This is a genomic window from Planotetraspora silvatica (genome assembly GCF_016863315.1).
GTDB classification, from domain to species: Bacteria; Actinomycetota; Actinomycetes; order Streptosporangiales; family Streptosporangiaceae; genus Planotetraspora; species Planotetraspora silvatica.
The window spans coordinates 228767-459452 of the sequence record NZ_BOOQ01000002.1 but is presented as its reverse complement, the minus strand read 5'-3'; the positions used below and the strand labels follow the sequence as shown (position 1 = coordinate 459452).

Genomic DNA, 230686 nt, shown 5'->3' with positions numbered 1-230686 from the left:
TGTCCACGCCCCGCGTCGGCTCGTCGAGGATGAGCACCCGCGGCTCGGCCAGCAGCCACTTGGCCAGGACGGCCTTCTGCTGGTTGCCGCCGCTGAGGTTGACGACGCGCATCGAGGCGCAGTGGGCCGGCTGGATGCTCAGCCGATCGATCATCTCCCCGACCCGCTCGCGCCGCCGCGCGGCGTCGATCAGCGGGCCGCGCCGCATGCCGTACATCGTGGTGAGGCCGATGTTGTCCAGCACGCTCATGCCGCCGACCAGGCCCGTGCGCTTGCGGTCCTCGGTCACCAGCGCGAGCCCGGCCGCGATCGCGTCGGACGGCGCGCGGAACCGCACGTCTCCACCCGCGACCTTGACCTGCCCGGACGTCGCGGGCTCGGCGCCGAACACGCACCTGGCCAGCTCGCTGCGGCCGGAGCCGACCAGGCCGAACAATCCCACGATCTCCCCGGCGCGCAGGGCGAAGGAGACGTCCTCGAACTCGCCCCGGCGGGTGAGACCGTGGACGCTCAGCCTCACCTCGCCCGGCTCGGCGCGTCGGTCGGGGTAGATCTGCTCCAGACGCCGCCCCGCCATGAGACCGATGAGCTCGCTCTCGCTGGTCCGCGCGGGCTCGGTCGTCGCGATCACGCGGCCGTCCTTGACGACGACGATGGACGTGGCCAGCTCCATCACCTCGGCCAGCCGGTGGGAGACGTAGATCACGAGCACTCCACGCTCGCGGAGCCGCCGGACGAGCGCGAACAGCGACTCGAGGTCGCTTCCCGCGAGGACGGCGGAGGGCTCGTCGAGCACCAGCACCCTGGGCTCGCTGACCAGCGCCTTCGCGATCTCCACCATCTGCTGCCTGGCCACCGACAACCGGCCCGCGAGGGTGCGCGGGTCGATCGCGCCGAAACCGATGCTCTCCAGCAGTTCCCTCGCGCGGGCGTGCGCGGCCGCCCAGTCGATGAGCCCCCGCCGCTTCGGGAAGTTCCCCATCAGCAGGTTCTCGGTGACCGAGAGGCCGGGGACGATGGAGAGCTCCTGGTAGACGGTGCGGATGCCGCGCGCGTGCGCGTCGTGCGGAGACCGGAACTCCGCCGCCTCGCCGTCGATCCGCATCTCGCCGGCGCTCATGGACTGCGCCCCGGAAAGGATCTTGATGAGGGTGGACTTGCCGGCTCCGTTCGCGCCGACCACGGCGAGCACCTCACCGGGACGCCCCACGAGGTCGACCCCGTGCAGCACCTCGACGCCGCCGTAGTCCTTGCGCACGCCGCGGAGCTCGAGGGTCATCCGAACGCCTCCATCACGAGCACCGTCTTCTGGCGGGTGAAGTCGAGGACCGTCTCGTGCAGGCCCTCGCGGTAACCCCCGGTGTCCTTGGTGCCGCCGAACGGCAGGTTCTCCGCGCGCAGCGCGGTCGAGCCGTTGATGACCACGCCGCCGACGTCGAGATGCCTGGCCAGGGTGAACGCCCGGGAGACGTCCCGCGTGAACACCGCGGCGTGCAGGCCGTACGGCGACTCGTTGGCCATCCGCACCGCCTCGGCGGGGTCGCCGAACCTGGCGACCGGCGCGACCGGGCCGAAGATCTCCTCGGCGAACGCCGGGCTGGCCGCCGGGACGTCCACCAGCACGGAGGGGTTGACGAACGCCCCGCGTCTAGCACCTCCCGCGACCAGACGGGCGCCGTCCTCGACGAGCCTGCCCACGGCGGCCTCCACGCGCTCGGCCGCCTCCTCGGTGATCAGGGGACCGACGTCGGTCGACTCCAGCAACTGGTCTCCCACCGTGAGCTTCGCCGTCTGCGCGAGCAGAGAGGCGACGAAGGCGTCGTGCACGCCGTCCTGCGCGTAGACCCGCTTGACCGCGCAGCAGATCTGGCCGTTGCCGCGGGCGAGCCGGCCGAGCACCACCGCCTGGGCGGCCTCGTCGACGTCGGCGTCGTCGCAGACGATGAGCGCGTCGTTGCCGCCGAGTTCGAGGAGGACCTTCTTCAGCGTGCCCGCCGCCCTGCGGGCGATCTCGCGGCCGGCGTTGGTGCTGCCGGTGAGGCTCACCGCCGCGATGCCGGGCAGCTCCGCCAGAGTCTGGGACACCTCCACCCGGCCGGTGGCGAGCTGGTGGGCGTAGGGAGGCGCGCCCGCCTGCTCCACGAGCTCGGCCACCCGGATCAGCGCGAGCGGGCAGTGCGCGGGGGGCTGGACGACGACGGCGTTCCCGGCCGCGAGCGCCGCGGCCGCCTTGTGCGCGTAGAGCTCGACGGGGTAGTTGAACGGCACGAGCGCCGCCACGACGCCCAGCGGCTCCCGCATGGTCACCGCCAAGTGGCGTTCCAGGCCCGGCACGGCGTCGAGCGGGATCTGGCGGCCGAACAGCCGGGTGGCCTCTCCCGCGTATCCCCGGAAGATCCGGATCGCGGCCTCGACCTCGCCCCTCGTCTGCTGCACCGGCTTGCCGTTCTCCTCGGCGAGCAACGTGGCGAGGCCCTCCTGCTCGGCCTCGATCAGGTCGGCCACCCGGCGCAAGAGGCCGGCCCGCTGGTGGGCGGGCATGGCGGCCATCGAACGCTGCCCCTCCTGGGCGTCGTCGACGATCCTGGCCACCGCCTCCGGGGTCATGGCCTCCACTTCCCCGAGTGCTCTTCCCGTGCCGGGATTGCGGACGGTCATGGCCGGCCCCGCTGACGATTGGGACATCCTGGTCGACTCCTCAGATGAGTGTGCTGTCTCGTCCGTTGGGTGTTCTGGCGTCTGCTCGGGCGCGCCGGGGGATCACGTAACCGATCCGGCGGCTGATGTCGGCGGCCATGGCGAGCGCGGTCGGCGCCAGGCGGTGGCAGTCGTCGAGGCTGAACCGGTTGGCGGGCGCGGAGACGCTGAAGGCGCCGACGGGCTGGCCAGAGGCGTTCATGATGGGCAGCCCCACGCAGCGCACGCCCTCCTCGTTCTCCTCGTCGTCGATCGCGTAGCCGCGGTCGCGCACGACGCGGAGCTCGGCGAGCAGCGCGTCGCCCGTGAGCGTTTTCGGGGTGCGCCGGTCCAGTGGGCCGACCAGGATCTCCTCGGCCCGCCGGTCGTCCAGCGAGAGGACGGCCTTGCCCATCGCGGTGCAGTGCAGGGGGGACCGGCTGCCGATCCGGGAGACCAGCCGGACCGACTTGGCGCTCTCGACCTTGTCGACGTAGACGATCTGGTTGCCGACCGGCACGCCCAGATGGACGGTCTCGCCGCTCAGCTCGACCAGCTCGACCAGGTACGGCCGGGCCGCCGCGCGCAGGCCGTCCTCCTCGAGATACTGACCGGCCAGCGTGATCAGAGTGACGCCCAGGTGGTACGAGCCCGCCGCGTCGCGGTCGAGCACGCCCAGCTCGAGCAGCGACGTCACGTACCGGTGCGCCGTGCTGACCGCGATGCCGGCCTGGCCCGCGAGCTCACCCAGCGAGACGCCGGCCTGGCCGGCTTCCGACACGGCATTGATGAGCTCGAAGGCCTTGTCGACACTCGAGGATTTCCGCCCGCTCTTCATTCGAGTAACTCGAATCCATTTTCATATTTCTGCACTATTTTCGCGATGGTTACACCCGAAATTGGCCATGTCAACCCTTTAGGTGCGGGGCTATTCGATGAGAGGTGAGAGGCGGGGGAGGCCTTGCCGTACGGGCCGGTTGAGCTGGGCGGACGTGTGTATTGAGAAGGTTTCTTGTCGGATCGCGTGCATGGCGGGCCGAATTCCTCCGCGCGACTGAATTATGTCTTTATGTACGATCCGTCACTCGGGCTGCCGCCTCGTAGTGGCCTATCCCATATGCGCCCATCTCATATGCGTCAAAAACCATTACCATCGAGCCATTACCGATTCACCCCCCGCCATTCCCCATGTGCCGTGATCATGCACAGGTTCGTGGATCGGGCCTCCGACCAGGCGCTTCCTCCGCCGTGATCATGCACGCTTTCGGGAAAACGGCCATCGACCTGCGGCGACGCTGTTCGTGATCATGCACGGAGCGAGGCCGTACGTCAGGAACCGAGCCCTGCGGTCAGGGTCCCGGGTTCTGGAATGTCACCGTGCCTTGATGAAGCCGGCCATTCACGGCGAGGGCTATTCGGTGAGCAGGTGACGGAGATAGCGATCGGGGGCGGCGAGGAAGTCGCGTGTCAGGGTGACGGGTAGCGCGTCATCGTAGGCGACGGGGGCGATGCCGTCGTCGTTCAAGTGCAGGATCGTGGCGCCGGGCAGTGCGAGCAGGATCGGCGAATGCGTGGCGATGACGAACTGGGAGCCCTGGCGGACCAGGGCGTCGATCCTGGCGAGTACGGCCATGCAGCCACGTACCGAGAGCGCGGCCTCCGGCTCGTCCAGGATGTACAGGCCCTGTGGCCCGAAGCGGTGTGTGACCAGGTCGAGGAACGACTCCCCGTGGGAACGCTCATGTGGTGAGACACCCCCGTACGCCGGCAGAAGCGGCACAGGTCCGATCTCGTCGAGGCGCTCTATCTCTGTCGCGACGTTGTAGTAGGACTCGGCGCGCAGGAAGTATCCGGTTCGGGGTTTCCTCAGTCTCCAGCTGATGACGAGATGGCCGGCGAGAGATGACTCGCTGGCCCGCGTCGCGAACGTGAAGGACTGCGAGCCGCCCTCCGCGTTGAAGCCGCAGGCGACCGCGAGAGCCTCCACGAGGGTCGACTTGCCCGAGCCGTTCTCGCCGACCAGGAACGTGACCGTGGGGGACATCTCCAGGCTGCGCGATCGGGCCAGCCAGGCCACCACGGGCAGGTTGAAGGGATAACCCTGGTGGATCTGCCGTGTGTCCACGCGAATGTCGCGGATGAATCCGGCATCGACGCCTGTCACCGTCATGAGGATAGCCATGGGACGGCCGAAGGCCGGTCCCCGATCGGCCCCCGTCCAGAGGTGGCGATTCCGGCGGCTCACGGGGGAGCGGTGGATTAAGTGAATCCTTAGGTGGCCGTTGACAGTGCCGCCGGGCAGGGGTCCACTTGGCCGACCACCCACAAGTCAAGGGGGTCCGCCATGCAGGTTCCCGCGCCGGTGGAGTACGAGCGCGCGACCAGCGTCGATCACGCCATCGGCCTGCTGGAGCGGCTGGGAGGCTCGGCCCGGCTCGTCGCGGGCGGCCACAGTCTGCTCCCCATGATGAAGCTCCGGCTGGCGAGCCCGGAGTACCTGATCGACATCAACGACCTCCACGGCGAGCTCGGATACATCCGGGTGGAGCCGGACGAGGTCCGCATCGGGGCGATGACCCGGCACAGGGAGCTGCTGGAGTCCGGCGAGCTGGCCGAGGTCTTCCCCATCTTCCGTGACGCCGAGCGCGTCATCGCCGATCCGGTCGTCCGCAACCGCGGCACCCTGGGCGGTTCGCTGTGCCAGGCCGACCCGTCCGAGGACCTGTCGGCCGTGTGCACCACCCTCGGGGCGAACTGCGTCATCCGGGGCGGCTCGGGGGAGCGGGTCGTGACGATGGAGGAGTTCTACCGCGGGCCGTACGAGACCGCCGTCGAGGACGCCGAGATGCTCGTCGAGATCCGCATCCCGGTACGGCCCAGCGGGTCCAGCGCGTACGAGAAGGTCGAGCGCCGCGCGGGGGACTGGGCGATCGTGTCCGCGGGCGCCGCGGTGTGGCTCGACGGCGGGCTGATCGCCGACGCGCGGGTGGGTCTCGCGGCGGTCGGGCCGAACACGGCGGGGCTGCCGGCGGTGTCGGACGCCCTGCGCGGCAGGGAGCCCTCGGAGGAGCTCTACAAACAGGCGGGAGCCCTCGCGGCCGAGAACTGCAGCCCGGTCACCGACATGCGCGGCAGCGCCGAGTACAAGCGGCACCTCGCCGAGGAACTCACCAGGCGCGCCCTGCGCCGATCCGTCGTCCGGATCAACGAGAGGGGCTGGCATGCAGGTATCCATGATCGTCAACGGTGAGGAAGTCACCAGGGAGATCGAGGGCCGGCTGCTCCTCGTGCACTTCCTGCGCGACCATCTGGGCCTGACCGGCACCCACTGGGGATGCGACACGAGCAACTGCGGCACGTGCGTGGTGTGGCTCGACGGGGAGCCGGTCAAGTCGTGCACCGTGCTCGCCGCGATGGCCGGCGGTCACGAGGTGCGCACGGTCGAGGATCTGGAGCGGGGCGGCGAACTCGATCCGGTGCAGCGCGGGTTCATGGAGTGCCACGGCCTGCAGTGCGGGTTCTGCACGCCCGGCATGATGATGACGGCCCGAGCCCTGCTGGACCGCAATCCGGACCCGTCGGAGGGGGAGATCCGTGAGGCGATCTCCGGCCAGATCTGCCGGTGCACGGGGTACGCCACCATCGTCCGCTCGGTGAGATGGGCCGCCGCGCACGAGGCGAACTCACCCGCTGGAGGTGCCTCATGACCACCACCGACGAACGGCCGGCCGGATTCGAGAACAACGACCACAAGCCGGTCGGCCACGGCCGGATGCTCCGCAAGGAGGACCCGAGGTTCATCCGCGGCAAGGGCCGCTACGTCGACGACGTGCAACTGCCGGGCATGCTGCACTGCGCGATCCTGCGGTCCCCCGTCGCGCACGCGAGGATCGTGAGCATCGACACCAGCGCGGCCGAGGCGCATCCGAAGGTCAAGGCGGTCGTCACCGGAGCCACGCTGACGGGCTTGGGGCTGGCGTGGATGCCGACGTTGTCGGGTGACGTGCAGGCCGTGCTCGCGACGGACAAGGTGCGTTTCCAGGGGCAGGAGGTCGCGTTCGTCGTGGCGGAGGACCGCTACGCGGCGCGCGACGCGCTCGAGTTGATCGACGTCGAGTACGACGTGCTCGATCCGGTGGTCGACGTCCGCAAGGCCCTCGATCCGAGCGCCCCCGTCATCCGCGACGATCTGGACGGCAAGCGGAACAACCACATCTTCGACTGGGAGACCGGCGACGAGGCGGCCACCGAGGCGGTGTTCGCGAGCGCGGACGTCGTCGTGAGCGAGGACATCGTCTATCCCCGCGTGCACCCGGCCCCCATGGAGACGTGCGGTTGCGTCGCCGACTACGACCGGATCGACAGCCGGCTGACGTTGTGGTCCACGAGTCAGGCGCCGCACGCTCACCGGACGCTGTACGCGATCGTCGCCGGCCTGCCCGAGCACAAGATCAGGGTCATTTCACCCGACATCGGCGGCGGCTTCGGCGGCAAGGTCCCGATCTATCCCGGCTACGTCTGCGCGATCGTGGGATCGATCGTCACGGGCAAGCCGGTGAAGTGGATGGAGGACCGATCGGAGAACCTCACGAGCACGGGCTTCGCCCGCGACTACATCATGCGGGGCGAGATCGCGGCCACCAGGGACGGCAGGATCCTGGCCGTCCGCACCAACGTGCTGGCCGACCACGGCGCGTTCAACGGCGTCGCGGCGCCGGTCAAGTACCCCGCCGGGTTCTTCGGCGTGTTCACCGGCAGCTACGACCTGCAGGCCGCGTACTGCAAGATGACCGCGGTCTACACCAACAAGGCGCCGGGCGGCGTGGCCTACGCGTGCTCGTTCCGGATCACCGAGGCGGTCTACCTCGTCGAGCGCATCGTCGACTGCCTGGCGTACGAGCTCAAGATGGACCCGGTCGAGCTTCGCATCAAGAACTTCATCCAGCCCGAGCAGTTCCCGTACCGGACGAAGACCGGCTGGCTGTACGACTCCGGTGACTACGAGCCCACCATGCGCAAGGCGCTGGAGATCGCGGGCTACGACGACCTGCGCAAGGAGCAGGCGGAACGGCGTGCCCGCGGCGAGCTGATGGGGATCGGCGTCGCCTTCTTCACCGAGGCGGTCGGGGCGGGTCCCCGCAAGGACATGGACATCCTGGGCCTCGGCATGGCCGACGGATGCGAGCTCCGGGTGCATCCGACCGGCAAGGCGGTCGTCCGGCTCTCGGTGCAGTCGCAGGGCCAGGGGCACGAGACGACGTTCGCGCAGATCGTCGCGGAGGAGATCGGCATCCCGCCCGCCGACATCGACGTCGTGCACGGCGACACCGACCAGACGCCCTTCGGGCTCGGCACCTACGGCAGCCGGTCGACGCCCGTGTCCGGCGCGGCGGCCGCCCTGGTTGCCCGCAAGGTGCGCGACAAGGCGCGCATCATCGCCTCGGGCATGCTGGAGGTGTCGGTCGCCGACCTCGAGTGGGTGAAGGGCGCCTTCCACGTCAAGGGCGACCCGGAGAAGTCCGTCACCATCCAGGACATCGCGATGAGAGCGCATGGTGCGGGCGACCTGCCGGAAGGGATCGAGGGCGGGCTCGAGGCGCAGATCTGCTACAACCCCGAGAACCTCACCTACCCGCACGGGGCCTACATCTGCGTCGTCGACATCGACCCGGGCACCGCCCAGGTCAAGGTCCGGCGGTTCGTCGCGGTCGACGACTGCGGCACGCGCATCAATCCGATGATCATCGAGGGGCAGGTGCACCGCGGGCTGACCGACGGCGTGGGCATGGCGCTCATGGAGATGATCGCGTTCGACGAGGACGGCAACTGCCTGGGCGGATCCCTGATGGACTACCTCATCCCGACGGCTCTCGAGGTCCCCGACTGGGAGACCGGCTTCACCGTGACGCCGTCGCCGCATCACCCGATCGGCGCGAAGGGCGTCGGGGAGTCCGCCACGGTCGGCTCTCCACCCGCGATCGTCAACGCGGTCGTCGACGCGCTCAAACCCTTCGGCATCCGCCACGCCGACATGCCGCTCACCCCCTCCCGGGTGTGGGACGCCATGCGCGGCGTGCCGCGGCCGCCGGTCTGACCGGGGCGGAGCGCCGATGGCCCCCACCATCTCGGCACGGATGAAGGAACTGGCCGACGACCGGGTCCCCTTCGTCCACGCGGTCGTGGTCCGCGCCCAGTTCCCGACGGCCGTGAGCGCCGGCGACGACGCGATCGTCCTGCCCGACGGGTCCATCGAGGGTTTCGTCGGCGGCCAGTGCGCCGAGAGTTCCGTACGCACGGCGGCTCTCGGCGCACTCCAGGACGGCCGCTCCGTGCTGCTCAGGGTGCTTCCCGAGGGAGAGCTGGACTTTCCCGAGTCCCCGGGGGCCCGGATCGTGGTGAACCCCTGCCTGTCCGGAGGCGCTCTGGAGATCTTCCTGCGGCCGCTGTTGCCGCCGCCGGTGCTCTGGATCGTCGGCGACTCGCCCATCGCCGAGGCGCTGGCCGGGCTCGCGCGCTCGCTGGACTTCTTCGTACGGCGGACGCGTGATGAACGGGGGCCCGCCGGTGCGACCGCGGTCGTGGTGTCGAGCCACGGGCGCGACGAGATCCCGGCCATCCGCGCCGCGCTCGACGCCGGAGTCGGCTTCGTCGGGCTCGTGGCCAGCGGCAGGCGCGGTACGGCCGTGCTCGCCGAGATGGGGCTGAGTGAGGCCGAGCTCCGGCGGGTCCACACGCCCGTCGGGCTCAGGATCGGCGCCCGCACGTCGCAGGAGATCGCGCTGTCGGTCCTAGCGGAGATCGTCGCCGCCGTCCGCACACAGGGGCTCGTCCCCGCTCCTACGGGCGCTCAGGCGCAGACGCCGCCCGGTCCGGCTTCCGGCACACTGGTGGTCGATCCGGTCTGCGGCATGACCGTGGCCGTGTCCCCGGACACGCCGCATCTGGTCGCCGGCGGTGAGCACATGTGGTTCTGCGGCACCGGTTGCCGTGACCGGTACGCGGCCGGCGGGCGGTAGGGGCGTGGGGGATCGCGTCGTCACCGACACCGCCGACATCAGGCGGCGGCTGGACGAGGTCGACTACCTGGTCGACGAGGGCACGGCGTCGGCCCTGTTCCTCGCGCTCACGCTTGGCCGTCCTCTCCTGCTCGAGGGCGAACCGGGCGTCGGGAAGACGACCGCGGCCAAGGCGCTGGCCCGTGCGCTGAGGACACCGCTGATCCGGCTGCAGTGTTACGAGGGGCTGACGGTGAGCGAGGCCCTGTACGAGTGGAACCACCAGCGCCAGCTCCTCGCCATCCGGCTGGCGGAGTCGCGGCAGGACAGGTTGCGGGACGCGGACCTGTTCACCGCCGAGTTCCTGCAGGAACGGCCGATCCTGCGGGCGATTCGGCACGACGGGCCCGTCCCGCCGGTGTTGCTCATCGACGAGATCGATCGGGCGGATGACGAGTTCGAGGCCCTGCTGTTCGAGTTCCTCGGCGAGTCCGCGATCACGATCCCCGAGCTGGGCACGTTCACCGCGAAACGCCCGCCGATCGTCGTCCTGACCTCCAACCGCAGCAGGGACCTGCACGACGCGCTCCGGCGGCGCTGCCTCTATCACTGGATCGACTTCCCGTCCGCGGAGCGGACGGTGGAGATCCTGCGGCGTTCGGTGCCCGCGGCGAACGAGCCGCTGATCAGGTCGGCCACCGAGTTCGTCGGCCGGGTACGCGGCTTCGACCTCGACAAGGCGCCGGGCATGGCGGAGGCCATCGACTGGGTCTCGGCACTGTCCGCGCTCGGGGCCGCCGACCTGGTCAGGGCGGACGTCGTCCGGACGCTCAGCACCATCGCCAAGACGCCGGACGACCGGGAGACGATCATCGGCGCCCTCGACCGGTTGGTGGGGGGCGCCCGTGGCGCGACCGCCTGAGCGGCGGCACATCCGGAGAAGGCGCGTCGGAAGCAGGCACGTCGGGAGAAGGCACAGGGAGAAGAGCCCATGAAGATCACCCATGACTTCACCGTCAGCGTTCCGGTCGAACGGGCGTGGGCGGTGCTCACCGATCTGGAGGCCGTCGCGCCGTGCATGCCCGGAGCCCAGCTGACCGGCGTGGAGGACGGGGTCTACTCCGGCAAGGTGAAGGTGAAGGTCGGCCCGGTCGTGACCGAGTACGCCGGGACCGTCCGCTTCGCCGAGAAGGACGACGTGAACCATCACGCGGTGATCGACGCCAAGGGGCGCGACTCGCGGGGGGCGGGAACGGCGGCCGCGGTCATCACCGCCCAGCTCACGTCCGAGGACGATCGGACGGTCGTCACCGTCGACACGGACCTGAAGATCTCCGGCCGGATCGCCCAGTTCGGCAGCGGGATGATCAAGGAGGTCTCGCAGAAGCTGCTCGGCCAGTTCGTCGAGCGCCTGGAGGAGAAACTGGCCGGCGACCCCTCCATGGCCGCCGCGGCGAGCCTCTCGCCTGGGGGAGCGGACGCCGTCTCCACGGATGCCGGGCAGCACAGGGCCGGCGCCGGGCAGACCGGAGACGGTACGGCCACGCCGATCGCCGCCCTGTCCGGGGCGCCCGGAGGAACGAAAGCGGCCCCCGTGACGGCGGACACCGCCGCTGCCCCGGCTGACGTGGAATCCGAGCCCGCCGCCAGGCGAGTCGTCGCGCCGGAGCCTGAGCCGCTCGACGTGATGAGCATGGCGGGCGGCTCGGTCTACAAACGGGCGATTCCCGTGCTCGTGGTGCTCATCGTCGTCGTGGGCGTCGCCGTCTACCTCCTCGTCTCGTGAACCGGCCAGGGGCTGAGCCGTACGGCACGCCCGTGCGGGGGGTCCGCGAACCCGCGTGTCACGCCGGCGAACCCGCGCGTCATGCCCGCTGACCGGTCGGCCGTGCTGTCGCCCGGCGTCGATCGCGCGGCGCTCGCCGTCGCGTTGGCGGCCCGCCTCCGCCAGCGGGGAGTGCCGGTCGGTTTCACGGCGACGGAGGACTTCGTCCGTGCGCTGGAGGTCTCCCCACCGGACTCCGTGTCGCGCCTGTACTGGACGGCGCGCATCACGTTCGTCCGGCGGCACACGGAGGTGGAGGCCTTCGACGCCGTGTTCGCGGCCGTGTTCGGCGGGGTGGTCACGGCGCTGGATCCGAACGGGCGGCGGCGCAGAGCCCCCGAACGCCACGGCGACGAGGCCTTCGCCCCTCTCCCGGCGCCGTCCGCCGAGACCGAAGGCGGGGGCGGCCTGCCGTGGGTGACGTTGCCTCCGGTGGTCGCCGAGGCCGAGACGTCCGACGCCGCGCAGGCCGTCCCCGAGCGGCTCCCCAGCGACGTCGCGGGGCTCGCCGACGTGCCGTTCGAGCAACTCGACGATCGGGCGACGGAGGTGCTCGGCGAGTGGCTGAGGGCGGCCGTCGCGACCTGGCCCACCCGACGCAGCCGGCGGCTGGCGGCGGGTCCCCGGGGGCGCCGCATCTCGGTGCGCGCCACGGCCGAGCGGTCCCGCCGTACCGGATGGGAGCCGTTCCACCTGATGCGGGAACGACCCGTCGACAAGCCGCGGCGTGTGGTCATGTTGTGCGACGTCAGCCAGTCGATGCAGGCGCAGGCGGCGGGCTACCTCCACCTGATGCGGGCCCTCGCCCTGGTCGCGGGGGCGGAGGTGTTCGCGTTCGCGACGTCGCTGACGCGCCTGACCCCGGTGCTGACGCACAGGTCGGCGGCCGTCGCCGTCGAGCAGGCCACGGAGAAGGTCGCCGACCGGTTCGGCGGGACGCGGATCGCCGCGAACGTCCACGCGCTGCTGGCCTCCCACCACGGGAGCAAGCTGCGCGGCGCCATCGTGATCATCGGATCGGACGGATGGGACAGCGACGAGCCGGAGTCCCTGGCGGCGGGGATGGCGCGGCTTCGCCGGCGTGCCCACCGTGTGATCTGGATGAATCCCCGGGCGTCCGCTCCGGGCTTCGAACCGAGCGTGGCGGGCATGGCCGCCGCCCTGCCGTACTGCGACCGGTTGTTGCCCGCGGACACCTTCCGGTCGTTGCGGCAGGTGATCGACGAGGTCTCCCGCATCCGCTGAAGGCCGCCGGTCCCGTCCGGCTCTCAGAAGGCCGCAGGCGTGCCACCGGCCCGGCAGGGCCACCGGGATGAACGGCTGATCTTCCGTTCGCGCGTTGGCTGTGTTAGTTGTCGCTCATGCGCCGATCTTTTCCGGTTCGCGTCGCGATGGTGGGCGTGTTCGCCGTGATCGGCGCCGTGATCGTCTTCACATTGGCGGAATACCTCCCGTCCTCACGACCGGGTCGCTAGCTCCAGAGGGTGACGTGGATCGACGGGCGAAACCGGCTGATGTTGACCCCGGGGCCGCGCAACATCGCCTGGGTGGCACGCGGGGTGGTGACGAACCGGACCAGCTCGTCGACCGTCGTGGAGGCGCCGCGTTCGTCGAGCGTCAGCGTGGCCCAGGAGCCGTCGAAGCGGAGTGACGGTCCGGCGAGCCGGACGAGGCGGCCGTTCGCCAGGTCGCGGGACACCGCGAAGGAGACCGTCGGCGCGACGCCGTTGCCGCGCATGACCTCCTCCAGGGCCGCCGCGTGGCTCTGAAAGATCTGCTGGTGGGCCTCGGGGACGTTGATCCGGCGCAGGACGGCGGGGATGACGCCGATGTCCACAGCGGCCGACGGGCCGAGCAGCCACGTCTGATCGCGCAACCTGCGGGCGGTGACGTCGGCCTTGGCGAGAGGATGGTCGGGGCTGGACACGACGATCACCTGGTAGTTGAGGAACGGCCGCCGGACCAGCGAGTCGTCGACGTTCCCGATGTGGGGGCCGATGGCCACGTCCACGGCCCGCGAGCTCAGCAGGGCGCCGAACGTCCGCGGATCGTGCACGCTCAGCTCGACGTCGAGGTCGGCCGCCCGGCCGGCGAACAGCCCGATCAGCCCGGGCGCGGCGTGCTCGGCGAACAGGCTCGACGCGCCGATGCGCAGGAGCCGCCTGCCGCGTGCCGCCTCGCCGACCTCGATGATCGTGCGTTCCTGGAGGCTGAGCATCTCGGCGGCACGGCTCGCGAGCCGCAGGCCACCGGGGGTGAAGGCCAGTCCGGACGCCGTCCGCGTGAAGAGCTGGTCGCCCAGCTCCTTGCGTAACTGACTGACGTGCAGGGAGACGGCGGCCTCCGACACCTCGAGCTCCGCCGCCGCGTGCTTGACCGATCCGAGCCGGACCACGGCGGCGAACGCGCGGAGCTGGGTGGGCGTCATGGGGGAAACGCTACGCGTGCGGCGGTCCGCTCTCCACTGGCTGATCGTTTCGAGCGCTTCCGCGGTCGTTCCTCCGCCGCGCGCTCGCCCTGCTGGGCGATCACGACGCCGCGCCAGACCGGGGCGGCGAATGTGCCGTCCGCCGCTACGCCCGGATCGTCATGCGGGACACGCGGTCGCCCACGACGTGGAAGGTGAAGTGACTCGGGCCGTTGAAGCCGTCGCCGCCGACCTGCGCGGCGACCACGGTGTCGTCGCCGAACCGCTTGACCCCCTCCACGGCCAGGGTGACCCGCTTGCCGATGAACTCGGCGTCGCTCCAGGCCGTGATCCGGCTCGCGCCGCGGAACTCGCGGCCCCAGTCGTCGACGACGCCTTCGTCGGTGAACCCCGCGAGGAACGCGGCGAGGTCACCCGCGTTCGCGGCGTCCAGCAATGCCTGGACCGCCGGGTCGATTTCGTACGTCATGTCGGTTCCCCGTCTCTGTCGGATCGCCTGTCGGCGGCCGGTCTCGCCCCGTCCGGGCGCCCTGCCGCTCCGGCGATCACCGGCCAGCGCCGCCAGATCGCCACATGGAGGATGACTCCCGTGCCGATGCCGTTCAGCGCAGTGAACGTCACCCATTCGTCGGGCGTCGCGTGCAGCCAGACGACGCTCCGCGCGTAGGCGGACAGCGTCCAGTACAGCAGAGCCGCGACGGCTCCCATGAGAACCAGGGCGCAGGTGCGGCCGGGCAACGGCCGCAACCGGGTCGCCGGCCACGCCTCGAAGAGCATCCCCACAATCAGGACAGCGGTGATCACCGTTCCGCAGACCGCCGTGATCCGGTCGGTCTCCCAGCCGAAGGCGTGACGCAGGACCGCGTAGGTCGCCCAGCCGAGGACGATCACCGCCATGTTGCCGGCGGCCAGCCGATGTCCGCGCCGCCGGATGCCGGAGAACGGCCGGCCGCGCAGAGCGACGAAGAACACCATCTGCCAGACGCCCAGCGCCGTCAGCCAGGCGCCGTAAACCCCCGCGGGGAACGGCCCGCCGGGGTCGTGAAGGGGAGTCCCCGCCGCCGCGGCGTCGTCCACGTCGACGAAGAGGAGGTATCCGGCCGTGCCGGCCGCGTAGGAGAGCGCCACAGCCGTCAGCCCGGATCGGAAACGGCCGAGACCGCGAAGCGGCCAGCCCTCGGACACCAGGGTGAGCTGCAGGATCGCCGTGAACGCGCCGACGGCCAGCGGCATCGTGCTCGGGAACGTCGGGATGTGCCCGGTGCCCGGCTGGGCGTCGACGAGAGCCCGCAGATCGATCCGGCTCACGACGGCCTGGCCGGCGACGGCGAGTGCCACCCCGGCCGCCGCAACGATGAGCGTGTCGGTGAGACCCGACCAGCCGGCGCGCAGCGCGCTGCCCGGCCAGTCCTCCCACCAGAACGCGATCATTGCGACGGCCGGCAGCGCGAACGTGGTCAGCGGCCCGAGCACGCGTAGCGACGCCTCCGCTCCGCCCGCGCCGAAGGCGACAAGGAAAGAGAGCGGGATCACGAACGTCAGCCCCGCGAGGCCGAGCACCGGCTGCGCGCGGTCCGCTCCGGCCGCGGTGGCGGAACCCGTCTCCGGCGCGCTCAGCGCCGGGTGCGCGGGCAGCGGAGCGGTGCCGCGGTATGCGGTGCGAGAAGGCACAACAGCAGGATGTCCGGTCGTGCCGGTCCGCTTCTTTCCGGAAGTTGCGCAACGAGCCCGGAAAATTGCCCTCTGCCGCCACAGGAAACGGTGATCTCGGCCGGACGGTCGGCGGGGCCCTCAGAGGAGGGAGGCACCAGGACCGTCGGCCTTCTGCCTGCCCGCCATTCCGGCGATCGATTTGGCGATGGTCGCGGATATGGCGTGCGCCGTTTTCCTGACCATCCCCGCGACCTCCGGCGTGACCGAGTTCGCCGAAGGGCCGGCCACGCCCACCGCCATGCAGATCCTGCCGTCGGGCCCGAAAACGGGCGCGGCGGCGCAGGCCACCCCTTCGGCGAACTCCTCCCGTGAATAGGCGAGGCCGTTGCGCCGGACCATCTGGAGCTCACGGTCGAGGGCGGCCGGCCCGGCGAGCGTCCTGCGGGTCATCTTCTGCATGGCGCCGGTGTCGCGGAAGCTCGCGTTGAGCTCGTTGTTGAACGCGAGGAGCACCTTGCCCGTGGCCGTGCAGTGGAGAGGCGCGCGGTCGACGTCGTCGGAGGGCGAGTTCACGCGGGTGTGGCCGTAGACGCGCTCGATGTAGGTCACCTCCAGTCCCCGGGAGACGGCTAAGTTGACCGTCTGACGTGTCAGCTCGTATAAGCGGATCATGTACGGCAAGACGATGCGCCGGGTGCCGGGAATGGTCCTCGGCCCGGGGCCGGCCAGGCTGATCAGCTGGTCACCGATGGCGTAATCGATGCCGATCCGCCTGGCGAACCCCCTCCTGCACAGCACGCCGAGCAGGCGATGAGCGGTCGTCTTCGGCAACCCGGTCCTCCTCGACAACTCCGCCAGGCTCATCGGCTGGGGGGCCGTGCTCAGTGAAGTGATGATCGTTATGGCCTTCTCCAGACTGCTCGGCTGGTCAGGCGTCAGATGTCGTGACAGTGGTGATTCCTCGTTGACTATGCCTCGCGGCATTCTCCGCTCGGCACCCATCCGGTGATGAGAAGCCATGCTCCTGGTGCGGATCAGTCCCTTGGATCAGCAAAGCAAAGCATGACTACCCCCGGCAACGTAACACCACTCTCGGTAGCGGCGGGACGCCATGACACGTTCCGTTCTTCGGAATGGAACCTTCAACTTTCCGTAGCCAGTCAATAGCTTGCTGTGTGCATCGGATCTTCTTCGAGGGGGACGAGCCATGACGGTGGGAACCGAGCAGGCGTCGATCGTGCAGACCGCCGAGCGGGTGAGGGCGCTGGTCGACCACCACCTGGAGGGGTTCCTCGACGAGCATGCCGCCCCGGTCGCCGATCCGGAGGTGGCCAGGGCCTATCGGCTCCTTCGTCACTTCATCCTGGGCGGCGGCAAGAGGATCCGGCCTCTCCTGTGCTACTGGGGATGGCGGGGAGCCGGCGGGGAGGAGTGCGACGAGATCATCTCGGCGGCCTCCGCGCTGGAGTTGTGCCACGCGGGCCTGCTCATCCACGACGACATCATGGACGGCAGCGAGTTGCGCCGCGGCAGCCCCACGATGCACCGCAGCCTGGCGGGCCTGCATGAGGGGCCGGGGGTCGCGTCGTTCGGGCGGGCGGCCGCCATCTTGATGGGCGTCCTCACGCTGGCGTGGTCCGACGAGCTGCTGTCCGCCGGCGATGTCGAACCGGCTCGCCTGCGGACCGCCCGCGGGTTGTTCGACCGGCTGCGCACGGAGGTGATCACGGGGCAGTACCTCGACATCCTCGCCCAGGTCCGCGACCTGTCCACGGTCGAGCAGGCGCTGACGGTGATCCGCTACAAGACGGCCAAGTACACCGTCGAGCGTCCGCTGCAGATCGGCGGGGCGCTGGCCGGCGCGCAGCCGGATCTTCTCGAGACGTACTCCCAGATCGGCCTCCCGCTGGGCGAGGCGTTCCAGCTCCGCGACGACGTGCTCGGCATGTTCGGCGACCCGGCGGTGACCGGCAAGTCGGTGCTCGACGACCTGAGAGAGGGAAAGCACACGATTCTCATCGCCCATGCCTTCCAGCACGCGTCGCCGGGCGAGGCGGACCACCTCCGGGCCTGGCACGGCAACGCCGAGCTGACCGAGCAACGGGCGGCGGAACTGCGGGAGATCGTGGTGACCACCGGAGCCCTGGCGCGGGTCGAGTCGATGATCGGCGAACGTGCCCGCGACGCCCTCGGCGTCCTCCATGCCGCGCCGATCGGCCCCGAGGCCAGAGGCGGGCTGGCGGTCCTGGCGGACGGCCTGATCAACCGCACCCGATGACCTTGAGAAGCGGAGATCCGTAAGACCGGTTAGCCCAGGTAAGCCCGATAAACCGGATAAAGGGGAAACCAGTTCATGGGGCGTGTACTGCTGGCCGCCCCGCGTGGATACTGCGCGGGCGTCGAACGAGCCGTCGTCACCGTGGAGGAGGCCTTACGGCGGTACGGCCCGCCGGTCTATGTGCGACGGCAGATCGTGCACAACACCTTCGTCGTGGGCGACCTGACCCGGCGGGGGGCCGTGTTCGTCGAGGAACTCGACGAGGTGCCCGACGGCGGGCTGGTCATCTTCTCCGCGCACGGCGTCTCCCCGGCCGTCAGGCAGGACGCCGAAAGGCGAGGGCTGCGGGCCGTCGACGCCACCTGCCCGCTCGTCACCAAGGTGCACAAGGAGGCCGTCCGGTTCGCCGAGGCGGGCCACCAGATCCTGCTCATCGGCCACGCCGAGCACGAAGAGGTGGAGGGGACCCTCGGCGAGGCCCCCGGCCGCATCCACGTCGTCGATCCCGCGCGGCCCGACGACGTCCGCCTGCCCGAGGGCGCGCCGGTGAGCTGGTTGTCCCAGACCACCCTGTCGGTCGACGAGACGATGGGCGCGGTCGCCCGCCTGCGTGAACGGTTCCCCGGCCTGATCGACCCGCCCAGCGACGACATCTGTTACGCAAGCCAGAACCGGCAGGAGGCCGTGGCCGCCATCGCTCCGCGATGCGAACTCGTCATCGTGGTCGGCTCGGCGAACTCATCCAACTCCCAGCGGCTGGTCGACGTCGCGCTCGGCGCGGGCGCCGGCGCCGCCCACCTCGTCGACCGGGTCGGCGACGCCGACGAGCTCTGGCTCGAAGGTGTGGAGACCGTCGGCGTCAGCTCCGGCGCCTCGGTCCCCGAGCACCTCGTCGGCGAGCTGCTCGACTGGCTCGCCGGCCACGGATACGCCGACACCACCCCGGTCACCCTCGCCGAGGAGACCCTGACGTTCTCCCTTCCCCCTGGGCTCCGCGACCGGAGCCGGTAGTTCACACCGGGGCCACGCTCAGGCCCCGGCAGTTCCCACCACGACAGAAAAGGTGATTTCGTCATGACCGAAACAGCCCCCACGAACGAGCAGTCGCAGCTGAGCCTGGGTACGGCCGCCGCACGGAACCTGGCGACGACGACCAAGTCGGCGCCGCAGATGCAGGAGATCACCTCACGTCATCTGCTGCGTGTGCTCCCCTGGGTGCAGGTGGTCGGCGGGGCGTACCGGGTGAACCGGCGGCTCAGCTACGACGTGGGGGACGGGCGGATCACGTTCGTCTCCACGGGCGCGGAGGTCAGGGTCATCCCGGCCGAGCTCTGCGAGTTGCCGGCCCTGCGGCGTTTCGACGACACCGATGTGCTGTCGGCCCTGGCCCGCCGGTTCGTCCAGCGGGAGATCGAGCCGGACGAGGTGATCGTCTCCGCGGGCGCCCCGGTGGACCAGGTGGTCCTGATCGCCCACGGGAAGGTGAACAAGCTGGGGGCGGGCGCGTACGGGCACGAGACGACCCTGGCGGTCCTGGCGGACGGCGACCATTTCGGCGAGCAACTCCTGACCGAGGAAGCGGAGGCCTGGGACTTCACCGTCAGGGCGATCACCCCGTGCACGGTGCTGATCATGACGCGTGAGGCGTTCCAGGACGTCGCCGCCCAGTCGCCCGAGTTGCGTGCCCATCTCGCGGATCTCCGGTCGGGCACGCACCGGGCGGCCAACGCCCACGGCGAGGCGGAGATCGAGTTGGCGGCGGGTCATGTGGGGGAGGTGACGTTGCCGGGGACGTTCGTGGATTACGAGGTGTCGCCTCGGGAGTATGAGCTGAGTGTGGCTCAGACGATTTTGCGGGTGCATTCGCGGGTGGCTGATCTGTACAACGAGCCGATGAATCAGACCGAGCAGCAGTTGCGGTTGACGATTGAGGCGTTGCGGGAGCGGCAGGAGCACGAGTTGGTGAACAACCGTGAGTTCGGTCTGTTGCACAACGCGGATCTGGGGCAGCGGATCCACACCCGGACCGGCCCGCCCACCCCCGACGACATGGACAGCCTGCTCGCCAAGGTCTGGAAGGAGCCGGCCTTCATCCTCGCCCACCCCAAGGCGATCGCCGCCTTCGCGCGGGAGTGCAACAGCAGGGGCCTGTACCCGCAGAGCACCGAGCTGCAGGGGAACAGGGTCCCGGCCTGGCGGGGCGTGCCGATCCTGCCGTGCAACAAGATCCCGGTCAGCGACCGCGGGCTGAGCTCGATCATGGCGATGCGGGTGGGCGAGGCCGAGCAGGGCGTCATCGGCCTGCACCGCACGGGCCTGCCCGACGAGTACCAGCCGGGGCTGTCCGTCCGCTTCATGGGCATCAGCGACAAGGCGATCATCTCCTACCTGGTCACCACGTACTACTCGGCCGCCGTCCTGGTGCCGGACGCCCTCGGCGTCCTCGAGAGCGTCGAGATCGGCTAGCGGAGCGATCATGCAACCCTTCACGCTTCCCGACTTCTACGTGCCGTATCCGGCCAGGCTGAATCCTCACCTGGAGACGGCTCGCGCGCACACGAAGCGATGGGCCGACGGCATGGGCATGCTCGACGCCGAGCTCGGCGTCTGGAACGAGGAGCAGCTCGACGCCATGGACTACGGGCTGATGTGCGCCTACACCCATCCGGACGCCCCGGCCCCCGAACTCGACCTCATCACCGACTGGTACGTGTGGGTGTTCTTCTTCGACGACCACTTCCTGGAGCTCTTCAAGCGCAGCGGGGACACCGACGGCGCGAAGGAGTACCTGGACAGGCTCCCGGCCTTCATGCCCGCCGACCCGGGGACGGACATGCCCGAGCCGGTGAACCCCGTGGAACGCGGCCTCGCCGACCTGTGGACCAGGACGGTCCCCGGCATGTCCGCGGACTGGCGGCTGCGGTTCGCCGAGAGCACGAAGAACCTGCTGGACGAGTCCCTGTGGGAGTTGTCCAACATCAACGCGGGACGGGTCGCCAACCCGATGGAGTACATCGAGATGCGGCGGCGGGTCGGCGGGGCGCCCTGGTCGGCGAACCTCGTCGAGCACGCCGTCGGCGCCCAGATCCCGGCCCGCGTCGCGCGGACCCGGCCGCTGTGCGTGCTCAGAGACGCCTTCTCCGACGCGGTGCACCTGCGCAACGACCTGTTCTCCTACCAGCGGGAGGTCGAGGAGGAGGGCGAGCTGAGCAACGGAGTCCTGGTGTTCGAGCGGTTCCTCGGGCTCGACACGCAGCAGGCCGCCGACGCCGTCAACGACCTGCTCACCTCGCGGCTGCACCAGTTCGAGAACACGACCCTCACCGAACTGTCCCCGCTCTTCGACGAGCACGCGCTCGACCCCGCCGAGCGCATGGCCGTGCTCGCCTATGTCAAGGGACTGCAGGACTGGCAGTCCGGCGGCCACGAGTGGCACCTGCGCTCCAGCCGCTACATGAACGGCGCCGCGGGTGAAGCCTCGGGGCCCGTGCTCGGCGGGCCCACGGGGCTGGGGACCTCGTCGGCCCGGATCAGCCTGGCGGCGGGCGTGACCGGAGCCGGCGGCCCCCGCAACCACACCCACGTCCCCTACCAGGACGTGGGTCCGTTGCCGCTGCCCGAGATCGTCATGCCGTACGGCGTCAGCCTGAACCCGCACCTGGACGCGGCGCGGCGTGAGAGCTGGGAGTGGGCGGGGCGGATGGGTTTCTACGATCCGTTGCCCCAGCTCGCGGGTGCCGGACTGTGGACGGCCAGGAAGAACGAGGGCTTCGACTTCGCCCTGTGCGCGGCCGGGATCGATCCGGACGCGCCCGGTGCGGAGCTGACCCTGTCGGCCGAATGGCTCACCTGGGGGACCTACTCCGACGACTACTTCCCCGCGGTCTTCGGATCGTCCAGGGACATGGCGGGCGCGCGGGTCTTCAACGGACGGTTGTCGCTGTTCATGCCGCTGGACCTCGGCGTCACCCCCGAGCCGGTGAACCCGGTGGAGCGTGCTCTCGCGGATCTGTGGGCCCGCACCGCGTCGGACATGACGTCCGAGGCGCGGAGCCAGTTCCGCACCGCGGTCGAGCGGATGACCGGAAGCTGGCTGTGGGAACTGGCCAACCACATCCAGAACAGGATTCCCGATCCGATCGACTACGTGGAGATGCGGCGCAGGACCTTCGGATCGGACCTCACACGGGCGCTGGCGCGCCTGGCGCACGGCCGGCACGTCCCGCGGGAGATCTACGAGACCCGCACGATCCTCGGGCTCGAGAACGCGACCGCGGATTACGCCTGCCTGCTGAACGACCTCTTCTCCTACCAGAAGGAGATCCAGTTCGAAGGTGAGCTGCACAACTGCGTCCTGGTCGTGCAGAGCTTCTTCGGCTGCGACGCGGGGCGGGCGGCCGACATCGTGGCCGACCTGATGACGTCGCGGATACGGCAGTTCGAGCACCTCGTCGCGGCCGAGTTGCCCGTCCTGTTCGACGACCACGACCTGGACGGCGAGGCGAGACAGGTCCTCACGGCGTACGCGGAGGAGTTGAAGGACTGGATGGCCGCGATCCTCCTGTGGCATCAGAAGACCAGCCGATACGTCGAGTCGGCGCTGGAGTACGGCCCGGCGGCGCCGCGGGCGGCCGGGGTCCCGAGCGGGCTCGGGACGGCGACGGCACGGCTGGCCTCCCTCAGCGGCGCCGCACGTCCCGTCGCCGGATCGGTGGTGTGCACATGAGCGTTCCCGAGACGGAGAGTCCCGAGGCGAGCCCCGCCTTGAGTCTCGGCACCGCCGCCGCGCGCAATCTGGCCTCGACGGCGAAGTCGGCGCCGCAGATGCAGGAGATCACCTCCCGTCATCTGCTGCGCGCGCTGCCCTGGGTGGAGGTGAGCGGCGGCGCCTACCGGGTCAACCGCCGGCTGACTCATCGTCCCGGGTCGGGGCGGGTGACGTTCTTCTCCACCGGGTCGCGGATCGACGTCGTCCCCGCGTCGCTGGGGGAGTTGCCCGCTCTGCGGGGGTTCCCCGACGACGGCGTCCTGGGCGCCCTCGCGGCGCGGTTCGAGCGGCACGAGTTCCAGCCCGGCGAGCGGATCGTCTCCGCGGACACCCCGGTGGACGGGGTGGTCCTCATCGCGTACGGCAGGGCCGACGCGACGGCGGCCGGCGAGTACGGGCGGAGCAGGGAACTGCGGGTCCTGGCCGACGGCGACCACCTCGGGCAGCAGGCGCTGATCGGGCCGGCCATGAGGTGGGGCTTCACCGCCACGGCCATCACCCCGTGCACGGTGCTGATCCTTCCGCTGGAGGAGTTCCAGGAGGTGCTCGGCCGATCGGAGTCCCTCCAGGCTCATCTCCGGCGGTCGGCGGCCGGTGCCCGCGCGCCCCAGAACAAGCACGGCGAGGCCGGGATCGAGTTGGCGGCGGGTCATGTGGGGGAGGTGACGTTGCCGGGGACGTTCGTGGATTACGAGGTGTCGCCTCGGGAGTATGAGCTGAGTGTGGCTCAGACGATTTTGCGGGTGCATTCGCGGGTGGCTGATCTGTACAACGAGCCGATGAATCAGACCGAGCAGCAGTTGCGGTTGACGATTGAGGCGTTGCGGGAGCGGCAGGAGCACGAGTTGGTGAACAACCGTGAGTTCGGTCTGTTGCACAACGCGGATCTGGGGCAGCGGATCCACACCCGGACCGGCCCGCCCACCCCCGACGACCTCGACGAGTTGCTCTGCCGGCGGAGGAAGTCGCAGTTCTTCGTGGCGCACCCGGCGGCCATCGCCGCCTTCGCCCGTCAGTGCAACTGCCGGGGCGTCTATCCCGACACCGTGGACTTCGGGGGCTCCAGGGTGATGGGGTGGCGCGGGGTGCCGATCCTGCCGTGCGACAAGATCCCGGTCAGCCGTGAGGGGCTCAGCTCGATCATGGTCATGCGTACGGGGGAGGACGACCAGGGTGTCGTCGGGCTGCACCGCACGGGCCTGCCCGACGAGTACCAGCCGGGAGTCTCCGTCCGCTTCATGGGCGTCGACGAGCGGGCGATCTCGGCCTACCTGGTCACCACGTACTACTCGGCCGCCGTCCTGGTGCCGGACGCCCTCGGCGTCCTCGAGAGCGTCGAGGTCGCCTAGCCGGGGGACCGGAGACACGGACCGGCGGCCCGCACGCCGCCGGTCCGCCGGCCGGACCTCACGCGAAGCCGGCGAGCTTGTAGAGCACGAGCGAGCCCGCGACCGCGACGTTGAGGCTCGCGCCCGTCCCGATCATCGGGATCTCCACGACGGCGTCGAGGAGATCGAGCGCCTCGGGCGGGATGCCCCCGCGTTCGTGGCCGAGGACCGCGACCGTCGGCCGGCGGGCCATCGGCAGGTCGGCCAGCCGTACGGCCTCCTCGGCCAGTTCGACGCCCACCACGTGGAGTCCCGCCTCCCGCCGGCGTTCCAGCCAGCGCAGGGGGTCGCCCACCCAGTGCACGCAGGCCGGCCGGCGCAACGTGTTCCCGCGTTCGAGGGCTTCGGGCACCCACGGCAGGCGGGGTACGGCCAGGCAGGCCCCGACGGCGTCGCAGGTGCGGAGCAGCGTTCCGAGGTTGGCTCCGTGCATCGGCCAGAGCGGAGCGGCGATCAGGTGGTCGAGGCAGCGGGGCGGGCGGCGTCGCCGTTCACTCCGGAGATCCTTGCGGGTCCGGACCCGGACGGCGGGCCCGCTCATCGTGGAACGCGGACGTCTTCCGCGTGGAGATGAATGCACATGGTGATGGGGCGCTTTCAGCGGCACGCCCGGGCCATCGGCGAATCGACCTTCGCTCCCCAGAGTAGAGGCATCAGGCCAGCGATGGGAAAGCCCTTCCGCCGGCGTCCAGGACGCGGGCGGCCGAATGCCGCGACTGAACGGTGTCGATCGTCTGAACCCTGCGATATTGATCGAATAGCTTCGCCGACCGCCGCTACGATCGTCGCCATGTTGGACGATAAGTCGGCGAAGTCCCACTCGTTCCAGGTTGACCTGCGGGGTCTCGTCGATCTCCTTTCGCACCATCTGTACTCCAGCCCCCGGGTCTACGTGCGAGAGCTGCTGCAGAACGCGGTCGACGCGGTCACCGCGCGCCGGCGGATCGACCCCTCCGCGCCGACGGCCATCCGGATCGTCGTGGACCAGGCGGGACTGCGCATCGACGATCCGGGAATCGGCCTGACCGAGGCCGACGTGCACCGGTTCCTCGCGACCATCGGCCGCTCGTCCAAGCGCGACGACCTCGAGGGGGCCCGCAGGGAGTTCCTCGGGCAGTTCGGCATCGGCCTGCTCGCCTGCTTCACCGTCGCCGAACGGATCCAGGTGCTGACGCGTTCGGCCACGGACCCGGAGGAGCCGGGCGTCGAATGGCTCGCCGCCTCCGACGGGACGTACTCGGTCCGCCGCCTCGAACCCGGCGAGCGTGCGGAACCGGGGACGACGGTGCGCCTGACGCCGAGGGCCGGGGCGGGGCGCTGGTTCGCGCCCGACCTCGTGTCCGGCCTCGCCCGTGATTTCGGCTCGTTGCTGCCCTACGAGGTGACGGTGGAGGCGGACGGGCGGACCACCAGGACGACCGACAGCCCACCGGTGTGGGACCGCGCGTATTCCTCCGCCGCCGCCCGCAGGTCCGCGCTGATGGAGTACGGCGAGCGGGTGCTCGGCTTCACCGCTCTCGACGTCATCGAGTTCGACGTCGAGCTGGCGGGAGTCCGCGGCGCGGCCTACGTGCTCCCGCAGGCCGCCAACCCGGCCGGCAGCGGACGCCATCGCGTGTACCTCAAGGGCATGCTGCTCAGCGACGTGACGACCGGCCTGCTGCCGGACTGGGCGTTCTTCGTTCGCTGCGTGATCGACACGGACACGCTCCGTCCGACCGCCTCACGCGAGGGGTTGTACGAGGACGAGACGCTGGCGGCGGTCCGCGAGGCCCTCGGCGTCCGGGTGCGCGACTGGCTCACCGGGCTGGCCGCCCAGGAGCCGGGCCGCCTGGCCGCGTTCCTGTCCGTGCACAGTCTCGGGGTCAAGGCGCTGGCCAGGCACGACAAGGACCTGTTCCGGATCATGTTGCCGTACCTCGCGTTCGAGACGACCGACGGGCGGGTCACACTCGCGGAGTTCGCCAGGAAGCACCCCGTCGTGCGGGTCACGTCCACCGTCGAGGAGTTCCGCCAGATCGCGACGATCGCGTCCGCCCAGGGCATCGGGGTCGTCAACGGCGGTTACACCTACGAGAGCGAGCTGGTCTCCCTCCTCCCGGAGGTCGTGCCCGGCGTGACCGTCGAGGAGCTCGGCACGGACGTGGTCACCGCCGCGCTCGACCCCGTGGAGGGTGCGGCCGAGCTCGCGATGGCCGGGTTCCTCGCCACGGCCCGCTCCACGCTCGACCCCCTGGGGTGCGACGTGATCCTGCGCGCCTTCTTCCCCGCGTCGGTATCCGCCCTGCACCTGGACACCCGTGAGGCGCGCAACGAACGCACCCGGGAGGAGACCGCGGCGGAAGCGGACGACCTGTGGGCGGAGATCCTCGGCGCGCTCAAGTCCGCCGAGCCGCGCGCGCAGCTCGTGCTCAACCACCGCAGCCCGGTCGTCCGCCGGCTCGCCGCAATCCGAGACCCGGCGCTGCTCGTCTCCGCCGTCGAGGCCCTGTACGGCCAGGCCCTGCTGATGACCCACCGTCCGCTGCGGCCGGTCGACACCGCCCTGCTCAACCGGGCCTTCGACGAGCTGCTCGGCTGGGCCTCCCAGAACGTGACCGAACTCGCCGAAGAGGATGGCCAGGCATGAACGCCGCAGAGATCCGCGCCGGGCTCCACGAAAGCCACACGATCCCCAACGGACGGCTGAAGGCCGAACGCCTCGAGACGCTCGCCGCGGCGGCCAAGGCGGCCGAGGACCGGGGGCTCGAGGGCGAGGTGCTGCTCACGTTGATCGAGGCCTACGCCTACGGCGGCGAGCGGGACCGCATGCCGGTCGCCTTCGGACGGCTGCTGCGCATCTTCGACGACCACCCGGCGGAGCTGGGGAGGTTGTCGCAGTCCATCCACTGGGAGCTCAAGTGGATGACCCACAACCTGGTGAACAACCCCTCCGTGCCGCTGGCGACGACGTACCGCTGGCTCGACGAGCTGCACAGCCGCTACCGGCAACGGGGCTACAGCGCCCGCCCGGTGCTCGCGCTGCGCGCCGAGCTGGCGCACTTCGTCGGTGACGACGAGGCGGCCGCCACCGCGATGGAGTCGTCCATCGCCGCTCCCCGTGACGAGATGGCCGACTGCGACGCGTGTGAGCGCAACACCTGGGGCTGGTGGCGGGAGACGGTCGACGACGACGAGGGGGCGCTCGAGTTCTGGACGCCGCTGATCGACGGCGAGCTGGTCTGCGCGGAGGAGCCGCATCGGGCGTTGTCCCAGGCCCTGCTTCCCCTTGTGCGGACCGGGCGCCTCGAGGAGGCTCGCAGCGCCTTCCTCAAGGGGTATCAACTGGTCCGCCACAACGTGAGCCTGCGCGCGTCGGTCGGCAACCACATCGAGTTCTGCGCCCTGACCGGCAACGAGGCACGTGGGCTCGAGATCCTCACCGAGCACGCGTCATGGGTGTCCGAGCAGCCGCACGACCTCTCGCAGCGGGCCTATTTCCTGAGCGGGGTCATCGTCTTGTTGCGCCGCCTGAACGCGCTCGGCCATGGTGACCTGCCGGTCGGCGCCGGGACGGTCGAAGCGACGCTCGCCGCGCTGGAACTGGAGGTCGGGGACCTGTGCGCCCGGTACGACGCCCGGCACGGCACTTCCGCCTACAGCGAGCGCGTCGCCAGGCGGCTCGCCCGCGAACCGCTGCTCGATCGGCTGCCGCTCGGCATGCCGGCGACGTTGCCGGCGGCCCCGCGGCCGTCCGACGCGCCCGCGCCCGCCCGGCGAACCGGCGCCACGCTGGACGAGCTGGTCGCCGAGGCGCGGCGGCTGACCACGGCCCGGCATCCTCTCGCGGATGAGGCCTGGGCCCGGGTCGCGGAAGGCGGCGAGGAACTGCCGGAGTTCGTTGCCGCCGAGGTCGAGCGCAGCAGAGCGACCGCACTGATGGACTCCGATCCCGGCCGGGCCCACGACCTGCTGTCGGCGACCGCGGAGCGGTTCGCGAGGCTCGGCTCGCCGGCCAAGGCGCTGGAGGCGCGGGCGGCCGCGACCGTGGCTCTGCTCCTGGCGAAGGGGCGGGCCGCCGCGGAGGCGCCGCTGGCGGCTCTGCTCGCGGAGGCGGACCGCGAGTACGCGGGCGGCGCGCTCACGCCCGCCGAATACCTGGCCGTGCGCAAGGGCGCGCCGTTCTGCGCGATGAACGGTCTCGCGGGGCAGGAGAACCCGCCCGCCGCCGAGGTCACGGCGGCACGCACGCTGCTGGAGACCGAGCTCGCCCTGGCCGAGGACCTCGGTGTCACCGGCCGAGCGGGCCAGTACCACGACATGCTCGTCCAGCTCTGTTTTCAGCTGGAGGACGTGAACGCCGCCCGCGCGCACCTGTCGTCCGCGCTGACGAGCTACGTCGACGCCGGACAGCCTTGGCACGCCGTGAACCCGGCGGCCATGCTCGCGCAGTTCGCCCTTGAGGACGGGGACGCGAAGGCGGCCGAGGATCTCGCCTCCCGGGCGATCGAGTACGGCGGCGGCCTCATCGAGCGCGAGCGTGCCGCGCACCTGAGCTCTCTGCTCGTCGAGACCATCTCACGCCAGGAGGGCCGCGAACTCGACCTCGTCACCGCGGCGCTCGCCGCGGCCACCCGCTGGGACGGCCTGTCCGAGCCCGACACCCTCCACAACACCTTCATGGCGGCGCGCGCCTACCACTTCCTCGACCGGCACGCCGAGGCCGCGGCGCTGTTCGAGGAGGCCATGCCGCGGGTGGAGATCCCCTACGACCCGTACGGCGTCGCGATGACGCGCAAGCAGTACGGCGACTCGCTGGCGGCGATCGGACGGCCGCGGGAGGCCGCCGAGCAGTACCTCGAGGCCGCACGGCTGCTTCAGGACGACCCGGACAACCGGGTCCCGCATGCCCGGCTGGCCTGGGCGGCGGCCGAGGCGCTCAGGGACGCCGGGCAGAGCGACGAGGCCCTGGCGGCCTACCGGAAGGCGGCCCTGCTCTGGAGCGAGCTCGGCGAGGTGACGCCGCGCGTGCGCTGCCTGCGCTCTGCCGCGTGGTTGCTGATGGAGATGGACGATGCGGCCCCGGAAGACGCCGGAGCGACCTTGGACGCGGCGCAGTGGCCCGCAGTGGTCGCGATGCGCGCGGTGCTGACCGAACTGGAGTCGCTCGCGGAGGGCGGTCCGTCGGAAGAGGTCATGGCCGAACTCGCGGAGACCCGGAGGCAGCTCGACAGCATGCTCGGCGAGCCCGGCGAAAGCGAACACGCCGACGAATGACGGGGGATCGGCGACCCTGCGTCAGGAGCGTCGACCCGCGTCAGGAGCGTGGGTCGGCGCTCCGGCCAGGCGATGCGGCGCTCAACGTCTCCCGAAGATTCCCAGCGGCCTGTGATGCCGGACGGCATCGGAACGGAGCTGAGGATGCCCGGACTTCGATGTCAGGTCGTCGTCCCCGTTCGGAGCCGACGATGTCAGGTCTTCGCCTCCTCCGTCCGCCGTCGACCCCGGCTCAAGCTTCTCCAAGCCGAAACCGAGTTGGCTGTATAGCTCCAACTGGTCGAAGTATTCACGGTGTGTGACGATCTTGCCGTTCTCGGCATGGGCGGCGCATGTGGCGCGGATGGTGATGCGGCGGCCCGTTCCTTGTATCTCCTGCCCATTCGGCAGAAGGAAAGGTCCCGTATGGGTGCCGGTATAGGTCCATTCCGTCACGGCCGGGTTGTCGCAGTCGGCGATCTCGAACCAGGCGGTCCCGTGAAAGTCCGGGAATCCCCTGAAGAACTGCTCGTAGAGCCAGGCGATCTGCTCATGTCCCTCCGCCACGCCTGACGGTGCGACGTAGACGGCGTCCGGACTGTAGCAGTCGAGCACTCCCTGCAGGTCGTGCGCGTTGATCGCGTCGGTCAGCCGATGTTTGAGGTCCCAGTAGGTAAGCACGGACGCCCCCCGGCGAATCGGGCCTAATCGAACCAATAGCTCCAAGCTACTCAGTGAGAAGTCGGTCTCTGGTCACGGTTATGTCGTGTGCGCACCACGGGGCTTGTCGTGGTCTCTCGCCCGCTCAAGCCGGGTGTCAACACCGGCAAAACAGTTGCCGCTGGACGATTGCCTCCTGTGCGATCGAAACGCGGAATCGGCCCGACGCAACGCCTGTCCCTTGGGCACCGGCGGTCACTCCGGCTTCAGCGGTTTCCCCAAGCGGACGGGGGGCCGGCTGACGATGCACGACGCCGCCCGGCATCGCACCAGCCGGACGCCACCTAACATTTGCAGGCATGTCGCGAGATATCGTCAGCGAGCTGCGTGAAGGTGCGCGCAAGCGGAACGGCACGCGCCCGAAGGGGCCCGCCCTGCCGTACGTCGAGGACCTGACCAGCCCGTCGGGGCTGCCGCTGCGCCGCTACCGCCCTTCCGCCGAGCCGCGCCCGCTGGTGGTGTTCCTGCACGGTGGCGGATGGGTCTTCTGCGATCTGGAGACTCATGACAGGACCTGTCGCCGCCTTGCCCAGGAGTGCGACGTCGAGGTCCTGGCCGTCGACTACCGGCTGGCACCGGAGCATCCGTATCCGGCCGCGATCGACGACGCCGTCGAGGTGCTCCGCTGGGCCAGGCCGGTGGCCGTCGCGGGGGACAGCGCGGGCGGGTATCTCGCCACCATGGCCTGCCTTCGACTGCGAGACGAGGGCGGGCCGTCGCCTGCCGTGCAGATCTTGATATGCCCCAACACCGACCTCACGCTGTCGTGGCCCAGCATCACCGAGAAGGGCACGGGCTACGGGCTCGACGCCGAGATGCTCGCCTGGTTCGCCGCCCAGTGGATGCCCGACGCGGAGGGTCGCCGTGCTGCGAGCCCACTGCATCACCCCGACCTGTCCGGCCTGCCGACCGCCCTGGTGGTGACCGCAGAACATGACGCGCTGCGTGACGAGGGCGACGCCTACGCCCACCGCCTGGCCGAGGCCGGCGTCCACGTCACGCACCGCTGTGAACCCGGCCTCGTCCACGGATTCATCCAGGGCATGGATCTGACCAGTTCCGATGCGGCGGCCGCGCACGAGCGGATCTTCACCGATATCCGGAGACTGATCCCGCGCCAGGACTGAGTCCTGTCACCCTTACCCCACCGTTCCGACGAGCAGGAAGGCGGAGCGCGAGCACCGCCGTCCCTGAGCGACAGCGGTCGTCGCGACCGCCGGCACCGGACTTCCGGAACCTCGGATCAAAGCCGCGAAACACGATGAACTAGATTTCAATGATCGATACGGCCGGAACTCTGGTCTGATCGGGCAGACCGAAAATGAGTGGAACGGAGTCGACCGTTGTTGTCCGACCGGCTGTTGCCCGCCGTGCCGGCGCTGTTCGGCGGCGCGCTGCTCGCCGTCATCCTGTTCGTGCCGTTCGTCTTCCTCAGCTACCGGCGGCGCGGGGAAGTGGGGCTCGGGGCGGCACTGCTGGCGTTCGGCCTCCTGGTTTACGGGCTGGCGCTCCTCGCCTACACGCTGTTCCCCGTGCCGCGGATCGACGGCACCTGGTGTGCGGCGAACACGGCGATGAGCCACCCGCAACTCGACCCGCTGCGTTTCCTCGACGACATCGCGCAGGATCGGCGGACGCCGGGCCTGCGAGGGCTGCCGGCGAATCCGGCGGTGCAGCAGGTCGTGTTCAACGTGGCGTTGTTCGTACCGCTCGGCGCCTACATCCGCCACTACTTCCGGCGCGGTGTGGTCACCGCGGTGGTGGCGGGGGCCGTGGTGTCGTTGCTGATCGAGGTCACCCAGTTCACCGGGAACTGGTTCCTCTTCTCATGCCCCTACCGGCTGTTCGACGTGGACGACCTGTTCGCCAACAGCCTGGGCGCGGCGATCGGCGTCATGTTCGCGCCGCTGCTGCACCTGGTCTACGGACGGCATGCCACCCTCCCCGCGAACGTCGCCCGTCCCCTCACCGCCAGGCGGAGGCTGCTGGGGATGCTCGTGGACCTCGTCGCGGTCTTCCTGCTCGGCGGAGTCCTCGCCACCGGGCTCCATCTGGTCGTCCGGTTCGGTCACGTCCAGATGGCCGAGCATCCGTGGGGCGCCCTGGCGGACTCCGCGCTGAACCCCTGGTTGCCCGCGGTGCTCCTGCTCGCCCTCCCCTCACTGGGTGCGGACGGCGCCACTCTGGGGCAGCATGCCGTACGGCTGCGCCGGACCCGCGCAAACGGAACCCGGGCCGGTATCCGGATCGTCCCCGCGCTGCTGTTCGGCGGTTTCGGCTACTGCGTTCTCGTCGGGCTCGACTCCTTCGTCCCGGCGGCGGGCGGATTGGCCAATCTGCTGCTGCTCGCCTGCCTGCTGCTCGCCCTGCCGAGGTCGCACCGGGGGTTGTCCGGGCTGGTCTCCGGACTGACCGTCACCGACTCACGCCGTCGTGGAAAGAGGCCGGCCATATCGCGGACGACCGAGGACCTGGTGGACTCACGCCATGACTGAGCCGTCGCCCCGCATCCTGCAAGCACTTGACCGGTTCCATGCGGCCCACCCCTGGGACCACAACGCCCACTACCACCGGTGGATCCTGCGGCAGCTCCCCAGGAGCTTCGACAGCGCTCTGGACGTCGGATGCGGCAGCGGTGACCTGGCCAGGCTCCTGGCCTCGCGGGCCAGAGTGCCACCATCCACCACCTGCCGTTCAGCGACGCCCTCGCCCGCTTCCGCGAGCACCTGGCGCCCGGCGGGACCTTGATCGTCGTCGGCCTCGCCGACGCGCGGTCTCGCGGCGATCGTCTGCTCGGCGCCGCCGCCATTCCGTCGAATGTCGCCATGGCCTGGATCAAGAACAAGGGCCGCAAGGCACCGTGGCCGGCCTCGATGACCGCGCCGACCCGACCGGCGACCATGATCTTCCCCGACATCGTTCGTGAGTCTCGCCGTGTGCTGCCCGGCGCACGGCTGCGCCGACGGCTGTTCTGGCGCTACACACTGGTCTGGCGCCGGCCGTGAAGTGATCCGCGATCTGGCCCGCACCGTGGACACCACTCTGAACCTGCTGGAGACGGCGCCGCACCGAGCGCGACGTTCAAAGGGAAGACGTGGGCGGCGCCAGGAATCACCCATGTTCATCCGCCTTCCGGCTGATTGGCGTGGGCTGAACCTGGAGTACCGCGTTAGCCTGGTTTTCGTATGAGCTGGTGACGCTCGCATCGGGGGGAGCGAAGATGATGATCACCGCTCGAGAATTGAAAGATCGAGTGATCGGCGCTCTGAACGATCACGATCTCGAAGTGACCAAGCAGTGCTTCGCCCCGGACGCCGTCTACGTCGGCCCGGTAGGCACGGCTGAAGGGCGCGAACAGATCGGCTGGTACTTCGAGCATCTGCTCGAAGCCTTTCCGGATCTACAGCTCACACCGTGGTGCAAAGTTCCCGTTTGCGATCCGGCTGTGTCGGCTGTCTCGGAGTACGTCATGACAGGGACGCATCTCGGGCCGTTCCTGCTGCCCGGAGGGGCGGCGCTGAAGGCGACCGGGCGTCGCATCGCGGTTCGCGCAGCCGGGATGTGCACCATCGAGAACGGGCTGATCATCAGCGATCGGGAATACTACGATCAGCTGGAGCTGCTCAGCCAGCTTGGCCTGCGCGTGCCGGAGGTCGTCGCCTGACTGCCCTCAACCTCGACCGGCCGGCTTAGAACTCCTGCCCCGCGAGCACCTGTCGTGATCCTCGCGCGGCTCCCGCAGGACCGCCGCGGAGACCCCGAAGGTGTCGGTGGACACCAGCACGTCGGCGATGACGCCGACCGCGGATTCGGCCGGCTTGACGCATGCCGATATCGGCATATGATGCTGCCCATGGCACGAGCAGCGACGACGTCGGACGTCTTCAACGCGATCGCCGAGCCGCAGCGCCGGGAGATCCTGCTGCTGCTGCGGGCGGGTGAGCGGCCGGTGACCGAGTTGGCCCAGGAGCTGGGGATGACCCAGCCGGGGGCGTCCAAACACCTGCGGGTGCTCCGGGAGGTCGGGCTGGTACGGGACCGCAAGGCAGGCAAACAGCGCCTGTACGGCCTTGACGCCCGCGGGCTGCGACCGGTCCACGAGTGGACCGGCGGGTTCGAGCGGTTCTGGAACGAGAGCTTCGACCGGCTGGACGCGTACGTGCAGGACCTCAAGCAGGCAAGGCAGGAGGAGTAACCGATGGCAGCGATAGGACGGGACGCGCCGGCGCAGTCAGCGACGGCCGACCGCGAGATCGTGATCTCCCGGGTCATCAGTGCCCCACGGGAGCTGGTGTTCGAGGCGTTCACCGAAGTCCGGCACCTGTCGCGATGGTGGGGACCGGAGGGGTTCACCACCACCACGCGGGCGTTCGAGTTCCGCGTCGGCGGGGAGTGGGACTTCGTGATGCACGGACCGGACGGGACGGACTACCAAGAGTGGATCTCCTGGACCGAGATCGCCCCGCCGGAGCGGATCGCGCTTGTGCACGGCGAGTCCCGCGACGACCCGAACGCCTTCGAGTCGGTCCTCACGTTCGCGCCCGACGGCGAGGCGACCCGGATCGAGATGCTCACGGTGTTCCCCACCAAGGAGCTGCGCGACGAGGCTGTCGAGAAGTACCACGCGATCGAGGGCGGCCGGCAGACCCTGAGCAACCTGGCTGCCTACGTCACCGAGATCGTTCGGAAGGGAGCGGAGGACTGATGGCCGGAAAGGTGTTCTTCAGCGTGACGATGTCGCTGGACGGGTTCGTCGCGCCCGAGGAGCGCATGGACGACCCGGATGCGCAGCGCTGGATGGCGCAGTGGATGGAGCTGCAGCAGTGGGCATTCCCGCTGCGGTTCTTCCGGGAGAACCTGAAGCTGGGCGAGGGCGGCGAGGAGGGCCGCGACAACGACGTAGCGCGGGAGACGTTCGAGCGCACCGGCGCGAGCGTGATGGGCAAGCGCATGTTCGACCTCGGCGAGCAGATGTGGCCGGAGGAGGCGCCGTTCCACACGCCGGTCTTCGTCGTGACGCACGAGAAGCGCGACCCCTGGGAGCGGCCGGGTGGGACCACGTTCCACTTCGTCAACGACGGCATCGAGACCGCGCTCGACCAGGCCCGCGAGGCCGCCGGCGACCGCGACGTCCGCATCGCAGGCGGCGGCGCGACGATCCTGGAGTACGTGAACGCCGGCCTGGTCGACGAGTTCTCGATCGCGCTCTCACCCGTGCTGTTCGGCTCCGGAATCCGCCTGTTCGAGGGCGTGGACGCGGGCCGCGTCGCCCTGGAGCCGGTCCGCGCGGAGCCGACGCAGCGGGTGACCCACCTGACCTACGCGGTCCGGGAGCGGTAGCCGGTTCGAGGAGGGCGCGTCCGGTGGCGGCGATGTCGCCGAGCCGAAGCCGAGCCACTCGAGGTGACGGGGGTATCCATGATCGCTCTCGCTTTCCACATCGCATCGTCCGCAGCCGGATTCGGCCGCGGAGTCAGTGTGTGACCTGATGCGAGTCGCGGGCAGAGTCGCTTATCCACGGATTCGCAGTCCCTGGCAAGGCTTTTCTGAAAGGCGAATACTGCAGATATGGATGCCCCTGATCTGGCCCACTTTCTGCGGACGCGGAGGGAGAGGCTCACTCCCTCCGAGACCTGGATGTCACCGACACTCCGGCGACGTACGCCCGGGCTTCGCCGCGAGGAAGTGGCACAGATGGCGGGCATCTCCACGGACTACTACACCCGGCTCGAACAACGCCGTGCGCCGCAGCCGTCGCCCACCGTCTTGAAATCGCTGACCCGCGCGCTGAGGCTGACCCTCGACGAGCGGGACCACCTCTACCGTCTGGCCGGGCACAACGTCCCCGACCGCACCCGCGGTGACGACCACGTCTCCCCGGCCCTGCTGAGCGTCATGGACCGGCTGCACGACATACCGGCCCAGGTCATGACCGATCTCGGGGAAACGATCGCGCAGAACCAGCTGGCGCGCTCCGTCTTCGGCGACCACCGCGAACTCACCGGCATGGCCCGCAACGTCGTCTACCAGTGGTTCACCACACCGCGGGCGCGCACGGCATACCCGCCGCAGTTGCAAGTAGAGGAGTCCCGGATACTGGTCGCCGACCTGCGCGCCGCCCACGCCCGCCGCAACGACGCCAAAGCCCGCGACCTGGTCGGACGCCTGCGCGCGGAAAGCCCGGAGTTCGCAGGCCTGTGGGACGACCATGAAGTCGCCGTCCTCCGCAGCCGACGCAAACGCGTCGCCCACCCCGTGGTCGGCCTGCTGGAGCTGGACTGCCAGGCCCTCCTCGATGACGACCGCTCGCAGATCCTCGCTCTCTTCACGCCCACCCCTGGCACGCCGACTGCGGAGAAACTGGTCCTGCTCTCCGCCATCGGCTCGCCCCACCATCCGTCTGATCGACTTTGATACGGGCCCTAGACGCTCACTTAGCTACCCAGAAGGCCACTTCCGATCATGGGGGTGGCCTTTCTGCTGGTCAGACGGTGCCTCTGGCTGGAATCGAACCAGCGACCTCCTGCTCCGCAAGCAGGCGCGCTTTCCACTGCGCCACAGAGGCGTGAAAGGAGTGGCGGGTGCGGGAATCGAACCCGCCCGGAGCGGCTTATGAAACCGCCGGGCACACCAGCGCCCTCACCCGCCGGGAATCCGCCGGGTGATCGAGGAGCCGCTCAGGACCGGGTGGTCCGAGCCGGCTTCGCCGCGGCGGGCGTCACATGTGGGTGTCGAAGCGCATGCGCATTCGGCGATGGACGCGGTGACCGCGGCGACGGCAGTGATGGTGGCGCAGCATGACCCGCTCCTTCCGAATGTTCAGGCGGTGTCGTGTCCGAGCATCCCGCCCCGCCACCGGCGGCGGCAACGGGTTTTCCGTGAAGATCGCGAGGCCCCCGCCGCGGCGGACGTGGCCGCCCGAATTCGGTTGAATCGGGCGGCGGCGGTTAGGCATGCTCGCCATCATGGCGGAGTCACGGCAGCTCGCAGCGAAGATCATGGACTACTACCTGCAGGGCAAGGAGGACGGCCGGCTGCGGTCGGGGCGCGGCCGGCTGGAGTTCTGGCGAACCCAGGACGTGCTGCGCCGCCTGCTGCCGGCCGTACCGGCACGCATCCTGGACGTCGGCGGCGGCAGTGGGGTGCACGCCGAGTGGCTGGCCGCCGCCGGTCACCGGGTGGAACTCGTCGACCCGGTGCCCGCGCACGTCGAGCAGGCGTCGGGTCTGCCCGGCGTGATCGCCCGCGTGGGCGACGCGCGGCATCTGGAGGTGCCGGACGGCTGGGCCGACGCGGTCCTGCTTCTCGGGCCGCTCTACCACCTGACCGAGCGGGCGGACCGAGTCGGGGCGCTGGCGGAGGCGCGCCGTGTCACCAGGCCCGGCGGGCTGGTCGTGGCGGCGACGATCGCCCGGTGGGCCGCGGTGCACGACATGATCCGCCTGGGTCGCTACGCGGAGGAGCATGTGCGGAGGGCGGCCGACGAGTCCGCCCGCACGGGGATGCTCGACGGAGATGCGAGCGTGGGCTTCACCACCGCCTATTTCCACGACCCCGGCGAGGTCCTCACCGAGTTCGCCGACGCCGGTCTACCCGGAGCCGAGCGATACGCGCTGGAAGGCGTGTTCGCCCTCTACGCGGAGGAGTGGCTGGACGATCCCGGACGCAGGGCCCTGCTGCTCGACGTCGCCCGCCGTACGGAGAACGAGCCGGCGCTTCTCGGATTCGGGCACATGCTCACCGTCGCGAGGGTGAGCTGAGGAGGATCACCCGGCGATGGCGACCCGGCTCCTCAACCTGGTCAGGGCCTGCTCCGAGGGGCTGCCCGGCTCCGCCTGGAAGATGAACAGGTCCTGGTCGGGGCAGCTGTTCACGGTGAAGGCCTCGTAGGAGAGGGTCAGGTCGCCGGCCAGGTAGTGATGGAAGCGCACGGAGTCGGTCGTCTTGGCCCGAACGTCGTGGCGGGCCCACATGCGCCGGAAATCCGCGCTCTCGCGGGAGAGCTCCGCGAGCAGCTCGATCAGGAGGGGGTCGTCGTGGTCGGCCGCCGCGGCGGTGTGCAACTGGGCCGTCTTCGAAGCGGCGTCCTTCTCCCAGTCCCGGTAGAAGACGCGCGCGTCGGGATTGAGGAAGGTCAGCCGCAGCAGGTTGTCCCTGTGATCGAGCCCTTCGTAGAGGGCTTCGCCCAGGGAGTTGCCGCCGAGCACGTCCAGCCTGCGGTTCACCACGACCGCGGGCGTGTTCCGCCAGCCCAGCATGAGCCGTTCCAGGGTCGGGCTCACCCGGTCCGTCCGCCCCTCCGTCGTGCGCTTGATCGCCTTCGGGCGCGCGAGTTCGTGGAGATGGTCGGTGGCCCAGGCGTCGAGTTGGAGCACCTGAGCGAGGGCGTCGAGCACCTGATCCGACGGGCGGCGTTCCCTGCCCTGTTCCAGCCGGATGTAGTAGTCCGTGCTGACGCCGGCCAGCATGGCCACCTCTTCACGGCGCAATCCCGGTGTCCGGCGACGATGGTCGCCGTGTGAGAGACCTACTTGATCGAGGGTGGTGGTCTGGCGTCGAGCACGGAGGAAGTCTCCAAGGAGCCTGTCCGTGTCCATCTTGACCAGGGTACGCGGCGATCGGCCCGCGAAAGTGGCCGTGATACTCCTAGGCAGGCTGTCATCCCGGCCCGCCTCCGGCATCCACAGTGCTGAGCCTCAGCCTGTGGACAACGTTGTGGGCAACGCCTGTGGACCTCCCAATAAATAGGCGGACATGCTGGGGATATCTCTGTGGAAAATATTCTTTGCAGTCGGCCCCAGGGATGGGCGCGATGCCTGCAATGCGTCTCTGACCAGGATCTTTACCCCTATGTCACATTCTGGTCTCGCTGATCGAGGTCAGCCGGTACGGATGTGCTCCAGCAGCTTGAGGTGCGACTCGACGACCGGCTCGGCGTCGCGGGCGAGCTGCTTGACCTTGTCCGAGGCGCCGTCGGTCCGCTCCTTCGCGATGGCCGCCAGGTCCTCCTTGTGATCGGTGATCTCAGCGGCCACCCAGGCCTTGTCGAGCTGGGCGCCGCTCATGGCGGAGAACTTCCGAAGGCCCGCCTGCTGGGTGTCGCCGGGCTCGCCGGGCAATCGGACCCCTACCTCGCCGGCGACGCGCCGGACCTCCTCGTCGAGCTTGGTGTGGTCGTCGACGAGCGTCGTCCCGGCGTCGCGGACGGCCTTGCCGGCCGCCTGTTTCTCGACGAGCCGTCCCGACTGGATCTCCGCGAGGTTCCCCTGGTGCACCGCGACGAGGAACGACCGGTCCTGGTCGTTGACGTCGGGAGCCGCGGCGAGACCTGCTGTCCCGCCCGCGAGCGCGATCGCCAGGGCTGCCGGCAGCACGATGATCCGTCTCATCATGGAATCCCCCCGGGGCTAGTAGCGGGTTCGGGCGCGCATGCAGCGCTTGACGAATTGGTGCTCGCCGACGGCGTACGTGCAGCACCGGTAGGGGCCTGTCCACCAGCAGCGTCGCGCGGTGGCGGAGGTGCCGGTCGGAGCGCTCATCGCCGCCGCGGCCTCGGAGCAGGGCACGGAGGTCGTGGACGCCTCGGCGGGTGTGAGCGTGAGGACCGTGAGCAATGCCGTACCGAGAAGCAGGAATCGAGGCTTGCCGCGCATGGCGCCTCCTCCCGATCGGGGCCACGTCTTCGCCGATGACGTGGCCGACCCGAAACGGTCAAATGGGATATTCCCGTCCCGTTGTGCGCGGACGCGAAACGCCGGAGAAGAGGATGGGGCCCCAGCTTCGCGGGGTGTGACCTGGTCGGGACGCCCGATGGGGGCGGTGGCAGGCGGGGTGCCTGTGACTTTGCTCGGATCGGTGATGTGGATCAGGCATCCCATGATCGCGAAGTCTCCTAAGATGCTGATCTACCTGACAGATCATGACTTAGGGGGTTATGGGTGACTTTGCTCAGTCGGAGGAGCCTGCTCAAGACGGCCGCGGGGACGGTGCCCGTCCTCGTGGCCGGCACCCTTCCTGACCGGCCGGCCGACGTGCTGGTCACGGGCGTCGTCCCCGCGGCTCTCGCCGGACTCGACACCGTGGTGAAGACGTACATCGCCGAACGCGGCATCACCTGTGCGCAGCTCGCGGTGGTCAAGAACGGCAAGCTCGTGCTGGCCCGAGGTTACGGCACCTACATGACGCCCGCGCCGCCGGGTGAGCAGCAGTTCCTCGCGCGCGTCCAGCCGACCAGCCTGTTCCGGATCGCCAGCCTGAGCAAGCACATCACCGCGACCGCGATCTTGCGGCTCGTCCAGGACGGCAAGCTCAGCCTCTCGGCCCCCGTCACCACGCTGCTGGGCCTGTCCACAGCCGGCGACTCCCGGTTGAAGGACGTGACCGTGCTCCGCCTGATGCAGCACCTCGGGGGCTGGGACAGGGACGTGAGCGGCGACCAGCTCTGGCTGGATCACACGATCTCGGCCGTGCTGGACGTCCCGCTCCCGATCAGCCAGTCAGACATCGTCGCGTACGCCACGCCGCGCCCACTCGACTTCGCCCCCGGCTCGAAGATGGTCTACAGCAATTACGGCTACCTCCTGCTCGGCCGGATCATCGAGAAGGTGTCGGGCATGACCTACGAGGCGTACGTGAAGCAGAAGCTCCTGACGCCCGTCGGCATCAGCCGTATGAGCATCGGCCACAGCCTGAGAGCGGAGTCCTCGGCGAGCGAGGTGGGCTACTACTCCCAGTACACGAACACGACCGTCATGGATGAGTCCCGGGCCGTGGTGCCGTACCCGTACGGCGGGTTCAACATGCCCAACCAGGGCGCCAACGGCGGCTGGCTCGCGTCCGCCGTCGACCTGGTGAAGTTCTCCGGCGTCTTTGACGCGGCGGGGCCGGTGCTCAACGCCGCGTCGATCGCGACGATGGTCGCCAAGCCGGAGATCGGGATGAGCGCTGACGGTTCGTGGTACGGCTGCGGCTGGTACGTGCGCCAGGTGACCGGCCACCTCAACACCTGGCACAGCGGCTCGATGCCGGGGACCTACACCTATCTGGCGAGGCTTCAGAACGGCATCACCTACGCCGCGCTCTTCAACCGGCGCGAGGAGACCGGCACTCCCGACTACGACGTGCTGAGCGCACGCATGAACGAGGCCTTCGGGAAGGTCACCACCTGGCCGACGACCGACCTCACCTCGCAGTACTTCTGACACCGGAGTCCGATGTCACCCGCCCGAGCAGCCGGACCCGGATTGGGCTACACGCGTGGTCAGGCTGCTCGGCGGCTCTTTCTGCGGATGCGCAGATGATAAGAAGATTTCGTGGAGTTACCGATTCTGTGCGCCCGCTGTGGGACGCACTTCCAGTCAGGTACGGATATACCGTCCACCTCCTCGCTTTTCGAGTTCGATCCTCACAAGATGCCATTGGGCGGGATTCCCAGGGCGGGTGATCCGTGCCCGATCTGTGGATTCATGAACGGTTCCGAAGCGATACGGGACACCCTCGCGATCATCTACACCGTTCGCGCCGCCGCTCTGCGGCGTGAGGAGACCGCGAGGCTCGCGGCGGAGATCGACGCGCTTCGAGAGAGCCAGGCCGGCATGGAGGAGGCGGTCGCGGCGCTGACCGACAGAGAGCCGAAGGTGTCGGGACTTCGCCGGGTGGTTCCGCGGGGTCAAGGAAACACCCTGGCCTTTCTGGCGCTGCTGGTCTCCTGCCTCACCCTGGCGGAGAACATCCTGGGAGACATGCCCGCGCTCAAAGAGGTGTTCGGGCAGGGTGACAGCTCACTCGACGTGCTCGCCTATCCCCGGCTGTACATCGCCACCCAGGGCGAGATGACCAAGGTGGCCTTCACTGGAAGAGCGAGGCTGCGGGACGGGTTCTCGTTGTTCGCCGTTCCCCTTTCCAATACTCATGTCGGCATGGGTGCCCGCGGGCCGATGAGGGGCCAGATCGCCTGTCACCGCATCCCCGTCGTGGCGTCCATGTGGCACTGGCGTTTTCCACGGCCTTTCCCGGGGCTTCAACTGACCAGAATCGACCTCGTTCTCCTGCGAGAAGGAAGTGAATCAGAACGCCACGTCAAACGAACGTGCGCGAGCACCCGAAACGCCGCCCTCACGCACGAGGAATTGGCTCTCGACTCGATCTCGTTGACCGGTCCGGCCTTCCGGTGGTCGAACACTCGAGGAGAGGAGCACCGGACGATGTCCGTGCCGCCAGGCCGCCCTTTTTCGCTGCTCACATTCAACTGAGTGCCCCGTGTCACCTACGACACGGGGACACGGGAGCCGACCGATCAGGCGGCGGCGATTTGATGCGCGGCGATGCTTCGACGCGCCTCTTGGAAACGGCTGATCTGCAGGACGATCATGGCGGCCAGTATGGCCGCGATGACGAGCAGGGCGTCAGTGATGACGTCGACCAGAACCGCTCGCCTGATCGACTCAAGGTCGTCGGGGTTACGGAAACCGTTGGACACCAGCTTCGACGCCCAGACTGCCGCCAGCCAGGCCAGCCACCAGGCCCAGATGAGGCCGGAGCGCCGCGCTGCTCCGAAGTTGGGTGCCAGGTGCAGGCCGCCTGGCTTGGATGAGGCCCAGATGTCATCCATGATCTGCTTCGGGAACCAAAAGCTGACCACCGGGACGACCCAGCCGAAGAACAGCCACGGTGTGGACAGCCGATGCGGCCACAGGGCAAGCGGCTCGGCGTTCTTCCTCGCGCGGTAGAGCCAGACCAGGAACGCGGCAATGGCGAGGACGTAGGCGACGGACTGGACCATGGCCACTGCGCCGGCGATCGAGTCTCCGGCCTCGATCTCGGCGATGTCCACCGAATCCGGGTCGGCGGAGAACTCACTGATGAGTGCGACGCGCTGCACGCCCACTACAGATGCCGTCAATCCGACAAGGGCGTTCAAGGCCAGGGCGACGGAAGCCGCGACGGCTCGCCCATGAATGGGGCGCAGCGCGGTGGGGGGTGGTGCGGGGTACACGGGATACTCCTCTATCAGGATAGAACGGGCGTAAATATCCCGTATCTCCAGGTTTCCTGACAATGGGTTTCCGGTGCGCGGACCTTCCCGTGATCACTTCGGCCCTATTGCTTTATCCGTGGTGCGTCTCACTCGGTGCTGCGCTCTGCCAAGAGGGACTGAGGCAGTCCCTGCTGGATCGCGATGACCAGCTTCCGGCTGTTGTCGAGAGCGGCCTGGAGTCCTTCCGCGGGGGTGGTGTTCGCGCGCTGGTGGAGGACGACGCCGAGGATCAGCCGGGTCCTGCCGCCGGCCTCGGCCTCTGCCGCCCACATCAGGGCGCCGCCCGCCGGGGTGCTCGAGCCGGTCTTGAGGCCGATCACGCCGGACGTGCCCAGCAGCGTATTGGTGTTGATGATCGTGCCCGGAACTCCGGGAACCGTGATGCTGGGCTTGGCGACGATCGAGCGGAAGACCTGGTCCTTCATGACCTGCCGGGCCAGCTTCAACTGGTCCACGGCGGTGCTCGTGGTCGTCGGCTCGATGCCGCTCGCGCCGGTGTAGATGGTGTGAGCCATGCCGAGGTCGACGGCGGCCCGATTCATCTTCGCCACGAAGGCCTCCTGGCTGCCGGCGTCCCATCGAGCCAGCAACCGGGCGATGTTGTTGCCCGAGGGAATCAGCATCAGTTCGAGCAACTGCCGCTCGGTGAGCTCCAGACCTTCCCTGACCGGCGCACTGGATTCCTCGAGCGAAAGCGACTCCTCGGCGGCGGCTTTGTCGACCTTGATGACCGGGCCGGATTCGGTTCCCCGCAGCGGGTGGTTCTTGAGGATCACGTACGCGGTCATCACCTTGGTGACGCTCGCGATGGGCACCGGCTCCCGCTCACCCTGCCTGCCGAGGCTGCCGAGGCCTTCGACCTCCACGCTCGACTGCCCCTCCGTCGGCCACGGCAGTGGCATCGCGACGACCGCGCCCTCCACCTCGCTGGAGCCCTGGCCGACGCAGCCGGAAACGGCGACGGCGAGCGCGGCCACGGCCAGGACCCGTGCCGTGATGCCCATAGCGGAACGGAGCCGGCGACCCTCCCGGCCGGGCGAACTGGATCCGCCGAGCGGACGGGTAGAGCACATGGCAAAGCACCTCCAGGAGACCGGCGCGCCGTAATCGCGCACGTCAGCCACCCTGTGCGGTGCAGGTGTCCATGTTGTCGAGGCCGTGCGTTCGTGGACGCTCGGCCGCGTATCAGCCGTGTATCAGCCCTCGAACCAGCCTCCGCGCTCTGGATGCCGGAGACCTCAGCCGGGTGGGCGTGCAATTGGCCGGAAGCGCTGGACCATATATCGGGATCCGATATATGGTGCCGTTCGTGAGCAAGATGACAGAGGCGACGTACTTCATCCTCGCCGCACTTTTGGAGGCTCCGCTCCATGGCTACGGGATCATCAAGCGCGCGGGTGATCAGTCGGGCGGCCGCGTGAAACTGGCCGTCGGCACCCTGTATGGCGCACTTGACCGGCTCGTGGAGGCGGGCCTGGTGGTGTTGGACAGGGAAGAGGTCGTCGATGGCCGGCCGAGACGCTACTACCGGATCACCGACGACGGCGGCACCGCCGTCCGCGAGGAGGCGGTACGGCTCCAGCAGGCCGCCCGGGTCGTCACGGGTCAGATCGCGGTGATGGGCGCATGAGCACCGAGGCCGCGCTCGAACGGCGCTACCGCAGTCTCCTCAGGGCCTACCCGAAGATCTATCGCGACTCGCACGGTGACGAGCTCGTCAGCACGCTGATGGAGGCGTCCGATCCTCAGGCGGGCCGTCCCGCGCTGAGGGAGGCGTTCGCTCTCATCGCCGGCGGGTTCGCCGCTCGTGCGAGGAACGCCAGGCCAGAGGGGGTGCCCTGGTGGGCGGACGGGCTGCACCTGGGCGTGCTCGCCGTCGCGACGACCACGTTCGCCCTGGAAATTAGTATTCGGTCGGGACCTATCTGGGATGCCCTCGATCGACCTGTCTGGACACTCGGTGCGATCGTGCTGATGGTGGCGATCATCCGTGGATGGGTGTGGCTGGCTCTGCCCCTTGCGCTGATCGCCGCACTCGACACCAGCCGCTGGCTGTTCTTGGACGGCTCCGATCACGGGGTGCTCAAAGTTGGCCCGTTCTATACCTCTGTAGGGCAAATGCTGCCTTACTGGATAGTCGTCATCGGCCTGGCCGTCCTCGCAGTGCGGACAGGGAAGAGGCTCCCCACCCGATCGTGGTCATGGCTCCTCATCCCGGCGCTCGTCTGGGTGGCGGAGTACGCCGTCCCCATCTATGGCTTCCTGGGGCTGAAGCACCTCTTCCGGGCGGGCGTCGAGGTGCTGGCGCTCGGGGTCGTGATCTGGGCCACTGTCGCGATCCGGGACGCCCGATGGGCGCTCGCGGCCGCCCTCTATCTGATCCCTGGCCTGACCTACTTTGGCGAGACCCTCCTCCTGCACGGCAGAAATGCCTTCGCTTACTGGGGCGTGCTCACCCTGCTCGTACTGACGTCGTTCGTCGCGGCCGGCCGAACCAGGCAGAGGGTCTGATTCACCCGAGCGAATGAGACCCGGCCAACCGCCAGATCTTGGAAGCACACGCGGTATGAAGCACAAGAACCAACGACAGGACCCCGGGAGATCTCTCGGGGTCCTTCGGCGTACGGGCATGGAATTGTTCCGGGAGACGCCGATATCGCTATGCGCACCTGAGCCGAACGGCCTGGAAGTATTCCGCGTATGTGCCGGACTTGAAATGCGCGGCCACGCGATTTGAGATCTTGCTATACCTGGCGATCACTAGCCTGACCATCATGGCCGTCTTTGATCGGGATGCCCGCTTCACCACCCCTTGGACTACCGCCTCATGGCGGGCTCGTTCGTGACGCTCTTTTGGCGGCGGTCGGTTCTGGATGAGACGATCGGCTGGCTACTCGCGCATGGCTACCAGGTGATTCACTTCGATGCGTCAGTCTGGCTGACAGAGGATGACCTGCATCGGGACTTCGCTACGGCTCTTGATTTCCCGGACTACTACGGGGGCGTCTTAGCTGCGCTGAATGACTGTCTGAGTGACGTTGCGTTCTGCGAGTACGGGGCTCGACCGGATGCGACCGGTCTGGTCCTCGTACTGACCGGCTACGACAAGTTCACGGAGCGCCTTCCCGAGGTTGCGGAGAAGACCCTCGACATCATCACCGGAAACGCGCAGACGGCGATGCTGGTGGGGCATCGCATGTTTTGCCTCGTGCAGTCTGACGATCCCCGTATCTCGTTCGGTCCTTTGGGGGCCACCTATGCGGGGTGGAATGCCGCGGAGTGGCGTTACGACAGACGTGGCCTGGCATAGACCGGCTTGCATCGCGATGTGCGGCGCGCACGCCTCCGCCATCCTGATCAGACCCTTACCTCAGCCATCTACGGCCAGCGACCATGAGCAGGCCCTTGGCAATCACCCCGGAGCCGGAGAGCTCCCGCCGGAGGCCGGCCTTGTTACCTTCTCTCCCATGGCTACAGGGGCGCGCGCATGGAATCAGCGCGGCGATGCGGTAGAGGACCCGAACTCGGAAGATATCCGTGCACTGTTGTTCGGTCTTACAGGGACCAATCGGTTCGCCATCGTGGAGCGGCTTGACGTTGAGAATGATCAGCACTACATGCAGGCCTATCTTCGGGACGATGGGACTTACTGGTTGGAGTATCGGGAGGGCGATGCCGATGCTCACTTCCAGACGTCCAGTCGGAACCTTGGGCTGATGTGCCAGGCGTTCACGATGTGGTTGTACCGGTTGCCAGGTTGGCGGGAGCCGTTCGACTGGCACCGTTGGTCTGATGAGTCGGCTCTCGAGCATTCGGACAGCGAGGCACTTGACGGAGAGCCGACGGGTTAGCGGGTTCGGACGGCTGGTGAGTGACCGGGTGGCCCGAGCTGCTCGCGGCGGGGACCGGCAGGCATCCCGACGCACGGAAGCCCCACGGAGGCGCCTTGTGGCGGTTCAGTGTCGGCTCCAGATGCGGTGGGTCTCAAGTGCGTCAGAGAATTCTTGGGCTACCTGGGGTGAGCTGGCGGAAAAGAATCCGCGTTCCAGGATCGCCGCGGGTGCCGGCCCCCTGATCCAGTTGTCCAGGAGCACGAACCACTCGGTGTCATGGGCGACGCTGACGGTGAAGTCGTGCATGAACCACGCCATGTGACGAGCCGCCGCCTCCGTGCTGTTCGACTCCCACTCGGCCAGGTACGGAGCCAGGTCCAGCTCCAGACTGTCACCGATGATTTCGATCAACGTCATGACGTCGACGTCACGCGGATAGCCGTTGAGGGTGTGTCGCCACCACGAGCTGACGGTGGCGATGACGGCTTCTTGCTCGATCTTTCTCCACCTTCGCCACCTGACACCGACTCGCAGCATCAAAGAAGAGGCGTGAAGGGCGCCGAACTCTTCGATGATGAGCAGATCCAGCAGCCGGGGCAGATAGTGCTTGAACTCCTCGATGTCTCCCCATGTGAACAGGCCATTCCAGACGTATGGCTCCAGCGCGGACGCGCTAAGCATCCGAAGCGGTGCGGCACGCGCCGCGCGAACCAGCTCAGCCGGCACGCAGTGGTCACACACGTCGGCCTTGGCTGGAAGCGGATACCGAGAGAAGGCCGCGTAGAGAGCGTCCAACGCGCGGTCGGGATCAGACGACGTGTCCATGCTCGGATGCTATTGCGCGACCGCTGGGGCGCCGGAGCTGATTTCCGCTCGTCGAGTGGAGCGGTAGGCATCGCCGTGCGCGGGCGCGAAACGGGTCAGCAGGTACACGATGGGTACGGGCGGCCCGAGTTGCCGGCGGTCGGGACCGGCCTCCAGACCGCATGCCCGGCCGCCGTGCGGGCGTAGGGCCGTGAGGCGGCGCGGAGCGCCGCCCTTGACCGGGTGAAGCTGCGTCGCCCCAAGGCGAATGGCGAGATAGATCGAGGTTCTGTCGTCAACCCGGCTCAGGCTCGGGAACTCCTGGTCGCGGTCACGTACTGCGGTCGGACGCGGGGGCCGGATGCTCGCATCCATGTTCGCGGCGATTGCAAGGGCTGCCGGGAGAGAACTGGGGGTTGCTATGAATTGCAGGCTTCAATCTGCTCCGGCACTGAGAAGTCCGCAGCGCAACTCGGGCAGGTCGCACGCCCAAACAGATAGGTCAGATGTTCAGCGGCCGCTGATTGGCCGGCGTTGACGGCCAGGCGATACAGCCGGGAGGCCGGCTGCTGGAGGTCGGCGGGCGCCGCCGGGCGGACACCGGTCAGCGTCGGCCCTTTGAAGTTGAGCTTGCGCAGGCTCTCATGTGGATCGCGACGACGAGTGCCAGGAGGGGCGTGGTAGAAGTCGATCTCCAGGCACTCTGAGCACGACGGGCAGATCGCGTCGTGGAGATCGGGGAGCAAGCAGTGGCTCCACACCGGTACCCCCTCGAAGGCCAGGAGGTCCTCCAGCGGATAGAGATAGTCGCGTTCGCTGCCGTCGAACGGTTCCGCCGTCATGTAGTGCTGGGTCATCCGGCGCAGGTCTTCGATCGCTGCCGGGTAGTGCTCACGGCAATATCCCGGTTGATGGAGGTGCTCCTCCCCGACGACGATACGGCTAGCCAAGGAAATCGCGCGCCGGGAATCGCCCGGCCTACGACCGGTGGCGATGTCCGCCAGAACAGGCAGAGCGGCAAAGCTCGCCGGGTAAACCGTTCCCTGATGGCAGAGACAAGACCACAGTTCATCCCACGCTTCGACAGCCAATTCCGGATCCGCGGCCTCTTCAAAGAGTCGTGGGACGTCGGTTGCGGCACCATACGCGTGCTCGAGATGTAACCAATCCGTGGACATGTCCACGATCATCCCAGCCGCATCTGACAGACGCCCGAGTAACTGTTGATCGAACAACTTCGGCACGGGGAGGATGAACCGCATTGTCAGCTTGGGAATTGTAGGGAACATGCCTTGTGGAGGCACTGACCTGCGGCTGGGGTCGGTCGCGAGTGACCGTGAGTGCCCTCGTCTTACCGGGGCTAATGGCACGCTAATGACACGACGATCAGGGGAGACGCGGCCAGAGCTCCAACCATTGATCAAGCTGCGTTCTCAGCGGTTCGCCGGTCACACGGTCGGCGATCGTCCTCATTGACCCGAGCAGGTTCTTGCAGGTGCGCAGAGCCAGGATTTCGACTCTGGGTCGGGTGGCCCAATCAGTGCTCCACGCTTGGGCCTCCAGCAAGGCCAGCGGTAGTGCTGCCAGAACATCCGCGCCGAGCACATCGGGATCCCACAGGGGATCTCCGTCCGACGGAAGCTCTCTGATCAGCAAGGCACGGAGGTTGAACCGTACGGCGTCCGCATCCTGCTTGGGATAGCCGGCCTTCTCCGCGCTGTCCAGTGCGAAGAAGGCCAGGCGGGCGAACACCCGTCGGCCTTCTCCTTGCTCGGGGAGTTGGGCATGGAGTTGGTTGAGCTGATAGGCGGCTATCCAGTGGTTGCGTACGTCGCCGGCCGCAGCCAAGCCGTCTCCGTCTGCCATCCTCATTCAGCGTCGACCTACCGAGTCGACACGAGCGCGTTCGTGGCTCCGCTCATTCAGATGACCTCTCAGACACTCCCGATGGGCGACGATGGCATGACTGCCGGGGCCGTCGGCGCTCCTGACATCCATGACCACCCCATCGCCACCTGGGCTCAAGATTGTGGGAGTGCCGCAGAAGTCGCACGGCCACTGAAAGCTGTCTAGGTCCCGGGCGCGTATGGTCAACCGCACCCATGCCGGTGGATGCCAGCGGCGGATCTCCTGAACCACCGCGTCAATCTCCGACCCGACAGCGGGATACTCCCCTAACCAAGCGCGGCTTTCGCCGGAAGGACTGTCGATCGATGCGCCGTCGATTGACGCGCCGATGTCCTCATGGCCGATGATCGTCGCGATGACTCCCCACGGGTGCTGATCAGTCACCCGGACTCGGACGTGTTGACCAGGGACGAGGTCAGCTCCAGCGGCGTCGAATCGTTGCACGGGTTCATTCTTCCGCGCGCTCGCGCGAGGTTCGCCCGACTGATCATCCGTCTGCCGCCCGACCCGCCCGAAGGTGGACCCGACAGCCATGGTCTGCTCGGCTTGTGCCGGGTCGATGGCGGGTGGGCTGATCAGGCTCCGACCTCAGCCGTCTACGGGCCAGATGGTGACGAGCGGGCGATCATCCCGGAGCCGGCGTGCCCCCGCCGGAGACTGTGTGGTGGCCCGTACGTATGACGTGTGTCTATTTCCATAGGTAGTCGTAGCGTGGTGCGGCTGGGCTGATGAAGACCTCGCCGTTGCGGACCTGCCATTCGGATTGACCGTCTACCTCGTGGAAGGCGAAGAAGAGGCCGCAGACACGATCGTTGTCTTCGTCAGTGGCAGGAAGAGAGCTGATTCGCCGGATCTGATCGAGGACGTCGTCGACGGCAATTGCGCGCACAGCTCGGGCGTAGCAAGCCGCGTCGAGCCAGCCGCCTTCGGGGAAGGTCCAGCCTTCGGAGTTTCCTTCGCGAATGATGCGTTCCGCTTCCGACCGTTGCCCGTTGAACTCCAGCCAGCCGCGTATGTAGACCCAGGTGCCCATGACGCCATGATGACGGCTGTCGCGATCAGAAAGTTGGTGAGCCTGGCTGGGATGATGGCGCGCATTTGGGCTGCGGCCGAAGCTGCCGCCGCATCGACGTCGTCGGCATTTTCCCCGACCGGGAAGCCGTCATCCCACTCGTCGGCGCCGTCCTGCCGAGCAGACCAATGAATGGACTGAAGCCCGCCGCTACATGGGCCTGGACGTCCTGGCCAAAGCCCGGCTGCGAGTGGTCCCGGGAGACACACTGAAGCAGCAACAGCTACATAGGGCACTTCCTTGTGCACGACGCCAGGTTCGTCCGCCGCCATGCTGACGATCAGCCGTGGTTGCACGCTTTCAGTGAGACCACCACCAGATCGAGATCCTCGACCTGTGCGCGCGCCTCCACGAGGAGCAGGGCTGCACGCTGGTCGCCGTGCTCGTCGGGATCGCGCAAACCGGCGGACAACCTTTCTCTCCGATCACGCGTATATGAGGGCATGACCCGAGGAGCTTTATGACCCCGACCGCCGAGGGGTTCGCCGACTTCGTGGCGGCCAGGGCCACAGCCCTGTTGCGTACGGCATATCTGACCTGCGGATCGGCGGCCGACGCGGAAGACGTGCTGCAGAGCGCGCTCGAACGGGCCTACCGCAACTGGCACCGGCTGCACCGCGACTCCGACCCCGAACCGTACGTGCGACGGATCATCGTCAACCTGGCCATTAACCGGGCCCGCCGCCGCGCGATCCTGCGGCTGATTCCCATGCACACCCCGCCGGACACGCCTGTGCCGGGTGCAGACATCGAGCTGCGCCAGGTGCTGCTCGACGCGCTCCGCGCGCTGCCGCCCCGCCAGCGCGCGGTGATGGTGCTCCGGTACTGGGAGGACATGACCGAGGCGCAGACGGCCCTGATCCTCGGGTGCTCGGTCGGGACGGTCAAGAGCCAGGCATCCAAGGCCCTGGCGCGGCTCCGCATGCTGCTGGACCGGGAGGTGGTCACGAATGTCGAGGCTTGAGAACGAGCTGCGCGCGGCCATGGCGGAGGAAACCGCCATATTGCGGGCCGCGCCCGATCTGGCCGACCGGGTCGTACGGCTCTCGCGCCGCCGCAAGTCCCGCCGCCTGAAGCTGGTGGCCGCCGCTGCCGCCGTCGTCGTCGCGGCGGGAGCCGTACCGGCCTTCGTGACACTGTCGCGAACCGACCGGTCTGTTTCTGACAGGGTCGTCGCGGAGGTTGATGGGGTCGAGGTGCACTATTTGCCCGCCGACATGGGCGAGCCGGAACGGGTGTCGCTGGAGGAGCGCGACCGCGGGGACACGATCCGCCTCTGGGGCGAAGGGCTGAGGTGGTCGGCGGGAGACCGGTTCATCCAGGTGTCCGTTTACCGGCCCAAGAACAAGATCACCGATGTTATGGACATCTGGTCGCTGAACGTGCTGCGTGACGTGGACGAGTCGACGGCCCGCCAGGGCTTCGCCTCCACCACCGACCGTACCGACCGGATATGGGTCGCCCAGCCGGGCGTCTTGCTGAGGGTCATCACCTCGGTGTCGATGAAGGGTGAGCTGGACCGCATCGCCAAGGGACTGCGCGTGAGCCGGTCCTCCTCGAGCACGCGGCCCGCCGCCGCACCATCCCGCCGCGCCGATGATCCCCGCTCGTTCGGAGGTGTACGGCTGGGCCACCTGCCGGACGGCTTCACGACCGAACAGGGGAATGCGTCCATGATCACCGACGGTATCGGCCGGTGGTTCAACCGCGGCGGCGGGAGCCTGTCGGTGGTGGTCGTCTGGGGCGACATAGCGCACGACCTTGACAGCTTTCGCGAGGTCACGGCGTGGCCGACGGACGAGCGGCTTGTCAAGGTGCGTGAGACCGAGGTGCGCGAGATCGCCATGCGGGGGACGCCCGCGCTTGAGGGGCGGGTCTTGTCGACGAACGGGTTCGGGGACAAGGGCCGGATGCTCCTCTGGGTGATCCGGCCGGGTCTGGGCGTACGGATATGGGCGTCACCGGATCTCGTGGACACCATGCCGGAGATCGCCCGCGGCATCGCCCCCATCGCGCCGCTGAAGGGAAACGCGGTCGACGAGGTGCGGGTGCCCTACGTACCCGAGGGGCTCCGCCTGGGCGCGGCGCGTTCGTCGACGGGCCCCGACTGGGTCATGACGGCCCGGCGCTGGCGTTCGCCCGACGATCCGGCGCGTCAAGTGTCTGTGGAGGTGTATCACGGAACCGCCGTCGGAAATCGGGACTGGGCAGGCGGCGTCGCCGGCGTCGACGCGGAGCCGGACGTCATCGGCGGAGTCGAAGGCATGGTGTGGAGGTCGGCGCGGGAACAGAGGTTCGCCTGGCGGGAGGACACGGGCCTGGGCGTCGCCGTCACCGTTTCGGCGGGTTCGCAACCCGAGCTGGCCCAGGTGGTCGAGGGCATTCACGCGGGGGGCTGACGGCCGTCTTCGGCCTGGTAGGCGGGAACATGGACGTAATCGACCGGGCCCCCAGTCCGCGGGACTTTGGTGAGCCCAGTGCTCGTGAGTCTCGGCGAACGACCGTCTGCCGAGACCGCGGGTCCGTTCTGTTTGGTGCTGCGGCCCGGCGGGATCGCGCCTCCGTATGAGGCGTTAAAACCCGGCCGACAGGACCCCGGGTGATCTCTCGGGGTCCTTCAGCGTATGGGCGCGGAATTTACCGAACGAGGCGCCGAAACCGCCGTACTCACCTGGGCAAATGGCCCCATGGGCATTCCGCGTATGTTCCGCGATCACTGGCATACGGCTGCTTTCGGCGGCCCTCGGCTGCATGCCAGCGAAACCACGATCAAGAGAGAAACCACAGCTCAGGCGGCGAATCCCTGATCAAACTGGTAGGGCGGGTGGGACTTGAACCCACGACCCACGGATTATGAGTCCGATGCTCTGACCGGCTGAGCTACCGCCCCGCAGTGAAGGAGTCTCTCACAACTTAGTCCGTGTGTGGATCGTCCCAACGGAGGAGTCGTGCTGATCGTTATCAGCCCGAGGCGACGTCGAGGCCTGTGAAGACATACGGACTCGGAGTCGTACGGCAATCGGGCGGGAGATCGCCGGGAGCCGGACCCCGGACCGGTGGCCACCGGGCTCCCGTCCACTCTGACGCCCACTCATCATGGCGATCCCCGGGATTTCCCCTGCCTCTGGCCGCCCCGATGCCGGGATTCCGCCGCGACTCGGGTGATCAGCGCCAAGAACAGCCCAGCGTGCGGCCCGCACGAGGTATACGCGGGCATCATGCGGCAAATGCTCGGGTACGGCCTGGGTTGATGGCTCTTGCGGCTACCTGGGGGTTTTGCTGTGGGGAGACAGGGTTTTCGCTTCGCGGTGGCCGGCGTCTTCCTCATCTCCCTCATCGGCCTCGCGGCATGTGGTGCGCCACGGCCGCTCGGCGCGGTCGGCACAGTCCGCGAAGGCTTCAGAATCGGCCTGTTGCTTCCGGAGAAGGGCGACAGCCGCTACGACAAGTACGACCGGCCGTACATCACCAAGGCCCTGGCCGCCCTGTGCCCCCGATGTGAGGTCGTCTACGCCAACGCCGAGCGCGACCACAGCCGGCAGGAACGGCAGATGGACGCGATGTTGTCCGAGGGGATCAAGGTGTTCATCCTCGGCGCCGTGGACGTGAAGGCGATCGCGTCGGCCGTCGCCAGGGCCAAGTTCCACGGAGCCAAGGTCGTCGCGTACGACCGGCTGGCGAACGGGCCGATCGACGGCTACGTCTCCTACGACGACCGCCAGATCGGCCGGATGCAGGGCCAGGCGCTGCTCGAGGCGATCAGGGCCGGAGGCGATCTCCGGCGCGGTCCGATCGTGATGATCAACGGGTCGCCGTCCGACCGGGCCGCGGCCGACGTCAAGGCGGGCGCGCACGCGGTCCTGGACGGCCAGGTGACCATCGGCAGGGAGTACGACATCCCGTCCCGCAGTCCGGAGACGGCCGCCGCGGCCGCCGCGAACGCATTCACCGTCCTTGGCGCGCAGAAGGTCGTCGGTGTCTACGTGGCCGACGACCGCATGGCGGCCGGGGTGGCCGCGATCATGGTGCGTGCCCGTCTGAGTCCCGGAACCCCGCTGACCGGCGAGGGCGCCGAGGTCTCGGCCATCCAGCGCATCCTGAACGGTGCTCAGACGATGACCGTGTACAAGCCCGTCGCGCCGGAGGCCGGCAACGCGGCCCGGCTCGCCGTCGACCTCGGCTCAGGCCGGATCGTGTACGGCACGGCCACAGTGGTCAACGGGACCACGGTGGCGATTCCGGCGATGATCACGCCCCCGGTCGTGGTCACGAGCGCCAACGTCATCGCGACCGTGGTCAGGGACGGGCTGCTGGCTCCCGGCGAAGTCGTCCGCCGTCCCGCCGGGCCCGCGAGGCCGTCCGTGAGCGTCACGCGTTGAGCGAGCCGTCCGGCTCCTCTTCCGGGGAATCGGGCGCGTCGGCCGGGCGCTACTCAACGGATCAGATCTCCGGAATCCGCTCCAGGGTGATCACGGGGATCTCGCGTGGTGCGGCCGACTTCTCGTGATCGGAGAAGAAGGAGTAGTCCCGCTTGGCGGCCGTCCAGAGGCGTTCCCGTTCCGCGCCCGACGTGGCCGTGGCGATCGCGATGTACACCTCCGGCCCGATCTCGACGGTGACCTTGGGCTCGGCGAGGAGGTTGTGATACCAGTCCGTGTGGGCGGCGCCGCCCGCGTTGGAGGCGAACACCACGAGCGTGTCGCCGTCCCGCATGTACATCATCGGGGTGGTGTGCGGTTTGCCGGTCCTGCGGCCGCGCGTGGTCAGCAGCAGGATCGGCCGCCCCTCGAAGGGCCCGCCGCCCTCATGGGCGCGAAAGTCGTCGATCGTCTTCCGGTTGATCTCACGGATGTCGTCCATGAGGGCATACTGACCTGAATTCCTGCCACCATGTGTCAGGCACGGCCTGCTTTATGCGTTCCACACCGCCGCGACGGACTCGGCGAGCGCGTCGGTCTGGGCCACCCCCGCCTTGTACGCCGGACCCCACAGGGCCGGGTCGAGGACGTTCTCGCCGAACACGGCCATCGTCGCCTCGTCCGGCCGGATCACCAGAGTCGAGGCCGTGCCGACGGCGAGCAACTCAGCCTCCAGCGTGGCGTGGGGAGACATGTGGCCCAGTGGCTCCAGCACCACCACGGGGTCGGCTCCTGAGGCCAGGTCCGCGGACGTGGGGGAACGCACTCCGCCGTCGATGTAGCGCTCACCCGCGATCTCGACGGGCGGGTAGACCATGGGGACCGCGCAACTGGACGCCACGGCGAGCACCAGCGGGACGCCGGAGTCCTTGTCCCAGACGACGAACTCGCCGGTCGCGGCGTTCACGGAGGTGATCAGGAGCTCGCGGTCGGGCCACTCCTTGATCGGGAGCCGGTCGCCGATCCTCTCGATCCGGGCCGTGGCCGGTCCGGTGGGAGCCGCGAGGGCCATCTGCCCCACCCTGCGCCGCGCCTCCTGAGGCTCGAGGTTCGGGTCGAACAGGATGCCGAAGGCCTCCATGACGGCCTCGGAGGCCACCGTCTGGACCGGGCCGGTGTCGGTGGACATCTGGTGGGTGACGGCGGCCTCGAGGTCGGCGCCCGTGGCGATGAGCGTGCCCGTGACCGAGCCCGCGGAGGTCCCGATGATCCGGTCGGCCGTACCGAGGTCGATTCCACGCTCGCGCAGGCCCGCGACGATCCCGGCTTCCCAGGCGATCCCGGCGACTCCTCCGCCGCCGAGCACCAATGCACTAGTCATATCCCGATTATGTGGGACGTGATCGCCGAAAGCAGGGGGGCTCAACCTGTGAGTTCTCTGACGGCCGCCGTGAACAGTTCGGTGTGCAGGTCGACGTCCTCGGTGGTGGTCGACGGGCACATCAGGGCCATGTTGTGGAACGGCGTCATCAGCACACCCCGGTTGTGCATGAAGAGGTGGAAGTAGTCGTCCAGATCGTCGTCCGACAGCGCCGCGGACTCGCCCCCGTTCGCCGGGGTGCCGAAACGGTATTCCGTACGGGCTCCGAGCTGGGTGATCGACCACGGCAGGCCCTCGATCGCCTTGGCCACGCCGCCGGTGAAGCGGGACGCCAGCGTGGTCATGTACGCGAAGGCGTCGTCCGTGAGCACCTCCTCGAGGGTGGCGCGCGCGGCGGCGATCGACAGGGCGTTGCCCGCGAGCGTGCCGCCGACCCCGCCCACGTCGACGAGGTCGGCCCCCTCCTCGGCGAGGATCCGGTCGGCCACCTCCCGCGTGACGCCGTACGCGCCGATCGGGACGCCGCCGGCGATCGCCTTGCCGATGGTCACGATGTCCGGGTCGAGGTCCCACGCCCGGGTGCACCCTCCGGGTCCGGCCGAGAAGGTGTGGGTCTCGTCGTTGATCAGCAGCGTCCCGTGCCGGCGGGTCAGTTCCCGTACGGCGGGCAGGAACCCGGGGGCCGGCAGCACGATGCCGATGTTGGTCAGCGCGGGCTCCATCAGCACGCAGGCGACGTCGCCGTGGGAGAGCTCCCGCTCCAGTGCCTCCAGGTCGTTGAACTCGACCACCCGGGTGGTCTCCGCGGGGTCGACGGGAGGACCGACGTTGCCGGGGCGGGGCAGGGTGCCGTCCGGGCCGAGGGTGACCACGGTCTCGTCGACGGTGCCGTGGTAGCAGTAGTTGAACACCAGGATCTTCGGCCTGCGGGTGATCTGGCGCGCCAGGCGGATGGCCCACCGGTTGGCGTCGGTCGCGGTCAGGCTGAAGCTCCACAGGCCGACCTTGAACCGGCGGGTCAGCTCCGCACCGACCCACTCCGCGTCCTCGCTCGGGAGCATGGCGGTGAACCCCAGACGGTTCCGGACGGCACGCATGACGGGTTCGGGGGAGTGACCGGCCATCGCGCCGGTGTCGCCGAGGCAGAAGTCGACGTACTCGAAGCCGTCGATGTCGCGGACGCGCGCGCCGCGTGCCTCGTCGAGGTAGGCGGGGAACCGCCCGGCGGCCTTGTTCATCCAGGTCATCGGCACGCGACCGAGAAGGGAGCCGGCACTGTCGTAGGCCGCACGGCTACGCGGCAGTCGCGCTTCGTAGTTCCGGCGCTCGCGTTCGAGCAGGGCGTGGAGGCGTGTCCGGTCGAGCATGTAAGGCATGCTGCCTCACCCGAATCCGACAAATCCACCCCTCTCCCCAACCTTTGCGCACCCCCTCCGCCGTGATCATGCACAGGTTCGCATGCGGCCCGTCTGACGTGCCCAACCCCCGCGCGTGATCATGCACAGGTTCGGAGAAGTGGGCCCTGGCCTGGTCCAACCTGTGTCGTGATCATGCACAAGTTCGGGGACGGCCCGGCTGACCTGCGCATTCGATATTCGTGATCATGCAGCCAGGTCGTTGTGGAGTACCTGGCGGGGAATGAACGTGTGAGACGTGGACGCCCGATGTGCTCCTCGTGCATGATCACGACTGTTGTACGCCCAGGTCGGGTGAGTGATCCACGAACTTGCGCATGATCACGGCGGGAATCGGTGCAGGTCGGAGCCCGTTTCGCCGAATCTGTGCATGATCACGATGGGGGATCGCGCAGGTCGGGGCCCGCTTCTCCGAACCTGTGCATGATCACGCGAAGGGGTTGGGCACGTCAGACGGGCCGCACCCGAACCTGTGCATGATCACGCGCAGGGGGTGGGGGTGGTCATTATTCTTATTTGTGGGGGGTGGGCCGTATGGCGACGACCGAGGAGCACGGCGACACGGGGAAGGTCGTTCTGACGGAGGAGATGGGCTTTCTCGATCGTATTCGTGCCACTCCGGCGGGCCGGCTGACGCTCAAGATCGTCGTAGGGGTGCTCGGCACGGCCATCATCGTCACCGGGCTCATCATGGTGCCGTTCCCCGGACCGGGCTGGCTCGTGGTCTTCGCGGGCCTCGCCGTGCTGGCCACGGAGTTCGCCTGGGCGTCGAGGCTGCTGCAGATCGCCAAGGAGAAGGTGATGGCGGCCACCGACTGGCTGAAGCGGCAGAACTGGGTCGTCCGCATCGTGGTAGGGGCGCTGACCCTGCTCGTGGCGGCCGCCATCGTGTGGGCGACGGTCAAGTTCACCCTGGGGATCGATCTGATCGAGAAGGCGCGCGAGCTCCTCGGGCGAGGGTGAGAACGAAGGCGAGGGCGAGAGTGACCCGCGGCGGCGGGGTTCAGCTACCGGCGAGAGCCAGCCGCCGCACGGCGAGTTCGGTGAACAGGGTGGCGCCGTCCGACAGGACGGAGTCGTCGAACATCGCGTCGGGGGAGTGGTTGGCGGGCGCCGACGACGGGTCGCGTTCGGGCGGGCAGGCGCCGACGAGCAGGAAGGCGCCCGGCACCTCCTGGAGCACGAAGGAGAAGTCCTCCGAGCCGGGCGTCGCGTGCGGCAGCGGGAAATAACTGCCCTGGCCCAGCGTCTCCCGCACGGTCTCCGCCGCGAATTCGGCCTCGGTGTGGTCGTTCACCGTCACGGGGTATCCGATGCCGAACTCGCACTCGACGGTCAGCCCGTGTGCCTCACCGATGCCTCGCGCTAGCCGTACCAGGCCGTCTCTGATCCGGTCGCGGGACTCGGTGGAGAAGGTACGGATGGTCGTCGAGAACGTGGCCTCGTCGGGGATGACGTTGTCTGCCGTCCCGGCGTGGAAGCTGCCCACCGTGACCACTACGGGGTCGTACACGTCGAACGTCCGCGTCACGTGGGTCTGCATGGCCGTCACGATCTCGCAGGCCGCGGGGATGGGGTCGAGCGCGGCGTGCGGACTCGAACCGTGGCCGCCACGTCCCCGCACGGTGACGAAGAGCGTGTCGGCCGCCGCCATGATCGGTCCGCCCTTGGTGAGGACCAGGCCGCGGGGGATCGTCATGGAGAAGACGTGCATGCCATATGCCGCGACGGGTCGTGACCCGGACGCGTCGAGCACGCCCTCCTCGATCATGAGCTTGGCGCCTTCCTGGCCCTCCTCACCCGGCTGGAACATGAAGACCACGTCGCCGGCGAGGTCCGCGCGCTTTTCGGAGAGCAGGCGGGCCGCTCCGGTCAGCATCGTCATGTGCAGGTCGTGGCCGCACGCGTGCATGCGGCCGTCGTGCACCGACCGGTACGGCACGTCGGCGTTCTCGTGCACGGGAAGCGCGTCCATGTCGGCTCTGAGCAGCACGGTCGGACCGGGGCGTGAGCCCCGCAACACGGCGGTCACCGACGACAGCCGCTCACCCGTGGTGATCTCCAGAGGAAGGCCGTCGAGTGCGGCAAGGATCTTCTCCTGGGTGCGCGGGAGGTCCAGGCCCACTTCGGGCTCACGGTGTAAAGCGTGGCGGAGCTCGACCAACTCATCCTGAAAAGTCATGGCACATCCTCATCCGGAGCGGGAGACGACCTTGTCGCCATCGTCACCCTAATGCGCCGTGTACCACGGAGAAATCGCACGTGGCCGCACGGCGAAGGGCGGGCGACATCGCCGTGTCGCCCGCCCTCCCGTCGCCGGCTCTCCCGTCGCCGGCTCTCCCGTGCGCGGCCGCCGGCTCGCTCAGGTGACGCGCAGCGCCGTGCCGAGGCGCCGCCGCGTCAGCCGGAGCGATCGTCCCCGCCCCGTCACGGGCGCGAGGCCGAGCACCACCTTCTCGGCCGCGTCCGGCACGAGACGGAGGTCATGGGTGATGAGGATCGTGGTCCGCCCGGACATGAGCCGGCCCAGCGGCTCCATGATGCGGGCGGCCGTCACCTCGTCGAGCCCCGTCATCGGCTCGTCCAGGATCAGCACGGGAGTGTCGCGGAGGATGGCACGCGCGATGGCGATCCGCTGCCGCTGTCCGCCGGACAGCAGCCGTCCCTTCTGGCCGACGGGTGTGTCGTACCCCTCCGGGAGCCTGCGGATGAAGTCGTGCGCGCCGGCCGCGACCGCGGCCCGTACGATGTCGGACTGGTCCGATCCGGCTCTGCCGTACGCGATGTTGTCGCGCACGGTCCCCGAGAACAACATGTTCTCCTGGGTGAGCAGGGTGACGCGATCGCGCAGGTTCCGGTGCGGCAGGTCGCGGATGTCCACTCCGTCGAGCAGGATGCGCCCGCCTGAGGGGTCGTAGAACCTCAGCAGCAGCTTGGCGACCGTCGACTTCCCCGCACCGCTCGGGCCGGTGCACACGATCAGGTCGCCGGGCCGGGCGGTGAACGACAGGCCGGCCAGTGTCGGCCGGGTCCGGTTGGGATAGGTGAAGTGCACGCCGGTGAACTCGATGCGGCCACCGCCCCGGGCGGCGGCGACCTGCCGGGTCCTCTCGGCGACCGAGCCGTGCCGGCCGGCGACGACGCCGGTCGTGATGGTGCCGGTCGTGATGGTGCCGGTCGTGATGGTGCCGGTGGTCTCGATGTCGGTGGCCGTGCCGGACCTGTCGGCGACGGCCGGCCGGGCGTCGAGCACCTCGAGGATGCGGTCGGAGCCCGCGGCCGCCTCTGAGACGGTGAGCGCGGTCTCCCCGAGCCCGCGGACCTGCGGATAGAGGTAGGCCAGGTAGGCGGCGAAGGCGAGCAGGCCGCCCAGCGTGAGCCGTCCCGAGGCGATCTCCCACGCGCCCACCCCGATGATGGTGAGCAGGCAGCCGGTCTCGATGACCTGTACGGCGGGGCCGTACAGAGCGGACAACCGCGCCTGGGAGAGGTTGGCACGCAGCCAGCCCTGCCCCGCGGCGTGCAGCCGCTCGGCCTCCGTGTCCTGCCGGTTGTACGCCTGGACCAGCGTCTGGTTGGACAGCGCCTCCTCGATGGCGCTGTTCATGGCGCCGTTGTTGAGGCGCTCGCGCGCGGCGGCCTGCCGGAAGCGCCCGGCGAAGCCCTTGGACACCAGGACGAACGCCGGAATGAGCGCGAACGTCACCAGCGCCAGGTCCCACCGGATGAAGACGGCGGCCGTCGCGAAGAAGACCACACTTATCAGTGCCGTGATCAGCTTGATCAGTCCGGAGACCACCAGTTCCTCGATGGCCTCGATGTCGTCGGTCAGCCTCGCCATGAGGTCGCCGAGCTTGCGGTTCTCGAAATAGTCGGGCGTCAGCGTCTGCAAATGCTCGAACACGCCGTCACGCACGCGTAGCAGGAAACGTTCACCGCCGAGGGCCGCGGTGTAGGCGCTGGCGAACGCCGCGCCGGCGGCGAGCGCGGTGAGGCCGATCCAGGTCGCCGCGGGCGTCCAGAACGCGGACAGGTTCCCGTTGCTGAGGACCTCGTCCGTGATGCGGCCGAACAACGCGATGGCCGCGACCTCGCACACCGTGCCCACCATCGCCGCGACCACGCCCACGGCGAACAGCCGGCGCAGGCCCCGGGTGTAGGGCCAGAAGCGCCGGAAGCTCGACCTGATCGAGACGAACGGTGCGACATCGGCCGATGCGCTCGTCCGTCCCGAAGCCGGGAAGTGGGGGAGCCGGCGGGTGACCCGCCGGCTCCCATCCTCTTGTGGCAGGGAACTCACCACCAGCACCGGCGCCGCCTGCAGCGCCAGCGTCGCCGGCACCCGCACCGCCGCCAGCCGCCGCCCCAGCTGCCCCAACTACTGGGGGTGCGAGCCCCCGACGGGAAGACGTTGCTTATGCTCATCGATCCCTCCCTGTGGCAGTTTCTCTAACTGTGACGATTCGGACAATACCCCCAATAACGGCGCAAATCGCCGGATGAACGCCACTGGACGGCTGTTTTTATCCGTTCATTCCTTAAGGCGCTTCCGGTCGGCCGGAGAAACCGCCGGGCCTGTACCCGATGGCAGGTTTAGCGGCGATGCAACAAAGCGAGCATCAAAAGGTGTCCACAACAAGCTCGGTAATTTCGTGCCGGGTATTCGCGAGAGTCGGGCTCCGGAGGCCTGAAACCCCCGTCCGGGCAGGGCCTCGTGGTCGCCGCAGGTCGCGAGGACGCTCTCCTGATATCCCACCCGGTCGAGACGTACGGGCCGGTCATCGTCAATGAAGAGGGAGGGGTGTGCTCATTCGAGCTGTGTTACCGACTGGTAACCCGACTTCCGATATGGGCCGGCAATACCCGCGTGATCCACGGGTCCGGGGGCGAAAATGCCTATGAATACGGGAAAGCGCTATACCAGGGCCCCTGGTGCGGCACGCGTCGGCACTCTAGAAACAGATTCGAATTCCACTTGGAAAACGGTCCGGGACAGACAGCGGACCGGCAGGCGGAGCGCACAGGCGGGTGACATCGGCGCGTGCCTGACCCGCGAACGGCTGCGACCACGTATGACGCGGACGCCGTGTTCGTACGGCCCGGCGAACGCGTCTACAGGTAGAGGCCGGTGCCGTGGTCGGTCTGCTGCGTGGCGACGGCGTGCAGGTCGCGCTCGCGCATCACGAGGTAGAGCCGGCCCTGCACCTCTACCTCGAACTGTTCCTCGGGGTTGAACAGGACCTTGTCGCCGGCCTTGACGGCCCGGACGCTCGAACCGGCGCCGCAGACCTCACCCCAGACGAGCCGGTTGGCCAGTTTGACGGTGGCGGGGATGACGATGCCCGCGCTGCTGCGCCGCTCCTCGGTCTCCGGCTCCACCATGACCATCACGCGGTCGTGCAGCATCTGGATTTCGAACTTGGGGTCGGCCACGGTGGAAGTGTACGCGCGACGGGCAGGCCGTCCGTCATGGCGGCGCAGCGGCGGGAAGTCGTGGCGGCAGGGTGTCAGCCGCGCCCCATGGCCAGGTCGTAGCCGGTGCCGGCGCTGCGGAAAACACGGCCGGTTCCCCAGCTGAGGACCTGGAACCGGACGTGCACGCTGTTGGAGCGCACGCCGGTGAGGCCCGCCATCATCTCCTCGGACAGGTCGACGATGGCCGGGATGTCGTGCTGCGCGACGGCCCATTCCGCCGGGCCGAAGTCCTCGACGACCCCGACCGCGGTCTTGTCTCCGTAGGTGATCTTGACGGTGGTGCCGAGCGGCCAGTACGGGCTCGCGATCGTCTGATACCGCATCGGCTTGCCCGACGCGGTCACACCGTCCCAGAACGAGGTGGCGGTCGCCGTACCGGACGGCAGGGCGGCGGGTGTCGCGGTGGCGGCGCGGGGCGAGGACGCCGGCGGCGCCTGGGGAGTCGCGGCGTGTGCGGCTGACGCAGTGCCGGCGGTGAGGGCCGCGCAGCACGTGATCGTGGCGATCGCCTGAGAGGTTCGCTTCTGCATCGGGGGGCCTTTCGCTTCGATCGCAGGGGCCCGCGAGGGAGCGGGCGACCGTCGAGGAAGGCCTCCGGAAGGATCGGTGAGTGTACGGCGAGCGCTGCGTACGCCTGGGTCGGGCGAACGGCCCCGCGCGGGCGGGGTTCATTGCGGGGGCGGACACGTTCCCGTGGGGCCAGGAACACGACGGCTTTGCGATATGGGGATATGCCTTACCAAAGCATGACTTCTGCCTCAACTATAATCAAAGAGACAGTAAAGTGGACAAAAGGATCAAATGGGATGGTAGATCTTATTTGGCACCTTTGTCCCGGTCTGGCATTGCCGGCCCGCCCCGTGACAAGATCGCAGAATGTCATTCGACGCCTACAAGTGGATCAACGAACCTCGTGAGTGGGCCGCGGAGGACGGGCTGCGCGTGGTCGCGGACCCCGACACCGACCTGTGGCAGAAGGCCCACTACGGCTACTCCTTCGACAACGCCCCCATGTTCGTCCGCGAGGTCGAGGGGGACACGCGCGTCACGGCGACGTTCTCCGCCGACTACGCCGACCAGTACGACCAGGCCGGCGCCATCCTGCGGATCGACGAGGAGAACTGGGTCAAGGCCGGCGTCGAGTTCGTCGACGGGGCCTACCAGCTCAGCGTGGTCGTCACCCGGGGCTACTCCGACTGGTCGGTCGTCCCCGCGCCGGGCACGCCGGAATCGGTGACCATCGACATCGCGCGCGAGGGAGACACCGTCATCGTCCGGTACGGCCTCGACGGGGCCGAGCCGGTGCACATGCTCCGCCTGGCCTACTTCCCCCCAGAGGTCCGGGCGCTCGCGGGAGCGATGTGCGCCGCACCGAGAGGCGGCGGATTCGAGGTCCGGTTCAGCCGCCTGTCCGTTGGCTGACCGCGGCTCCGCGACGCCGAGGCGAAAGCCGTACAGTCACCGCATGAACGACGACGCACCCGGAAGCTCGGCGAGTGTCGAGGCGGCGGTCCTGGACGCCGTGGACGAGGCTGGCACCGTGCGCCTGCTCGCCGATCTGGTGCGGGTGCCGAGCGTGACGGGCACGGCCGCCGAGTCCGAACTCCAGGACCGGTTCGCCCGCATGCTGACCGAATGCGACCTCGACGTCGACATGTGGAAGCTGGACCTCGGCGACCTCAGGTCCAGGGAGGGATTCCCCGGCACCGAGGCGGAGCGGTCCGAAGGCTACGGCGTCGTCGGCGTCACCGAAGGCGAGGGCGAGCCCGGCCTGATCCTCCAGGGACACGTCGACGTCGTGCCGATCGGCGACCCGGCCAAATGGGAGGGGCAGGACCCGTTCGGCGCCCGCCTCACGGGCACCACCCTGCACGGCCGGGGCGCCTGCGACATGAAGGCGGGTCTCGCGGCCAACCTCGCCGTCGTCCGGGCGATCCGCCGGGCCGGAGTACGGCTCGCCCGCCCGCTCGCCCTGCACTGCGTGGTGAGCGAGGAGGACGGCGGGCTCGGCGCGTTCGCCACGCTCGCCCGCGGACACGGCGGCGAGGCGGCGGTGATCACCGAGCCCACGAGCGGAAAGATCATCACAGCCAACGCCGGGGCGCTCACCTTCCGCCTCGAAGTGCCGGGCCGGGCCGCCCACGGTGCGACCCGATACGAAGGCGTCAACGCGATCGAGGCGTTCTGGCCGGTCTTCCAGGCGGTCCGCCGGCTGGAGGCGGACCGCAACCGCGACGCCGATCCGCTGTTCACCGGGAACCCCCTGCCCTATCCGATCGAGATCGGCACCATGCGAGCGGGCGACTGGGCGAGCAGCGTGCCCGACCTGCTGGTGGCGGAAGGCCGTCTCGGCGTGCGGCTCGACGAGGACCCCGCCGACGCCCGGGCCGCGCTGGAGGGCGCGCTGGCCGACCTCGACGACCCGTGGTTGCGGGCCAACCCCGTCGCCGTCACCTGGCCGGGCGGGCAGTTCGCGAGCGGCCGGCTTCCCGAGGGGCACCCCCTGCTGGGTGAACTCGGCCAGGCGGTCGCCGACGTGACGGGGGACAGGCCGGGGACCACGGCCGCGCCGTACGGGAGCGACCTGCGTCTGTACGCGGCGGGCGGCGTCCCCACGCTGCACTACGGCCCGGGCGACGTGCGGTTCGCCCACGCGCCGCGCGAGCAGGTCGACCTGCGCGAGATGCACGAGGTCACGCGGGCGCTCGCCCTTCTGGTGCTGCGCCGCTGCGGAACGTTGTGAGGCCGTCCGCCGGGAAGTGCCGGTGCTGCGCCGCGGCACGATGTGAGTCCGTCCGCGGGAAGTGCCGGTGACGTGACGCGGTACGCGGTGAAGCGTCGCGCGGGAGAGCGTGACGGTCAGTACGTGCTGGTGACGGAGGCGATCTCGTTGAGGGGGAACTCGAGGTAGTCGCCCGCTTCCTCACACCACGCGTCCAGCACGCCGCTGCGCAGCTCGCCATGGCTGATCGTCGCGGTGACGCCGTCGGACAACGTGATCAGCGCGCGGACGTCGCGGTCCACCACGAAACCGAGCAGCGACTGCTGCGCGGTCGGCAGTCGCGTCGCCATCCGGCCGATGACGGCCCAGGTCTGGCCGCCCGGCCCGGCGGAACCGCCGTTCACGAGCAGGCGCCTGGCATGCTCGCGCGGATCGGGCGGCGGCTCGAGCAGCGAGGGGGGAGGGTCGAGCTCGGCCACCCGGCCGCCGGGAAGCAGCGTCAACCGGCCCGCGTTGGGCGCGCGCCGGATCGTGATCTCCGCGCCGTCGTCGACGGGCACCGGGGCGTAGCCCGCCTCGCGCAGCGTCGCCAGGGCCGTCGCCGCGGGCGCGGATCCGGCGAGCACGGTCGGCGCGAGCAACCTCAGCCCGAGCTTGGCCAGCCTCCGGTGCGCGACGAGCTCCGCCAGCAGCGCCGGATCGGACCCCTGGATGATGCAGCCGACCGACGACACCGTGACCTCGCCGTGCCGCCTGGCCACGTCATGGACCAGGTACGTGAGCGGCTGGGGAAGCGTTCCCGCCGTGGACAGGTCGGCCAGCAGGGATTCGGCGGTGCCCCCGGAGTCCAGCGCCCGCCGTACGCTCGCGGGACTGAATCGCCACACCGACGCCGCGCCCCGGGACTCGCGGTCGGCGGCCCGGTCGAGCAGCGACGACAGCTCCACCGACGGCGGCCCGGTGACCACGGCCGTCAGATCGGCGCCGAAGAGCGCGGTGCGCTGCGCTCCGGCGAGGGCCATCACCGAGCACTTCGCGAGCACCGGATCGTGCTCGATCTGGGGTGCGGTCTCGTCGCCCTCGTTCCCGGCGATCGTGCCGAGGGCGGCCAGTGCCCGGCCGAGGTCGGTGAGCGTGTCGTGCGCGCACAGGCCGAGCAGCCGGGACTCCTCGATGATCGCCGGTGCGCAGTCGGCGAGGAGCTGCCTGTCGAGCAGCGGCGCCCGCCAGTGGACCGACTGCACGAGTTCGGGGAGCGTGGCGAACCCCCTGCCCTCGGGGACCATCGCGAGCGCGCCGAGCACGGCCCACCGGATTCGCGCGATCGTCTCTCCCGCGGGGTCGTCGCCGAGGACGGTCGGGTAGCGGTTCTCCGTCCGCCGCAGCGACGAGCGCTCCATGCGCCACCACGCCGCCAGCAGCACCCGTAACCGCACCGGGGCGTCCTCCAGCCGCCACGTGTCGAACCTGTCGGTGGGCACCAGGCCGCCGGCGCCTTCGTCCAAGGCGATCAGCCGGGCCACGGCGGAGATCTCCAGCAGCAGCCGGGTCTCCTCCTCGGAGCAGCCCGTCTCACGGGCCACCCGCTTCACCTCGCGCACGCCGACGCCGCCGTTCTTCAGCAGCGGCAGCGGGGTCTTGTCGGTGTTCTCCAGCAACGCGGTGGCTCGGTCGACGAGGTGCGGAGCGGCGAGGCACATCGCGTGCTCGACGGCCTCGGGGTCGATCCGCGTCGTGCCCAGGTCGGGCGGGTCGGGGGTGAAGGGACCGCGGTAGTCGGGCCCGCGCAGGGCGAGCGCCACCTCGCGCGGCATCTCCGCCACGTCCCACTGCGTACGGAACAGCAGACCGTGTTCGGCCGCCCACTTCTCGGGCGTCCCCGGTGTGACGAAGCGGTTGCCGTCGACGCTCCGGACCGGCCCGTCCCACGCGAAGTCGTCGAGCATCCCCATCGTGCCGTCCGGCGCCTGCCGGACCAGCTCGGCGAGCCGTTCCGAATCGCTCAGCAGCGCGATGATCCGCACGGCCACCTGCCGCTTGCCGCCCTGGTACGGCAGGTCAAGGATGCGGCACAGCCGACGCAGCGCCTCGGTGTTGAGCATCCAGGAGTCCAGGTAGGCGGCCAGCGGTTCGCCCAGCCCGCACGGCGCCGTCCACCACTGGGCGACGGCCTCCGCGAGGTCGATCCTGCCGTCGGGGGCCGGCCAGGCGAGAGCGTGGTCGTAGAGGCGGTCCAGCCACGGGATGACCTCGGAGGTGCTCACCCCGAGGAAACGGGCCAGTTCGTCCTCCGTGGGACGCCCGCCGATGACCAGGCACCCCTGCAGGATCTCCAGGGGCGGCAGGGGAAGGCCGCGCATGACCTCCATGAGGGCGAAGCCGTTCGTCAGCCGGTGCGCGAGCGCGTCGATCCTGCGGGGCCACGGCGCGGCGATGGCGTCCGGGCGGTTGGCCAGGACGCGGGCGAGCCGGTCTTCATCGAGAGCGGTCAGCCAGCCGACTAGGTGATCGTCCATCACAGATCTCTCGGAAGTCTCAGGAAGCCACCGTAATGCGGATCACACTCTTGACGGGGGTCGCGAGCCAGGATACAGCGCGCGGTCACGAGCCCCGAGATCACGACATTTCTCCATCGATCGCTGCGAAACGGCCATGCCGTTCGCCTATTACGGTTCGATCTCAGCACATCTGGTGCTGCCGTGCCGAGCATTCGCACCATCGGGCCGTCGGCCGGAGGGCGCTCCCGTGCATTCCGGGCTGCACGGGAGCGCTCCGCGGCCGGCGGACCGGGTCCGGCGCCACTGAGGTGTGACTGTCAGGACAGGCGCCGGGTTCGCCGCCGGGACAGTTCGCCGGGCTCCGCGGAGTGTGAACCGGAGCCGGACGATCATCGGAGGGGGTCGGGGACGGGGGTCAGCCGGACAGGACGGCCCAGACCGCCTTGCCCTGCGGGGCGAGGGAGCACCAGCCCCAGCGCACGCTCAGCGATTCGACGATGTGCAACCCCAGGCCGCCCGGTTCGAAGGGGGCCGGGTCCCGCATCACCGGGGCCTCGGCTCCCGGGTCGGTGATCGCGCAGGTCACCAGGGCGCCCCTGCGGATCAGCGACAGCCGGATGACCTCCCTGTCACGGGCCGCGCTGAGGATCAGCCCGTGGCGCAGGGCGTTCGTCGCCAGTTCGGAGACGACCAGTTCCATGCTGTCGTGCAACTGGCTCATGTTCCAGCCGGAGAGGGTTCCCGCGGCGAAACTGCGCGCCGAATGGACCGACTCCGCCTTCGGGGGGAGGGCGAAGGTGGCGCTCGTGGTGGTCGATCCGGGATCGAGGAGATCGCGTGCGGGCTCCGGCCACCAGCCGATCGGGGGCCACCAATCGAGCCCCGACCACTGATTTCGGCCACGGGTCACGTTCGTGGACTGCACGAGATCATGATGGTGGACACTCCTGTGCATGTGCAAGAGCGAATGCACGTGCAAGCGGCTGTTGCACCCGCTACGGTTACCCGAAACAATCCCGGGACGAAGGGGGCGATCTTTGACAGACTGTGAACCAGTCCACAAAGCGGAGGAATAGCACGTGTCGATAGATCCGCCGGGATCAGGCTCCACAGTTCGGCGAATCATGCTCGGTGCCAGCCTTCGCCGGTTGCGCGAGGCGCAGGGGCTCACGCGCGAGGTCGCCGGATTCCACATCCGCGCCTCGGAATCGAAGATCAGCAGGATGGAGCTCGGCCGGGTCGGGTTCAAGACACGCGATGTCGAGGACCTGCTCACGCTGTACGGCGTCAGTGACGACGCGGAACGGCGCGGGCTGTTGGAGATGGTCCGCGAGGCGAACACGCCGGGTTGGTGGCACAAGTACGGCGAGGTACTGCCGAACTGGTTCATCACCTACGTCGGTCTCGAAGAAGCGGCCAGCGTGATCCGCACCTACGAGGTGCAGTTCGTGCCGGGTCTGCTGCAGACGGCGGCGTACGCGCGGGCGGTGATCCAGCTGGGCTACCCCGACGCTCCGGACGGAGAGATCGAACAGCGCGTGCATCTGCGCATGCAGCGACAGGAACGGCTGACGCGCCCCGACGGTCCTCGGCTCTGGGCCGTCGTGGACGAGGCGGCGCTCAAGCGTCCCATCGGAGGCGGAGGGATCATGCGTGAGCAGCTTCAGCATCTGCTGGAGGTCGCCACGCTGCCCAACATCACCCTGCAGGTGATGCCCTTCCGTTTCGGCATGCACGCGGCCGAGGGGGGAGCGTTCACGATCCTTCGTTTCCCGGAGTCCGACCTGTCCGACGTCGTCTACGTCGAACAGTTGTGGGGCGCCCTATACCTGGACAAGCGTGAGGACATCGATCCTTACCTCACGGCCATGGAGCAGTTGTGCGTGGAGAGCACCACGCCCGGGGGCACCGCCGAGATTCTCGGCGAATTTCTCAGAGAGACATGATGCAGACTTATAACGGGATGCCCGCAAACAGCCTGACCGGGGTCACCTGGCGGAAGAGCGTCCACAGCAACTCGACCGGCAACTGCGTGGAGCTGGCCGAGCTCCCCGACGGGGGCGTGGCCGTCCGCAACTCGCGTTTCCCCGACGGGCCGGCCCTCATCTATACGCGCGACGAGATCCGGGCCCTCGTGCTGGGAGTCAAGGACGGCGAGTTCGACGGCCTGCTGGTTTAACCGCTTGTTTACACGCCGCGCACGCGCGTAACAGTCGCGCGCAGGCGGCGTAACAACGGTCCGGCAGATTTGGACCCTGAGAACGTTGAAGTATCGAGGGGGACCCGCCGTGCTGGACCAGATGAATCTCTACCCTGTGGCCGACGACGTGCTTTTCGCACCTGGCGGCCGCGTGGTGATCCGCACGTACGGCGTCGCCTCCCCGGCCGGCCCCGAGGGCGGGGAGACACGGAGCGTGGCCTATCGGACGTGGGTCACCGGAGTCCGCGACCAGCCCAGGTGCTGGCGCTGGGGCCACTTCGAGGACGCCAGGCGAGGCCACCACAGGGTCCTGGAGTGGCTGACCGGCCGCGGCCCGCAGCCCCAGCCCGTCGCCGTCTGACCCTGCCGGGGTCTGGACACCGCGTCGCGCCCGTCTCAGGCAGGGTCCTGAACGGGCGCGTTCCAGTGGAGCAGGACGGGCTCCTCGTGCTCGTACCCCAGAACCGAGTACGTGCCGGTGTCGAGCCGCAGATGCCGTCCCTCGTCGGCCGGCAGGCCCAACCAGCGGGCGGCGAGCACACGCAGGAAGTGGCCGTGCGCGACGATCAGCACGTCGCCCTCAGCCGGCCGGACGCGGGCGATGACCCGGTCCGCGCGCTCCCCGACATGACCGACCGTCTCGCCCGGGTGGTCCGCGTCTCCCGGGACGATCCCGTCTCGCCACAGGTACCAGCCGGGACGGCTCTCGCGGATCTGCGGGGTGGTGATCCCCTCGTAGCCGCCGTAGTCCCATTCCCACAGGTCCGGGTCCACGTCGTAGGAGGCGGCCCCGGCGAGCTCCGCCGTACGGCGTGCCCGCTGCGCCGGGCTGACGAGGACCAGCGCGAACTGCCTGCCTTTGATCACCTTGGTCAGGGCGCGGGCCTGCTCCTCGCCCCGCTCGGTCAACGGCAGGTCGGTCCGGCCTGTGTGCCGCCCCGCCCTGCTCCACTCGGTCTCGCCGTGCCTCAGCAGAATGACGTCCATAGGGGGACCATCATGCCGGTACGGCTTTCGCGAGCCCGGGGTGGCCCGGGTCCCGCTTAGCTCCTGGTCCCGCACGCTGCAGTAAGGTCGCCGCGGAGGGTGAGATGGAGCCGGTTTCAGTAGGTTTGGTCGGCGCGGGACCGTGGGCGGAGATGGTGCACGCCCCCATACTCGCGGCCGGGCCGCACACGATGCTCGCGGGCGTGTGGGCCCGCAGGCCCCAGGCGGCCGACGAGCTCGCGGGCAGGCACCGCGTTCCCTCGTTCGAGCGGCTGGAGGACCTGTTCGACCTGTGTGAGGCGGTCGCGTTCTGCGTGCCGCCGGCGGTGCAGGCCGAACTCGGCGTCCTCGCGGCGAAGGCGGGCAAGGCCCTGCTGCTGGAAAAGCCCCTCGCGGCCGACCTCGACGGCGCCAGGCGCCTCGCCGACGCGATCGGCGAGGCCGGGGTCGCCTCCCAGATGGTGTTCACCTTCCGCTACTCGCCGGCGACGACGGCCTTCCTGGACAGGGCCCGCGCGCTGCGGCCGTTCGGCGGCCACGCCTCCAACCTCTCGGGCGTGCTGCACGGCGGGTCGTTCGCCACGCCGTGGCGGCTGGAACGAGGGGCCGTCCTCGACATCGGGCCGCACGTGATCGACCTCATGGACGCCGCCCTCGGGCCCGTCGTCTCCGTCAGGGCGCACGGCGACCCGCTCGGCTGGGTGGGCCTGCTGCTCGAGCACACGGGCGGCGCGGTGAGCGAGGTCTCGCTCACCATGGCCGCGGGCGGCGATCTGCCGCCCGCCCGGGCTGACGTCTACGGGGCGGAGGGCAGCGCGACGCTGCTCGGATCCGAGATCGGTGACGACGTCTTCCCCGTCGTGGCCGGGGAGTTCGCCAGGACCGTCCGCCGTGGGGGCGGGCATCCGCTCGACGCCCGTCACGGGCTCAGGATCCAGGAGATCATCACGGACGTCGAGCGGCAGCTCGGCTGAGGCCCCGGCCGGTCTCGCGGCCGGTTGCAATCGGTTTGGGCCGGGGCGCTCCGGTGCTCGCTCGCCGGGCCCGGTGCGGGGGATCGGCTCGCCTCCTTCGCCGGCGGCACGAGCCGGTGCGGCCGCCCCGGCTCGCCGAGTTGACGCCCCGGGGGAGGCAGGTCCTCCGGTCGCTCGCCCGCGCCGGGTGGTACGAGGCCCACTCGGTGCGGCTCATCCGGAGCATCCGGACGCCGAGATACCCGAGGATCAGCAGGTTGCCGCCGCTCCAGAGCAGGCCGACGGGGCCGTACGCCGTGAGGTTGGGCGCGATCCACACCAGGCCGCCCACCACGGGGACCCACCAGTGGGCGAGACCCGAAGGCGGCGGCGTCGGACAGTTTCAACATCGGGTCTCCTCGGGTCGGGTCTGACAGCCGAGGCCGGTAGGCGAGGGACGGGCCGCGGCACGTCCGCCGCGAGGGTGACGGGGGCTCACTCTCGCGGGTGACTTATCGGTACATGCGTAGTCTTTGTGTATATTTTTGTGCAGATGGCGCAAAGTTCAGGAGATATTACATGAGGGCATTCCCGTCGGTCCTGTTCGATGAGGCGCACAGCGAGGCCTGGAGCATCCGGCGGGAGGTCGCCGAGGCCATGAATCCCGCGCATCCCGACGACAGCGGCTACTCCACGGCCGCCGGCATCCTGCGGCGGCTCGGCCAGACGGTCACCGCGCACACCCAGGGTCCGGTGGACGCGCCCGTGCTGGACCCCCACGACGTGTTCGTGATCGCGCACCCGTCAGGGGACCACTGGGAGCGGACGACCGGCGCGGGAAGCCCCGTCTTCACGGCCGCCGAACTGGACGCCATCGAGGCCTACGTCGCCGCCGGCGGCGGGCTCATCGTGCTCGCCGAGTGTGAGCAGGACAAGTACGGGAGCAACCTCGCCGACCTGCTCGGCCGCTTCGGCGTCGGCATCGAGCACACCACCGTCCAGGACCCCTCCGGCTCCCACAACAAGGTCGCCACGTGGGTCCTCGGCGTACGCGGCGCGGGCCCGGCCGACGCGCCGGGCGTACGGCAGGACCTGCTCGCCGGTGTCCGCCAGGCCTGCTTCTACCGGGCCGGCACGCTCGTGGCCCCCGAGGGCGCGACCGTCCTGTTCGAGACGTCGGGGACCGCCGACCCCGCCGGTCGCCCGCTGGCCCTGGCCGTACGGCATGGGCGTGGACGGGTCGTGGCGCTCGCCGACTCGGACCTGTTCGGCGACGACTCGATCAGCGACTTCGACCACGCGCAACTCTGGACCAACCTCGTAACCTGGGCCGCCCGGATCCCGGACGGCGGCGCGGGCGGCTCGGAGGCCACCGGGGACCTGGGCGACGCCTGGGCCGGGCTCAAGGCGGCCGTCGAGGCGCTGCGGCCGCTCCAGGCCAAGGACGGCTCCATCGCCGGCGACCGCGACCGGGCCGTGGAGCTGATCGCGGAGATCAGCGACCACGTCGTACGGCTCACGCCCCGATTCCCGCACGACCGCGACTATCTCGACGCGGTCGTGGCCGACTTCCGCAAGTGGGTGGCCGACGGGCTGGGCGTGCCCGACTTCCTCGACTCGCTGAACGCCTTCCACCCGGACGCCCAGCGGGTGGACGGGCTGGAGCACCTGGTCGTCTTCCCGATGTACACGCAGAACGGGAACCCGAACCGGAACGTCGAGGCGGTCTGGATCCGCGTCGTCTGGCCCGACTGGCTGGCCGAACTGGAGCGGAACGGCTACGACAACCCGATGTTCGTGCCGATCGCCTTCGAGGACTTCACCTCCGGCTACGACACCAACTCGGCCGTGCTGTTCCCCGAGACCGTCGCCGTCCGCGAGACGCCGCCGCGGTTCACCTGGGGTGGCATCTTCTGCGACCGGGAGGCCGCGAGGTTCCGCGCCGTCAGCGAGGCGGCCGCCGCCACGCTCAAGCTCGCCCTGCCGCCGGACGCGGCCCGCCTGATCGCGTCGCAGGAGCTGGCCCAGGACACCTTCGTCCTGTGGGACCTGGTCCACGACCGCACCCACAGCCACGGCGACCTGCCGTTCGACCCGTTCATGATCAAGCAGCGCATGCCGTACTGGCTCTACACGCTCGAAGAGCTGCGCTGCGACCTGACCGCCTTCGGGGAGGCGGTGAAGCTCGAGGTGGACGGCGTGCCGCACGCGCGGTACGTGCAGTATGCGATCCTGTTCGACCGGCTGTTCCGCTTCCCGATCACCGGTGAGCGGGTGCGCAACTACGACGGGCTCGGCGGGCAGCTCCTGTTCGCCTACCTGCACCGGCGCGGCATCGTCCGCTGGACGGACAACCGGCTCTTCGTCGACTGGGCACGTGTCGCCGACGGCGTGGCCGACCTGCGGGGAGAGGTGGAGAAGCTCTACCGGGACGGCATCGACAGGTCCAAGCTGGCCCACTGGCTCGCCGCCCACCAGCTCGTGGCCGCCTACGTCGAGCCGCATCCGTCCTCGGTGTGGAACAAGGGCGTCCAGGCGCTGCCGGAGGAGCAGAAGGCCATGGTCAACGCCGTCCTGCCCGATGAGTTCCCCCTGAGCATGTTCTACGAGGCGCTGCGCCGTAAGCTCACCGACGTGGTCGAGTCCACACGGGGCATCAGGGCGTGAGCCCCTGGCCCGGTCGAAAGGTGGGGCATCGTTGAGCAGGGTCATTCTGGTCGCGGGCACGGGCAGCCCGGCGGGGCGAGCCGTCGTCCGGCGGTTCACCGAGCTCGGTGACACCGTCGTCGCCGTGAGCAGGTCGGGAGGCGACGGGGCCCTGGCCGTCGACCTCCAGGACGCGACAGCCGTACGGGAGCTGGCCGAGCGGGTCGGGGCCGAGCACGGCCGCGTCGACGGGATCGTGCACCTCGTCGGCGGGTGGCGCGGGTCCAAGACCTTCGCCGACACCTCGCTGGAGGACTGGGAGCTGCTGCACGGCCTGCTGGTCAGGACCCTGCAGAACGTCTCGCTGGCGTTCGAGCCGCTGCTGCGGGCCAGCGAGAACGGCCGGTTCGTCATCGTCTCCGCGAAGGCGGCCCAGGCGCCCACCCGGACGAACGCGGCCTACGCGGCGGCCAAGGCTGCCGCGGAGGCGTGGACGTTGTCCCTGGCCGACGCCCTGAAGGGCACATCGTCCGCGGCCGCGATCCTGGTGATCACCGCGTTGGTGCACGATGGGATGAGGGCGGCGAACCCCGACAAGCAGTACAAGGGGTTCACCGACGTGGACGATCTCGCGCGTGCCGTCACCGCGCTCTGGGACCAGGATCCCGCCGCGGTCAACGGGCAGCGGATCGACCTCACCGCCTGAAGTTTTTCCTTTAACGATCAAACGGAGATATTTCGTGACAACGGATGCCGTGCGGCGGCACGAGCCGGAGATCAAGACCTTCGCCAGCGACAACTACGCCGGAGTGCACCCGGAGGTGCTCGAGGCCATCGCCCTGGCGAACGGCGGGCACCAGGTCAGCTACGGAGACGACGCCTACACCGGGGCCCTGCAGGGCATCTTCCGGCGGCACTTCGGCGACCAGGCCGAGGCCCTGCCGGTGTTCAACGGCACCGCCGCGAACGTGCTCTCGTTGCGCTCGATGTGCGCCCCGTGGGAGGCGGTGGTCTGCCCCGACACCGCGCACATCAACACCGACGAGGGCGGCGCCCCGGAGATCACCGGAGGGCTGAAACTGCTCCCGGTGGCCACCCCGGACGGCAAGCTCACGCCCGACCTGATCGACCAGCAGGCATGGGGCTTCGGGGACGTGCACCGTGCCCAGCCCCGGGCGGTCTCGATCTCCAACGCCACGGAACTCGGCACGCTGTACACGCCGGCCGAGATCAAGGCCGTCTGCGATCATGCTCACGAGCTTGGCCTGTTCGTCCACCTGGACGGCTCCCGGATCACCAACGCGGCGGCGGCCCTCGACGTGCCCCTCCGCGCGCTGACCACGGACGCGGGGGTCGACGTGCTGTCCTTCGGCGGCACCAAGATCGGGCTCATGCTGGGCGAGGTCGTCGTGGTCCTCAACCCCGCTGCCACGAAGGGCCTGCCGTACCTGCGCAAGACCGGCATGCAACTCGCCTCGAAGATGCGGTTCGTGTCCGTGCAGTTCGAGGCACTGCTCGGCGGAGACCTGTGGCTGCGCAACGCCCGTCAGGCCAACGGCATGGCCAGGCGGCTGGCGGCAGCCGTACGGGACATCCCCGGAGTCAGGGTGGCGCGCGAGGTGGAGGCCAACGCGGTCTTCGCGATCCTGCCGGTGGACGTGGCCGACCGGCTGCGCAAGCGGTTCCGGTTCTACAACTGGAACGACCGGATCGGCGGCGGCGAGGTCGAGGTCCGCTGGATGTGCGCCTTCGACACCACAGAAGCCGACGTCGACGCCTTCGTCACCGCCCTAACCCAAGAACTCCAAGCCTGACCCCCCTCTCTTCCGCGTGATCATGCACGGGTTCGGAGATGTGCCGTGTGACCAGCGCCGACCCCCGGCGTGATCATGCACAGGTTCGGTGAAATGGCCCGTGACCGGCGACGATGCGCTGGGTGATCATGCACAGGTTCGCTCGTACATCCCCTGACGTGCTCAAACGCACTGCGTGATCATGCGCAAGTTCGGGGGCGTACGGCCTGAGCAGGTGCGACCCGTCGCGTGATCATCCAGTTGTGGCGGACATGCATGATCGCTAGGCGCATACCCACAGGTCGTGGAGCGTTTGACGGAAAGTGCGCATGATCACCGATGGTGAAAGGCCTGATCGGACAGGCATTCACCGAATCCGTGCATGATCACGCCGGGCATTGGTGCTGGTCATACGGCACATCATCGAACCTGTGCATGATCACGCTCGATGTTGTGCCAGGTCGCACGGCACATCTCCGAACCTGTGCATGATCACGCACAAGGGGATGGGGGTCAGACTTTTTGGCCGGTTTCTTTTTCGTAGGCGGTGAGCTGCTGTTCCAGGGCCTTCATCAGCTCGAAGACCTGCGCTGGAGGGAGCCTCACCCGGCTGACGATCCGGGTCGGCACGCTGACATAGCTGTCCCCTGAAAGGGGATCGTCGGCGAGCGCCGGCGGTCGTGTGATCACGGCGAAGTCCAGGACGAATCCATCTTGGGTGTGCCAGACCGAGGTGAAGTCGGCGTACTGCCCTGCCTCGACCTCCGGTGTGATGCTCACCTCGAGGCGGCTTTCCGGCTCGTCGTTCAATCTCTTCTCTCCTCTGGCCACGGCACCTCCATCGTGCCCCGGCCGGGGACCTTGTGCGCGCCTATCCCGCCGGACTCTGGAGGATGGTCGGCAGCGGCTGGGCCCCGCGCTCCGCCAGCAGGCCCTTCATCAGCCTGATCTCCGCCGTCTGCCCGTCGACGATGTGCTGGGCCAGCGATCGCACCTCGGGGCGGTCCGACACCTTGAGCAAGCCCTGCGCCATCTCCACGCCGCCCTCGTGGTGGCGGATCATGAGCTGGAGGAAGAGGATCTCCGCGTCCCTGCCCTGCGCCGCCCGCAGCCGGTTCAGCTCCTCCGTGGAGGCCATGCCCGGCATGACGCCGGGAGTCAGCCCGGGGGCCGCGCCACCGTGGCTGTGGCCGGACATCCACGCCATCGGCGGCTGGGACGAGGACTGGTCGAGGTCCCACTGCTGGAGCCAGCCCATGAACATTCCGCGCTGGGCCGTCTGGGTGGTGATGATGTCGTACGACAACGTCCGCAGCGGTCCGTCGGTCGTCTTGTCCCGCACGACGAAGGCCATCTCGACCGCCTGGGAATGGTGGACCGCCATGTCCCTGGCGAAGCCCGCCTCGGGCGAGGTGTCTCCCGGAGTTCCCGATCTGGTCGCGAACAGCACCAGGACGGCTGCCGCGACGATGAGGGCGACCAGCCCCACGAGGGGAAACCGCCTCTTGGGCTGCGGCGTGGTGTCGAGCATGACGCTCGTCTCGGTGGTCATCGCCCCACAGGCTACCCGTCCTGTCCGACCATGCTGAGCCAAAGGCGCATCTCACCCACTATCCTCCATACCGCAGCGGGGATGTCAGCGACCGGTTGGTGGAGGGCTTGATGGCGAAGGGCAAGACGCAGTCGAGACGTGAGCATCTCGAGCGCATGCGTGCCGAGCAGAGGCGCAAGGAGCGGCGTACTGCCCTGCTCATGTGGGGGGTCGGCGGCCTGGTCGTCCTCGCGGTGGTCGGCCTGGTGGGCTTCTACGTCATCAACGACCGGTCGCAGAAGTCACTGACCGCGGTGAAGACCTACAACTACAAGGGTTCCGACCACACTTGGGGCAAGGTCGCCTACAAGGAGAACCCGCCGGTTGGTGGCCAGCACAACTACTACTGGCAGAACTGCGGGATCTACGACAAGCCGATCCACAACGAGCACGGCGTCCACTCCCTGGAGCACGGCGCCGTCTGGATCACCTACAGCCCCGACCTGGCCGCGGCCGACGTGAACAAGCTGAAGACGCTGGCCTCCTCCGACTACATGCTTCTCAGCCCCTACCCGGGGCTCCCCGGCAAGGTCGTCGCCAGTTCCTGGAACCACCAGGTGGTCCTGAGCGGGGCGTCCGACCCGCGCCTGCCCGAGTTCATCAAGAAGTACAAGCAGAACCCCACCTACACACCGGAGTTCGGCGCGGCCTGCGACCAGGGCGTCAGCACGACGGCCGACCAGCCGCTGCCGCCCGAGCCGACTCCCACGGCCAGCCCCAGCGCCGGCGCCTCCACGGAGCCGACCCCGACTCCGGCGGCCTCCTGACGCACAACGACTGGTCCACAACGACTGATCCACAACGACTGACCTACAACGACTGACCTACAACGGCGTACGGCCCGGCGGTGCGACAGCGCCCGCCGGGCCGTACCGTCTCCGCGGGGACCTCGAGGACCTCAGGGGACGAGCACCCGCGTGACCGGCACCGCCTCCAGCCCGTGGGCCTCGGCGACGGGCCGGCTGGTCAGATGGCCCTCATGGGTGTTGAGCCCGAGCGCGAGCGCGGGATCGGCCGTGAGAGCCTCCCGCCAGCCCCGGTCGGCGATGGCCAGGGCGTACGGCAGGGTCACGTTCGTCAGCGCGTACGTCGAGGTGTGCGGCACGGCCCCCGGCATGTTGGCGACGCAGTAGAACACCGAGTCGTGCACGCGGTAGACCGGGTCGGCGTGGGTCGTGGGACGTGAGTCCTCGAAGCAGCCGCCCTGGTCGATCGAGATGTCGACCAGCACCGAGCCCGTCTTCATCCGTGCGACGAGCGCGTTGCTGACGAGCGTCGGCGCCTTCGCGCCCGGCACGAGCACCGCGCCGACCACGAGGTCGGCGTCCGTGACCGCCCGCTCGATCTCGTACGCGTTGGACGCGACGGTCCCGACCTTCCCCTGATAGATCAGGTCCGCCTGGCGGAGCCGGTCGACGTTCAGGTCGAGCAGCAGCACCTGTGCCTGCATGCCGGCGGCGATCGCCGCGGCGTTCATGCCGGACACGCCCGCGCCGATGACCACCACCTTCGCGGGATAGACCCCGGGCACGCCGCCCATCAGGACCCCGCGGCCGCCGCCCTGCCGCATCAGGTGGTACGCCCCGACCTGGGGGGCCAACCGGCCCGCCACCTCGGACATGGGCGCCAGCAGAGGCAGAGCGCCGTCGGCCGTCTGCACGGTCTCGTAGGCGATTCCGGTGACCCCTGAGTCCAGCAACGCCCTCGTGCACGCCTCCGACGCCGCCAGGTGCAGGTAGGTGAACAGCACCTGACCCTTGCGCATCCGGTGATACTCGGCGGGCACGGGCTCCTTGACCTTCAGGATCAGGTCGGCTTCCGCCCATACGTCGTCGGCCGAGTCGATGATCGTGGCGCCCGCGGCGGCGAAGTCGTCGTCGGGTACAGAAGACCCCTTGCCGGCGTCGTGCTCGACGAGGACCTGGTGGCCTTTCCGCGCGAACTCGTGAACCCCCGCCGGTGTGAGCGCGACCCGGTACTCGTGGGTCTTGATCTCGCGGGGAACTCCGACCTTCATCCCTTCACTCTGGTTGTCCGCAAACGTCTACGTCAGGCGGCAACGCGCAAGCATTTGGCGGACATTCACGACAAATTGTCAATAGGGTCTTCAGCTTGCCTGCGCATGATTGTCCGATTACCTGGCATTGGCATAGGTGGGTAGGCTCTGCGATCGATGGCTGGGATCGAGGTAGGGATGCAGAACGCGGCCGTGCCGGATGACGGGCGGGCCGGTCCGCCGGCAGGCGGCGCCGGATCGTTCGAGGTTTCGGGCGGATCCGGATCCCCGCCCTCCGGGCCCACAGCGCCCGCCGGGTTCGGTGGTCAAGGAGGCGGGGCCGAGGAGTCGGCGCGCCAAGGACGGAACGGTGTGGCGCAAGAAAGGACGGCGGCCGCCTCCGCCCCGGACGGGCCGGATGCCGGACGCCCTGAGAGCGTGAATTCCCGCGAGACGGCTCGCGAAGGGGTGAAGGGCGACGTCACCCCCGATGACGGTCGCCCGGGTGCCAGTGGTGGACCCGGCGCAAGTGGTGAGTCTGGCGCCAGTGAATCCGGTGGCGGTCGTGAACTCAGCGCTGGTGATGGGACCGACGGCAGTGGTGAAGCGGCCGGCGGAGAGAGCGGCGGCAAGAGGCGCGGCAGGTGGCGCGGCCGCCGCGGAGCCGGTCGTGACAAATCCGGCGATGACGCATCAATGCCGGATAAATCAGATAAGAAGAAATCGAAGCGGCGCACGTCAAAGGACTCCTCGCCTGGCGCCGAACCTGGGACTTCCGGAGCCGCTGCCGCCACCCCCGGAGACGCTTCTGCCGTCCCCTCGGGTGCTGCCACCTCCGGAGCCGTGACCCCCGGAGCCGTGACGCCCGGAGCCGTGACCCCCGGAGCCGTGACCTCTGGTGATGCTGCCTCCGGAGTTGCGACCTCGGGTGCCGAAGCCGCGACTCCCGCGGCCACACCCGGTGAGATCGCGACGGGAGAGGCGGCCGCCGCCGCCCCGGCGCCGACCGACCCGATGGCGCCGGTGCCCATGCATGCGGCCCTCATGCACCCGGCCCTCATGCAGCCGGTGCCCGTCCAGCCGCCGCAGCCGCCTCCCCACGCGACCCGCCGGACGACGGTCATCCTCGTCGTCGCCCTCATCGTGGTCCTCGCGCTGATAACCGTTCTGGGCGCGATCGCGGTCCTGAGCACTCGGAACCCCGACGCCCCTCCGTTGTCCGACACGCCCGTGAAGAGCCTGCTGTCCCCGATGCACTTCGCCCCGGTCACCGGTGTGCACGCGGCGCCCTGCGAGGGCTTGGAGGCCGTGCCCGACAACAGCGGCACCACGTGTTACCAGCTCGACCCCGGCGTGACGGTCACGACGGTGCAGAAGATCGAGTCCGTGACGGAGAAGGACGGCACCTACTCGATTCGCCTGGTGCTGTCCCCGGCCAGCCGTCAGCAGATCGCCGAGCTCACCCGCGAGACCGTGAGGCAGCAACTGGCGATCGTCGTGGGGGATCAGGTGATCGCGGCTCCCCGCGTCGCGCAGGCGATCACCCAGGACAGCCTCAGCATCGCCGGCTTCGACAAGACGCAGGCCGACGCGATCATGGCGCTGTTGTCGGGACCCACGTCCGGCCAGGGATCCGGCGCTCCGTCCTCGCTGCCGGGCCAGACGGGACAACAGGGCCAGACGGGCCAACCGGGTCAGCCGGGCCTGACGCCCCCCGGAACGCCGTTACCGGGCCAGACGGGCACCTTCCCGCCCACGACTCCGAACACCGTCGCCACGCCGCCGGGGACCCCGCAGAACTTCACGCAGCCGGCGCTCGGGACGTTGAACGGCGGCACACCCACGGCGGGGACCACGCGCTTCGCGGACTGCAAGCAGGCCAACGACAACGGCTACGGCCCGTACACCAAGGGCGTCCACCAGGAGTACTACTGGTACGTCGACGCCGACAACGACGGCGTCGCCTGCGACCCGGGCGACCTCGGCTGACCTCGGCTCAACCCGGCTGGACCGCGGCTGAACCACACCTGGACCGCGGCTCAACCCGGCCGGCAGGCCCTCAGCCGGCCGCCGGCACGAGCGCGATGTCCTCCGGCCGGATCGGGACGCGGGGGAGGTCCAGCCCCGTCGCCGCCCGTACGGCCGCCGCCACCGCCGGCGTCGAGGACAACGTCGGCGGCTCGCCGGCCCCGCGCAGGCCGTAGGGAGCGTGCGGGTCGGGGTTCTCCAGGATCGACAGCCGCATCGGGGGCATGTCGAGAATGGTCGGGATCAGGTAGTCGGTGAACGAGGGGTTGAGCACCTTGCCATCCCTGACCTGGATCTCCTCCATGAGCGCCAGGCCGAGGCCCTGGGCGGTGCCGCCGTGGATCTGGCCCTCGAGGGCCAGGGGGTTGAGGATCCGCCCGACGTCCTGGACGGCCGCGAGCTCGACGACCTTGACCAGGCCCAGCTCGACGTCCACGTCGACGACGGCCCTGTGGACGCACAGCGCGAGCTGCACGTGTGAGTCGCCCTGTCCGGTGAGCGGGTCCATCGGGGTGGTGGGCCGGTGGCGGTACTCTCGCGTCTCCTCGACCGGGCCGTACAGCTCCAGGAGCTCCTCGAGGGTCAGCTCGGGGTGGCCGGCCCGCATCCGGTCGAGACGCTCCCGTACGGCTTCGCAGGTCGCCTTGACCGCGCCGCCCGTGACGTAGGACTGCCGGGACGCCGACGAGGACCCCGCCGAGCCCACGGAGGTGTCGGCCGGGGCGATGGTGACCTTGTCGATGCCGAGTTCGGTCCTGGCGATCTGCGCCTTGATAGTGATCAGGCCCTGGCCCACCTCGGCGGCCGCGGTGTGCACGAGCACGTGCGGTTCACCGCCGAGGAGTTCCACGCGCACCCGGGCCGTGGAGTAGTCGTCGAAGCCCTCGGAGAAGCAGATGTTCTTGATGCCCACCCCGTATCCCACGCCGCGGCGCACGCCCTCGCCGTGCGTGGTCTGGGCGACGCCGCCGGGGAGCGACCGCAGGTCCCTGGCCGCCGAGGGCTCCCCGGGACCCGGCATGGCCTCGAGTTCCCTCAGCATGTCGGCCAGGGGCGCGGGGGTGTCGACGATCTGGCCGGTGGCCAGCTTCGACCCCTGTGACACGGCGTTGCGGATCCTGACCTCGACGGGGGACAGGCCGCAGGCCTCGGCCAGCCGGTCCATCTGCGACTCGTAGGCGTAGCAGGCCTGCACGGCGCCGAACCCGCGCATCGCCCCGCAGGGCGGGTTGTTCGTGTACACGCCGTACGCGTCGATCCAGACGTTGCCGACCTCGTACGGTCCCACCCCGAGGGACGCGGCGTTGCCGACGACGGCGGGAGACGACGAGCAGTACGCGCCGCCGTCGAGGACGATCTCGGCCCTGACGTAGACGAGCCGGCCGTCGGCCGTCGCGCCGTGTTCGTAGCGCATCCGCGCGGGATGGCGGTGCACGTGCCCGAAGAACGACTCCTCGCGGCCGTACACGATCTTGACGGGCTTTCCGGTCCTGAGCGCCAGCATCGACGCGTGGATCTGCATCGACAGGTCCTCGCGGGCGCCGAACGCGCCGCCGACCCCGGCGAGCGAGAGGCGCACCTTCTCCTTGGGCAGCGCGAGGCAGGGGGCGACCTGGTCCTGGTCGACGTGCAGCCACTGGGTGGCGACGTAGAGGTCCACGCCGCCGTCCTCGCCGGGCACGGCCAGACCGGACTCCGGGCCCAGGAAGGCCTGGTCCTGCATGCCCACCTCGTACTCGCCCGTCACGACGACCGGCGCGTCGAAGGTCGACCCGACTCTGACCGGCTGGTGCCGTACGAGATTGCCGTGGGCGTGGACGGGCGGGCAGGAGGGGTCGAAGGCGGCCCTGCGGGCGTCGACGACCGCCTCACGGACCTCGTAGTCGACGACGATGGCCGCGGCCGCGCGGCGGGCGGTCTCCGGATGATCGGCCGCGACGAGCGCCACCGCCTCGCCCTGGTAACGGACCTGGTCGATCGCCAGCACGGGCTGGTCCTTGTGCTCCAGGCCGTAGAACTTCTCGCCCGGCACGTCCTCATGGGTCAGCACCGCGAACACCCCCGGCATGGCCAGGGCGGGGCCCACGTCGACGGAGCGGATCCACGCCGACGGATGCGGGCTGCGGAGCGTCGCTCCCCAGAGCATGCCGTCCAGCCAGAGGTCCGAGGAGTACGCGAACTCCCCGGTCACCTTGAGCGTCCCATCGGGCCGCAGCACGCTCTCGCCGACTCCCGAGCGAGATCCTGTCCTGATGCCGGTCACAAATGGAAGTACATCAACCCAGGTCATCGCATCCAAGGGGCGGTGAGATGAAACCGGAGGGCGGCAGCTGACGATGATTGTAGGTTTCTCCAAATACGCTGTTCCGTATGCTGCTGAGGGATCTGCTCGCCATGCCGGAGCTCCGGCTCGGCCTCCTTGCGGGTGAGTCGAGCCTTGACAGGGAGATCTCGGGCGCCCTCGTCACCGACCTGCCCGATCCGGGCCGGTATCTGGACGGCGGCGAACTCGTGCTCACCGGCCTGATGTGGCGCCAGGACCCCGCGGACTCCCAGGGGTTCGTCGACGCCCTGGTGAGAGCGGAGGTCTCCGCCCTGGGTGCGGGTGACGCCCGTCTCGGCCACATTCCGGATGATCTCGTGACCGCCTGCCGTGACAGGGGGCTTCCTCTGTTCAAGGTGCCGGTGGAGGTGTCCTTCGGAGCGGTGATGGAGATCGTGGGCAGAGGCCTGGCCGCCGCTCAGGCACGGGACCTGCGCGGAGCACTCGGCCGGCGCCGCCGCATCGTGGCCGCCGTCGCCGAGGGGGCGGGCCTGGACGAACTGCTCACCCTCACCTCGGCCGAGCTGGGCATCTCCGCCGCCGTGATCAACGCCGCGGGTTCCGTCGTCGCCGGCGACCTGACCAAGGCCCATGCCGTACGGCTCGCGCGCGAGTATCTCGGCGCCGTCCGGCTACCCACGCTGGTCGGGAAAGCGGGGGAGGAGGTCTTCACGCTCTTCACGGTGGATCGCTCCCACCGCGCGTCCGGATGGGCCCTGGTGTGCCGTGGGGAGATCGACGCCGAGACCGGCTTCGAGCTGGCCTCGTGCGTGGCCATGGAACGAACCCGGACGGAGGGGGGACGCCGGGTCGAGCGGCGGCTGGCCGAGCAGCTCATCGCCCTCGCCTGTGCGGGGCAGACGGACCCGTCCGAGCTGTCGGCACGCCTGCGGACCTGCGGGATCGACACCGCCGAGCCTTACACCGTGGTGACGGCGACGGCGACGAGACGGGGGGCCACCGACGGCCCGGACCTGTCCGCGCTCGGCGGTCAGGTGCTGGAGGAGTTGCTCGACCGCCGCGTGGTCGCCGCCGCGGGCGCGGACGGCGCGGTGTCCCTGGTCCCGCTCCGCGGGGAGACGGCCGACGCGGTCGCCGCGCGGCTGCGGGATCGGACGGAACTGCTCGCGGAAGGCCTGCCGGGCACCCGGGTCTCCATCGGCGTGAGCGGGGCGCTCACGGGTGCCACGGCCATACGCGGCGGCGTGGAGGAGGCGGGACACGCGCGGCGGATGGCCGACGCTCGTGGTGGGGGGGTGGTCACCAGCGACGAGATCTACACTCACGCGCTTGTGCTGGCGACGGTGCCAGGAGATGTCCGCAGGTCCTTCGCCGACCGGCTGCTCGGGCCGCTGTTCGACTACGACCGTGAGCACCAGGCCGAACTGGTGCGGACGCTGGGGACCTTCCTGGATTGCGTGGGTTCGTGGAACGGCTGCGCCGAGCGCCTGCACGTCCACGTGAACACTGTTCGTTACCGGGTCCGCCGGATCGAGGAGCTGACCGGTAAGGACCTCTCATCCATGGCCGACCGGGTCGACCTCTTCCTTGCGCTGCGCGCCGGCTGACTCAGGTCTCAGGCCGGCGGCCGAGCCCGAGCCCCCCTGGGCCCGGACGCGGACGCGGACGGGCACGGGCGGCGGTCGGAGATCAGCAGCATCCGGCCGCAAACTCATATGATCGCATAGGAGACGAACTAGCAGTGGTCGTCGTACCATTGCCGACTACGACCACTGTGGTCGAAATGATTACGGCAAGTACGGATAGGGCAAGGCGGCGGCGTCGCACGGGGGTTCTCCGTTCGGTTCGGCTGTAGGCCCACATTGTCTCAAGAGGTGCCCATGGTTGCGCAAGATCTCGTTGGTCAGCGAATCAAGGCGATACGCCGTCAGCGTGGTCTTTCCCAGGCACAACTAGCACACCCGGAACTTTCGGATAGCTACGTGTCCCTGATCGAAAGTGGCAAGCGGACGCCGACCCCCGCCGTCCTGGAGCTGCTCGCGCAGAAACTGGACTGCTCGCTGACCTATCTCGTCAACGGCGTGACCGCCGAGCAGATGCAGGAGCTCGAGGTCGGGCTGAGCTTCGCACGCATGGCTCTCGAGAACGGCGAGGTCGCCGAGGCCAGACGGCGTTACGCGGAGCTGTTGGCCGACAACAGCCTCGCCGGACTCGCGTCGCTCCGGCAGGACGCCCAGTACGGCTTCGCCCTCGCCCTCGAGGCCTGCGGCGAGCTGGGTGAGGCGATCGCCGTACTGTCCGAGCTCAGCGAATCCGAGGCCGTGACGGCCGAGCGGAAGATCGCCGTGGCGCTCGCGATGTGCCGGTGCCACAGGGAGCGGGGCGACTTCTCCGCCGCGGTGGAGGTCGGTGAGGCCGTGCTCGCCGACGTCGGCTCCGGTGCCTGGACCGACGGCCTGGTCGAGCTCGGTGCCACTCTCCTGCTGGCCTACCTGGTACGCGGCGACCTGCTGCGGGCCGGGCACTTCGCGAACGAGCTGCTCGCCGCCGCCGAGGGGCTGGGCAGCCCGCGGGCGACCGTCGCCTCGTGCTGGAACGCCGCGCTCGTCGCGGAGAAGGCGGGCCGCGGCGAGGAGGCCATGTCGCTGATCGAGCGGGCGCTGGCCATCCATTCCGAGACCGGCGACCAGCGCAACCTGGCCCGGTTGCACCAGGCCTACGCCTTCACGATGCTGCGGGTGCGTCCGAGCGACGTGGAGAAGGCCCGGGACCTGCTTCTGCGTGCCGCGCGTGATTACGACGAGACCTCCACCAGCACGTCGGACAAGGCGCGGTGCTCCCTGTCGCTCGCCTACGCGGAGCTGACCATGGATCACCCGGAGGACGCGGCCGAGCACGCGAGCGCGGCGCGGGACCTGATCGGTGAGAGCAGCGGCGGCATGCACATGGACGCCTACCTGCTGCTCAGCCAGGCCCACCACCTCCTCCACCGGGACGAGGAGTCGGATGCGGAGCTGAGCAAGGTGAGCTCCTGGCTGAAGGACGCTCCGCAGACGAGGAAGCTGGCCGACAAGTGGATGGCCGTCGCCGAACTCCGTGACCGCGCGGGCGATCAGGATCTGAGCGTGGACGCGTACAAGCGGGCCCTCGCCTGCGCCGGTCTCTGACGTAGCCGGCCTTTGGCATGGTCGGCCTCAGATGTAGCCGGCCTCTGACACGACTGCTTCTCCCAGGCCGCGGGCCCGCCGGGCTCCGGCCGGGGGCGCCTTGGCGGAGCGGGGTGTGGACCGGCACCCCGCGTCGGTAGCCTTGGTGCTGCTATGAAAAAATCCCCGATCGCCGGAATGGCCGCGCTGCTCGTGACCTTCGTGCTGGGTCTGGGCCTCGCCGCTCCCGCTCAGGCGCACACCACGCTGAAGAGCAGCACACCGGAGAAGAACGCCAAGGTCGAGAGCCTCCGTAAGGTGACCCTCGAGTTCTCCGAGTCGGTGCGGTTCCCGACCCTGCTGGTGCGCGGCGCGGACGGCAAGCGCTACGAGAACGGTCAGCCCGTGGTCAACGGGCTGAAGGTGAGTGTGGATGTCGACGCGGCGATCCCCACCGGCGGCTACACCATCGCCTGGCGGGTCGTCTCCGAGGACGGACACCCGCTGACCGGGGAGATCCCCTTCACCGTGATCGACAAGCCGTCCCCGACCCCCACGGCCGGCACGCCCACCGCGGCCGCGACGCCCACCGCCGCCGCGCCTGCCACCGCGACCCCGTCCGCCACCCCCACGGCCGTCACCGCCGCCACCCCCGCCGCAGACACCCAGGACGAGCCGAGGATCCCCGGCTGGCTCTGGGTCGTGGTCTTCGGCGTCGGAGGGATCGGCATCGGCATGGTCATCAGCATGCGGAAGAAACCGTGAACAGGACACTGCGTCTGACCGTCGCCGCCCTCTGCGCGGCGGCCGGAGCCCTCGTCATCGGGATGGTCGCCGGAGGCGCGGCCACCCCCCGTCTCATCCCGGGCCTGCCCGACCAGGGCACGCTGACGCGCTGGATGCTCCCCTTCTCGAAGCTGGGGATGGACGTCGCCGGCGTGCTGACCGTGGGCCTGCTGGCCATCGGCGCGGCCCTGCTGCCCAGTGACAAGGGGCTGCTCGGCAAGTCCGCGCAGGGATATGTGAAGGCCGCCTCCTGGTCCGCCCTCGCCTGGGCCGTCGCCGCGGCCTCCGCGCTGATCTTCAGCCTGTCGGAGACGCTGGGCGCGCCGGTGAGCGAGATCCTCGGCGGCAATGAGCTGACCAGCTATGCGAGCCAGGTGCCCCAGGGCATCGCGCTGACGCTGGTGGTGCTCTTCGCCGTCGCGATCGCCCTTTTCGCCCGGGGCGCGATCACCTCGGGAACCGCCGCGGGGCTCCTGGTGTTCGCCCTGGCGACCCTGCTGCCGCCCGCTCTGACCGGCCACTCGTCCTCCTCGCCCAACCACGGCCTGGCGACGACCTCGGTGGCCTTCCACCTGCTCTTCCTGGCGTTGTGGGTCGGCGGGCTCGGCATGCTCTGCGTCCACGCCGTGCGCGGCGAGCGCCAGCTCGACGTCGCCGCCGCCCGGTTCTCCCGGATGGCGCTGTGGTGCTTCGTCGGGGTGGGGATCTCGGGCGTCGCGAGCGTGCTGGCCCGCCTGTCGTCCGTCGACGAGCTGTGGACCTCGGCCTACGGGCTCATGCTGCTCGCCAAGACCGCCGCCTTCGTCGTGCTCGGCGTGATCGGCTGGCGCCATCGCGAGCGCACGCTGCCCGGGCTCGCGTCGGGGGAGTCGCGCTCGTTCCTGCGCCTGGCCCTCGGCGAGATCGTGCTCATGTCGGCGACCGTCGGGATCGCCGTCGCGCTGTCGCGCACCGCGCCGCCGCCGGCGAACGTCCCGGTCGACCGGGCCTTCGACCTGCTCGGCTATCTGATGCCGCCCCCGGTCTCTCTGGCGAATCTGCTCACGCTGTGGTGGTTCGACCTGTTCTTCGCCGCGATCGCCGCCACGCTGGCAGGGCTCTACGCCGTGGGCGTGATCCGGCTGCGCCGCCGAGGCGACTCGTGGCCGTGGGGGCGCACGGTCCTGTGGTTCACGGGCATCGTGATCCTGGTCCTGGCGACGCAGAGCGGCGTCGCGCGCTACGCGCCGGTCCTGTTCAGCGTCCACATGACCGAGCACATGATCCTCTCCATGCTGGTGCCGATCTTCCTGGTGCTGGGCGCCCCGGTCACGCTCGCGCTGCGCGCGCTCAAGCCGGCCGTACGGCGAGGCGACCGCGGGCCGCGTGAGTGGATCACGGTGATCCTGCACAGCCGGGTCATGAAGGTCGTCGCCCACCCCGCGATCGCCACGGCGATCTTCATCGCGTCGACGTACGCCCTGTACTTCACGCCGCTGTTCGCCTCCGCGATGGAGGAGCACATCGGGCACATCGCGATGACGCTGCACTTCCTGCTCAGCGGCTGCCTGTTCTTCTACGTGATCATCGGGGTCGATCCCGGGCCGCACCGGCTGCCCTATGTCGCGCGCCTGGTGCTGCTCCTGGTGACCATGCCGTTCCACGCCTTCTTCGGGGTGGCGCTGATGAGCATGGGCACGGTGCTCGCCTCCGAGTGGTACGACCAGCTGGGCCGTACGTGGGGGGCGTCGTCGCTGGCCGACCAGGTGACCGGCGGAGGGATCGCCTGGTCCTTCGGCGAGGTCCCGACGCTCATCGTGCTGCTCGCGCTCGCGATCCAGTGGTGGCGCGACGACGACCGCAAGGCCCGCCGCGACGACAGGCGGGCCGATGTCGTCGCGGCGAAGACCGGCGGCACCGGCAACGCCGAGCTGGACGCCTACAACGACTACCTCACCAAGCTGAACAAGCGGGACGCGGCAGCCGAGTAGCCGGGCCGGGGGCGGGTCAGGGGAGCGTCAGGATCTCGTGGCCCGAGTCGGTGACCACGATCGTGTGCTCGAACTGGGCGGTCCGCTTGCGGTCCTTGGTCACCGCGGTCCAGCCGTCGGGCCAGACGTCGTAGTCGATCGTGCCGAGGGTGAGCATCGGCTCGATCGTGAACGTCATGCCGGGCACCAGGGTGACCGACAGCGACGGGTCGTCGTAGTGGGGGACGATCAGGCCCGAGTGGAACGACGTCGAGATGCCGTGGCCGGTGAAGTCGCGGACCACGCCGTAGCCGAATCGCCGGGCGTAGGCCTCGATCACACGGCCGACGATGTTGAGCTGCCTGCCGGGGGCGACCGCCTTGATGGCCCGCATGGTGGCCTCGTGGGTGCGCTCGACCAGCAGGCGGGACTCCTCGTCGACGTCGCCCACCAGGTACGTCGCGTCGGTGTCTCCGTGCACCCCGCCGATGAAGGCGGTGATGTCGACGTTGACGATGTCGCCGTCCCGCAGGACCGTGTCGTCGGGGATGCCGTGGCAGATGACCTCGTTGATCGAGGTGCACAACGACTTGGGGTAACCCCGGTAGCCGAGGGTGGACGGGTAGGCGTCATGGTCACAGAGGAACTCGTGACCGATGCGGTCCAGTTCGTCGGTGGTCACGCCGGGCGCGACGTGCTTGCCGACCTCTTCCAGGGCCTGGGCGGCGATCCGCCCCGCGATCCGCATCTTCTCGATGGTCTCGGGGGTCTGGACGTCGGAGCCGCCCTTCTTGGGCTCGGATCTTCCCACGTACTCCGGGCGCTTGATGTGGGCGGGAACCTTGCGCGTGGGCGAGATACGCCCGGGCCGGAGCAGCGTCGTCATGCCGGCAAGTCTAGTTGCGCTTCGACGGGGCACCATTAGCGGCGTGAGCGATCAATGGTGGTTCTGCCTCAAGCACATGCGCGTCGAGGGGGAGAAGGGCTGTCCGAACAAGGACCGGCTCGGCCCCTACGAGTCCAAGGAGGCCGCTGAGCACGCCCTCCAGACCGCGTCCGAGCGGAACGAGGCCTGGAGGAAGCAGGACAAGGAGTGGGAGGACGACTGACCCGCCGGGCCGACCGCGGTCAGGGCGCCGGCTCCAGCAGCGGGCGCCCGGGCTCCGCGGCCGGCTCAGGTTCGGCGGACTCCTTCTTCCTGCGGGCCACCGCCCGGACGGCGACGAGCCGGCCGAGTGTCACGACCCCGATGCCGCTCCAGACCATGTTGAGAATGGCGGACGGCCACGCCGAGTGGAAGCCGCTGTTGATCATCAAGGTCGCGGCGCCGCCGAAGTTCAGGGCCTGGTACGGCAGGCCGTCGCCGGACATCTTCCCGGCCGACACCATGGCATAGCCGTACAGCAGGGCGACGGCACCGATGGTGCCGATGATGGTGATGAAGGTGGACATATCGTGCTACTCGCCATCAGCAAGGTGGTTCATGCGTCAATAATCCCGTTTGTGGGCAATGAAGTTCAAGTGAAGAAATCTTAAGTGGGGCGTAAGCTCTGCTGTATGGAGATCGACCCCCGGCGTCTGCGGGTCCTGCACGAGGTGTCCCGCAGAGGGGGTGTCATGAAGGCGGCGGAGGCGCTCCACCTCACGCCTTCCGCGGTCTCCCAGCAACTCGCCCAGCTCGAGCGGGAGGTCGGCCTCGCGCTCGTCGACCGGTCGCAGCGCCGGGTGACGCTGACCCCGGCGGGCCGGGTGCTCGCGGCCTACGCCGAGCGGATCGAGGAGCAGCTCGTCGAGGCCAGGCAGGAGCTCAACCGCTTCACCGAACGCCTGTCGGGTCCTGTGACGATCGCCGCCTTCCCCACCGTGATCCGCCACCTGCTCATCTCCGCCCTGCGCACGCTGGCCGTACGGCATCCGCGCATCACCCCGATCATCCACGAGCTGTTCGGGGCGGTCGCCGTGCAGGAGCTCCGCCTGGGCGGCGTCGACCTCGTCGTCACCGAGCGGGACATGAGCCAGCCGGCCGCGTCGCTGCCCTCGATGTCACGGCACCGGCTGTACGACGACGAGTACCGGATCGTCGCCCCGCCCGGCTGGACCACGATCCCGGAGACCGTCGACGACCTGGCCGGGCTGCCCTGGGTCGCGGGCGTGCCGGACCAGGCCTGCGGGCAGGCGCTGGAGCGGCTGGCCCAGCTGCACGGGTTCGAGCCCCGCCGGGTCCACGTCATCGCCGAGTTTCCCCCGACCCTCGGGCTCGTGTCGGCCGGGCACGGAGTGGCGATCGTGCCGTCCCTCGCCCTGCTCGACGTGCCTCCCGGCGAGGTCGTGGTCACCGAGATCCACGGGGTGGGCTCACGCCGGATCGAGGCGCTCACCCGCGTGAGCCGTACGACGTCGGGGGAGCCCGACCCGGTGCAGGGCGCCGTCATCGAGGTCCTGCGCGAGGCCGCCGGCGAGGTGGCCCAGCACGTCGGAGAGCTCAGCCGGCGTCAGGAGCCGCACGCGGGTCAGGCGCTCGGCTAGTCGCTCACCCGGGGGCCGGTCACCCGCTCGGCGAAGCGGGCGAGCCGTTCCCGCAGCCCGGGGCGCCGGATGTCGCCGGCCGCGGCGCTCACCAGATGTTGCGCCGCGTCGAAGCTGACGAGCGCGTCATCGGGCCGTACGGCTATCGCGTCGTGCGCCAGCGCCTCGAGGTCGGGGTCGCCCCCGTCGACGGCGAGGATGGTGACACCGGTGCGCCGGGCGTCGTCGACCCGTTCAAGCAACGTGTCGGGCGCCCGCTGCTCGGCGACGACGAACAGGGTCTCGCCGCGGCCCGCCTCGAGGAGCCGGTCCATCCCCACCCGCAGGTGGGCGGGCGCGGTCTCCGGAGGAGCCCAGCGGAGCAGGGTGGGGGCCAGCTGGGCGAGCCCCGACAGTCGCGCCTCATCGGAGAGATGCGCCGCCACGTGCCACGGCTCTTCGTCGGGGGTGCCGACGACGAGCAGGCCGCCGGGGGAGCGGGTGGTCCTGAGGGCCATGCCGAGCTGCCGGGTCTGCTCGAGCCACCCCGTCGAGGCGAGCATCTCGCGGAGCAGGTCCACCGACGCGCTGTTCATTCCGCAATGGTGCCTGACACCCGCTGGTGAAGTCCCGTGATTCAGGTCCTTGACAGTCCGTTACTTGCGGGTAACGATCTGCCCACGGCGCCGTTCTTGGAAATTGATCCAATAGGCGAAGGGCGGCTCAATGAACTTGCGTGTTCGTGCCACCATGTCCGTGATCGGGGCTCTTCTCCTGCTGCCCGTGCTGGGCGGGACCGCCCGGTCGACCGCGGCCGGTGAGATCGTCGAGGCGAGCCCGACGACGGTCTATCTCGCGCCGGGCAAGCTCCTGAAGGTGCCGGTCAAGGCGTGGCACCTCCGCTACCGGTCGACGTCGGCCACGGGCGCGGCCAACGTGGTGTCGGGGACGTTGCTCGTCCCCAGGACCCCCTATCTGCTCGGCAGACGGCCCATCGCCGGATACGCCGTGGGCTCCCACGGCATGGGCGACCAGTGCGCCCCCTCGAACGCGATGGCCAAGGGCACCGAGGCCGAGTTGGCGATCATGAGCCTGATGTTGCTCAAGGGCTGGGCCGTCGCCGTGACGGACTACGAGGGCCTCGGCACGCCGGGCGATCACACGTACATGGCCGGCATCTCGCAGGGCCATGCCGTACTGGACTCGATCAGGGCCGCGACGCGTGTGGGCGAGGCGAACCTGTCCGAGGACGCGCCCGTCGTGGTGATGGGCTACTCACAGGGCGGCTCGGGGGCCGCCTGGGCGGCGCAACTCCAGCCGTCGTACGCGCCCGAACTCCGGCTCAAGGGGGTCGCGGCCGGTGGCGTGCCCGCCGACCTGCAGGCGGTCGCCGACAACCTCGACGGGACCTCCGACTTCGGTCTGGCGGCGGCCGCGGGGCTCGGCCTGGACGCGGCCTACCCGGAGTTGTCGCTGGCGAGCTACCTGACCCCCGAGGGCGCGGCGCTGTTCGCCGGCGCCCGTGACGACTGCGTCGCGGAGTTGCGGTCCGCGCTCGCCGGCAGGCGCCTGAGCGAGCTCACCACGACCGACGTGATGCACCGGCCGGACTGGCGGGCCCGGCTCCAGGAGAACCGCCTCGGCGGGACCGCGCCCCGGGTGCCGATGTTCCTGTACCACGCGAAGGGCGACGAGATCATCCCGTACGGCGTGGGCGGCACGCTCAGGAAGGAGTACTGCGCACGGGGTGTCCGGGTGCTCTGGACCGGGCTTCCCGCGGGCAGCCACGTCGTCGGCGCGGTCGAGGGCGGCCCGCTCGCCGTCGCGTGGCTGGCCGGCCGCGTCCTCGGACTCCCCGTCGTGACCAACTGCTGAGCCGCGTCCGGTGCCGTGCACGTCCCGTACGGCACCGGACCGGGGACACGGACCCGGGGGACCCGGCGGGATCGGCGGGCTGGCATGATCTGTCTCATGGCTGAGCACACCGATTCTCCGCAGGTTCCCGAGGTCTCCGCGCTGTCGATCGGCATCCTGGGCGGCACGGGGGACCAGGGCAGAGGCCTGGCCCGCCGGTTCGCCCTCGCCGGGCACACCGTGCTGATCGGCTCCCGCAGCGCCCAGCGCGCGCAGGAGGCCGCCGAGGGCATCGGCGTGCGGGGCGCGGAGAACGCCGTGGTCGCCGCGGAGGCCGACATCGTGATTGTCGCGGTGCCGTGGGAGGGCCACAAGGATCTGCTCGAGTCGCTCAAGGAGCACCTCGACGGCAAGATCGTCGTGGACTGCGTGAACCCGCTCGGCTTCGACAAGCAGGGCGCCTTCGCCCTGCCGGTGGAGGAGGGGAGCGCCGCCCAGCAGGCGGCGGCCGTCCTCACGGGGAGCCGCGTCGTCGCCGCCTTCCACCATGTGTCGGCGGTGCTCCTGCTCGACCCCTCGGTGGAGTCGGTCGACCTCGACGTGTTCGTGCTCGGTGACGACCGCGAGGCCACCGACGTCGTCCAGGCGCTGGCCTCCCGCATCCCCGGCGCACGCGGCGTCTACGCGGGCCGGCTCCGCAACGCGGGCCAGGTCGAGTCGCTGACGGCCAACCTGATCTCGATCAACCGCCGCTACAAGTCCCACGCCGGGCTGCGGGTCACGGACGTGTAGCCGCGCGAGATGCCGACGGCGGGCATTCACCTGATCTTCACCGAGGAGACGTCGGCGTTCATTACTTTCAGGCCCTGTTGCCCAGTCTGAAAGGCATCTAGTGCTACGTCACGTATCTGCCGGTCTGGCCCTCGCCGCGGCACTCGTCATCCCCGCCACCGGGGCGGCCGCCTCGGCGTATCACCACTCCCCGAAGGGGCCCAAGGGCCCGGTCGTCGTCTCCGACGTGACGATCCCCGCCCCCGCTCTCAAGCAGATACAGCGCTCCATCGCCGACGACCACGGCATCAAGCTCGGCGGCGTCGGCAGCGGCCTTTTCCCCGGCGACAAGCCGGGTGAGTTCTGGATGGTCACCGACCGCGGCCCGAACGGCCAGCCCACCGTCAACGGCGTGAAGGTCCGGACGTTCCCCGTGCCCGAATTCGCCCCGGCGATCGTCAACGTCACCGTGAAGCACGGCAAGGCCTCGATCAAGAACTACATGCCGATCGTGGGCGCGCACGGCAAGCCCGTGACGGGAATGTCCAACCAGAACGTCCACGACGAGACCCCGTTCACGTGGGACGGCCTGACGAAGCTGCCGTTCAACCCCAGCGGGCTCGACACCGAGGACCTGGTCCGTACGCGTGGCGGCGACTTCTGGCTCGTCGACGAGTACAGCCCCTCGCTGCTGCGCGTGTCGCGGACCGGCCGGGTCCTGGAGCGCTACGTCCCCAAGGGCCTCGGCCTCAAGGGAGCGGACTACCCCGTCAAGGACACGCTGCCCGCGATCCTGGCCTCGCGTCAGCAGAACCGCGGCTTCGAGGGTCTCGCCATGTCCTCCGACGAGCGCACGCTGTACCTCGCCGTGCAGAGCCCGCTCGCCAACCCCGACACGGCGACGGCCAAGACCTCCAGGATCTCCCGCATCCTGACCTTCGACCTGCGCTCGCGCAAGGTCACGGGCGAGTACGCCTACAAGTTCGAGGACGTCACGACCTTCGACCCGAAGGTGAACGGCGACCAGAGCCAGATGAAGATCTCCGGTCTGGCCTACGCGGGACGTGACCGTCTGCTGGTCGACGAGCGGACGGACAACGTCACGCGGATCTACCAGATCGACCTGTCCCGGGCGACCAACCTGCTCAAGGGCCGGTACGACGACCCGAAGACCACGCCCTCGCTCGAGGCCGCGACCGGCCCGTCCGCCGTCAGGCTCCCGGCCAAGTCGCTCGTCCTGGAGCCGAACGCGCTGATCCCGTCGCTGCCCGGCAAGCTCGAGGGTCTCGCGGTGCTCGACCGGTGGACCGTCGCGCTGGCAAACGACAACGACTTCGGCCTCGGCGACTTCGGCCCGGACGGCAAGCTGATCGACACGGGCGTGCCCAGCAGGCTCGTCACCATCAAGCTCGCCAAGCCACTCGACCTGCACTGAGCCGCCGGCGGCCGCCGGGACCCTCGACGGGCCCGGCGGCCGTCCGCGTTCCTCCGGCGTGGTCCCAGCCCGCGGGCACCGGGATCTCCTCCTGGTAGTACGCGAGCGGCAGCCGGGCCTGTTCGGCCACGACGACCCGGCGGGTGGCGTCGTCGGGGAAGAGCGCGGCCACGTCGTCCTCGTCCCACCAGTCCGTCCAGCGGGGGAGGACGCCCGATTCGTCGGCGATCGACCGCAGGAACGGGAGGAACTCCGGCTCAGCCGCGGTCGTCGTACCTCGCCGTGACGGCAGGGCGGCGTCGACGAACAGGCAGCGGGAGACGCGCCCGCCCAGCGCCTGCGCGATGAGCGGCACGAACAGTCCCGCGTTGCTGTGCGCCACGATCGCGACGGGGCCTCCGGACGGCACGGCGGCCGTCACCCGCTCCACCACGCGCGGCCAGTACGGCCCGGGGCCCGCGGTGACGTCGACGAGTGACGGAACGACGGCCCTGTGACCCCGCGATCGCAGCACCTCGCCGACGGGCGTCCATGTCGAGGGGCCGACGGAGGGACTGTGCACGAGCAGGAAGGTGATGTCCATCACCTCATCCTCGCCACCGTCGCGAGCACGCGGCCCCCGCTGCGCTCCAGGCGTAACCCCTGATCCAGAGCCCGTGATCAGCCCGCGGCCCCGGGTCCGGGCGCCTTCGGGAGCGCTGAGGGGCAAGCGGCCCGGCCGTCCGGGCGGTCGCTTCCGCGTGGCCGATCCCACCGGATTGGATCTGACAATTCTCACCTTCTTGGGTCATTCTGGTCGCTATGAGCTCACTTCACCCGGAAACCCGAGTGGTCCACCTTCCCCGGCCGGAACTGAACGGCAGCAGGCCGATCTCGGTGCCGATCTACCAGACCTCCGGGTTCGTCTTCGACGACCCGGCCGTCTTCGCCGACGGAATGGGCCGCCCCGACGGCGCATTCGTGTACGGGCGGCTGTCGAACCCGACCGTCCGCTCGCTCGAGGAGGCCGTCGCCGGACTCGAAGGAGGCGTGGGCGCGGTGGCGACCGGCTCGGGGATGGGCGCCATCAACACGGTGCTGCTGGGGCTGCTCCGGTCGGGCGACCACGTGATCGCCCAGACGGCCCTGTACGGCGGCACCGACACCGTGTTCAAGGACCTGGAGGCGAGGTACGGCATCGCGGTCACCTATGTGCCCGAAGCCGACCCCGCCGCGGTGCGCGCGGCGGTGCGGCCCGAGACGAAGCTGCTCTATCTGGAGACGATCGCCAACCCGATGACGCAGGTCGCCGACCTTCCGGGGATGAGCGCTGCCGCGCGCGAGGCCGGGCTGATCACCGTCGTGGACAACACCTTCGCCTCGCCCGTGTTGTGCCGCCCGATCGAGCTCGGCGCGGACGTGGTCGTGCACTCCACCACCAAGTACCTGTCCGGCCACGCCGACGTGCTGGGCGGGATCGCCGTCGCCGCCACCGACGAGCTGCACCGCAGGATCTGGTCGTACGCGGTCGAACTGGGCGCGACCGCCGACCCTTTCGCCGCGTGGCTGACGCTGCGCGGCATCCAGACGCTGCCGCTGCGGATGGAGCGCCACTGCTCCAACACCCGGCTGCTCGCGACCAGGCTGGCCGAGCACCCCGCCGTCGCCGCCGTGCACTGGCCGGGGTTGCCGTCGCACCCCTCCTACGACGTGGCGGCCAAGCTGATGCCCGAGTTCGGCGGCGTCTTCTCCTTCGACCTGAAGGGCGGCCGCCCCGCCGGAGAAAGCTTCATGAAGGCCGTGAAGCTCGCGCTGCTGGCGCCGTCGCTCGGGGGCGTGGAGACGCTGATCCTGCACCCGGCCACCACCTCGCACCGGGGCCTCGACGCGGAGGGGCTGGCCGCGGCCGGCATCGGCGAGGGCACCGTCCGGGTGGCGGTGGGCATCGAGCACCACGAGGACCTGTGGGCCGACTTCGAGCAGGCCCTCGACGGCCTGCCGCAGTGACCTGAGAGGACGTCGCGCACAGGCCACCCGGCCGGGGCCGGGTGGCGGTGCCGCACGGCCTGATGCTTCACTGGCAGGCCTACCGGGGAGCGGCGTCCCGCACCGCGGTGCCCGCACTCCGCCGGGGGATCGTGAGAAGCGAGGAGACATCGATGGTCGTCGCGCGAGAGGACGTCGAGAAGGCCGCCGTGCGGATCGCTCCGCACATCCGCAGGACGCCCCTCCTCCAGGCGGAGCCCCGCCTCGTCCTGAAGCTCGAGACGCTGCAGCACTCGGGCTCCTTCAAGGCGCGTGGCGGCTTCAACCGCATCCTCACGGCCAGGCAGGCCGGGCCCCTTCCCGCCGCCGGCGTCATCGCGGCGAGCGGCGGCAACCACGGCATGGCCGTGGCGTACGCCGCCCGCGCGCTCGGCGTGCGGGCGGAGATCTTCGTGCCGGAGGTGTGCGCCCCGGTGAAGGTGGAGGGACTGCGCCTGCTGGGCGCCCACGTCACACAGGTGGGGGCGATCTACTCCGAGGCGTACGAGGCGTCGAGGAAACGCGCGGCCGAGACCGGCGCGCTGGAGATCCACGCGTACGACCAGCCGGACGTGGTGGCGGGTCAGGGCACGGTCGCCGTGGAGCTGCTCGAGCAGGCCGACGTCGACACCGTCCTCGTGGCGGTCGGTGGGGGAGGCCTGGTCGCGGGAGTCGTGGCGGCGCTGGACGGCAGGGCCGGGGTCGTGGCGGTCGAGCCCGAGCGCATCCCCACGCTGCACGCCGCCCTGGAGGCGGGCGAGCCGGTCCGCGTGGGCGTGAGCGGTGTGGGCGCCGACGCCCTCGGGGCGAGCCAGATCGGGCAGGTGGCCTTCGACACCGTGGCCGGGAGGGTCTCCGGTGTGCTGGTGTCCGACGACGTCATCGTCGAGGCGCGCCACGCGCTGTGGCGGGAGTTCCGGGTCGCCGCCGAATACGCCGGAGCCGCGGCGCTCGCCGCGCTCAGGTCCGGTGCGTACGTGCCGGCGGCGGACGAGCGGGTCGCGGTCATCGTGTGCGGAGCCAACACCGATCCGGCGACGTTGGCCGGCTGACCGCGCCCCGGGCGGGAAGCCCGGGGGCGGGGGAGCGGCCCGTGCCGGGGGTCAGGCGTGTGGCCGCGGCACGGATGCGGTTCAGCGGTAGCTGTGCTCGGGCGCGGGGAAGACGCCGGCGGCCACCTCGTCGGCGAAGCTGCGCACCGCGCGGTCCATCTCACCGGCCAGGTCGAAGTACTTCTTCACGAACTTGGCCGGGTGGGGCGTGAGACCCATGAGGTCCTGCCAGACCAGCACCTGCGCGTCGGTGTCGGGGCCGGCCCCGATGCCGATGGTCGGAACGCTCAGCGAGGCGGTGACCCGCTGGGCCAGCTCGCTCGGCACGCATTCCAGCACCACGGAGAAGGCGCCCGCGTGTTCCAGCGCCTTGGCGTCGGCCATCAGTTCGTCGCCCGACTGGCCGCGGCCCTGGACGCGGTAGCCGCCGAGCACGTTGACCGACTGCGGCGTCAGGCCGAGGTGGGCCATGACCGGGATCCCGGCCGACACGAGCATCTCCACCTGGGGGAGCACCCGGCGGCCGCCCTCGAGCTTCACGGCGTGCGCCCCCGCCTCCTTCATGAAGCGGGCGGCCGTCTCCAGGGCCTGCTGCGGCGAGGCCTGATAGGAGCCGAACGGCAGATCGGCGACCACCATCGCCCGTGACGACCCGCGGACCACGGCCGCGGTCAGCGGGAGCAGGTCGTCGACCGTGACGGGCAACGTCGAGTCGTAGCCGTACACGACCATGGCGGCCGAGTCGCCGACGAGCATCACCGGGATGCCCGCCTCGTCGAAGACCTTCGCGGTCATCGCGTCGTACGCGGTGACCATCGGCCACTTCTCGTGCCGCTCCTTGGCGGCCGCGATGTCGCGGACGGTGACTCTTCTGCCGGACGCGCCGCCGTAGAGCATGGCGGCCGAGCCGGACGTGGATGGGTTGGGTACAGCGGAAACAGAGGACATGGCTACCTCCAAGGCCTCGTGGCGCCCCTATGGCGTCCCCGGACAGTCAGATCATCGCATGTCGCCATTGCCTGGAACACCCCCGGCCGTGCCCTGTAATCCCGGCCGTTCCGGTTCGGTGCGGGGCGGGTGGAGGCCGCCTGTGAGTCCGGTGGCCGCCCGGGTGTCCGGTCAGGGATCCGGTGTCGGAAATGTCGGAGGCGCAGGGCACAATGCCATCCGGAGGTAAGCAACCAAGATGGCGATCGAACCTTACCGGCGGGTGCTCGCACTGCCGGGCGTGCGCGCGTTGATGCTGGTGGGCCTGGTGGCCAGGATCCCGTTGACCGGGACGGGAATCACGCTGACGCTGCACGTGGTCAACAGCCTGAAGCTCGGTTTCCTCGAGGCGGGACTCGTGGGTGCGGCCAGCATGGTCGGGGCCGCGCTCGGCTCTCCGCTCGCGGGGCGGATCGTCGACAGGCGGGGGCTGCGGCCGGTCATCGCCGTCACCACCGTCATCCAGTTGTGCTTTTGGTGCGTCGCCCCCTCGTTGCCCTATCACGCGCTGCTCGCGGGAGCGGCGATCGCGGGGGTGTTCAGCCAGCCGGTCTTCGGGGCGATCCGGCAGTGCGTGGCGGCGATGGTCCCGGCGGAGGACCACAGGACCGGTTTCGCCCTGGACTCGATGGCCGTGGAGTTGTCCTTCATGGTGGGACCCGCCGTCGCGGCGGCCGCGGTGACGGCCTTCTCCAGCACCGCCACGATGTACGCGGTGGGCGTCGGGCTGGTCGGCTCCGGGGTCGCGTTGTTCCTGCTCGACCCGCCGACGCGGTCGCCGGAGGAGGCGGACCGGGAGACGAGGAAGTCGGTCCCCTACCGGCAGTGGGTCGGAGCCGGTCTGATCACGCTGCTGGTGATGGTGTCCGCACTGACGTTCGTCCTCACCTCGACCGAGTTGTCGCTGGTCGCGACGATGCAGGAAAGCGGCGCCACGTCGTGGACCGGGCTGGTGATCGCCCTGTGGTGCGCCTACTCCCTGGTCGGCGGCTTCGTCTACGGCGGGCTCTCACGGGGGTTCTCGCCACTGGGGCTGATCGGCGGCCTGTGCGCGCTGACCGCGCCCCTCGGGCTCGTGGGCGGCGGGTGGTGGTGGTTGTGCCTCGCGCTGGTCCCGGCCGGGTTCCTGTGCGCGCCGGCCCTGTCCGCCAGCGTCGACGCGGTCAACCAGCGCGTGCCCGCCGCGGCCCGAGGCGAGGCGATGGGCCTCCACAGCACCGCGCTGACCATCGGCGTCGCCTGCGCGGGGCCGATCGCGGGAGCCATCGTCGACTCCTACGGCCCGGGCTGGGCCTTCGCCGCCTCCGGCGTGGTGGGAGTCGTGCTGGTCCTGGCCGCCCTGCCGTTCTGGCGTGATTCCGGTCACACCGCCACGGACCCGATGCCCGCCTGATCAGGGGGTCCCCGAGTGGGCCGGCCCGGTCGGATCCATATTATGAAACGCGACCGTTGCGTATCGAAATAAACAACGCTACGCTGCCGTTGCGAAACTCTAGCGTATCGAAACCTAATTGGGGGATCAGTGGACGCAAACGCGGGCCATCCGCGCCGCTGGCAGATCCTCGGCGTGATGGTCTTCAGCCTTCTGGCCGTGGTTCTGGACAACACCATTCTCAACGTGGCGATCAAGACGATCGCCGACCCGGTCCAGGGCCTGGGCGCGAGCCAGAGCCAGCTGGAATGGGCGATGAACTCCTACACCCTGGTCTTCGCCGGGCTGCTGTTCACCTTCGGGGTGCTCGGCGACCGGTTCGGCCGCAAGAAGATGTTGCTGATCGGCATGGTGCTGTTCGGCCTCGCCTCGCTCGCCAGCGCGTACTCGCAGGACCCGACGCAGCTGATCGCCGCGAGGGCGCTCATGGGTCTCGGCGGCGCCGCGATCATGCCGGCGACCCTGGCGATCATCTCGAACGTCTTCCCCATCCATGAGCGCGGCAAGGCGATCGGCATCTGGGCGGGCGGCGTCGGCATCGCGGTCGCGATCGGCCCGATCACCGGCGGCATCCTCCTCGCGCACTTCTGGTGGGGCTCGGTCTTCCTGGTCAACGTCCCGATCGTGCTGATCGCCCTGGTGCTCAACACCGTGCTCGTCCCGGACTCCAAGGACCCGAACAGGAGCGGCCTCGACCCCGTCGGCGTCCTGCTGTCGATCGTTGGCCTCATCGCCCTCGTCTACGGCATCGTCAGGATCAGCGACCTCGGCACCGTCGCCGACGTCTCGGTCATCGTGCCGACCCTGGTGGGCGTCGCGATCCTCGCCGGCTTCGTCTGGTACGAGAAGAAGATCACCCATCCCGCCTTCGACGTGCGGAACTTCAGGAACGCGGGCTTCTCCACCGCGATCGCCAGTGTCGGCCTGGTCTTCTTCGCCGCCATGGGCGTGATGTTCTTCCTCGCCTTCTACTGGCAGATCGTCCGGGGATACACCCCGTTGCAGTCCGGCGCGCTGGTGCTGCCGTTCGCGGCCGCGCAGCTGATCTTCGCCCCGCAGAGCGCGAAGATGGTGCAGAAGTACGGCTCCAAGGCGGTCGGGACCACGGCGATGCTCGTCATCGCCGCCGCGCTCGCCTGCTACGCGCTGGTCGACGTGGACACCCCCGTCTGGCTCATCCTCATCCTCGGCTTCGTCCAGGGCGCCGCGATGGCGAACATCCTTCCGCCGGCGACCACCGCGATCATGAACTCCCTCCCCAGGGAGAAGGCCGGCGTCGGCTCCTCGATGAGCAACGTCGTGCGGCAGGTCGGCGGCACGCTGGGCATCGCCGTCCTCGGCGCGGCCCTGTCGGCCAGCTACCGCGGCGACATGGAGGACAAGGTCTCGGCCCTGCCCGAGCAGCTTCGCGGCCCGGTCAGCGAGTCGATCTCCGGCGCGGCCGGGGTGGCCGAGCACCTGGGCGCGCAGGGCGCGGGCCTCATGAAGGCGGCCGACGCCGCCTTCGTCACCGGCATGCACTGGGCGGCTCTCGGGTCGGCAGTGGTGGCGCTCGTGGGGGTGATCGTTGTAGGACTGTGGATGCCAGGCCGCTCCGCTGAGGCCGCTCCGGTTACGGCGGGCGAGCCGGAGAAGAAGGAAGCGGCAGTAGTGTGAGCGGGCGATGACGATGCAGCAGACGGAAGGGGCGGCCCGTCCGGCGGGCCGCCCCCGCAGCGAGAAGGCGGAGAAGGCGATCATCGAGGCCGCCCTCGACATCCTCGGTGAGGGCAGCGGCGTGTCCGAGCTCTCCATCGAGGCGATCGCCGCCAGGGCGGGCGTCGGCAAGACGACGATCTACCGGCGCTGGTCCAACAAGGAGGACCTGGTGGTCGACGCGCTGGCGTCGCTCAAGCCGCCGATACCCCCGCTCAAGGGCGCGTCCGTGCGCGACGACCTGGTCACCTATCTACAGGTGGTCCAGTCGGAGTCCATCCACGTGCGCACCCGCTGCATCATGAACATCGCGATGAGCCAGTCGGACCGGCACCCCCGTGTGGCCGAGAGGTTCCACGAGATCGCCATCAAGCCACGCCAGGCCGCTCTGCGCGCCGTCATGGAGCGGGGCATGGCGAACGGCGAGCTGCGCGCCGATCTCGACGTCGAGATGGCGATGGCCATCCTGTCCGGCACGATGATGTGGCGGACGAAGTGGTCGTCGGACGACGACCTGCCGCCGGACCTCGCCGAACGTATCGTCGACGAGGCCCTCCGCGGCTTCCGCCCTCGCTGAGGTCCGGCTGAAGTGAGCTCCACCTGATGTGAGGCTCTACGCCTGGCACGACCCTCCGGGCCCGGTCCGCTCGACGCGGCCGGGCCCGTGGCGTACGGCGGGCCGGGGGTTTCAGGCCCGGGTTCAGCCCAGGGTCTCGCGCCAGCGGTTGGTGATCGGGAGACGGCGGTCGCGCCCGAAGTTCTTGGGCGTGATCTTCGGACCCGGCGGATACTGCCTGCGCTTGTACTCGGCCAGGTCCACCAGCCGGATGATCCGCGTGACCAGTTCGGGGTCGTGTCCGGCGGCGATCAGCTCGTCCCGGCCCATGTCCTTTTCCACGTAGTCGCTCAGCAGCCGGTCGAGCACGTCGTACTCCGGAAGCGAGTCGGTGTCCCGCTGGTCCGGGCGCAGCTCGGCGCTGGGCTCCTTGGTGATGGAGTTCTCCGGGATCGGCGGCGGCCCCGGCTGGGCGTTGCGCCACTCCGACAGCCGCCACACCATCGTCTTGAGCAGGTCCTTGATCGGCGCGTACCCGCCGGCGGAGTCGCCGTAGAGCGTGGAGTAGCCGGTGGCCAGTTCGCTCTTGTTGCCGGTCGTCAGCACCAGATGGCCGTGCTCGTTCGACAGGCTCATCAGCAACATGCCGCGCACGCGTGCCTGCAGGTTCTCCGCCGCGAGGCCGTGGAGCTCGACCTCCTTCTCGAAGGCGGTGACGACGTCGGCGATCGGCACGACCTGCGCGTTCAGTCCCTGGCGGCGCACCAGCTCCTCGGCGTCGGTGATCGAGTGGTCCGAGGAGTAGCGCGAGGGCATCAGCACCACGTGCACGCGCGAGGCGCCGACGGCGTCGGCGGCGATCGTCGCCGTCAGCGCGGAGTCGATGCCGCCGGACAGGCCGAGGATGACCGACCGGAACCCGTTCTTCGTGACGTAGTCGCGCACGCCGAGGACGAGCGCGTTGTAGACCTCGGCCAGGTCGTCCAGCCGCTCGGCGATCACCGGCGGCTCCGGCTCGTACGGCTCGACGGGCGTGTCCGACAGCAGCAGGCGGTCCACGGTGATGATCGTGCCGTCGTGGGCGTCGACCCGCAGCTCGCCGAGCTCGGCGGTGGCGGCGGGCAGTTCGAGGTCGGTCACCAGGAGTTCCTCGGTGAACTGCGCGGCGCGGGCGACGAGCTCGCCCGAGGCGTCCACGATGAGGGAGTCGCCGTCGAAGACCAGCTCGTCCTGCCCGCCGACCATGTTGACGTAGGCGAGGGCGCAACCGGCCTCGCGGGCGCGGCGCGCGCACAGTTCCAGCCGCACGTCGTCCTTGTCCATCTCGTACGGCGAGCCGTTGGGGACCACGAGCAGCCCCGCGCCGGTCTCGGCCACGACCGACACCGGGCCGCCCTCCTGCCAGAGGTCCTCGCAGATGGCGATGGCCACGTCGACCCCGCGCAGCCGGATGACGGGCATGCGGTCGCCGCGCACGAAGTAGCGGTACTCGTCGAAGACGCCGTAGTTGGGCAGGTGGTGCTTGGCGGACTTGATGACGACCTTGCCCTGGTACAGCACGGCCGCGGCGTCGAGCGGCGCGCCCTTGGGCTGGCCCGCCCGGGGGGCGACGCCGGCCCGGTCGAGGTAGCCCACCACCACGGGCAGCTCTCCGAGGCCCTCGCCGGCGAGCCGCTCCGCCACCGAGGACAACGTCGCGACCGACGCCTCGACGAACGACGAGCGCAACATCAGGTCCTCCGCCGGATACCCGGTCAGGAACAGCTCCGTGAAGACCACGAGATGGGCGCCCCGATCAGAGGCCCGCCGAGTCCACTCGAGGAGCTTGTCCGCGTTGCCGGAGAGATCGCCGACAACGGGATTGGTCTGGGCGAGGGCGATACGGAGTTGAGCCACGGTGACCAGCCTAGAACGTCCCGTTTGTTGTCGTCAAAGCGACGATAAGGGGATTTATCCGCCGATGTGAATGGTCACCCCGCCGGAGCGGTCTCCTGGGTGCGGGACCGGCGCCGGATGGCCGGGCCGAGCGCGAGCTGACCCACCGCGGCGAGCAGCCCCAGCCCCCCGATGACCAGCCAGAGGAGCGTCGAACTCACCGCGAGCAGACGGGTTCCGATGAGCGGCGCCAGCATGCCCCCGGCCGACCAGGCCAGGCCGTACAGGCCCGAATAGCGGCCGCGCAGGTGGGCGGGGGCGAGCGAGGCGACGATCGAGCCGGCCACGCCCGCGGTGACGACCTCGCCCAGCGTCCAGACCGCGACGGTCACGGCATAGCCGAGTGTGGAGGAGACGACCGCGGTGAGCGCGAGACCGAGGCCGACGACGGCGAACCCGGCGGCCAGAACGGCGCTGGGGTCCCGCCGCGACATCCATCGGTTCGTCAGCGGCTGGACGACGACGATCAGCGCCCCGTTGACCGCCATCGCCATGCCGTACGCGCTGGTGGGCAGGCCCTCGCCGGTCATGGCGAGCGGCAGGGTCGTGTAGGCCTGCAGGTAGACGAATGTGAAGGTCAGCGAGATGACGACGTAGGTCACCATCACGCGGTCCCGCAGCACGTCGGCGAACCGGCCGGGGGTGTCCTCCGACCGGTCGGGCCGCGTCTCGGGGATCGCCCGCCACACCAGCACCCCGAAGATCAGGCAGGTGACGGCGTCGATCCAGAAGAGCGTGGTGAACCCCGTCTGGGCGAGCCAGCCACCCGCGATCATCGCGATCGAGAAGCCGAGGTTGACGGCCCAGAACAGCAGCCCGAACGCCCGCGGCCGGTCCTCCGGGGAGACGAGGTCGGCGACCAGGGCCTGGGACGCAGGCCGGTAGGCGTCGACGACCAGGCCGAGCACGAGCATCGCCGCCGTGATGCCGTGGAGGCTGGTGGTGTACCCGAGGGCGATGAACGTGACGGCAGTGGCGATCATGGAGCCGCTCAGCGTCACCCGCCGGCCGAAGTGGTCGGCCAGCCAGCCCGCGAAGGGCTGCGACAACAGCGACCCGACGCCGAACACCGTCATCACCAGGCCGGCGGCGGCGAGCGACATGCCGCGGGCCTGCGTCAGGTAGATGCCGATGAACGGTTCCACCATCGTGCCGAGACGGTTCACGAGCGTCCCGGCGAAGAGCACCCAGAACGGCCGCGGCAGCCCGCCCGTCGCGGACTGGAGGAACCCGGGTCTTCCGGTAACAGTAGTCACAGGTCAAGCCTTTGCCATCGGCCCGGGGACGTGCCAATCTTTTAGCGCTGGCTAAAAGGTCCGATGGGTTGGGGGTCGGTCGTGGCGATCGAGTGGCGGTTCGCGCCGGATGACCTGGCCCGGCTGCGGTTCGCGTTCTCCCCGATGTGGGAGCTGGTCACGAGCCTGCGCGTGTTGCGGGCCCCCGCGCGCCACTCGCTGCACCTGCCGTGGCTGCGGGTCGTACTGCCCCGCCTGCGCCGAGTGGACCTGTCGGAACTGTTCGCGCTGGTGCCGCTCACCGGCTACATGCCCGATTTCCTCACGCCGCCGCCGGACACGCCGCTGCCGGACTTCATGGCCGAACTCGACCGGGTCAGGGCCACCCCTCCGGACATGGCGGCCGATGAGGTGGCCTGGGTGCAGAGCCCCGATCCGGAGGTGGCCGCCCGGTTCCGGGAGGATCCCGCCGCGGGCGTCCAGCGGGTGGCCGACCGCCTGCACGACTACTGGACGGCCGGGTTCGAGGAGTTCTGGCCGGCGATCCACGGCGTGCTGGAGGGCGACGTGATGTGGCGCTCACGCAGGCTCGCCGTAGGGGGCGTGCGCGAACTGTTCGAGGACCTCCACCCGTCGGTCGTCTGGCGCGGGGACCGGCTGGTCACCGAAAATCACAACCACGACTACTCGGGCGACATCACCGGGGACGGCCTGGTGCTCGTCCCCAGCGCGTTCAACTGGCGGGCCGTCTCGATCATGTACGAGCCGTACCAGCCGATGCTGAGCTATCCGGCGCGGGGGGTCGGCACCCTCTGGTCGGCCGGCGCCCCCTGCACGCCCCACGCGCTGTCGGCCCTCATCGGCCGTTCCCGGGCCCGGGTCCTGGTGGCGCTGGAGGATCCGGCCTCCACGACCGCCCTCGCCCGGCGGCTCGATCTCACCCCCGGCGCCGTGAGCCAGCACCTGACCGTCCTGTCCGACGGCGGCCTGGTGACCCGGCAGCGGCTGGGGCGTGAGGTGCTCTACCGCCGCACGCCCGTGGGCGACACCCTCGCGTACGGCCCGTAGCTCCTCTGCCGTACTCGGGGCCCGGTCCGGCAGGGCGGCCTGCCGTCCCCCGCGCACTTGTACGGAAGGCCCGCTCACAATCCCGCGTAACGCCTGTGAAACACACAAGAGGCACACTGGTAGTCGACCCGACCTGTGTTTTCGAGAGGTATGCCTTGGACCGCCAGCAGGAGTTCGTCCTCCGCACGCTCGAAGAGCGCGATATCCGATTCATTCGGCTGTGGTTCTCGGATGTGCTCGGCTTCCTGAAATCGGTCGCGATCGCCCCGGCCGAACTCGAGGGCGCCTTCGCCGAGGGCATCGGGTTCGACGGCTCGTCGATCGAGGGCTTCTCCCGGGTCTACGAGTCGGACATGCTGGCCAAGCCCGACCCGTCGACGTTCCAGGTCCTGCCCTGGCGGAGCGAGTCGCCGGGCACGGCGCGGATGTTCTGCGACATCCTCATGCCGGACGGCTCGCCGTCGCACGCCGACCCCCGCTGGGTGCTCAAGCGCACGCTGGCCAAGGCGGCGGACATGGGCTTCACCTTCTACACGCACCCCGAGGTGGAGTTCTTCCTCCTCCGTCAGCGACCGGAGAAGGGCGACAAGCCGCAGCCGATCGACGAGGGCGGCTACTTCGACCACACCCCGCACAGCGCCGGGCACGACTTCCGCCGCCACGCGATCATGATGCTGGAGTCGATGGGGATCTCGGTGGAGTTCAGCCACCACGAGGGCGCCCCCGGCCAGCAGGAGATCGACCTCCGCTACGCCGACGCGCTGACGACCGCCGACAACATCATGACCTTCCGCCTGGTCATGAAGGAGGTCGCGCTGGAGCAGGGCGTCTGGGCCTCGTTCATGCCCAAGCCGTTCACGGAGTTCCCCGGCTCCGGCATGCACACGCACATGTCGCTGTTCGAGGGCGACCGCAACGCTTTCTACGAGCCCGGCGCCGACTACCAGCTCTCCAAGATCGGCCGTTCCTTCATCGGAGGGCTGCTGAGGCATGCCCCCGAGGTCACGGCCGTCTGCAACCAGTGGGTCAACTCCTACAAGAGGCTCTGGGGCGGCGCGGAGGCCATTGCGGGAGCGGGCGGCGAGGCCCCCTCGTACGTCTGCTGGGGACACAACAACCGCTCGGCGCTGGTGCGGGTGCCGATGTACAAGCCCCACAAGGGGGGCTCGACCCGGATCGAGTTCCGCTCGCTCGACTCCTCGTGCAACCCCTATCTGGCGTTCGCCGTGATCCTGGCGGCCGGGCTGAAGGGCATCGAGGAGGGCTACGAGATGCCTCCCGGCGCCGAGGACGACGTCTGGGCGCTGACCAGCGGAGAGCGGCGCGCCCTGGGCATCCAGCCGCTGCCGCAGTCGCTCGACGAGGCGATCTCGGTGATGGAGCACAGCGAACTGGTCGCCGAGACGCTGGGGGAGCATGTCTTCGACTTCTTCCTCCGCAACAAGCGGGCCGAGTGGTCGGAGTACCGCCGTCAGGTGACCGAGTTCGAACTCGGCCGCTACCTGCCGGTGCTCTGAGCCGCCGAAACGCTGCCCGTACGGCCCCTCAGCTGCGGGGATTTCCGGCGTCCCGATAGCCTGGTCATGGTCGGCCACAGACCGCGAGAAGGGGGACTCGCGCATGTCGAACGTGACCAACGTGAAGGACGACCTGGTCAACGCGATGAACGCGCATGACCTGGAGGCCGCCCTGCAGTGCTACACCGACGGAGCCGTCTACGTGTCGCCGTGCGGCGTGGGTGAGGGCCGCGACGAGATCGCCTCGTTCCTGGGCGCGTTCCTCACAGGTTTCCCCGACGTACGCTGGACGCCTTGGAGCACGGCCGTCGTCTGCGGCAACCTCGTGATCACGCAGTGGGCCATCACCGGCACTCACGACGGCCCGTTCATGTTGCCGAACGGCGAGATCGTCGAGGCCACCGGCCGGTGCGTCAACGTACGCGGATGCTCGTTGCGCACCATGGACGGCGATCGCATCGCCGCCCACTGCGTCTTCTACGACCAGCTCGAGCTGTACGCCCAACTCGGCGCCGAACTCGTGGTCCAACGCCCCTGATCACCGTCCGCTGATCACCGTCCGCGTACCCGGGCTTGCCCCTCCGGACTGGGGCCAGAGCCGCGTCCCCTGATACGGCCGTCCCCGGCTTCGATCCGCCTCTGGCGCCGAGCTGTCATCGCCGCGTCACAGCCCGCTAACGGCTGTGACATTCGTGGCTGTTTAGGTGTCTTCAGATGGAAGAGTAAAACATGGGCGTTTGTTATGCCTGATACGGATGGACCGTAATAAGACTTACGTGGGGAGAGTGTGGCCTAATGACGGCAGCTGCGGGGCTGCGGACAGTGTTGTCCGTGCCGGAGCGCTTCCGAGGACCCGAGGGCACCGCCAACGGCGGGTGGATCGCGGGGACGCTGGCGAGTTCGCTCACCGGTGGTGGGCATGACTCGGCGGTGGAGGTCACCCTGCACAAACCGGTCCCCTTGAGGACCGACGTCACGATCGAGCATGTCGGCAACGCCGTCACGCTGAACCTCGGTGACCAGCATTTGGCGGAGGCGATACCGGTCGCGCTGCACCGGCAGGCGGGAGACGGCTCGGCCGAGGCGCTGACGCCGCCGCCGTTCGTGCCCTTCAACGATGCCGCGAGGGCGGAGGACGGGTTCCTCGGACGGCACCGGCACCCCATCGCGGGCTGCTTCGCGTGCGGCCTGCGCGAGCCCGGCGACGGGCTGCGGATCTTCCCGGGCCCGGTCGAGGGCACGGATCTCGTGGCGGCCGGGTGGCGTGTCCCCGTTGGGGTGACCGACGAGCACGGGGTCGTCCCCGACTCGATCATCTGGGCGGCTCTCGACTGCGCCACGGGCTGGGTTCAGTACGGATCCTCCGAGGAGCCCGGGGCCGGTTCCGTGCAGCCGGTGGGGTCCGCGCTGCTCGGCAGGTTGACCGGCCAGGTGTTCCGCCGGGTGTACCCCCTCGGCAGCTACTCCGTCGTGGCGCGGGCGATCGGCCGTGAGGGCCGCAAGCTCCACGGAGTGAGCGCGGTGTACGAGGTCGACGGCACACTGGTCGCCGCCGCCAAGGCCACCTGGATCACCCCCCGCCCCGCCTGAAAAACCTCGCCAGAAGGCGCAAATCGCCGAACCTGCGGCTGAACCCGTGCACCCTCACTGCCCGTGCATGATCACGGGCAGTGAGGGTGCAGGTCACACCACCTGCGGCCGAACCTGTGCATGATCACGGGCAGTGGGAGTGCAGGTCACACCACCCGCGGCCGAATCTGTGCATGATCACGGATGGAAGGGGTGCGGGTCGTCCTGCCTGCGCCTTCGCTGTGCGTGATCATGCAGGTTAGGGCGCGGTTCAGCCGGCGGTGAGGTGGCCGGCCACCACGGCCGCGCACCGCTGTTCGAAGATGATCGTGTAGTGGTTGCAGTCCTCGATCAGCTCATGCCGGATCTCGGGCATTCGGGCGAGCCACGTGGCGGTGAGGTCGCCGGGAAGCAGGCCGACCGCCTCGTTCAGCAGGCCGCGGGGTGCGCGCAGGAGGGACAGCGGCGACTTGACCGCCTCCAGGGCCGCCCCGATCGCTTCGGTCTCGACCCGGAGCCAGCGCCCGTCCTGCCGCACCGCCTCCTCGCGCGCCCGCGACCGGACGGCGCCGCCGCCGAGGCCTTCGCCGTCGGCGTCATAGCGGACGTACTCCTCCACGTCGGGCGTCCAGTGGCCGACGAAGGCGGGATGGGCGCGGAAGAAGTCCAGATAGGCCTCGACGTTCGGGTAGGTCTGGCTGAGCCGCGCGAGCGCCGGGCCAAGGGTGGCCTCGAGTACCTCGTCAGCATCCGCGCCCGGCGGAAAGGGCAGTGGCAGCCCTCCGTCGACCAGCACGACCCGGGCGTAGCGGCGCATCGCACCGTGCAGGGCCGCGATGTACGCCCCCATGGAGTGGCCGGTGAGCACGCTCGTCTCGTCCGCCCCCACGTGCCGGGCGATCAGTTCGAGGTCCTCGGCGTGCACGGGCAGGCCGTACGGGCCGGAGACGTCCGCGCTGTGACCACGCCCGCGCAGGTCGGGAGTGATGAGGGACCAGCCGGGCGGGAGCGCGTCGGCCACCGTTCGCCAGGCCATGAGGGACGCGGTGATGCCGTGCGCGGCGATGATCAGGCGCGGTCCCTCGCCGAACCTGGCGATCCGCAGGTGGCCCCCCGGAACGGCTACATCATCAAATTCCATGATTCGGACTTTACGGTACGGCGTTCCCGGAGTGTCGTGCGGTGAGCCGTGTCTCTAAGCTCGCCTCATGCGGGAACGAGTCACTGTCATCGAGCACGAGGCCGAGGCCGGTCTCGGGTTCTTCGCCGGGTGGTTGCGGGACGCCGGAGTCGACTGCGCGGTGGTCCGGCCGTACAAGGGGGACCCCGTCCCGGAGACCGCCGAGCGCGGGCTGGTGGTCCTCGGCGGCGAGGCGTCCGCGTGGGACGACGAGGGGTACGGCTGGCTGCCGGCGACGCGGGCTCTGCTCGCCCGGTCGGTCGCGGACGGCGTGCCGACGCTCGGCATCTGCCTGGGCGCCCAGCTCATGACCATCGCCTGCGGCGGCACGGTCGAGCGGGGCGGCGCCGGCCTCGAGATCGGCCTGTGCGACGTGGTGCCCCTTCCCGAGGCCGCGGACGATCCCCTGTTCTCCGCGCTGCCCGCCCGGCCCCTGCGCGCGGTGCAGTATCACTACGACGCGATGACCGCCCTGCCCCCCGGCGCCGTACGGCTGGCGGCCGGCGGGCAGTACCCCAACCAGGCCTACCGGCTGGGGGCGAGCGCGTGGGCCGTGCAGTTCCACCCGGAGGCCACGGCCGCGATATTCGAATCCTGGACCAGTGGCGGCGGCCTGCCGCCGTCCCAGGCCGGCGAGCTGAACGACCAGGTGGGAGCGGGCGAGGAGGAGTTGCGCGCGACGTGGCGCCCGCTCGCGGAGGCGTTCGCCGGGCAGGTGCTCCGGCGCTCCGCCGCGGGGGAGCGCACCGCCGCCGCCACCCCCTCGCCATGAGCTCAGCGCGTCGCCGCGGACACGCTCCGAGTGCGCGTGCAATCCGCGTGATGGGCTGATTACGCTGAGAAACCGCTAAGGACGACGCACAAGCTCACGGGTTACCGTGTGCGCGGTGCCAGTGCGGCTGATCTAGGCGGGAGGCCTTCGTCCCATGTGTACCGTTACGGGAAAGGCCCACCGCGGGAGGCCGGCGTGATCGACGTCGGTGTCGAGGAAGGAACGGTGAACACGGCGCCCCGGATCCAGACCACAGCCGGCCGCCTGGCCGCCCTCGGCTTCGCCGACGGAGCGAGGGCCGAGCGGCTGCTCGACGCGCTCGGCCCCGAGGCCGTCGGCGACTTCGACCTGCTCGACGACCTCGCGGCGGCGGCCGACCCCGATCTCGCGCTGAGTTCACTGTCGCGTCTCGTCGAGCGCGACCCGAGCGTGCTCGGCGCGTTCAGGGACGACCCTGTGCTGCGCCGCAGACTGTCCGGCGTGTTCGGGCTGAGCGCCGCCCTCGGCGACCATGTCGTCCGGCATCCCGGCTGCCTGCCGTTCATCCAGGCGCAGGGACGGCCTGGCGACCAGGAGCTCCGGGAGGAGCTGCTGCTCGCCGTCGGCGCCGACCCGGAGGCCGCGGAACCGATCGCCGACGGCCCGGTTCCGTCGGCGCCCGGGGCCGGACCCGGTGAGAGGGGAGCCGCCCTGGACGCGCTGCGCGTGGCCTACCGGAGCAGGCTCCTGCACATCGCCGGACGGGACGTGGCGGGGGACGCGACGCTCGCGGAGACCGCCGCCGCGCTGGCCGACCTGGCGGGCGCGGCCCTCGACGCGGCCCTCGCCATCGCGAGGGCGGAGACTCCCGAGTCCGGCGACGTACGGCTGGCCGTGATCGGGATGGGCAAGTGCGGCGCACGTGAGCTGAACTACATCTCCGACGTGGACGTCGTCTTCGTGGCGGAGCCCAGGGAGGGCGTCGACGAGACCAAGGCGCTGCAGACCGCCACCCGGCTGGCCCAGGCGATGATGAAGGCCTGCTCGACCAGCACGCCGGAGGGATCCCTCTGGGAGGTGGACGCGGGTCTGCGTCCCGAGGGGAAGCTGGGTCCCCTCGTGCGGACCCTCGACAGCCACCTCGTGTACTACCGCCGATGGGCCAAGACCTGGGAGTTCCAGGCTCTGCTGAAGGCCAGGCCGATCGCGGGTGATCTGGAGCTCGGGCAGGAGTACGTCGCGGCCGTCAACGAGATGGTGTGGCAGGCCGCGGCACGTCCCCACTTCGTCGAGGACGTCCAGGCGATGCGCCGCCGCGTCGAGGCCCACGTCCGGGCGAGCGAGGCGGAGCGGCAGATCAAGCTCGGGCCGGGAGGCCTGCGGGACATCGAGTTCGCCGTGCAGCTGCTCCAGCTCGTGCACGGCCGTTCTGAGCCCCTGCTCCGGCGCCGCGCGACGCTCTCCGCCCTGGCCGCCCTGTCCAGAGGCGGATTCGTCGGACGCGACGACGCCAAGGCCCTGGCCGAGGCGTACACCTTCCTCCGCCAGGTCGAGCACATGATCCAGCTCTATCGGCTGCGCCGTACACACGTGGTGCCCTCCGACACCGCGGACCTCCGCAGGATCGGCCGGGGCCTCGGCATGACCACCGACCCGGTCGGAGAGTTCACCACGACCTGGAAGCGGCACGCGCTCGAGGTGCGGCGGCTGCACGAGAAGTTGTTCTACCGGCCGCTCCTGCAGGCCGTCGCCCGCCTGCCCGAATCCGAGGCTCGCCTGTCGACCGCCGCCGCGCAGGCTCGGCTCGAAGCCCTCGGCTACGCCGATCCGGACGGCGCGCTGCGCCACATCGCCGGGCTGACCAGTGGCGTCTCCCGGCGGGCGGCCATCCAGCGCACGTTGTTGCCGGTCATGCTCGGCTGGTTCGCCGACGCCCCCGACCCGGACGCCGGCCTCCTCGGCTTCCGGCAGGTCAGCGACAAGCTCGGGAGCACGCCCTGGTACCTGCGGCTGCTCCGGGACGAGACCGCCGTGGCGGAGCGGCTCGCCCGGGTCCTCGGGACCAGCCGCTACGTCACCGGGCTGCTGCTCCACGCCCCCGAAGCGGTCGGGATGCTCGGCGAGACCAGCGAGCTCGCCGTACGGCCCGTGTCGACGCTGGCGGGGGAGGCGGCGGCCGCCGTCAACCGCCACGGCGCCGAGGCCGAGACCGCCGTCACCGCCATCCGCGCGCTGCGCCGCAAGGAACTGTTGCGTACGGCGTGCGCCGACCTGTTCGGGCTGATCGACATCGAGGAGGTCGGCCGGGCGCTGTCGTCCCTGAACGACGTGACCGTTCAGGCCGCCCTGGACGCGACCATCAACAAGGTCTGCCGGGGGAGGCGGGAGGACTTCCCCACCCGGCTCTCGGTGATCGCGATGGGCCGGCTGGGCGGGATGGAGAGCTCGTACGCCAGCGACGCCGACGTGATGTTCGTCCACGCGCCGCGACCGGGGGTCTCCGAACGCGACGCCACGATCGCGGCCCAGACGGTGGCCGAGGAGATGCGCAGGCTGCTCGCCCAGCCCGCCCCCGATCCGCCGCTCCAGATCGACGCCGGCCTCCGGCCGGAGGGACGGCAGGGGCCGCTGGTCCGCACGATCGCCTCCTACCGGGCCTACTACGAGCGCTGGTCGTCCCATTGGGAGGCGCAGGCCCTCATGCGGGCCAGGTTCTGCGCCGGGGACGCCGACCTCGGGGCCGAGTTCATGGATCTCATCGATCCGCTGCGGTACTCGCCGGAGGGCATCTCCCCGGAGGCGGTCAGGGAGATGCGCAAGCTCAAGGCCCGGATGGAGGCCGAGCGGCTGCCCAGGGGTGCCGACCCGACCCTCCACACCAAGCTCGGCAGGGGCGGGCTCACCGATGTCGAGTGGGTGGCCCAGCTCATCCAGCTCAGGCACGCGGGCGCCGTACCGGCCCTGCGGACGACGCGGACCGTCGGCGCGCTGCGGGCGGCGGTCGCGGAGGGCCTGCTGGAGCAGGCGGACGAGGCCGTGCTCGGCGAGGCGTGGCGATTCGCCTCACGCGTCCGCGACGCCATCATGCTGGTGCGCGGGCGAGCGGCCGACAGCATTCCCGGGCTCGTCAAGGAGCGTGCCCTGATCTCCCGGGCGCTCGGATACCCGCCCGACGGATCCGAGGACTTCATCGACGACTATCGCCGCGTCACCCGCAGAGCGAGGGTCGTCGCCGAACGCCTGCTGTACGAGGACTGATTAGCCGCGATCCGCCACATAAGTCTTTCTCCAATACGCATTTTTCGGGAAATCGTCACGAGGTGTTCGCGCGCCCGCCGGACGATTCGTCATATTTGCGGCGAACCCCTGTGGCCGTAGGGCTTCATGGGCCAGATCGTGATTATCTGAAGCGTTGCGCCCAGCGGTTGCCACGGTGTATCAACGGTGCGGGTGATCTCATTGATCTCGTATTACGTAGACCTGGCAATCGGTCTCATTCTCGCCTTCCTGTTGTTGTCGCTACTGGTCAGCGGACTCAACGAGGGCATCGTCAGGCTGCTCGGAATTCGCAGCAAGTTCTTATGGGCCTACCTTCGCGACACGCTCGACGGTGCCGAGACCGGGAAGCAGGCCTCGCTCTTCATCCGGATGCTGGAGCGGCTGCTCGACATGCTGAAGGGCCTCGGGCGCAGGCTGCGGGCCCCGCTGATCGACCTGCTGCCGCCGTCGAGCGAGGGACGTTCCCGGCTGCCCGCGACGGTGCTCGGCGTGTTCGCCAAGCTGCCCTTCGGCGCGGACCCGAGGCCCGCCTTCAGCCCGCTGCCCGCGCCTTCCGTGAGCCCGCCGCTCGCCGCCGCGCCTGACTCGGTCGCCGCCGAACAGGCCGTCCCCGCCGCGAACGCCGGTCAGGCCGTCCAGCCGGATCCCGTTCCCGCGGGCGCACCGGCGGGTGCCGCCCCGCCTGCGGCCGGCCCCGCGCAGGCCGTGCCGGCGGACGGCGCCGGCGACGGCGGCGTCACCGCCGAGATCGACCCCGCGGATCCCGCGCACGGGGCCGACCAGGCCGACGACGAGGAGCGGGCGTCGGCGGCGGAGCCGGGGCAGGAGGGCGTCGCCACGACCGCCGAGGCGATCTCCGAGTCGGCCGCCGAGCCGCCCACCGAGGTGGTGCCACCCGGCGAGGGCAAGTCGATGGCCGAGTTGCTCCACGAGCGGCTTCAGGAGATCGACCACTCTAGGCGTGGCAAGACCAGCATCGCCGACATCCCGCCGGCGCGCTTCGCCGTTGCGCTCATGGAGATCGCCACCGAGCACGGCGGCGTCGAGCCGCTGATGCGCGACCTCGACCAGCTCAAGAGCCCCCTCTACCGGCCGCTCAAGGCCGTGTGGGACAAGGCGAACGACGACATGGAGGCCTTCCGCCGCGGCGTCGAGGAGTGGTTCGACGGCGAGATGCAGCGGCTCTCCATGCTCTACAAGCGTTACGTCCGCTGGGTGGTCGCGCTGCTCTCGCTGATCGTGACGCTCGTGTTCAGCATGGACGCCCTCGAGTACGGCAAGACGCTGCTCAACGACAACGCCTACCGGAGCGCGGTGACGGCCTTCGCCCAGTCGGGGGAGGACGCCCTCAAGCCCTTCCAGGACCAGTGCGCGCCGGGCCAGGACACCTACACGTGCGTGACCGACGTGCTGAGCACCCCGGCCTTCGTCAAGATCTTCACGAACGCTCCGGTGAGCGTGACCATGAGCAGCGGCGACGCCAGTCCGCAGTGGGAGTGGCACGGCGGCGGCTGGTGGGACCGTCTCTCGTCGCCGGGCCACTGGCCCGGATTCCTCCTCACCCTGGTGGCCGTCCTCTTCGGAGCCCCCTTCTGGTGGGACATGTTCCGGCGCGTCACCGGCCTCAAGTCCCGCGTCACAGGCTCCACCAAGCAGTAGGTCATCCCGCCTGACGGCCGTCTTCTCCCGTGTGGGGGAGGGCGGCCGTTTCGCCGTGCCGTACGGGACCCCGCTGTGATGTTCATCCCGCAGTTGATCATTTTTCATTGGATGCATGTACAGTCAACCTCGTCACGAGGCACCCTCTGACTTTCCGTCAGCGCGGCGAACGAAGGTACATGCGCGATCACAAGCCACCGAGCCACCGACAGGGCGGCTCGCGCGAGAATGGCTTCGGGGCGGCCACCGCCTCAGATGAGCCATGACGCGAGCCAGTGAGGTGGACAAGGGTGTCGCCACGATCGGCACAGGCCAACGAAGAGATGCGCGAGCAATCGCGGGAAAGGATCCTCGCCGCCGCGCTGGAGGTCTTCACCGAGAAGGGCTACCACAACGCCACGATCTCGGACATCACCGCCCGCGCCGGGGTCTCTCGTGGCCTGATCACCTACTACTTCCCAGGCAAGCAGAATCTCGTGGACAATCTCCTCGACCGTTACATCGACAGTGTGACCGCCATCCTGGATGTGACGGGCACGCCCGACGAGCGTCTGGCGGCGATCATCGACGGTGTCCTGCTCACCGTCGCCCAGACCCTCCCCATACAGCGGATGACGCTCAGTCTGGTGATCCACCCTTCCACGCATCCGCTCTTCGCCCGCGCGGAGGCCAGGAAGGAAGACCAGGTCGCCGACTTGGAGGACGGCCTGCGCGGAATCTTCGCCGCCCGGGGTGCGGACGACCCGGCCCTGGAGGAAGTGCTGTTCCGCAGCGTCCTGGAAGGCGTGATCTTCAAAGCCGCCGTCTACCAGGACCAGTACCCCCTGGAACGCGTGCGCCGCCGCGTGCATGACATGTACGGGCTCCCCGCTCCGGAGTCCGCGCTCATCCAGGACGACCCGCCGCCCGTCGGCCGTATGCGAGCCGCCGAAGCCGGGGGGTGACCCGCCGCGGTGCCACGTGGCGAGGGAGCATCTTCGCCACCCACCACGCATGGAGACCCAGCGATGATCCGGCGGGCCGACGACCGAGCCTCAGGGACGAGCGTCGGGGCGCCGCCAGGCCGTGAGGCCGAAGTGGCGCGGCTGCGGACCCTGCTCGCGGGCGGCCCCGCCGCGGCCTTCGTGCTGGTGAGCGGAGAGCCGGGCATCGGGAAGTCCCGGTTGTTGTCCGCCTTCGCCGCCGCGGCCGAGCATCACGGCGTACCCGCCCTGTCGGGGAGGGCCACGGAGATGGCGAGCGGCATACCGTGGGCCCTGCTCGTCGACGCGCTGGACGACGCGGAGATGCGCCCGGAACTGGCCCCCCACGCCGACCGGCTGCGAGCGCGGCTGGCCGCGCGCACGCCGGCCGCCGCGGTGACGGGGGTGGAGCGGCATCGGACGCACCGCCGGTCCCGCGCTCTGGTGGAGGCGGCCGCGGCGCGTTCCGGGCTCCTTCTGCTGCTGGACGACGTCCACTGGGCCGACGCGGCGTCCGCGGAGCTGATCGACTACCTGGTGCGGCATCCGGCCCGCTCGACCGTCGTCGTGATCAGCGTCCGCACCGGCCGCCTCCCCACGATGCTGGACCGCTCGCTCGCCGCGTCCGTCGCACCCGTGTTCCCCATGTCGCTGGGCCCGCTGTCACTCGAGGACGCGAGATCGCTGATGCCGGGCACGTCGCCCGCCGCTGGGCGCAGGCTGTACGAGATCGGCCGGGGCAACCCGCTCTACCTGGAGATCCTCGGCCAGTTGCCTCCGCGCGCGGTCGACCAGCTGAGTGACGTGGCGGCCGTCGCGGACGGCGCCCGAGTCGGTCTCGGCGCCCTGATCGCCAGAGAGCTGGCCACGCTCAGGGCGCCACTCGCCACGGTCGTCCAGGCCGCGTCCGTGGTCGGCGAGCCTCTCGATTCCGCGCTGGTCGCCGTGGTCGCCGAGATGACGGAGGACGAGGTCAGGGGGGCACTGGACGAGCTCGTCGCGCGGGACGTCCTGCGAGCCTCGGACGGACGGCTCCTGTTCCGCCATCCCCTCGTCCGCGCCGCCGCGTACCGCATGACCGGGCACTCCTGGCGGACGGCGGCCCATCACCGCGCGGCCGGTCATCTGGCCGGGCAGAACGCGCCGCTGTCCCTGCGCGCGGAGCACCTCCGCCACGGGATATTCCCCGGCGACCTCGACGGTTCGCGGCTCCTCGCGACGGCGGCCCTGGAGTCGCTGAGCGTCGCCCCCGCGGCCGCGGCCCGGTGGCTGCGGGCAGCCCTGTGGGCGTTGCCCGACGACCCGGGGAACGCGGAGCGCAGGTGCCACCTGCGGCTGGCCCTGGCCAAGGCGCTCAACGCGTCCGGCCGGTTCAACGAGGGCAGGGCCATCCTCCACGAACTGGTCGCGGGTGACGGTCCCAGCCGTTACGCCGCCCTGGAATGCCTCGGAGCGGCCGAGCGGGCCCTCGGGCGGTTGCCCGAGGCCAGAGCCCTGCTCAGCGCGGAGCTGGACAGGACGGCCGGCGCCGGGCCGCGTGCGCGGGTCGGGCTGCTGGTCGAGCTCGCGGCCGTCGACATGCTCGGCGGCGACTGGAGGGCGGGAGCCGAGAACGCCGCGGAGGCGTTGCGGTGCGCCGGCCCCGGCAGCCGCCCCGGCCTCTCGGCCGTCGCGACCGCGATGACGGCGCTCGCCGAGCTCTACCGGTGCCGATTCGGCCGAGGGCTGACCCGGCTGGAGGAGGCACGGCGGGCCGCCGACGCACTGAACGACCTGGAGCTGTGCGACGACCTGGACATCATGGCGGTGCTCGCCTGGGGCGAGTTCCTGGTCGACGAACACCGCGACGCGCTGCGTCATGTGGAACGCGGGCTCCGCACCGCCCGCCGGTACGGCCACGACGATGTCGTGCCCCAGCTCTACGTGGTGCGTTCGGTCGTCCACGCGCGGCTGGGCATGGCGTCCCAGGCCCTCGCCGACGCCGAGGACGGTGAGGAGATCGCCCGGCATCTGGACAGTGCGGAGCTGCGCACGTTCGTTCAGGCGGTCAAGTCGCTTCCCCTGTTGTGGCGGGAAGGCCCTGTCGCGGCACTGCCGGCGATCGCGGACGCGCGGGACGGCCACACCCTGCGCTCGGTGTGGTGGCGCGACATCGCCGACCAGGCCATGGCGGAGGCGCGTTTCCTCGCGGGCGACCCGGACGGATGCCGGGCCCTGCTCGCGGGACGGCCCGGTTCCGGCTCCGGATCCGGCACCGGCGATCTCGGGCCGCACGCGCCGTCGGTGTACGCGCTGAGATCACAGGCCGAGGTCGCCTGCGGCGACCTGAAGACCGGCTGGGAATGGTACGCGCGCGCCGCGGCCGTAGCGGAGAGAGGCGCGCCGCGGGCGCAGCTCGGCTCCGTGGCCCGCGCCCGGGCGGTCATCGCGCAGGCCCGCGGTGACCACGCAGCCGGGGCGGCCGCCGCGCGGAACGCGGTGAACTGCTTCGCGGCCGAGTCACTGCCGATCGACGAGGGACTGGCATGGATGCTCCTGGCGGAGCTCACCTCGCGGCTGGGCGACAGCCGTGCCGCCCAGCGTCACCTCGGGGCGGCCAGGGAGCTGTTCACCGATTGCGGGGCGTCATGGCTGGCCCGGCAGGTCGGGCGTGAGCAGCGCCGCGCGGGGGCCCGGGGGAAACGCGGGTCGCAGCCCGCGGGCCTGTCGGGCAGAGAGCGGGAGATTGCCGAACTCGCCACCCAGGGGCTGACCAACCGGCAGATCGCCGAGCGTCTGTTCCTCAGCCCCCGCACGGTGGAGACGCACCTGGCCAAGGTGTTCCAGAAACTCGGGGTGAGCACGCGCACGGCGCTGGCCCACCGCCTGGCCGAGTCCTCGGGGTGAACCCCTGGCACCCAAGCGGGTGACGGCCGGGCCGCCACCCGCGGGTTTCACGTGCTCGACAGGTCAGGCCCAGATGGGTTCGATGTGAGGCTTGCACTGGGACAGCGCGCAGGTGCCGTTCCAGAGCGTGCCGTCGCAGATCGGCAAGCAGCTCGCCAGCAGGGTCAGCCCGCCGATGCAGGGACCGCTCGTGTCGCTCTCGCCTCCGACGATGCCGAAGTCGATGTCACCGGCGGGGTGTGCCGCGGCGCCGTCTCGGAAGTCGGGGTCCTTCCAGGACCGGACCAGGTTGTTGGCTTCTTCCATCGACATGACGGAATTCCTTTCTGAGGTGGGGGTGTGCCGGGTTCGCGCGACAGGCGCCGCGCGGCTAGGGGAGGGCCGGGTGCGCCACCCCGGCCCGTTCGAAGGCCGCCGTGCCGCCGAAAAGCTCGCGGTAGACGCCGGGCCGGATCACGAGTTCCTCGTGCGTCCCGCGATCGGCGATGCGGCCGTCGTGCATGGCCACGATCTCGTCGGCGTTCCGGATGGCGCTGAGCCGATGCGAGACGACGATCCGGGTCACCCGCAGGGCCGACAGAGCTTCGTCGACCCGGCGCTCGGTCTCCGGGTCGAGATGACTCGTGGCCTCGTCGAGGATGAGCAGCCGGGGCCTGTGGACCAGGGCGCGGGCGAGGGCCACACGCTGACGCTGACCCGCCGACAGGGAGGCCCCGCCCTCGCCCACGTTGGTCTCGTAGCCCATCGGAAGGCGCAGCACGTCGTCATGCAGCCCCGCGATGGTCGCCGCCTCGATGACGGCGGCGTCCGTGGCGTCCGGGCTGCCCATCGTGATGTTGTCGCGGATCGGGCCGTTGAACAGGGACAGCTCCTGAAGGACCGCGCCACAGCCCCGGCGCAGATCGCCGATGTCGAGATCGTCGATGGAGACGCCGTCGTGGGCCACCACGCCGGCCTCGGCCCGCAGGAGGCCGAGCACGAGGAGCGCCAGTGTGCTCTTTCCCGAGCCGGTTCGCCCGACGACGCCCAGCTTGGCTCCGGCGGCCACAGTGAAGGAGACGTTCTTGATCACCGGAGGCGCCTCGGCCGCGTACCGGAAGGTGACGTCACGCATCCACACGGAAACCGGCCGGCGGCCAGGGAGCTCCTGGTCGCCGCTCGTCTCGGGGGCCGAGTCGAGGACGTCATAGACACGCTCGATCTGCCCGCGCAGCATGGAGAGGAGCTGGATGACGCCCACGAACGCCATCAGCGGTGACAACACCGACATGGCCAGGGTGTTGGCCGCGAGCATGGAGCCCAGGGTCATCCGGCCGCCGAGCACCAGCCACACACCGCACCACAACAGCGCCAGCGGGGCGAGCACGGACAGTGCCGCCTGGCCGCCCTCGTACCATGAACTGGCCCGGCCCCGGCGCACCATGGCCGTCTGGTAGGTGTCGAACAGCGTGCTCCAGCGGAGCCGTGCCTGCTCCTCCACGCCGTTCGCCTTCACGGGCAGCATCGCCTGGAGGGCCTCGATCAGATAGCTCTGCTCCTCGGCGCGGGTGGTCAGTTCCTGCTGCGAGAGCACCCGCATCCTGTTGTACGAGCTGAGCATCAAACTGACCTGCAGCACGGCGAGCACGGCGACGACCAGCGTGTACCAAGGGCTGATGAAGGTCAGGGCCGTGACGTAGCCGATCAGCAGCACGCCGTCCAGGGCCACCGTCAGCAGTTGCTGGGTGAGGGCCTCGCGGCCGGACGACACGCTGCTGAGCCGCATCAGCAGGTCTCCCCGGGTGCGCTGGAGGAAGAAGCCGAGCGGCAGCCGCAGCAGGTGGGTGACGAACCGGCCGATCAGCCGCCGGTCCGCGAGGGCGCGGAGCTTGAGCAGCGTCCTGCTCCGGACGACGTTCACAGCCCCCTGGAGGATGACGATCCCCGCGATTCCCGCCCCGAGCATCCCCAGCAGGTCGAGGCGCCCGGCGGGAACCAGGTAGTCGACGACGACCTTGGTGGCCAGCGGCAGAGAGAGCCCGAGCACCTGCAGCCCGGCCGCGAGCAGCAGGATCCAGAGCAGCAGCCGGCGACCGCCGGGCACGCCGACGAACTCGCGCATGTAGCGGACGAGCATGCTCTCCCGCAGGGGAATGCGGCGCTGGACGAACCCCTGACCCGGCTCCATCTCGATCACCACCCCGCCGTATTCGGCGGCGAACTTCTCGGCGGAGAGCGTGCGCCGGCCCTTCGCCGGATCCGCGAGGCGCACCCGGCCGCGACCGTTCCGCTCCACCACGACGTAGTGATGCTTGGCCAAGTAGGCGATGAGAGGCCGGTCCGGCCCGGTCTCCGGCAGGTCTTCAACGCGTCTGGCGGAGGCCCGCATCCCTTGACGCTCGGCCGCCGCGATGAGACTGGACGGCGAAACGCCGTCGCGCCCCGGCTGGATCAGGTCACGGCACTCGGAGACGAGCGTGTCCCGGCCATGGTGGCTGAGCACCATCGCGAGGCACGCCGCACCGCATTCGGTACGGGTCATCTGCAGACGGACGGGAACACGATGACGCACGGCTTCTCCTCGGAGGGACATGCGGAACTGCGGCTACGGGCGATGCGACTCGTGGTCGATCGAGTGGTCGATCGAGTGGTCGATCGAGTGGTCAATCGATCGGAGGCTGGAGCAGGAGCAGCGACGGCACCCGGTCGGGGAAGGTGTGGCGCAGGAGGCCGTGCCCGATGCCCGCCAGGCCGCACATCAGGCTCGGGGTGGGCACCCCTCCAGGCGTGCCGCAGCGTGGGCCCGCGTCGAGCTGGTCCAGTACCACGCCCAACCGGCGGTCGCGTGCCTCCGTCAGGTGTGTGCGGCCGGCGTCGATCGCCGTGGTGAGCAGCTCGAGGTTGCCGAGCTCGCCGTGGCAGAGGCTGTGCCCGTTGTCGGCCACCGGGCCGGCCAGGAACGACGCCAGCGCGAGGTCGAGATCACCGTTCAGGGCCTCGGCTCCGGCGGCTCCGCGCCGGAGCACGTCCGCCCGGGCCAGGCCGATGCCCGGTGCGCCGTGACACCACGCCTGCATGTGATCGGGCAGGCCGTCGTCCCTGGTCGGCCTGCCGGGAAGGCTGCGATGATCCGGCCAGTTGCCGATACGGGAGTCGTACTGGCCGCGTTCGTAGGCGAAGGCGGCATGCGCGGTGGCGGCATAGCGCGCCTGCGCGGCGGAGTCGCCGGCGACCGCGGCGAGCCGTGCCAGCGCCCAGCCGATGCCTGCCGTCCCATGCGAGAAGCCGCTGAGAGGCGGCCCGCCTCGCGCCGTGCCCGGCCAGGCGACGCCCTGCTCCTGCGGCCCGGCCGTCTCGACCAGCCGGTCGCCGCACGCGCCGGCCAGCCGCAGAGCGACAGGCAGGCCGGTCGACTCATGTACGGCCAGCAGCGCCGCGAGGGCGCCGGCAGCGCCGCCGACGACGTCGAGCGTCTCGTCTGCCGGGATGGAAGCGGCCAGCGCGTTCACCAACGGCTCGATCATGTCCCGAAGCGCGGGATCTCCGAGCGCCCCGGACAGATGCGTCAACGAGTACGCCAGGCCGCTGTGCCCGAAAAAGGCCCCGCACGTGGGCGTGAGAGAGCCCGGCGCCGGGTCCACGAGTGAATCCACGATCTGCGGAAGCGGCGTCATGGCGCGGCGCGCCAGGTCCGCGTACCGGTCGTCGCCGGTGACGGCCGCGGCCTGGACGAGGAACACCGCGACGCCGGGGATGCCGTTGTACAGGTCGGTCCCCAGCGGGTTGACCTCCCACCGGGACTGGGACGCCTGCGCCTGGTCGACACCCAGCCAGCTGACGCGTTCGCCGTCTCCAAGTGCCTGCTCGGCCAGCTGGTCGGCGATGCGCCGTACGGCGGCGACGACCCGTTCGGGGTCGAGTCGTGGAGACGGGGGAGTGCTGTGGCGGGCCGATGACGGGGCGCCGATGATCGCCGCCCGGTCCGGACGGGTGGCCATCGACGCCTGAATGATCCACTCCTGCTGGGTGAGGTCCTGCGGGCCCATCCCGCGGATCTTGCCGGTCGAGCGGGACAGGCTGTCGCGGTCCAGCAGGTCGCGGGCCCGCGTGCCGCGGCCGCTCCACAGGTCTCGTGACGCCGGACGAGTCGTGAACAGAGGGATGTCACCGGCCCACAACTCCTCGAGCTCCATCGGCACCAGGCTGCGGCGGACCGGGTCGAGGGCGGCGAGCGCCCACAGGAAGTCGAAGATCCGGTCGCGGTCGAGGGCGTCGCGCAGCACGTCCGGATGAGTGGACTCCATGAGGACGCTGCCGTAGAGCCGCGTCGCCCGCATCACCACGCGGATCTCGTCGTCGGCGAAGCGCCCGAGCAGGCCGCCGTGCTCGAGTAGGTCGTCACGATGAGCGGCGATGGCCTGGTATCCGGCCCGGAAGCCCGTCATGAGGTCATCGATGAAATGCGTGGGGTCGGCCACCTGCCCGCCGACACTGGGGCGGTTCCGGCTTCCGGGGAAGGCGGCGTTCTCACGCGTCAGGCGCATCTCGTCGGTCCCGGAGCCCGACCAGCCGGGGACCTTGAACGGCATCGTCTGACCGGCGTCGCCTCCGATGCCGCCCATGTCCAGGACGTCGCCGTCCTCGTTCCACACGATGGCCGGCAGCAGCCCTATACGGGAGACCGACTTCCCCAGAACGAAGGCAGCCGGGTCGTCGTTCATCCAGCCCAGGCGGGACGGCCGGCGGACCTCCGGGTGAAAGACCGCCTCGAGATCCACCAGGACCGGCTGGTCGCCGGCGGCGATGAGGTTCTCGTAGTGGAAGTCGGCCCCGTCCAGCGCGTACAGAAGCGCCAGCAGCGCGCCCTGGCGGCGATAGAACCACCGGGTCTCGTCGTCGTCCGCGCAGGAGGCGTAGTCGACGAACTCCACCCACCCGTACCGCCGGCGGTCCAGGACGTTGAGAGATCGCAGGTCGTAGCCGGGCAGACGTTCGTCGAGCCAGCCGATGGCGTCGTTGACGTGCCGGTGCACCGACAGCGGCCTGGGCTTGTACACGAGTCGGGCTCCGCCGGCGAAGCGGAGAAGGGCGACCGACCGGCCGCCCTGGTGGGCGTCGCCGACTCCGCCGCCCATCTGAATCTCCACGAGCGCGCCGGGATCCTCGCCGTGGAAGATCGATGCCATGATCTCGTCCCGGTCACCGGCCAGCCGTGCCAGCAGTTCGTGGTGGGTCTCGATCGCCTGGTCGCAGGCCTGGGCCAGCAGCCGTGCGAGGACCACGTACTCGGACATGAGCTCGGCCAGTGCGTCCCTGCTGGAGAAATGCTGCACGAACGACCAGAAACGCTCCTCAGGCGTGTCACCGTGCAGCCGTCCGGTGACGCGATGCACGTTGAGCTCGAGAACCAGCGTGCGGGAGGCCAGCGTCGCCAGCCGTTCCGCCAGTACTTCGGCCATTTGATGACCGAGCCCGGCTACGTCACCCAGGTGGTCCAGCGCGTCCTCGCGCACGGCGGAGTCGAACCGTTTGACGGCGAACCGCACGAACGGCGAGATGATCATTACGAAGCCGGCCAGCCCTTCCCAACCCTCGGGCTGTGGCGCGTGATGGTGACGATGGCCGTCCGGCTCCGCGGGCATCGCCTCGAGCACGGCCTCGACGATCCCCGCCCAGGCGGGGCGGCCGGTCGCTGCCGCCGCCCGCGTGGCCAGATCCTCCGGGTCCTCTGCGAGTAGCGCCAGGAGTCGGTCGGTGTCGAGGTCGCGTTCGGCCAGGAGCCGTGCGAAATGCCCGTCCTTCCCGAGACCGTGAGAGTCCCTCCACCGCTCCAGCCGGCGCTGTGCCCTAGCCAGGCGTTCCTCTCCGGCCGGTTGCACAGGGTATCCCGGCAGCCGGAGCCGCTCCGCGAGTGAGAGCCCCGCCGCCCACCAGTGCGGCGGGAGCCCGGCCGTCGTGCCGAGCGTTGGCGCGGCGGAAGCGGGTGACTGCGCGTCGACAGAACCAGCCGGGGGCATGGTGATTCCTCACTGATCGATCCAGCAGGGCTGAAGCCCCAGACCAGGACGCGGGGTCCGGTCTGGGGGCGAGATCAGCATGAATCGGCCTCTGGCCGTCAACATCCGTTGAACTACTTAGTCACCGGCAAGCCCCTGTACCGCCACGTACGGCTACCGTTGCGCGAGTTCTGTCCAGTTGCGCGCACAGAACGTCATGTACGGCATCGCGGGCGGCGTGCGACGCCGGTCGAGCAGCGGTGAGCCGGCCGTCTCCACCTCGCCGGGGGCCGATGTGTCTACCCCTCCTCGACCGGCCCGAGGTGCACCTGGCCGCTCTCGTCGACCCGCCAGCCGGGGTTGTGGCAGATCTCCCAGATCACACCGTTCGGATCGGCGACATGGCCGTGATAGCCCCCGAAAGCCGCGATCTGAGGACTCTTGACGAGCGTGCCGCCCGCCTCGACCGCGCGACGTACGGTGGCGTCGACGTCGGCGGGGGTCGGCACGTTGTGCGAGAGGGTGAGACCTCCGAGTTCGCCGTCAGCCGTCGTTCCCCGCATGTCGGCGACGAACTGCGCCCTGTCGAAGAGGCCGAGGACCATGCCGGGGCCCACCTGGAAGAAGACGATCTCGCCAGGAACGTCCAGCAGCGCCGTCCAGCCCAGCCCTTCGCAGTAGAAGGCGCGGGCGGCGTCGAGGTCGGGCGTCGACAAGGTGATGAAGTGGATCCGTTGTTCCATCCCCCAAGCATGGGCTGATCAGGGGACGGCCGTCTTGAACGGATCGGACGCCCCGTCGCATCGCGACAACAGGGGCGCGCACCTGATGCCGTCAGGGGAGTAGCGCGTGCGAAAAGCCATCGGTCGTGCCACGTCGGTCGGGAGAAAAACGGTTAGGCGGGGCCGCGTTCGGGTTGATAGCGTTCCCCGAACCGTGACACCGCCCGAGGAGGTGAGACCCATGAACGCTGTACGCACATGGGTGCTCCCTCGCTTCGTTACGGTCGGGCGATTGACGTAGGTGTCGCCGGGAGCGCCGCAACAACAAGGCACTCTCGAAAGGCAACAAACCTATGCATTCTGTGCGTTTCACCACGGAGACATCGTCGAACGGTGTCCTCGAACGTGACTTCATGGTGGGCGAAGTCCCCGGCGTGCTCTGGTCGCCCGTATCCGGTTCCGATCACGCCCCGCTGGTGCTGATGAGTCACGGCGGCGGCCTGCACAAGAAGACGCCGGCGCTCATGGCCCGCGCCCACGACGCGGTGACCACCCACGGTTTCACCGTGGCCGCCATCGACGCGCCCGGACACGGCGACCGCCCGCGCACGGTGGAGGACGAGCAGGCCCGCGCCGACCTCCGGCAGGCGATGGCGGCGGGCGAGACCGAGCGCGTCGAGTCGATCACTGTCCGGTACGGCACCGCACTGGCGGAGCGTGCCGTGCCGGAATGGCAGGCGACCCTGGACGCCCTCCAGCAACTGCCGGAGATCGGCACCGAGGCGCCGATCGGCTACGGCGGTGGCATCACGTTGGGTACCGGGATCGAGATACCGCTGACGGCGATCGAACCCAGGATCACCGCCGCGATCTTCGGCGGCGGGTTTGTCGTGCGGGAGGCCCTGCTCGAGGCGGCGAGGCGAATCACCGTCCCGGTCCAGTTCCTGCTCCCGTGGGACGACGAGCACGTCGACCGCCAATCCGCTCTCGCGTTGTTCGATGCCTTCGCGTCGAAGGAGAAGACGTTACACGCCAACCCGGGCGATCACCGCACCATCCGCTGGTTCGGGGTCGACGACGAGTTCCTGGTCCGGCACCTCGGCCGGGCCGGCGACTCCTGCCGCCTCACCCACACCAAGGCCCGTTGGCAGGCCGCCGCCAGCGCTTGATCAGGCCTGCTCCGCTGGGACGCGCATCAGGCGGCCTGGCGCTGGAGATGTGAGACTTGACTCTCACAATATGTGAGAGGAAACTCTCACATTATGGATTCCAGTAATCGTCTGAGCGATATCGAGATCACTGATCCGCAGGCGATGCGGGCGTTGGCGCATCCAGTGCGGCTGGCGATCCTCGAACGCCTTCAGCGGTACGGGCCGGCGACGGCGACGCAACTCGCGCCCGATGTGGGAGCAACCCCGTCAGTGACGAGCTGGCATCTGCGGCATCTGGCGGGCTTCGGCCTGGTCCGCGATGCCGAGCCCGGCCCGGACCGTCGCCAGCGGCGGTGGGAGGCGGTGGCGCGCGGCTTCCGGTTCGAGATGCCGGAGGACCCGGACGACGAGGCGGGCAGGTCGGCTGCGCGGGTCCTGTCCCGGGAGATGTTCCTGCGCTCTGGGGACCTGCCGAACCGGTGGGCTGCCGAGGTCGAGCCCAAGCTCGAACCGGTATGGCGGCGGCTTGCGGGTCTGGCCAACACCCGCGTCGTCGTCTCCGCTGACGAACTCGCCGCCATCGAGGACGCGATCGAACGCATCCTCGCGCCCTATGTGACGCGTGACGAGGCCGCGCGTCCGGCCGATGGCCGTGGCGTCCGGCTGTTGCGTTACGCCCTGCCGGAGGGTGCCGAGGATCAGACCGGCGGGACGCCATGAGCGCTGCCGACCAGGCCATAGCCGGATCGCTGTGGCGTGATCGGCGGTTCCGTCGTTTCTGGGCCGGCCAGTCGGTCTCGCAGTTCGGCGACCGGATCACCGAACTGGCCCTGCCGCTGATCGCTGTGGGGGCGCTGCACGCTTCGGCCAATCAGGTGGCGTGGCTGACCGCGCTCATCTGGACCCCGAACCTGCTCGCGATCGTCCTCGGTGCCTGGGTCGACCACCGCGTCCACAAGCGGCGCCTGATGGTTCTCGCCGACCTGGTGCGCGCCGCAGTACTGCTCTCCATCCCGGTCGCCTATCTGCTGGGGGCAGTGACGCTGAGTCAGTTGTATGCCGTGGCGTTGCTGACCGGCGCCGCAGGGGTGCTGTTCAACACCGCCTATCCGCCGTTCTTCGCCCACCTGGTGCCTCGGTCATCCTACGTTGACGCTAACAGCAAGCTCAGTGCCAGCCGTTCCGTGTCAAACGTCGCCGGCCCGGCGATCGGTGGCGTTCTGGTCCAGGCGCTGACCGCTCCCGTCGCCATCGTCGTCGACGCCCTGACGTTCCTGGCGTCTGCGGTTCTGGTCGGTCGGGTATCGATCGACGAACCGCCGGCCGCCCATGACCAAGCGGCACCCCCGCTGCTGCGGCGTGCCAGGGAGGGTCTGGTGTTCGTCATCCGTCACCCGGTGCTGCGGGCGAGCCTCGGGTGCGCGGCGACCGTCAACTTCTTCACCTTTGTCGCGGGCAGCGGACTGGTCGTGCTGTTCGCCAGCCGGAACCTCGGACTGACCGCGGGAGTCATCGGCATGGCGTTCGGGATCGGCGCCACCGGCTCGCTCCTTGGCGCGGTGATCGCCCCGAAGGTCTCGCGAAGGCTTGGCGTGGGCCGCAGCATCGTCGTGGGCGCTGTGTTGTTCCCGGCACCGATCGCCATCGCCGCTGCTGCGGGCGGCCCCCTCTGGGCTCGCGCGGGAGCCTTGGCCCTGGCCGAGTTCCTCTCGGGGGTCGGCGTCATGCTGTTCGACGTCAACCTCAACTCACTTCAGGCGGCCGTGATCCCCGATGGCATGCGCAGTCGAGTGGCCGGTGCGTTCAGCACGATCAATTACGGCTTACGCCCTGTGGGCGCCGTCCTCGGCGGCCTCCTCGCTACCCTCATCGGCCTCCGGGTGACCCTCCTCATCGCTGCCGTCGGCGGAGCGCTGTCGCTGCTCTGGTTGTTGCCCTCGCCGATACCACGCATCCACTCCCTGACTCCCGACAATCCGGTAGCTCCAGACAGCAACATGGACTCGGACGCGCGACCATTGCCTTGCTGACCCGCCGCGGGACCATCCAGGTCCTAGCGGAGGCTTCCCGAACCCGACGGTCGGCACATGCATGTCGGGCCGCGGTCGCACAGTGCAAGTAGTGCTTGAGTACCCGTGGCATCGCCCTTGTGGATCGGATCCATGATCTGCTGCGAGAGGGGCCAAGTTACTCGTTCGGAGGCGGTTGGAGTGATCCAGGAACGGCTCGGGCCGTCACGAAAGTGGGTGGAGAGCCGGGAGGACGGTTTCCATGCCCTCCAGCATTACTTTGCGAGCGTTCTGCTTGCGGACCGTGTTGATGCCCGGAGCCTCGCCGAGTTCCTGGGCCACCATGACCCCGGGTTCGCTCCCCGGACGTATACCTGATGCCGTCTGAGTAAGAACGCATGCGAAAGGCCATCGACCGCGCCTTCGGTGTGGCGCCGGCCAATGGCCTTCCTTCGGACGTGTGTGCCCCTGATGCGCCCTGAGCGGGAGCCGTACAGCTTTCCGCCCAGGTCAACGGCTCAGGAGATCACACGTCGTAGTACAGCTCGAACTCGTGCGGGTGCGGGCGCAGCCGGATCGGGTCGATCTCATTCTCGCGCTTGTACGCGATCCACGTCTCGATCAGGTCGGGCGTGAAGACGCCACCCTCGAGCAGGAACTCGTGGTCGGCCTCGAGGGCCGCCAGGACCTCCGGCAGCGAACCGGGAACCTGCGGAACCTGGCCGGCCTCCTCCGGAGGAAGCTCGTACAGGTCCTTGTCGACCGGCTGCGGCGGCTCGATCTTGTTACGGATGCCGTCGAGGCCGGCCATGAGCTGCGCGGCGAACGCGAAGTACGGGTTGCACGACGGGTCCGGCACGCGGAACTCGATGCGCTTGGCCTTCGGGTTCGATCCCGTGATCGGGATGCGGATGCAGGCGGAGCGGTTGCGCTGGGAGTAGACCAGGTTGACCGGCGCCTCGTAACCCGGCACCAGACGGTGGTAGGAGTTCACCGTCGGGTTGGTGAATGCCAGCAGCGCGGGCGCGTGCTTGAGCAGACCGCCGATGTAGTAGCGAGCGGTGTCCGACAGGCCCGCGTAGCCCACCTCGTCGTAGAAGAGCGGCTCGCCGTCCTTCCAGAGCGACTGGTGGCAGTGCATGCCCGAGCCGTTGTCACCGAAGAGCGGCTTCGGCATGAAGGTGACCGTGTGACCGGCCTCGATCGCCGTGCTCTTGATGATGTACTTGTACAGCATCAGGTTGTCGGCCGTCTTCAGCAGCGTGCCGAACCGGAAGTCGATCTCGGCCTGGCCCGCGGTGCCCACCTCGTGGTGCTGCATCTCGGTCTCGATGCCGGCGTCGATCAGGTTGCGGACCATCTGCGAGCGCAGGTCGGTGAAGTGGTCCATCGGCGGAACCGGGAAGTAACCGCCCTTGTAGCGAGGCTTATACCCGAGGTTGCCGCCCTCGGAGGCCTTGCCCGTGTTCCAGGCGCCCTCGACCGAGTCGATGTAGTAGTAGCCCGCGTTGGACTTCGTCTCGAAGCGGACGTCGTCGAAGATGTAGAACTCGGCCTCGGGGCCGAAGTACACGGTGTCCGCGATGCCGGTCCCCTTGAGGTATTCCTCAGCCTTGCGGGCGACGTTGCGCGGGTCGCGGCTGTAGGCCTCGCCGGTCAGCGGGTCGTGCACGAAGAAGTTGATGATCAGCGTCTTGTGCTGGCGGAACGAGTCAAGGACCGCGGTCGTCGGGTCGGGCAGCAACAGCATGTCCGACTCGTGAATTGCCTGGAAACCGCGAATGGACGAACCGTCGAACATGAGGCCGTCGGTGAAGACGTTCGGACCAAAGTTCTCAACCGGGAAAGTGAAGTGGTGCGTCGTACCCGGCAGGTCCGTGAACCTGACGTCGACGAACTGCACACCCTCCTCACGGATGAACTTGAGGACGTCATCGGCAGAGTTAAACACTCTTGAACCTCCCAAGGGCATGTGCTAGCAGACCCGAAAATAGGCCGAGGCCGTTTCCGCTCGGTGTCTCGATTGTTTCGTGGGTGTTAAGGGGAGCGTCCCTTGACGCTATCCCCGGCGGTCGGGCGAAGGCCTGCTGACCCGCGCCGGTTGACCCACTCTTGTCCCGGCCCGCAAGGACTCTCCGCGCAGGTCACGTGCCCATCGTAGGCAGGCACCCGTGGCGTCCGGCCTCGTTCTCCTTCCGATCGTACGGGTCGACCGGTGGGCCTGAGGGCCCGGCCTCCCCCGACAGGCCGGAAACCCGGGGCTGGCCGGGAACTCCGGGATGGCCGGGAAGGTCGGGATGGACGAACCCGTCCCCGGCGGCGCCGCGAAGATCGCACCTGGTGCCGAAGGTGCTCCGCGCGATGCCGTCCACCCAGATCACGAGCCGGCCGCCGTCGCGGTAGGCGGAGATCCTCACCACGTAGTGGGCCACCACCCGCACCGTCGTCACCTGATCACCGTGCGGGCGCACCGCGTAGACGAACAGATAGTCCGCCTTGATCGTGACGCCCTTCCGCCCCTTCGCTGCCGTCCCGGCGCCGCCCCGCCCGCCCCGGCTACGGGCCGCGGCGATGGTCGTCTCGCCGTCGACCTTGACGGTGTCCCCGTTCGGCTCCGCCGTACGGGGATCAAGACTGAACACCCATGTCCGGGTGTCGGGCGCGCCCGCCTTGTCGAGATGACGGGCGAACCACTTGCGCTGCCCGGGGTCGAGCAGTTTGACGAAGGCGTCAGGACTCTTCCCGCGCAGGGCGGCAGGGTCGAGATACCCGGCGGCGAGCAGGCTCCGTACGCGGGAGAGCGCGGCCCCGACCTCCTCCTCGGTCAGCCCGCCGAGAGCTTTGGCCGCGGGCATGACGAGACCTGCCTCCCCGTCGGCGAATGCCGCAGCGGGGGAGCCGGCGAAGGGATCGGCGAGGCGCGGCAACTCCTGCCCGGCGTCGTCTTCCGCGATGGGAGTGAGGATCGGATCGGCCCTCGCGACAGTGGGGGCATCGCCGTACCGGGGGCTGGGAGTGTCGCCCTGGCCGGAATCGCGGAGCAGGTCAGGGCTGAGGCTGATGATGAGGCCGATGAGCACGACCAGCCCGGACAACACGATCACCACGATCGGGAGTGCCCCCCGGCGGTCGAAGCGCCGGCGGGGAGCGACCACAGGAGTCTCATCGGGATCTTCGGCGGGGTCCCCGGTGAGGCCTTCGGCCTCCTCGGTGAGACGCCTGATCTCGTCCTTGTCGAACTGGGCGATCAGCGCTTCGAAGCGCGCGTCGATGTCGTCGGGATCCCTCGGCCGCATCGTTCCCTCCCCGTGGATGAAACAGGCGGAAAAAAGCCGATCGCCGTGCCCATGATGAACGGCTTAGCCTCCGAGCGGAAGACCGATCTTCGGCCCCGATACGCTGGGGGACCATGAGTGACCGGCAGCCCCGATGGACACAGACCTGGCTCGGAGGCGTACGGGCGGCCGGAGTCGACTTCGGCTACCCGGGACGGCGGCTCGGCCTGCCCGAGGAGGGGTCCGGCTCCGTCTCGGGCTTCGGCAGGAGGCTCGCCGCGATCGTGGTCGACTGGCTGCTGTGCACGGTGGGGATCGCCCGGGGCCTGCTGCACGCCGATCCCCGGGATCAGGGCTGGATCGGTCTCGCCGTCTTCGCCGCGGAGTACGTCCTGCTCGTCGGCACCCTGGGGATGACCCTGGGCATGCGGCTGTTCGGGATCCGCGTGGCCGCGATCGAGGGCGGCGGCCGCCCCGCGTTCCTGCCCGTGCTGATCCGCACGTTCCTGCTGTGCCTCGCCGTACCGGCGCTGATCTGGGACAGGGACCGCCGCGGCCTGCACGACCGTGCCGCCGGCACGGTCGTGGTCAAGATCTAGCGGGCCCGTACGGCACGGCCGCGGGCGGTTTCTACGGCCGGCGGCACTGGAAGATCGCGGTCCCGGGGAAGAGTCGGCCGCGAAGAGGGCTCCAGCCGCCCCAGACCTGCTCGTGCCCCTCCGGCCACTCCGGTTCAACCAGCCCGGTCAGGGTGAGGCCCGAGGACACGATCAGGCCCACCCAGTCGCTCATCGTCCGGTGGTGCTCCACATAGGACGGCACACCGTCGTCGGAGAACTCGACGTACGGCGTCCGGTCGAAATACGAGCGGTCGGCCGTGAGGCCTCCCGGCCCGGGATCGTCGGGGAACGCCCACCGGATCGGATGGCTGACCGAGAACACGAACCTTCCGGCCGGGCGCAACACCCGGTGGACCTCGGACAGGACCGCACCGGCGTCCGCCACGAACGGCAGCGCCCCGAAGGCCGAGCAGGCGAGATCGAACGAGCCGTCCGCGAACGGCAGTACCTCGGCGTCGGCCTGGACGACGGGCAGCGCCCCGCCGGTCGACAGGTCGATGCGGCGGGAGTGTTGCAACTGCCGGTGGGAGAGGTCGAACCCGGCGACCGAGGCGCCCTGGGCGGCCAGCCACCGGCCACACTGCCCGGCTCCGCAGCCCACCTCCAGGACGTTCCTGCCCGCCACCTCGCCCAGGAGGTGCGCGTCGGCCTCGTCCAGTCCCTCAGGGCACCAGATGAAACCGTCGTCGCGCAGGAACTCGCCGTGCTCCGCCTGGTAGTCGTCGGCCTCGCCGTCCCACCAGCCGCGGTTGGCCGTGGCGGCCTCGGCGCGCGAGACCGCCCTCCTGCCGACGTCCATCCTGGAAACCCCCGAGAACCTTCTGCCGGCCCGCCTGAGCGGGATCCACGAGATCCGTGCGGATCAGCGGGGCCGCTGCTGTGAGCGCGGCATGGGGCCCTTCGGAATCGGCATCGCCGGTGTCAGCGCGCGCATGCGGTTGTTGACCTCGGAGACGACCGGCTTCTTCAGGTTGCGGGGGAGCTTCATCAGGTGCCGCTGGAGCTTGGCCAGCGGCACCTGACCCTCACCGTTGCCGCACTGGATGTCGTACACCGGGATGTCGATGGCGACCCGCTGGACGCGCTTCTTCTCCGCGACGAGCATCTTCTGCACCCGGGTTCCCGGCCCCTCGGAGACCAGGACGACGCCGGGATAGCCGACGACGCGGAACACGAAGTCCTGGTCGCGGTTGAACGCCGCCGGCTTCTCATCGACGTACCAGTTGCCGCGCATGTTCTTGATGACCGCGAGGCTCGCGCCGGGCTGGCCGTCCATCATCGTGTACTGCGCGCTCTGAGACCTACGGCCGAACAGGAACATGCCGACCAGGACGGCGGCGAACACGCCGGTGACGTACCAGGTCCAGCCGAAGAACAGGCCCAGCACCACGAACACGACGAGCGTCCCGAGGGCCGATGCGTACACGATCGGCATGGCCTTGGGATCGCCTTGTTTGGTGATCTGGACCAGCATCCGGATCTGCTTGAGCCGTCCGGGAGCCGCAGGGTCTTTCGCCATGTTCTGAAGGATACAAATCTCAGGGTGGATTAATGAAAACGAGACCGATCAGAGGGTCTGCCGCGCGGCGATCGCCTGCTGGTACAGGCGCCCGGCGCGGTAGGACGAGCGGACGAGCGGCCCGGACATGACGCCGGCGAAGCCGATCTCCTCGGCCTCCCGCTGCAGCTCGACGAACTCTTCCGGCTTCACCCACCGGTCCACCGGGTGGTGGCGCGGAGTGGGCCGGAGGTACTGCGTGATCGTTACCAGGTCGCATCCGGCGTCGTGCAGGTCGCGGAGGGCCTGGGTGATCTCCTCGCGCTCCTCGCCCATGCCGAGGATGAGGTTCGACTTGGTGACCAGACCGGCCTCGCGGGCCATGGTGATGACCTGCATGGACCGGTCGTAGCGGAAGGCGGGCCTGATCCGCTTGAAGATCCGCGGCACGGTCTCGATGTTGTGGGCGAAGACCTCGGGCCGGGCGGAGAAGACCTCCTCGAGCTGCCCGCGGTCGCCGTTGAAGTCCGGCACGAGCAACTCGACGCCGCAGCCGGGGACCATCGCGTGGATCTGCCGCGCGGTCTCCGCGTACAGCCAGGAGCCGCCGTCGGGCAGGTCGTCACGGGCGACACCGGTCACCGTGGCGTAGCGGAGGCCCATCTGGGTCACCGACTCGGCCACGCGGCGCGGCTCGTCCCTGTCGTACTCGGCCGGCTTGCCGGTGTCGATCTGGCAGAAGTCGCAGCGCCGGGTGCACTGGTCACCGCCGATGAGGAAGGTGGCCTCCCGGTCCTCCCAGCACTCCGAGATGTTGGGACATCCCGCTTCCTGGCAGACCGTGTGCAGTCCCGCGCCCTGCACCAGGGATTTGATCTCGTTGAAATTGGGGCCGTTGTGCAGCCGTGTCTTGATCCACGGCGGCTTCTTCTCTATGGGGGTCTGGCTGTTGCGCACCTCCAGGCGGAGGAGCTTGCGGCCTTCTGGTGCAACCGTCACGCATTCAGCTTATTACCTCGGCCAAATCTTCCTCGTACAGGTCGTACGGCTCGGCGCCGAGGGCCTCCGCCAGGCGTTTTCCCGCGGAGGGGATGACCTGCTCGACGGTGATGCGGCGTCCGGTCTCCGCGGACAGGGAGGTGACGCCGCCCTCGCCGGCCCCCGCAGGCCGGATGCGGTCGTACCAGCTCAGGTCGTTGACGCAGTTGAGCGCGAAGCCGTGCATGGTCACGCCGCGGGACACCCGGATGCCGATGCTGCCCACGCGGCGGTCGTCCAGGCCCCGGCCGGGATCGCCCGGCACCCACACCCCGCCCCGGCCCTTCACCCGGCTCGCCGCGACCCCGAAGTCGTCGCAGACCTGGATCAGCACCTCCTCGAGGAGGTGGACGTAGGCGGAGACGTCGTCGATCCGGATGATGGGGTAACCGACGAGCTGCCCGGGCCCGTGCCATGTCATGTTCCCGCCGCGGTCGACGTCGATGACCGGCGTGCCGTCGGCGGGCCTGTCGTCCGGACGCGTCCGCTTGCCCGCCGTGTAGACGGGTGCGTGCTCCAGCATGAGGCACAGATCGGAGACCCCGCCGGCCACCCGCCGGTCGTGTGCACGCCGCTGCGTGCTCCACGCCTGCTCGTACGGAACGTCGACACCCATCCGAACGATGGCCAAGCCCTTCACGTCCTACAGGGTAGAGGCCAGCTGACGAGGTTCGATACGGAACTCCTTGACTCCCGCGCCGTCACGCTCGATGCGGTAGGCGTAACCGCTGGGATCGACGGTGACCGCCTGGATGAATTCAGTGCCGACGTAGTGGAGGGCGACGCCCTCGTCGGCGGCGTATCCCTCGGGCAACTCGCCGGACGCCACGGACTCGTGCAGCAGTTTGCGGCGCTGCGCGTCGGAGTTGTAGTGCACGCCGCAGGAGTACGGCAGCAGGCCGAGACCCTCGGACCAGGGCCGCAGCTCGGGACCGAAGGAGTCGGTGTTGCCGCCGACGTGCCAGCACAGGGCGCCCGCGCTCTGGCCGGACAGCACGATGCCGGACCGCCAGGCCTCGGCGAACGCCTCGTCGAGGCCGTGCAGCCGCCACAGGGCGGCGAGGTTGGCGACGCTTCCGCCGCTCACGTAGATGGCGTCCTGCTCGAGGATCCACTCACGCGGGTCGTCGACATTGGGCATCGGGAAGACGGTCAGGTGGCTGACCTCGACGTCCCAGTGGCTGAACGCGCCGTACATCTTGAGCAGCCAGTCGGCGTCGTCACCGGTGGCGGTCGCGAGGAGGCCCAGCTTCGGCCGGTCCTCGCCGGTGAGGTCCAGCACGTAGCGCATCAGACCCGTCGGCTCGATGAATCCGTACCGTTCCGTCTGCCGGAACGACCCCCCGCCGATCGCGACGATGTGCGACTGCCCGATCCGGCTCATTGTTCACTCCAGTGTCAGAAGAAGGACTCACTAGAGTACGGCCGCCAGTGCCTCTCCGAGGGTGGGATGGGTGAACCGGTGGCCCGCGTCGAGCAGGCGCCGGGGGACGGCGCGCTGGCCGATGAGAAGTCCCTCCTGTGCGAACTCCCCGAGTGCGAGCCGCAGCGCGAAGGCCGGAGCGGGGACGGGCATGATCGGCCTGTGCAGCGCCTTGGCGAGTTCCCTGGTGAACTCGGCGTTCGTGACCGGCTCCGGCGCCGTCAGGTTGACCGGCCCCGACATCCCCTCGTTCGCCAGCAGGAAGCAGGCGGCCTCCACCCAGTCGGGCAGGGAGATCCACGACATGTACTGCCTGCCGCTTCCCAGCGCCGCGCCCGCTCCGATCTTGAAGATCGGCAGCATCCGGCCGAGGGCTCCGCCATGCCCGCTGACCACGAATCCCGTCCTCAGGCGCACGACCCTGATCCCGGCGTTCTCGGCGGGCCCGGCCGCGTGTTCCCACTCACGCGCGAGGCCGGCGAGGAATCCCTTGCCCGCCGGCGCGGACTCGTCCACGACGCGGTCCCCGGTGTCGCCGTAGAACCCCACCGCGGAGCCGGACAGCAGGACGCGCGGCTTCCGGTCCAGTACGGCCAGGGCCTTCGCGAGGGTCCGGGTGCCCGTCACCCGGCTGGCGAGGAGCTTGCGCTTGTACTCGGGCGTCCATCTGCGGTCGCCGACGCTCGCGCCGGCGAGATGGACGACCGCGTCCACGCCCTCAAGGACGGCGGGGGCCAGGACCCCTCCCGCCGGGTCCCAGAAGGCCTCATCCGGGTTTTGCGGGCAGTGCCGTACGAGTCTGAGGATCTGGGCCCCGGCTCCCCGCAGAGACTCGATCAGGGCCGAGCCGAGCAGGCCGGACGAGCCGGTCACCGCGATCGTCATTTCATCCACGGTAGGGCTTGTACCCCACTCCGCCCGCCGATGCGGGGCTCCGGGTGAAAGGACGCCGCCCGGAGGGCTTGGCGGGGGTGAGGGGCCCGCGAAACGGCGGAAGCCGCCCCGCGCGACGGCGGGGCGGCTTCCGGACGGCGATCGCCCGGGTGCCGGGCGGGCGCGACCGTGTCAGGCGAGCCCGAGCTGGCCCTCGAAACGGCCTTCCTCGAGGCGGCGCTTGATCGTGGTGAGGAAGCGCGCGGCGTCGGCGCCGTCGACCAGGCGGTGGTCGTAGGTCAGCGCCAGGTACACCATCGAGCGGACCGCGATGACCTCGCCGTCGGGGGTGTCCACGACGACGGGGCGCTTCACTACCGAGCCGGTGCCGAGCATGCCGACCTGCGGCTTGTTCAGGATCGGCGTGTCGAACAGCGCGCCGCGGCTGCCGGTGTTGGTCAGCGTGAACGTCCCGCCGGTGAGCTCGTCCGGGCCGATCTTGTTGGTGCGGGTGCGCTCCGCGAGGTCGGCGATCTTGCGAGCCAGGCCGGCGATGTTCAGGTCACCGGCGTTCTTGGCGACCGGGACGATGAGGCCGCGCTCGGTGTCGACCGCGATGCCGAGGTTCTCGACGTCGTGGTAGGTCACCTCGCTCGTCTCGTCGTTGATCACGGCGTTGAGCTTGGGGTGCACCTTCAGCGCCTCGACCGCGGCCAGGGCGAAGAACGGCATGAACGACAGCTTCACGCCCTCGCGGGTCTCGAAGGCCGCCTTGGCGCGCGAGCGCAGCGTGGCCACGCGCGTCACGTCGACCTCGACGACCGTGGTGAGCTGCGCGGAGGTCTGGAGCGACTCCAGCATCCGGTCGGCGATGACCTTGCGCAGGCGCGTCATCTTCTGGGTGGTGCCCCGCAGCGTGGTGTCCACCTTGACCGGCTCGGGAGCGGCGGCGGGGGTGACCGCCGCGGCCTGAACGGGAGCCGGAGCGGCGGCGGCCTGCGGTGCGGGAGCGGGAGCCGCGGCGGCGGCCTGCTCGCGCTGCACGCGGGCCGCCTCGATGACGTCCTGCTTGCGGATGCGGCCGCCCACGCCGGTGCCGGTCAGGGCGTCCAGGTCGACGCCGTGCTCGGCCGCGAGCTTGCGGACCAGCGGCGTGACGTACGGGCTCTCGCTCGACGAGGGGAGCGGGGCCGGCTCGACGGCGGGCGTGGTGGCGATCGGCGTGACGGGGGCCGGAGCCGGGCTCGGCGCGGGAGCCGGTGCGGGCGGCGTCACGACGGCGGGCGCGGGCTGCGGGATCGAGGAGATCGGCTGCACCGGGGGCTGGGCGGGCGCGGGCGGCGCGGCCTGGACCGGGGCGGGAGCCGGCTCGGGCTCGGGCTCGGCGACCGGAGCCGGCGCCGCGGCGGGAGCCGGAGCGGCGGCCACGCCGTTGGAGTCGATCAGAGCGAGTTCGGCGCCGACCTCGACGGTCTCGTCCTCAGCAACAATGATCTTGGTGAGATAACCCGCCGAGGGCGAGGGGATCTCGGTGTCGACCTTGTCGGTCGACACCTCGAGAAGCGGCTCATCCGCCTCGACGTGGTCGCCTTCGCTTTTCAGCCAGCGGGTGACGGTGCCCTCGGTAACGCTCTCACCGAGCTGGGGCATTGTTACGGAGACCGGCATGGTCCTTCTCTCTCGCGTTTCCTAGAGGGCTTCAGTTGTGTACGTGCAGCGGCTTGCCGGCCAGGGCCAGCATCGCCTCGCCGAGAGCCTCGGACTGAGTGGGGTGCGGGTGGATCAGCTGGGCGACGTCGGTGGTCGTGGCCTCCCAGTTGAAGATCAGCTGAGCCTCCGCGATGAGCTCGCCGACACGGCTGCCCACCATGTGCACGCCCAGGACCCGGCCGTCACGCTCGGAGACGACCTTGACCTCGCCCTGAGTCTGGAGGATCTTGCTCCGGCCGTTCCCCGCGAGGTTGTAGGCGAGCTCGACGACATCGTGACCCCGTTCCCGGGCGACGGCCGTGCTGATGCCCACCGACGCCACCTCGGGCTCGGAGTAGGTGATGCGCGGCACGCCGTCGTAGTCGATCGGCACCGGGTTCAGGCCGGCGATGTGCTCGGCGACCAGGATGCCCTCGGCGAATCCGACGTGGGCCAGCTGCAGGGTGGGGATGAGGTCGCCCACCGCGTACACGCCCGGCACGTTGGTCTGGCAGTACTCGTCGACCAGGACGTAACCGCGGTCGATCGCGACGCCCGCCTCCTCGTAACCGAGGCCGGCGGAGACCGGTCCGCGCCCGACGGCGACGAGCATGATCTCCGCGTCGAGGGTCTTGCCGTTCTGCAGGGTGACGACCACGCCGGTGTCGGTGGTCTTGACGCTCTCGAACCGGGCGCCCAGCTCTGACTTGATGCCGCGGCGGCGGAAGGCCCGCTCGAGCAGCTTGGAGTTGGACTCGTCCTCGAGCGGGAGCAGGTGGGGGAGTGCCTCGACGATCGTGACCTCCGCGCCGAAGGAGCGCCACACGCTGGCGAACTCGACGCCGATCACACCGCCGCCGAGGACGACGACCGAGGACGGCACGCGGTCGAGGACCAGCGCGTGCTCGCTGGAGACGACCTTGTCGCCGTCGATGTCGAGGCCGGGCAGCGACTTCGGCACGGACCCGGTCGCCAGCACCACGTGGCGGCCCTCGAAGACCTGGTCGCCGACCACGACGCGGTTCGGGCCGGCCAGACGGCCCTCGCCCTCGACCACGGTGATCTTCTTGCTCTTGATGAGGCCGGCGAGGCCCTTGTAGAGCCCGCTGACCACCTTGTCCTTGTACGAGTGGACGCCGGGGACGTCGATGCCCTCGAACTTGGTGCGGACGCCGAAGGCTTCGCCTTCACGAGCCTGGTCGGCCAGCTCCGCCGCGTGCAGCAGGGCCTTGGTGGGGATACAGCCCCGGTGCAGACAGGTGCCGCCGACCTTGTCCTTCTCGATGAGGACGACGTTCAGGCCGAGCTCCGCCGCTCGCAGGGCGCAGGCGTAACCACCGCTGCCGCCACCCAGGATCACTATGTCGAAGGGGCCGCTGCCATCAGCCACTGGAATGCTCCTCGCTGGATTCACGCACCGCCGGATCGATCCGACAGCATCTTTTCATTTGTCTGTGAAGATCGGGGTTCAGTTGCCGGCGTAGCGCTCGGCGATGCCGATCAGCGTGCGAGTGATCGCGCCGGTGCCGCCCTTGGGCGTGTAGCCATGCGGCTCACCCTTGTTGAACGCGGGGCCCGCCATGTCGACATGAGCCCAACGAATGCCGTCCGGCACGAATTCCCGCAGGAAGATGCCCGCGGCGAGCATGCTGCCCCAGCGCTCGGGCTGGAGGTTGGCGATGTCGGCCACCGGGGAGTCGAGGCCCTTGCGCAGCTCCTCGGGGAGGGGCATGCCCCAGGCGCTCTCGCCCAGGCCGCCGGCGATCTCCACGACCTCCTCGCGCAGGGCGTCGTCGTTGGACATGACGCCTGCCGTACGCCATCCGAGGGCGACGATCTGCGCGCCGGTCAGGGTGGCGACGTCCACGATCAGGTCGGGGGAGTCCTCCGCGGCGCGGGCGATGCCGTCGACCAGCACCAGGCGGCCCTCGGCGTCGGTGTCGAGCACCTCGACCGTCTTGCCGCTGTAGGTGTGGAGCACGTCGGAGGGGCGCTGGGCCGAACCGGACGGCATGTTCTCCGCGAGGCAGAGGTAGCCGACGGCGTTGACGGCGACGCCGAGCCGGGAGACCGCCAGAAGCGCGCCGAGCACGGCGGCGGCGCCGCCCATGTCGGACTTCATCCAGTCCATCGAGGCGGCGGGCTTGAGTGACAGGCCGCCGGAGTCGAACGTGATGCCCTTGCCGACGAAGGCGATCGTCCGCGTCGCGTCGGGGTGCCGGTAGCCGAGCCGGACGAGGCGGGGCGGGTTGACCGAGCCCTGGCCGACGCCGACGATGCCGCCATAGCCGTGCTCGCGCAGCTCGGAGTCGTCGAGCACGTCGACGGACAGTCCGGCCTCGCCGCCGACCTCCTGCGCGATCTCCGCGAACTTGCCCGGCCACAGGTCGGACGGGGGCGTGTTGACGAGGTCGCGGACCAGGCCGACGACGCCGGCCACCGTGGTGGCGCGCTGGAGCGCCTCCTCGGCGCCCGCGGCGGCGGACGTCACGACCAGCTCGCCGACCGGGGCCTTCTTGTCCCCGTTGGTGCGGTATTTCGAGAAGCCGTATGCGCCCAGCAGGCCGCCGGTCGCGACGGCCTCGGCCTGCTCGGCCGTGGCGGCGGGCAGGGCCAGGACGGCGGAGGCCGTGCCGGCGAGGGTCCTCGCGGCGGCGCCCGCGGCGCGGCGCAGGGTCTCCAGCTCGTAGTCACCCTCGGGGGCGGCGCCCAGTCCGACGGCGATGACGACCGGTGCGGGCAACGCCCCGAGCGTCGGGATCTTGGCGATTTCCTCGGCCTTGCCCGCGAACCCCACGGTGGTGAGGATTTCGGCGAGCCGGCCGTCGAAGGCCTGGTCGAGTCCGTCCGCACCTGGGGCCGTCCGGGGTCCTTCCGGAGAGGCGTGGATGCCGACGATCAATGCATCGGTCTCGATGGAGACCGATTGAGAGGCGTTGAGGCGCACTGTGGTCACGTGAGCCGATGCTAGCCCTGCTTACTCCCCCACGCATAAACGAGGGTTCGTCCTACGAATGGCCGCGCGGTCCCAGGCGGTCAGCAGGCGGTCAGAAGGAGGTCGGCAGGCGGTCGGCAGGAGGTGGGATGAAGGTGGGATGAGGGTGGGGTGAAGGTGGGGTGATCATGCGCAGGTTCGGCGTTATGCGGCCTGACCAGCCCTGATTTCAGGCGTGATCATGCACGGATTCGGCGATCACGTGCCTCACCGGCGACGTCACGATTGGTGATCATGCACGAGTTCGCGGGAGGGCGGCATTGCCAGGAAATCGACAGGAAGATCGGCCGTCAGATCAGGACCCAGACGAGAAGACTCACGGTCGTGGCGGTCTCGACCAGCGCGCCGAGCACGTCGCCCGTGATGCCGCCCAGCCGTCGTACGGCCCGCCGGCGCAGCAGGGCGGCGGCGCCGAGCCCCGCCGTCAGCGAGAGCACGAGGACGAGCAACACGCTTCCGGGGACGCCGATCGCCTCACAGAGCCGGGCCGGCCCCACGGCCACGGAAGCCTCGCCGGCGGCCCGGAGGCCAGGGACGGCCGGGCAGGCGGATCCCGTCCAGTAGTGAGCGGGTCCCGTCCAGAGGTGGATCGAGAGTGCGGCCAGGGCGAGGACGGCCGCCGATGCCGCCGTAGTCGTGATCGCCTGGCCCCGCCGTACGGCGCCGGCGACGAGTGCCCCGAGGCCGTCGGGGCGCGCGGGGGGCACGCCTTCACGGCAGGCCCAGGTCGCGGCGAGTCTGCCCGTGGTGCAGGCGACCACGAGGGCGAGCGCTCCGTACAGGGGCGCCGGATGCGGCGCGGTGGCCTGGACCCGTGCGATCGAGACGATCTGGACGAGGAGCGTGAAGATCAGTGTGACGACGCCGAACGGCCCGATGTCCGACTGCTTCATGATGTCGAGTGCCCGCTGCGACGACGCACGGCTGCCCAGCCCGTCGGCGAGGTCGGCCAGGCCGTCCAGATGGAGCCCGCGGGTCAGCCAGGCCAGCGTCCCGACGGCGAGTGCCGCCGCCAGAGGCGCGGACCCCGACAGGTACTGCACGACGAGGAGGACCCCCGCCGCCACGAGACCCAGGGACATGCCGGCGAAGGGCGCCAGTGTCATGCCACGGCCGGCGACCGCCCGGTCGACGGTCCCGAAGCGCACCGGGAACACGGTCAGCATGCCGAGCGTGAACCGCCATGCGGAAAGAAGACCAGGCTGTTGCGGCGTTCCGGACACAACAGACGATCGTACTGACCGGGACGGCCCGGTTCAGGGCGGCAGCACCCGTCCTACCGACCGTGACGGCCCGGTTCAGAGCGGCAGCGACAGCACCCGTCCCGCGACGACCAGAGCCACGTCCTCCGATTCCTGCGCGAGCCGCTGGTTGAGCCGGCCGAGCGCGTCGCGGAACAGCCGGCCGCTCGCGGTGGCGGGGATCACCCCGAGCCCGACCTCGTCGCTCACCGCCACCACCCGGCCGGGCGCCCGCCGCCAGGCCGCCACGAGATCGTCGCAACGCCGGGCGACTCGGTCGGCCGCGGGAACCTCGGACTCGTCCGCGGAGCCGGGCTGTCCGGGCCACGCGCCGCACTCGTCGAAGACCGCCGCCAGCCAGGTCCCGAGCCCGTCGATCAGGAGCGTGCCCGGCGGGTCCGCGAGCAGGGGGGCGAGGTCGATGGTCTCCACCGTCCGCCAATGCGCGGGCCGGCGCTCCCGATGGGCCTTCACCCGGGCCAGCCAGGACGGGTCGTCGCCGCCCGATGGCCCCGTCGCGACATAGGTCACGTCGGGGTCGGCGGCCACGCGTAACTCGGCCTCCGCCGACTTGCCCGAACGGGAGCCGCCGAGCAGCAGCGTGCGGCCACGGGGGCGGGGAGGAGTCTCGTCCGGCGGGCCATGGGCGACGACGCCGAGCGAGGTTCCGTCGGGTACGGCTCTCGCGTCCCAGAACGCGAGCCTCCTGGCCAGCTCGGCCTCCGAGGTGACGCGATGGTCGACGCCCACGGCGACCACCTGTGTGTGAGGGGACACCAGCCCGCGACGGCGCAGGTCGCCGAGGCGTTCCGGCCGGTCGAGGAGGTCGATGAGCACCAGATCGAAGGGCTCGGGCGCGTGCGGCCGCGAGCCGGGCCGCCGGGAGGCGGTGGAATGGAGGAGGCGCCCTCCGTCGGGCGCGATGATCTCGTCGCCGTCGGGACCCCGCCTCACCGCGTAACCCTCGGGCGGCGCCTGACCGGGAAGCCATGGATGACCGTCGAGGAGGATCGACGCCGGTCCGCGGTGCCCGGGGGCCAGGCGTCCGCAGGACGCGCATCCGCAGCCGGGAGCGGGCCAGCCCTCGGGCCCGGCCGTGCCCTCCAGATAGACCTCCACGCGACCTCCGGTTCCTCACGAGGTGCCCGACCTTAGCGCCGCGCACCGACGTTCCCGGCACGCGCCTCGCCCCCCGCCGAGCCCACGCCGATATAGGGTCGGCTGCATCCCGCGGGGGGAGACCCACGTGGTGAGGACGGCCGGAAAGGGCGTGCGGGCATGACATGGCGTTGGCGTTACGAGGACGCTAAGGGCGGCGAGCTGACGGACCGCCCGCTGCCGCGTGAGATCTTCCCCAGCCAGGCCGACGCCGAGTCGTGGCTGGGAGAGACCTGGCGCGACCTGCTCGAGACCGGTGTCGAGCAGGTCACGCTCATGGAGGACGAGCGCGTCGAATATGCGGGGATGTCCCTGCGCCAGGCCTGACGGGGTTACGGACGCCGGGCGGGGCTCACGGTCTTGGCGGGATCGCGTTCCACCACGGAGCCGAGGACCTCGTCGATCTTCTTCATGGCGTCCGCGTCGAGCGTGACGCCCGACGCCTTGACGTTGTCCCGGACCTGCTCGGGGCGGCTCGCGCCCACGATGGCCGACGAGACGTTGGGGTTCTGCAGCACCCAGGCGACGGCGAGCTGGGCCATCGTGAGGCCGTGGTCCGCGGCGATGGGCTGGAGGTCCTGGACCCGGGCGAGCACGTCGTCGTGGAGCAGGCGGCTGATGAAGTTGGCCCCGCCGGACTCGTCGGTCGCGCGCGATCCCGCGGGCGGCGGCTGGCCGGGCTGGTACTTGCCCGTGAGCACACCCTGCGCGATCGGCGAGAAGACGACCTGGCCGATCCCCTCCTTCTCGGACAGGGGGACGACCTCGGCCTCGATGACCCGCCACAACATGGAGTACTGCGGCTGGTTGGAGACGATCCGGTCGAAGCCCATCTCATCGGCGATCTTGACGGCCCGGGCGATCTGCTCGGCCGACCACTCGCTGACCCCGACGTACAGCATCTTGCCCTGCCGTACGAGGTCGTCGAAGGTCTTGAGGGTCTCCTCGAGAGGCGTCTCGACGTCGTAGCGGTGGGCCTGGTAGAGGTCCACGTAGTCGGTCTGCAGTCGCCGGAGCGACCCGTGGATCGACTCGGTGATGTGCTTGCGGGACAGGCCCCGGTCGTTGCGGCCGGAACCGGTCGGCCAGTAGACCTTGGTGAAGATCTCCAGCGATTCGCGGCGCACGCCCTTCAGCGCCCGCCCGAGAACCTCCTCGGCCTTCGTCCCCGCGTAGACGTCGGCTGTGTCGAACGTGGTGATGCCCTCGTCGAGCGCCGCCTGCACGCACGCGCGCGCCGCGTCCTCCTCGACCTGAGAGCCATGGGTGATCCAGTTGCCGTAGCTGATCTCGCTGACCATGAGACCGCTGCGGCCGAGATGGCGGTGTTCCATGATCCGACACATTAGATCAAACGCCGTCACATGTGACCGTGTCCTGCTCGCATCGCCATGACCGCGTGCGGGAAGACGACGAGCGGGCGCATCATGCCCTCGTCCTGGTGTTCCAGCAGGTGGCAGTGGTAGGCGAAGCGCCCGGTCGCCCCCTCGAACCGGCCGGCGATGGTGACGACCTCGTTCACGCCGACCTGGATGACGTCCTTGAGGCCCTTCTCGCCCTCCTCCAGCACCCCGGGCTGCTTGTACGCGATGGGCTTGGTCGTGGCGCCCATCGTCGCGTCGAATCCACTGATGTCGTAAATATCCCGAGAAAGGGCTTGGAAGCGCATCAGGTGGATGTGCATCGGGTGCGGGAAATCGGTGGCGTTGATGAACGTCCAGAGCTCCCAGGCGCCCTCCATCGCGAAGTAGTTGACGACGTCGTCCGGCCCGTTGGCGATGCGCCTGTAGGTGAGGACGTTGCCGTCCGCGGTCTTGAGCTGGACGATCCCGTCGGTCCCGAGGTCGACGGAGTCGGCGTTCACCTTCTCCATCTCCCACATCTCCGAATGCTTGCCCCCGCCCACCTTGGTGAGCACGATCCGGTGCGTACGGTCGACCGGGAGGCTGTCGTGAGTGGTCCGGACGAAGCCGGGGGAGACGACCCGCGGCAGTTCGAAGGTGTCGCCGCCGTGTCCCTCCTGTTCACGGTTGCGCCCCGCGGCCGGCCGGCCGACCCGGAACTGCATGACCTCCGGGTACGGGATGCCCGCCGCCGGATCGCCCGGCGTCGTACCGGCGAGGGTGTTGACCAGGCGCAGGCGCTTCCCCTGGTACGCGCTGAAGTCGATCAGCACGTCGGCGCGCTCGCCCGAGGCGAGTGACAGGAAGGGCTCGATCGGCACGGGCGAGTGAAGCAGGCCGCCGTCGGTGCCGATCTGCTTGATCGCGCCGGTGACGGGCTTGCCGGTCGTCTCGTCGATCAGCGCCAGCCGGAAGGTCCTGGAGTTGGCCGCGTTCAGCACGCGGAACCGGTACCAGCGGGGCTCGACGTCCAGATGGGGCCAGATGATCCCGTTCACCAGCGTGTACGGCCCCTCGAACGGCCGGGTGACCCGCTGGATCTCGTTCCTGAACGTCACCTTGTGCAGGAGCCGGCCGGTGAGCAGGCCCGCGGAGTCGGTCTCCAGGTTCCGGTCGCACAGGACGAGAGGCATCTCATGCGCGTCCCTCGGCAGCCCGAGCGCGTCCTCCTCCTCGTCCCTGATCCAGTACATGCCGAACAGGCCGGCGAACAACGTCCAGGTCGAGGTGTGCATCGCGTGGTCGTGGTACCACAGGGCCGCGGAGGGCTGCTTGTTCAGGTACTCCGAGTACTGCACCTCGCCCGCCAGGTGCCCGTTCTCCGACCAGCCGTCCTGGCCGCCCCCGGTGATCGCGCCGTGCAGGTGGACCACCAGCCAGGGCGGGATCCCCGCGACATCGTCCCGTGGCACGGCGCCGCCGCTCCCGGGCAGCGTGTTCGGCAATGTGGGCTTGCCGACCTCGGCGAACGCCTGCACCGCCGTCACCGGGACGGTCTCGTTCTCGATCCGGTTCGTCCAGGCGACCCGCAGACGCTGCTCGCGGCGCACCTCGATCGTCGGGCCGGGGAAGCAGCCCTCGTACGTCCACAGCCGGGTCGGCGGAAGCTGCGAGTGCAGGCGCTTGGCCACGGCCCGCATCTCGATCGTCAGTTCCTCGCCGGCCGGTCTGATCATGGGAGGGACGTACAGGGGGTCGGCGAACGGTGTCAGAGTGGCCGTCACCGGCCGGTCCGCGCCCGCGAGGTCCCGGCCCCCTCCGCCCGGTCCGGCCCGCCCCTCACCGGCTCCCGGCTCTCCGGGCGTCCCGGATGCGACGGGCGGCTCCGGTGTCCCGGACGGGACCGGTGTCCCGGAGACTCCTGTGGCCCGCCCCGCGTTCGCGGCCGTCGCCGGCGCCGTGGCGCCCGCCACGGCGACGGCCGTCGCGAGCCCGAAGAACTTCCGCCTGCTGGTGTCCAATGCTTCAGCCCCTTGTCGAGATCGTTTCGCCCCCCAGCGATCCGACGGCAAATCCTGGAGCGTAGTGGCGGGGACTTCGAAGATCATCGTGAAACGCCACGGGAGAGGGCTGAACTTGATCGCACCTTGGCCCGCCCGGGGGTTCGGGCCGATGGAACCCGGCCGGTCCGATGGGGTTCGCGGGGGGACGTCCGCCTTGTGGCCAACGGCGGCGTCGGATCACGCCTGGTCCGGTTCGCCCCAGATACGACGACGGCGCCGGTGGCCGTGGAGGCCGCCGGCGCCGTGCCGTGATCGGGAAAGCCGTGGCAGGAGTGCCGTGGCAGAAAGTGCGTGCTCCGCCGTACGGAATCAGGCCTTGGGTGGGACGGGGACGCCGCCGGGACGGACGGTGGGCTTCGGGTACCGCAGTGGGCGCATCTGGAGCGCCCGCATGGCGGCGTAGAAGCCGATGCCCTTGAGGTTCTCGTCGGGGAACTTCTCGGCGGCCGCCTTCTTGACCCGCAGCGCCATGAAGTACGACAGCGGCAGCAGGAGGATCATCACGGGTACCGAGTAGTTGTAGATGTAGAAGAAGAAGGCCCTGATCGGCGTGGGGAACGGGATCACCGTCAGGATCAGCAGCGCGAGGATCGCCGGCAGGGCGTAGGCCCAGGGGACCCGGCGCGAATCCACCCAGTCACGGGCGAACTTCCGCACCGGACCGCGGTCGCGGGGCTGAAGGTACCGCTCGTCCCCACGCAGCCGGCCCTCCCGCTCGCGGACACGTGACGTCTTGTCCCGCTCGCGCTGGAGGCGGTAGGCCTCCTTGCGGTTGGTCGGAGCCGTCATGGGCACGCGGCGTCGGCCCTGTGACTCACTTCGCTTGGGGGTGGGACGCCCCTTGCTCGGAGTCGTGTGGGGTTTAGGATCAGCTACAGGGACGGGGGAGTCGTCCGTAGGCATCTGGATACGGCGTCGGAACACGCCGCCCAGCCTACCGGGAGTGCAACTTAGTGACGCCCTCGCGCGTTATGCGTAGGGTGAACCCAGGCGGTTGGACCGCTTATCGGATGGCTGGAACGGCTGGGGTCACCCACGCACAACCTTGAGAAGGGGACGGCCGACGCGCATGAGCGTGATGAAGAGACTTTCCATGATCTTCAAGTCCAAGGCCAATAAGGCTTTGGACAAGATGGAAGATCCGCGGGAAACCCTTGACTACTCCTACCAGCGGCAGCTGGAGTTGCTCCAGAAGGTGCGTCGGGGTGTCGCGGACGTCGCCACCAGCCGCAAGCGGGTGGAGTTGCAGATCAACCAGCTGGAAGGTCAGGCCAACAAGCTGGAGAACCAGGGCAGGCAGGCGCTGTCGGCCGGCCGCGAGGACCTGGCGCGCGAGGCGCTCAACCGCCGCAACGGCGTGAACACGCAGATCGCCGACCTCCGGATCCAGTACGGCAACCTCCAGGGCGAGGAGGAGAAGCTCACCCTCGCCAGCCAGCGGCTGCAGACCAAGGTGGACTCCTTCCGCACGAAGAAGGAGACCATCAAGGCCACCTACACGGCGGCCGAGGCGCAGACGCGGATCAACGAGGCGTTCTCCGGCATCTCCGAGGAGATGGGCGACGTCGGTCTGGCGATTCAGCGGGCCGAGGACAAGACCGCTCAGATGCAGGCGCGCGCGGGTGCGATCGACGAACTGCTCGCCAGCGGAGCCCTCGAGGACTTCACCGGCCAGCGCGACGACATCCAGGCCGAGCTCGACCGCATGGGCGGCGGCTCCGACGTCGAGCTCGAGATCGCCAAGATGAAGGCCGAGCTCGGCCAGGGCCCGGCGCCGAAGAGCGCGATCGAGGCCGGTCAGCCGGGTCAGGCCGGGCAGCCGGCGCAGCAGCAGCCGACCCAGCAGTACCAGCAGGGGGAGGGGCTGTGATCGTTCGCATCATGGGGGAGGGACAGGTCGAGATCGGCGCGGCCGACATCGACGTCCTGAACACCCTTGACGTGGAGCTCGAGGCGGCCATCGAGTCCGATGACGAGGAAGTCTTCCGGACCAAGCTGCACGCGCTGCTGGAGAAGGTCCGTCAGGTGGGCAAGGCCCTCCCTGACGAGTCGCTCGAGCCGTCCGAGCTGATCCTGCCTCCCGCCGACGCTTCGATCGAGGAGGTGCGGGAGATGCTCGGTGACACCGGGCTCATCCCTGGCTGATGGCCGGCACCAGATTCGCGCCTGACCGCGGTCTGTCCGTGCGGATGACCGTGACGATGTTCCTGCTCGGCCTGCTCTACGTGGCCTTCATGGCCATCCTGATCGCCGTCGGCGTTCAGGCCGTGGTGGTCCTGGTGATCGCCGCCGGCTTCCTGCTCGTGCAGTACTTCTTCTCGGACAAGATCGCCTTGTTCGCGATGCACGGGCGGGAGGTCTCCCCGCAGGAGGCGCCGGAGCTCCACGGCATCATCGACCGGCTCACGGCGATGGCCGACATGCCCAAGCCCCGGGTGGCGATCGCGGACTCCGACATGCCCAACGCCTTCGCCACCGGGCGCAACCAGAAGAACGCGGTCGTCTGCGTGACCACGGGGATCATGCGCAGGCTGGACGCGCAGGAGCTCGAAGGCGTTCTCGCCCACGAGATGTCGCACGTCGCCCACCGTGACGTCGCGGTGATGACCATCGCCTCGTTCCTCGGCATCGTGGCCGGGCTCATGACGCGATTCGCGCTGTACACCGGCCTCGGGGGTCGCCGGGACAGCAACAACGGACCGCCCATCGGGCTGATCATCTTCCTGGTGTCCGCGCTCGTCTACGCCGTCAGCTTCCTGCTGACGCGGGCCCTGTCCCGTTACCGCGAGCTCGCCGCCGACCGGGCCGGGGCGTACCTCACCCAGCGTCCGTCGGCCCTCGCGAGCGCTCTGGTGAAGGTCAGTGGGGACATCGCCCGCATCCCCACGCGGGACCTGCGTGAGGCCCAGCCGTTCAACGCGTTCTACTTCACCCCCGCGCTGTCTGGTCAGAGCGTCGCGTCGCTGTTCTCCACCCACCCGTCGCTGGAGCGCCGGCTGGACCAGCTGGCGAAGATCTCCGCCGCTCTGGGTCGCTGATGGGCTGGCTCGACACGCTGCTCGGACGCTCCAAGCCCGCCAAGCCGGATCTCGACGCCCTGTTCGCGCTTCCGTCGGCCGCCGTGACACTGGAGGCCGCCACGGGCTTCACGCCCACAGGGGCCGGTTCCGTGGCGTTCCGCGCCGCGGAGGGCGGCGCGTTCGCGCAGCTGGAGAAGGACGTCGAGGCACTGCTGGGCAAGGTCGAGGTGTCCCAGGACACCTACGGGTACACCTGGCTCCTGGTGCGCAACCCCGACGTCTCCGCCCTGGTCACCGATCTTCACGGCGTCAACTCGTCGCTGGAGTCCGCGGGCTTCGGGCCGTCGTTGTTGTGCTCGATCGTGACGTTCTCGGACCCGTCGGACCGCACGCTCGCGATCGTGTACCTCTACAAGCAGGGCACCTTCTACCCCTTCGCCCCGGCGCGCGGCACGCAGCGTGACAACGCCCTGGAGCTGCAGGTGCGCGGCGTCCTGGCCGGCGAGCTCAAGATCGAGTCCGACCTGTCCCGCTGGTTCCCCGTCTGGGGCGCCCCCGGCCTGTGACCCCGCCCCGCCGTACGGGGACGTCCCCGTACGGCGAGGCCGGCCGATCCTTACGGAAGTGCCAGCATCCGGTCGAGCGCGACCTTCGCCCAGTGCGTGGTGTCGGGGTCGACGGTGATCTGGTTGACGACCTCCCCGGCGGCCAGTGACTCCAGCGCCCAGACCAGGTGAGGCAGGTCGATCCGGTTCATGGTCGAGCAGTAACACACGGTCCGGTCGAGGAAGGTGACCGTCTTGTCCGGGAACATCTGGCCGAGGCGCTTGACCAGGTTCAGCTCGGTGCCGACGGCCCACGAGGAACCGGCCGGGGCCTCCTGCAGCGTCCGGATGATGTACTCCGTCGACCCCACGTAGTCGGCCTTCGTCACGACCTCGTGGCGGCACTCGGGGTGCACGAGCACGTTGACGCCCGGGATGCGGGCGCGCACCTCGTCGACGCAGTCGGCCGTGAACCTGCCGTGGACCGAGCAGTGGCCCTTCCACAGGATCATCTTGGCGTTCTCGAGCTGCTCCCGGGTGAGCCCGCCGTTGGGGCGGTGGGGGTTGTAGACGACGCAGTCGTCCAGGGAGAGCCCCATCTCCAGCACGGCGGTGTTGCGCCCGAGATGCTGGTCGGGCAGGAAGAGGACCTTCTCACCCTGCTCGAAGGCCCATTCCAGCGCCCGCCTGGCGTTGGAGGAGGTGCACACGGCGCCCCCGTGCCGTCCGCAGAAGGCTTTGATGTCCGCGCTGGAGTTCATGTAGGTGATCGGGACCACCCGCTCGGCGATCCCGGCGTCCTCCAGCGCGTCCCAGCAGTCCTCGACCTGGGTGAAGGTCGCCATGTCGGCCATCGAGCAGCCCGCGGCCAGATCGGGGAGGACGACCTTCTGCGCGTCGCCGGTCAGGATGTCCGCCGACTCGGCCATGAAGTGCACGCCGCAGAACACGATGTACTCCGCGCCGGGGCGCGCGGCCGCGTCACGGGCGAGTTTGAACGAGTCTCCGGTCACATCCGCGAACTGGATGACCTCGTCGCGCTGATAGTGGTGCCCAAGCACGAACACGCGGTCGCCGAGCCGTTCCCTGGCCACGCGAGCGCGTTCCACCAGAGCCGGATCGGACGCGGACGGGAGATCACCCGGGCAGTCCACGCCACGCTCGCTGTGCGGGTCGGTGCCCTGGCCCAGGACGAACAGCGGAAGTCCGGTCTCAGCGATCGTCACGGACAACACCCCCTTCGGGGACTTATCGTCGAACTGACGACTAAGCATTACACATGCCTCGGGCAGCCTCCATCCGGGGTGGAGGAAGGGGGCCGAAGGGGGGTCGTGCCGAAGTCAGGGGGCCCGGGCAGGAATGTGTATCGATCGGCGGGTGTTGGTAGCGTCTAAGTAGGACGTCGGAATCAATCGACCGCTCCGGGTGGGCGGTTGGGGCAGACGCGGGAGTCAGCACATGACGATTGAGAGCAGCGAGACCACGCAGCAGGGCATCCTGCTGACTGACGCGGCCGCCGCCAAGGTCAAGAGCCTGCTGGAGCAGCAGGGCGAGGAAGGGCTGCAGCTGCGCGTCGCGGTCCAGCCGGGCGGCTGTTCGGGGCTCCGCTACCAGCTCTTCTTCGACGACCGGTCCATGGACGGGGACGTCGTCTCGGACTTCGGCGGCGTGGGCGTCGTGACCGACCGCATGAGCGCGCCGTACCTCGTCGGCGCGAAGGTCGACTTCGTCGACACGATCGAGAAGCAGGGCTTCACGATCGACAACCCCAACGCGACGGGCTCCTGCGCCTGCGGCGACTCGTTCAGCTAGAACGCATCGCCTGGACGACAAGAGAGACCTACTGGAGCGAGGGAGCTCGGCAGAGCGCACCTGAGCTCGTGTGACCGGCCTCGTACGGCTTCCCGTACGGGGCCGTCGTCATTGTGACAGGGTACGCTCGACAGGTTCGGCAAGATTGCCTTCCTATCCCCAAGATGCTGACAACGAGGAGAACGACCCCGTGCGCATCGCCATCACCGGCTCCATCGCTACCGACCATCTGATGACCTTCCCCGGGCGTTTCGGCGACCAGCTCATCGCCGAGCAGCTCGACCGGGTTTCGCTGTCGTTCCTCGTGGACGAGTTGCAGATCCGACGTGGCGGGTGCGCCGCGAACATCGCCTTCGGAATGGGCTGTCTCGGCCTGACCCCGATCCTCGTGGGCGCCGTGGGCACCGACTTCGCCGACTACCGGTCCTGGCTGGAGCGGCACGGCGTCGACTGTGATTCCGTGCACATCTCCGAGGTGCACCACACGGCCCGGTTCCTCTGCACGACCGACGAGGACCACAACCAGATCGCGTCGTTCTACACGGGAGCGATGGCCGAGGCCCGCGAGATCGAGCTCCGCCCGATCGCCGAGCGTGCCGGCGAGCTCGACCTGGTCCTGGTGAGCCCCAACGACCCGGCCGCGATGCTCCGGCACACCGACGAGGCGCGCACGCGCGGGATCCCCTTCGCGGCCGACCCGTCGCAGCAGCTCGCGCGGATGCCGGGTGAGGAGATCCGCCGGCTGGTCGACGGCGCGGCCTACCTGTTCAGCAACGACTACGAACTCGGGCTGATCGCGCAGAAGACCGGCTGGTCGGACGAAGAGATCCTCGAGCGGGTCGGCGTCCGCGTCACCACCCTCGGCCCCAAGGGCGTCAGGATCGACCGCAGGGGCGAGCCGTCCCTGCACATTTCGCCGGCCCCCGAGTTGGGCAAGGCCGACCCGACGGGCGTCGGCGACGCCTTCCGCGCGGGATTCCTGTCGGCCCTCGCCTGGGGCCTGTCGCTGGAGCGCTGCGGCCAGGTCGGCAATCTGACGGCCACACACGTCCTCGAGCAGGTCGGCGGCCAGGAGTACGAGCTCGGCCAGAAGGTCTTCGTCGAGCGTCTCGCGGCGGCGTACGGCCAGGCCGCGGCGGACGAGGTCGCCGCCCACGCCCGCTGCCACTACGCCTGACAGGAGTCCGCGGGTCCGGGCGCGCCCCCGTTCAGGGGCCGCGCCCGGCCGGGTGGCTCGATCAGTAGTTGCGGCGCACGTGGATCGACCATCCGCCGCGCGGCAGGTCATAGGTGGCCACGTGGCCGTGCGACTTGAGCCGGCACCAGGCCGGGATGTCGGTGAACGCGGCGGGGTCGTCGGCGTGCACGGCGACCACGCCGCCCAGCGGCACCACGTTGATCTGCTCGGCGAGCATGATGATCGGGATGGGGCACTTGCGGCCCAGCGCGTCGATCGTCAGGTCCGACTGGGGCTCCGCCGGCGTCTGCTGCGCCTCCCGGGCCTCGGGGGCCTCACGGGTCTCGGAGGCGCTCGCGCCGCCATTCGACCGCCTGCGCCACATCAGTGAACCCCCAAGCTCGCCCGGATCCGCCGCACGATGTCCGGAAGCACGGCGAGAAAGCGATCGACGTCGCCTTCGGACACGCCACGGGGCAGCGATACCCGGACGTTCCCGTGTGTAAGCACTCCCATTGCCTCCAGAACATGCGATGGGCGAAGCGTACTCGCCGTACAAGAACTTCCGGACGAGATCGCGAACCCCGCCTTGTCCAGCTCTGTCAGGAGCGCCTCACCCTCCACGTAGAGGCAGGAGAACGTCACGATGTGGGGCAGGCGCGCCACCGCGTCGCCGATGACCTCAACATCGGGCACGAGGCGGGGGACCTCGCGGCGGATCCTGTCCACCAGCGCGGACAGCCGGGGCCCCTCCTCGGCCTCCTCGGCGGCCCTGGCACGCAGCGCCGCGGCCGCGGCGACGATCGCGGGGACGTTCTCGAACCCGGGCACCCTGCGCCGCTCCCGCTCGTCCTCCGGGTACGGCGAGCGCCAGCGGGTGCCCTTGCGGACCGCCAGCACGCCGACGCCGGCCGGGCCTCCCCACTTGTGCGCGCTGGCCGTCAGCACGGACCAGCCCCGGGGGATCGGGAGCCGGCCCGCCGACTGGGCGGCGTCCACCAGGAGCGGCACGCCCGCCGCCGCGCACGCGCCGGCCACCTCCTCGACCGGCTGGAGGGTGCCGACCTCGTGGTTGGCGGTCTGGAGACAGGCCAGTGCCGTGCCGGGGCGGGAGACCGCCTCGGCGAAGGCGGCGGCGTCCGCCCGGCCGGTGAGGTCCACGCCGACGGTCTCGACCTCGCCGCCGTCGCGCTCGTGCACCGAGGCGGCGTTCAGGACACTGGAATGCTCGACGGCGTTCACCACCAGCCGATGGCCCGCCCGGCGGCGGCCGCGCAGGGTCCCGAGGACGCCTGAATGAACGGCCTGGGTTCCCGAGGACGTGAACGAGACCTCGTCGGCTCGCGCACCGATGATCTCGGCCACCTCGGCCCTCGCCTGATCCAGTAACATCTGGGCCCGGCGGGCCGTGCCGTACAGACGGGCGGGGTCCGCCCAGCCGGCGTCCAGGGCGGTCATCAGCGCCTCACGGGCCGCCGGGTGCAGGGGTTCGGTGGAAGCCGCGTCCAGATAGGCCACGGTTAGGACACTAACGGGGGCTGCTCGGAGGGGCATGGCCGGTCCGCGCTAATGTGTCCCCCAGCGTGAAGTGACCAAGTAAAGGGGGGACCGGCGGCAGGACAGCGCCGGTCGTCCTTGAAGCGCAAAATGTGAAAAACCGCCCAGGAGAAGGACTCTTGGGCTTCATTTGTGGGGTAGGCGATCCGTGAGTCCGACCCGCCGTACGACACGGCGACCGTTGGCCCGCCGCCGGTTGACCGGCGGCGTCGCCGTGGCGCTGCTTCTGGCGACCGCTACGGCGTGCAGCAGTGATGCCGTTGACCAGTGGAGCCGCGGAGGGATGCCGGAAGGCATCACCAAGCAGGCGACCATCGTCCAGACGTTGTGGAACGGCGCCTGGATCGCGGCACTCGCCACCGGCATCGTCGTCTGGGGCCTGATCCTGTGGGCGGCGGCGTTCCACCGTAAGAAGAAGAACTCGATCGATCAGCTGCCCCCGCAGGTGCGGTACAACCTGCCGATCGAGATCCTTTACACCGTCGTACCGGTGATCATGGTCGCGGTGTTCTTCTTCTTCACGGCGCGCGACGAGACGGCGATCACCAAGGTCGACGGCAACGCCCCGGTCAAGGTGGCCGTCGAGGGCTACCAGTGGAGCTGGCGCTTCACCACGGACTTCCAGGGCCAGAAGGCGGTCACCGCCGGTGTCCCCGTGGACCTGAGCAAGCAGAGCCTGCAGACCCCGCAGGGGCCGCAGCTCGTGCTGCCGGTCGACACCAAGATCCAGTTCGACCTGCACTCGCCGGACGTCATCCACTCCTTCTGGGTGCCGGCCTTCCTCTTCAAGCAGGACGTGTTCCCGGGGAACGTGCACAACAAGTTCGAAATCACGACGCTCAACCGAACGGGCGTCTTCTTCGGCCGATGCGCCGAGCTCTGCGGTGTCGATCACAGCAGGATGCTGTTCTCCGTGAAGCTCGTGCCGCAGGCCGAATTCGCCCAGTACATCAAGACCCAGGCGGGGAGTGCGCAGTGACCGCCATTCAGGAACCGGTTCGCGTAGCCGCGAGGCCGTACACCAAGGGCACGGTCGTCGCCAAGTGGCTGTCCTCGACGGACCACAAGGTGATCGGGCACCTCTACCTGATCACATCGTTCGTGTTCTTCCTGATCGGCGGCGTCATGGCGCTGGTCATGCGGGCCGAGCTCGCCCAGCCGGGCCTGCAGTTCGTGTCGAACGAGCAGTTCAACCAGCTGTTCACGATGCACGGCACGATCATGCTGCTGATGTTCGCGACGCCGCTGTTCGCGGGCTTCGCCAACGAGCTCATGCCGCTGCAGATCGGCGCGCCCGACGTGGCGTTCCCGCGGCTGAACATGGTGAGCTACTGGCTCTACCTGTTCGGCAGCACGATCGCGGTGAGCGGCTTCTTCACCCCGGGCGGCGCGGCGGCCTTCGGCTGGACGGCGTACGCGCCGCTGTCGAACGCGGTGACCTCGCCCGGCCTCGGCGGTGACCTCTGGGTCCTCGGCCTGGCCCTGTCGGGTCTCGGCACGATCCTCGGCGCCGTCAACTTCATCACCACGATCATCACCATGCGGGCTCCCGGCATGACGATGTTCCGGATGCCGATCTTCACCTGGAACATCCTGCTCACCAGCATCCTGGTGCTGCTGGCCTTCCCGGTCCTGGCCGCCGCGCTGCTCGCGCTGGAGGCCGACAGGAAGCTCGGTGCGCACATCTTCGACTCGCCGACCGGCGGTCCGATGTTGTGGCAGCACCTGTTCTGGTTCTTCGGCCATCCCGAGGTCTACATCATCGCGTTGCCGTTCTTCGGCATCATCACCGAGGTTTTGCCGGTCTTCAGCCGCAAGCCCGTCTTCGGCTACGTCGGCCTGGTCGGTGCGACGATCGCGATCGCCGGCCTGTCCGTCACGGTCTGGGCGCACCACATGTTCGTCACCGGACAGGTGCTGCTGCCGTTCTTCTCCTTCATGACGTTCCTCATCGCGGTGCCCACCGGGGTGAAGTTCTTCAACTGGATCGGCACGATGTGGCGAGGCCATCTGGTCTTCCACACGCCGATGTTGTTCGCCGTCGGCTTCCTGGTCACCTTCCTGTTCGGCGGGCTGACCGGCGTCATCCTGGCCTCGCCGCCGCTGGACTTCCAGATCAGCGACAGCTACTTCGTCGTCGCCCACTTCCACTACGTGGTCTTCGGCACCGTCGTGTTCGCCATGTTCTCGGGCTTCTACTTCTGGTGGCCCAAGTTCACCGGCAAGATGCTCAACGACAAGCTGGGCAAGTTCCACTTCTGGACGCTGTTCTTCGGCTTCCACCTGACGTTCCTGGTGCAGCACTGGCTGGGCGTCATCGGCTTCCCGCGGCGCTACGCCGACTACTCGGCGGCCGACGGCTTCACCGACCTGAACATGATCTCCTCGGTGGGCGCGTTCCTGCTGGGCGCCTCGACGCTGCCGTTCCTCTACAACGTGTGGCGTACCTGGAAGACCGCGCCCAAGGTCATGGTCGACGACCCGTGGGGCTTCGGCGGCTCGCTGGAGTGGGCCACCTCATGCCCGCCCCCGCGGCACAACTTCACCTCGCTGCCGCGGATCAGGTCCGAGCGTCCCGCGTTCGACCTCAAGTACCCGCACCTCGCGGCGAACAAGTCTGAGCTGGAGGATGTCCGATGAAGATCCAGGGCTGGATGTTCCTGCTCTGCGGCGTCTTCTTCGCCGCGGCCGACGTCGTGTACTGGTTCTGGTCCAAGGAGCCGACCGGCACCACGGCCATGGCGATCTCCGTCGGGCTCGCCTTCATGATCGGGTACTACCTGCTGTTCACGGCTCGCCGCATCGGCGACCAGCCGGAGGACAACAAGGAGGCCGAGATCAGCGACGGCGCCGGCGAGCTGGGCTTCTTCAGCCCGCACAGCTGGTGGCCGCTGTTCGTGTGCCTCTCGGCCGCGCTGACGTTCTTCGGCTTCGCGATCGGCTGGTGGCTGTTCTTCATCGGCCTGTTCGCGACGATCATGAGCGCCATCGGTTTCGTGTTCCAGTACTACCGGGGCAACTTCTCCCACTGATCCCGGTGAGGCCACACGTCGCGGCCGGTCGACCATCGCGTCGACCGGCCGCGACGTCTTTTTTGCCGGGAATCAGGACTGCCCGGTGCACGTCCTGAACATGCTCAGGGAATAACCCCCGGGAAAACTGATCACGGCCGGGGGGAGATCGACGTGCGCGCTGGTGCAGGGGCGCTGGCCCTACTGATGGCGACCGGTTGTTCCGCCGCGGTTCAGGAAGGTGCGTCGTCCGGACCGAAGACGGCGATCAGCATCACCCCGCTCAACGGGATGCAGGGACTGGCTCCGGAACTGCCCATCATGGTGGGCACCACCGCCGGATCGTTGAAGAACGTCACCGTACGGGCCGGAGGACAGCCTGTGGCGGGCGTGTACAGCGCCGACAGGACTCAGTGGCGCAGCGAGCGCCCGATGTCTCCTGGGCTCTCCTACAGCGTCACGGCGGTGGCCGCGGATCCCGGCGGCGGGACCGTCGAGCGGACCAGCACGTTCTCCACGGCCAAGGCGGCCACGACCTTCGGGATCCAGACGCTGCTCCCGAGCAAGAGCGACACAGGTCTCACCGTCGGCGTCGGCATGCCGATCATGCTCACCTTCGACAAGCCGGTCACCGACCGGGTGTCGATCGAGCGCAACCTCTTCGTGCAGGCGTCCAACCCCGTCGAGGGGGCCTGGCACTGGTTCGACAACAAGAACGTCGTCTTCCGGCCCAAGCACTACTGGCCGGCCCACACCAAGGTGCGGTTCGTCGCCCGCCTCCAGGGCGTGCGCGGGGCCGACGGGATGTACGGCAAGCAGGACTACGCCCGGGACTTCACCATCGGCAGGTCCCAGATCAGCGTCGCCAACACCCAGACGCACCACATGAAGATCGACCGCGACGGGAAGCAGATCAAGAACTTCCCCATCAGCGCGGGCATGGGCGGCGTCATGAGGCACTACACGACCAGCGGCATCCATCTGGCGATGTCCCGCGAGGACGTCACCGTGATGACCTCGCCGGACGCCGGTCCCGGCCAGTCCGGCTACTACCAGACGACCGTCTACGACACCGTCCGGATCTCCAACAGCGGCGAGTACGTCCACTCGGCGCCGTGGTCGGTGGGGGACCAGGGCAACTCCAACGTCAGCCACGGCTGCATCAACGTCAGCCCGGAGAACGCGAAGTGGTTCATCAAGAACACCCTGATCGGGGATCCCGTCGTGGTCGAAGGCACGCCGCGGAAGCTCGAGGCGACCAACGGCTGGGGCCACTGGCAGGAGTCCTGGGGCGACTGGCTCAAGTGGAGCCGCCTGCGGGCCGACATGACGAGCCCGCTGACGTCATAGGGCGGCCGCCGGAAACGTGAAACGGCCCGGGTGGGGAATCCCCACCCGGGCCGTTTCACGTGCGGGCGGTCGTGCCGACCGCCTCTGTTCTCAGTGCCCGTCGCGGTGACCGTCGGAGTGGTCACCGGCGCCGATGGCCGCGTGCTCGTCGTGGCCGTGTCCCTCGTCGAGCGGGACGTGGTCCGTACCGTAGGCCTCACTGGCCTTCGCGCGCAGCCGCCCGATGGCGGTGCGTGCCCCCTTCGGCGGGATGCCGTCGCCGTCCACGCCGCTCTCGATGATCGGGATCTCCTTCTTGCCCCGGATGTGGTCGGCGATGTCCTGCGCCGCCGGGGTGTGGACCTCGATGTACTCACCGTTCGGCAGGCGCTTGATGACGCCCGACTCAACGCCGTGGGACAGCACCTCGGCGTCCTTGCGCTGGAGGCCGATGCAGATCCGGTACGCGACGAAGTAGGCGAGCGCCGGGACCAGGAAGATCGCGAAGCGCCCGAAGATCGTCGTCTCGTACAGGCTGATGTGGAAGTTGGCCGAGATCTCGTCATTCGCTCCGAGCAGCCACAACACGCCGTAGAACGCGATCCCGGTGAAGCCGATCGCGGTGCGGTGCGGGTTGTTGCGGGGACGGTCGGCGGTGTGGTGCTCCCGCCGGTCGCCTGTGACCCACTGCTCGATGAACGGATACAGCGCCAGACCGGTCATGACGATGCCCAACGGCACCAGTGCGGGGATCAGCACGCTCAGCGACACCGTGTGATCCAGGAAGTTGATCTCCCAGGAGGGCATCAACCGCAGCGAGCCCTCCAGGAATCCCATGTAGAAGTCGGGCTGGCTGCCCGCTGAGATGTCCGCCGGCGTGTAGGGACCGAACAGCCAGATCGGGTTGATCTGGGCGAAGGTCCCCAGCAGCGCGATGACGCCGAAGGTGAACAGGGTGAACGCGCCCGCCTTGGCCATGAAGGTCGGGTAGAACGGCGCGCCCACCACGTTCTTCTCGGTCCTGCCGGTGCCCGGCATCTGCGTGTGCTTCTGCACCCACATGAGGACCATGTGGGCCGAGATCAGCGCCAGCAGGATGCCCGGGATCAGCAGGATGTGAATCGTGAAGAACCGCGAGATCACATCGTGCCCGGGGTACTCGCCTCCGAACAGCAGGAACGTGAGGTAGGTGCCCACCACGGGGATGCCCAGCATGACACCCTCGGTGATCCGCAGACCGGCGCCGGAGAGCAGGTCGTCGGGGAGGGAGTAGCCGGTCAGGCCCTCCAGCAGCGCGAGCGAGAGCAGTCCGACGCCGATGAGCCAGTTCAGCTCACGCGGCTTGCGGTACGCGCCGGTGAAGAACACCCGCAGCATGTGGACCATCATGCCCGCGATGAACAGCAGCGCCGCCCAGTGGTGGATCTGCCGGATCAGCAGACCGCCGCGGACGTCGAAGCTGATGTTCAGAGCCGAGGCGTAGGCCTCGGACATCTTCACGCCCACCAGAGGCTGGTAGGAGCCGGAGTACACGACTTCGCCCATGCTCGGCTTGAACCAGAACGTCAGGAACGTGCCGGTCAGCAGCAGGATGATGAACGAGTACAGCGCGATCTCGCCCAGCAGGAACGACCAGTGGTCAGGGAAGATCTTCCTCATGTTGCGCTTGAGGAAGCTGCCGGCACCGATGCGGTCGTCGAGGAAGGTGGAGACCCCTGAGATGGCCTTGGGAGTAGTGTCCATCACGCCTTCTGCTCCCTTGCTTCCGCCTCGGCGTCGCCGCGCTCCCAGAAGCTGGGGCCGACGGGGACGTTGAAGTCGGACTTGGCGACGAGGTAGCCCTCGCTGTCGATCGCGATGGGCAGCTGAGGCAGCGGCCTGGCCGCGGGACCGAAGATGACCTTCGCGCCGTCGGCCGCGTCGAAAGTCGACTGGTGGCACGGGCAGAGGATGTGGTGCGTCGTCTGCTCGTAGAGGGCGGCGGGGCAGCCCACGTGGGTGCAGATCTTGGAGTACGCGACGATGCCGTCGTGCGTCCAGTTCAGGTTGGTGCCGGACTTGATCTCGTCCGGGCGGAACTTGAGCAGGATCAGCGTGGCCTTGGCCAGCGCGTTCAGATCCTCCTCGTAGCCTTCGGGGATCACCGAGAGGATGCCGCCGGGGGAGTTGAAGTCGGCCGCGCGGATCGGCTGGCCCGTGCCCTCGACCACGAGGCGGCGGGGCTTGCCGTCCTTGGTCGGGGTGCCCCACACCGTGTGCCGCAGCGCGGTGCCGGGCAGCGGGCCCATGTCCTTGAGCAGCACCAGCGGGGCCAGGCCCAGCGGCGCCGCGGCCAGCAGCAGCGTCCTGCGCAGCATCTTGTGCTTGACGAAGCCGCTCTCGTTCGCACCCTGGAGGAACGTCTCCTCGACGTACTCCTTGGTGTCGGCCTCGGAGGCCATCGGGTGGCGCTCCTGCACGAGGTTGTACTTCGGCATGATCTGGCGGACCCACACCACGATGCCGGCCGCCAGCGAGAGCAGCGCGATGCTGAGCGAGCTGCCCAGCGCGTAGTTGGAGGCGGCCGTCCTGTCGATCGTGCCGACCTGGAAGATCACGTAGGACGCGATGAACGCCGCGCCCGCCAGGAAGGTGATCGTGAACAGCAGTGCGACGATCCGCTCCGCCCGCTTGGCGACGGCCGGATCGGCGGGAATGACGCCGGGCACGCCCTTCGCCTCGTGGACGATCTCGTCCCCGAGGATGGGGCCGTTGGAGGGCGGGGTGCCGATGACGCGCGCTGGCACGCGACCCTCAGGCTGATCGTTGATGTTGTCTGTCATGCGTGCGTCCGTCGCTTCTTCGCCGTGATCCAGATGGCGGCCAGGATGAGAAGGCTGAGACCAACGATCCACGCTACAAGGCCTTCGGTCACGGGGCCGATCCGGCCGAGACCGGAGCCTCCCGGGTCGACCTGCTGGCGCACGTGGGTGATGTAGGCGATCATGTCCCGCTTCTGGTCGGGAGTGATCGTCGAGTCGTTGAAGACCGGCATCGCCTGCGGGCCCGTGGCCATCGCCTCGTAGATCTGCGTCGGCGTGGCCGGGTTCAGCGGCGGAGCGTACTTGCCGTAGGTCAGCGCGCCGCCCGCCCCGACGAAGTTGTGACACTGGATGCAGTTCGCCCGGAAGAGCTCACCGCCCTTGGCCGGGTCGCCCTTGGCGGGGTCGACCTGCTCCGCGGCCGGCCGGGCCGGGCCGCCGCCCAGCGACTGGACGTACGCCGCGAGGTCGTCGATGGCCTGCGGGGTGACCCACTCGCCGAGAGGCTTGCGGGGGGCCTGCGGGCCTGCGTCCGCGGCCGGCATCCGGCCGGTGCTGACCTGGAAGTCCACGGCGGCCGCGCCCACGCCCACCAAGGTGGGAGCCTTGGCGGTGCCCTCGGCGTTGAGGCCGTGGCAGCTGGCGCAATGGGCCACGAACAGGCTCTTGCCCTGCGCCACGTCGTCGGCCTTGCCCGACGCGATCGCCGCGTCCGCGCTGCTGCCTCCCGGCGCGGCCACGGCGTAACCGCCGCCGAGCAGGCCGAGTGCGAGCGCCACGACGGCATATCGTGCGAGAGGATGGCGCCGTCGGGCGGTGATGGAGTTCACCGAATTTCCCGTTCCGATCATTTGATGATGTAGATGGTCGCGAAAAGGCCGATCCAGACCACGTCCACGAAGTGCCAGTAGTAGGACACGACGATCGCGGCGGTCTTCTGCTCAGTGGTCAGGCGCTTCGCGGCGTACGTGCGTCCCAGCAGGAACAGGAACGCGATCAGGCCACCCGTCACGTGCATGCCGTGGAAACCCGTGGTCAGGTAGAACACCGAGTCGTACGGCGAGTGCGAAAGAGTGTGGTGCTCCCGCGCGAGGTTCGCGTACTCGTACAGCTGACCGCCCACGAAGAAGGCACCCATCAGGAAGCTGATGAGGTACCAGAAACGCAGCTTCTTGACGTCACCCCGCTCCACTGCCCACACGCCAAGCTGGCAGGTCACACTCGACAGGACCAGGACGGTCGTGTTGAACGTCGCGAACGGGATGTTGAGGTGCGCCTCAGGCCAGGGACTGTGCTCCCCGAGGCTGACCGACCGGATGGTGAAGTACATCGCGAACAGCGCCGCGAAGAACATGAGCTCAGAGGACAGCCACACGATCGTTCCGACCTGAACCAGGTTCGGCCGGTTGTACGAGTGCGGTCTCGTCGTCGTAGTAGTTGCGGATGCTGTCGCCACGGGCGCCATTATTGCGGTTCTTCGGGCCGGGTCGCCGCACGACCCCCCGTTAGGGGCTCATCCGGCGTCTAAAACGGGCATTGCACAGCAATAACCCCGGGGCTACGCGCCTGGCGGCCACGCCGGTAGCATCACGATGACCATACCCCGCGATTCGACAGTGAGCGTGACATGAGGGTTCTCGTCTACAGCGACGACGCCGGCACCCGAGAGAAGGTGCGGCTGGCCATCGGGCGGCGTCCCGCCGCGGACGTGCCACTGGTCGAGATCGTCGAGTGCGCGACGCAGCCGGCTGTGATCAAGCTGCTTGACGCCGGTGACATCGGCGTCGCGATCCTCGACGGCGAGGCCGTCCCCGCCGGGGGGATGGGCGTCAGCAGGCAGGCGAAGGACGAGGTCCACAACTGCCCGCCGGTCCTGCTGCTCATCGCGCGCCGCGACGACCGCTGGCTCGCGAACTGGTCCCGGGCCGATGCCGTGGTCGCCCAGCCGATCGACCCCGTGATCCTCGCGGAGACGGTCGCCGGCCTCATGCGCAGCCGCCTCAGCCTCTCCGGCAATTCCAATCATTCCGTCTGACACCTGAGACCGCGGAGCCCGCCATGGACACGCGCACCACTTGGCCCTCGCTGCTGACCGCCCTGCTCTCCGGCGAGAACCTGACGTCCGACGAGACGTCGTGGGCCATGGGGGAGATCTTTTCGGGGAAGGCGACCTCGGTGCAGATCGCCGCCTTCGTGGTCGCGCTGCGTGCCAAGGGCGAGACGGTGGCCGAGGTGACGGGCCTGGCGCGGACGATGCTCGACCGGGCCACCCCGCTCTCGGTGGAGGGGCCGGTCGTCGACGTGGTCGGCACGGGCGGCGACCGGGCGCACACCGTCAACGTGTCCACGATGGCCGCGATCGTCGCGGCGGCCGCCGGAGCCCGTGTGGTCAAGCACGGAAACCGGGCCGCCTCGTCCCTGTGTGGCGCGGCCGACGTGCTGGAACATCTGGGGATCATCCTCGATCTGCCCCCTGAGGTGACCGCCCGGGTCGCCGTGGAGGCGGGCATCGCGTTCTGCTTCGCGCCGGTCTACCACCCCGCGTTGCGGTTCGCCGGCCCGGCCCGCAAGGAGCTCGGCGTCCCGACGATCTTCAATTTCCTCGGGCCGCTGACCAACCCGGCCCGGCCGTCGGCCCAGGCGATCGGCGTCTACGACGCGCGGATGTTGCCGGTGATCGCCGGTGTGTTCGCCGAGCGCGGGGTCTCCGCTCTGGTCTTCCGCGGGGAGGACGGCCTCGACGAGTTGTCGACCGCGGCGCCGTCCACCGTCTTCGTGGTCAGGGACGGCACCGCCACCCAGACCCTGTTCGACCCCGCCGAGATCGGTGTCCCCCGCTCGCAGCCGGGAGATCTCCGGGGTGGTGACGTGGAGTTCAACGCGGCGGCCGTACGCGACCTGGTGAACGGGAAGACCGGGCCCGTGCGTGACGCGGTGCTCCTGAACGCGGCCGCCGCGCTGGTCGCGCTCGACCAGCCGGACGGCGACCTGGCGCCGGCGCTCGGCGCGGCCTTCGTGCGGGCCGCCGACGCGGTCGACTCCGGCAGGGCCGCGACGACGCTCGACCGGTGGGTCGAGGTCAGCCGGTCCCTGGCCCCGTAGATCGTCCGAGGCGTTCGGCGCCTCGGATCGGCCTTCTGCGCCCTGTGCCTGGTCGTCGATCGCCTGGAGCGCGGCGGCTGCCGCGCTTGAGGATCACCGCGGCGTGTTCGCCGTGGTCGCCTTTCCGAAGTCCCGGATCCCTCCCGTGCGCCGTATTTCAGGTCGTCCGGCCGGACCGCCAGGCTCGCCCGGCGCGCATGATCACATGATCTGGGCGTGCATGATCACAAATGGCGTTCATGCAGGTCGGTGGGCCTGCGGTCGAGTCTGTGCATGATCACGGACAATGTCCGCGCAGGTCGGCGGGCCCGCTGTCGAGTCTGTGCATGATCACGCCACGAGAAGGTGCAGGTCAGAGGCATGTCGGCGAACCTGTGCATGATCACGGCATGCGGAGGCGCAGGTCGGCGGGGGTGCCGCCGAACCTGTGCATGATCACGCTGGAGGGGTTTTTTGGGGGGGTCAGTCGGATTCGCCTAGGCCGATGGCGAAGGCGGCCTCCAGGTCGTGACGGGAGTACGTCCGGAAGGCGATGTGCGTCTCGGTGTGGGTCACGCCGGGCACCTTGTTGACCCGGCCGGGGATCACCTCGGCGATCTCCTCGTACCGCTCGACCCGGACCATGGCCAGCAGGTCGAACTCGCCGGTGATCGAATAGACCTCGCTGACACCATCGATCTCGGCGATGGTCTGGGCGACCTCGGGGATCCGGTGGACATCGGCCTTGATGTGCACGATCGCGGTGACCATTCGGGTCTCTCCTGCTTTGTGGCGAGTACGGCTATGCCCCCGACCCTAGCGTCATCGCAGCGGCCTGCCCTCACGTGGCTGGTGTGGATGCAGTCCCTGGTAGGCGCGCTCGATCCGGTCCCTGAGCCGGCCCGCGCCGTACGCGGGGACGCTCCAGGTGCCGTCGACCTGGACCAGCCTGACGCCGGGGGAGTCCAGCCAGCGCAGGACGCACTCGGTCTCCTCCGCGCTGGCGGCGGGGGTGGGCCCCGGCCCGGGCGTGACCGTCTCCGCGGTGGCCACCAGCGCGTCCACATAGGGCGTGGGATGCGCGCCCCGCGGCATCACCCCGGCGGCGGCGAGCCTGCCGTACCGGATCACGTGGATGTCCCAGCCGCCGTCGAAGGCCGGGCTCGCCGCCACCATCTGGGAGATGGCCGTGAGCGATCTCAGCCGCTGCATGCGCGCCGCCGTCCTGATGTAGACCGCGAGCCGGTCCCGGTCGACGGCGGCCTCCTCGTATCGCTGCTCGGTGGACAGGCGCCGCATGCGGGCCTCCAGCGCGGAGAAGACCGCCTCCGAGTCGTGCTCCATGGCCTTCTTGGCGCCGCGGACGTGCCGCGCGTAGGCGTCCTCACTCTCGCGGCCCTCGCACGGGGCTCCACACCGGCCGAGCTCGGCGAGCGTGCAGGCGCTGCGCCGGATCCGGGAGGAGAGCCGCTCGGTGCACTGGCGCAGCGGCAGCGCCTCGTGCATGGCCGTCCTGGCGTCGTCGGCGGCGCGGCTGCTCCCGAACGGCCCGAGATAGGTGGCGCCGTCGTCCTTGACCTCCCGCACGATGCTGAGCCGGGGAAACGGCTCGTTGGTGAGTTTGAGCCACACCGCGCGCTCGGGGAAACGGGATCTCTTGTTGTAGCGGGGCTTGGTGGAGCCGATCATCCTCAGCTCGCGGATCTCGGCCTCCAGCCCCGTGGCGCACACGATCGTCCTGACCCGCTCGGCGATGCCGACCATCTCGCGGATCCGGGAACGCGTCTCGCTCGCCGTGAAGTAGCTGCGGACGCGGTTGCGCAGGTTGGAGCTCTTGCCGATGTAGAGGGCCTCGCCCCGCGTGTCCTCGAAGACGTACACGCCCGGGGCGCTGGGAACCCCCTCGGCGAGGTGGCGCTTGCGTTGCTGCTCGGGCGTGGGGGTCCTGGCGAAGCTCCGCAGCTCCTCCAGCGTGTGAACCCCGAGCGAGCCGACCCGGGCGATGAGCCCGTGCAGGACGTCGACGGTGGCCTTGGCGTCGGCGAGCGCCCGGTGGCACGGCTCGGTGGTGCTGCGGAACAGCCGGGCCAGCGTGCCCAGCTTGCAGTTGGGCGTCTCGTCGCGGGTCAGCACACGCCGCGCGAGGTCGGCGGTGTCGACGATCGGGTTGGCCGGCGGCGGGTATCCGCCGGTCGCGCAGGCGGCGCGGATGAACGACATGTCGAAGGGCGCGTTGTGGGCGACCAGCGCCGCCCCTTTGGCGAACTCCAGAAAGCTCGGCAGGACCTGGGAGAACGGCGGGGCGGCCAGCACCATCGCGTCGGTGATGCCCGTGAGCACGGAGATGAACGGGGGGATCGGGCCGCCCGGGTCGACGAGGGTCGCGAACTCGCCCACCACCTCGCCGCCGCGCACCTTGACCGCGCCGATCTCGGTGATCGCGTGCTCGGCGGCCGACCCGCCCGTGGTCTCCAGGTCGAAGACCACGAACGTGACCTCTCGCAGGGGAGTGCCGAGCTCGTCCAGGGTGCCCTGTACCGCGTCCACGGCCATGACCTTAGGGACTCCGACCGACAATTGGCGCGCCCGCCCCGCCCGGGGAAGGCGCCACAGCCCCCGCGAATGCGACACCGCTATATTTGCGGCATTCAGGTAGGAATTAGGAACTTTACGGAAGATCTCTGACGATGACGCCCACTTTCACCGAGTGGTCCGCGGGCACGACCCGCCGGCTCGCCGTGGCGGACGACCTCGCGGCGGCGCTGGCGGACGACGTCGAGGTAGGTCGCATGCTATGTCGTCTTGTTCCTTGAGATCCATCGTACGGGCGATATGCCCGGCTCGATTGATGCAGCATATCCATATATTTCCTACTTGAACAACGTAGATTAGTGCGCTTCGCGGCCGGGGAGGAGGTGGCGGTCGCGGGCGGGCCGACTCGACGAGGCGACTCGGACAGGGGCGCGTCAGCCGTACCCTTGACGAAAGGACAAGTACAAGGAGCGGCAGGATGAGTTCAGCCGGAGAGGGCCTGTCTCGTCCGTTGCCTGAACAGGTCCGGTTACAGGTGGTGGAGCTCGCGGCCCAGGTGCTCGGCTCCATGTCCGCGGCCACGGTTCCGGGACCGTTGCGGGGGATCGCCAAGTTCGACCCGCGCAAGCGCGCCCGGCTCGGCAGCGCCCCGATCGCCGCGCAGTTGGAGAACGACAAGGAGTTCCGCGAGCTGGTCGCGGAGACGCTCCAGGAGGCCTGGCCCGAGCTGGTGGCCGCCCTCGCCGAGGGGACGGTGCCGCCCGCGGCCGAGCCGGTGATGGTGGCGGCCGCGGCCTATCTGACCCGGCCGCCGGGCTGGCCCGACCTGGTGGAGCTGGCGCGGGCCGACCTCGAGCAGGCGGCGGCCGCCGGGTCCCAGCGGGAGCAGGCGGAGGTGCGGCTGCGCGAGCAGCTCGCGGCCCACCGGGCGACGGCCAAGGAAGAGATCGAGCGGGTCCGCGAGCAGCTCAGGTCCGCCCGGTCCGAGAACGCGGAGCTGCGGCGCAAGCTGCACGACGCCCGCGAGCGCGTCAGGGCCGCCGAGGCCAGGGCTGCCGAGCTGCAGGCGGAGACCGCCGAGGCGACGAGCAGGGCCGCCGGCGCGAGCGGCGCGGCCGAGACCGAGCTGCGCAGGCTGAAGGAGCGTCTCGCGGAGGCGGAGAGCCACCTCGAGGAGGGCCGGCGTGCGGCGCGCGAGGGCCGCAGTGTCGAGGACACCCGCATCCGCGTGCTCATGGACGCTCTCCAGGACGCGGCCGCCGGGTTGCGCAAGGAGCTCGCCCTGCCCACCTCGATCACCCGGCCGGCCGACTACGTCACCGGGGTGAAGCCCGGCGAGCCGGGGGTGGGCGCGGTCCCCGCCAGGGCGCTGGCCAACGACGACCCCCAGCTGCTCGACCAGTTGCTGGCGATACCCAACCTGCATCTGATCATCGACGGCTACAACGTGACCAAGACGGGGTACCCGTCGCTCACCCTGGCCGACCAGCGGTCCCGGATACTCACCGGGCTCGGCGGCCTCGCCGTGCAGGCGCGGGTCGAGGTGACATGCGTCTTCGACGGCGCCGAGCTGAACGGCCCCGTCCATGTCTCCGCGCCGCGTGGCGTCCGGGTGATGTTCAGCGCGCCGGGAGAGATCGCCGACGATCTCATCCGGCGCCTGGTGCGCGCCGAGCCCTCGGGGAGGGCGATCGCGGTCGTGTCGTCCGACCGCGAGGTGGCCGAGTCCGTGCGGCGGATGGGTGCCCGTCCCGTACCGTCGACCCTCCTGCTGCGCCGTCTCGGCCGGACCTGATCGGCCGCCCGGGAGAGGGCCCGATCGGACCTGATCGGGCCCCTCTGGGAGGGCGCGCGGGATTGGACCGTGCCGCTGGTCACCCTTCGGACGATTTATGTCGCAATCAGTGACGATTGCCGTGAATAGCTGCGAATAGGTTGAAGCTCCAAGATCGCCCCAGTAGAGTCGCGCCCGCCGGTTAGGGTCTATCCCGAGGGAGCCTCGATGCGAGGGCGTGTACCGGTGGCCACTGGATTGGCCGCCGCGGTCCTGCTGTTGCCGATGACAAGTGCGCAGGCGGATCCAAAACCCACAATCGCTCAGGCTCAGGCCAAGCTGAAGACGCTGAACTCCAAGGCCGACAAGATCGTTGACGACTACAACGCGGCCAACGAGAAGTGGAAGAAGGCCAGGAAGAAGTACGACAGCGTCAACGACGACTACCAGAAGCAGTACTCCCAGGTCGACGTGCTCCGGCAGACGGTCGTCTCGATCGCCGTGAACACCTACCAGACGGGCGACGTCTCGATGCTGGGAGGCGTCTTCTACGGCTCCGACCCCGAGTCGGCGCTCAGCGGCATGGCCGCGCTCGACCAGCTGTCGCAGGGCCGGGCGAAGCAACTCGCGGAGTACGAGGCCGCGATCCAGGGGCTCAAGAACAAGAGGGACCAGCAGAAGGCGGCCTACGACGAGGCCAACCAGACCAAGTCCGACCTCGCGAAGAAGAAGGCGGACGCGGAGAAGCTCGTCAAGGACCAGAAGGCGCTGCTGAAGAGGCTCGGCGCCTACAACGTCGGCAACACCAAGAGCGCCGGCATCACCTACACCGGCTCGGCGTCGGGCAACGCCCTGACCGCCCTTCAGTTCGCGTACAAGCAGGTCGGCAAGCCCTACCAGTACGGCGCCACCGGCCCGGGCTCGTGGGACTGCTCAGGCCTCGTACAGGCGGCCTGGAGGGCCGCCGGGGTGAGCCTGCCGCGGACGACCTACGAGATGTGGTCGTGGGGAGCGAACCGCCGGGTGTCGACCAGCAAGCTCCAGCCCGGCGACCTGCTCTTCCACCCCGGCTTCGGTCACGTCGGCATCTACGCGGGCGGCGGCAAGGTCGTGCACGCGCCCCAGACGGGCGACGTCGTGAAGGTCGTCAGCCTCTCCGCCTATGGCAGCCTCGCCGGCGCGGTCCGCCCCTGACCCCCCCGCCCCCTCCCGCGTGATCATGCACACCTTCGTGGAAGGCATCCCTGAACCGGCCTCCCGTCGAGCGTGATCATGCACAGGTTCGGAGATGCGGCCCGTGGGCTGCGGTTTCGCCAACCGTGATCATGCGCACGTTCGCGGGTAGCGCCCGCGACCAGGGTGTTCGCCTCTTGTGATCATGCACGGGACTCGTTCCGCGTGCGGTGCGGCGGGCCGTACGCCGATGGTGACCAGGGAATCGCGTCGAGGGCGTCCTCGGCGCGATTCGGCTGTCCGGGGCCCGGTACGTGCCACGCGCGTTGCACGTCCACCGGTCCTCCTCGTGGCCGGGCATGCCGTACGGGCATGTATGCCGCTTAGGTATGGGCTGACCGGAGCCGTCTCGCTGCCGTCGCCCGTCGTCGTGGGTTGGAGCGCTTCGCCGCCGGGCCCCGACCGGTCCTCGACTGGGGTCGCCCGGCCGGCTCGACCGAACCCGGACGGCCGTTGAAGATCGCTAACTGGTGTGACCAATGTTACTGATGTGACGTCGTTCAGCATTTGTTTTATTAAGTGTGAGCAGAGTCACATTTAGCGTAGATATCCATTAGATATCCAGCAGTTTTACTTTCGTGATCAGTAAAAGTCGATCTCCATTTTCTTGTGTTCGCTTTGCCGAATCGCGCGATCAATGGATAGCTTCTGGCGTCGCGACGAGCACGCCATGCACGTCGCCGGGATCGGTGAGCCGATTCCGGAACAGCCATCCATGCGTCGCCGTCGCCATCGACTGAATCACGCCTGGGCCCTGCGGGGCCCGCCGGCGGCGGTGACCTGCCGAGTCCGTGCAGTCAGGAGGCACGGAGCCGGGGAACCATTCGACCTTCGATGAAGGTCCGGGGTGAATCGGCGCGATTTGCGCCGTAGGGCGACTTCCCTGCCCGAATCCGTCAGCTAACCCGGTAGGCGCAAGTGGAAGACCGTAGGAGAGATCCTGTCCAGCACCCCCGTACGTCTGTCCCGTCGTGCCCTCGTCTCCCTCGGGGGCGTGGCGCTGACAGCCTCCGTCGGAGCCTTCTCCGTACAACCGGCGTCGGCCCAGACGGCGACGGCCGCGAAGGTGGCCACGGCGACGGTCACGACGACCGCCACCACGGCCTCCACGAAGACCGTCAAGAAGAAGCTGAGCAGGGCCGCCCTGCAGCAGTCCAAGGCCAGGCGGGCCATCTCAACCGCGAAGAAGCACATCGGCGACCCGTACCGCTGGGGAGCCGCCGGACCTCACGCGTTCGACTGCTCGGGTCTGGTGAAATACGCCTGGCGCAAGGCGGGCGTGAAACTGCCGCGTACGACCTACTCCATGCGCAAGGCCGTCAAGAAGAAGGTCTCCTGGGGACACTTCAAGATCGGTGACCTGATCTTCACCAGCGGCGGCGGCCACGTGGGCATGTACGTCGGGCACGGCAAGATGATCCACTCGCCGCACTCCGGTTCGCGGGTCCGGATCGACAAGCTGAACTCCTACCGCAAGCAGACGTTCGTGGGAGCGGTTCGGCCGGGTCTGTAGACCTGTAGGTGCTCAGAAAAGATGACCTCTTCTCAGTGGAGGTGTCCGCGGCTTGTCCTTCTGGACATCTCCACTGAGAAAGGGGACCCGTTCGTGACGGATGTCCGAGAGCGGCTCACCGAGGCCGGCGGCCCTTGCTTTTACGGCCGGCCGGCGCGGCCCGGCGACCGGAGCTGATCTGTGCGGGTTTCTGTGCCTGCCGCTGTGCCGGTTTCTCCGCAGGGGCGGCGGGGGTACGGCCCCGCGAGCTGTTCACTGTCCGGCCGCGGACGATGCCGATGAATTCTTCCACCAGGTCAGTCGTCGCGTCCGTTGGCCAGGTCAGCGCGACCTGAGACTGCGGCGCGTCCGGCACCGGCCGGTAAGTGAGACTCCTGCGGTGGTGGAGGCGCGCCAGCGACTGCGGAACCAGGAGAACCCCAGCGCCGGTCGCCACCAGTTCGACCGCGTCCGCCGTTGTCGCCGGGCGGGTGAACGCGGGCACCCCGGGCCGGACCGTCCACTCGATGGTGTCGTCCAGAGGATGGAACACCTCCTCGTCGATGAGGTCGGCGACGGCCACCTCGTCGGCCGCGGCCGCCGCATGGTCCTTGGGCACCACGACCACCGTGGTCTCCACGTAGAGGGGGATCACGCTGAGCCCGTCCCGGTCGACCGGCAGCCTGACGAATCCGGCGTCGGCGCCGCCGTTCCGCAGGAGTCCCACCACCTCGGCGGCGGGAACCGCGACGAGGGTGACCGGCACGCCGGGCATCCTCTCGGTCCAGGTGCTGACCCATTTCGCGGGTGTCACCCCGGGCACGTACGCCAGCCGAAACACCCTGCCGGTCTCTCCATCAGTCACCGCCTCAGGGTAGCGATGTCAGGGGATCCCGTTCCGACTGACTACTCTTGGCGCCATGAGTTCGCCCAAACCAAAGACCATCCAGACGATGAAGCCCGCGACCGCGGCCAAGAAGCTGGGTGTCCTCCTCTCGGCCACTCCCGCCGAGTTCCAGGAGGGTGTCGTCTCCAGGGACGAGCTGAACGAGTTGCAGTCGACGCCGCCCGCCTGGCTCGCCGACCTGCGTCGCAACGGCCCGCACCCCAAGCAGGTCATCGCCGCGAAGCTCAGGATCTCCACTTCCGGCCTGATCAGAGGCGGGATCACCGGTCCGCTCACCACCGCTGAGATCGATGCGCTGAAGGCGGAGGACCCGGCGTGGCTGGAGCGCGAGCGGTCCATCCAGGCCGAGGCCCGCAAGGAAGCGCTCCGCCTCAAGCAACCCTAGACAGATGCGTCCTGCACGTCCTCAGCGGAGGTGTCCCCGGGGCATCTCCACTGAGAGGGGCATCTCCACTGAGAAAGGTCGACCCCGAGGCGCACCGGCGGTTCAGTGCAGCAGCCGGTCGATGCGGATAGGCAGGTCGCGCACCCGGATGCCGGTGGCGTGGTGGACCGCGTTGGCGATGGCCGCGGCCGTGCCGACGATGCCGATCTCGCCGATGCCCTTGGAGCCCATCGGGTTGATCCGCGTGTCCTCCTCCTCGATCCAGTACGCCTCGACGGCGGGCACGTCGGCGCACGCCGCGATGTGGTACTGGGCGAAGTCGTGGTTGAGGTAGTCGCCGAACTCCACGTCCATCACGCTCTCCTCCATCAACGCCATGCCGATTCCCATCGTCATGCCGCCGATGAACTGCGATCTCGCCGTCTTCGGGTTGATCACCCGGCCGACGCCGAAGACGCCGAGCAGGCGGGACACCCGTACCTCACCGGTGTCCATGTCGACCTCGGCCTCGGCGAACTGCGCCCCGAAGGCGTGCCGCGAGAGCCGAGGCTGCGCCGCGATCTCGTCGGCCGTGTTGACGCGGACCTCGATCGGCCGCGTGCCGTTCCGGCGGTCGATCTCCTCCAGCAGGGCCTCGCAGGCCCGCACGACGGCCGTGCCCCAGGACGCGGTGCCCATCGACCCGCCGGCGATCGGCGCGGTGGGCAGGCGGCTGTCACCGACCTCCACGCGCACCTTCTCCAGAGGGGCGCGTAGCGCGTCGGCGGCGATCTGGGTCAGCACCGTGCGAGCGCCCGTGCCGATGTCGGCGGCGGCGACGCCCACCGTGAAACGGCCGTCGATCTCCGCACGCGCCGTGGCCTCGGACGGGCGGCGGATGGTGGGGTAGGTCGAGGCGGCCACACCGGTCCCGACCAGCCTGCGGCCGTCTCTGCGCACGCCGGGGGCAGGATCGCGGTCCGCCCACCCGAACCGCCTCGCTCCCTCGCGCAGACAGGCGACGAGATTGCGCGAGCTGAACGGCAGGCCACTCTCCGGGTCCGTCGCGGGTTCGTTGCGGATGCGCAACTCGATCGGGTCCATCCCGCAGGCGATGGCCAGTTCGTCCATCGCCGACTCCAGGGCGAACATCCCCGGGCACTCGCCGGGCGCTCGCATGAAGGTCGGGGTGGGCACGTCGAGGGCCGTCAGCCGGTGAGTCGTCCGGCGGTTGGGCGCCGCGTACATGACGCGGGTCGGGGTCGTCGTCTGCTCGGCGAACTCCCTGACGGTCGAGGTCTGCTCGAAGGCGTCGTGGATGACGGCCGTCAGCCCGCCGTCGCCGCCGGCGCCCAGGCGGACCCGCTGGATGATCGGCGTGCGGTAGCCCACCAGGGAGAACATCTGCTGCCGCGTCATGGCGACCTTCACCGCCCGGCCGCTCACCTTCGCGGCGACGGCGGCGAGGACCACCGGCGGATGCGGCGCCAGCTTGGAGCCGAAGCCGCCGCCGACGTGGGGTGCGATCACGCGCACCCGGTCGGGGGGCAGCCCGAACAGCCTGGCCAGTACGTCGCGGACCGCCGATGATCCCTGGTTGGAGTCGTACAGCGTGAGGCCGTCGTTCTCCCAGACGGCCACCGTCGCGTGCGGCTCCATCGGGTTGTTGTGCTGGGCAGGCGTGGTGTACGTCAGGTCGACGCTGACGGCGGCCTCCCGCAGCGCCGAGTCCGGGTCGCCCAGCTCGGTGTCGGTCGGGTAGTTGGGGGCCACCTTCGACGGTTTGTACATCTTGGGGTCGTCGACCCGCAGGACCACGTCGTGCCGCTCCTGCGCGTACTCGATCCGCACCTGGCCGGCCGCCTCGCGGGCCGTCTCGATCGTCTCCGCGACCACCGCCGCCACGATCTGTCCTCGGTACGCCACCGTGTTCGACTGGAACAGGGCGAGTTCGGGGTCGTCGGAAGGGCCCAGGCGGGGCGCGTTGCCGTACCAGATCACCGCGATGACGCCCGGCAGGGTGAGCGCCGCGTCGGTGTCGACGGCGACGACCGAGCCCCGGGCGATGGCCGCCTGCACCGGCACGGTGTAGGCGGTGTCGCGGTCCTGGGCGTTCTCGAACGCGTAGCGGGCCGTCCCGGTGACCTTCTCCCTCCCCTCGATCCGGGTCAAGGTCGCTCCGACCGCCTGCGTGCCCGTGAGTGTCATGGGATCACCGGTTCCGCGAGCGTGCGGACGAGAAGGGCCGTGCCTGGTTGGTGGATTCCATCCATCATGGGCGAATTTCTACCCTTGAGTGGATAATTTCCATCTATAGGGGGATATGAGCCTGTTTGACCTGAAGAGCGGCACCCGCGGGTTCGCGTGCGGGGCCGGCCGGCACCGCACGCGATCTCCGTCGTGCCCGGTCAGTCGGTGCCGGACTCCATCGCGGCGTGATCGAGCAGCTCGTCGTCGACGGGGATCTCCCCGCGGGAGGCGATCGCCTCGGCCCCGCCCTCGGGCATGGCGCCGATCAGCCCGGTCGAGGCCGCCTGCGCGACACCGATCAACGTCGGGTGCTGACTGCCGACCATGCCGAGCCCGGCGTACTGCTCCAGCTTGGCGCGAGAGTCGGCGATGTCGAGGTTGCGCATGGTCAGCTGGCCGATACGGTCGACCGGCCCGAAGGCGGAGTCCTCGACCCGTTCCATGGAGAGCTTGTCCGGGTGGTAGCTGAACGCCGGTCCCGACGTGGCCAGGACGGAGTAGTCCTCACCGCGCCGCAGGCGCAGGGTCACCTCGCCGGTGACCGCCGTCCCGACCCAGCGCTGCAGGGACTCGCGCAACATCAGCGCCTGCGGGTCCAGCCAGCGGCCTTCGTACAGCAGCCTGCCCAGTCGCCGTCCCTCGTTGTGGTAGCTGGCGAGGGTGTCCTCGTTGTGGATCGCGCTGACCAGCCGCTCGTACGACGCGTGGAGCAGCGCCATCCCCGGTGCCTCATAGATGCCCCGGCTCTTGGCCTCGATGACCCGGTTCTCGATCTGGTCGGACATGCCCATGCCGTGCCGTCCGCCGATGGCGTTGGCCTCCAGCACCAGGTCGACGGCGGAGGAGAACTCCTTGCCGTTGATCGTCACCGGTCGTCCGTACTGGAAGCCGACCGTGACGTCCTCGGCGGCCATCTCGACCGCGGGGTCCCAGAAGCGCACGCCCATGATCGGTTCCACGATCTCGATGCCCGCGTCGAGGTGCTCGAGCGCCTTGGCCTCGTGAGTCGCGCCCCAGATGTTCGCGTCGGTGGAGTAGGCCTTCTCCGTGCTGTCCCGATAGGGCAGGCCGCGGGCGAGCAGCCACTGGGACATCTCCGTGCGACCGCCGAGCTCGCTGACGAAGTCGGCGTCCAGCCACGGCTTGTAGATCCGCAGGGAGGGGTTGGCGAGCAGACCGTAACGGTAGAACCGCTCGATGTCGTTGCCCTTGAAGGTGGACCCGTCCCCCCAGATCTGCACGTCGTCCTCGAGCATCGCGCGCACCAGCAGGGTGCCCGTGACGGCCCGGCCGAGCGGGGTGGTGTTGAAGTAGGTGCGGCCGCCGGACCGGATGTGGAACGCCCCGCAGGCCAGGGCGGCGAGCCCCTCCTCCACGAGCGCCGCCCGGCAGTCGACCAGCCGGGCGATCTCCGCGCCGTACGCCGTGGCGCGCCCGGGCACCGAGGCGATGTGGGGCTCGTCGTATTGGCCGATGTCAGCGGTGTAGGTGCACGGAACCGCACCCTTCTCGCGCATCCACGCGACCGCTACCGAGGTGTCGAGGCCTCCGGAGAAGGCGATTCCGACACGTTCGCCGACAGGCAGAGAGGTGAGCACTTTGGACACGAGTAGAAGTATATACACACTAATGCATGACCATGCAATGCCTTGGATGCCCCGGTGGAGACGCCGTGTCTCCACCGGGGCGGGTCTGCCGTCAGGTACGGGTGGAGTAGGAGTGGGCTCCGACGCCGGCGAGCCCCCCGCCCTGGACGATGAGGTACTCGTCGCGGATCGGCGTCCCGTCGAACCAGGCCTCGAGGATCTCCCGCGTACCGGCCGCGTAACGGGCCTGCGCGGACAGCGACGACCCGGAGATGTGCGGGGTCATGCCGTGATGGGGCATGGTCCGCCAGGGGTGGTCGGCCGGAGCGGGCTGGGGATACCAGACGTCGCCCGCGTAGCCGGCCAGCTGCCCGCTCTCCAGGGCCCGGACGACGGAGTCGCGGTCGGCGATCTTCGCCCGGGCCGTGTTGATCAGGTACGCGCCGCGCTTCATCGTGGAGATGAGCTTGTCGTCGAACAGGCCCTCGGTCTCGGGGTGCAGCGGTGCGTTGACCGTCACCACGTCGCAGAACGGAACCATCTCCTGCGTGCTGGCATGCCAGGTCAGGTTCAGCTCCTCCTCGATCTCGCGGGGCAGCCTGTGCCGGTCGGTGTAGTGCAGGTGCACGTCGAACGGCTTCAGGCGGCGCAGTACGGCCAGGCCGATCCGCCCCGCGGCGACGGTGCCGATCTGCATGCCCTCGACGTCGTAGGAGCGGCTCACGCAGTCGGCGATGTTCCACCCACCGTCGAGCACCACCTGGTGGGACGGGATGTAGTTGCGCACCTGCGACAGGATCATCATGACGACGTGCTCGGCGACGCTGATGCTGTTGCAGTACGTGACCTCGGCGACGGTGACGCCGTGCGCGATGGCCGCGTCGAGGTCCACGTGGTCGGAGCCGATTCCGGCGGTGACGGCGAGCTTCAGCTTCGGCGCCTTCGCGATGCGCTCGGCCGTCAGATAGGCCGGCCAGAACGGCTGCGAGATCACCACGTCCGTGTCGGGCAGCTCGCGGTCGAAGACCGAGTCCGCGCCCTCCTTGTCGGAGGTGACGACCAGGGTGTGCCCGCGCTCCTCCAGGAAGCGGCGCAGGCCGAGCTCGCCCGAGACGCTGCCGAGCAGATGGCCGGGGGTGAAGTCGACGGTCTTGGGAGTCGGCAGGGTCTGGCCGCCGGGATAGGCGTCGATGACCGGCAGGTCGTCCCGGGCGTACGTGGTGGGGTAACCGTCGGTCGGGTCGTCGTACAGGACGCAGAGCACTTTCGCCATGGTGTCGACTCCTCATTGAGGACGGGGGGCAGATGCCTCCACCATCCGCGCGGGCATATCCGCACGTCAAAGCGAAAGTTCCTATCGCGAGATAGGACGCTTCTATGAGTTCTCCGTGCGTCCCTGCGGCGGTACGGCCACCGGGAGCGGCGTGAGGTGGTCGCGCAACAGCCGATCCAGGGTGTCGCGCAGGTCGAGGCCGCGGGTGACGTCCAGCAGCGCCGTGGCGAGGACCGGTTCCGGGCTCCGGTCCGCGACCACCAGCCCGACCCGTGGCGCCTGGACCGGCTGTTCCATCCGGACGACGCGCATGCCGTCAGGCACGCCGAACATGTGCAACCAGGCGTGCGCGATGACACTCGACCACCGGTGCGTGGCCACATGGGCGTACAGGGCCGAGACGGTGTCGGTCTCGATGGCGGGCACCGCCACCGCACCGGCGGTGTGGAAGATGCCGTCCAGGATGCGCCTGTTGCGCATCTCGGGGGCGAGCAGGCACAGCGGCAGCGCGGCGACCTCCGCCCAGCGGACGACGTCCCGGCCGGCCAGCGCGCCGTCGTCCGGGGTGAGCAGCAGGTAGCGCTCCTCGTACAGCGGGCTCGCGCGCACGCCGCCGAGTTCGTCGTCGTCGAGGTACGTCATCGCCACGTCGATCTCGAACTCGGTCAGCTGCCTGTTGATCTCCCGGGAGGACAACGACGACAACGAGACCCTGGCGTGCGGGTGGCGCTCGCAGAACGGCGTCGTCAGCAGCGAGGCCGCCGTCAGCGCCGTCGGTATCGCGCCCATGCGCAGCGTGCCCGACAGGCTCTCGCGCATCATGGACAGGTCGTCCCGCAGCCCGTCGCACTCGGCGAGGATGCGGTGGGCCCACAGCAGGACGCGGTCGCCTTCGGGGGTGAGCCCGGCGAACCGCCTGCCCCGCCGTACGAGAGGCACGCCGAGTTCGCGCTCGAGCTTGCGGATGGCGGCCGACAACGACGGCTGCGAGACATGGCAGGCGGCGGCGGCACGGGCGAAGTGCCGCTCCCTCGCCAGGGCGACCAGATATTCCAACTGGCGCAACAACACGCCACAGGATCGCCTGTCCGCCGCCGCCGCGTCTAGGTCATTCCGTACTCAGTGCCGATCCGCCGCCGCGGTGCGGGGGAGTAGCGGCAGGCACAGGCCGCACAGGACGATCACGCCCAGTACGGCGAGCAGGACGGTGAACACGCCGGCACGCATGCCGTGGGCGGCGCCGACGGCGAGAAAGATCGTCGATACGCCCGCCGCGCCGACGGCGTTGGACAGTTGCTGGACGGCGTTGAGCGTCCCGCTGGCGCTGCCGGACTGCTCCGCGCCGACGTCGCCGAGTGCGACGGCGAAGATCGAACCGAAGCAGCAGCCCATTCCGAGTCCGCACAGGAACAGCGGCGCGGTCAGCGGCCAGATCGATCGCCCGTCCGCGCCGACAAGGGTCAGGTAGCAGAGCACTCCCGCGCCGATCAGGGCGAGGCCTGCCGCCACCACCCGGCGGCCGTGCCTCGCGATGAGCCCTCGTGCCGAGAACGAGGCGATGATGATGCCGACGGACAGGGGCGCCATCGTCTCCGCGGTCTGCGACGGCGCCAGCCCCCGGCCGTCCTGCAGATACAGGGAGGTGACGTAGAGCAGCCCCGCGACGACCGCGGAGAACAGCGCGCCGAGCAGGACACCCGTGACGAAGCCCCGGTCGCGGAACAGCGAGGGGGCGAGCAGCGGGTCGTCGCTGCGAAGCTGGTGCAGGGTGAACAGGGCCAGCCCCGCGACGCCCAGGATGAGCGCGAGCACCGGTTGCGCGTCCCATCCGTGGCCCGCGCTCTGGACGAGGCCACCGAGCACGCCGAGGACTCCCAGCATCAGCAGGACGGACGCCAGCGGATCGATCACCGCCGCCCGGCGTCCCGGGTCGCGAGGCAGGACCCGTGCGCCGGCGAGGAACACGGCGATACCTAGCACGGCGTTGGCGACGAAGACGCCCCGCCAGCCGAGCCCGAGCGGGTCCGCCTGGATCAGCAGGCCGGCGACGACCGGGCCGCTGATCGAGCCCACGGCCATGAGCGGGCCGAAGAGGCCGAAGACGCGGCCGAGTTCCGCACGGGGGAAGGCGCGAAGCAGGATGCTGAAGCCCTGCGGGATCAGCAGGGCGCCGAACACGCCCTGCAGGAGACGTGCGGCCACGATGGACGCCGGATTCCAGGCGAGCGCGCACAGCAGCGAGGCGGCGGCGAACCCCGCACCGCCGATGAGGAACGACCTGCGGTAGCCGTACCTGTCGCCGATCCTGCCTCCGATCACCAGGACGGAGCCGAGCGTCAGGGAGTACGCCGACCCCAGCCAGGGCGTCAGAGACTGCGGAGCGTGCAGGTCGCGCAGGATGGAGGGCACGACGATGTTGGTGACCGTCGTGCTCAGCAGATCGAGGACGTCCGCGACCAGGATGACGGTGAAGATCCACCACCTGAGGGAGGTGCGGACAAAGGTGCCGATTTCGGGCATGGCGAAGAACTCTCTTATGACGAGAGACTTGACGCCACCGATCGCGGTGACGTCGTGCCGGCCGGAAATCCCGACACGAGACCACGCCGAACGTGGCTCGCCGCACCTTACGGATCAAGGGTACCGGGCCGGACGGCCGTCTCGTCCGCCGCGGGACGGCGGTGAACCCTCAGGCAGGGGCAATACCATGCTCGGCATGCGTGCTCACGCACGGTCGAGGACGGCACTCGTGCCGGCGGCCGTCCTGGTGGCGTTCGCCGTGGCGGGGCCGACGTCCGCCGCGGCGCCCGACACCCTGTTGCCGACGGCGCGGGCGATCGTGCGGGAACATCCCGGCATGTGGGCGCAGGCGGTCGTGGCCAGGGGAGAGCGCACCATCGTCATCGGCCGCTCGGCGCGGCAGGCCGCCGAGATCGCCGCGGTCGCCGACCGGGCCGGCCGTACGGTCGCGAGGGTCTGGGGGCCGGTCGACGCGGTCGTGCTGGTGCCCGCGACGGAGGCGCAGGCCGCGGAGCTGGCGGCGCCCGCGCACGTCGAGGGATTCGCGGCGTTCGCGGGGGTGGGCCGCGTCATCGTCGACCCGTCCGGCTTCGGGCGGCTCAGCCGGACCGGCCGTCAGGTGGTGCTCACTCACGAACTCACCCATGTCGCTACAGGTGCGGCGCTCACGGGAGACATGCCGGCCTGGCTGGTGGAGGGTTTCGCCGACTACGTCGGATATCTGGACGCCGGCCTGCCCGTGCGCACCGTCGCGGCCGAGCTCGCCGAGGAGGTGCGTGCCGGGACTCCGCCGCGCGAGCTGCCCGGGCGCGCCGAGTTCCAGTCCGGGTCGGTACGGCTCGCGCAGGCGTACGAGGAGGCGTGGCTGATGTGCCGCTACATCGCCGAGCGGTTCGGCGAACCCGAGCTGGTGGGCCTGTACCGTGCCTCCCTGCGGTCCGGTGTCACGGCGGCCCTCAGGGACACGCTGGGCATGACCCTTCCCGGCCTGACCGAGGGGTGGCGGGATTATGTGGTGCGGCAGCTCGGTCCTGTGGCCGGCTCGTGAGCGCGCGGTCGCGGCGTGCCCGGCCCGGATGCGTGCGTGATCACGTGAGGGGTTCGCCCTGATGGGCGGGCCGCCCGCCGAACCCGCGCATGATCGCGTCGCGGGTTCGCCCAGGTGGGCGGGTGTGCTGCCGAAAGTGTGCATGATCACGCGACGTGTTCGCGCAGGTGGATGGGGGGATTCCCGAATCCGTGCATGATCACGCGAGAGGAAAGGGCCGGTCAGAGGTGGCAATCCCGAATGTGTGCATGATCACGGGGAAGGGGAGGTGGCGATGGGGAGGACACTGATCGTCACCAATGACTTTCCGCCGCGGGCCGGGGGGATCCAGGCGTTCGTCCATGGGCTCGCCTCGCGGCGGCCGGCGGACTCCGTGGTCGTCTACGCGCCCAAGTGGAGGGGATCGGACTCCTTCGACCGGCGGCAGCCGTACGAGGTGGTCAGGCATCCGGGAACCCTCATGCTTCCCACGCCCGGCGTCGCCCGGAGGGCGGCGGAGCTGGCCAAGGGCTGCGACACCGTGGTCTTCGGCGCCGCGGCCCCCCTGGGGATGCTCGCGCCCGGCCTGCGCTCGGCCGGTGTGGGCCGGGTCGTGATGCTCACCCACGGGCACGAGGCGTCGTGGGCCCGGCTGCCCGTCGCCCGTGACATGCTCCGCCGCATCGGCCAGGGCGCCGACGTGGTGACCTACCTCGGCGACTACACGCGGCGCAGGCTCGCATCGGTGATCCCGGAGTCCAAGCTGGTGAGGCTGGCGCCCGGAGTGGACACCTCGGCCTTCCATCCGGGCGCGGGCGGCGCCGGCGTCCGCAAGTCGCTGGGCCTGGAGGACAGGCCGGTGGTCGTGTGCGTCTCCCGCCTGGTGCCGCGCAAGGGCCAGGACATGCTGATCCGGTCCTGGCCGCGGGTGTTGCGCGAGGTCCCCGACGCCGTGCTGCTCCTGGTCGGCGGCGGCCCGTCCCGCAACGCGCTCGAACGGGCGGCGGCCGGCCACGTCGCGAGGGGTTCGGTCGTGTTCACCGGGTCGGTGCCGTGGGCGACGCTTCCCGCGCACTACGACGCGGGCGACGTGTTCGCCATGCCGTGCCGCACCCGCCTGGCCGGGCTCGACATCGAAGGCCTCGGCATCGTCTATCTGGAGGCGTCGGCCAGCGGGCTCCCCGTCGTCGCGGGCTCGTCGGGCGGCGCCCCGGACGCCGTACGGCACGGCGAGACGGGCCTGGTCGTCGACGGCACGTCTGAGGCGGAGATCGCCGGAGCCCTGACCGGTCTGCTGTCCGACCCGGCCCGTGCCCGCGCGATGGGGGAGCGGGGCCGGGCCTGGATCGAGGGGGAGTGGGGCTGGGACCGGGTCGCCGCCCGCTTCTCCGGCATCCTCACGGCGACCGCGACGGGAACGGAGCCCGCCGCGGAGTGGCGGTGAAGGCGGGGCTCAGCCGTAGAGCTCGTCGACCTGCTTGGCGTAGTCGCGCATCACGAGCGCACGCTTGACCTTCAGCGACGGCGTGAGGTGGCCGGTCTCCTCGGTCAGGTCGTTCTCGAGAATGACGAACTTCTTGATCTGCTCGGCCTTGGACACCATGCGGTTGGCGACGTCCACGGCGCCCTGCACCTCGGCCAGAAGGGCCGGGTCGGCCGTCGAGACCTCGGCCTTGCCGTTGGCCTGCTTCCACTGCTCCATCGCCTCGGGATCGAGCGTGATGAGCGCGGCGATGAACGGCCGGTCGTCGCCGACCACCATGACCTGGCTGATCAGCCGGTGCGCGCGGATGGCGTCCTCGAGCGGCGCGGGGGCGACGTTCTTGCCGCCCGCGGTCACGAGGATCTCCTTCTTGCGGCCGGTGATCCTCAGGTAGCCGTCGCCGTCGATCTCGCCCACGTCACCGGTGTGGAACCAGCCCTCGGGGTCGATGGCCTCCTTGGTGGCGCGCTCGTTGTTCCAGTAGCCGTCGAAGACGTGGCGTCCCTTGACGAGGACCTCGCCGTCGTCGCCGATCCTGATGCTCACACCGGGGAACGGCTTGCCGACCGTCCCGATCTTGTTGGCGCCCGGGATGTTGACCGTCGACGGAGCGCTCGTCTCGGTGAGGCCCCAGCCCTCGAGCACCTCGATGCCGACGCCGCGGAAGAAGTGCCCGAGCCGCTCGCCGAGAGCCGACCCGCCGGAGACCGCCGTGTTCAGGGCTCCACCGGTCGCCGCGCGCAGCTTGCCGTACACGAGCTTGTCGAACACCGCGTGCCTGGCCCGGACGCCGAACCCCGCGCCGCCCGCGCTCTCCGCGCGGCTCCAGTCGATGGCGGCGCGCACGGCGGCGTGGAAGATCTTGCCCTTGCCGTCGGCCACGGCCTTCTGCTCGGCGGCGTTGTAGACCTTCTCGAACACGCGGGGCACGCCGAGCAGGAACGTGGGCTTGAACCCCTGCAGGTCGGGGGCGACGTTCTTCATGTTGGGGGTGTGCGCGAGGACCGTGCCGGTCTCGATCAGCACCACCTCGATGATCCGGGCGAAACTGTGGGCGAGGGGCAGGAACAGCAGCGCCGCCCGGTCGTCCACGTCGAACATCGCCTCCAGGGGGCCGCGGGAGACGTTGCGCGCGGTGAAGAGCAGGTTGTCGTGCGTGATCCGGCAGCCCTTCGGCATGCCCGTGGTGCCGGACGTGTAGATAATCGTGGCGAGGTCGTGGCCGCCCCTGCTCGCCCGCCGCTCGGCGAGGACGTCGTCGGTGACGCCGGACCCGAGCGTCTTCAGCTCGTCGAGTCCGCCGTCGTCGATCCGCCAGACCAGCGGGAACTCCGGCAGGGCCTCCCGCACCGTCTCCTCGTGGCCCTTCAGTTCGACGACGACGGCCTTGGCGCCGCTGTCGGACAGGATCCACTTCACCTGGTCGGGGGAGGAGGTCTCGTAGATCGGCACGCCGACGGCGCCGGCCGCCCAGATGGCGTAGTCGGTGACGGTCCACTCGTAGCGGGTCCGGGACATGAGGCCGACCCGGTCGCCGGACTCCACACCGGCGGCGATCAGGCCCTTGGCGACCGCGGCCACGTCGGCGCGGAACCCGGCGGCCGTGATCGGGTTCCAGGGGGAGTCCGCAGCGGTGCCGTCCTTGCGGCGGATCACGACGGTTGCAGGCTCGTCCACCGCGCGCTGGAACACCACATCGGTGCAGTTCGCGGACGGGGGCACGTCCACCAGCACGGGAACACTGAACTCGCGCACGGTCACTCCTCTGTCACGCACCGGCGGTCTCCGCGAGGCCGGAACGGCGTCGCGGACGTCATCCCTGAGATCTCCCCGGACGTTACCGCGCAAAGTTACGGACCGGTAGATCCGTCATATAGGCGTTATCCCGGGTCAAGCGCACGCTACCAGTGTCAGTCAGACGGGGTGGAGACAATCGTCTGACCGGCGGTCAAGCGCTTGGTAGGGCGCCGGGAAGCGGTACTACGATGTCGCCATGCGGGTACATGTCGTCAGCGACGTCCACGGCCGGGTCGACGCTCTGGCCCGCGCGGGAGACGGGGCCGACGCGCTCGTCTGCCTGGGCGACCTGATCCTCTTCGTCGACTACCAGGACCACTCCCAGGGGATCTTCGCCGACCTCTTCGGCCCGGAGAAGGCCACCGAGTTCATCGGCCTGCGCACGGCCGGCCGGTTCGACGCCGCCAGGGCCATGTCGGCCGAGTTGTGGTCCGCCCTCGGCGGCGACCCGCGCGGGCACATCGAGTCGGCGGTCCGGCGGCAGTACGAGCAGATCTTCGCCGCGATGCCCGAGCCCGCGTTCCTCACCTATGGCAACGTCGACCTGCCGCTCCTCTGGAAGGACTACCTCCGGTCGGGCCACCAGGTGCTCGACGGCGCGAAGGTCGAGATCGGCGGCCTGACCTTCGGCTTCGTGGGCGGCGGCCTGCGCACGCGCTACCGCACGCCGTACGAGATCGACGACGAGGACTACGCGCGGAAGGTGGAGGCGGTCGGCCAGGTCGACGTGTTGTGCTGCCACATCCCGCCGGCCGTCCCGGAGTTGTTGTACGACGTGGTGGCGCGCCGCTTCGAGCGGGGCAGCGAGGCCACGCTCGAGGCGATCAGGGCCACCCAGCCCAAATACGCCCTGTTCGGGCACGTCCACCAGCCCCTGGTGAGCAGGACGCGCATCGGCAGGACCGAGTGCGTCAACGTCGGCCATTTCCGCGGCCGTGGCACGCCTTTCGCCCTGGAATGGTGAAGTACGGTTAGCCCATGGCTGATCGCACCACCTCCAGTGTCACCATCCGCGCCGACCGATCGGCGATCATGGCCGTGATCGCGGACTTCCCCGCCTACCCCGAGTGGGCGGGCCAGGTGAAGACGGCGGACATCCTGGAGGTCGGGGAGGACGGCAGGCCGTCCAAGGTCCGGTTCGTCATCGACGCCGGCGTGATCAGCGACCAGTACGTCCTGGCCTACGACTGGCTCGACGACACGGTCGTCAGCTGGGAGATCGCGGAAGCGGGCCGGATGCTCTCCCGCCTGAGCGGCAGCTACCGCCTCGCCGACGCGGGCGACGGCGCCGAGGTGACGTACGAGCTGGCCGTGGAGCTCAAGGTCCCCATGATCGGCATGATCAAGCGCAAGGCGGAGAAGGTCCTCGTCGACACGGCGCTGAACGGGCTCAAGAAGCGCGTCGAGAGCCTATGAGGATCCTCCTCTTCACGGGGAAGGGGGGTGTCGGCAAGACCACCGTCGCCGCCGCCACCGCGACCCTCGCCGCGGCGCGCGGCCTGAAGACGCTGGTCGTGTCGACCGACACGGCCCATTCGCTGGCCGACGCCCTCGCCGTCACCCCGTCAGAGGAGCCCGCCGAGGCCGCTCCCGGCCTCTTCCTCCAGCAGGTCGACACGCAGAAGTCGCTCGAACGCCACTGGGGCGAGCTGCGGGACTACATCAGGAACCTGTTCGGCGAGCTCGGACTCGACGAGATCACCTCCGAGGAGATCACGGTCCTGCCCGGGGCAGAGGAGATCATCGCCCTGCTCGAACTGCGCGAGCAGGCGCGCACGGGCACGTGGGACGTCATCGTGGTCGACTGCGCGCCGACGGCGGAGACGCTGCGACTGCTCGCCCTACCAGAGGCGTTCGACTGGCACGTCAACCGCCTTCTCCCGGTCGGCCGGCGCGTGCTCAAAGCGGTCTCCCCGATGTTGCGGCACGTCGCGAAGGTGAGCGTGCCACAGGGAGAGGTCATCTCGGCGGGGGAGCGCCTGCACCGCGCCCTGCTGGACATCCGCGAGTTGCTGACCGGCGGCGACGCCTCCGTCCGGCTCGTGCTCACCCCCGAGGCGGTCGTGGTCGCCGAGGCCCGCCGCACGCTGACCTCGCTCAGCCTGTACGGCTACCGCGTCGACACCGTGATCGCCAACCGGGTCTTCCCCGCCGAAGGCGCCGACGAGTGGCGCAAGGGGTGGGTGGAGGCGCAGGCCAGGCAGCTCACCGAGGTGCACGAGTCGTTCGCGCCGCTGCCGGTCCGCACCGTGCCGTACCTCGCGGCGGAGCCGGTCGGCCCCGCCGCCCTCGCGGAGGTCGCCGAGGAGCTGTACGGCTCCGCCGACCCGTTCGCCCGGCCCGACGCCGAGCCGCCGCTGCGCCTGACGGCCGACGAACTGGTGCTCGACCTGCCGCTCGCCGACAAGGCCGACGTCGACCTGGCCCGCAAGGGCGACGAGCTGATCGTCACGGCCGGCCCCTACCGGCGCGTGATCGCCCTGCCTTTGGCCCTCGCTCGCCGGGGTATCTCCTCCGCGACGCTCTCCGACGGCCGCCTCCGGGTACGGTTCGAGGCAGGAGGGGCGAAATGACAGATGGCAAGGACGGCAGCGGCGCCGACAGCGGTGGCGGCCGGCGGCAGGACCCGCTCGGCTCGGCCGCGGAAGAGGCGATGAAGCTGCTCGACGCGCTTCAGCAGCGCATGGGCCGCGAGTTCGGCAAGGGCGTCGTGAAGGGCGGCGCCAACGGGTTCGGGATCAGCTTCGGCGGCGACAAGCGGGACCGGGAGCACGACGTGTGGGGCGAGGCGGTGTCGGAGCCGCACGGCGATGAGTACATCTGCCGCGCCTGCCCGGTGTGCCGGGTGATCGCCGCACGGAAGGAGTCGGGCGGCGACGTCGCCGACCACCTGATCGCGGCGGGCGGAGAGCTGTTCGCGGCGGTACGGCAGGCGTTCGACGCGCTGCAGCGGCCGTCGTCCGGGTCGTCCTCGGCGTCGCCGGGGTCGTCTTCCGGGTCGCCGGGCCCCCGGCAAGGGGAGCCCCGAGTGGAACACATCGACCTCGGCTGATTGGATCGGCTCGATCAGATTTGACCGGGCGTGGCTTCGGTCGGTTCCGGCGGTGCGGTCTCGTGGCGAGGACAGTCCTCGCGCGGGCCCGCACGGTGTCTCCAAGGCCCGTGCCGGTCCGTGCCGTGAGCCGGACGCCTGAGGGCGAGAGGAAGACACCATGGCGCTGACCATCGGCGTGGACGTAGGCGGCACCAAGATCGCTTCTGGAGTCGTGGACGACGACGGGCGGATCCTCGAGCGGAGCCTCAGGCACACTCCGGCGGACAACCCGGAGAAGGTCGCCGTGACGATCGCCGACGCGGTGTCGGAACTGGCCGCACGGCACGAGGTCGAGGCCGTCGGCGTGGGCGCCGCCGGATTCGTGGACGAGACGCGCTCGATCGTCAGGTTCGCGCCCAACCTCGCCTGGCGCGAGGAGCCGCTGCAGAAGAAGGTCAGCGAGCTCGTCGGCCTGCCCGTCGTGGTCGAGAACGACGCCAACGCCATGGCCTGGGGCGAGTACCGCTTCGGCGCGGGCCGCGATGAGACCCACGTGGTCTGCGTCACCGTCGGCACCGGCATCGGCGGCGGCGCCGTCTTCGGCGGCGACCTCTACCGCGGGCGCTGGGGAATGGGCGCCGAGTGGGGTCACATGCAGGTGATCCCCGACGGGCGGGCCTGCGGCTGCGGCCACCGCGGCTGCTGGGAGAAGTACGCCAGCGGGAGCTCCCTGCTCATCGACGCCCGGGCGAGCGCGGAGGCCGACCCCTCGTCGGCCGTCCACCTGCTCGAGCTGGCCGGTTCCGTCGACGTCCTGCGGGGCGAGCACGTGACGGAGGCGGCCAGGAAGGGCGATCGGGCGGCCCTGGACGCGTTCGACTCGCTCGCCGCATGGCTCGCGCAGGGACTGGCCGACCTGGCCGCGATCCTCGACCCCGGGCGGTACATCATCGGCGGGGGCGTCTCCGCCGCCGCCGACCTGTTCATGGACAAGGTCCGCGCGGCCTACGCCGAACGGCTGACCGGCCGCGGGCACCGTCCCCTCGCCGAGATCCGGGTGGCCGAGCTCGGCCCCTCGGCGGGACTGGTCGGCGCCGCGGACCTGGCCAGGCAGCGCTGACCTCCGCCCGGGCCCGCGCGCATCCGACATGCTGAGAGTCGCCGCCTACAACATCCGGTCGCTGCGTGACGACCGCCACGCACTGGTCCGCGTCGTCCGGGCGATCAGGCCCGACGTGTTGTGCCTGCAGGAGGCCCCGCGGGGACCCGCCTGGAGGCGCAGACGGGAGGCGCTCGCCCACGACGCCGGGATGACCGTCGCCGCGGGCGGCCGGGTCGGAGGGGTGTCCGTCCTCGCCGGCCCCGATGTGCGGGTCGTCCGCGGGCAGGGGGACCGGCTGCGCTGGATCCCCGGCCTGGAGTGGCGGGCGCTGGCCCTCGCGGTCGTCGAGAAGCAGGGCGCCCGGTTCGCCGTCGGGTCGGCCCACCTCGATCTCGTCCCCAGAGCCAGGCTCAGGCACGCCGCGCAGATCGTCGAGATCCTGGACGACGCGGCGCGGACGTCCGGCGCGAGAGCCGTACTGGCCGTGGACGTGAACGAGCGGCCGGGCCAGCCGGTGTGGACGTATCTGGCGGACCGGTACGCCGACGCCCACACCAGGTCGCCGCGGGGGGAGGGCCGGACGTTTCCGGCGCGGAACCCCACCATGCGCATCGACGCGATCTTCGTGGATCCCGGGCTGGCCGTCCTCGCCTGCGGCGGCGCGGAGGCCGCCCGGCAGGATCTGTGTGACGCCAGTGACCACCTCCCCGTGGTCGCCGACATCGCCCCTGCTTAGAGGCATCCGGAGACCCTCCGCGCAGGTCGCGCCCCCGCATCGCTTCGGGTGCGGAATCGTGACCTCTTGGCCGACGCGCTCCCCGGCCCCCGTACGATCAATTCATGACCCGCCGCCCGGTACGGCGTGCGGTACCGATGTGTGTGCTGTTCGTCGGACTCATGGCCGGCTATCTCCTGCGCGCCACATCGGTGGCCCACGCGCTCGCAGACCCGGGCCGCCAGAAGGCGGACCGGAAGACGGCTCAGCCGGAGGTCGCCCAGGGCGCCTCATCGGCCAGGTTGCAGCCCGACGGATCGTTGTCCGACGTGGCCGGATCATCTCCCAGCAACATCTGGGCCGTCGGCCAGCAGAGCGTCTGGGACATCTGGATGAACCGCGGTGTGATCACGCACTGGAACGGCACCTCGTGGACCGAAGTGGGGATCAAGGGGGACACGACGGGAGCGGGCCACCTGCGCTCGGTCGCGGTGTCCTCGACCGACGAGGTCTGGGCGGTCGGCGAAGGCCACGACGGCCTGCCGTACGTGGCGAAGGGTTCGCGCGACGGGTTCGACCGCGTCAGCGTGCCGCAGTTCCGCGCGGGCGACTGGCTGGGCGGCGTGACGGCCTCGGCCGGCCGGGTCGTCGCGGTGGGCACCAGGGACGACCGGACCTTCATGGCCGCGACCAGCGGGTCGCCCAAGGGCGCCACGTGGACCACGGCACTGGGTCCGCAAGGCGTCCTGTACGGCGTGGCGGTCACCGGCAAGTCCGACGGCTGGGCCGTGGGAGACGACGGGAGGCAACCGCTGATCATGCGGTTGTCCGGCACCGGGTGGAAGAGCGTGCACCTGCCCTCCATCAAGGGCGGCTTCCTCCGGGACGTGTACGTGGACGACCGCAAGCACGCGATCGCCGTCGGCGGCGTCTTCCGGAGCAGCGGCAAGATCGCCCCATTGGTCCTGCGATGGGATGGGAAGCACTGGACCCGGAACGACCCCCCGGTGAAGCAGGCCGAGTTGTACGGCGTGACCGGCGACGGCGACGGCACCTACTGGGTGTCGGGATACGACCCGGGCCATGGGGCCGAGGGTTTCCTGCTCCGATACGACGGATCCAAGTGGACGACGATACGGGGCCGTGCGGCGGCGGACGACCGGACGGTACGGCTCCAGGCCGTCGCCCACGTCGCGGGTCTCACCATGGCGGTCGGCCACGTGCTCGACGCCGACGACCACTACACCGATCTCATCGAGCGGTTCGGGCCCCCGGATGGACAGGAGGGGTCCGCCGCCGGGTGACCCGCGCCCGCAGTCGACGGCGTCCGCTCAGATGACGGCGCCGTCGTCCCAGCCGGAGTCGGGAGGCGGGCCGTCGCCCATGCGGACCACCAGCGTCACGAACCCGCCGATGAACGCGGCCACGGCGGTGAAGACGATCCAGCCCTCCATGGGCCAGTCCAGCAGGGCGGCGAGTAACAGGTAGGCCGGTCCGCCGAACAGCGCCACCCAGGAGAGCCTGCTGAGGGCGTCGCCATGGGGGAGCGGCGGCGGAGGCGGAGGCACGTAGTGACCCTCGTCGTCGGCGCGCTCCACGGAGCCTTCCGGCTCCTCGTCGGCCTCGTCCTGAGGCTCGTCTCCGGGCTCGCGCGCGTCGTCGTCCTCGGGGCCGGCCTCGACGGCGACGTTCTCGCGGTCAGGCCATGGCTGATCGGCCGAGGCGTCCTCGGCCTTTTCGTTGAATGAGGCGACGATCTGACGCCAGACCTCGTCCTCGTCACTTTGCGGCGTCACTTCGATCCCGGGTCACAAGTCCTTCGTCAAGGGTACAGAGGCGTGAGAGCGGATGAAGTCGAGGCTACCCTCGAAGATCGCGGTTGCGTCGTTGTCGAGGGTTGCGACGTGATAGCTGTCGAGAAGTTCTCTGATCTCAAGGTTGTCCCCCATCCTGGCTCTGAGGAACGCCGTACTCGCGGGTTTGACAACATGGTCATCCCGGCTGTGGAAGACCAGCACCGGCTGGGTGATCTTGTCGAGGTCGGTCTGGACGAGCTTCCACAGCCGCGGAAGCGTGGCGGCCGCCCTGACGGGGGTTCTGGCGTAGCCGAGTTCGGTCACGCCGTCCATCTTGATGTCACCCGCGACGCCGGGCACCGACGGCAACATCCACTTCAGCACCGGAGCGAGCCGCAGGATGGGTGTGTCGTTCACGATGGACGGGTTCACCGCCACGACTCCCTGGACGGCGGCGCCGTGGATCTCGGCCAGGCGCAGCGCCATGCAGCCGCCGAGCGACAACCCCATGACGAAGGTCTCGGAGCAGCGTCCGCGCAGGTCCGCGAGGGCCTTGTCCAGTGAGGCGTACCAGTCCTCCCACCGGGTTCTGCTCATCTCCTGCCACGTGGTGCCGTGACCGGGCAGCCGGGGGAGTGAAACGGTGAGACCGGCGCGCGCGAGATGCTCGCCCCACGGGCGCAGCGACTGAGGGGACCCGGTGAACCCGTGACACAGCAGGACGCCGACCGTCCCGCCGTCGTGGTGGTACGGCTCCGCGCCCGGGAGCACTGGCATGGATACCTCCGCGTAGCAGGGCCGAAAACCCGGCTGTTTCGCCCGATAGTCGCATGTAAGTCGTCGTTAGTGCGAGAGGGTGAGCCGTGCGAAGATGACTTCACGTCCGACCGAGGAGGTGCCTGAGTGTTCTACTGGGTATTGAAGGCCATCCTCTGGCCGATCCTCCACTTCATGTTCCGCCCGTGGGCGGAAGGTGTGGACAATGTGCCCAAGGAGGGGCCGGTCATCCTCGCGGGCAACCATCTGTCGTTCGCCGACCACTTCTTCGGCGCGCTGCCGCTGCCGCGTAAGGTCATCTCGCTCGGGAAGGCCGAGTACTTCACCGGCCGCGGCCTCAAGGGCATGTTCAGCAGGTTGTTCTTCTCCGGCGTCGGCACCGTTCCGATCGACCGGTCGGGCGGCAAGGCCAGTGAGGCCGCCCTGCGCACGGGTCTTCGCATCCTGAAGGACGAGCAGGTGCTCGGCATCTACCCCGAGGGCACCCGCTCACCGGACGGCCGGCTGTACAAGGGCAAGACCGGGGTGGCGCGTCTCGCGCTGGAGTCCCGCGCCCCCGTGATCCCCTGGGCGATGGTCAACACGTTCGAGATGATGCCGCCGGGCCATCCTCTGCCCAAGCTCGGCATCCGCCCCGGCGTGCGGTACGGCAAGCCGCTGGACTTCTCCCGCTATTACGGCATGGAGAACGACCGCCTCGTCCTCCGGGCGGTCACCGACGAGATCATGTACGCCCTCATGGAACTGGGCGCGCAGGAGTACGTCGACAAGTACGCGACGAGTGCCAAGGTCGAGATGTTGCGGGCCGCACGGGAGAATTCCTAGCGGAAAACCGTCAGGGTGAGGGAGTAGCGTGACCTAGGTCACCCCTCGTACCCCAGAACGGAAAGCCGCATGAGCGTTCGCGAGGAACAGGAAACCGTCTCCGGATACCTTCCGCACCGGCAGATCATGATCGTGCTCACCGGTGTGGCGGCCGGAATGTTGCTCGCCGCGCTCGACCAGAGCATCGTCGGCACGGCCCTGCCGCGCATCGTCTCCGAGCTCGGAGGGCTGGACAAGCTCTCCTGGGTGGTCACGGCCTACCTGCTGACCTCGACCGCCGCGACTCCGCTCTGGGGCAAGATCTCCGACCTGTACGGCAGGCGCGTCATCTTCCAGGCGGCCATCGGCATCTTCCTCGTCGGCTCGGCGCTGGCCGGGCTGAGCCAGAACATCGGTCAGCTCATCACGTTCCGCGCGATCCAGGGGCTGGGCGGCGGCGGGCTGATGGCGCTGGCGTTCAGCATCATCGGTGACGTCATCCCGCCCCGGGAGCGCGGCCGCTACCAGGGATACTTCGGCGCGGTGTTCGGGACGTCGAGCGTCGCGGGGCCTCTGCTCGGCGGCTTCTTCACCGACGGTCCCGGCTGGCGGTGGATCTTCTGGATCAACCTGCCGGTCGGCGTGATCTCGCTGATCGTGACCTCGGTCGCGCTGAAGATCCCCGTGGTGCGCCGCCCCCACAAGATCGACTACTTGGGTGCCTCGATCATCGTCGCAGGCGTCTCCTGCCTGCTGCTCTACCTCGACTGGGCGGGCAGCGAGTTCGGCTGGTTGGCGCCGGGGTCGCTCGCGCTCATCGCGGGGTTCGTCGCGCTCGCGGCGCTGTTCGTGCTCGTCGAGTTGCGGGCAGCCGAGCCGATCATCCCCATGCGGCTGTTCCGCAACGGGATCTACAGCGTGGGCAACGCCTACACCTTCCTCGCCGGTCTCGCCATGTTCGGCGGGCTGATCTTCCTGCCGGTCTACCTGCAGGCCGTCCAGGGCATGTCGCCCACCATGTCGGGGCTGGCGTTGCTGCCGGCCGTCTTCGGCATCTTCTCCACGGCGATGACCTCGGGGCAGCTGATGTCCAGGACGGGCCGGTACAAGATCTACCCGATCATCGGGGCGATCGTGCTCATCGTGGCGCTGGCGTTGTTGTCCACCATCCGCGTGGGCACGCCGTACTGGCAGGTCGCGATCTACGCCTATCTGTTCGGCGCGGGCCTCGGCTTCACCATGCAGACGATCGTCACCGCGGTCCAGAACGCGGTCGACCGCGCGGACATGGGTACCGCGACCAGTTCGACCACGTTCTTCCGGATGATGGGCGCGGCCATCGGCACCGCGATCATGGGCTCGGTCCTCACGACCCGGCTCACGCACTACCTCGCCGTGGAGTTCGGCGGGCGGGCTCCCGCGGGCGGGGTGGACTACAACAACGTCCAGGCCATCCAGCAACTGCCGCCACCCGTCAAGGAGCACGTGCTGGTGGCGTTCACGAGCGCGATCGACGATGTGTTCCTGGTCAGCATTCCGTTCGTGGCCTTCGCCCTGGTGGTGGGGTTCTTCCTCAAGGAGATCCCGCTGGCGAGCCGGGGGGACGAGCCCGTCGCCATGGGCGGCTGACGGACTCCTTTCGGGCCGGTTCGCGGTTCGGGCCAGTCCGTAGTCGGGCCGGTTCGCGGGTTCGGGCCGGTCCGCTTTCCGGCCACGGGGCTTTCAGGCGAGGTGTGACCTGATCTCGCGGATGTGCGCCGGGGTGGTCCGGCAGCAACCGCCGATGTGCGTGGCACCCAGCGCGTGCCATTCGGCCGCCGCCTCGCCGTACTCGATGGGGTCGGTGAGACCCGTCCAGCGCTGCGCCGCGGCGTCCCACGTCTCGCCGGAGTTGGGGTAGACGACCGTCGCCCCCTGGCTGATGAGGCTGGGGATGAACCGTGGCGCGGTGCAGTTCACGCCGACGGCGGTCACATTGGACAGGTCCTCGAACAACGCTGCGGAGTCCTTGAAGGCCGTCCCGTCACTGATGTGTTCGCCGTCGCGGCAGGAGAAGCTCACCCACGCCTGCACGGACGGCGTCTCACGCAGCAGCACCGCCAGGGCCCGGGCCTCGTGGAACGAGGGAATGGTCTCGCAGGCCAGCACGTCGGCGCCTGACGTGGCGAGGATCTCGAACCGATCCCTGTGCCAGTCGAGGAGGCCGCCCTCGTCCAGGTCGTAGTCTCCGGTGTACTCGGCGCCGTTGGCCAGGTACGCGCCGTACGGTCCGACGCTGGCGGCGACCATGCCGTGTCCCGCGGCGTCCCGGGCCTGCACGGCCAGCGTCACCGACAGTCTGATGAGGTCACGGGCCTGGCCGGGCGTCAGGCCATGCCGGACGAACCCCGGGATGCTGGCCTGATAACTGGCGGTCGTCGCCACGTCGGCGCCGGCCGTGAAGTAGTCGAGATGTGCCCGGCGGATCACGTCGGGATCCTCCATCAGCAACTTCGCCGACCACAACTCGTCGCTCAGATCGCAGCCGAGTGCCTCCAGGTGGGTGGCAAGACCGCCGTCGAGAACCAGGGAACTCACTCAACAACCCTATGCGTTCTCCGTGCATGGGGCTTAAAGGGCTCATTAACCGCGTACTACGCCGTCGTTCACGCGTCCCCGCAGGCGGACGTGATGATCGACCCGACACAGGAGGTGTGCGGGAGCCTCGGCGACCCGTTTCCACCCCACCATCCGATGTCATCCGCCTACCAGAACCGAGCTGATCCGCCCTCCGGATCCCCGCGATCGGCCTGCCTGATCCGACGTCGATCGGGCTTGTCGGATCCCCAGTGATCTGTCTGGCGGATCCGGGCTGACCGGCGGGCGCCGGGCACCGGGCGTCGGCCCGCCCGGTGCCCGGTTCGGAGCAGCGCCCCGATGAATCGCCTGGTTAAGCGACCGGTGGAGGGCCCGGTGACGTGCCCGGGCTCGACCGCTTCGATCACTCGCAGATCAGCCGCGGAGCCCAGTCATGGAGTCCAGCCGGGCATCAGCCGCGGAGTCCAGCCATGGAGTTCAGCCGGCCATCAGCCGCTGTCCAGCCGGGCGTCAGCCGCGGAGTCCGGCCTGGGCGTCAGCCGCGCTTCCAGAAGTCTCTGCGGCGCGTCCCCTGCTGCTCAGGCCCCTGGGCTGCGGACCCATGCGAGCCAGGGGGCGTTGATTCAGGCCCAGCTGAGCCGGAGCCCGTCGTGATCGCGGTCAGGACGTCGACAGCTCGGTGCCAGAGCGCGTCCAGGTTCGCCGACGCCCTTTCGGCGGTTTCGAGCTCTGCGGCCAGGGCGGCCAGGTCCGGCTGACCGCCGACCATCTGGTCGATCACCTTGAGACGGCTGGCCAGATCCGCGAGGTAGCGCCGTCTGTCCCGCTCCGGCAGGGACTCCGCCGAACGGAGCCGGACAAGCTCCTCTGACAACAGGGGGCGTACACCGTCGAGGTCGGTCTCCGGGGCTCTCCCGCGCGGCTGCGGCATGCGCGCACTCACCGAGAAGCCGCGTCCGCCGGGGCTTCGGGGAACGACCGGCGGGACGGCCTCGCGCGGGGCACCGGCTACCGCAGGGTCGGTGTACGCACCGGAAGGCGGTGGGAATGCTCGGCTCTCGGGCAGGCGACGTGCCTCGTCAGCCGTCCAGGCGATGGACTCGGTCGTGCTGAAGGCGGCCATCTTCGCCATCGGAGCGCCGGAAGCCATCAGCGGTGCTGCGGCGACAGGCGCGTCCCAGCCGCTGGGCATCTCGACAGGCTGGATCACGCGGTGTTCCGGCCCGCCCTCGGCGACGACCCGCGTGTCCACGGCGACGAAGGCGGTGAACCTGCAGAGCACGCCGAAGGTGAGCGATGTGTCGATGATCCGTTGCTCGAGTGAACGGTCGCCGGACAGATACCGGTCCTCCAGGCGCCTCAAATACGCCCGCGCCCACAGCGAACGCGCGGCGGTGTCCTGCACGACCTGGCCGGTGACGCCTGTCTCCCACGGCTTGCCGTCCGAGGTGAGCCCGCGCACGGCCACGGCTCCGGACGGCGCCCCCCGATAGCGCCCCGAGACGGAGAGCGGCACGCCCGGGTAGAGGCTGCCCACGTGGGTGACGGTCTCCGCGATGATGTCGAGTCCTTCCGGCTTCACCGCGATGTCGGTCACGAGCGGAGACCCGATCCTGCGGTGGATGTGCTCCATCGCCTCATCGAGGCGATCCTCAGACTCGACCAGCTCGCACCGGCCCGATCCGAGCAGGGCCAGCCTGCCGAGGAATCCGGCGTTCACCGCCTGGTCGATGCCGACCGTGTGGACCCGGATGCCGCTGATCCGTGCCGCGGTCCGTTCCAGAATCTGGTCCTCGTTGCCCACCTGCCCGTCGGTGACGAGCACGAGCACGCGGTCTCGGGCACCGTCGGCCGCGGCCTCGCCGGGTCCGGCCGGCTCCCCGTCGCGCCCGGCCGAGGCGCGGTCGCCGGACGCCGTGGTGGGACCGCCCTCGGCGGACTCGGAGAGCAGGCGAAGCGCCTCCTCCATGGGGGCGAGGATCTCGGTGCCGCCCCGTGCGTCCAGCCTCGCGAGATGCTCCACCGCCCGATAGCGGTTGCGGTCGGTGGCCCCGACGAGCCCGTCGGGGAAGGCGTGCTCGATCACCGAGTCGAAGGACAGGACGGCGAACCGGTCGCGCGTGGTGAGCGTGTCGACGATCCGGGCGGCGGCCCGCCGGGCGGCGACCATCTTCCACCCGGTCATGCTGCCCGACCGGTCGAGAAGGAGCACCACGTCGCGTGCGGCCGATGCGGCCACGGTGTCTGAAGGCGGAATCACGCTGAGCGTGAACGTCCCTTCACCGCCGGATCCGGCAGGGTTCTCGTCCGGCGCCAGAGCCAGTGATGCCGAGGCCTCGAACGGCAGCCGGAGGATGAAGTCCCGATCGAGACGCTCACCGGGCCGGAGGCTGATCGTGTCACCCTCCTGGGAGACCTCGTGCAGGCTGGAGCGGATCTCCCGCAGGTCGAGACCCGCCCCGTCGATGGTCGCCGTCAGCGAGAGCCGTACGGGATCGGGGAACCCGGGGAGCAGCACGGGAGGGGTGATCCGCGACGCGTCAGGCACGGCATCGGTGTCCGGGACCACGCCGGCGCCCGCCGGCGGTCCCCCCAACGGGGCGCCGGGGATGTACCGGGGGGCCACCACCAGGGGGAAGCGGAACTCGGCCGCGCCGTCCTCGTAGGGGAGCGGCTGACTGAGGCTGAGCCGTACCTTGACGTGCTCTCCGGGCACGATGTTGCCCACCCGGATGGTGAAGACGTCGGGACGGTCCTCCTCCGCGATGGCCGCCCGCCTGCCCTCCGCCATGGCGCGGTCGTAGTCCGCGCGCGCCTGGCCGCGCTCCTTGAGCACGCCCTCGATCACCCGGTCGTCGGCCTCCATCCGGAACGCGGTGACGGCGGCTCTCGGCGGCAACGGGAAGACGTACGTCGCCTCGAGCGACACGTCGAACGGGTTGCGGAATCCCTGGACCACCTCGACTCCGGCCACGAGTCCGGTGATGTGCGCCGCGACGTCGAGGCTCTCGAGCGGCAGGTTCCCCCTTCCTGTTTCGAGCGCTCCCAGCCCGGCGTCCGGAGCGGGACGGCATTCCTCTGGCCTCAGCGGCGTGATGGGAACGGTCATGGCGTCATCCCTTCAGGGTGGTCGGACCGGTCCGTGAGCCCGAGCCTGGCCAGCATGGACAGCAGTGGTTCTGCGGCCTGGCGCAGTGCCCGCGCCTCGGCGGAGGTGACGGGCCGGCCCGCGGCTTCCACCGTCACGGTCACGCCGGGCGCGAGCCGCACGCCGTAGACGACGTCGGCGGGCGCCGGTTCGAACGAGACCGCGCGGTCCGACGTGTGGCGGACCACGTCGGCGCCGGTCGTGAGCGGTTCGGCCGCGCCCCCGAAGACCACGCTCTGGTCAGGTGCCGGACCCCGTCGCGGCGACGCGGCGGCGGGTGCGGGCGGCGACACCGCGGGGGAGCCGGAGGTGCGTGCGGGCGGTGGCACGGCGGGGGAGCCGGAGGTGGGTGCGGACAGCGGCGCGCCCGCGGGTGCGGGAGCGGGTGGCGGAGTTCGAACGGGGAGGGTCGGGGGAGCGGGCGCCGGCCGCGTCCAGAACCGCTCGCGGCCCGGGTCGTCCTCGCCGGTGACCGTGACGCCGGAGTGGTTCGTGGAACCGTCCGCGGGCGCGCCGACGTCCGTCGGTCCCCAGACGTCCGGCAGGCCGGAAAGGTGAGCCGCCTGCAGGAGCATGGCGTCGGTCGCGCCGGTCAGCTCGGCCTGGATGGCGGCGATCGACAGTCCGTCCGCCTGCCGGCGCTTGACGGCGACGAGCTGGAGCAGGTGACGCCGCCCGTAGAGGGCGACCCTGCCCCGGCGGGCGAGGGGCGGATCGAGCAGGCCGATCGTCGTGTACCACCGGATGAGGCGTTCGTTGGGCACCTCGCGGACCCGGCCGTTGACAGGGCCGGCCGAGTCGAGCAGGCTCGCCGCCCGCTCCGCCAGCTCGCTGATGGTCCAGGTCTCTCGCATGGCCTCAGAATGACACTGTCACGATGACACTGTCAATATGGATCACCACTCCAACCGCCATCAGATCGCGCGGAGGGGACCGCCTGCTTGAGCTGGCGGCGGGATCCGCGCTTGCCTCCGTCCAAGTTTTGTCGGTGGTTGCCCGTAGCGTGAGCTCATCTATACCGAGTGTGAGTGCGCGTGTGTGGGGGTGGCAGTGTGCGCAGGTCATATAAGTTCCTGCTGCGTCCCACCGCCGGCCAGGCGGTCGCGCTTGCGCAATGTGTGGAGGACCACCGGCAGTTGTACAACGCGGCCGTGGAGCATCGGCGTACCGCCTACCGGAAGGCGGGGGTGACGGTCCGGTATGGCGACCAGTCGGCCGAGTTGAAGGACATCCGCGCCGACGACCCCGGCGGGCAGGGGCGATGGTCATTTTCCTCCCAGCAGGCCACGCTCCGCCGCCTGGACCGGGCGTTCGCGGCGTTCTTCCGCCGCGTCAAAGCCCGAGACAAGCCGGGCTACCCGCGGTTCAAGGGACGCGGCTGGTTCGACACCGTCGAGTGGCCCAAGGACGGCGATGGTGCCCGGTGGAACTCCACCCCCGACGATGCGGTGACCCGGGTCCGCCTTCAGGGCATCGGGCACGTGCGGGTGCACCAGCATCGCCCGGTCAAGGGCCGCGTGAAGACGATCAGCGTCAAGCGGGAAGGGTCCCGCTGGTATGTGATCCTCGCCTGCGATGAGGTGCCGGCTGAGCCGCTGCCGGCGGCGGGCGGGGTGGCCGGGATCGACCTGGGTGTGGCGTCGCTGGTCACCACCAGCGGCGGTGAGCGGGTGGCCAATCCGCGTCATCTGGCCGCGTCCGCCGACCGGCTCGCGATTGCTCAGCGGGACCTTGCCCGCAAGAAGCGAGGAAGCAAGCGCCGCCGCAAAGCCGTGGCGCGGGTCGCCGCGCTGCATGCCAAGGTGCGGCGTCAGCGCCTGGACGGAGCGCACAAGGCCGCGCTCGCCTTGGTGGTCGGCTACGACGTGATTGCGCATGAGGACCTGCGGATCGCGAACATGACCCGCTCGGCGTCCGGCACGATCGAGCAGCCAGGGAAAACGTCGCCGCCAAGTCCGGACTCAACCGAAGCATCCTGGATGCGAGTTGGGGGGTGTTCTTGGCGATCCTGTCGCGCAAGGCTGAAAGCGCCGGTCGAGAGCTGATCGCGGTGAACCCTGCCAACACCTCCCGCACCTGCTCGCAGTGCGGGCACTGTGCGAAGGAGAACCGCGCCACCCAGGCCGAGTTCCGATGTACGGCGTGCGGCCATCAGGCGCACGCCGACGTGAGCGGCGATCAACATTCTCAGGGCAGGGCTTGCCCTTCGTGAGGCTGCGCAAGCGGCTTAGCGTGAAGCCGCTCCCGTCAGGGAGCGGAGGAGTCACGGTTAGCGCAAAGTTTGGCCGCCGGAAGGACGTGGCTTCCCGCCGCGTTCACCGCCTTCCGGTCCACTGGACCGAGGCTGAGGCCGCTTGACCTGCTGGAAGGCGCGATAGTGGACGAAGAGCCGGCGCATCGCGCGCCGACACTCGAGGACGGGGCCACCGTACGGGCGGCTTCACGCCCCCGGCGGCAGGCACCAGGTCACAGCACAACGTCACATCACAAGGGCGCACGCACAACGTCGCATCAGGACGTCGCACCACGACGTCGGACCGCCGGCGGCGCCGCGCCGTCTGACCACAGGCGGCGCGACCCGGCGGAGCGGCCTGCGGGTGCTCAGGCGACGCACACGCACGCGAGACCCGCGTATCCGGAGACGGGAGCCTCCGGCATGGCGCACATCCAGATGCCCGGCGCCGGCGACGCACCCATTCCCGGGCCTGCGGACTTTCCCGGGCCCGCAGATCACAGACGCATACGCAGAGGAAACGCGCAGATGGAGGAGGGATCACGGTGAGCCGTACGTTCGTCCGATCCAGGGCGCTGGCCGTCCTGTCGGGTTCGCTCTGGCGCTCGGCGTGTACGGCGACGGCTCCCCGGGCGCCACGGGCCGCAGGCCCGGGATCTGGGAGCACGACACCTGAGGCGGTCCCCGGCGAGCGGGCGGTGCCGTACGGCGATCTCCGGGCACCGGACGCCAACGGTCTCGCGCTCGCCCAGGGCTTCACCAGCAGGGTCGTCGGCCGGTCCGGCCACCGCGTCGGCGGCGTCACGTGGCATGCCGCGCCCGGCGGCGGCGGGTGTTTCCCTGACGGAGACGGGTGGATCTACGTCTCCAACTCGGCCGTGCCGCTGCTCGGCGGGGTTTCGGCCGTACGGTTCGAACCGGACGGGACGATCGGCAGCGGTTACCGGATCCTGTCCGGAACCGACCTGAACGGCGCGGGCGGCGCGACGCCGTGGCAGACCTGGTTGTCGGGCGAGACGACCTCGCACGGCCGGCTCTTCGAGTGCGATCCGTACGGGCAGCGCGCCGCGATGCCACGCCTGGCCATGGGGCAGTTCAGGCACGAGGGAGCCACCTGTGACCCCGACAGGGGAGTCGTCTACCTCACCGAGGACGAGCCCGACGGCTGCTTCTACCGGTTCCGGCCGGATGACTGGGGCGATCTCACGACCGGCACGCTCGAGGTGATGGCCGGGTCTCCGGACCGTGCGGCCGTGACCTGGAAGCGCGTGCCGAATCCTGTGGCGATGTTCGAGCCCGTCCGTGAGCAGGTCGCCGGCGCGAGACGCTTCAACGGTGGCGAGGACTGCCACTATTCGGAGGGTTTCTGCTACTTCACGACCAGGGGCGACAGCCGCATGTGGGCCTACGACGCCGCCAACGACCGGATCACGGTCCTCTACGACGGGTGCGCGGAGCCGTACGGGCCGGAGGGCCGGATCCGCGACGCCGCGCCGGGCGGCACCACGAGCGGCCCGGAGCACGGCACGAAGCACGACATGGAGTGCGACTCGGAGCACGACACGGTGGTGAGGTGGGGGGACGCGTACGTCGCCGAGGACGAGGGCGTCATGGAGATCACGGTCATCAGTCCCGGCGGCGTGGCCGAGCGCTTCCTCCGCGTCGAGGGCCACGAGAGGTCCCAGATCACAGGGCTGGCCTTCTCCCCTGACGGGAGCAGGCTGTACTTCTCCTCCCAGTGGGGCGGGGAGGGCGTGGGCGGGATCACCTACGAGGTGTCCGGCCCGTTCCGCGGCTGACCACGGCTGAACGCGCCTGACCACGGTTGAATATGGCCGGACACTGCTGAGTGCGGTCGCCCGGCCTTCGGCGAGAGGAGGCGGGGACCATCTACAGGTCGCGGGTCCAGATCTCATCGACGACCGCCTCGCCGGACTCCTCTCCGTCGTGCCGCTCGGCGAGGACGAAGCCCGCGCTCTGGTAGATGCGCCGGGCGCTCGTCAGGTTCTCCCTGGTCCAGAGCATGATCCGCCGGTAGCCCGCGTGCCGGGCGAACGCCAGGCACTCCTCGACGAGCCGTCTGCCCATCCCCATTCCGCGCGCGGACGGCTCGACCAGCAGCAGGCGGAGTTGTGCCGTCTCGTCGTCCTTCCGCACGCAGAACACGCAGCCGGCGGGTGCGCCGTCCACCTCAGCGATCCACCCGGCCTCGCGTCGCGGGTCGTGGCCGTCGGCGTAGTCGGCGAGGATCCGGGCGACGAGGGCCTCGAAGCCCGTTCCCCAGCCGTATTCCTGGCTGTAGACGACGCCGTGCCGGTGCACCACCCAGCCGAGGTCTCCCGGCCGCGGCGGTCTGATGACGTACGGCTCCCGCCTGTCGTCGGCGTCCAGCAGGCCCCGGATGGTCGCCATGCTCGTGACCAACCGGCGGCGGTCCTCGTCGGTCAGTGCGGCGAGCATGGTCCGCACCTCGGCGGCCGAGCGGTCGTCGAGGATGCCGTACGCCTGCGCGCCGGCGTCCGTGAGCCGCACGACCTGGCGGCGGCCGTCCTCGGGGGACCGCTCACGGAAGATCAGCCCATCGGCCTCGAACCGCGTGAGGATCCGGCTGAGGTAGCCGGGATCGAGATCGAGCAGGTCGCGGAGGGCGGAGGCCTCGGCGGCGTCCCGGGTTCCCAGTTCGAAGAGCACCCGGGCCTCCGTCAGGGAGTAGGGGGTGTCCAGGAGTCCCGCCTGGAGGACGCCGATCACCTCTGTATAGAAACGATTGAACGCTCTGACCTCGGCCACCATATCCATTGCCCACCTCAACTAACTTGTTGACTCAGTCAATTATATTGGAACGCGAGTCGTACGTGAAGTGCGTGCGGGAGTGGGAGACTGGGAATCCCCCGGTGGCCCACCTGCCGGTTTCGAATGGTGGTTCACCTGGGCGTGCCCTGTGTTGTTGGGGCCGGTTCCGTCGCGTAGCCTCACTGATGGTCTAGACCATTGTTGGCGGCTGGGGCAGAATGCGTTCCGGCGACGCGGTGGCGTTTGCACCAGTCTGGCCGCCTATCTCATATGCGCGTAACTCATGTGGAGGATCCCGCCATGCGTATCGGAGTGCTCACCGGAGGCGGCGACTGCCCCGGGCTCAACGCCGTGATCCGCGCCGTCGTCCGCAAGGGCGTGGGCGTTTACGGGCACGAGTTCGTCGGCTTCCGCGACGGCTGGCGTGGCCCGCTCGAGGGCGAGACCATGCCGTTGGACATCCAGGCCGTCCGGGGCATCCTCCCGCGCGGCGGCACCATTCTCGGCTCCTCCCGGACCAACCCCATCAAGATCGAGGGTGGCGTCGAGCGGATCAAGGAGAACCTGGTCACGCACGGCGTCGACGCGTTGATCGCCATCGGCGGCGAGGACACCCTCGGCGTGGCCAAGCAGCTCTACGACCGAGGCGTGAAGGTCGTCGGCGTGCCCAAGACGATCGACAACGACCTCAACGCGACCGACTACACGTTCGGCTTCGACACCGCGGTGAACATCGCGATGGAGGCCATCGACCGGCTTCACACCACGGCGGAGTCCCACCACCGCGCGCTCATCTGCGAGGTCATGGGCCGCCACGCGGGCTGGATCGCGCTGCACGCCGGCATGGCCGCCGGGGCCAACGTCATCCTGATCCCGGAGAAGCCGTTCGACATCGACAAGGTCTGCTCCTACGTCGAGTCGCGCTTCAAGACCCGCTACGCGCCGATCATCGTCGTCGCCGAGGGCGCCCACCCGATCGAGGGCCAGATGGCCCTGCAGGCCGGCGAACTCGACGCCTTCGGCCACGTACGGCTCGGCGGGATCGGCGAGCTGCTCGCCCAGGAGATCGAGAAGCGCACGGGCAAGGAGGCCCGCACGACCGTCCTCGGTCACATCCAGCGCGGCGGCACCCCGACGGCGTACGACCGCGTGCTGGCCACCCGCTTCGGCCTCGGCGCGATCGACGCCGTCCACGAAGGCGACTTCGGCAAGATGATCGGCCTCAAGGCCACCGACATCGTCCGGGTGAGCCTCGATGAGGCGACCTCCGAGCTGAAGACCGTGCCCGCCTCCCGCTACGAGGAGGCCGAGGTCTTCTTCGGCTGATCGACCCGTTCCTTCCTGACGGGCCCGCCCGGACGTCATGTCCAGACGGGCCCGTTTCCTCGTGTACGGCCGGGCGGCGCCAGGGTGAGGCCGGAAATCCCCGTTCCGACATTGGGGGCATTGTCCTTCTCTCTTCCGGCCTCATCGACCGCCATTCGTCGTGTAGGCGAAATGAATACGTCTTCTGCCGCACTTGCGAGGTATGTCCGCCACGTGGCTCGGCGGGAGGAAAATCGCTCAGGCGGGAGAAACGGAATCGGCGCCGGCCGCCGTGCCGTACGGAATGGCCGTCGACCTGTGCGCCACTGGACATGGGACATGTGGGCCGAATCGCCCCGCGCCGGCCCTTTGCCTTCTGGTACGGCTGACGCCATCGTGGGGCCGACGGCCGCGCGCGCTCGGGGCATATCGTGATTCGCCGGCGGTGGGGGAGGGGCATGGGGATCGAGGGGCCGTTCTGGCGGGCGATCGCGGTCTTCAGGATCGCCTCGGTCGTGTACGCGGCCGTCCTGCTGCTGCGGGCCGGCGGTTACGAGCATCCCGTGGCCGGATGGTTCGTCATCGCGGTGATGGCCGCCTGGACCGCCGTCACGGCCGCGGCCTATCCCTCCGCCCGGGCGTGGCCGCTGCTACTCGCCGATCTGGCCGTGACCGTCGCGTGCCTGCTCACGACACCGTTCGTGCAGGACGAGCCCGCCGTCATCGCCGGGGCGATGCCGATCACCGCGACGTGGGTCGCCGGTCCCGTCCTGGCCTGGGGCGTCTCCCGCGGGCGGCGGGCGGCTGCCGTCGCCGCCGCGATCATGTCCGCCGCCGACCTGTGGTTGCGCGGCGCGCACGGCGTGGACCTCGCCTCTCTGCCGGTGAACGGCGCGGTGCTGCTCTTCCTCGCCGGAGTCGTCGTCGGCCACGTCGCCCAGCTCGCGAGGGAGGCCGGGGAGCTCATGCGGCGGGCCGCTCAGCTCGAGGCGGCCGGCCGGGAACGCGAACGGCTGGCCCGTGGCATTCACGACTCCGTGCTCCAGGTGCTGGCGCTCGTGCAGAGGAAGGGCGCCGAGATCGGCGGCGAGGCGGCGGAGCTCGGCAGGCTGGCCGGAGAGCAGGAGTCCGCCCTGCGGGCTCTCGTCCAGGCCCCCGCGGCCTCCGGCGGTTCTGTGGTCTCCAGCGGTCCTGTGGTCTCCGGCGGTTCTGTGGCCTCTGGCGGTTTCGCCGTTCAGGACCGGCCGGCGCCTGCTCGACGGGGGCTCTTCAGGGGCGGTCCCGATGGCTCAGGGGAGGGCGGGCCGGCTGATCGGGTGGATATTCGAGACCTCCTCCGGCCGTACGGCGACGCGCGGGTGACGGTGTCGGCGCCCGCGACCCCGCTGTTCCTGCCGGCGGGGACGGCGCGAGAGGTGGGCGCGGCCGTCGGCGCGGCGCTCGACAACGTGTCGCGCCACTGTGCGGAGGGCACACGCGCGTGGGTGTTCGCGGAGCAGGACGGGGAGGCGGTGACGGTGTCCGTACGGGACGAGGGCCCCGGCATCCCGGACGGCCGTCTGGAGCAGGCGGCCGCCGACGGCCGGATGGGGGTCGCCCGGTCCATCCGCGGCCGCATCGCGGACCTCGGCGGGACGGTGGTGATCACGTCCTCTCGGACGGGTACCGAGGTCGAGTTGTCGGTCCCCGCGACGCCTGCGGGTGCCGGTCGCCGGAGGCGTGTATGAATGTCCGGGATCCAGGGGAAGGGCGGCCGGTCATGCGGGTCATGGTGGTGGACGATCACCCGATGTGGCGGGACGCCGTCGCGCGCGATCTGGACGAGGCCGGCTGCGAGGTGGTGGCCACCACGGGGGAGGGCAGGCAGGCGCTCCGCATAGCGGCGGCCGTACGGCCCGATGTGGTGGTGCTGGACCTCCAATTGCCGGATCTGCCCGGAGTGGAGGTCGCCAGAGGGCTCGGCGCATCGGCTGATCCGCCGCGTGTTCTGGTGCTGTCAGCGAGTGCCGAGCCGGAGGACGTCCTCGAAGCCGTCAAGGCAGGCGCGTCCGGATATATCGTGAAATCAGCGAGCAAGGAGGACTTCCTGGACGCGGTCCGGCGGACCGCGGAGGGCGACGCCGTCTTCACGCCAGGGCTGGCAGGGCTGGTGCTGGGGGAGTACCGGCGGCTCGCCGCGCAACCCGCGGCACCGGCGGGGCCCGTGCTGACCGAACGGGAGACCGAGGTTCTGCGCCTGGTGGCCAAGGGGCTGTCCTACCGGCAGATCGCGGCCAGGCTCGTGTTGTCCCACCGTACAGTCCAGAACCACGTGCAGAACACGCTCAGCAAGCTCCAGCTCCACAACCGGGTCGAGCTGGTCCGCTACGCCATCGAGAAGGGCCTGACGGAACGGGACTGACACCTGCGGGGGCGGACGAGACCCCGCCGCACGGCACTACAGTGGGGAAGTTCTCGCTGGGCCGGCGCGTTGTCGCCCGTGGCATGAAATGTCCGTCCGGAGGTTCCCACCTATGTCGATGACCACACTCGGAGAGCCCTGCGTCCTGCTCAAGTTAGGCGAGGTCGTCCTCAAGGGCAGGAACCGCGAGCTGTTCGAGATGCGGCTGCGGGCGAACATCAAGGCCGCCCTCAAGGACTACTCGGTGGACATCCGTCAGCGGCACGGCGTCATCGCGCTGTTCCTGCCTGAGGGGACCGCCTACGAGGTCGCGGCGGCGGTGGCGCAGCGGGTGTCGGAGGTGCCCGGCCTGGTCCTCATCCACCTCGCGTGGCGTGTCCCCAAGGACCCCGAGGTCGTCACGAAGGCGGCCATCGAGCTCGTCCGGGACACCGACGAGGTGGCCCGCAAGGCGCCTTTCGCCGTCAGGTCGCGGCGGCGGGACAAGCGGTTCCCGCTGCGCTCCAACGAGCTGGACCGGCTCGTCGGCGGCGCGATCAACGACACCTACGGCCTGCCGGTGAGCCTGAAGCACCCCGAGCTGACCGTGCACATCGAGGTCGACAGGGACGAGGTGTTCCTGTTCACCGGCGGCATCCCCGGCCAGGGCGGCCTTCCGGTCGGCTCCAGCGGTCGCGGCCTGGTGCTCATGTCGGGCGGCATCGACTCCCCGGTCGCCGCGTACCGCATGATGCGCCGCGGGCTCCGGGTGGACTTCCTGCACTTCTCCGGCATTCCGTTCACGACGTCTGAGTCGATCTACAAGGCGTACGCGCTGGTCCGCAACCTCGACAAGTTCCAGGGCAAGTCCCGCCTGTGGGTCGTGCCGTTCGGCAAGGCCCAGCAGTCGATCAGGGCGTCGGGCCAGGACCGGCTCGCCATGATCGCGCAGCGGCGGCTCATGCTGAAGACGGCCGAGGAGGTGGCCCACCGCATCCACGCCGAGGCTCTCGTCACGGGTGACTCACTCGGCCAGGTCTCCTCCCAGACGCTGACGAACATCACCGCGCAGGACAACGCCGTCGACCTGCCGATCCTCCGGCCGCTGATCGGGCTGGACAAGACCGAGATCATCGCGGAGGCCCGCCGGATCGGCACCCTGGAGATCTCCGAGCTCCCCGACGAGGACTGCTGCACGCTGCTGGCTCCGCGTTCGGCCGAGACCCGGGCGAAGATCGAGGACCTGAAGCTGATCGAGAAGCGCCTGGACGCGGAAGACCTGGCATCCCAGCTGGCCGACTCCATCCGCCCCTACCGCCTGGACGCCGACACCTGACCCCTTCGGGCGTGATCATGCACAAGTTCGTGGTCGGCCCATCTGACCTGCCCGAATCATTTTCGTGATCATGCACAGGTTCGAAGAAAGGCCGCCCGACCAGCACGTCTTCTCGCCGTGATCATGCACGGATTCGGCGGAAGCCTGGTTGACCAGCACATATACGCCGCGTGATCATGCGCAGGTTCCCCGATGGCGTACCTGACCTGCAGGAACTCCGTGCGTGATCATGCGCGCGTACTCGCCCCGGGGTCCTCCCGGTCCGGGTGCCCCGCGAGACTCGTGCTCGCCGTCCCGGTGGTGTCGCGGGGTCTGTACGGCATGCGCTGTGACGCGCATGCCGTACGAACCCGGCCGTGCATGATCACGAAAGGCATCGGCGTAGGTCGAATGGGTCAACCGCGAATCTGCGCATGATCACGCGGCGTATATGTGCTGGTCGGCCAGGGTCTCACCGAATCCGTGCATGATCACGGCCGGAGTGGCCGCAGGTCAGCCACGCTCCCGCCGAACCTGTGCATGATCACGGCGAGAGTGTGCGCAGGTCGGCTGGGGGTTCGCCGAACCTGTGCATGATCACGCCCCAGGGGGGGTGGTGGCCAGGGTGCGGGACATGAGCTTGGGGAACTCCTGCATGATCATGGCCAGCTCGTCCAGGTCACCGTCGACCAGAGCCTGCGGGCCGTCGCACAGAGCCTCTTCGGGGTGCGGGTGCACATCGATGATCACGCCGTCGGCCCCGACCGCGATGGCCGACCGTGTCAGTGGCAGCACGAGGTCCCTGCGGCCGCCGGAGTGGGACGGGTCCACGATGACCGGCAGGTGGGACATCCGCTGCACCACGGGCACCGCCGAGATGTCGAGCGTGTTGCGGGTCGCCGTCTCGTACGTCCTGATGCCCCGCTCGCACAGCACGATGTCGAGGTTCCCCCGCTGCGCGATGTACTCGGCCGCCATCAGCCATTCCTCGATCGTGGCGGTCATGCCCCGCTTGAGCATGACCGGCTTGCCCGCGGCGCCGACGGCCTGGAGCAGCGCGAAGTTCTGGGCGTTGCGGGTTCCCACCTGCAGCATGTCCGCGTAGGAGGCGACCAGGGCCACGTCGTGGGCGTCGACCACCTCGGTGACGATCGGCAGGCCCGTCTGCTCCCGGACGTCCGCCAGGATGCGCAGGCCCTTCTCCCCGAGTCCCTGGAAGGCGTACGGAGAGGTCCGCGGCTTGAACGCGCCGCCGCGCAGCAGGGTCGCGCCCGCGGTCTTGGCCATCTCGGCGGCCTCGAGGGTCTGCATGGGAGTCTCGACCGCGCACGGGCCGGCGATGAGCGTGACGGTGTCCGGGCCGATCGGGACCCCGCGGACGGTGACAGTGGACCGTTCGGGATGGTTGTCCCTGCTGACCAGCTTGTACGGCGTGGAGACGCGCACCACGTCCGCCACGCCCGGCAGTCCCCGGAGGTTCAGTGCCGCGAACTGCTCCACGTCGCCGATCAGCCCGATGATCGTGCGGCTCACTCCCCGGCTGACGAAGGCCTCGCCTCCGGCGGAGGCGACGAGCAGGACGACCGACTCGATGTCGTCCTGGGTGGCTCCGGGGGCCATGACGATGACCATGTGACGCTCCTTCTGACTTCGTACGGCGGAAAATCGCTGGAAAGCGGAAAGCTCGGTTGATCTCGCTGAGAGACGGTGGAACCCGGTAAAACGCAGAAGGCCCCGGATCCTTTCGGACCCGGGGCCTTCGTTCGCCTTGGCTGTCAGCGCAGCACGTGGAGGCGAACGGTCCTCACGGGTCCGTCGCCATACCAAAACGAGAAGCTACGCATGTCCCGCAATATATCCCATAGGCGGAAGTCCGCGCCCCCAGGCCATGGGGCCATGGCGAGTGATCTACCCCCGAGTGACAGTATTGGGGCGTGCCGGAGATGTCTGAGGAGGAGAACCGTCTGCCCCCGGGGCAGCACATCGCACGAGGACGTCCCGTCATCCACTACGGCCGAGTGCCGACGTTCCGGCCGCAGACCTGGCGTTTCCAGGTGTTCGGGGCGACGGCGAGCGGTCAGGTCCACGAGTTCACCTGGGACCAGTTCGCCGGGCTGCCCAAGACGTCGGTGATCGCCGACTTCCATTGCGTGACCAAGTTCTCGATCATGGGTTACGAGTGGGCCGGCGTCTCCGCCCCCGAACTCCTCGAGCGGGTCCCTCCCGCGGCGGGCGTGCGTCACGTGATGATCTGGGCCGAGTACGGCTACAGCGCCAACGTCCGCATGGACGACTTCGCGCGGGAGTCGACGCTGTTCGCCACCGAACTCGAGGACAAGCAGTTGTCGCCGGAGCGGGGCTATCCCCTTCGGGCGATCGTGCCCCACCTCTATGCGTGGAAAAGCGTGAAATGGGCGCGCGGGATCGAGTACCTGACGGATGACAGGCGCGGTTTCTGGGAGGAACGCGGCTATCACAACGTCGGCGACCCCTGGACGGAGCAGCGCTACTCATATCAGGAGGAGCCGGGCGACGGCCCTCTCTGAGGCGCGCGAGCCGTTACGGTGACCCGCGTGTCTGTTCTCGCCTGGCTGGGGCTCTGCGCCGTCACCGGAGCGCTCGGGTTCGCCCTCGCCCGCGGGAGGCCCTGCCGCGGCGGGCTCGTGGGGGAGCCGACCTATCTGGCCCTCCACATCGCCGGTCTGGCGGCGCCCTCACTCCGCGCGGGCCTGAACGGCACCTCCGCCCGCAAGTCCGTACGGCATCTGCGCACGTTGCTGGGGACCTCGGCGCTGGCCATCACGTCGGCGGAACGGGTGCTCGCCCGCGACGGGGACGGCGTCCCCGACGACGACCAGGTGCTCACGGAGGTCCGGGTCGTCATGATGGGCGGCCGCCCGCACGTGGTCGCGGGGGAACCGAGCGCCGTGCTCGTGCCGCTGACGGTCGAGGGACGGATGATCGGCACGCTGGCGGTCTACGACGCCGAGGTCAGCGCCGTCCTGGTGCGTACGGCGACGGAGGTGGGCCGCTGGGTCTCCGGGCAGTTGGAGCTGGCCGAGCTGGACACCTCGCGCAGGCGCATGCTGGAGGCCGAGATGCGGGCGTTGCGGGCGCAGATCTCGCCCCACTTCGTCTACAACTCGCTGACGACGATCGCCTCCTTCGTCCGCACCGATCCGGAACGGGCCCGTGAGCTGCTGCTCGACTTCGCCGACTTCACCCGCTACGCCCTGCGCAGGGTCCGCGACTTCACCACGCTGGCCGACGAGCTGAGCTGCGTGGACCGCTACCTCCTGCTGGAGCGCGCGAGGTTCGGCGACCGCCTGCGTTTCACCGTCCAGGTCGCGCCGGAGGTGTTGGGGGTCCCTGTGCCCTTCCTGTGCCTGCAGCCCCTGGTGGAGAACGCCATCAAGCACGGCATGCCCGGAGAGGTCCGCGTGGTGATCAAGGACGCCGGCCCTGAGGCGCACATCCTGGTCGAGGACGACGGGATCGGGATGGACCCCGAGCACGTCAGGGCGATCCTCGGCGAGGACGCCACGGCGGGGATCGGGCTGAGCAACGTCGACCTGCGGATGCGGCACATCTACGGCCATGACTATGGCCTCGTGGTGGACTCGGCGCCCGGTGAGGGGACGCGAATCCGGCTAAGAGTCCCCAAATGCCACTCCGCCCACGACGTGCTGTAGTCGCGATATCACGGATTGTCGACAGATGGCTTGCGCGGGAGGCGGGCCACGGGGCACGGTGTGGCCATGCTGCGCGTTCTCGCTGTCGACGACGAGGTCCCCGCCCTGTCCGAGCTCGCCTATCTCCTGAGACAGGATGCCCGGGTCGAGCACGTCACCACGGCGTCCGACGGTGGCGCCGCGCTCCAGGACATGGTCCAGATGATCGCCGCAGGGGAACGCCTCGACGGAGTGTTCCTCGACGTGCGGATGCCGGGCCTCGACGGCCTGGACCTCGCCCGGCTGATCGGCGGCTTCCCCTCTCCGCCCCGTCTCATCTTCGTCAGCGCGCATGACTGCGCGGTCCAGGCGTTCGAGCTCGAGGCCGTCGACTACCTGCTGAAGCCGGTACGCCCCGAGCGGCTGGCGGAGGCCGTACGGCGGCTGTGGGCCGCTGTGGCGCCCGCCACGGGAGAGGAGGCCGTCGACGTCATCCCCGTCGAGCTGGGCGGCCGGACGAAGTTCCTGGCGCAGCAGGACGTGTCCCATGCCGAGGCGCACGGTGACTATGTGCGGCTGCACACGGCGGACTCGACCTACCTGGTCCGCATGTCGCTGGCGGCGCTCGAGCGTCGCTGGGGCGGTTCCGGCTTCATCCGGGCCCACCGCAGCACACTGGTCAACGCCCGGCACGTCAGCGAGTTGCGTTTCGACGCCGGTCGCGTGGTCCTCCAGGTCGGCACCAAGGTGCTCCCGGTCAGCAGGCGGCACACCCGGCAGGTGCGCGAGCAGTTGGTCCGTCAGTTCAGGAGCGGGCCGGTGCCCACCGCCGACGTCCGCTGAGCGGTACGACGCCTTCAGGAACGGGGCCGGGCGCCCGCCGCCGGCGTCCGCTGAGCCGTACGACGGCGGCACAGGAGGCGTCGGGAGGCCGTTGCGCATCAGGAGCGACCGTTCATCGCCTCAGGAACCCCGCTCATCGCGATTCCGTTCACCGCATGGCGCGAACTAGAGACCGCTCGTCCGAAGGCCCATCCGGCTGTGTGATTACGGCTCGTAGTCTTTGGCCCGTCGCAAGACACGCGGGGTAGTCATCGAAGTGAGCAGGTTGTCACCTTGGGGCTACCGGGCGGGCCCTACCGGGGGGGAGGGCCCGGCTCCGCGTGACGGGGGGCGTCCGCAGGAGCGGTCCGGCCATACGGGGGCGCCGGATCGCCGCGGGGTACGGCGTTCGGGGGCGCCGTGATCAGAGGTGACGGTTCAGGGGCGCCGTCACCGGAGGGTGGCGGTCCGGGGGGACGCCATCCAGTGAAGGCGGCCGTCGGGGGGCGCCGTCATCACGCAGGCGGTGGTCCGGGGGGACATCGCGAGGAGAAGGGCGGCGGGACGGCGTCTGGGGGCGCCGTCCCCCAGCGCGGGCCACATCAGGCGCTCCGGGACCCGCAGGCCAGATCAGGCCTCTAAGCCGCAGGCCAGTGCTCCGCGGGCCGGTCCAGGCGCTCCGGGAACCCACAGGCCGGTGCTCCGCGGGCCGGTCCTGGCGCTCCGGGAGCTGACGGGCCGGGTCAGGCGCTCCGGAGCTTCTTGAGGAGTTCGATGTCCTCCCGGTGCTTGTCGCCCTTGCCCGGGGTCTCGATGCAGATCGGGATCCCGGCGGCGACCGGATGGCGCATGAGATCGGCGAACGCCTGGGCGCCGATGTGCCCGGCCCCGATGTTCTCGTGCCTGTCCCTGTTGGAGCCGCAGGCGTCCTTGGAGTCGTTGGCGTGGATCAGCCTGAGCCTGCCCGGCGCGGCCTCGTGCAGCGCGTCGAGCGTGAGCCGTACGCCGTCGGGGGCCGCCAGATCGTGGCCCGCGGAGAACACGTGGCAGGTGTCCAGGCAGACGCCCACCTTGGGATGGCCGTCGAGCGCCTCCAGGTAGGGGCCGAGGTCCTGAACGGTGGCGCAGAGCATCTGGGCTTTCGAGGCCATCGTTTCGAGCAGCAACTCGGGTCCGTCGTCGTCGATCTCGTCCAGCAGCGGCAGCAGGTGCTCGCGGACCTGGCGCATCGCGGCCTCACGTGGCTGGCCGACGGGCGACCCGGTGTGCATGACCACGCCTGCCGCGCCGACCTGCGCCGCGCGGCGCAGCGTGTGGCGGATCACCGCGACCGAGTTCTCCAGCGTCGCGGGGGTCGGTGAGCCGAAGTTCACCAGGTATGTGGCGTGGACGAACGATGAAACGCCCGATTCGCGCAGCTTGGCGTCCTCGGCCGGGTTGCCCTCGCTGAGCGCCCAGCCGCGCGGGTTGGTCACGAAGACCTGGACCATCTCGGCGCCGATCTCGGCGGCGTATTTCAGCCCTCCGGTCGCCAGGCCCCCCGTGACGAACACGTGCCCGCCGATGAGATTCGTTGGAGTCATGATGCCTCCAGGGTAATGTCGGCTCCTTTGTGGCCGCTCCCTTTGTGCCAACGTACAAACCGGCGCCGCGGCAGAGCCGGGCAGTTGGGAGTTCCCGCTGCTGGACCTGGTGGCCCCCGGGTTGTCTACTTGCCTGCATGCGTGAACTCAGCCAGGAGGACCTGCGTTCCTGCTGCGCGTCCACGGCCTGGGTGTCGGCGGTCGCGCGGCGGGGGCCGTATCGGGACCTCGCCGGGCTGATCGACGCGGGGGAGGCCGCGATCGCAGGCCTGAGCTGGGCCGACGTGGCGGAGGCGCTGTCGGCGCATCCCCGGATCGGCGAGCGGCGGGCCGGAGACGGCAAAGAGGCCGCGTGGTCGCGGAGCGAGCAGTCGGGGACCGCGACGGCCGGCCAGGCGGTGCTCGACGCGATCCGGGACGGCAACGCCGCCTACGAGGAGCGGTTCGGGCACGTCTACCTGGTCTGCGCGACCGGCCGCAGCGCCGAGGAGATGCTCGTGTTCCTGCGCGAACGGCTCGCGGGCGACGAGGAGTCCGAACGGAAGATCGTCCGCGAGGAGCTGACCGCGATCGTGAAGTTGAGGCTGGCGAAGCTGTGGGAGGGCCGATGAGCCTGTCCACCCATGTGCTCGACACCGTCACCGGACGGCCCGCCCCCGACCTGTTCGTACGGCTCTCGCGCCGCGCGGCGCACGGGTTCGTCCCGGTGGCGGAGGGACGGACGGACGGCGACGGCCGCATCCGCGACTGGTCGCCCCTGGGCCGCGAGTGGATCGCGGACGGCGACCCGCGCCCCGGGACCTACCGGCTCGTGTTCGACACGGCCGCCTACCTGGGGCAGGACGCCTTCTTCCCCGAGGTCAGCATCGTGTTCACCATCCGCGACGCCGGCGAGCACCATCACGTGCCGCTGCTGCTCAGCCCGTTCGCCTACTCGACCTATCGGGGGAGCTAGCTTGATCATCTTGGGTCCCAACAGGTACGGCAAGGCCGAGACGAGGGTGGTGCGGGTCACCAGGCACGGCGACGCCCACCACATCAAGGACCTCAACGTCAGCACCTCGCTGTCCGGCGACATGGCCGAGGTGCATCTCAGCGGGGACAACTCGGCCGTGCTGGCCACCGACACGCAGAAGAACACGGTCCACGCGTTCGCCAAGAAGCACGGCGTGGGCGCGATCGAGGACTTCGCCCTGCTCCTGGCCCGCCACTTCGTGGACTCCCAGCCGACCGTCCACCACGCGCGGGTCGCGATCGAGGAGTACTCCTGGGAGCGCAACGGCGCCTCCGGGCACTCCTTCGTGCGATCGGGCGGGGAGACCCGCACCTGCGTGGCCCACTACGACGGCTCGCAGGCCTGGGTCGTCTCGGGGCTGACCGGCCTGGTCGTCCTCAACACCACGAATTCGGAGTTCTGGGGTTACATCAAGGACGAGTACACGACGTTGCCGGAGACCCGCGACCGCATCCTCGCCACGGCCGTGGACGCCACCTGGCGGCACGCCGCTCCGGACGGCGGCGCCTACGACAAGTCGTACGAGAACGCCAGGCAGGCGCTCCTCGCGGCCTTCGCGGGCACCTACAGCCTCTCCCTGCAGCAGACCCTCTACGCCATGGGGTCCCGCGTGCTGAAGGACTGCCCCGAGATCTGCGAGGTACGGCTCTCACTGCCCAACAAGCACCACTTCCTCGTGGACCTGTCGCCGTTCGACCTGGAGAACGACGGAGAGGTGTACTTCGCGGCCGATCGGCCGTACGGGCTCATCGAGGGCGCCGTCCTGCGCGAGGACGCTCCCGGCGCCGGACCGGCCTGGGACTAGCGCCATGGACTTCCTGCGCCCTGTCACCTGGGAACAAGCTCTGGCGTACAAGGCCGAACGGCCGGAGGCGACGCCGATCCAGGGCGGCACCGACGTCATGGTGGAGATCAACCTCGACAAGGGGCGGCCGGCCGCCCTGCTCGACCTGAATCCCGTGGCCGAGCTGACCCGGTGGTCGACGGAGGGGACGGAGATCCGCGTGGGAGCCGGGGTGACCTACACCCGGCTGATCGCCGAACTGGGGCCGCTCCTGCCCGGTCTCGCGCAGGCGTCGCGGACCGTCGGGTCGCCGCAGATCCGCAACAGGGGCACCGTCGCCGGCAACCTCGGCGCCGCCTCGCCGGCGGGGGACGCGCATCCGCCGCTCCTGGCCTCCGGCGCCATCGTGGAGGCGGAGTCGGTGCGCGGGACGCGGATGATCCCGATCACCGAGTTCTACACCGGCGTGAAACGCAACGCGCTGCGGCCGGACGAGCTGATCCGCGCGGTGCGCATCCCCGCGGCGGCCGGCCCGCAGTACTTCTCCAAGATCGGCACAAGGAACGCCATGGTGATCGCGGTCTGCTCGTTCGCCGTCGCCCTGCATCCCGGGGAGCGGCGCGTGGGGACGGGCATCGGCTCCGCGGCCCCCACGCCCCGGCGCGCGCCGGAGGCGGAGGAGTTCGTCGCCGCCGCGCTCGACTGGGAGGGCCGTTCGCCGCTGGATCCCGGTGCCGCCCGGAGGTTCGGCGAGCTCGTCGCCGGAGCGGCCGCGCCCATCGACGACGTGCGCGGGCGGGCGGACTACCGGCTGCATTCGCTGGCCGTGATGGCTCGCCGCACGCTCGGGTGGGCATGGAACGACTACACGGGGAGGGGGCCGGCATGAGGGTGAACATCAGTGTCAACGGCGAGTCGATGGCCGCGGACGACGTCTGGGAGGGCGAGAGCCTCCTCTACGTCCTCAGGGAACGGCTCGGCCTGCCGGGGGCGAAGAACGCCTGCGAGCAGGGCGAGTGCGGCTCGTGCACGGTCTACCTGGACGGAACCCCGGTCTGCGCCTGCCTGGTCGCGGCCGGCCAGGCGGAGGGCCGGGAAGTGATCACGGTGGAGGGCCTGGCCTCGGGCGGGGAGCTGGACGAGGTCCAGCGGTCCTTCGTGGAGGCGGGAGCCGTACAGTGCGGGTTCTGCACTCCCGGGCTGATCGTCCAGGCGCATTCGCTGATCGAGAGCACGCCCGGGGTTCCCGCGGACGCCGAGATCCGCGAGGCCCTGGCCGGCAACCTCTGCCGATGCACCGGGTACGAGAAGATCCTCGACGCCGTCCGCCTGGCCGCCGTCCGCAAACACCAGCCGTGATCATGCACACCTTCGTGATCATGCCGCCCTGCCCGCGAGCCTCCCGTGCGTGATCATGCACATGTTCGGAGAACACCCCTCCGGCCTGCCCGTTCTCCGGGCGTGATCATGCGCACCTTCGCCGCCGACCACTCTGACCTGCGAGTTTCCTTTGCGTGATCATGCAATACGGCGAGTCGTCATCGAGAACGCCCACATCGTCCCGGTCGTCGGGGAGGAGATCCCCTCCGGCCACATCGTGATCGAGGACGACCGGATCACGGCCGTCGGCCCGGGCGCGGCGCGAGCCGTACCCGAGGGCGCGCAGCGCGTCGACGGATCCGGCTGCCTGGCGACCCCGGGGTTCGTCAACACCCATCACCACCTCTACCAGTGGGCCTCGCAGGGCGTCACGCCCGACGGGACGCTGTTCGAGTGGCTGGTCGCCAGCTACCGGTTGTGGGGACGGATGGACGCCGAAGTGGTTTCGGGAGCGGCGACGGCCGGGCTGGCCTGGCTGGCCAGGTCGGGCTGCACGACGTCGACCGACCACCACTACGTCTTCCCCAAGGGGCGCGGCGACCTGTTCGACGCCGAGATCGAGGCGGCCCGGCGGGTGGGGGTGCGGTTCCATCCGTGCCGCGGCTCGATGGACCGCGGCCAGTCCCAGGGCGGGCTGCCGCCGGACGACCTCGTCGAGGAGGCCGACGAGGTTCTCCAGGCCACCGAGGATGCCATCCGCAAATATCATGATCCGTCGTTCGGTTCGATGCTCCGCGTCGCCGTCGCGCCCTGCTCGCCGTTCTCGGTGACCGGCGAGCTGATGCTCAGGTCCGCGGAGCTCGCCCGCTCGTACGGCGTCCGCCTGCACACCCACATCGCGGAGACCGCGGACGAGGACGAGCACTGCAGGGCGCAGTTCGGCATGCTCCCCGTCGAGTACCTCGAGCAGCTCAACTGGCTCGGCCCGGACGTGTGGCTCGCCCACTGCGTCCATCTGACCGACGCCGACATCCGCCGTTTCGCCCAGACCGGCACGGGCACCGCCCACTGTCCCTCGTCCAACGGACGCCTCGGCGCGGGCATCGCCCGCATCTCCGACCTGCTCCGCGCGGGCGCCCCCGTCGGACTCGGCGTCGACGGCGCGGCCTCCAGCGAGATGACCCCGCTCGCAGGCGAGGTGCGGATGGCGATGCTCATGCAGCGCGCCCGGTACGGCCCGCGCGCCCTGACCGCCCGCCAGGCACTCGAGTTGGCCACCATCGGCGGGGCTCGGTGCCTCGGACGTGAGAAGGAGATCGGCTCCCTGGAGGCCGGCAAACTGGCCGACATCGCCCTGTGGCGGCTCGGCGGCTACCACGCGGCGATCGACGATCCCGTCGTGGCGTTCGCGTACGGTCAGACCCCGCACCTGGCCAGGCTCCTGGTGGGCGGCCGGACGGTGGTCGAGGACGGCGAGCTGCGGACGGTCTCCGACGCCGAGGCCGCAGAGGCGGGGGCACGGGCCCACCGCCGGCTGCTGGCGGCCGCCGAGTGAGCGCCGCCGAGAGCGTCCCGGACGCCACGGCCATGGACGAGCCGTACGACCTGGTCGTCCGGTCGCGCCGGGCCGTCACCCCCGACGGAGAGCGCCCGCTGGTGGTGGCCGTACGAGCGGGCAGGATCGCGGCCCTGCTGCCCTATGACGAGCCGCCTCCCGCGCGGGAGACCGCCGACCTCGGCGACCTCGCGTTGCTGCCCGGTCTGGTGGACACGCACGTCCACGTCAACGAGCCCGGGCGGACCCACTGGGAGGGGTTCGCCTCGGCCACCAGGGCGGCCGCCGCCGGAGGCGTGACGACGATCGTCGACATGCCGCTCAACTCGCTGCCGCCCACGGTCGACGTCGCCTCGCTGGAGATCAAGCGGAAGGCGGCCCGGGGGCAGTGTCACGTCGACGTCGGCTTCTGGGGCGGGGCCGTGCCCGGCAACGTGGCGGACCTGCGGCCGTTGCACGAGGCCGGCGTCTTCGGCGTCAAGTGCTTCCTGTCTCCCTCAGGCGTCGACGAGTTCCCCGCGCTCGATCGCGACGGCCTCAGGGCCGCGCTCGCGGAGCTGGCGTCGTTCGACGGGCTGCTCATCGCGCACGCGGAGGATCCCGCCGCGCTGACCGAACCGACCGGCCCGACATATCCGGACTTCTTGAGGTCTCGTACCCCGGACGCCGAGCGGAGAGCCGTCGAGCAGGTCATCGAGCTGGCCGCGGAGACGGGAGCACGCGCCCACATCGTGCACGTCTCGGCCGCCGCCTGCGTCGAACCACTGCGCCAGGCTCAGCGGGACGGCGTGCGGATCAGCGCCGAGACGTGTCCCCACTATCTCTGCCTGACCGCCGAGGAGGTCACCGGACCGGCGTACAAGTGTTGCCCGCCCGTCAGGGAGGCCGCCAACCGGGACGCTCTCTGGCAGGCCCTCGCGGACGGCGTGCTGATGGGGATCGTCTCCGACCACTCGCCGTCGACGCCCGATCTCAAGGTGCCCGACTTCGCCGCGGCGTGGGGTGGCATCTCCTCGCTCCAGCTCGGACTGCCCGTCGTCTGGACCGCCGCCCTCTCCCGGGGGTACGGCCTGGCCGACGTCGTCAGGTGGATGGCCCGGGGGCCCGCGGCACTGGCCGGCCTGCCGTACAAGGGGGGCCTGCGGGCCGGCGCGGACGCCGACCTGGTGGCTTTCGACCCGGCGGCCGAGTTCACGGTCGACGTGGCGGCGCTGCACCATCGCAACCCGGTCTCGCCCTACCACGGCAGGACGCTGAAGGGCGTCGTGCGGACCACGTGGTCACGCGGTGTGGCGGTCGACTACGTCACGCCGAACGGACGGTTCCTGACCCCAGGGAGATGAGATGACGGACTTCACCCGCTTGCCCGATCTTGCGCTTCGGACGTACGGCGGGGCCGTCGTCGCCGCCAACGACGAGTCGTTCGCGGAGCGCGAGGCTCTCATCAGGCCGGGACCGCCGTCGTTCCAGCCGCACACGTTCGGAGCGAAGGGCCAGCTTTACGACGGCTGGGAGACCAGGAGGCGCCGGGAGCCGGGTCACGACTGGGCGATCGTACGGCTCGGCCTCCCCGGTGTGATCAGGGGGATCGTGATCGACACCGCCTGGTTCAAGGGCAACTTCCCGCCTCACGCGTCGGTCGAGGCGTGCGCCGTGGACGGCCTGCCCGCACCGGGGGAGCTCGCCGAGCGGGCCGACTGGGTGGAGATCGTGCCGGCGAGCGCGCTCAAGGGCGACACCGCCCACCTGTTCGAGGTCGCGGACCCGCGCCGTTTCACCCACGTGCGGCTGAACATCTTCCCCGACGGGGGCGTGGCCCGGCTGCGCGTGCACGGGGAGGTCATGCCCGACCCCACCTTCCTGAGAGGGCTCACCGTCGACCTCGCGGCACTGGAGAACGGGGGTCTCGTGATCGCCTGCTCCGACGAGTTCTACTCCTCGCCCAACAACGTCATCGCGCCGGGACTGTCCAGGAACCAGTCCGAGGGATGGGAGACCGCCCGGCGCAGGGACGGCGGCAACGACTGGCTGGTCGTGGCCCTCGCGGGCGCAGGCACCGTGGCCGTGGCCGAACTCGACACGGCGAACCTCGTCTTCAACGCCCCCGGCTGGGCCTCGCTCAGCGGGATCGACGCGGGGGAGGCGGCGCTGGAGGAGGAGAAGGCGTGGTTCCCGCTGCTTCCCCGGACACCGCTCCAGCCGGACACCCGGCATCGCTTCCGTCTCGACAGCGACCGCAGGATCACCCACGCCCGGCTCGACGTCTACCCCGACGGCGGCCTCGGACGGCTCCGCCTGCTCGGCTCGCTCGCGCCCTGACCTGGCCGCGGTCCGTCCCGGCGCCTCAGAGAGGCCGGGCAGGACCGCGGGACAGGGGTGTCAGTGCCAGATCATGATCGTGCTGCCCGCCGGTTGCTGGCCGAGCGGTTGCTCGCCCACCACCCGCTGGGTGCCGACGAGGTTGCGGGTCTTGACCTTGAAGCCCGCCGCCTTCAGCTCGTTCTGGGCGTCCTGCACGGCCTTGAACCGCACATCAGGCACGTCGATCAGGTTGGCCTGCTGGTCGCCGTTGTTCTCCCACGGCCAGTGGAAGCCCTGATCGGGGCCTCGGGAGACCGTCAGGCGGACGTTCGCTCCGGCCACGGTCTCCGAGCCGCCCGCCGGATCCTGGGCGATGACCGTCCCCGGCGGGGTGTCGTCCGCCGTCTCGTCGATCTGGACGTTGAAGCCCTTCTCACGGAGGAACTGCTCGGCCTGGTCGCGCAACATCTGCGTGACGTCCGGCATGAGCAGGCCCGCGCTGACCACGAGGTTGACGGTCGAGTTCTTCCTGACGCGCTTGCCCACGTCGGGGCTCGTCTTGACGATGAGGCCGCGGGCCACGGTGTCGCTCGCGGTCTTGCTCACGCGCCCGACGTTCAGGCCCGCCTTCCCGATCGCCTCGCGGGCGTCCGCCTCGCTGAGACCCTGGACCTTCGGCACCGGCACGGTCTCCGGGCCGGCCGACGGGATGAGCGTGATCCGTGCGCCCTTGTCCACCTCGGTCCCGGCCACGGGGTCGGACTCGAGCACCATGTCCTTTTCCACGCGGTCGTCGAAGCGCGCCTTCCCGACCGTGACGATGAAACCCTGCTGCTCGGCCGCATGCTTGGCGACCGTGATGTTCTGGTTGAGCAGGTCGGGCACCTTCGTGTAGCGCCCCTGCGAGAACCACCAGCCGGTGAGCGCCACGCCGGCGACCATCAGCAGGGCGAGGCCGGCGATGAACCAGGTCGACCGCCTCTTCAGCACGCCGCGGCGGGGACCGTCCGGCGGCGCGGTCAGCAGATCGGTCCGCGGCTGGATCATCGTGTGGTTGGCCGGTGCCGGCGTGTGGTGCCCGGGGGCGAGGTACTGCCCCGTGCTGTACGGCTGGGCCGGCATGGTCGCCCCGGAGACGGGCACGGGGGCGGCGTGCTGACCCGCCTTGGGCGTCTTGGGCAGAACGCGGTGCACCTCGACGGCGGCGACCAGCATCGCCGTGGCGTCGGAGGGGCGCCTGGCGGGGTCGCGATCGGTGGCCGCCGCGACCAGGGCGTCGAGTTGCGGCGCGATGTCGCCGACGACCGCGGACGGGACGGGGACGCTGTCGTGGACGTGCCGGTAGGCGACCGACATGGGTGTGTCGCCCTCGTACGGCTGCCGCCCGGTCAGCAACTCGAACAACATGATGCCGACGGCGTAGACGTCGCTGCGGGAGTCCGCCACGCCGGCCGTGACCTGCTCGGGCGACATGTAGCCGATCGTGCCGATCATGATGCCGGTCTTGGTCTGGTTCGTCGCCTCGACGGCGCGAGCGAGGCCGAAGTCGACGACCTTCACGCGGCCGTCGTCGGTGAGCAGGACGTTCTCCGGCTTGACGTCCCGGTGGACGAGGCCGGCCTGGTGGGCGGCGCCGAGCGCGGCCAGCACCGGGATGACGATCTCCAGCGCCTCGCGCGCGGGCAGGCGGCCTCGCTTGCGCAGGACGTCGCGCAGCGTCCGGCCGGGCACGTACTCCATCGAGAGATAGACGTGCTTGCCGTCGGTGCCCTGGTCGAAGACCTGCACGACGTTGGGGTGGCTGAGGCTGGCCACGGACCTGGCCTCGCCGATGAACCGCCGCACGAACTGGGGGTCCTCGGCAAGCGTGTGGTGCATCACCTTGACGGCGACCGTACGATCGAGCCGGACGTCCAGAGCCAGATAGACGGAGGCCATTCCGCCCCGGGCGATCCGGGACTCGACGCGGTAGCGCCCGTCGAGCACATGCCCAACGATCGGGTCGGTTAGCGTCGTGTCCACGCGCCCGAGTTTAAGGGTGATTTGCCACTCGCCGGGCTCGGGAATCCCAAACTGAGACCTTTTCCGGCGTCAATTCGACGCCAACGGAAAGGTCACTTGCTGCGATAACCGTCATTTACGGCGGCCTTGACCCCTGGTGAGGGCCGGAGGCGCCCCGGCCGGGTTCAGGCCGTCCGAGAGGGCGACGACGCCTCCGCGTACCGCCGCATGGGGATGCGTCCCGCGATCCGGGCCGCCCGCCCGGCCGTGACGGCGTGACGCATGGCGGCGGCCATCAGGCCGGGCCGTTGCGCCCTGGTCACGGCGCTCGCGAGAAGCACGGCGTCGCAGCCCAGTTCCATCGCCAGCGCGGCGTCGCTCGCCGTGCCGATGCCCGCGTCGAGGATCACCGGGACTCCGGCGGACTCCACGATCAGCTCGATGTTGTGCGGGTTGCGGATGCCGAGCCCCGAGCCGATCGGGGCGCCGAGCGGCATCACCGCGGCGCACCCGGCCTGCTCCAGCCGCCGGGCCAGCGCCGGGTCGTCGCCGATGTAGGGGAGCACGACGAACCCGTCGGCGACCAGTCGTTCGGCCGCGTCGAAGGTCTCGATGGGGTCGGGCAGCAGGGTCCGCTCGTCGGCGATGACCTCGAGCTTGACCCAGTTCGTCTCCAGGGCCTCCCTGGCCAGGCGCGCGGTGAGGACGGCCTCCCCGGCGGTGAAGCATCCCGCCGTGTTGGGCAGCACCTTGATGCCCTTCCTGCGCAGCACGTCGAGCACCGACCCCCGCGCCGCCGGGTCGAGCCGGCGCATCGCCACCGTGGTGATCTCGGTGCCTGACTCCTCCAGC

General features: G+C 69.7%; 206 protein-coding genes, 3 tRNA genes, 1 pseudogene and 1 riboswitch (2 of these 211 cut by a window edge). Of the genes and pseudogenes, 119 read left to right on the top strand and 91 right to left on the bottom strand.

Features of this window, described 5'->3' with window-relative positions:
- The 4 genes from Psi02_RS02400 to Psi02_RS02385 form a co-directional block, all read right to left on the bottom strand.
- Positions 1-1279, bottom strand: partial view of a sugar ABC transporter ATP-binding protein gene (locus Psi02_RS02400; RefSeq protein WP_203971278.1) — the 5' portion only. It extends 209 nt beyond the left edge of the window; the window shows 1279 of its 1488 coding nt (coding positions 1-1279); its start codon is at positions 1277-1279; the stop codon falls past the left edge of the window.
- The gene (locus Psi02_RS02395; RefSeq protein WP_203971276.1) at positions 1276-2685 is read right to left on the bottom strand and encodes an aldehyde dehydrogenase family protein; all 1410 of its coding nucleotides are present in this window, start codon (positions 2683-2685) and stop codon (positions 1276-1278) included. Before Psi02_RS02395 ends, Psi02_RS02400 begins: the two co-directional genes overlap by 4 nt.
- 13 nt (positions 2686-2698) lie before the next feature.
- Complete coding sequence (locus Psi02_RS02390; protein ID WP_203971275.1) at positions 2699-3514, bottom strand: IclR family transcriptional regulator; 816 nt, start codon at positions 3512-3514, stop codon at positions 2699-2701.
- Between the two features lie 573 nt (positions 3515-4087).
- Entirely contained in the window at positions 4088-4840 is a 753-nt protein-coding gene (locus Psi02_RS02385) for an AAA family ATPase (protein WP_239094535.1), read from the bottom strand.
- A 180-nt stretch (positions 4841-5020) separates the two neighbouring features.
- Between Psi02_RS02385 and Psi02_RS02380 the strand changes: the two genes are divergently transcribed.
- The 7 genes from Psi02_RS02380 (at position 5021) to Psi02_RS02350 (ending at position 12741) form a co-directional block, all read left to right on the top strand.
- Positions 5021-5926: an FAD binding domain-containing protein gene (locus Psi02_RS02380; RefSeq protein ID WP_203971271.1), complete on the top strand. Its 906-nt coding sequence runs from the start codon at positions 5021-5023 to the stop codon at positions 5924-5926.
- On the top strand, positions 5898-6383 hold the full coding sequence (locus Psi02_RS02375; RefSeq protein ID WP_203971269.1) for a (2Fe-2S)-binding protein: 486 nt from the start codon (positions 5898-5900) through the stop codon (positions 6381-6383). Before Psi02_RS02380 ends, Psi02_RS02375 begins: the two co-directional genes overlap by 29 nt.
- A complete protein-coding gene (locus Psi02_RS02370) occupies positions 6380-8770 on the top strand; it encodes an aerobic carbon-monoxide dehydrogenase large subunit (RefSeq protein ID WP_203971267.1) in 2391 nt (796 codons plus the stop codon). The genes Psi02_RS02375 and Psi02_RS02370 overlap by 4 nt, the downstream gene beginning before the upstream one ends.
- 16 nt (positions 8771-8786) lie before the next feature.
- The gene (locus Psi02_RS02365) at positions 8787-9692 is read left to right on the top strand and encodes an XdhC family protein (protein WP_203971265.1); all 906 of its coding nucleotides are present in this window, start codon (positions 8787-8789) and stop codon (positions 9690-9692) included.
- Positions 9693-9696: 4 nt separating this feature from the next.
- The gene (locus Psi02_RS02360) at positions 9697-10593 is read left to right on the top strand and encodes an AAA family ATPase (protein WP_203971263.1); all 897 of its coding nucleotides are present in this window, start codon (positions 9697-9699) and stop codon (positions 10591-10593) included.
- A gap of 69 nt (positions 10594-10662) precedes the next feature.
- Entirely contained in the window at positions 10663-11457 is a 795-nt protein-coding gene (locus Psi02_RS02355) for an SRPBCC family protein (RefSeq protein ID WP_203971261.1), read from the top strand.
- A gap of 81 nt (positions 11458-11538) precedes the next feature.
- Positions 11539-12741 carry a vWA domain-containing protein gene (locus Psi02_RS02350; protein WP_203971259.1) on the top strand — a complete coding sequence of 401 codons (1203 nt, stop codon included), beginning with the start codon at positions 11539-11541 and terminating at the stop codon, positions 12739-12741.
- Positions 12742-12967: 226 nt separating this feature from the next.
- Here the strand turns inward: Psi02_RS02350 and Psi02_RS02345 are convergent, their stop codons facing one another.
- The 4 genes from Psi02_RS02345 to Psi02_RS02330 form a co-directional block, all read right to left on the bottom strand.
- The gene (locus Psi02_RS02345) at positions 12968-13924 is read right to left on the bottom strand and encodes a LysR family transcriptional regulator (protein ID WP_203971257.1); all 957 of its coding nucleotides are present in this window, start codon (positions 13922-13924) and stop codon (positions 12968-12970) included.
- Between the two features lie 145 nt (positions 13925-14069).
- Complete coding sequence (locus Psi02_RS02340; protein WP_203971255.1) at positions 14070-14393, bottom strand: nuclear transport factor 2 family protein; 324 nt, start codon at positions 14391-14393, stop codon at positions 14070-14072.
- Positions 14390-15595: a hypothetical protein gene (locus Psi02_RS02335; protein ID WP_203971253.1), complete on the bottom strand. Its 1206-nt coding sequence runs from the start codon at positions 15593-15595 to the stop codon at positions 14390-14392. The genes Psi02_RS02340 and Psi02_RS02335 overlap by 4 nt, the downstream gene beginning before the upstream one ends.
- 120 nt (positions 15596-15715) lie before the next feature.
- Positions 15716-16561 (bottom strand): IclR family transcriptional regulator, encoded by an 846-nt coding sequence (locus Psi02_RS02330; protein WP_203971251.1) that lies wholly within the window; start codon positions 16559-16561, stop codon positions 15716-15718.
- Positions 16562-16784: 223 nt separating this feature from the next.
- On the opposite strand from Psi02_RS02330, the gene Psi02_RS02325 reads away from it, so the two are divergent.
- The 5 genes from Psi02_RS02325 to Psi02_RS02305 all read left to right on the top strand — a co-directional run bounded on the left by Psi02_RS02325 (position 16785) and on the right by Psi02_RS02305 (position 23972).
- Positions 16785-17855, top strand: a complete 1071-nt coding sequence (locus tag Psi02_RS02325; protein ID WP_203971249.1) for a polyprenyl synthetase family protein — start codon at positions 16785-16787, stop codon at positions 17853-17855.
- Positions 17856-17930: 75 nt separating this feature from the next.
- The gene (locus Psi02_RS02320; protein ID WP_203971247.1) at positions 17931-18866 is read left to right on the top strand and encodes a 4-hydroxy-3-methylbut-2-enyl diphosphate reductase; all 936 of its coding nucleotides are present in this window, start codon (positions 17931-17933) and stop codon (positions 18864-18866) included.
- Positions 18867-18929: 63 nt separating this feature from the next.
- On the top strand, positions 18930-20321 hold the full coding sequence (locus tag Psi02_RS02315) for a family 2B encapsulin nanocompartment shell protein (protein WP_203971245.1): 1392 nt from the start codon (positions 18930-18932) through the stop codon (positions 20319-20321).
- Between the two features lie 10 nt (positions 20322-20331).
- Complete coding sequence (locus tag Psi02_RS02310; protein ID WP_203971243.1) at positions 20332-22581, top strand: family 2 encapsulin nanocompartment cargo protein terpene cyclase; 2250 nt, start codon at positions 20332-20334, stop codon at positions 22579-22581.
- The gene (locus Psi02_RS02305; RefSeq protein ID WP_203971241.1) at positions 22578-23972 is read left to right on the top strand and encodes a family 2B encapsulin nanocompartment shell protein; all 1395 of its coding nucleotides are present in this window, start codon (positions 22578-22580) and stop codon (positions 23970-23972) included. The genes Psi02_RS02310 and Psi02_RS02305 overlap by 4 nt, the downstream gene beginning before the upstream one ends.
- Positions 23973-24030: 58 nt before the next feature.
- Here the strand turns inward: Psi02_RS02305 and Psi02_RS02300 are convergent, their stop codons facing one another.
- A complete protein-coding gene (locus Psi02_RS02300; protein WP_203971239.1) occupies positions 24031-24552 on the bottom strand; it encodes a TrmH family RNA methyltransferase in 522 nt (173 codons plus the stop codon).
- Positions 24553-24801: 249 nt separating this feature from the next.
- Between Psi02_RS02300 and Psi02_RS02295 the strand changes: the two genes are divergently transcribed.
- Both Psi02_RS02295 and Psi02_RS02290 read left to right on the top strand, forming a co-directional pair.
- Positions 24802-26640 (top strand): HSP90 family protein, encoded by a 1839-nt coding sequence (locus Psi02_RS02295; protein ID WP_203971237.1) that lies wholly within the window; start codon positions 24802-24804, stop codon positions 26638-26640.
- Positions 26637-29267, top strand: a complete 2631-nt coding sequence (locus Psi02_RS02290) for a hypothetical protein (RefSeq protein WP_203971235.1) — start codon at positions 26637-26639, stop codon at positions 29265-29267. The genes Psi02_RS02295 and Psi02_RS02290 overlap by 4 nt, the downstream gene beginning before the upstream one ends.
- An 81-nt stretch (positions 29268-29348) precedes the next feature.
- On the opposite strand, the gene Psi02_RS02285 is transcribed toward Psi02_RS02290, so the two are convergent.
- Positions 29349-29927, bottom strand: a complete 579-nt coding sequence (locus Psi02_RS02285; RefSeq protein ID WP_203971233.1) for an ester cyclase — start codon at positions 29925-29927, stop codon at positions 29349-29351.
- A gap of 338 nt (positions 29928-30265) precedes the next feature.
- Here Psi02_RS02285 and Psi02_RS02280 point away from each other — a divergent pair, with 338 nt between their 5' ends.
- The 9 genes from Psi02_RS02280 (at position 30266) to Psi02_RS02245 (ending at position 36380) form a co-directional block, all read left to right on the top strand.
- Positions 30266-31093 carry an alpha/beta hydrolase gene (locus Psi02_RS02280; RefSeq protein WP_203971231.1) on the top strand — a complete coding sequence of 276 codons (828 nt, stop codon included), beginning with the start codon at positions 30266-30268 and terminating at the stop codon, positions 31091-31093.
- Positions 31094-31291: 198 nt separating this feature from the next.
- Positions 31292-32461 carry a VanZ family protein gene (locus Psi02_RS02275; RefSeq protein WP_203971229.1) on the top strand — a complete coding sequence of 390 codons (1170 nt, stop codon included), beginning with the start codon at positions 31292-31294 and terminating at the stop codon, positions 32459-32461.
- Positions 32454-32714 (top strand): class I SAM-dependent methyltransferase, encoded by a 261-nt coding sequence (locus Psi02_RS39900; RefSeq protein ID WP_239094534.1) that lies wholly within the window; start codon positions 32454-32456, stop codon positions 32712-32714. Before Psi02_RS02275 ends, Psi02_RS39900 begins: the two co-directional genes overlap by 8 nt.
- On the top strand, positions 32711-32971 hold the full coding sequence (locus tag Psi02_RS39895) for a hypothetical protein (RefSeq protein ID WP_239094533.1): 261 nt from the start codon (positions 32711-32713) through the stop codon (positions 32969-32971). The genes Psi02_RS39900 and Psi02_RS39895 overlap by 4 nt, the downstream gene beginning before the upstream one ends.
- 188 nt (positions 32972-33159) lie before the next feature.
- On the top strand, positions 33160-33630 hold the full coding sequence (locus Psi02_RS02265) for an ester cyclase (RefSeq protein WP_203971227.1): 471 nt from the start codon (positions 33160-33162) through the stop codon (positions 33628-33630).
- 189 nt (positions 33631-33819) lie between these two features.
- The gene (locus Psi02_RS02260) at positions 33820-34161 is read left to right on the top strand and encodes an ArsR/SmtB family transcription factor (protein WP_168509396.1); all 342 of its coding nucleotides are present in this window, start codon (positions 33820-33822) and stop codon (positions 34159-34161) included.
- A 3-nt stretch (positions 34162-34164) separates the two neighbouring features.
- Positions 34165-34671 carry an SRPBCC family protein gene (locus tag Psi02_RS02255; protein WP_203971225.1) on the top strand — a complete coding sequence of 169 codons (507 nt, stop codon included), beginning with the start codon at positions 34165-34167 and terminating at the stop codon, positions 34669-34671.
- Positions 34671-35306 carry a dihydrofolate reductase family protein gene (locus Psi02_RS02250; protein ID WP_203971223.1) on the top strand — a complete coding sequence of 212 codons (636 nt, stop codon included), beginning with the start codon at positions 34671-34673 and terminating at the stop codon, positions 35304-35306. Before Psi02_RS02255 ends, Psi02_RS02250 begins: the two co-directional genes overlap by 1 nt.
- Before the next feature lie 228 nt (positions 35307-35534).
- Entirely contained in the window at positions 35535-36380 is an 846-nt protein-coding gene (locus Psi02_RS02245; RefSeq protein WP_203971221.1) for a helix-turn-helix transcriptional regulator, read from the top strand.
- Positions 36381-36458: 78 nt separating this feature from the next.
- Here the strand turns inward: Psi02_RS02245 and Psi02_RS02240 are convergent.
- Positions 36459-36531: transfer RNA gene (locus Psi02_RS02240), tRNA-Arg, on the bottom strand.
- 10 nt (positions 36532-36541) lie between these two features.
- A tRNA-Met gene (locus tag Psi02_RS02235) sits at positions 36542-36614 on the bottom strand.
- 317 nt (positions 36615-36931) lie between these two features.
- On the opposite strand from Psi02_RS02235, the gene Psi02_RS02230 reads away from it, so the two are divergent.
- Positions 36932-37726 (top strand): class I SAM-dependent methyltransferase, encoded by a 795-nt coding sequence (locus Psi02_RS02230; protein ID WP_203971219.1) that lies wholly within the window; start codon positions 36932-36934, stop codon positions 37724-37726.
- Positions 37727-37732: 6 nt separating this feature from the next.
- Here Psi02_RS02230 and Psi02_RS02225 read toward each other — a convergent pair whose 3' ends face one another.
- The 3 genes from Psi02_RS02225 to Psi02_RS02215 form a co-directional block, all read right to left on the bottom strand.
- The gene (locus Psi02_RS02225) at positions 37733-38563 is read right to left on the bottom strand and encodes a helix-turn-helix domain-containing protein (protein ID WP_203971217.1); all 831 of its coding nucleotides are present in this window, start codon (positions 38561-38563) and stop codon (positions 37733-37735) included.
- Between the two features lie 282 nt (positions 38564-38845).
- Entirely contained in the window at positions 38846-39355 is a 510-nt protein-coding gene (locus Psi02_RS02220) for a DUF4142 domain-containing protein (protein WP_203971215.1), read from the bottom strand.
- 18 nt (positions 39356-39373) lie between these two features.
- Entirely contained in the window at positions 39374-39619 is a 246-nt protein-coding gene (locus Psi02_RS02215; protein WP_203971213.1) for a hypothetical protein, read from the bottom strand.
- 285 nt (positions 39620-39904) lie between these two features.
- Between Psi02_RS02215 and Psi02_RS02210 the strand changes: the two genes are divergently transcribed.
- On the top strand, positions 39905-41167 hold the full coding sequence (locus Psi02_RS02210; protein WP_203971211.1) for a serine hydrolase domain-containing protein: 1263 nt from the start codon (positions 39905-39907) through the stop codon (positions 41165-41167).
- 111 nt (positions 41168-41278) lie between these two features.
- Positions 41279-42217: a hypothetical protein gene (locus Psi02_RS02205; RefSeq protein ID WP_203971209.1), complete on the top strand. Its 939-nt coding sequence runs from the start codon at positions 41279-41281 to the stop codon at positions 42215-42217.
- 44 nt (positions 42218-42261) lie between these two features.
- Here Psi02_RS02205 and Psi02_RS02200 read toward each other — a convergent pair whose 3' ends face one another.
- Both Psi02_RS02200 and Psi02_RS02195 read right to left on the bottom strand, forming a co-directional pair.
- Positions 42262-43023, bottom strand: a complete 762-nt coding sequence (locus Psi02_RS02200) for a DUF4328 domain-containing protein (protein ID WP_203971207.1) — start codon at positions 43021-43023, stop codon at positions 42262-42264.
- Between the two features lie 65 nt (positions 43024-43088).
- Positions 43089-44006, bottom strand: coding sequence for a D-alanyl-D-alanine carboxypeptidase family protein (locus tag Psi02_RS02195; protein ID WP_203971205.1), 918 nt, complete (start codon positions 44004-44006; stop codon positions 43089-43091).
- A 314-nt stretch (positions 44007-44320) separates the two neighbouring features.
- On the opposite strand from Psi02_RS02195, the gene Psi02_RS02190 reads away from it, so the two are divergent.
- The 4 genes from Psi02_RS02190 to Psi02_RS02175 all read left to right on the top strand — a co-directional run bounded on the left by Psi02_RS02190 (position 44321) and on the right by Psi02_RS02175 (position 46853).
- Positions 44321-44632 (top strand): PadR family transcriptional regulator, encoded by a 312-nt coding sequence (locus tag Psi02_RS02190; protein WP_239094572.1) that lies wholly within the window; start codon positions 44321-44323, stop codon positions 44630-44632.
- Complete coding sequence (locus Psi02_RS02185) at positions 44629-45513, top strand: hypothetical protein (RefSeq protein WP_203971200.1); 885 nt, start codon at positions 44629-44631, stop codon at positions 45511-45513. Before Psi02_RS02190 ends, Psi02_RS02185 begins: the two co-directional genes overlap by 4 nt.
- Before the next feature lie 316 nt (positions 45514-45829).
- Positions 45830-46312, top strand: coding sequence for a barstar family protein (locus Psi02_RS02180; RefSeq protein ID WP_203971197.1), 483 nt, complete (start codon positions 45830-45832; stop codon positions 46310-46312).
- A gap of 157 nt (positions 46313-46469) precedes the next feature.
- The gene (locus tag Psi02_RS02175; RefSeq protein ID WP_203971195.1) at positions 46470-46853 is read left to right on the top strand and encodes a hypothetical protein; all 384 of its coding nucleotides are present in this window, start codon (positions 46470-46472) and stop codon (positions 46851-46853) included.
- Between the two features lie 105 nt (positions 46854-46958).
- On the opposite strand, the gene Psi02_RS02170 is transcribed toward Psi02_RS02175, so the two are convergent.
- The 4 genes from Psi02_RS02170 to Psi02_RS02155 all read right to left on the bottom strand — a co-directional run bounded on the left by Psi02_RS02170 (position 46959) and on the right by Psi02_RS02155 (position 50580).
- Positions 46959-47561: a hypothetical protein gene (locus tag Psi02_RS02170; protein ID WP_203971193.1), complete on the bottom strand. Its 603-nt coding sequence runs from the start codon at positions 47559-47561 to the stop codon at positions 46959-46961.
- A 497-nt stretch (positions 47562-48058) separates the two neighbouring features.
- On the bottom strand, positions 48059-48901 hold the full coding sequence (locus Psi02_RS02165) for a hypothetical protein (protein ID WP_203971191.1): 843 nt from the start codon (positions 48899-48901) through the stop codon (positions 48059-48061).
- Positions 48902-49025: 124 nt separating this feature from the next.
- The gene (locus tag Psi02_RS02160; protein WP_203971189.1) at positions 49026-49505 is read right to left on the bottom strand and encodes a hypothetical protein; all 480 of its coding nucleotides are present in this window, start codon (positions 49503-49505) and stop codon (positions 49026-49028) included.
- A gap of 730 nt (positions 49506-50235) precedes the next feature.
- Entirely contained in the window at positions 50236-50580 is a 345-nt protein-coding gene (locus Psi02_RS02155; RefSeq protein WP_203971187.1) for a hypothetical protein, read from the bottom strand.
- 86 nt (positions 50581-50666) lie between these two features.
- Here Psi02_RS02155 and Psi02_RS39890 point away from each other — a divergent pair.
- From Psi02_RS39890 to Psi02_RS02140, 3 genes and pseudogenes are all read left to right on the top strand, one after another.
- Positions 50667-50896: pseudogene (locus Psi02_RS39890) on the top strand (transposase); the annotation flags it as partial.
- Positions 50897-51079: 183 nt separating this feature from the next.
- Positions 51080-51583: a SigE family RNA polymerase sigma factor gene (locus Psi02_RS02145; protein ID WP_203971185.1), complete on the top strand. Its 504-nt coding sequence runs from the start codon at positions 51080-51082 to the stop codon at positions 51581-51583.
- Positions 51570-53018 (top strand): hypothetical protein, encoded by a 1449-nt coding sequence (locus tag Psi02_RS02140; protein WP_203971183.1) that lies wholly within the window; start codon positions 51570-51572, stop codon positions 53016-53018. Before Psi02_RS02145 ends, Psi02_RS02140 begins: the two co-directional genes overlap by 14 nt.
- 414 nt (positions 53019-53432) lie before the next feature.
- On the opposite strand, the gene Psi02_RS02135 is transcribed toward Psi02_RS02140, so the two are convergent.
- Positions 53433-53509 (bottom strand) — tRNA-Ile (locus Psi02_RS02135).
- Between the two features lie 391 nt (positions 53510-53900).
- On the opposite strand from Psi02_RS02135, the gene Psi02_RS02130 reads away from it, so the two are divergent.
- The gene (locus Psi02_RS02130; RefSeq protein WP_239094532.1) at positions 53901-54998 is read left to right on the top strand and encodes a substrate-binding domain-containing protein; all 1098 of its coding nucleotides are present in this window, start codon (positions 53901-53903) and stop codon (positions 54996-54998) included.
- Positions 54999-55059: 61 nt separating this feature from the next.
- Here the strand turns inward: Psi02_RS02130 and Psi02_RS02125 are convergent, their stop codons facing one another.
- The 3 genes from Psi02_RS02125 to Psi02_RS02115 are packed head-to-tail and all read right to left on the bottom strand — an operon-like array spanning position 55060 to position 57725.
- Positions 55060-55479, bottom strand: a complete 420-nt coding sequence (locus tag Psi02_RS02125) for a nitroreductase/quinone reductase family protein (protein WP_203951077.1) — start codon at positions 55477-55479, stop codon at positions 55060-55062.
- Positions 55480-55530: 51 nt separating this feature from the next.
- Entirely contained in the window at positions 55531-56358 is an 828-nt protein-coding gene (locus tag Psi02_RS02120) for a patatin-like phospholipase family protein (protein WP_203971179.1), read from the bottom strand.
- Between the two features lie 41 nt (positions 56359-56399).
- Complete coding sequence (locus Psi02_RS02115) at positions 56400-57725, bottom strand: transaminase (protein WP_203971177.1); 1326 nt, start codon at positions 57723-57725, stop codon at positions 56400-56402.
- Between the two features lie 582 nt (positions 57726-58307).
- Here Psi02_RS02115 and Psi02_RS02110 point away from each other — a divergent pair.
- Positions 58308-58736 carry a TIGR02611 family protein gene (locus Psi02_RS02110; RefSeq protein ID WP_203971175.1) on the top strand — a complete coding sequence of 143 codons (429 nt, stop codon included), beginning with the start codon at positions 58308-58310 and terminating at the stop codon, positions 58734-58736.
- 40 nt (positions 58737-58776) lie between these two features.
- On the opposite strand, the gene Psi02_RS02105 is transcribed toward Psi02_RS02110, so the two are convergent.
- The 4 genes from Psi02_RS02105 to Psi02_RS02090 all read right to left on the bottom strand — a co-directional run bounded on the left by Psi02_RS02105 (position 58777) and on the right by Psi02_RS02090 (position 63778).
- A complete protein-coding gene (locus tag Psi02_RS02105; RefSeq protein WP_203971173.1) occupies positions 58777-59955 on the bottom strand; it encodes a M20 metallopeptidase family protein in 1179 nt (392 codons plus the stop codon).
- A gap of 180 nt (positions 59956-60135) precedes the next feature.
- Positions 60136-62151 carry an ABC transporter ATP-binding protein gene (locus tag Psi02_RS39885; protein WP_239094531.1) on the bottom strand — a complete coding sequence of 672 codons (2016 nt, stop codon included), beginning with the start codon at positions 62149-62151 and terminating at the stop codon, positions 60136-60138.
- 734 nt (positions 62152-62885) lie between these two features.
- The gene (locus Psi02_RS02095) at positions 62886-63206 is read right to left on the bottom strand and encodes a GroES family chaperonin (protein WP_203951072.1); all 321 of its coding nucleotides are present in this window, start codon (positions 63204-63206) and stop codon (positions 62886-62888) included.
- 74 nt (positions 63207-63280) lie between these two features.
- Positions 63281-63778 (bottom strand): RlpA-like double-psi beta-barrel domain-containing protein, encoded by a 498-nt coding sequence (locus tag Psi02_RS02090; RefSeq protein ID WP_203971171.1) that lies wholly within the window; start codon positions 63776-63778, stop codon positions 63281-63283.
- A 346-nt stretch (positions 63779-64124) separates the two neighbouring features.
- Between Psi02_RS02090 and Psi02_RS02085 the strand changes: the two genes are divergently transcribed.
- Positions 64125-64670: a DUF1349 domain-containing protein gene (locus Psi02_RS02085; RefSeq protein WP_203971169.1), complete on the top strand. Its 546-nt coding sequence runs from the start codon at positions 64125-64127 to the stop codon at positions 64668-64670.
- Positions 64671-64713: 43 nt separating this feature from the next.
- A complete protein-coding gene (locus tag Psi02_RS02080) occupies positions 64714-65991 on the top strand; it encodes an ArgE/DapE family deacylase (RefSeq protein WP_203971168.1) in 1278 nt (425 codons plus the stop codon).
- Between the two features lie 116 nt (positions 65992-66107).
- On the opposite strand, the gene Psi02_RS02075 is transcribed toward Psi02_RS02080, so the two are convergent.
- Both Psi02_RS02075 and Psi02_RS02070 read right to left on the bottom strand, forming a co-directional pair.
- Positions 66108-68486: a helicase-associated domain-containing protein gene (locus tag Psi02_RS02075; RefSeq protein WP_203971166.1), complete on the bottom strand. Its 2379-nt coding sequence runs from the start codon at positions 68484-68486 to the stop codon at positions 66108-66110.
- Positions 68487-68883: 397 nt separating this feature from the next.
- The gene (locus Psi02_RS02070; protein WP_239094530.1) at positions 68884-69393 is read right to left on the bottom strand and encodes an ATP-binding protein; all 510 of its coding nucleotides are present in this window, start codon (positions 69391-69393) and stop codon (positions 68884-68886) included.
- Between the two features lie 199 nt (positions 69394-69592).
- On the opposite strand from Psi02_RS02070, the gene Psi02_RS02065 reads away from it, so the two are divergent.
- The 3 genes from Psi02_RS02065 to Psi02_RS02055 all read left to right on the top strand — a co-directional run bounded on the left by Psi02_RS02065 (position 69593) and on the right by Psi02_RS02055 (position 71029).
- Positions 69593-70414 carry a Sco1979 family transcriptional regulator gene (locus tag Psi02_RS02065; RefSeq protein WP_203951066.1) on the top strand — a complete coding sequence of 274 codons (822 nt, stop codon included), beginning with the start codon at positions 69593-69595 and terminating at the stop codon, positions 70412-70414.
- Positions 70414-70647, top strand: a complete 234-nt coding sequence (locus Psi02_RS02060; RefSeq protein WP_239094529.1) for a DUF397 domain-containing protein — start codon at positions 70414-70416, stop codon at positions 70645-70647. Before Psi02_RS02065 ends, Psi02_RS02060 begins: the two co-directional genes overlap by 1 nt.
- Positions 70648-70732: 85 nt before the next feature.
- Positions 70733-71029: a hypothetical protein gene (locus Psi02_RS02055; RefSeq protein ID WP_239094528.1), complete on the top strand. Its 297-nt coding sequence runs from the start codon at positions 70733-70735 to the stop codon at positions 71027-71029.
- Positions 71030-71064: 35 nt separating this feature from the next.
- Here Psi02_RS02055 and Psi02_RS02050 read toward each other — a convergent pair whose 3' ends face one another.
- The gene (locus Psi02_RS02050) at positions 71065-71655 is read right to left on the bottom strand and encodes a histidine phosphatase family protein (protein ID WP_203971162.1); all 591 of its coding nucleotides are present in this window, start codon (positions 71653-71655) and stop codon (positions 71065-71067) included.
- Positions 71656-71759: 104 nt separating this feature from the next.
- Here Psi02_RS02050 and Psi02_RS02045 point away from each other — a divergent pair, with 104 nt between their 5' ends.
- Positions 71760-72629 (top strand): Gfo/Idh/MocA family protein, encoded by an 870-nt coding sequence (locus tag Psi02_RS02045; protein ID WP_203971160.1) that lies wholly within the window; start codon positions 71760-71762, stop codon positions 72627-72629.
- Here the strand turns inward: Psi02_RS02045 and Psi02_RS02040 are convergent.
- The gene (locus tag Psi02_RS02040; RefSeq protein WP_203971158.1) at positions 72601-72963 is read right to left on the bottom strand and encodes a hypothetical protein; all 363 of its coding nucleotides are present in this window, start codon (positions 72961-72963) and stop codon (positions 72601-72603) included. The two genes, Psi02_RS02045 and Psi02_RS02040, sit on opposite strands and share 29 nt — an antisense overlap.
- Before the next feature lie 224 nt (positions 72964-73187).
- On the opposite strand from Psi02_RS02040, the gene Psi02_RS02035 reads away from it, so the two are divergent.
- From Psi02_RS02035 to Psi02_RS02025, 3 genes are read left to right on the top strand one after another with little or no spacing between them, the layout of a single operon-like run.
- Positions 73188-75275, top strand: a complete 2088-nt coding sequence (locus tag Psi02_RS02035) for a DUF6421 family protein (RefSeq protein ID WP_203971156.1) — start codon at positions 73188-73190, stop codon at positions 75273-75275.
- A gap of 31 nt (positions 75276-75306) precedes the next feature.
- A complete protein-coding gene (locus tag Psi02_RS02030; RefSeq protein ID WP_203971154.1) occupies positions 75307-75960 on the top strand; it encodes an SDR family NAD(P)-dependent oxidoreductase in 654 nt (217 codons plus the stop codon).
- A gap of 34 nt (positions 75961-75994) precedes the next feature.
- Positions 75995-77068: a threonine aldolase family protein gene (locus Psi02_RS02025; RefSeq protein ID WP_203971152.1), complete on the top strand. Its 1074-nt coding sequence runs from the start codon at positions 75995-75997 to the stop codon at positions 77066-77068.
- A 492-nt stretch (positions 77069-77560) separates the two neighbouring features.
- Here the strand turns inward: Psi02_RS02025 and Psi02_RS02020 are convergent, their stop codons facing one another.
- Together Psi02_RS02020 and Psi02_RS02015 are read right to left on the bottom strand one after the other, a co-directional pair.
- Positions 77561-77857, bottom strand: a complete 297-nt coding sequence (locus tag Psi02_RS02020; protein WP_203971150.1) for a DUF3467 domain-containing protein — start codon at positions 77855-77857, stop codon at positions 77561-77563.
- A 61-nt stretch (positions 77858-77918) separates the two neighbouring features.
- Entirely contained in the window at positions 77919-78599 is a 681-nt protein-coding gene (locus tag Psi02_RS02015; RefSeq protein ID WP_239094526.1) for a DUF305 domain-containing protein, read from the bottom strand.
- 110 nt (positions 78600-78709) lie between these two features.
- On the opposite strand from Psi02_RS02015, the gene Psi02_RS02010 reads away from it, so the two are divergent.
- Positions 78710-79405 carry a thioredoxin-like domain-containing protein gene (locus Psi02_RS02010; protein WP_203971148.1) on the top strand — a complete coding sequence of 232 codons (696 nt, stop codon included), beginning with the start codon at positions 78710-78712 and terminating at the stop codon, positions 79403-79405.
- Positions 79406-79536: 131 nt separating this feature from the next.
- Here Psi02_RS02010 and ald read toward each other — a convergent pair whose 3' ends face one another.
- Positions 79537-80655 (bottom strand): alanine dehydrogenase, encoded by a 1119-nt coding sequence (gene ald, locus Psi02_RS02005; protein WP_203971146.1) that lies wholly within the window; start codon positions 80653-80655, stop codon positions 79537-79539.
- Positions 80656-81477: 822 nt separating this feature from the next.
- Here ald and Psi02_RS02000 point away from each other — a divergent pair.
- Positions 81478-82623: an excalibur calcium-binding domain-containing protein gene (locus tag Psi02_RS02000; RefSeq protein WP_203971144.1), complete on the top strand. Its 1146-nt coding sequence runs from the start codon at positions 81478-81480 to the stop codon at positions 82621-82623.
- A 70-nt stretch (positions 82624-82693) separates the two neighbouring features.
- Here the strand turns inward: Psi02_RS02000 and Psi02_RS01995 are convergent, their stop codons facing one another.
- On the bottom strand, positions 82694-84952 hold the full coding sequence (locus tag Psi02_RS01995) for a molybdopterin cofactor-binding domain-containing protein (protein WP_203971142.1): 2259 nt from the start codon (positions 84950-84952) through the stop codon (positions 82694-82696).
- Between the two features lie 80 nt (positions 84953-85032).
- Between Psi02_RS01995 and Psi02_RS01990 the strand changes: the two genes are divergently transcribed.
- The 4 genes from Psi02_RS01990 to Psi02_RS01975 all read left to right on the top strand — a co-directional run bounded on the left by Psi02_RS01990 (position 85033) and on the right by Psi02_RS01975 (position 90848).
- Entirely contained in the window at positions 85033-86553 is a 1521-nt protein-coding gene (locus tag Psi02_RS01990) for a PucR family transcriptional regulator (RefSeq protein ID WP_203971140.1), read from the top strand.
- A gap of 273 nt (positions 86554-86826) precedes the next feature.
- Entirely contained in the window at positions 86827-88113 is a 1287-nt protein-coding gene (locus Psi02_RS01985) for a helix-turn-helix domain-containing protein (RefSeq protein ID WP_203971138.1), read from the top strand.
- Positions 88114-88266: 153 nt separating this feature from the next.
- Positions 88267-88857: a copper resistance CopC family protein gene (locus Psi02_RS01980; RefSeq protein ID WP_203971136.1), complete on the top strand. Its 591-nt coding sequence runs from the start codon at positions 88267-88269 to the stop codon at positions 88855-88857.
- Complete coding sequence (locus Psi02_RS01975) at positions 88854-90848, top strand: bifunctional copper resistance protein CopD/cytochrome c oxidase assembly protein (protein ID WP_239094524.1); 1995 nt, start codon at positions 88854-88856, stop codon at positions 90846-90848. The genes Psi02_RS01980 and Psi02_RS01975 overlap by 4 nt, the downstream gene beginning before the upstream one ends.
- Positions 90849-90864: 16 nt before the next feature.
- Here Psi02_RS01975 and map read toward each other — a convergent pair whose 3' ends face one another.
- A complete protein-coding gene (map, locus tag Psi02_RS01970) occupies positions 90865-91713 on the bottom strand; it encodes a type I methionyl aminopeptidase (protein ID WP_203971134.1) in 849 nt (282 codons plus the stop codon).
- A gap of 43 nt (positions 91714-91756) precedes the next feature.
- Here map and Psi02_RS01965 point away from each other — a divergent pair, with 43 nt between their 5' ends.
- A complete protein-coding gene (locus Psi02_RS01965; RefSeq protein WP_239094523.1) occupies positions 91757-91936 on the top strand; it encodes a hypothetical protein in 180 nt (59 codons plus the stop codon).
- A 19-nt stretch (positions 91937-91955) separates the two neighbouring features.
- Here the strand turns inward: Psi02_RS01965 and Psi02_RS01960 are convergent, their stop codons facing one another.
- Positions 91956-92279 (bottom strand): CBU_0592 family membrane protein, encoded by a 324-nt coding sequence (locus Psi02_RS01960; protein ID WP_203971130.1) that lies wholly within the window; start codon positions 92277-92279, stop codon positions 91956-91958.
- A 105-nt stretch (positions 92280-92384) separates the two neighbouring features.
- Between Psi02_RS01960 and Psi02_RS01955 the strand changes: the two genes are divergently transcribed.
- Entirely contained in the window at positions 92385-93353 is a 969-nt protein-coding gene (locus tag Psi02_RS01955; RefSeq protein ID WP_203971128.1) for a LysR family transcriptional regulator, read from the top strand.
- On the opposite strand, the gene Psi02_RS01950 is transcribed toward Psi02_RS01955, so the two are convergent.
- Entirely contained in the window at positions 93350-93928 is a 579-nt protein-coding gene (locus Psi02_RS01950) for a hypothetical protein (RefSeq protein WP_203971126.1), read from the bottom strand. The genes Psi02_RS01955 and Psi02_RS01950 overlap by 4 nt on opposite strands.
- A 130-nt stretch (positions 93929-94058) precedes the next feature.
- On the opposite strand from Psi02_RS01950, the gene Psi02_RS01945 reads away from it, so the two are divergent.
- The 3 genes from Psi02_RS01945 to Psi02_RS01935 all read left to right on the top strand — a co-directional run bounded on the left by Psi02_RS01945 (position 94059) and on the right by Psi02_RS01935 (position 97392).
- On the top strand, positions 94059-95207 hold the full coding sequence (locus Psi02_RS01945) for a lipase family protein (protein WP_203971124.1): 1149 nt from the start codon (positions 94059-94061) through the stop codon (positions 95205-95207).
- A 96-nt stretch (positions 95208-95303) separates the two neighbouring features.
- Positions 95304-95978 carry an NADPH-dependent F420 reductase gene (gene npdG / locus Psi02_RS01940; protein ID WP_239094522.1) on the top strand — a complete coding sequence of 225 codons (675 nt, stop codon included), beginning with the start codon at positions 95304-95306 and terminating at the stop codon, positions 95976-95978.
- Positions 95979-96078: 100 nt separating this feature from the next.
- Positions 96079-97392, top strand: coding sequence for an esterase-like activity of phytase family protein (locus tag Psi02_RS01935; RefSeq protein WP_203971120.1), 1314 nt, complete (start codon positions 96079-96081; stop codon positions 97390-97392).
- Here Psi02_RS01935 and Psi02_RS01930 read toward each other — a convergent pair.
- A complete protein-coding gene (locus tag Psi02_RS01930; RefSeq protein ID WP_203971118.1) occupies positions 97361-97975 on the bottom strand; it encodes an alpha/beta hydrolase in 615 nt (204 codons plus the stop codon). The genes Psi02_RS01935 and Psi02_RS01930 overlap by 32 nt on opposite strands.
- A gap of 218 nt (positions 97976-98193) precedes the next feature.
- On the opposite strand from Psi02_RS01930, the gene Psi02_RS01925 reads away from it, so the two are divergent.
- Positions 98194-99378, top strand: coding sequence for a trans-sulfuration enzyme family protein (locus Psi02_RS01925; protein WP_203971116.1), 1185 nt, complete (start codon positions 98194-98196; stop codon positions 99376-99378).
- A gap of 152 nt (positions 99379-99530) precedes the next feature.
- The gene (locus Psi02_RS01920) at positions 99531-100448 is read left to right on the top strand and encodes a serine/threonine dehydratase (protein WP_203971114.1); all 918 of its coding nucleotides are present in this window, start codon (positions 99531-99533) and stop codon (positions 100446-100448) included.
- A gap of 81 nt (positions 100449-100529) precedes the next feature.
- Here Psi02_RS01920 and panB read toward each other — a convergent pair whose 3' ends face one another.
- Entirely contained in the window at positions 100530-101396 is an 867-nt protein-coding gene (gene panB / locus Psi02_RS01915) for a 3-methyl-2-oxobutanoate hydroxymethyltransferase (protein WP_239094521.1), read from the bottom strand.
- Positions 101397-101634: 238 nt separating this feature from the next.
- On the opposite strand from panB, the gene Psi02_RS01910 reads away from it, so the two are divergent.
- The 3 genes from Psi02_RS01910 (at position 101635) to Psi02_RS01900 (ending at position 105139) form a co-directional block, all read left to right on the top strand.
- Complete coding sequence (locus Psi02_RS01910) at positions 101635-102828, top strand: MFS transporter (protein ID WP_203971112.1); 1194 nt, start codon at positions 101635-101637, stop codon at positions 102826-102828.
- A gap of 129 nt (positions 102829-102957) precedes the next feature.
- Positions 102958-104523, top strand: coding sequence for an MFS transporter (locus Psi02_RS01905; protein ID WP_203971110.1), 1566 nt, complete (start codon positions 102958-102960; stop codon positions 104521-104523).
- Positions 104524-104530: 7 nt separating this feature from the next.
- Positions 104531-105139, top strand: a complete 609-nt coding sequence (locus Psi02_RS01900) for a TetR/AcrR family transcriptional regulator (protein ID WP_203971108.1) — start codon at positions 104531-104533, stop codon at positions 105137-105139.
- A gap of 123 nt (positions 105140-105262) precedes the next feature.
- Here the strand turns inward: Psi02_RS01900 and Psi02_RS01895 are convergent, their stop codons facing one another.
- Together Psi02_RS01895 and Psi02_RS01890 are read right to left on the bottom strand one after the other, a co-directional pair.
- Entirely contained in the window at positions 105263-107014 is a 1752-nt protein-coding gene (locus Psi02_RS01895; protein ID WP_203971106.1) for an NAD+ synthase, read from the bottom strand.
- Between the two features lie 74 nt (positions 107015-107088).
- The gene (locus Psi02_RS01890) at positions 107089-108309 is read right to left on the bottom strand and encodes an MDR family MFS transporter (protein WP_203971104.1); all 1221 of its coding nucleotides are present in this window, start codon (positions 108307-108309) and stop codon (positions 107089-107091) included.
- An 81-nt stretch (positions 108310-108390) separates the two neighbouring features.
- Here Psi02_RS01890 and Psi02_RS01885 point away from each other — a divergent pair, with 81 nt between their 5' ends.
- From Psi02_RS01885 to Psi02_RS01870, 4 genes are all read left to right on the top strand, one after another.
- A complete protein-coding gene (locus tag Psi02_RS01885; RefSeq protein WP_239094520.1) occupies positions 108391-109356 on the top strand; it encodes an ArsR/SmtB family transcription factor in 966 nt (321 codons plus the stop codon).
- 155 nt (positions 109357-109511) lie between these two features.
- Positions 109512-110873, top strand: coding sequence for a gamma-glutamylpolyamine synthetase GlnA2 (gene glnA2, locus Psi02_RS01880; RefSeq protein WP_203951033.1), 1362 nt, complete (start codon positions 109512-109514; stop codon positions 110871-110873).
- A 103-nt stretch (positions 110874-110976) separates the two neighbouring features.
- A complete protein-coding gene (locus Psi02_RS01875; protein ID WP_203971100.1) occupies positions 110977-111411 on the top strand; it encodes an ester cyclase in 435 nt (144 codons plus the stop codon).
- Between the two features lie 257 nt (positions 111412-111668).
- Positions 111669-112463 carry a hypothetical protein gene (locus Psi02_RS01870; RefSeq protein ID WP_203971098.1) on the top strand — a complete coding sequence of 265 codons (795 nt, stop codon included), beginning with the start codon at positions 111669-111671 and terminating at the stop codon, positions 112461-112463.
- 250 nt (positions 112464-112713) lie between these two features.
- On the opposite strand, the gene Psi02_RS01865 is transcribed toward Psi02_RS01870, so the two are convergent.
- Positions 112714-113583 (bottom strand): alpha/beta hydrolase, encoded by an 870-nt coding sequence (locus tag Psi02_RS01865; protein WP_203971096.1) that lies wholly within the window; start codon positions 113581-113583, stop codon positions 112714-112716.
- Positions 113584-113650: 67 nt separating this feature from the next.
- Between Psi02_RS01865 and Psi02_RS01860 the strand changes: the two genes are divergently transcribed.
- The 5 genes from Psi02_RS01860 (at position 113651) to Psi02_RS01840 (ending at position 123159) form a co-directional block, all read left to right on the top strand.
- Positions 113651-114394, top strand: a complete 744-nt coding sequence (locus tag Psi02_RS01860) for a type 1 glutamine amidotransferase (protein ID WP_203971094.1) — start codon at positions 113651-113653, stop codon at positions 114392-114394.
- 195 nt (positions 114395-114589) lie between these two features.
- On the top strand, positions 114590-117631 hold the full coding sequence (locus Psi02_RS01855; RefSeq protein ID WP_373317586.1) for a bifunctional [glutamine synthetase] adenylyltransferase/[glutamine synthetase]-adenylyl-L-tyrosine phosphorylase: 3042 nt from the start codon (positions 114590-114592) through the stop codon (positions 117629-117631).
- Positions 117632-117823: 192 nt separating this feature from the next.
- The gene (locus tag Psi02_RS01850) at positions 117824-119311 is read left to right on the top strand and encodes a prolipoprotein diacylglyceryl transferase (protein ID WP_203971638.1); all 1488 of its coding nucleotides are present in this window, start codon (positions 117824-117826) and stop codon (positions 119309-119311) included.
- Positions 119312-119601: 290 nt separating this feature from the next.
- Positions 119602-120255 carry a TetR/AcrR family transcriptional regulator gene (locus Psi02_RS40615; protein ID WP_203971092.1) on the top strand — a complete coding sequence of 218 codons (654 nt, stop codon included), beginning with the start codon at positions 119602-119604 and terminating at the stop codon, positions 120253-120255.
- A gap of 63 nt (positions 120256-120318) precedes the next feature.
- On the top strand, positions 120319-123159 hold the full coding sequence (locus Psi02_RS01840; RefSeq protein ID WP_203971090.1) for an ATP-binding protein: 2841 nt from the start codon (positions 120319-120321) through the stop codon (positions 123157-123159).
- Positions 123160-123222: 63 nt separating this feature from the next.
- Here Psi02_RS01840 and Psi02_RS01835 read toward each other — a convergent pair whose 3' ends face one another.
- The 4 genes from Psi02_RS01835 to Psi02_RS01820 form a co-directional block, all read right to left on the bottom strand.
- A complete protein-coding gene (locus tag Psi02_RS01835; protein WP_203971087.1) occupies positions 123223-123471 on the bottom strand; it encodes a hypothetical protein in 249 nt (82 codons plus the stop codon).
- Between the two features lie 58 nt (positions 123472-123529).
- The gene (locus tag Psi02_RS01830; protein ID WP_203971085.1) at positions 123530-125710 is read right to left on the bottom strand and encodes a peptidase domain-containing ABC transporter; all 2181 of its coding nucleotides are present in this window, start codon (positions 125708-125710) and stop codon (positions 123530-123532) included.
- A gap of 91 nt (positions 125711-125801) precedes the next feature.
- A complete protein-coding gene (locus Psi02_RS01825; RefSeq protein ID WP_203971083.1) occupies positions 125802-129155 on the bottom strand; it encodes a type 2 lanthipeptide synthetase LanM family protein in 3354 nt (1117 codons plus the stop codon).
- Between the two features lie 278 nt (positions 129156-129433).
- Positions 129434-129877 (bottom strand): VOC family protein, encoded by a 444-nt coding sequence (locus Psi02_RS01820; protein WP_203971081.1) that lies wholly within the window; start codon positions 129875-129877, stop codon positions 129434-129436.
- Positions 129878-130209: 332 nt separating this feature from the next.
- Here Psi02_RS01820 and Psi02_RS01815 point away from each other — a divergent pair, with 332 nt between their 5' ends.
- The 3 genes from Psi02_RS01815 to Psi02_RS01805 all read left to right on the top strand — a co-directional run bounded on the left by Psi02_RS01815 (position 130210) and on the right by Psi02_RS01805 (position 133037).
- Positions 130210-131025 carry an alpha/beta fold hydrolase gene (locus Psi02_RS01815; protein ID WP_203971079.1) on the top strand — a complete coding sequence of 272 codons (816 nt, stop codon included), beginning with the start codon at positions 130210-130212 and terminating at the stop codon, positions 131023-131025.
- Between the two features lie 93 nt (positions 131026-131118).
- Entirely contained in the window at positions 131119-131727 is a 609-nt protein-coding gene (locus Psi02_RS01810) for an ArsR/SmtB family transcription factor (protein WP_203971077.1), read from the top strand.
- On the top strand, positions 131724-133037 hold the full coding sequence (locus Psi02_RS01805) for an MFS transporter (RefSeq protein ID WP_203971075.1): 1314 nt from the start codon (positions 131724-131726) through the stop codon (positions 133035-133037). The genes Psi02_RS01810 and Psi02_RS01805 overlap by 4 nt, the downstream gene beginning before the upstream one ends.
- 505 nt (positions 133038-133542) lie before the next feature.
- Here Psi02_RS01805 and glnA read toward each other — a convergent pair.
- Positions 133543-134967: a type I glutamate--ammonia ligase gene (gene glnA / locus Psi02_RS01800; protein WP_203971073.1), complete on the bottom strand. Its 1425-nt coding sequence runs from the start codon at positions 134965-134967 to the stop codon at positions 133543-133545.
- 193 nt (positions 134968-135160) lie between these two features.
- Positions 135161-136312 carry a hypothetical protein gene (locus tag Psi02_RS01795; protein ID WP_203971071.1) on the bottom strand — a complete coding sequence of 384 codons (1152 nt, stop codon included), beginning with the start codon at positions 136310-136312 and terminating at the stop codon, positions 135161-135163.
- Between the two features lie 113 nt (positions 136313-136425).
- Between Psi02_RS01795 and Psi02_RS01790 the strand changes: the two genes are divergently transcribed.
- Positions 136426-136890: an RDD family protein gene (locus Psi02_RS01790; RefSeq protein WP_203971069.1), complete on the top strand. Its 465-nt coding sequence runs from the start codon at positions 136426-136428 to the stop codon at positions 136888-136890.
- 31 nt (positions 136891-136921) lie between these two features.
- Here Psi02_RS01790 and Psi02_RS01785 read toward each other — a convergent pair whose 3' ends face one another.
- The 11 genes from Psi02_RS01785 to Psi02_RS01735 form a co-directional block, all read right to left on the bottom strand.
- Positions 136922-137710 (bottom strand): class I SAM-dependent methyltransferase, encoded by a 789-nt coding sequence (locus Psi02_RS01785; RefSeq protein WP_203971067.1) that lies wholly within the window; start codon positions 137708-137710, stop codon positions 136922-136924.
- A 63-nt stretch (positions 137711-137773) separates the two neighbouring features.
- Positions 137774-138430: a DUF4191 domain-containing protein gene (locus Psi02_RS01780; RefSeq protein ID WP_203971065.1), complete on the bottom strand. Its 657-nt coding sequence runs from the start codon at positions 138428-138430 to the stop codon at positions 137774-137776.
- A gap of 48 nt (positions 138431-138478) precedes the next feature.
- A complete protein-coding gene (gene lipA, locus Psi02_RS01775; protein ID WP_203971063.1) occupies positions 138479-139408 on the bottom strand; it encodes a lipoyl synthase in 930 nt (309 codons plus the stop codon).
- A gap of 4 nt (positions 139409-139412) precedes the next feature.
- Positions 139413-140087 (bottom strand): lipoyl(octanoyl) transferase LipB, encoded by a 675-nt coding sequence (gene lipB, locus Psi02_RS01770; RefSeq protein WP_239094518.1) that lies wholly within the window; start codon positions 140085-140087, stop codon positions 139413-139415.
- Positions 140088-140090: 3 nt separating this feature from the next.
- Positions 140091-140831, bottom strand: coding sequence for a Type 1 glutamine amidotransferase-like domain-containing protein (locus tag Psi02_RS01765; protein WP_203971061.1), 741 nt, complete (start codon positions 140829-140831; stop codon positions 140091-140093).
- A 30-nt stretch (positions 140832-140861) separates the two neighbouring features.
- On the bottom strand, positions 140862-141755 hold the full coding sequence (locus Psi02_RS01760; RefSeq protein ID WP_203971059.1) for a TIGR01777 family oxidoreductase: 894 nt from the start codon (positions 141753-141755) through the stop codon (positions 140862-140864).
- A gap of 180 nt (positions 141756-141935) precedes the next feature.
- Positions 141936-143411 (bottom strand): 2-oxoglutarate dehydrogenase, E2 component, dihydrolipoamide succinyltransferase, encoded by a 1476-nt coding sequence (gene sucB / locus Psi02_RS01755; protein WP_203971057.1) that lies wholly within the window; start codon positions 143409-143411, stop codon positions 141936-141938.
- Positions 143412-143442: 31 nt separating this feature from the next.
- Positions 143443-144822 (bottom strand): dihydrolipoyl dehydrogenase, encoded by a 1380-nt coding sequence (gene lpdA, locus Psi02_RS01750; protein ID WP_203971054.1) that lies wholly within the window; start codon positions 144820-144822, stop codon positions 143443-143445.
- Positions 144823-144900: 78 nt separating this feature from the next.
- On the bottom strand, positions 144901-146388 hold the full coding sequence (locus tag Psi02_RS01745) for a leucyl aminopeptidase (RefSeq protein WP_203971052.1): 1488 nt from the start codon (positions 146386-146388) through the stop codon (positions 144901-144903).
- Positions 146389-146717: 329 nt separating this feature from the next.
- Positions 146718-147650, bottom strand: coding sequence for an adenosylcobinamide-GDP ribazoletransferase (locus Psi02_RS01740; protein WP_239094517.1), 933 nt, complete (start codon positions 147648-147650; stop codon positions 146718-146720).
- 75 nt (positions 147651-147725) lie between these two features.
- Entirely contained in the window at positions 147726-148787 is a 1062-nt protein-coding gene (locus tag Psi02_RS01735; protein WP_203971050.1) for a bifunctional adenosylcobinamide kinase/adenosylcobinamide-phosphate guanylyltransferase, read from the bottom strand.
- A 159-nt stretch (positions 148788-148946) separates the two neighbouring features.
- Between Psi02_RS01735 and Psi02_RS01730 the strand changes: the two genes are divergently transcribed.
- On the top strand, positions 148947-149153 hold the full coding sequence (locus Psi02_RS01730) for a hypothetical protein (protein ID WP_203971048.1): 207 nt from the start codon (positions 148947-148949) through the stop codon (positions 149151-149153).
- Between the two features lie 5 nt (positions 149154-149158).
- Here the strand turns inward: Psi02_RS01730 and Psi02_RS01725 are convergent, their stop codons facing one another.
- The 3 genes from Psi02_RS01725 to Psi02_RS01715 all read right to left on the bottom strand — a co-directional run bounded on the left by Psi02_RS01725 (position 149159) and on the right by Psi02_RS01715 (position 153135).
- Positions 149159-150160, bottom strand: coding sequence for an aldo/keto reductase family protein (locus Psi02_RS01725; RefSeq protein WP_203971046.1), 1002 nt, complete (start codon positions 150158-150160; stop codon positions 149159-149161).
- A gap of 26 nt (positions 150161-150186) precedes the next feature.
- Entirely contained in the window at positions 150187-152190 is a 2004-nt protein-coding gene (locus Psi02_RS01720) for a multicopper oxidase family protein (RefSeq protein WP_203971044.1), read from the bottom strand.
- Between the two features lie 351 nt (positions 152191-152541).
- Positions 152542-153135, bottom strand: coding sequence for a DUF3043 domain-containing protein (locus tag Psi02_RS01715; RefSeq protein WP_203971589.1), 594 nt, complete (start codon positions 153133-153135; stop codon positions 152542-152544).
- Positions 153136-153301: 166 nt separating this feature from the next.
- Between Psi02_RS01715 and Psi02_RS01710 the strand changes: the two genes are divergently transcribed.
- Genes Psi02_RS01710 through pspAB form a run of 4 tightly spaced genes read left to right on the top strand, consistent with a single transcriptional unit; the run spans position 153302 to position 155818 of the window.
- Positions 153302-154102, top strand: a complete 801-nt coding sequence (locus tag Psi02_RS01710) for a PspA/IM30 family protein (RefSeq protein ID WP_203971035.1) — start codon at positions 153302-153304, stop codon at positions 154100-154102.
- The gene (pspAA, locus tag Psi02_RS01705; protein WP_203950957.1) at positions 154099-154377 is read left to right on the top strand and encodes a PspA-associated protein PspAA; all 279 of its coding nucleotides are present in this window, start codon (positions 154099-154101) and stop codon (positions 154375-154377) included. Before Psi02_RS01710 ends, pspAA begins: the two co-directional genes overlap by 4 nt.
- Positions 154377-155270, top strand: a complete 894-nt coding sequence (gene htpX, locus Psi02_RS01700) for a zinc metalloprotease HtpX (RefSeq protein ID WP_203971033.1) — start codon at positions 154377-154379, stop codon at positions 155268-155270. The genes pspAA and htpX overlap by 1 nt, the downstream gene beginning before the upstream one ends.
- On the top strand, positions 155270-155818 hold the full coding sequence (gene pspAB / locus Psi02_RS01695; RefSeq protein ID WP_203971031.1) for a PspA-associated protein PspAB: 549 nt from the start codon (positions 155270-155272) through the stop codon (positions 155816-155818). Before htpX ends, pspAB begins: the two co-directional genes overlap by 1 nt.
- Before the next feature lie 50 nt (positions 155819-155868).
- On the opposite strand, the gene nadA is transcribed toward pspAB, so the two are convergent.
- A complete protein-coding gene (nadA, locus tag Psi02_RS01690; protein ID WP_203971029.1) occupies positions 155869-157023 on the bottom strand; it encodes a quinolinate synthase NadA in 1155 nt (384 codons plus the stop codon).
- A gap of 232 nt (positions 157024-157255) precedes the next feature.
- Here nadA and erpA point away from each other — a divergent pair, with 232 nt between their 5' ends.
- Together erpA and Psi02_RS01680 are read left to right on the top strand one after the other, a co-directional pair.
- Positions 157256-157609, top strand: a complete 354-nt coding sequence (gene erpA / locus Psi02_RS01685) for an iron-sulfur cluster insertion protein ErpA (protein ID WP_203971027.1) — start codon at positions 157256-157258, stop codon at positions 157607-157609.
- A gap of 190 nt (positions 157610-157799) precedes the next feature.
- The gene (locus Psi02_RS01680; protein WP_203971025.1) at positions 157800-158786 is read left to right on the top strand and encodes a carbohydrate kinase family protein; all 987 of its coding nucleotides are present in this window, start codon (positions 157800-157802) and stop codon (positions 158784-158786) included.
- A gap of 61 nt (positions 158787-158847) precedes the next feature.
- Here Psi02_RS01680 and Psi02_RS01675 read toward each other — a convergent pair whose 3' ends face one another.
- Positions 158848-159171 (bottom strand): sulfurtransferase TusA family protein, encoded by a 324-nt coding sequence (locus Psi02_RS01675; protein ID WP_203971023.1) that lies wholly within the window; start codon positions 159169-159171, stop codon positions 158848-158850.
- A complete protein-coding gene (locus tag Psi02_RS01670; RefSeq protein WP_239094515.1) occupies positions 159171-160304 on the bottom strand; it encodes a cysteine desulfurase family protein in 1134 nt (377 codons plus the stop codon). The genes Psi02_RS01675 and Psi02_RS01670 overlap by 1 nt, the downstream gene beginning before the upstream one ends.
- A 187-nt stretch (positions 160305-160491) precedes the next feature.
- On the opposite strand from Psi02_RS01670, the gene ctaC reads away from it, so the two are divergent.
- The 4 genes from ctaC (at position 160492) to Psi02_RS01650 (ending at position 164704) form a co-directional block, all read left to right on the top strand.
- Positions 160492-161322 carry an aa3-type cytochrome oxidase subunit II gene (gene ctaC, locus Psi02_RS01665; protein WP_203971019.1) on the top strand — a complete coding sequence of 277 codons (831 nt, stop codon included), beginning with the start codon at positions 160492-160494 and terminating at the stop codon, positions 161320-161322.
- A 5-nt stretch (positions 161323-161327) separates the two neighbouring features.
- A complete protein-coding gene (ctaD, locus tag Psi02_RS01660; protein WP_373317236.1) occupies positions 161328-162983 on the top strand; it encodes an aa3-type cytochrome oxidase subunit I in 1656 nt (551 codons plus the stop codon).
- Entirely contained in the window at positions 162980-163375 is a 396-nt protein-coding gene (locus tag Psi02_RS01655) for a cytochrome c oxidase subunit 4 (protein ID WP_203971017.1), read from the top strand. Before ctaD ends, Psi02_RS01655 begins: the two co-directional genes overlap by 4 nt.
- A gap of 153 nt (positions 163376-163528) precedes the next feature.
- Positions 163529-164704, top strand: a complete 1176-nt coding sequence (locus Psi02_RS01650) for a L,D-transpeptidase (RefSeq protein WP_239094512.1) — start codon at positions 163529-163531, stop codon at positions 164702-164704.
- A gap of 90 nt (positions 164705-164794) precedes the next feature.
- Here the strand turns inward: Psi02_RS01650 and qcrB are convergent, their stop codons facing one another.
- From qcrB to ctaE, 4 genes are all read right to left on the bottom strand, one after another.
- A complete protein-coding gene (gene qcrB / locus Psi02_RS01645) occupies positions 164795-166426 on the bottom strand; it encodes a cytochrome bc1 complex cytochrome b subunit (RefSeq protein ID WP_203971015.1) in 1632 nt (543 codons plus the stop codon).
- Entirely contained in the window at positions 166426-167505 is a 1080-nt protein-coding gene (qcrA, locus tag Psi02_RS01640) for a cytochrome bc1 complex Rieske iron-sulfur subunit (RefSeq protein ID WP_203971013.1), read from the bottom strand. The genes qcrB and qcrA overlap by 1 nt, the downstream gene beginning before the upstream one ends.
- Positions 167502-168263: a cytochrome bc1 complex diheme cytochrome c subunit gene (gene qcrC, locus Psi02_RS01635; RefSeq protein WP_425564279.1), complete on the bottom strand. Its 762-nt coding sequence runs from the start codon at positions 168261-168263 to the stop codon at positions 167502-167504. The genes qcrA and qcrC overlap by 4 nt, the downstream gene beginning before the upstream one ends.
- A gap of 68 nt (positions 168264-168331) precedes the next feature.
- The gene (gene ctaE / locus Psi02_RS01630; protein ID WP_203971003.1) at positions 168332-168949 is read right to left on the bottom strand and encodes an aa3-type cytochrome oxidase subunit III; all 618 of its coding nucleotides are present in this window, start codon (positions 168947-168949) and stop codon (positions 168332-168334) included.
- A 162-nt stretch (positions 168950-169111) separates the two neighbouring features.
- Here ctaE and Psi02_RS01625 point away from each other — a divergent pair, with 162 nt between their 5' ends.
- Together Psi02_RS01625 and trpD are read left to right on the top strand one after the other, a co-directional pair.
- Positions 169112-169519 carry a hypothetical protein gene (locus Psi02_RS01625; RefSeq protein ID WP_203971001.1) on the top strand — a complete coding sequence of 136 codons (408 nt, stop codon included), beginning with the start codon at positions 169112-169114 and terminating at the stop codon, positions 169517-169519.
- Between the two features lie 23 nt (positions 169520-169542).
- On the top strand, positions 169543-170586 hold the full coding sequence (gene trpD / locus Psi02_RS01620) for an anthranilate phosphoribosyltransferase (protein WP_203970999.1): 1044 nt from the start codon (positions 169543-169545) through the stop codon (positions 170584-170586).
- Between the two features lie 462 nt (positions 170587-171048).
- Here trpD and Psi02_RS01615 read toward each other — a convergent pair whose 3' ends face one another.
- Together Psi02_RS01615 and Psi02_RS01610 are read right to left on the bottom strand one after the other, a co-directional pair.
- On the bottom strand, positions 171049-171336 hold the full coding sequence (locus tag Psi02_RS01615) for an Lrp/AsnC family transcriptional regulator (RefSeq protein WP_203970997.1): 288 nt from the start codon (positions 171334-171336) through the stop codon (positions 171049-171051).
- A gap of 51 nt (positions 171337-171387) precedes the next feature.
- On the bottom strand, positions 171388-173118 hold the full coding sequence (locus Psi02_RS01610) for a DEDD exonuclease domain-containing protein (protein WP_203970995.1): 1731 nt from the start codon (positions 173116-173118) through the stop codon (positions 171388-171390).
- A gap of 457 nt (positions 173119-173575) precedes the next feature.
- Between Psi02_RS01610 and Psi02_RS01605 the strand changes: the two genes are divergently transcribed.
- From Psi02_RS01605 to Psi02_RS01595, 3 genes are all read left to right on the top strand, one after another.
- Positions 173576-174892, top strand: coding sequence for an NYN domain-containing protein (locus tag Psi02_RS01605; protein ID WP_203970993.1), 1317 nt, complete (start codon positions 173576-173578; stop codon positions 174890-174892).
- A 225-nt stretch (positions 174893-175117) separates the two neighbouring features.
- Positions 175118-176065, top strand: a complete 948-nt coding sequence (locus Psi02_RS01600) for a C40 family peptidase (protein WP_239094511.1) — start codon at positions 175118-175120, stop codon at positions 176063-176065.
- A gap of 810 nt (positions 176066-176875) precedes the next feature.
- Positions 176876-177034, top strand: a riboswitch (cyclic di-AMP (ydaO/yuaA leader).
- A 64-nt stretch (positions 177035-177098) separates the two neighbouring features.
- Positions 177099-177617, top strand: coding sequence for a C40 family peptidase (locus tag Psi02_RS01595; protein ID WP_239094510.1), 519 nt, complete (start codon positions 177099-177101; stop codon positions 177615-177617).
- A gap of 115 nt (positions 177618-177732) precedes the next feature.
- On the opposite strand, the gene Psi02_RS01590 is transcribed toward Psi02_RS01595, so the two are convergent.
- Positions 177733-178461: a LysR substrate-binding domain-containing protein gene (locus Psi02_RS01590; protein WP_239094509.1), complete on the bottom strand. Its 729-nt coding sequence runs from the start codon at positions 178459-178461 to the stop codon at positions 177733-177735.
- 55 nt (positions 178462-178516) lie between these two features.
- Between Psi02_RS01590 and Psi02_RS01585 the strand changes: the two genes are divergently transcribed.
- The gene (locus tag Psi02_RS01585) at positions 178517-178888 is read left to right on the top strand and encodes a DUF5997 family protein (RefSeq protein ID WP_203970989.1); all 372 of its coding nucleotides are present in this window, start codon (positions 178517-178519) and stop codon (positions 178886-178888) included.
- 102 nt (positions 178889-178990) lie between these two features.
- Here Psi02_RS01585 and Psi02_RS01580 read toward each other — a convergent pair whose 3' ends face one another.
- The 5 genes from Psi02_RS01580 to Psi02_RS01560 all read right to left on the bottom strand — a co-directional run bounded on the left by Psi02_RS01580 (position 178991) and on the right by Psi02_RS01560 (position 186496).
- Positions 178991-181075 carry a xanthine dehydrogenase family protein molybdopterin-binding subunit gene (locus Psi02_RS01580; protein ID WP_203970987.1) on the bottom strand — a complete coding sequence of 695 codons (2085 nt, stop codon included), beginning with the start codon at positions 181073-181075 and terminating at the stop codon, positions 178991-178993.
- 200 nt (positions 181076-181275) lie between these two features.
- Positions 181276-182724: an argininosuccinate synthase gene (argG, locus tag Psi02_RS01575; RefSeq protein ID WP_203970985.1), complete on the bottom strand. Its 1449-nt coding sequence runs from the start codon at positions 182722-182724 to the stop codon at positions 181276-181278.
- A 91-nt stretch (positions 182725-182815) separates the two neighbouring features.
- A complete protein-coding gene (locus Psi02_RS01570) occupies positions 182816-183976 on the bottom strand; it encodes an NAD-dependent formate dehydrogenase (protein ID WP_203970983.1) in 1161 nt (386 codons plus the stop codon).
- Positions 183977-184078: 102 nt separating this feature from the next.
- On the bottom strand, positions 184079-185047 hold the full coding sequence (locus Psi02_RS01565; protein WP_373317584.1) for a LysR family transcriptional regulator: 969 nt from the start codon (positions 185045-185047) through the stop codon (positions 184079-184081).
- 48 nt (positions 185048-185095) lie between these two features.
- The gene (locus tag Psi02_RS01560) at positions 185096-186496 is read right to left on the bottom strand and encodes an MFS transporter (RefSeq protein ID WP_203970981.1); all 1401 of its coding nucleotides are present in this window, start codon (positions 186494-186496) and stop codon (positions 185096-185098) included.
- A gap of 196 nt (positions 186497-186692) precedes the next feature.
- On the opposite strand from Psi02_RS01560, the gene Psi02_RS01555 reads away from it, so the two are divergent.
- Positions 186693-187544 carry a peptidase MA family metallohydrolase gene (locus tag Psi02_RS01555; protein WP_203970979.1) on the top strand — a complete coding sequence of 284 codons (852 nt, stop codon included), beginning with the start codon at positions 186693-186695 and terminating at the stop codon, positions 187542-187544.
- Positions 187545-187818: 274 nt separating this feature from the next.
- On the top strand, positions 187819-188967 hold the full coding sequence (locus tag Psi02_RS01550; RefSeq protein ID WP_203970977.1) for a glycosyltransferase family 4 protein: 1149 nt from the start codon (positions 187819-187821) through the stop codon (positions 188965-188967).
- 9 nt (positions 188968-188976) lie between these two features.
- Here Psi02_RS01550 and Psi02_RS01545 read toward each other — a convergent pair whose 3' ends face one another.
- Positions 188977-190761, bottom strand: coding sequence for an AMP-dependent synthetase/ligase (locus Psi02_RS01545; RefSeq protein WP_203970975.1), 1785 nt, complete (start codon positions 190759-190761; stop codon positions 188977-188979).
- Between the two features lie 238 nt (positions 190762-190999).
- Between Psi02_RS01545 and Psi02_RS01540 the strand changes: the two genes are divergently transcribed.
- The 7 genes from Psi02_RS01540 to Psi02_RS01510 all read left to right on the top strand — a co-directional run bounded on the left by Psi02_RS01540 (position 191000) and on the right by Psi02_RS01510 (position 196958).
- Positions 191000-191767 (top strand): metallophosphoesterase family protein, encoded by a 768-nt coding sequence (locus Psi02_RS01540; protein ID WP_203970973.1) that lies wholly within the window; start codon positions 191000-191002, stop codon positions 191765-191767.
- 14 nt (positions 191768-191781) lie between these two features.
- Positions 191782-192219 carry an SRPBCC family protein gene (locus Psi02_RS01535; protein WP_203970971.1) on the top strand — a complete coding sequence of 146 codons (438 nt, stop codon included), beginning with the start codon at positions 191782-191784 and terminating at the stop codon, positions 192217-192219.
- Positions 192216-193376, top strand: a complete 1161-nt coding sequence (locus tag Psi02_RS01530) for an ArsA family ATPase (protein WP_203970969.1) — start codon at positions 192216-192218, stop codon at positions 193374-193376. Before Psi02_RS01535 ends, Psi02_RS01530 begins: the two co-directional genes overlap by 4 nt.
- Complete coding sequence (locus Psi02_RS01525) at positions 193373-193855, top strand: hypothetical protein (RefSeq protein WP_203970967.1); 483 nt, start codon at positions 193373-193375, stop codon at positions 193853-193855. The genes Psi02_RS01530 and Psi02_RS01525 overlap by 4 nt, the downstream gene beginning before the upstream one ends.
- Positions 193856-194015: 160 nt before the next feature.
- Entirely contained in the window at positions 194016-194957 is a 942-nt protein-coding gene (locus Psi02_RS01520) for an ROK family glucokinase (RefSeq protein WP_203970965.1), read from the top strand.
- A gap of 28 nt (positions 194958-194985) precedes the next feature.
- A complete protein-coding gene (locus Psi02_RS01515; RefSeq protein WP_203970955.1) occupies positions 194986-195675 on the top strand; it encodes an endonuclease/exonuclease/phosphatase family protein in 690 nt (229 codons plus the stop codon).
- Between the two features lie 104 nt (positions 195676-195779).
- Positions 195780-196958 (top strand): WD40/YVTN/BNR-like repeat-containing protein, encoded by a 1179-nt coding sequence (locus Psi02_RS01510; protein ID WP_203970953.1) that lies wholly within the window; start codon positions 195780-195782, stop codon positions 196956-196958.
- Between the two features lie 27 nt (positions 196959-196985).
- Here Psi02_RS01510 and Psi02_RS01505 read toward each other — a convergent pair whose 3' ends face one another.
- The gene (locus Psi02_RS01505) at positions 196986-197450 is read right to left on the bottom strand and encodes a hypothetical protein (RefSeq protein WP_203970951.1); all 465 of its coding nucleotides are present in this window, start codon (positions 197448-197450) and stop codon (positions 196986-196988) included.
- A gap of 12 nt (positions 197451-197462) precedes the next feature.
- Positions 197463-198227 (bottom strand): alpha/beta hydrolase, encoded by a 765-nt coding sequence (locus Psi02_RS01500; RefSeq protein WP_203970949.1) that lies wholly within the window; start codon positions 198225-198227, stop codon positions 197463-197465.
- A 126-nt stretch (positions 198228-198353) separates the two neighbouring features.
- On the opposite strand from Psi02_RS01500, the gene Psi02_RS01495 reads away from it, so the two are divergent.
- Both Psi02_RS01495 and Psi02_RS01490 read left to right on the top strand, forming a co-directional pair.
- Complete coding sequence (locus Psi02_RS01495; RefSeq protein WP_203950901.1) at positions 198354-199052, top strand: lysophospholipid acyltransferase family protein; 699 nt, start codon at positions 198354-198356, stop codon at positions 199050-199052.
- Between the two features lie 69 nt (positions 199053-199121).
- The gene (locus Psi02_RS01490; protein ID WP_203970947.1) at positions 199122-200660 is read left to right on the top strand and encodes an MDR family MFS transporter; all 1539 of its coding nucleotides are present in this window, start codon (positions 199122-199124) and stop codon (positions 200658-200660) included.
- Positions 200661-200753: 93 nt separating this feature from the next.
- On the opposite strand, the gene mmuM is transcribed toward Psi02_RS01490, so the two are convergent.
- The 3 genes from mmuM to Psi02_RS01475 form a co-directional block, all read right to left on the bottom strand.
- Positions 200754-201608: a homocysteine S-methyltransferase gene (gene mmuM / locus Psi02_RS01485; protein ID WP_203970945.1), complete on the bottom strand. Its 855-nt coding sequence runs from the start codon at positions 201606-201608 to the stop codon at positions 200754-200756.
- Between the two features lie 535 nt (positions 201609-202143).
- Positions 202144-204717, bottom strand: coding sequence for a VIT domain-containing protein (locus Psi02_RS01480; protein WP_203970943.1), 2574 nt, complete (start codon positions 204715-204717; stop codon positions 202144-202146).
- Positions 204714-205610: a MerR family transcriptional regulator gene (locus tag Psi02_RS01475; protein ID WP_203970941.1), complete on the bottom strand. Its 897-nt coding sequence runs from the start codon at positions 205608-205610 to the stop codon at positions 204714-204716. Before Psi02_RS01475 ends, Psi02_RS01480 begins: the two co-directional genes overlap by 4 nt.
- A 198-nt stretch (positions 205611-205808) precedes the next feature.
- Between Psi02_RS01475 and Psi02_RS01470 the strand changes: the two genes are divergently transcribed.
- From Psi02_RS01470 to Psi02_RS01465, 3 genes are all read left to right on the top strand, one after another.
- The gene (locus Psi02_RS01470) at positions 205809-206801 is read left to right on the top strand and encodes an RNA-guided endonuclease InsQ/TnpB family protein (protein ID WP_239094507.1); all 993 of its coding nucleotides are present in this window, start codon (positions 205809-205811) and stop codon (positions 206799-206801) included.
- Positions 206750-206968, top strand: coding sequence for a zinc ribbon domain-containing protein (locus tag Psi02_RS39875; RefSeq protein WP_239094506.1), 219 nt, complete (start codon positions 206750-206752; stop codon positions 206966-206968). The genes Psi02_RS01470 and Psi02_RS39875 overlap by 52 nt, the downstream gene beginning before the upstream one ends.
- Before the next feature lie 566 nt (positions 206969-207534).
- Positions 207535-208788 carry an alkaline phosphatase PhoX gene (locus Psi02_RS01465; RefSeq protein ID WP_239094505.1) on the top strand — a complete coding sequence of 418 codons (1254 nt, stop codon included), beginning with the start codon at positions 207535-207537 and terminating at the stop codon, positions 208786-208788.
- A 91-nt stretch (positions 208789-208879) separates the two neighbouring features.
- Here the strand turns inward: Psi02_RS01465 and Psi02_RS01460 are convergent, their stop codons facing one another.
- A complete protein-coding gene (locus Psi02_RS01460) occupies positions 208880-209788 on the bottom strand; it encodes a bifunctional helix-turn-helix transcriptional regulator/GNAT family N-acetyltransferase (protein WP_203970939.1) in 909 nt (302 codons plus the stop codon).
- Positions 209789-210082: 294 nt separating this feature from the next.
- Here Psi02_RS01460 and Psi02_RS01455 point away from each other — a divergent pair, with 294 nt between their 5' ends.
- The 4 genes from Psi02_RS01455 to thiI all read left to right on the top strand — a co-directional run bounded on the left by Psi02_RS01455 (position 210083) and on the right by thiI (position 214803).
- Positions 210083-211108 (top strand): 6-phosphofructokinase, encoded by a 1026-nt coding sequence (locus tag Psi02_RS01455; RefSeq protein ID WP_203970937.1) that lies wholly within the window; start codon positions 210083-210085, stop codon positions 211106-211108.
- 437 nt (positions 211109-211545) lie between these two features.
- Positions 211546-212814 (top strand): MacS family sensor histidine kinase, encoded by a 1269-nt coding sequence (gene macS / locus Psi02_RS01450; protein ID WP_203970935.1) that lies wholly within the window; start codon positions 211546-211548, stop codon positions 212812-212814.
- Positions 212811-213488, top strand: a complete 678-nt coding sequence (locus tag Psi02_RS01445) for a response regulator (protein ID WP_203970933.1) — start codon at positions 212811-212813, stop codon at positions 213486-213488. The genes macS and Psi02_RS01445 overlap by 4 nt, the downstream gene beginning before the upstream one ends.
- Positions 213489-213600: 112 nt before the next feature.
- Positions 213601-214803 carry a tRNA uracil 4-sulfurtransferase ThiI gene (thiI, locus tag Psi02_RS01440; RefSeq protein WP_203970931.1) on the top strand — a complete coding sequence of 401 codons (1203 nt, stop codon included), beginning with the start codon at positions 213601-213603 and terminating at the stop codon, positions 214801-214803.
- 576 nt (positions 214804-215379) lie between these two features.
- On the opposite strand, the gene aroF is transcribed toward thiI, so the two are convergent.
- Positions 215380-216414, bottom strand: a complete 1035-nt coding sequence (gene aroF, locus Psi02_RS01435; RefSeq protein ID WP_203970922.1) for a 3-deoxy-7-phosphoheptulonate synthase — start codon at positions 216412-216414, stop codon at positions 215380-215382.
- A 311-nt stretch (positions 216415-216725) separates the two neighbouring features.
- Between aroF and Psi02_RS01430 the strand changes: the two genes are divergently transcribed.
- The 3 genes from Psi02_RS01430 (at position 216726) to Psi02_RS01420 (ending at position 219296) form a co-directional block, all read left to right on the top strand.
- Complete coding sequence (locus tag Psi02_RS01430; protein ID WP_203971583.1) at positions 216726-217328, top strand: sulfite oxidase-like oxidoreductase; 603 nt, start codon at positions 216726-216728, stop codon at positions 217326-217328.
- 27 nt (positions 217329-217355) lie between these two features.
- Positions 217356-218474 carry a sensor histidine kinase gene (locus Psi02_RS01425; protein ID WP_203970920.1) on the top strand — a complete coding sequence of 373 codons (1119 nt, stop codon included), beginning with the start codon at positions 217356-217358 and terminating at the stop codon, positions 218472-218474.
- Between the two features lie 66 nt (positions 218475-218540).
- Positions 218541-219296 (top strand): LytR/AlgR family response regulator transcription factor, encoded by a 756-nt coding sequence (locus Psi02_RS01420; RefSeq protein WP_203970918.1) that lies wholly within the window; start codon positions 218541-218543, stop codon positions 219294-219296.
- Positions 219297-220018: 722 nt separating this feature from the next.
- Here the strand turns inward: Psi02_RS01420 and Psi02_RS01415 are convergent.
- Positions 220019-220858, bottom strand: coding sequence for a deoxyribonuclease IV (locus tag Psi02_RS01415; protein ID WP_203970916.1), 840 nt, complete (start codon positions 220856-220858; stop codon positions 220019-220021).
- A gap of 137 nt (positions 220859-220995) precedes the next feature.
- On the opposite strand from Psi02_RS01415, the gene uraD reads away from it, so the two are divergent.
- The 8 genes from uraD (at position 220996) to alc (ending at position 227851) form a co-directional block, all read left to right on the top strand.
- Positions 220996-221469, top strand: coding sequence for a 2-oxo-4-hydroxy-4-carboxy-5-ureidoimidazoline decarboxylase (uraD, locus tag Psi02_RS01410; protein ID WP_203970914.1), 474 nt, complete (start codon positions 220996-220998; stop codon positions 221467-221469).
- Complete coding sequence (gene uraH, locus Psi02_RS01405) at positions 221466-221813, top strand: hydroxyisourate hydrolase (RefSeq protein ID WP_203970912.1); 348 nt, start codon at positions 221466-221468, stop codon at positions 221811-221813. Before uraD ends, uraH begins: the two co-directional genes overlap by 4 nt.
- A gap of 4 nt (positions 221814-221817) precedes the next feature.
- Complete coding sequence (gene pucL / locus Psi02_RS01400) at positions 221818-222678, top strand: factor-independent urate hydroxylase (protein ID WP_239094569.1); 861 nt, start codon at positions 221818-221820, stop codon at positions 222676-222678.
- Between the two features lie 4 nt (positions 222679-222682).
- A complete protein-coding gene (locus Psi02_RS01395) occupies positions 222683-223546 on the top strand; it encodes an FAD binding domain-containing protein (protein WP_203970903.1) in 864 nt (287 codons plus the stop codon).
- Positions 223543-224016 (top strand): (2Fe-2S)-binding protein, encoded by a 474-nt coding sequence (locus Psi02_RS01390; RefSeq protein WP_203970901.1) that lies wholly within the window; start codon positions 223543-223545, stop codon positions 224014-224016. Before Psi02_RS01395 ends, Psi02_RS01390 begins: the two co-directional genes overlap by 4 nt.
- A 151-nt stretch (positions 224017-224167) precedes the next feature.
- Positions 224168-225532 carry an 8-oxoguanine deaminase gene (locus Psi02_RS01385; RefSeq protein ID WP_239094504.1) on the top strand — a complete coding sequence of 455 codons (1365 nt, stop codon included), beginning with the start codon at positions 224168-224170 and terminating at the stop codon, positions 225530-225532.
- A gap of 32 nt (positions 225533-225564) precedes the next feature.
- Complete coding sequence (gene allB, locus Psi02_RS01380; protein ID WP_203971580.1) at positions 225565-226875, top strand: allantoinase AllB; 1311 nt, start codon at positions 225565-225567, stop codon at positions 226873-226875.
- A 1-nt stretch (position 226876) separates the two neighbouring features.
- Positions 226877-227851 carry an allantoicase gene (alc, locus tag Psi02_RS01375; RefSeq protein WP_203970899.1) on the top strand — a complete coding sequence of 325 codons (975 nt, stop codon included), beginning with the start codon at positions 226877-226879 and terminating at the stop codon, positions 227849-227851.
- 60 nt (positions 227852-227911) lie between these two features.
- On the opposite strand, the gene pknB is transcribed toward alc, so the two are convergent.
- Together pknB and Psi02_RS01365 are read right to left on the bottom strand one after the other, a co-directional pair.
- Positions 227912-229855 carry a Stk1 family PASTA domain-containing Ser/Thr kinase gene (pknB, locus tag Psi02_RS01370; RefSeq protein ID WP_203970897.1) on the bottom strand — a complete coding sequence of 648 codons (1944 nt, stop codon included), beginning with the start codon at positions 229853-229855 and terminating at the stop codon, positions 227912-227914.
- A gap of 164 nt (positions 229856-230019) precedes the next feature.
- A protein-coding gene (locus tag Psi02_RS01365) for a thiazole synthase (RefSeq protein ID WP_373317581.1) crosses the window boundary here: on the bottom strand, positions 230020-230686 show its 3' portion. Its footprint extends 128 nt past the window's final position; the window shows 667 of its 795 coding nt (coding positions 129-795); its start codon lies beyond the right edge, outside the window; the stop codon is at positions 230020-230022.

Bases quoted from the DNA above. Each gene is read 5' to 3' on its own strand.
- Psi02_RS01730 (WP_203971048.1), top strand. From the start codon at position 148,947: ATGACATGGCGTTGGCGTTACGAGGACGCTAAGGGCGGCGAGCTGACG.
- Psi02_RS02340 (WP_203971255.1), bottom strand. From the start codon at position 14,393: ATGACGTACGAAATCGACCCGGCGGTCCAGGCATTGCTGGACGCCGCG.
- Psi02_RS02390 (WP_203971275.1), bottom strand. From the start codon at position 3,514: ATGAAGAGCGGGCGGAAATCCTCGAGTGTCGACAAGGCCTTCGAGCTC.
- Psi02_RS02225 (WP_203971217.1), bottom strand. From the start codon at position 38,563: ATGGACACGGACAGGCTCCTTGGAGACTTCCTCCGTGCTCGACGCCAG.
- Psi02_RS01865 (WP_203971096.1), bottom strand. From the start codon at position 113,583: ATGGAATTTGATGATGTAGCCGTTCCGGGGGGCCACCTGCGGATCGCC.
- aroF (WP_203970922.1), bottom strand. From the start codon at position 216,414: ATGGTCATCGTCATGGCCCCCGGAGCCACCCAGGACGACATCGAGTCG.
- Psi02_RS02330 (WP_203971251.1), bottom strand. From the start codon at position 16,561: ATGCCGCGAGGCATAGTCAACGAGGAATCACCACTGTCACGACATCTG.
- Psi02_RS01985 (WP_203971138.1), top strand. From the start codon at position 86,827: ATGGTTGCGCAAGATCTCGTTGGTCAGCGAATCAAGGCGATACGCCGT.
- Psi02_RS01945 (WP_203971124.1), top strand. From the start codon at position 94,059: ATGAACTTGCGTGTTCGTGCCACCATGTCCGTGATCGGGGCTCTTCTC.
- Psi02_RS01840 (WP_203971090.1), top strand. From the start codon at position 120,319: ATGATCCGGCGGGCCGACGACCGAGCCTCAGGGACGAGCGTCGGGGCG.
- Psi02_RS01560 (WP_203970981.1), bottom strand. From the start codon at position 186,496: ATGCCCGAAATCGGCACCTTTGTCCGCACCTCCCTCAGGTGGTGGATC.
- htpX (WP_203971033.1), top strand. From the start codon at position 154,377: ATGGCCGGCACCAGATTCGCGCCTGACCGCGGTCTGTCCGTGCGGATG.
- Psi02_RS02395 (WP_203971276.1), bottom strand. From the start codon at position 2,685: ATGTCCCAATCGTCAGCGGGGCCGGCCATGACCGTCCGCAATCCCGGC.
- trpD (WP_203970999.1), top strand. From the start codon at position 169,543: ATGGACACGCGCACCACTTGGCCCTCGCTGCTGACCGCCCTGCTCTCC.
- Psi02_RS01625 (WP_203971001.1), top strand. From the start codon at position 169,112: ATGAGGGTTCTCGTCTACAGCGACGACGCCGGCACCCGAGAGAAGGTG.
- sucB (WP_203971057.1), bottom strand. From the start codon at position 143,411: ATGCCGGTCTCCGTAACAATGCCCCAGCTCGGTGAGAGCGTTACCGAG.
- Psi02_RS01715 (WP_203971589.1), bottom strand. From the start codon at position 153,135: ATGCCTACGGACGACTCCCCCGTCCCTGTAGCTGATCCTAAACCCCAC.
- Psi02_RS01430 (WP_203971583.1), top strand. From the start codon at position 216,726: ATGTCTGAGGAGGAGAACCGTCTGCCCCCGGGGCAGCACATCGCACGA.
- Psi02_RS01500 (WP_203970949.1), bottom strand. From the start codon at position 198,227: ATGCCAGTGCTCCCGGGCGCGGAGCCGTACCACCACGACGGCGGGACG.
- Psi02_RS01930 (WP_203971118.1), bottom strand. From the start codon at position 97,975: ATGGACATCACCTTCCTGCTCGTGCACAGTCCCTCCGTCGGCCCCTCG.
- Psi02_RS02250 (WP_203971223.1), top strand. From the start codon at position 34,671: ATGGCCGGAAAGGTGTTCTTCAGCGTGACGATGTCGCTGGACGGGTTC.
- Psi02_RS02075 (WP_203971166.1), bottom strand. From the start codon at position 68,486: ATGGACGATCACCTAGTCGGCTGGCTGACCGCTCTCGATGAAGACCGG.
- Psi02_RS02315 (WP_203971245.1), top strand. From the start codon at position 18,930: ATGACCGAAACAGCCCCCACGAACGAGCAGTCGCAGCTGAGCCTGGGT.
- Psi02_RS01520 (WP_203970965.1), top strand. From the start codon at position 194,016: ATGGCGCTGACCATCGGCGTGGACGTAGGCGGCACCAAGATCGCTTCT.
- Psi02_RS01395 (WP_203970903.1), top strand. From the start codon at position 222,683: ATGGACTTCCTGCGCCCTGTCACCTGGGAACAAGCTCTGGCGTACAAG.
- Psi02_RS02090 (WP_203971171.1), bottom strand. From the start codon at position 63,778: ATGCAGAAGCGAACCTCTCAGGCGATCGCCACGATCACGTGCTGCGCG.
- Psi02_RS01550 (WP_203970977.1), top strand. From the start codon at position 187,819: ATGGGGAGGACACTGATCGTCACCAATGACTTTCCGCCGCGGGCCGGG.
- Psi02_RS02015 (WP_239094526.1), bottom strand. From the start codon at position 78,599: ATGACCACCGAGACGAGCGTCATGCTCGACACCACGCCGCAGCCCAAG.
- Psi02_RS01950 (WP_203971126.1), bottom strand. From the start codon at position 93,928: ATGAACAGCGCGTCGGTGGACCTGCTCCGCGAGATGCTCGCCTCGACG.
- Psi02_RS01875 (WP_203971100.1), top strand. From the start codon at position 110,977: ATGTCGAACGTGACCAACGTGAAGGACGACCTGGTCAACGCGATGAAC.
- Psi02_RS01990 (WP_203971140.1), top strand. From the start codon at position 85,033: ATGCTGCTGAGGGATCTGCTCGCCATGCCGGAGCTCCGGCTCGGCCTC.
- Psi02_RS01955 (WP_203971128.1), top strand. From the start codon at position 92,385: ATGGAGATCGACCCCCGGCGTCTGCGGGTCCTGCACGAGGTGTCCCGC.
- Psi02_RS01825 (WP_203971083.1), bottom strand. From the start codon at position 129,155: ATGCCCCCGGCTGGTTCTGTCGACGCGCAGTCACCCGCTTCCGCCGCG.
- Psi02_RS02165 (WP_203971191.1), bottom strand. From the start codon at position 48,901: ATGCGGTTCATCCTCCCCGTGCCGAAGTTGTTCGATCAACAGTTACTC.
- Psi02_RS02245 (WP_203971221.1), top strand. From the start codon at position 35,535: ATGGATGCCCCTGATCTGGCCCACTTTCTGCGGACGCGGAGGGAGAGG.
- Psi02_RS01960 (WP_203971130.1), bottom strand. From the start codon at position 92,279: ATGTCCACCTTCATCACCATCATCGGCACCATCGGTGCCGTCGCCCTG.
- Psi02_RS02145 (WP_203971185.1), top strand. From the start codon at position 51,080: ATGACCCCGACCGCCGAGGGGTTCGCCGACTTCGTGGCGGCCAGGGCC.
- Psi02_RS01605 (WP_203970993.1), top strand. From the start codon at position 173,576: ATGAGTTCAGCCGGAGAGGGCCTGTCTCGTCCGTTGCCTGAACAGGTC.
- uraD (WP_203970914.1), top strand. From the start codon at position 220,996: ATGCGTGAACTCAGCCAGGAGGACCTGCGTTCCTGCTGCGCGTCCACG.
- Psi02_RS02085 (WP_203971169.1), top strand. From the start codon at position 64,125: ATGTCATTCGACGCCTACAAGTGGATCAACGAACCTCGTGAGTGGGCC.
- Psi02_RS01610 (WP_203970995.1), bottom strand. From the start codon at position 173,118: ATGGCCGTGGACGCGGTACAGGGCACCCTGGACGAGCTCGGCACTCCC.
- Psi02_RS01480 (WP_203970943.1), bottom strand. From the start codon at position 204,717: ATGACCGTTCCCATCACGCCGCTGAGGCCAGAGGAATGCCGTCCCGCT.
- Psi02_RS01980 (WP_203971136.1), top strand. From the start codon at position 88,267: ATGAAAAAATCCCCGATCGCCGGAATGGCCGCGCTGCTCGTGACCTTC.
- Psi02_RS01785 (WP_203971067.1), bottom strand. From the start codon at position 137,710: ATGGACGTCGGCAGGAGGGCGGTCTCGCGCGCCGAGGCCGCCACGGCC.
- erpA (WP_203971027.1), top strand. From the start codon at position 157,256: ATGACGATTGAGAGCAGCGAGACCACGCAGCAGGGCATCCTGCTGACT.
- Psi02_RS01420 (WP_203970918.1), top strand. From the start codon at position 218,541: ATGCTGCGCGTTCTCGCTGTCGACGACGAGGTCCCCGCCCTGTCCGAG.
- Psi02_RS02220 (WP_203971215.1), bottom strand. From the start codon at position 39,355: ATGAGACGGATCATCGTGCTGCCGGCAGCCCTGGCGATCGCGCTCGCG.
- Psi02_RS01570 (WP_203970983.1), bottom strand. From the start codon at position 183,976: ATGGCGAAAGTGCTCTGCGTCCTGTACGACGACCCGACCGACGGTTAC.
- Psi02_RS02195 (WP_203971205.1), bottom strand. From the start codon at position 44,006: ATGGGCATCACGGCACGGGTCCTGGCCGTGGCCGCGCTCGCCGTCGCC.
- qcrA (WP_203971013.1), bottom strand. From the start codon at position 167,505: ATGACAGACAACATCAACGATCAGCCTGAGGGTCGCGTGCCAGCGCGC.
- Psi02_RS01725 (WP_203971046.1), bottom strand. From the start codon at position 150,160: ATGGAACACCGCCATCTCGGCCGCAGCGGTCTCATGGTCAGCGAGATC.
- Psi02_RS01390 (WP_203970901.1), top strand. From the start codon at position 223,543: ATGAGGGTGAACATCAGTGTCAACGGCGAGTCGATGGCCGCGGACGAC.
- Psi02_RS02355 (WP_203971261.1), top strand. From the start codon at position 10,663: ATGAAGATCACCCATGACTTCACCGTCAGCGTTCCGGTCGAACGGGCG.
- Psi02_RS02345 (WP_203971257.1), bottom strand. From the start codon at position 13,924: ATGACGCCCACCCAGCTCCGCGCGTTCGCCGCCGTGGTCCGGCTCGGA.
- Psi02_RS02120 (WP_203971179.1), bottom strand. From the start codon at position 56,358: ATGACTAGTGCATTGGTGCTCGGCGGCGGAGGAGTCGCCGGGATCGCC.
- Psi02_RS02060 (WP_239094529.1), top strand. From the start codon at position 70,414: ATGCAGACTTATAACGGGATGCCCGCAAACAGCCTGACCGGGGTCACC.
- Psi02_RS01490 (WP_203970947.1), top strand. From the start codon at position 199,122: ATGAGCGTTCGCGAGGAACAGGAAACCGTCTCCGGATACCTTCCGCAC.
- Psi02_RS02155 (WP_203971187.1), bottom strand. From the start codon at position 50,580: ATGGGCACCTGGGTCTACATACGCGGCTGGCTGGAGTTCAACGGGCAA.
- Psi02_RS01780 (WP_203971065.1), bottom strand. From the start codon at position 138,430: ATGGCGAAAGACCCTGCGGCTCCCGGACGGCTCAAGCAGATCCGGATG.
- Psi02_RS01870 (WP_203971098.1), top strand. From the start codon at position 111,669: ATGACGGCAGCTGCGGGGCTGCGGACAGTGTTGTCCGTGCCGGAGCGC.
- Psi02_RS02300 (WP_203971239.1), bottom strand. From the start codon at position 24,552: ATGAGCGGGCCCGCCGTCCGGGTCCGGACCCGCAAGGATCTCCGGAGT.
- Psi02_RS02175 (WP_203971195.1), top strand. From the start codon at position 46,470: ATGGCTACAGGGGCGCGCGCATGGAATCAGCGCGGCGATGCGGTAGAG.
- Psi02_RS02140 (WP_203971183.1), top strand. From the start codon at position 51,570: ATGTCGAGGCTTGAGAACGAGCTGCGCGCGGCCATGGCGGAGGAAACC.
- Psi02_RS02320 (WP_203971247.1), top strand. From the start codon at position 17,931: ATGGGGCGTGTACTGCTGGCCGCCCCGCGTGGATACTGCGCGGGCGTC.
- Psi02_RS01415 (WP_203970916.1), bottom strand. From the start codon at position 220,858: ATGACTCCAACGAATCTCATCGGCGGGCACGTGTTCGTCACGGGGGGC.
- Psi02_RS01920 (WP_203971114.1), top strand. From the start codon at position 99,531: ATGGTCGTCGCGCGAGAGGACGTCGAGAAGGCCGCCGTGCGGATCGCT.
- Psi02_RS01445 (WP_203970933.1), top strand. From the start codon at position 212,811: ATGAATGTCCGGGATCCAGGGGAAGGGCGGCCGGTCATGCGGGTCATG.
- Psi02_RS02125 (WP_203951077.1), bottom strand. From the start codon at position 55,479: ATGGACGACATCCGTGAGATCAACCGGAAGACGATCGACGACTTTCGC.
- Psi02_RS01515 (WP_203970955.1), top strand. From the start codon at position 194,986: ATGCTGAGAGTCGCCGCCTACAACATCCGGTCGCTGCGTGACGACCGC.
- Psi02_RS01555 (WP_203970979.1), top strand. From the start codon at position 186,693: ATGCGTGCTCACGCACGGTCGAGGACGGCACTCGTGCCGGCGGCCGTC.
- Psi02_RS01925 (WP_203971116.1), top strand. From the start codon at position 98,194: ATGAGCTCACTTCACCCGGAAACCCGAGTGGTCCACCTTCCCCGGCCG.
- Psi02_RS02105 (WP_203971173.1), bottom strand. From the start codon at position 59,955: ATGACTTTTCAGGATGAGTTGGTCGAGCTCCGCCACGCTTTACACCGT.
- ald (WP_203971146.1), bottom strand. From the start codon at position 80,655: ATGAAGGTCGGAGTTCCCCGCGAGATCAAGACCCACGAGTACCGGGTC.
- Psi02_RS02370 (WP_203971267.1), top strand. From the start codon at position 6,380: ATGACCACCACCGACGAACGGCCGGCCGGATTCGAGAACAACGACCAC.
- Psi02_RS01900 (WP_203971108.1), top strand. From the start codon at position 104,531: ATGACGATGCAGCAGACGGAAGGGGCGGCCCGTCCGGCGGGCCGCCCC.
- Psi02_RS01760 (WP_203971059.1), bottom strand. From the start codon at position 141,755: ATGACGATCGCGGTGACCGGCTCGTCCGGCCTGCTCGGCTCGGCCCTG.
- Psi02_RS02350 (WP_203971259.1), top strand. From the start codon at position 11,539: ATGCCCGCTGACCGGTCGGCCGTGCTGTCGCCCGGCGTCGATCGCGCG.
- Psi02_RS01815 (WP_203971079.1), top strand. From the start codon at position 130,210: ATGCATTCTGTGCGTTTCACCACGGAGACATCGTCGAACGGTGTCCTC.
- Psi02_RS02080 (WP_203971168.1), top strand. From the start codon at position 64,714: ATGAACGACGACGCACCCGGAAGCTCGGCGAGTGTCGAGGCGGCGGTC.
- thiI (WP_203970931.1), top strand. From the start codon at position 213,601: ATGTCGATGACCACACTCGGAGAGCCCTGCGTCCTGCTCAAGTTAGGC.
- Psi02_RS02215 (WP_203971213.1), bottom strand. From the start codon at position 39,619: ATGCGCGGCAAGCCTCGATTCCTGCTTCTCGGTACGGCATTGCTCACG.
- Psi02_RS01790 (WP_203971069.1), top strand. From the start codon at position 136,426: ATGAGTGACCGGCAGCCCCGATGGACACAGACCTGGCTCGGAGGCGTA.
- Psi02_RS02375 (WP_203971269.1), top strand. From the start codon at position 5,898: ATGCAGGTATCCATGATCGTCAACGGTGAGGAAGTCACCAGGGAGATC.
- panB (WP_239094521.1), bottom strand. From the start codon at position 101,396: ATGTCCTCTGTTTCCGCTGTACCCAACCCATCCACGTCCGGCTCGGCC.
- npdG (WP_239094522.1), top strand. From the start codon at position 95,304: ATGGCTGAGCACACCGATTCTCCGCAGGTTCCCGAGGTCTCCGCGCTG.
- Psi02_RS01585 (WP_203970989.1), top strand. From the start codon at position 178,517: ATGAGTTCGCCCAAACCAAAGACCATCCAGACGATGAAGCCCGCGACC.
- Psi02_RS01455 (WP_203970937.1), top strand. From the start codon at position 210,083: ATGCGTATCGGAGTGCTCACCGGAGGCGGCGACTGCCCCGGGCTCAAC.
- allB (WP_203971580.1), top strand. From the start codon at position 225,565: ATGGACGAGCCGTACGACCTGGTCGTCCGGTCGCGCCGGGCCGTCACC.
- Psi02_RS02290 (WP_203971235.1), top strand. From the start codon at position 26,637: ATGAACGCCGCAGAGATCCGCGCCGGGCTCCACGAAAGCCACACGATC.
- Psi02_RS01475 (WP_203970941.1), bottom strand. From the start codon at position 205,610: ATGCGAGAGACCTGGACCATCAGCGAGCTGGCGGAGCGGGCGGCGAGC.
- uraH (WP_203970912.1), top strand. From the start codon at position 221,466: ATGAGCCTGTCCACCCATGTGCTCGACACCGTCACCGGACGGCCCGCC.
- Psi02_RS02310 (WP_203971243.1), top strand. From the start codon at position 20,332: ATGCAACCCTTCACGCTTCCCGACTTCTACGTGCCGTATCCGGCCAGG.
- macS (WP_203970935.1), top strand. From the start codon at position 211,546: ATGGGGATCGAGGGGCCGTTCTGGCGGGCGATCGCGGTCTTCAGGATC.
- Psi02_RS02365 (WP_203971265.1), top strand. From the start codon at position 8,787: ATGGCCCCCACCATCTCGGCACGGATGAAGGAACTGGCCGACGACCGG.
- qcrB (WP_203971015.1), bottom strand. From the start codon at position 166,426: ATGGACACTACTCCCAAGGCCATCTCAGGGGTCTCCACCTTCCTCGAC.
- Psi02_RS02230 (WP_203971219.1), top strand. From the start codon at position 36,932: ATGGCGGAGTCACGGCAGCTCGCAGCGAAGATCATGGACTACTACCTG.
- Psi02_RS01460 (WP_203970939.1), bottom strand. From the start codon at position 209,788: ATGGATATGGTGGCCGAGGTCAGAGCGTTCAATCGTTTCTATACAGAG.
- Psi02_RS01795 (WP_203971071.1), bottom strand. From the start codon at position 136,312: ATGCGGCCGAGGGATCCCGACGACATCGACGCGCGCTTCGAAGCGCTG.
- Psi02_RS01995 (WP_203971142.1), bottom strand. From the start codon at position 84,952: ATGACCTGGGTTGATGTACTTCCATTTGTGACCGGCATCAGGACAGGA.
- Psi02_RS01910 (WP_203971112.1), top strand. From the start codon at position 101,635: ATGGCGATCGAACCTTACCGGCGGGTGCTCGCACTGCCGGGCGTGCGC.
- Psi02_RS02010 (WP_203971148.1), top strand. From the start codon at position 78,710: ATGGCGAAGGGCAAGACGCAGTCGAGACGTGAGCATCTCGAGCGCATG.
- Psi02_RS02185 (WP_203971200.1), top strand. From the start codon at position 44,629: ATGAGCACCGAGGCCGCGCTCGAACGGCGCTACCGCAGTCTCCTCAGG.
- Psi02_RS02305 (WP_203971241.1), top strand. From the start codon at position 22,578: ATGAGCGTTCCCGAGACGGAGAGTCCCGAGGCGAGCCCCGCCTTGAGT.
- Psi02_RS01615 (WP_203970997.1), bottom strand. From the start codon at position 171,336: ATGGTCACCGCGATCGTGCACATCAAGGCCGATGTCCACCGGATCCCC.
- Psi02_RS01580 (WP_203970987.1), bottom strand. From the start codon at position 181,075: ATGACACTCACGGGCACGCAGGCGGTCGGAGCGACCTTGACCCGGATC.
- ctaE (WP_203971003.1), bottom strand. From the start codon at position 168,949: ATGGCGCCCGTGGCGACAGCATCCGCAACTACTACGACGACGAGACCG.
- Psi02_RS01510 (WP_203970953.1), top strand. From the start codon at position 195,780: ATGACCCGCCGCCCGGTACGGCGTGCGGTACCGATGTGTGTGCTGTTC.
- Psi02_RS02295 (WP_203971237.1), top strand. From the start codon at position 24,802: ATGTTGGACGATAAGTCGGCGAAGTCCCACTCGTTCCAGGTTGACCTG.
- Psi02_RS02190 (WP_239094572.1), top strand. From the start codon at position 44,321: ATGACAGAGGCGACGTACTTCATCCTCGCCGCACTTTTGGAGGCTCCG.
- Psi02_RS39900 (WP_239094534.1), top strand. From the start codon at position 32,454: ATGACTGAGCCGTCGCCCCGCATCCTGCAAGCACTTGACCGGTTCCAT.
- Psi02_RS02035 (WP_203971156.1), top strand. From the start codon at position 73,188: ATGAGGGCATTCCCGTCGGTCCTGTTCGATGAGGCGCACAGCGAGGCC.
- alc (WP_203970899.1), top strand. From the start codon at position 226,877: ATGACGGACTTCACCCGCTTGCCCGATCTTGCGCTTCGGACGTACGGC.
- Psi02_RS02115 (WP_203971177.1), bottom strand. From the start codon at position 57,725: ATGCTCGACCGGACACGCCTCCACGCCCTGCTCGAACGCGAGCGCCGG.
- Psi02_RS02045 (WP_203971160.1), top strand. From the start codon at position 71,760: ATGGAGCCGGTTTCAGTAGGTTTGGTCGGCGCGGGACCGTGGGCGGAG.
- Psi02_RS02110 (WP_203971175.1), top strand. From the start codon at position 58,308: ATGGCGACGACCGAGGAGCACGGCGACACGGGGAAGGTCGTTCTGACG.
- Psi02_RS01675 (WP_203971023.1), bottom strand. From the start codon at position 159,171: ATGTGGCGCAGGCGGTCGAATGGCGGCGCGAGCGCCTCCGAGACCCGT.
- Psi02_RS02180 (WP_203971197.1), top strand. From the start codon at position 45,830: ATGGCGGGCTCGTTCGTGACGCTCTTTTGGCGGCGGTCGGTTCTGGAT.
- Psi02_RS02255 (WP_203971225.1), top strand. From the start codon at position 34,165: ATGGCAGCGATAGGACGGGACGCGCCGGCGCAGTCAGCGACGGCCGAC.
- Psi02_RS02160 (WP_203971189.1), bottom strand. From the start codon at position 49,505: ATGGCAGACGGAGACGGCTTGGCTGCGGCCGGCGACGTACGCAACCAC.
- Psi02_RS01835 (WP_203971087.1), bottom strand. From the start codon at position 123,471: ATGTCGATGGAAGAAGCCAACAACCTGGTCCGGTCCTGGAAGGACCCC.
- Psi02_RS02260 (WP_168509396.1), top strand. From the start codon at position 33,820: ATGGCACGAGCAGCGACGACGTCGGACGTCTTCAACGCGATCGCCGAG.
- map (WP_203971134.1), bottom strand. From the start codon at position 91,713: ATGACGACGCTGCTCCGGCCCGGGCGTATCTCGCCCACGCGCAAGGTT.
- Psi02_RS02380 (WP_203971271.1), top strand. From the start codon at position 5,021: ATGCAGGTTCCCGCGCCGGTGGAGTACGAGCGCGCGACCAGCGTCGAT.
- Psi02_RS01540 (WP_203970973.1), top strand. From the start codon at position 191,000: ATGCGGGTACATGTCGTCAGCGACGTCCACGGCCGGGTCGACGCTCTG.
- Psi02_RS01655 (WP_203971017.1), top strand. From the start codon at position 162,980: ATGAAGATCCAGGGCTGGATGTTCCTGCTCTGCGGCGTCTTCTTCGCC.
- Psi02_RS02050 (WP_203971162.1), bottom strand. From the start codon at position 71,655: ATGGACGTCATTCTGCTGAGGCACGGCGAGACCGAGTGGAGCAGGGCG.
- Psi02_RS01535 (WP_203970971.1), top strand. From the start codon at position 191,782: ATGGCTGATCGCACCACCTCCAGTGTCACCATCCGCGCCGACCGATCG.
- Psi02_RS01530 (WP_203970969.1), top strand. From the start codon at position 192,216: ATGAGGATCCTCCTCTTCACGGGGAAGGGGGGTGTCGGCAAGACCACC.
- Psi02_RS01710 (WP_203971035.1), top strand. From the start codon at position 153,302: ATGAGCGTGATGAAGAGACTTTCCATGATCTTCAAGTCCAAGGCCAAT.
- Psi02_RS02325 (WP_203971249.1), top strand. From the start codon at position 16,785: ATGACGGTGGGAACCGAGCAGGCGTCGATCGTGCAGACCGCCGAGCGG.
- Psi02_RS01805 (WP_203971075.1), top strand. From the start codon at position 131,724: ATGAGCGCTGCCGACCAGGCCATAGCCGGATCGCTGTGGCGTGATCGG.
- Psi02_RS01525 (WP_203970967.1), top strand. From the start codon at position 193,373: ATGACAGATGGCAAGGACGGCAGCGGCGCCGACAGCGGTGGCGGCCGG.
- Psi02_RS01860 (WP_203971094.1), top strand. From the start codon at position 113,651: ATGCGGGAACGAGTCACTGTCATCGAGCACGAGGCCGAGGCCGGTCTC.
- Psi02_RS02065 (WP_203951066.1), top strand. From the start codon at position 69,593: ATGCTCGGTGCCAGCCTTCGCCGGTTGCGCGAGGCGCAGGGGCTCACG.
- Psi02_RS01765 (WP_203971061.1), bottom strand. From the start codon at position 140,831: ATGAGCCGGATCGGGCAGTCGCACATCGTCGCGATCGGCGGGGGGTCG.
- pspAB (WP_203971031.1), top strand. From the start codon at position 155,270: ATGGGCTGGCTCGACACGCTGCTCGGACGCTCCAAGCCCGCCAAGCCG.
- Psi02_RS02280 (WP_203971231.1), top strand. From the start codon at position 30,266: ATGTCGCGAGATATCGTCAGCGAGCTGCGTGAAGGTGCGCGCAAGCGG.
- Psi02_RS01810 (WP_203971077.1), top strand. From the start codon at position 131,119: ATGGATTCCAGTAATCGTCTGAGCGATATCGAGATCACTGATCCGCAG.
- Psi02_RS01820 (WP_203971081.1), bottom strand. From the start codon at position 129,877: ATGGAACAACGGATCCACTTCATCACCTTGTCGACGCCCGACCTCGAC.